This window comes from Henriciella marina DSM 19595, assembly GCF_000376805.1.
Classification (GTDB): domain Bacteria; phylum Pseudomonadota; class Alphaproteobacteria; order Caulobacterales; family Hyphomonadaceae; genus Henriciella; species Henriciella marina.
Genome location: NZ_AQXT01000002.1, coordinates 510,507 through 736,507, shown reverse-complemented (window position 1 = coordinate 736,507; position 226,001 = coordinate 510,507). Strand labels below are relative to the sequence as shown.

Annotated in this window: 228 protein-coding genes and 5 tRNA genes (2 of these 233 cut by a window edge); 87 read left to right on the top strand and 146 right to left on the bottom strand. The window is 59.6% G+C overall.

Features of this window, described 5'->3' with window-relative positions; all coding sequences use genetic code 11:
• Together gltX (F550_RS0103740) and gltA are read left to right on the top strand one after the other, a co-directional pair.
• On the top strand, positions 1–897 hold the 3' portion of the coding sequence (gene gltX / locus F550_RS0103740; RefSeq protein ID WP_026180544.1) for a glutamate--tRNA ligase. The gene continues 588 nt to the left of window position 1, outside the view; only the last 897 of its 1,485 coding nucleotides appear in the window; its start codon lies off the left edge, out of view; its stop codon occupies positions 895–897.
• Positions 898–921: 24 nt separating this feature from the next.
• Positions 922–2,229: a citrate synthase gene (gene gltA, locus F550_RS0103735; protein WP_018147188.1), complete on the top strand. Its 1,308-nt coding sequence runs from the start codon at positions 922–924 to the stop codon at positions 2,227–2,229.
• Here gltA and F550_RS0103730 read toward each other — a convergent pair.
• The 52 genes from F550_RS0103730 to F550_RS0103470 form a co-directional block, all read right to left on the bottom strand.
• Complete coding sequence (locus F550_RS0103730) at positions 2,226–3,371, bottom strand: lipid-A-disaccharide synthase (RefSeq protein WP_018147187.1); 1,146 nt, start codon at positions 3,369–3,371, stop codon at positions 2,226–2,228. The two genes, gltA and F550_RS0103730, sit on opposite strands and share 4 nt — an antisense overlap.
• 5 nt (positions 3,372–3,376) lie before the next feature.
• Positions 3,377–4,216, bottom strand: a complete 840-nt coding sequence (locus F550_RS0103725) for an LpxI family protein (protein ID WP_018147186.1) — start codon at positions 4,214–4,216, stop codon at positions 3,377–3,379.
• Between the two features lie 12 nt (positions 4,217–4,228).
• A complete protein-coding gene (lpxA, locus tag F550_RS0103720; protein WP_018147185.1) occupies positions 4,229–5,020 on the bottom strand; it encodes an acyl-ACP--UDP-N-acetylglucosamine O-acyltransferase in 792 nt (263 codons plus the stop codon).
• Positions 5,017–6,033, bottom strand: a complete 1,017-nt coding sequence (gene lpxD / locus F550_RS0103715; protein ID WP_018147184.1) for a UDP-3-O-(3-hydroxymyristoyl)glucosamine N-acyltransferase — start codon at positions 6,031–6,033, stop codon at positions 5,017–5,019. Before lpxD ends, lpxA begins: the two co-directional genes overlap by 4 nt.
• Positions 6,034–6,043: 10 nt before the next feature.
• Positions 6,044–6,673: an OmpH family outer membrane protein gene (locus F550_RS0103710; protein WP_018147183.1), complete on the bottom strand. Its 630-nt coding sequence runs from the start codon at positions 6,671–6,673 to the stop codon at positions 6,044–6,046.
• A 19-nt stretch (positions 6,674–6,692) separates the two neighbouring features.
• Positions 6,693–9,260 carry an outer membrane protein assembly factor BamA gene (gene bamA / locus F550_RS0103705; RefSeq protein WP_018147182.1) on the bottom strand — a complete coding sequence of 856 codons (2,568 nt, stop codon included), beginning with the start codon at positions 9,258–9,260 and terminating at the stop codon, positions 6,693–6,695.
• 34 nt (positions 9,261–9,294) lie between these two features.
• On the bottom strand, positions 9,295–10,470 hold the full coding sequence (locus F550_RS0103700) for a M50 family metallopeptidase (protein ID WP_026180543.1): 1,176 nt from the start codon (positions 10,468–10,470) through the stop codon (positions 9,295–9,297).
• Complete coding sequence (gene dxr / locus F550_RS0103695; protein ID WP_018147180.1) at positions 10,467–11,672, bottom strand: 1-deoxy-D-xylulose-5-phosphate reductoisomerase; 1,206 nt, start codon at positions 11,670–11,672, stop codon at positions 10,467–10,469. Before dxr ends, F550_RS0103700 begins: the two co-directional genes overlap by 4 nt.
• Positions 11,669–12,499: a phosphatidate cytidylyltransferase gene (locus F550_RS0103690; RefSeq protein WP_018147179.1), complete on the bottom strand. Its 831-nt coding sequence runs from the start codon at positions 12,497–12,499 to the stop codon at positions 11,669–11,671. The genes dxr and F550_RS0103690 overlap by 4 nt, the downstream gene beginning before the upstream one ends.
• Before the next feature lies 1 nt (position 12,500).
• Positions 12,501–13,262, bottom strand: a complete 762-nt coding sequence (gene uppS, locus F550_RS0103685; protein WP_018147178.1) for a polyprenyl diphosphate synthase — start codon at positions 13,260–13,262, stop codon at positions 12,501–12,503.
• Positions 13,259–13,813, bottom strand: coding sequence for a ribosome recycling factor (frr, locus tag F550_RS0103680; protein ID WP_018147177.1), 555 nt, complete (start codon positions 13,811–13,813; stop codon positions 13,259–13,261). Before frr ends, uppS begins: the two co-directional genes overlap by 4 nt.
• Positions 13,814–13,831: 18 nt before the next feature.
• Entirely contained in the window at positions 13,832–14,569 is a 738-nt protein-coding gene (gene pyrH, locus F550_RS0103675; protein ID WP_018147176.1) for a UMP kinase, read from the bottom strand.
• A 90-nt stretch (positions 14,570–14,659) separates the two neighbouring features.
• On the bottom strand, positions 14,660–15,574 hold the full coding sequence (tsf, locus tag F550_RS0103670) for a translation elongation factor Ts (protein ID WP_018147175.1): 915 nt from the start codon (positions 15,572–15,574) through the stop codon (positions 14,660–14,662).
• A 31-nt stretch (positions 15,575–15,605) separates the two neighbouring features.
• Positions 15,606–16,478, bottom strand: a complete 873-nt coding sequence (gene rpsB / locus F550_RS0103665) for a 30S ribosomal protein S2 (protein WP_018147174.1) — start codon at positions 16,476–16,478, stop codon at positions 15,606–15,608.
• A gap of 138 nt (positions 16,479–16,616) precedes the next feature.
• On the bottom strand, positions 16,617–20,036 hold the full coding sequence (dnaE, locus tag F550_RS0103660; RefSeq protein WP_018147173.1) for a DNA polymerase III subunit alpha: 3,420 nt from the start codon (positions 20,034–20,036) through the stop codon (positions 16,617–16,619).
• 57 nt (positions 20,037–20,093) lie between these two features.
• Positions 20,094–20,783 carry an ABC transporter ATP-binding protein gene (locus F550_RS0103655; protein ID WP_018147172.1) on the bottom strand — a complete coding sequence of 230 codons (690 nt, stop codon included), beginning with the start codon at positions 20,781–20,783 and terminating at the stop codon, positions 20,094–20,096.
• The gene (locus F550_RS0103650) at positions 20,783–22,051 is read right to left on the bottom strand and encodes a lipoprotein-releasing ABC transporter permease subunit (RefSeq protein WP_018147171.1); all 1,269 of its coding nucleotides are present in this window, start codon (positions 22,049–22,051) and stop codon (positions 20,783–20,785) included. Before F550_RS0103650 ends, F550_RS0103655 begins: the two co-directional genes overlap by 1 nt.
• Complete coding sequence (proS, locus tag F550_RS0103645) at positions 22,051–23,370, bottom strand: proline--tRNA ligase (RefSeq protein ID WP_018147170.1); 1,320 nt, start codon at positions 23,368–23,370, stop codon at positions 22,051–22,053. The genes F550_RS0103650 and proS overlap by 1 nt, the downstream gene beginning before the upstream one ends.
• A gap of 111 nt (positions 23,371–23,481) precedes the next feature.
• A complete protein-coding gene (locus F550_RS0103640) occupies positions 23,482–23,724 on the bottom strand; it encodes a DUF1467 family protein (protein WP_018147169.1) in 243 nt (80 codons plus the stop codon).
• Entirely contained in the window at positions 23,724–24,155 is a 432-nt protein-coding gene (mce, locus tag F550_RS0103635) for a methylmalonyl-CoA epimerase (RefSeq protein WP_018147168.1), read from the bottom strand. The genes F550_RS0103640 and mce overlap by 1 nt, the downstream gene beginning before the upstream one ends.
• 7 nt (positions 24,156–24,162) lie before the next feature.
• Positions 24,163–25,842 (bottom strand): ribonuclease J, encoded by a 1,680-nt coding sequence (locus F550_RS0103630; RefSeq protein ID WP_018147167.1) that lies wholly within the window; start codon positions 25,840–25,842, stop codon positions 24,163–24,165.
• Entirely contained in the window at positions 25,832–26,617 is a 786-nt protein-coding gene (locus F550_RS0103625) for a type III pantothenate kinase (RefSeq protein ID WP_018147166.1), read from the bottom strand. The genes F550_RS0103630 and F550_RS0103625 overlap by 11 nt, the downstream gene beginning before the upstream one ends.
• Positions 26,601–27,362, bottom strand: a complete 762-nt coding sequence (locus F550_RS16760; protein ID WP_018147165.1) for a biotin--[acetyl-CoA-carboxylase] ligase — start codon at positions 27,360–27,362, stop codon at positions 26,601–26,603. Before F550_RS16760 ends, F550_RS0103625 begins: the two co-directional genes overlap by 17 nt.
• Positions 27,359–28,783: an NADH-quinone oxidoreductase subunit N gene (locus F550_RS0103615; protein ID WP_018147164.1), complete on the bottom strand. Its 1,425-nt coding sequence runs from the start codon at positions 28,781–28,783 to the stop codon at positions 27,359–27,361. Before F550_RS0103615 ends, F550_RS16760 begins: the two co-directional genes overlap by 4 nt.
• A gap of 6 nt (positions 28,784–28,789) precedes the next feature.
• Positions 28,790–30,283 (bottom strand): NADH-quinone oxidoreductase subunit M, encoded by a 1,494-nt coding sequence (locus F550_RS0103610; RefSeq protein WP_018147163.1) that lies wholly within the window; start codon positions 30,281–30,283, stop codon positions 28,790–28,792.
• On the bottom strand, positions 30,283–32,442 hold the full coding sequence (nuoL, locus tag F550_RS0103605; protein ID WP_018147162.1) for an NADH-quinone oxidoreductase subunit L: 2,160 nt from the start codon (positions 32,440–32,442) through the stop codon (positions 30,283–30,285). The genes F550_RS0103610 and nuoL overlap by 1 nt, the downstream gene beginning before the upstream one ends.
• 7 nt (positions 32,443–32,449) lie before the next feature.
• Positions 32,450–32,758, bottom strand: a complete 309-nt coding sequence (gene nuoK, locus F550_RS0103600) for an NADH-quinone oxidoreductase subunit NuoK (protein ID WP_018147161.1) — start codon at positions 32,756–32,758, stop codon at positions 32,450–32,452.
• Positions 32,759–32,761: 3 nt separating this feature from the next.
• Positions 32,762–33,352 (bottom strand): NADH-quinone oxidoreductase subunit J, encoded by a 591-nt coding sequence (locus tag F550_RS0103595; protein ID WP_018147160.1) that lies wholly within the window; start codon positions 33,350–33,352, stop codon positions 32,762–32,764.
• A gap of 60 nt (positions 33,353–33,412) precedes the next feature.
• Entirely contained in the window at positions 33,413–33,898 is a 486-nt protein-coding gene (gene nuoI, locus F550_RS0103590) for an NADH-quinone oxidoreductase subunit NuoI (protein WP_018147159.1), read from the bottom strand.
• Positions 33,895–34,971 carry an NADH-quinone oxidoreductase subunit NuoH gene (nuoH, locus tag F550_RS0103585; protein WP_018147158.1) on the bottom strand — a complete coding sequence of 359 codons (1,077 nt, stop codon included), beginning with the start codon at positions 34,969–34,971 and terminating at the stop codon, positions 33,895–33,897. Before nuoH ends, nuoI begins: the two co-directional genes overlap by 4 nt.
• A gap of 9 nt (positions 34,972–34,980) precedes the next feature.
• Complete coding sequence (gene nuoG, locus F550_RS0103580) at positions 34,981–37,080, bottom strand: NADH-quinone oxidoreductase subunit NuoG (RefSeq protein WP_018147157.1); 2,100 nt, start codon at positions 37,078–37,080, stop codon at positions 34,981–34,983.
• 4 nt (positions 37,081–37,084) lie between these two features.
• Positions 37,085–37,465, bottom strand: a complete 381-nt coding sequence (locus tag F550_RS0103575) for a hypothetical protein (protein WP_018147156.1) — start codon at positions 37,463–37,465, stop codon at positions 37,085–37,087.
• A gap of 16 nt (positions 37,466–37,481) precedes the next feature.
• Positions 37,482–38,786 (bottom strand): NADH-quinone oxidoreductase subunit NuoF, encoded by a 1,305-nt coding sequence (gene nuoF / locus F550_RS0103570; RefSeq protein WP_018147155.1) that lies wholly within the window; start codon positions 38,784–38,786, stop codon positions 37,482–37,484.
• Positions 38,786–39,877: an NADH-quinone oxidoreductase subunit NuoE gene (gene nuoE, locus F550_RS0103565; protein WP_018147154.1), complete on the bottom strand. Its 1,092-nt coding sequence runs from the start codon at positions 39,875–39,877 to the stop codon at positions 38,786–38,788. Before nuoE ends, nuoF begins: the two co-directional genes overlap by 1 nt.
• Positions 39,877–41,076 carry an NADH-quinone oxidoreductase subunit D gene (locus F550_RS0103560; protein WP_018147153.1) on the bottom strand — a complete coding sequence of 400 codons (1,200 nt, stop codon included), beginning with the start codon at positions 41,074–41,076 and terminating at the stop codon, positions 39,877–39,879. The genes nuoE and F550_RS0103560 overlap by 1 nt, the downstream gene beginning before the upstream one ends.
• On the bottom strand, positions 41,069–41,686 hold the full coding sequence (locus tag F550_RS0103555) for an NADH-quinone oxidoreductase subunit C (protein ID WP_018147152.1): 618 nt from the start codon (positions 41,684–41,686) through the stop codon (positions 41,069–41,071). Before F550_RS0103555 ends, F550_RS0103560 begins: the two co-directional genes overlap by 8 nt.
• A gap of 20 nt (positions 41,687–41,706) precedes the next feature.
• Positions 41,707–42,276, bottom strand: coding sequence for a NuoB/complex I 20 kDa subunit family protein (locus F550_RS0103550; RefSeq protein WP_018147151.1), 570 nt, complete (start codon positions 42,274–42,276; stop codon positions 41,707–41,709).
• Positions 42,277–42,651 carry an NADH-quinone oxidoreductase subunit A gene (locus F550_RS0103545; RefSeq protein WP_018147150.1) on the bottom strand — a complete coding sequence of 125 codons (375 nt, stop codon included), beginning with the start codon at positions 42,649–42,651 and terminating at the stop codon, positions 42,277–42,279. It lies immediately after the preceding gene.
• A gap of 1,114 nt (positions 42,652–43,765) precedes the next feature.
• Positions 43,766–43,840, bottom strand: a tRNA-Phe gene (locus F550_RS0103535).
• An 88-nt stretch (positions 43,841–43,928) separates the two neighbouring features.
• Positions 43,929–45,170, bottom strand: coding sequence for a pyridoxal phosphate-dependent decarboxylase family protein (locus F550_RS0103530; RefSeq protein ID WP_026180541.1), 1,242 nt, complete (start codon positions 45,168–45,170; stop codon positions 43,929–43,931).
• Between the two features lie 45 nt (positions 45,171–45,215).
• Positions 45,216–45,292, bottom strand: a tRNA-Arg gene (locus F550_RS0103525).
• Positions 45,293–45,305: 13 nt separating this feature from the next.
• Positions 45,306–45,611 carry an ETC complex I subunit gene (locus F550_RS0103520; RefSeq protein WP_026180540.1) on the bottom strand — a complete coding sequence of 102 codons (306 nt, stop codon included), beginning with the start codon at positions 45,609–45,611 and terminating at the stop codon, positions 45,306–45,308.
• A gap of 20 nt (positions 45,612–45,631) precedes the next feature.
• A tRNA-Pro gene (locus tag F550_RS0103515) sits at positions 45,632–45,708 on the bottom strand.
• Between the two features lie 44 nt (positions 45,709–45,752).
• Positions 45,753–46,187: a PaaI family thioesterase gene (locus tag F550_RS0103510; RefSeq protein WP_156807810.1), complete on the bottom strand. Its 435-nt coding sequence runs from the start codon at positions 46,185–46,187 to the stop codon at positions 45,753–45,755.
• A complete protein-coding gene (locus F550_RS0103505; RefSeq protein ID WP_018147147.1) occupies positions 46,171–46,659 on the bottom strand; it encodes a DUF192 domain-containing protein in 489 nt (162 codons plus the stop codon). Before F550_RS0103505 ends, F550_RS0103510 begins: the two co-directional genes overlap by 17 nt.
• A gap of 85 nt (positions 46,660–46,744) precedes the next feature.
• Positions 46,745–47,263 (bottom strand): cold-shock protein, encoded by a 519-nt coding sequence (locus F550_RS0103500; RefSeq protein WP_026180539.1) that lies wholly within the window; start codon positions 47,261–47,263, stop codon positions 46,745–46,747.
• A 99-nt stretch (positions 47,264–47,362) separates the two neighbouring features.
• Positions 47,363–47,437 (bottom strand) — tRNA-Glu (locus tag F550_RS0103495).
• A 135-nt stretch (positions 47,438–47,572) separates the two neighbouring features.
• A complete protein-coding gene (gene recJ, locus F550_RS0103490; RefSeq protein ID WP_018147145.1) occupies positions 47,573–49,366 on the bottom strand; it encodes a single-stranded-DNA-specific exonuclease RecJ in 1,794 nt (597 codons plus the stop codon).
• A 3-nt stretch (positions 49,367–49,369) separates the two neighbouring features.
• Entirely contained in the window at positions 49,370–50,326 is a 957-nt protein-coding gene (gene glpX, locus F550_RS0103485) for a class II fructose-bisphosphatase (protein ID WP_018147144.1), read from the bottom strand.
• A gap of 31 nt (positions 50,327–50,357) precedes the next feature.
• Entirely contained in the window at positions 50,358–51,644 is a 1,287-nt protein-coding gene (locus F550_RS0103480) for a homoserine dehydrogenase (protein WP_018147143.1), read from the bottom strand.
• A complete protein-coding gene (locus tag F550_RS0103475; RefSeq protein ID WP_018147142.1) occupies positions 51,641–52,870 on the bottom strand; it encodes an LL-diaminopimelate aminotransferase in 1,230 nt (409 codons plus the stop codon). The genes F550_RS0103480 and F550_RS0103475 overlap by 4 nt, the downstream gene beginning before the upstream one ends.
• A 46-nt stretch (positions 52,871–52,916) precedes the next feature.
• Positions 52,917–53,348, bottom strand: coding sequence for a hypothetical protein (locus tag F550_RS0103470; RefSeq protein ID WP_018147141.1), 432 nt, complete (start codon positions 53,346–53,348; stop codon positions 52,917–52,919).
• A 75-nt stretch (positions 53,349–53,423) separates the two neighbouring features.
• Between F550_RS0103470 and phaC the strand changes: the two genes are divergently transcribed.
• A complete protein-coding gene (gene phaC / locus F550_RS16755; protein ID WP_018147140.1) occupies positions 53,424–55,481 on the top strand; it encodes a class I poly(R)-hydroxyalkanoic acid synthase in 2,058 nt (685 codons plus the stop codon).
• Here phaC and argC read toward each other — a convergent pair.
• From argC to rplM, 3 genes are all read right to left on the bottom strand, one after another.
• Positions 55,439–56,482, bottom strand: coding sequence for an N-acetyl-gamma-glutamyl-phosphate reductase (gene argC / locus F550_RS0103460; protein WP_018147139.1), 1,044 nt, complete (start codon positions 56,480–56,482; stop codon positions 55,439–55,441). The two genes, phaC and argC, sit on opposite strands and share 43 nt — an antisense overlap.
• 88 nt (positions 56,483–56,570) lie before the next feature.
• Positions 56,571–57,059: a 30S ribosomal protein S9 gene (rpsI, locus tag F550_RS0103455; protein WP_018147138.1), complete on the bottom strand. Its 489-nt coding sequence runs from the start codon at positions 57,057–57,059 to the stop codon at positions 56,571–56,573.
• Positions 57,060–57,063: 4 nt separating this feature from the next.
• On the bottom strand, positions 57,064–57,528 hold the full coding sequence (rplM, locus tag F550_RS0103450; RefSeq protein ID WP_018147137.1) for a 50S ribosomal protein L13: 465 nt from the start codon (positions 57,526–57,528) through the stop codon (positions 57,064–57,066).
• A 36-nt stretch (positions 57,529–57,564) separates the two neighbouring features.
• On the opposite strand from rplM, the gene F550_RS0103445 reads away from it, so the two are divergent.
• The gene (locus tag F550_RS0103445; RefSeq protein WP_018147136.1) at positions 57,565–58,584 is read left to right on the top strand and encodes a hypothetical protein; all 1,020 of its coding nucleotides are present in this window, start codon (positions 57,565–57,567) and stop codon (positions 58,582–58,584) included.
• On the opposite strand, the gene F550_RS0103440 is transcribed toward F550_RS0103445, so the two are convergent.
• Positions 58,544–59,593 (bottom strand): COX15/CtaA family protein, encoded by a 1,050-nt coding sequence (locus F550_RS0103440; RefSeq protein WP_156807809.1) that lies wholly within the window; start codon positions 59,591–59,593, stop codon positions 58,544–58,546. The two genes, F550_RS0103445 and F550_RS0103440, sit on opposite strands and share 41 nt — an antisense overlap.
• 80 nt (positions 59,594–59,673) lie before the next feature.
• Between F550_RS0103440 and F550_RS0103435 the strand changes: the two genes are divergently transcribed.
• Positions 59,674–59,862: a DUF2842 domain-containing protein gene (locus F550_RS0103435; RefSeq protein ID WP_026180538.1), complete on the top strand. Its 189-nt coding sequence runs from the start codon at positions 59,674–59,676 to the stop codon at positions 59,860–59,862.
• Positions 59,863–59,886: 24 nt separating this feature from the next.
• Here F550_RS0103435 and F550_RS0103430 read toward each other — a convergent pair whose 3' ends face one another.
• Both F550_RS0103430 and F550_RS0103425 read right to left on the bottom strand, forming a co-directional pair.
• Positions 59,887–61,119 (bottom strand): phosphatidylserine decarboxylase, encoded by a 1,233-nt coding sequence (locus F550_RS0103430; RefSeq protein ID WP_018147133.1) that lies wholly within the window; start codon positions 61,117–61,119, stop codon positions 59,887–59,889.
• Between the two features lie 14 nt (positions 61,120–61,133).
• A complete protein-coding gene (locus tag F550_RS0103425) occupies positions 61,134–62,984 on the bottom strand; it encodes an ABCB family ABC transporter ATP-binding protein/permease (protein WP_018147132.1) in 1,851 nt (616 codons plus the stop codon).
• 91 nt (positions 62,985–63,075) lie between these two features.
• Here F550_RS0103425 and F550_RS0103420 point away from each other — a divergent pair, with 91 nt between their 5' ends.
• The gene (locus F550_RS0103420; RefSeq protein ID WP_018147131.1) at positions 63,076–63,639 is read left to right on the top strand and encodes an LOG family protein; all 564 of its coding nucleotides are present in this window, start codon (positions 63,076–63,078) and stop codon (positions 63,637–63,639) included.
• 41 nt (positions 63,640–63,680) lie between these two features.
• Here F550_RS0103420 and gltX (F550_RS0103415) read toward each other — a convergent pair whose 3' ends face one another.
• The 4 genes from gltX (F550_RS0103415) to F550_RS0103400 are packed head-to-tail and all read right to left on the bottom strand — an operon-like array spanning position 63,681 to position 68,786.
• Positions 63,681–65,024 carry a glutamate--tRNA ligase gene (gene gltX, locus F550_RS0103415; protein WP_018147130.1) on the bottom strand — a complete coding sequence of 448 codons (1,344 nt, stop codon included), beginning with the start codon at positions 65,022–65,024 and terminating at the stop codon, positions 63,681–63,683.
• Positions 65,024–66,682: an NAD+ synthase gene (locus F550_RS0103410; protein ID WP_018147129.1), complete on the bottom strand. Its 1,659-nt coding sequence runs from the start codon at positions 66,680–66,682 to the stop codon at positions 65,024–65,026. Before F550_RS0103410 ends, gltX (F550_RS0103415) begins: the two co-directional genes overlap by 1 nt.
• A gap of 22 nt (positions 66,683–66,704) precedes the next feature.
• Complete coding sequence (locus F550_RS0103405; RefSeq protein WP_018147128.1) at positions 66,705–67,865, bottom strand: DegT/DnrJ/EryC1/StrS family aminotransferase; 1,161 nt, start codon at positions 67,863–67,865, stop codon at positions 66,705–66,707.
• A 3-nt stretch (positions 67,866–67,868) separates the two neighbouring features.
• Positions 67,869–68,786, bottom strand: coding sequence for a Gfo/Idh/MocA family protein (locus tag F550_RS0103400; protein WP_018147127.1), 918 nt, complete (start codon positions 68,784–68,786; stop codon positions 67,869–67,871).
• A gap of 174 nt (positions 68,787–68,960) precedes the next feature.
• On the opposite strand from F550_RS0103400, the gene F550_RS0103395 reads away from it, so the two are divergent.
• The 3 genes from F550_RS0103395 to F550_RS0103385 all read left to right on the top strand — a co-directional run bounded on the left by F550_RS0103395 (position 68,961) and on the right by F550_RS0103385 (position 71,277).
• The gene (locus F550_RS0103395) at positions 68,961–69,983 is read left to right on the top strand and encodes an NADP-dependent oxidoreductase (protein WP_026180537.1); all 1,023 of its coding nucleotides are present in this window, start codon (positions 68,961–68,963) and stop codon (positions 69,981–69,983) included.
• Between the two features lie 23 nt (positions 69,984–70,006).
• Positions 70,007–70,915, top strand: a complete 909-nt coding sequence (locus F550_RS0103390; protein WP_018147125.1) for a hypothetical protein — start codon at positions 70,007–70,009, stop codon at positions 70,913–70,915.
• 95 nt (positions 70,916–71,010) lie between these two features.
• Complete coding sequence (locus F550_RS0103385; protein WP_018147124.1) at positions 71,011–71,277, top strand: HU family DNA-binding protein; 267 nt, start codon at positions 71,011–71,013, stop codon at positions 71,275–71,277.
• A 6-nt stretch (positions 71,278–71,283) separates the two neighbouring features.
• On the opposite strand, the gene F550_RS16750 is transcribed toward F550_RS0103385, so the two are convergent.
• From F550_RS16750 to glmU, 5 genes are all read right to left on the bottom strand, one after another.
• Positions 71,284–72,621 carry an MATE family efflux transporter gene (locus F550_RS16750; protein WP_233348983.1) on the bottom strand — a complete coding sequence of 446 codons (1,338 nt, stop codon included), beginning with the start codon at positions 72,619–72,621 and terminating at the stop codon, positions 71,284–71,286.
• 75 nt (positions 72,622–72,696) lie between these two features.
• Positions 72,697–74,076: a class II 3-deoxy-7-phosphoheptulonate synthase gene (locus F550_RS0103375; protein ID WP_018147122.1), complete on the bottom strand. Its 1,380-nt coding sequence runs from the start codon at positions 74,074–74,076 to the stop codon at positions 72,697–72,699.
• Positions 74,077–74,226: 150 nt separating this feature from the next.
• Entirely contained in the window at positions 74,227–75,627 is a 1,401-nt protein-coding gene (gene gor / locus F550_RS0103365) for a glutathione-disulfide reductase (protein ID WP_018147120.1), read from the bottom strand.
• A gap of 55 nt (positions 75,628–75,682) precedes the next feature.
• Positions 75,683–76,381: a ribose-5-phosphate isomerase RpiA gene (rpiA, locus tag F550_RS0103360; RefSeq protein ID WP_018147119.1), complete on the bottom strand. Its 699-nt coding sequence runs from the start codon at positions 76,379–76,381 to the stop codon at positions 75,683–75,685.
• Positions 76,382–76,393: 12 nt separating this feature from the next.
• Complete coding sequence (glmU, locus tag F550_RS0103355; RefSeq protein WP_018147118.1) at positions 76,394–77,746, bottom strand: bifunctional UDP-N-acetylglucosamine diphosphorylase/glucosamine-1-phosphate N-acetyltransferase GlmU; 1,353 nt, start codon at positions 77,744–77,746, stop codon at positions 76,394–76,396.
• Between the two features lie 78 nt (positions 77,747–77,824).
• Here glmU and F550_RS0103350 point away from each other — a divergent pair, with 78 nt between their 5' ends.
• Positions 77,825–78,511, top strand: a complete 687-nt coding sequence (locus F550_RS0103350; protein ID WP_018147117.1) for an HAD hydrolase-like protein — start codon at positions 77,825–77,827, stop codon at positions 78,509–78,511.
• On the opposite strand, the gene F550_RS16745 is transcribed toward F550_RS0103350, so the two are convergent.
• Complete coding sequence (locus F550_RS16745; RefSeq protein ID WP_018147116.1) at positions 78,508–78,753, bottom strand: hypothetical protein; 246 nt, start codon at positions 78,751–78,753, stop codon at positions 78,508–78,510. The genes F550_RS0103350 and F550_RS16745 overlap by 4 nt on opposite strands.
• A 498-nt stretch (positions 78,754–79,251) precedes the next feature.
• Between F550_RS16745 and F550_RS0103340 the strand changes: the two genes are divergently transcribed.
• The 8 genes from F550_RS0103340 to F550_RS0103305 all read left to right on the top strand — a co-directional run bounded on the left by F550_RS0103340 (position 79,252) and on the right by F550_RS0103305 (position 86,147).
• Positions 79,252–79,326, top strand: a tRNA-Val gene (locus F550_RS0103340).
• Positions 79,327–79,424: 98 nt separating this feature from the next.
• Positions 79,425–80,129 (top strand): lysophospholipid acyltransferase family protein, encoded by a 705-nt coding sequence (locus F550_RS16740; protein WP_018147115.1) that lies wholly within the window; start codon positions 79,425–79,427, stop codon positions 80,127–80,129.
• Between the two features lie 46 nt (positions 80,130–80,175).
• A complete protein-coding gene (locus F550_RS16735) occupies positions 80,176–81,447 on the top strand; it encodes a 3-deoxy-D-manno-octulosonic acid transferase (protein WP_083910902.1) in 1,272 nt (423 codons plus the stop codon).
• On the top strand, positions 81,444–82,439 hold the full coding sequence (gene lpxK / locus F550_RS0103325; RefSeq protein WP_018147113.1) for a tetraacyldisaccharide 4'-kinase: 996 nt from the start codon (positions 81,444–81,446) through the stop codon (positions 82,437–82,439). The genes F550_RS16735 and lpxK overlap by 4 nt, the downstream gene beginning before the upstream one ends.
• Positions 82,440–82,443: 4 nt before the next feature.
• Entirely contained in the window at positions 82,444–83,403 is a 960-nt protein-coding gene (locus F550_RS0103320; protein ID WP_018147112.1) for a lysophospholipid acyltransferase family protein, read from the top strand.
• 53 nt (positions 83,404–83,456) lie between these two features.
• Positions 83,457–83,861, top strand: coding sequence for a DUF4345 family protein (locus F550_RS0103315; RefSeq protein ID WP_018147111.1), 405 nt, complete (start codon positions 83,457–83,459; stop codon positions 83,859–83,861).
• Between the two features lie 22 nt (positions 83,862–83,883).
• Positions 83,884–84,762 (top strand): pseudouridine synthase, encoded by an 879-nt coding sequence (locus F550_RS0103310; protein ID WP_018147110.1) that lies wholly within the window; start codon positions 83,884–83,886, stop codon positions 84,760–84,762.
• A 50-nt stretch (positions 84,763–84,812) separates the two neighbouring features.
• The gene (locus F550_RS0103305) at positions 84,813–86,147 is read left to right on the top strand and encodes a cytochrome P450 (RefSeq protein ID WP_018147109.1); all 1,335 of its coding nucleotides are present in this window, start codon (positions 84,813–84,815) and stop codon (positions 86,145–86,147) included.
• Here the strand turns inward: F550_RS0103305 and F550_RS0103300 are convergent.
• The 5 genes from F550_RS0103300 to purD form a co-directional block, all read right to left on the bottom strand.
• Positions 86,144–87,028 (bottom strand): OmpA family protein, encoded by an 885-nt coding sequence (locus F550_RS0103300; RefSeq protein WP_018147108.1) that lies wholly within the window; start codon positions 87,026–87,028, stop codon positions 86,144–86,146. The two genes, F550_RS0103305 and F550_RS0103300, sit on opposite strands and share 4 nt — an antisense overlap.
• Before the next feature lie 581 nt (positions 87,029–87,609).
• On the bottom strand, positions 87,610–88,512 hold the full coding sequence (locus F550_RS16730) for a hypothetical protein (protein ID WP_018147107.1): 903 nt from the start codon (positions 88,510–88,512) through the stop codon (positions 87,610–87,612).
• A 6-nt stretch (positions 88,513–88,518) separates the two neighbouring features.
• Complete coding sequence (locus F550_RS0103290) at positions 88,519–89,607, bottom strand: phosphotransferase family protein (protein WP_018147106.1); 1,089 nt, start codon at positions 89,605–89,607, stop codon at positions 88,519–88,521.
• A 161-nt stretch (positions 89,608–89,768) separates the two neighbouring features.
• Positions 89,769–90,200 carry a PA2169 family four-helix-bundle protein gene (locus F550_RS0103285; RefSeq protein ID WP_156807807.1) on the bottom strand — a complete coding sequence of 144 codons (432 nt, stop codon included), beginning with the start codon at positions 90,198–90,200 and terminating at the stop codon, positions 89,769–89,771.
• A gap of 81 nt (positions 90,201–90,281) precedes the next feature.
• Entirely contained in the window at positions 90,282–91,571 is a 1,290-nt protein-coding gene (gene purD, locus F550_RS0103280) for a phosphoribosylamine--glycine ligase (protein ID WP_026180534.1), read from the bottom strand.
• A 155-nt stretch (positions 91,572–91,726) separates the two neighbouring features.
• Here purD and F550_RS0103275 point away from each other — a divergent pair, with 155 nt between their 5' ends.
• Together F550_RS0103275 and xseA are read left to right on the top strand one after the other, a co-directional pair.
• Positions 91,727–92,179: a hypothetical protein gene (locus tag F550_RS0103275; protein ID WP_018147103.1), complete on the top strand. Its 453-nt coding sequence runs from the start codon at positions 91,727–91,729 to the stop codon at positions 92,177–92,179.
• 5 nt (positions 92,180–92,184) lie between these two features.
• A complete protein-coding gene (xseA, locus tag F550_RS0103270) occupies positions 92,185–93,618 on the top strand; it encodes an exodeoxyribonuclease VII large subunit (protein WP_018147102.1) in 1,434 nt (477 codons plus the stop codon).
• Positions 93,619–93,620: 2 nt separating this feature from the next.
• On the opposite strand, the gene F550_RS0103265 is transcribed toward xseA, so the two are convergent.
• The 3 genes from F550_RS0103265 to F550_RS0103255 form a co-directional block, all read right to left on the bottom strand.
• Positions 93,621–94,094, bottom strand: coding sequence for an NfeD family protein (locus F550_RS0103265; RefSeq protein ID WP_018147101.1), 474 nt, complete (start codon positions 94,092–94,094; stop codon positions 93,621–93,623).
• Positions 94,094–95,062 (bottom strand): SPFH domain-containing protein, encoded by a 969-nt coding sequence (locus F550_RS0103260; RefSeq protein WP_018147100.1) that lies wholly within the window; start codon positions 95,060–95,062, stop codon positions 94,094–94,096. Before F550_RS0103260 ends, F550_RS0103265 begins: the two co-directional genes overlap by 1 nt.
• Before the next feature lie 135 nt (positions 95,063–95,197).
• On the bottom strand, positions 95,198–95,680 hold the full coding sequence (locus F550_RS0103255; RefSeq protein WP_018147099.1) for a peroxiredoxin: 483 nt from the start codon (positions 95,678–95,680) through the stop codon (positions 95,198–95,200).
• 116 nt (positions 95,681–95,796) lie between these two features.
• Here F550_RS0103255 and F550_RS0103250 point away from each other — a divergent pair, with 116 nt between their 5' ends.
• The gene (locus F550_RS0103250) at positions 95,797–96,357 is read left to right on the top strand and encodes a YqgE/AlgH family protein (protein ID WP_018147098.1); all 561 of its coding nucleotides are present in this window, start codon (positions 95,797–95,799) and stop codon (positions 96,355–96,357) included.
• Between the two features lie 2 nt (positions 96,358–96,359).
• On the opposite strand, the gene F550_RS0103245 is transcribed toward F550_RS0103250, so the two are convergent.
• From F550_RS0103245 to coxB, 10 genes are all read right to left on the bottom strand, one after another.
• On the bottom strand, positions 96,360–97,385 hold the full coding sequence (locus F550_RS0103245) for an EAL domain-containing protein (protein ID WP_018147097.1): 1,026 nt from the start codon (positions 97,383–97,385) through the stop codon (positions 96,360–96,362).
• A gap of 39 nt (positions 97,386–97,424) precedes the next feature.
• Positions 97,425–98,807: a threonine synthase gene (gene thrC, locus F550_RS0103240; protein WP_018147096.1), complete on the bottom strand. Its 1,383-nt coding sequence runs from the start codon at positions 98,805–98,807 to the stop codon at positions 97,425–97,427.
• Complete coding sequence (locus tag F550_RS0103235; protein WP_018147095.1) at positions 98,804–99,499, bottom strand: SURF1 family cytochrome oxidase biogenesis protein; 696 nt, start codon at positions 99,497–99,499, stop codon at positions 98,804–98,806. The genes thrC and F550_RS0103235 overlap by 4 nt, the downstream gene beginning before the upstream one ends.
• The gene (locus F550_RS16725) at positions 99,496–99,777 is read right to left on the bottom strand and encodes a DUF983 domain-containing protein (RefSeq protein WP_018147094.1); all 282 of its coding nucleotides are present in this window, start codon (positions 99,775–99,777) and stop codon (positions 99,496–99,498) included. Before F550_RS16725 ends, F550_RS0103235 begins: the two co-directional genes overlap by 4 nt.
• Positions 99,778–99,786: 9 nt before the next feature.
• Positions 99,787–100,662 (bottom strand): cytochrome c oxidase subunit 3, encoded by an 876-nt coding sequence (locus tag F550_RS0103225; protein WP_018147093.1) that lies wholly within the window; start codon positions 100,660–100,662, stop codon positions 99,787–99,789.
• Between the two features lie 71 nt (positions 100,663–100,733).
• On the bottom strand, positions 100,734–101,282 hold the full coding sequence (locus F550_RS16720) for a cytochrome c oxidase assembly protein (RefSeq protein ID WP_018147092.1): 549 nt from the start codon (positions 101,280–101,282) through the stop codon (positions 100,734–100,736).
• On the bottom strand, positions 101,282–101,443 hold the full coding sequence (locus tag F550_RS19275) for a hypothetical protein (protein ID WP_018147091.1): 162 nt from the start codon (positions 101,441–101,443) through the stop codon (positions 101,282–101,284). The genes F550_RS16720 and F550_RS19275 overlap by 1 nt, the downstream gene beginning before the upstream one ends.
• On the bottom strand, positions 101,440–102,408 hold the full coding sequence (gene cyoE, locus F550_RS0103210) for a heme o synthase (protein WP_018147090.1): 969 nt from the start codon (positions 102,406–102,408) through the stop codon (positions 101,440–101,442). Before cyoE ends, F550_RS19275 begins: the two co-directional genes overlap by 4 nt.
• An 85-nt stretch (positions 102,409–102,493) precedes the next feature.
• Positions 102,494–104,167 (bottom strand): cytochrome c oxidase subunit I, encoded by a 1,674-nt coding sequence (gene ctaD, locus F550_RS0103205; protein ID WP_018147089.1) that lies wholly within the window; start codon positions 104,165–104,167, stop codon positions 102,494–102,496.
• 26 nt (positions 104,168–104,193) lie between these two features.
• Entirely contained in the window at positions 104,194–105,144 is a 951-nt protein-coding gene (coxB, locus tag F550_RS0103200; RefSeq protein WP_018147088.1) for a cytochrome c oxidase subunit II, read from the bottom strand.
• Between the two features lie 153 nt (positions 105,145–105,297).
• Between coxB and F550_RS0103195 the strand changes: the two genes are divergently transcribed.
• Both F550_RS0103195 and tldD read left to right on the top strand, forming a co-directional pair.
• Positions 105,298–105,849, top strand: a complete 552-nt coding sequence (locus F550_RS0103195) for a tetratricopeptide repeat protein (protein ID WP_040500722.1) — start codon at positions 105,298–105,300, stop codon at positions 105,847–105,849.
• Between the two features lie 33 nt (positions 105,850–105,882).
• The gene (gene tldD, locus F550_RS0103190; protein ID WP_018147086.1) at positions 105,883–107,304 is read left to right on the top strand and encodes a metalloprotease TldD; all 1,422 of its coding nucleotides are present in this window, start codon (positions 105,883–105,885) and stop codon (positions 107,302–107,304) included.
• On the opposite strand, the gene F550_RS16715 is transcribed toward tldD, so the two are convergent.
• The 4 genes from F550_RS16715 to F550_RS0103170 all read right to left on the bottom strand — a co-directional run bounded on the left by F550_RS16715 (position 107,301) and on the right by F550_RS0103170 (position 111,940).
• Positions 107,301–107,699 (bottom strand): TonB family protein, encoded by a 399-nt coding sequence (locus F550_RS16715; RefSeq protein ID WP_083910900.1) that lies wholly within the window; start codon positions 107,697–107,699, stop codon positions 107,301–107,303. The genes tldD and F550_RS16715 overlap by 4 nt on opposite strands.
• 138 nt (positions 107,700–107,837) lie before the next feature.
• A complete protein-coding gene (locus F550_RS16710; protein ID WP_018147084.1) occupies positions 107,838–109,664 on the bottom strand; it encodes a peptide MFS transporter in 1,827 nt (608 codons plus the stop codon).
• Positions 109,665–109,788: 124 nt separating this feature from the next.
• Complete coding sequence (locus F550_RS0103175; RefSeq protein ID WP_018147083.1) at positions 109,789–111,168, bottom strand: glutamate--cysteine ligase; 1,380 nt, start codon at positions 111,166–111,168, stop codon at positions 109,789–109,791.
• A gap of 10 nt (positions 111,169–111,178) precedes the next feature.
• Positions 111,179–111,940, bottom strand: a complete 762-nt coding sequence (locus F550_RS0103170) for a 16S rRNA (uracil(1498)-N(3))-methyltransferase (protein ID WP_051076847.1) — start codon at positions 111,938–111,940, stop codon at positions 111,179–111,181.
• 58 nt (positions 111,941–111,998) lie between these two features.
• Here F550_RS0103170 and F550_RS0103165 point away from each other — a divergent pair, with 58 nt between their 5' ends.
• From F550_RS0103165 to F550_RS0103150, 4 genes are all read left to right on the top strand, one after another.
• Entirely contained in the window at positions 111,999–113,363 is a 1,365-nt protein-coding gene (locus tag F550_RS0103165; RefSeq protein ID WP_018147081.1) for an NAD-dependent succinate-semialdehyde dehydrogenase, read from the top strand.
• 26 nt (positions 113,364–113,389) lie between these two features.
• Positions 113,390–114,376: a 4-hydroxybenzoate octaprenyltransferase gene (locus F550_RS0103160; protein ID WP_018147080.1), complete on the top strand. Its 987-nt coding sequence runs from the start codon at positions 113,390–113,392 to the stop codon at positions 114,374–114,376.
• Positions 114,377–114,462: 86 nt separating this feature from the next.
• Positions 114,463–114,834, top strand: a complete 372-nt coding sequence (locus F550_RS0103155) for a DUF2237 family protein (RefSeq protein WP_018147079.1) — start codon at positions 114,463–114,465, stop codon at positions 114,832–114,834.
• Positions 114,835–114,856: 22 nt separating this feature from the next.
• Complete coding sequence (locus tag F550_RS0103150) at positions 114,857–115,525, top strand: DsbA family oxidoreductase (RefSeq protein ID WP_018147078.1); 669 nt, start codon at positions 114,857–114,859, stop codon at positions 115,523–115,525.
• On the opposite strand, the gene F550_RS0103145 is transcribed toward F550_RS0103150, so the two are convergent.
• From F550_RS0103145 to F550_RS16690, 5 genes are all read right to left on the bottom strand, one after another.
• Positions 115,522–117,288, bottom strand: coding sequence for an ABC transporter ATP-binding protein (locus F550_RS0103145; protein WP_018147077.1), 1,767 nt, complete (start codon positions 117,286–117,288; stop codon positions 115,522–115,524). The genes F550_RS0103150 and F550_RS0103145 overlap by 4 nt on opposite strands.
• A gap of 1 nt (position 117,289) precedes the next feature.
• The gene (locus F550_RS16700) at positions 117,290–118,408 is read right to left on the bottom strand and encodes an inositol monophosphatase family protein (RefSeq protein WP_018147076.1); all 1,119 of its coding nucleotides are present in this window, start codon (positions 118,406–118,408) and stop codon (positions 117,290–117,292) included.
• The gene (locus F550_RS0103135) at positions 118,395–119,744 is read right to left on the bottom strand and encodes a TldD/PmbA family protein (protein ID WP_018147075.1); all 1,350 of its coding nucleotides are present in this window, start codon (positions 119,742–119,744) and stop codon (positions 118,395–118,397) included. Before F550_RS0103135 ends, F550_RS16700 begins: the two co-directional genes overlap by 14 nt.
• A gap of 82 nt (positions 119,745–119,826) precedes the next feature.
• Positions 119,827–121,293, bottom strand: a complete 1,467-nt coding sequence (locus F550_RS16695) for a pyridoxal phosphate-dependent decarboxylase family protein (RefSeq protein ID WP_051076813.1) — start codon at positions 121,291–121,293, stop codon at positions 119,827–119,829.
• Positions 121,294–121,342: 49 nt separating this feature from the next.
• Positions 121,343–122,710, bottom strand: a complete 1,368-nt coding sequence (locus F550_RS16690) for an MATE family efflux transporter (protein WP_051076812.1) — start codon at positions 122,708–122,710, stop codon at positions 121,343–121,345.
• Between the two features lie 139 nt (positions 122,711–122,849).
• Here F550_RS16690 and trmFO point away from each other — a divergent pair, with 139 nt between their 5' ends.
• On the top strand, positions 122,850–124,262 hold the full coding sequence (gene trmFO, locus F550_RS0103120; RefSeq protein ID WP_018147072.1) for a methylenetetrahydrofolate--tRNA-(uracil(54)-C(5))-methyltransferase (FADH(2)-oxidizing) TrmFO: 1,413 nt from the start codon (positions 122,850–122,852) through the stop codon (positions 124,260–124,262).
• A 42-nt stretch (positions 124,263–124,304) separates the two neighbouring features.
• On the opposite strand, the gene F550_RS0103115 is transcribed toward trmFO, so the two are convergent.
• Entirely contained in the window at positions 124,305–124,724 is a 420-nt protein-coding gene (locus tag F550_RS0103115; protein WP_156807805.1) for a hypothetical protein, read from the bottom strand.
• A gap of 258 nt (positions 124,725–124,982) precedes the next feature.
• Here F550_RS0103115 and F550_RS0103110 point away from each other — a divergent pair, with 258 nt between their 5' ends.
• A complete protein-coding gene (locus F550_RS0103110) occupies positions 124,983–125,825 on the top strand; it encodes a hypothetical protein (RefSeq protein ID WP_018147070.1) in 843 nt (280 codons plus the stop codon).
• Here F550_RS0103110 and F550_RS0103105 read toward each other — a convergent pair.
• The 4 genes from F550_RS0103105 to F550_RS0103090 all read right to left on the bottom strand — a co-directional run bounded on the left by F550_RS0103105 (position 125,822) and on the right by F550_RS0103090 (position 130,769).
• Positions 125,822–126,430 (bottom strand): glutathione S-transferase family protein, encoded by a 609-nt coding sequence (locus F550_RS0103105; RefSeq protein ID WP_018147069.1) that lies wholly within the window; start codon positions 126,428–126,430, stop codon positions 125,822–125,824. The genes F550_RS0103110 and F550_RS0103105 overlap by 4 nt on opposite strands.
• Before the next feature lie 66 nt (positions 126,431–126,496).
• On the bottom strand, positions 126,497–128,539 hold the full coding sequence (locus F550_RS0103100) for a TonB-dependent receptor (RefSeq protein ID WP_018147068.1): 2,043 nt from the start codon (positions 128,537–128,539) through the stop codon (positions 126,497–126,499).
• A gap of 108 nt (positions 128,540–128,647) precedes the next feature.
• Complete coding sequence (gene mddA / locus F550_RS0103095; RefSeq protein ID WP_018147067.1) at positions 128,648–129,394, bottom strand: methanethiol S-methyltransferase; 747 nt, start codon at positions 129,392–129,394, stop codon at positions 128,648–128,650.
• Positions 129,395–129,485: 91 nt separating this feature from the next.
• Positions 129,486–130,769 carry a NupC/NupG family nucleoside CNT transporter gene (locus F550_RS0103090; protein ID WP_018147066.1) on the bottom strand — a complete coding sequence of 428 codons (1,284 nt, stop codon included), beginning with the start codon at positions 130,767–130,769 and terminating at the stop codon, positions 129,486–129,488.
• A gap of 149 nt (positions 130,770–130,918) precedes the next feature.
• Here F550_RS0103090 and F550_RS0103085 point away from each other — a divergent pair, with 149 nt between their 5' ends.
• A complete protein-coding gene (locus F550_RS0103085) occupies positions 130,919–131,188 on the top strand; it encodes a hypothetical protein (RefSeq protein ID WP_018147065.1) in 270 nt (89 codons plus the stop codon).
• A 77-nt stretch (positions 131,189–131,265) separates the two neighbouring features.
• Here the strand turns inward: F550_RS0103085 and F550_RS0103080 are convergent, their stop codons facing one another.
• A complete protein-coding gene (locus tag F550_RS0103080) occupies positions 131,266–131,634 on the bottom strand; it encodes a VOC family protein (protein WP_018147064.1) in 369 nt (122 codons plus the stop codon).
• A gap of 143 nt (positions 131,635–131,777) precedes the next feature.
• Here F550_RS0103080 and F550_RS0103075 point away from each other — a divergent pair, with 143 nt between their 5' ends.
• On the top strand, positions 131,778–132,695 hold the full coding sequence (locus F550_RS0103075; protein WP_018147063.1) for an SDR family NAD(P)-dependent oxidoreductase: 918 nt from the start codon (positions 131,778–131,780) through the stop codon (positions 132,693–132,695).
• Positions 132,696–132,803: 108 nt separating this feature from the next.
• Complete coding sequence (locus F550_RS0103070; protein ID WP_018147062.1) at positions 132,804–133,157, top strand: Kazal-type serine protease inhibitor domain-containing protein; 354 nt, start codon at positions 132,804–132,806, stop codon at positions 133,155–133,157.
• Between the two features lie 11 nt (positions 133,158–133,168).
• On the opposite strand, the gene F550_RS0103065 is transcribed toward F550_RS0103070, so the two are convergent.
• From F550_RS0103065 to F550_RS0103015, 11 genes are all read right to left on the bottom strand, one after another.
• The gene (locus F550_RS0103065) at positions 133,169–133,822 is read right to left on the bottom strand and encodes a protein-L-isoaspartate(D-aspartate) O-methyltransferase (RefSeq protein WP_018147061.1); all 654 of its coding nucleotides are present in this window, start codon (positions 133,820–133,822) and stop codon (positions 133,169–133,171) included.
• Entirely contained in the window at positions 133,810–134,571 is a 762-nt protein-coding gene (gene surE / locus F550_RS0103060) for a 5'/3'-nucleotidase SurE (protein ID WP_018147060.1), read from the bottom strand. Before surE ends, F550_RS0103065 begins: the two co-directional genes overlap by 13 nt.
• 164 nt (positions 134,572–134,735) lie before the next feature.
• Positions 134,736–136,076: a serine--tRNA ligase gene (gene serS, locus F550_RS0103055; protein WP_018147059.1), complete on the bottom strand. Its 1,341-nt coding sequence runs from the start codon at positions 136,074–136,076 to the stop codon at positions 134,736–134,738.
• A gap of 95 nt (positions 136,077–136,171) precedes the next feature.
• Complete coding sequence (tatC, locus tag F550_RS0103050) at positions 136,172–137,014, bottom strand: twin-arginine translocase subunit TatC (RefSeq protein WP_018147058.1); 843 nt, start codon at positions 137,012–137,014, stop codon at positions 136,172–136,174.
• Positions 137,011–137,511, bottom strand: coding sequence for a Sec-independent protein translocase protein TatB (gene tatB / locus F550_RS16685; RefSeq protein ID WP_018147057.1), 501 nt, complete (start codon positions 137,509–137,511; stop codon positions 137,011–137,013). The genes tatC and tatB overlap by 4 nt, the downstream gene beginning before the upstream one ends.
• Positions 137,512–137,534: 23 nt before the next feature.
• Positions 137,535–137,792, bottom strand: a complete 258-nt coding sequence (gene tatA, locus F550_RS0103040; protein ID WP_026180530.1) for a twin-arginine translocase TatA/TatE family subunit — start codon at positions 137,790–137,792, stop codon at positions 137,535–137,537.
• Between the two features lie 69 nt (positions 137,793–137,861).
• Positions 137,862–138,653 (bottom strand): SMC-Scp complex subunit ScpB, encoded by a 792-nt coding sequence (gene scpB / locus F550_RS0103035; RefSeq protein WP_018147055.1) that lies wholly within the window; start codon positions 138,651–138,653, stop codon positions 137,862–137,864.
• Positions 138,650–139,468 carry a segregation and condensation protein A gene (locus tag F550_RS0103030; protein WP_018147054.1) on the bottom strand — a complete coding sequence of 273 codons (819 nt, stop codon included), beginning with the start codon at positions 139,466–139,468 and terminating at the stop codon, positions 138,650–138,652. Before F550_RS0103030 ends, scpB begins: the two co-directional genes overlap by 4 nt.
• Positions 139,465–140,508, bottom strand: coding sequence for a beta-N-acetylhexosaminidase (gene nagZ / locus F550_RS0103025; RefSeq protein ID WP_018147053.1), 1,044 nt, complete (start codon positions 140,506–140,508; stop codon positions 139,465–139,467). The genes F550_RS0103030 and nagZ overlap by 4 nt, the downstream gene beginning before the upstream one ends.
• On the bottom strand, positions 140,505–141,332 hold the full coding sequence (locus tag F550_RS0103020; protein WP_018147052.1) for an SPOR domain-containing protein: 828 nt from the start codon (positions 141,330–141,332) through the stop codon (positions 140,505–140,507). Before F550_RS0103020 ends, nagZ begins: the two co-directional genes overlap by 4 nt.
• A 110-nt stretch (positions 141,333–141,442) precedes the next feature.
• Positions 141,443–142,645 carry a deoxyguanosinetriphosphate triphosphohydrolase gene (locus F550_RS0103015; RefSeq protein WP_018147051.1) on the bottom strand — a complete coding sequence of 401 codons (1,203 nt, stop codon included), beginning with the start codon at positions 142,643–142,645 and terminating at the stop codon, positions 141,443–141,445.
• Between F550_RS0103015 and erpA the strand changes: the two genes are divergently transcribed.
• The 5 genes from erpA to F550_RS0102990 all read left to right on the top strand — a co-directional run bounded on the left by erpA (position 142,644) and on the right by F550_RS0102990 (position 146,254).
• Positions 142,644–142,970, top strand: coding sequence for an iron-sulfur cluster insertion protein ErpA (gene erpA, locus F550_RS0103010; RefSeq protein ID WP_018147050.1), 327 nt, complete (start codon positions 142,644–142,646; stop codon positions 142,968–142,970). The genes F550_RS0103015 and erpA overlap by 2 nt on opposite strands.
• Before the next feature lie 132 nt (positions 142,971–143,102).
• Positions 143,103–143,762: a lipid-binding SYLF domain-containing protein gene (locus F550_RS18355; RefSeq protein WP_018147049.1), complete on the top strand. Its 660-nt coding sequence runs from the start codon at positions 143,103–143,105 to the stop codon at positions 143,760–143,762.
• Positions 143,763–143,897: 135 nt separating this feature from the next.
• Positions 143,898–144,569: a nitroreductase gene (locus F550_RS0103000; RefSeq protein ID WP_018147048.1), complete on the top strand. Its 672-nt coding sequence runs from the start codon at positions 143,898–143,900 to the stop codon at positions 144,567–144,569.
• A gap of 228 nt (positions 144,570–144,797) precedes the next feature.
• Positions 144,798–145,841, top strand: coding sequence for a PAS domain-containing sensor histidine kinase (locus F550_RS0102995; protein ID WP_018147047.1), 1,044 nt, complete (start codon positions 144,798–144,800; stop codon positions 145,839–145,841).
• Positions 145,842–145,879: 38 nt separating this feature from the next.
• Positions 145,880–146,254, top strand: a complete 375-nt coding sequence (locus tag F550_RS0102990) for a C40 family peptidase (protein WP_156807804.1) — start codon at positions 145,880–145,882, stop codon at positions 146,252–146,254.
• Positions 146,255–146,273: 19 nt separating this feature from the next.
• On the opposite strand, the gene F550_RS0102985 is transcribed toward F550_RS0102990, so the two are convergent.
• Both F550_RS0102985 and F550_RS0102980 read right to left on the bottom strand, forming a co-directional pair.
• Positions 146,274–146,675, bottom strand: a complete 402-nt coding sequence (locus F550_RS0102985) for a DUF983 domain-containing protein (RefSeq protein ID WP_018147045.1) — start codon at positions 146,673–146,675, stop codon at positions 146,274–146,276.
• Positions 146,676–146,729: 54 nt separating this feature from the next.
• Positions 146,730–147,536: a TerC family protein gene (locus F550_RS0102980; protein ID WP_018147044.1), complete on the bottom strand. Its 807-nt coding sequence runs from the start codon at positions 147,534–147,536 to the stop codon at positions 146,730–146,732.
• A gap of 146 nt (positions 147,537–147,682) precedes the next feature.
• Here F550_RS0102980 and F550_RS0102975 point away from each other — a divergent pair, with 146 nt between their 5' ends.
• From F550_RS0102975 to F550_RS0102960, 4 genes are all read left to right on the top strand, one after another.
• Positions 147,683–148,360 carry a nitroreductase gene (locus F550_RS0102975; RefSeq protein ID WP_018147043.1) on the top strand — a complete coding sequence of 226 codons (678 nt, stop codon included), beginning with the start codon at positions 147,683–147,685 and terminating at the stop codon, positions 148,358–148,360.
• Positions 148,361–148,425: 65 nt separating this feature from the next.
• The gene (locus F550_RS0102970; protein ID WP_233348979.1) at positions 148,426–149,625 is read left to right on the top strand and encodes an HlyD family secretion protein; all 1,200 of its coding nucleotides are present in this window, start codon (positions 148,426–148,428) and stop codon (positions 149,623–149,625) included.
• Positions 149,622–151,274 (top strand): DHA2 family efflux MFS transporter permease subunit, encoded by a 1,653-nt coding sequence (locus tag F550_RS0102965; protein ID WP_018147041.1) that lies wholly within the window; start codon positions 149,622–149,624, stop codon positions 151,272–151,274. The genes F550_RS0102970 and F550_RS0102965 overlap by 4 nt, the downstream gene beginning before the upstream one ends.
• A 68-nt stretch (positions 151,275–151,342) precedes the next feature.
• On the top strand, positions 151,343–152,239 hold the full coding sequence (locus F550_RS0102960) for a CHAD domain-containing protein (protein ID WP_018147040.1): 897 nt from the start codon (positions 151,343–151,345) through the stop codon (positions 152,237–152,239).
• On the opposite strand, the gene F550_RS18350 is transcribed toward F550_RS0102960, so the two are convergent.
• A complete protein-coding gene (locus F550_RS18350; protein ID WP_169332239.1) occupies positions 152,225–152,875 on the bottom strand; it encodes a squalene/phytoene synthase family protein in 651 nt (216 codons plus the stop codon). The two genes, F550_RS0102960 and F550_RS18350, sit on opposite strands and share 15 nt — an antisense overlap.
• Positions 152,876–152,938: 63 nt before the next feature.
• Here F550_RS18350 and F550_RS0102945 point away from each other — a divergent pair, with 63 nt between their 5' ends.
• A complete protein-coding gene (locus tag F550_RS0102945; RefSeq protein ID WP_018147038.1) occupies positions 152,939–153,544 on the top strand; it encodes a superoxide dismutase in 606 nt (201 codons plus the stop codon).
• Positions 153,545–153,546: 2 nt separating this feature from the next.
• Here F550_RS0102945 and F550_RS19475 read toward each other — a convergent pair whose 3' ends face one another.
• On the bottom strand, positions 153,547–153,678 hold the full coding sequence (locus F550_RS19475; RefSeq protein WP_267878939.1) for a hypothetical protein: 132 nt from the start codon (positions 153,676–153,678) through the stop codon (positions 153,547–153,549).
• A gap of 145 nt (positions 153,679–153,823) precedes the next feature.
• Between F550_RS19475 and F550_RS0102940 the strand changes: the two genes are divergently transcribed.
• Complete coding sequence (locus F550_RS0102940) at positions 153,824–155,311, top strand: DEAD/DEAH box helicase (protein ID WP_407637655.1); 1,488 nt, start codon at positions 153,824–153,826, stop codon at positions 155,309–155,311.
• A gap of 10 nt (positions 155,312–155,321) precedes the next feature.
• On the opposite strand, the gene F550_RS0102935 is transcribed toward F550_RS0102940, so the two are convergent.
• The gene (locus tag F550_RS0102935; protein ID WP_018147036.1) at positions 155,322–156,425 is read right to left on the bottom strand and encodes a sensor histidine kinase; all 1,104 of its coding nucleotides are present in this window, start codon (positions 156,423–156,425) and stop codon (positions 155,322–155,324) included.
• A 161-nt stretch (positions 156,426–156,586) separates the two neighbouring features.
• The gene (locus F550_RS0102930) at positions 156,587–158,023 is read right to left on the bottom strand and encodes a coniferyl aldehyde dehydrogenase (RefSeq protein WP_018147035.1); all 1,437 of its coding nucleotides are present in this window, start codon (positions 158,021–158,023) and stop codon (positions 156,587–156,589) included.
• A 139-nt stretch (positions 158,024–158,162) separates the two neighbouring features.
• Here F550_RS0102930 and F550_RS0102925 point away from each other — a divergent pair, with 139 nt between their 5' ends.
• Positions 158,163–158,954 carry an enoyl-CoA hydratase/isomerase gene (locus F550_RS0102925; RefSeq protein ID WP_018147034.1) on the top strand — a complete coding sequence of 264 codons (792 nt, stop codon included), beginning with the start codon at positions 158,163–158,165 and terminating at the stop codon, positions 158,952–158,954.
• A 6-nt stretch (positions 158,955–158,960) separates the two neighbouring features.
• Here the strand turns inward: F550_RS0102925 and F550_RS0102920 are convergent, their stop codons facing one another.
• From F550_RS0102920 to F550_RS0102910, 3 genes are read right to left on the bottom strand one after another with little or no spacing between them, the layout of a single operon-like run.
• Positions 158,961–159,239 (bottom strand): DUF3253 domain-containing protein, encoded by a 279-nt coding sequence (locus tag F550_RS0102920; RefSeq protein ID WP_018147033.1) that lies wholly within the window; start codon positions 159,237–159,239, stop codon positions 158,961–158,963.
• Positions 159,233–160,471: a serine hydrolase domain-containing protein gene (locus F550_RS0102915; RefSeq protein ID WP_018147032.1), complete on the bottom strand. Its 1,239-nt coding sequence runs from the start codon at positions 160,469–160,471 to the stop codon at positions 159,233–159,235. Before F550_RS0102915 ends, F550_RS0102920 begins: the two co-directional genes overlap by 7 nt.
• A 35-nt stretch (positions 160,472–160,506) precedes the next feature.
• Positions 160,507–161,667, bottom strand: coding sequence for an acyl-CoA dehydrogenase family protein (locus F550_RS0102910; RefSeq protein WP_026180525.1), 1,161 nt, complete (start codon positions 161,665–161,667; stop codon positions 160,507–160,509).
• Between the two features lie 136 nt (positions 161,668–161,803).
• On the opposite strand from F550_RS0102910, the gene F550_RS0102905 reads away from it, so the two are divergent.
• Complete coding sequence (locus F550_RS0102905) at positions 161,804–162,238, top strand: PaaI family thioesterase (protein ID WP_026180524.1); 435 nt, start codon at positions 161,804–161,806, stop codon at positions 162,236–162,238.
• Positions 162,238–162,972 carry a class I SAM-dependent methyltransferase gene (locus tag F550_RS0102900; RefSeq protein WP_018147029.1) on the top strand — a complete coding sequence of 245 codons (735 nt, stop codon included), beginning with the start codon at positions 162,238–162,240 and terminating at the stop codon, positions 162,970–162,972. The genes F550_RS0102905 and F550_RS0102900 overlap by 1 nt, the downstream gene beginning before the upstream one ends.
• On the opposite strand, the gene F550_RS0102895 is transcribed toward F550_RS0102900, so the two are convergent.
• Complete coding sequence (locus F550_RS0102895) at positions 162,969–164,141, bottom strand: acyl-CoA dehydrogenase family protein (protein ID WP_018147028.1); 1,173 nt, start codon at positions 164,139–164,141, stop codon at positions 162,969–162,971. The two genes, F550_RS0102900 and F550_RS0102895, sit on opposite strands and share 4 nt — an antisense overlap.
• Before the next feature lie 56 nt (positions 164,142–164,197).
• Positions 164,198–165,280 (bottom strand): FAD-dependent oxidoreductase, encoded by a 1,083-nt coding sequence (locus F550_RS0102890; protein ID WP_018147027.1) that lies wholly within the window; start codon positions 165,278–165,280, stop codon positions 164,198–164,200.
• A gap of 146 nt (positions 165,281–165,426) precedes the next feature.
• Here F550_RS0102890 and F550_RS0102885 point away from each other — a divergent pair, with 146 nt between their 5' ends.
• The 5 genes from F550_RS0102885 (at position 165,427) to F550_RS0102865 (ending at position 171,477) form a co-directional block, all read left to right on the top strand.
• Complete coding sequence (locus F550_RS0102885; protein WP_018147026.1) at positions 165,427–166,530, top strand: extracellular solute-binding protein; 1,104 nt, start codon at positions 165,427–165,429, stop codon at positions 166,528–166,530.
• Positions 166,531–166,540: 10 nt separating this feature from the next.
• The gene (locus tag F550_RS0102880) at positions 166,541–168,163 is read left to right on the top strand and encodes an ABC transporter permease (RefSeq protein ID WP_018147025.1); all 1,623 of its coding nucleotides are present in this window, start codon (positions 166,541–166,543) and stop codon (positions 168,161–168,163) included.
• The gene (locus tag F550_RS0102875) at positions 168,160–169,194 is read left to right on the top strand and encodes an ABC transporter ATP-binding protein (protein ID WP_018147024.1); all 1,035 of its coding nucleotides are present in this window, start codon (positions 168,160–168,162) and stop codon (positions 169,192–169,194) included. Before F550_RS0102880 ends, F550_RS0102875 begins: the two co-directional genes overlap by 4 nt.
• A gap of 67 nt (positions 169,195–169,261) precedes the next feature.
• Positions 169,262–170,623 (top strand): M48 family metalloprotease, encoded by a 1,362-nt coding sequence (locus tag F550_RS0102870; protein WP_018147023.1) that lies wholly within the window; start codon positions 169,262–169,264, stop codon positions 170,621–170,623.
• A gap of 104 nt (positions 170,624–170,727) precedes the next feature.
• Positions 170,728–171,477 (top strand): DsbA family protein, encoded by a 750-nt coding sequence (locus F550_RS0102865; protein WP_018147022.1) that lies wholly within the window; start codon positions 170,728–170,730, stop codon positions 171,475–171,477.
• Here F550_RS0102865 and F550_RS0102860 read toward each other — a convergent pair.
• From F550_RS0102860 to thiS, 3 genes are all read right to left on the bottom strand, one after another.
• A complete protein-coding gene (locus F550_RS0102860; protein ID WP_018147021.1) occupies positions 171,474–172,247 on the bottom strand; it encodes a thiazole synthase in 774 nt (257 codons plus the stop codon). The two genes, F550_RS0102865 and F550_RS0102860, sit on opposite strands and share 4 nt — an antisense overlap.
• 67 nt (positions 172,248–172,314) lie before the next feature.
• Positions 172,315–172,812 carry an SRPBCC family protein gene (locus tag F550_RS0102855; protein WP_018147020.1) on the bottom strand — a complete coding sequence of 166 codons (498 nt, stop codon included), beginning with the start codon at positions 172,810–172,812 and terminating at the stop codon, positions 172,315–172,317.
• An 81-nt stretch (positions 172,813–172,893) separates the two neighbouring features.
• A complete protein-coding gene (thiS, locus tag F550_RS0102850; protein WP_018147019.1) occupies positions 172,894–173,094 on the bottom strand; it encodes a sulfur carrier protein ThiS in 201 nt (66 codons plus the stop codon).
• A 64-nt stretch (positions 173,095–173,158) separates the two neighbouring features.
• On the opposite strand from thiS, the gene F550_RS0102845 reads away from it, so the two are divergent.
• From F550_RS0102845 to aat, 4 genes are read left to right on the top strand one after another with little or no spacing between them, the layout of a single operon-like run.
• Positions 173,159–173,590, top strand: a complete 432-nt coding sequence (locus F550_RS0102845; protein WP_018147018.1) for a type II 3-dehydroquinate dehydratase — start codon at positions 173,159–173,161, stop codon at positions 173,588–173,590.
• Between the two features lie 14 nt (positions 173,591–173,604).
• Complete coding sequence (gene accB, locus F550_RS0102840; protein ID WP_018147017.1) at positions 173,605–174,087, top strand: acetyl-CoA carboxylase biotin carboxyl carrier protein; 483 nt, start codon at positions 173,605–173,607, stop codon at positions 174,085–174,087.
• Positions 174,088–174,097: 10 nt separating this feature from the next.
• Positions 174,098–175,438 (top strand): acetyl-CoA carboxylase biotin carboxylase subunit, encoded by a 1,341-nt coding sequence (gene accC / locus F550_RS0102835; protein ID WP_018147016.1) that lies wholly within the window; start codon positions 174,098–174,100, stop codon positions 175,436–175,438.
• Positions 175,439–175,461: 23 nt separating this feature from the next.
• Positions 175,462–176,130 carry a leucyl/phenylalanyl-tRNA--protein transferase gene (gene aat, locus F550_RS0102830; RefSeq protein WP_018147015.1) on the top strand — a complete coding sequence of 223 codons (669 nt, stop codon included), beginning with the start codon at positions 175,462–175,464 and terminating at the stop codon, positions 176,128–176,130.
• Here aat and F550_RS16670 read toward each other — a convergent pair.
• From F550_RS16670 to F550_RS0102815, 3 genes are read right to left on the bottom strand one after another with little or no spacing between them, the layout of a single operon-like run.
• Positions 176,055–176,666, bottom strand: a complete 612-nt coding sequence (locus F550_RS16670; protein ID WP_018147014.1) for a DUF2155 domain-containing protein — start codon at positions 176,664–176,666, stop codon at positions 176,055–176,057. The two genes, aat and F550_RS16670, sit on opposite strands and share 76 nt — an antisense overlap.
• A complete protein-coding gene (locus tag F550_RS16665; RefSeq protein WP_018147013.1) occupies positions 176,663–177,316 on the bottom strand; it encodes an MlaD family protein in 654 nt (217 codons plus the stop codon). Before F550_RS16665 ends, F550_RS16670 begins: the two co-directional genes overlap by 4 nt.
• Positions 177,309–177,698 (bottom strand): NADH:ubiquinone oxidoreductase subunit NDUFA12, encoded by a 390-nt coding sequence (locus tag F550_RS0102815; protein ID WP_018147012.1) that lies wholly within the window; start codon positions 177,696–177,698, stop codon positions 177,309–177,311. Before F550_RS0102815 ends, F550_RS16665 begins: the two co-directional genes overlap by 8 nt.
• 164 nt (positions 177,699–177,862) lie before the next feature.
• Between F550_RS0102815 and F550_RS18345 the strand changes: the two genes are divergently transcribed.
• The 3 genes from F550_RS18345 (at position 177,863) to F550_RS0102800 (ending at position 181,555) form a co-directional block, all read left to right on the top strand.
• Complete coding sequence (locus F550_RS18345) at positions 177,863–180,133, top strand: TSCPD domain-containing protein (RefSeq protein ID WP_018147011.1); 2,271 nt, start codon at positions 177,863–177,865, stop codon at positions 180,131–180,133.
• Between the two features lie 69 nt (positions 180,134–180,202).
• Positions 180,203–180,691, top strand: a complete 489-nt coding sequence (locus tag F550_RS0102805; RefSeq protein ID WP_018147010.1) for a pentapeptide repeat-containing protein — start codon at positions 180,203–180,205, stop codon at positions 180,689–180,691.
• Between the two features lie 81 nt (positions 180,692–180,772).
• Positions 180,773–181,555 (top strand): pentapeptide repeat-containing protein, encoded by a 783-nt coding sequence (locus F550_RS0102800; RefSeq protein ID WP_018147009.1) that lies wholly within the window; start codon positions 180,773–180,775, stop codon positions 181,553–181,555.
• A gap of 58 nt (positions 181,556–181,613) precedes the next feature.
• On the opposite strand, the gene aspS is transcribed toward F550_RS0102800, so the two are convergent.
• Positions 181,614–183,449, bottom strand: a complete 1,836-nt coding sequence (gene aspS / locus F550_RS0102795) for an aspartate--tRNA ligase (protein ID WP_018147008.1) — start codon at positions 183,447–183,449, stop codon at positions 181,614–181,616.
• A 110-nt stretch (positions 183,450–183,559) separates the two neighbouring features.
• Here aspS and rnd point away from each other — a divergent pair, with 110 nt between their 5' ends.
• The gene (rnd, locus tag F550_RS0102790) at positions 183,560–184,717 is read left to right on the top strand and encodes a ribonuclease D (RefSeq protein ID WP_026180522.1); all 1,158 of its coding nucleotides are present in this window, start codon (positions 183,560–183,562) and stop codon (positions 184,715–184,717) included.
• A gap of 16 nt (positions 184,718–184,733) precedes the next feature.
• Here rnd and F550_RS16655 read toward each other — a convergent pair whose 3' ends face one another.
• The 4 genes from F550_RS16655 to F550_RS0102770 are packed head-to-tail and all read right to left on the bottom strand — an operon-like array spanning position 184,734 to position 190,180.
• A complete protein-coding gene (locus tag F550_RS16655) occupies positions 184,734–186,233 on the bottom strand; it encodes a Ppx/GppA phosphatase family protein (RefSeq protein WP_018147006.1) in 1,500 nt (499 codons plus the stop codon).
• Positions 186,230–188,428: an RNA degradosome polyphosphate kinase gene (locus F550_RS0102780; protein WP_083910898.1), complete on the bottom strand. Its 2,199-nt coding sequence runs from the start codon at positions 188,426–188,428 to the stop codon at positions 186,230–186,232. Before F550_RS0102780 ends, F550_RS16655 begins: the two co-directional genes overlap by 4 nt.
• A gap of 22 nt (positions 188,429–188,450) precedes the next feature.
• On the bottom strand, positions 188,451–189,161 hold the full coding sequence (locus F550_RS0102775) for an HdaA/DnaA family protein (RefSeq protein WP_018147004.1): 711 nt from the start codon (positions 189,159–189,161) through the stop codon (positions 188,451–188,453).
• A 5-nt stretch (positions 189,162–189,166) separates the two neighbouring features.
• Positions 189,167–190,180, bottom strand: coding sequence for a hypothetical protein (locus tag F550_RS0102770; RefSeq protein ID WP_018147003.1), 1,014 nt, complete (start codon positions 190,178–190,180; stop codon positions 189,167–189,169).
• Positions 190,181–190,290: 110 nt separating this feature from the next.
• Between F550_RS0102770 and purM the strand changes: the two genes are divergently transcribed.
• Complete coding sequence (purM, locus tag F550_RS0102765; RefSeq protein WP_026180520.1) at positions 190,291–191,316, top strand: phosphoribosylformylglycinamidine cyclo-ligase; 1,026 nt, start codon at positions 190,291–190,293, stop codon at positions 191,314–191,316.
• A complete protein-coding gene (gene purN, locus F550_RS0102760) occupies positions 191,313–191,906 on the top strand; it encodes a phosphoribosylglycinamide formyltransferase (RefSeq protein ID WP_018147001.1) in 594 nt (197 codons plus the stop codon). The genes purM and purN overlap by 4 nt, the downstream gene beginning before the upstream one ends.
• Here purN and F550_RS18340 read toward each other — a convergent pair.
• Both F550_RS18340 and ndk read right to left on the bottom strand, forming a co-directional pair.
• A complete protein-coding gene (locus F550_RS18340; protein WP_018147000.1) occupies positions 191,884–192,324 on the bottom strand; it encodes a BLUF domain-containing protein in 441 nt (146 codons plus the stop codon). The two genes, purN and F550_RS18340, sit on opposite strands and share 23 nt — an antisense overlap.
• 125 nt (positions 192,325–192,449) lie before the next feature.
• The gene (gene ndk, locus F550_RS0102750; protein ID WP_018146999.1) at positions 192,450–192,872 is read right to left on the bottom strand and encodes a nucleoside-diphosphate kinase; all 423 of its coding nucleotides are present in this window, start codon (positions 192,870–192,872) and stop codon (positions 192,450–192,452) included.
• A 145-nt stretch (positions 192,873–193,017) separates the two neighbouring features.
• Here ndk and F550_RS0102745 point away from each other — a divergent pair, with 145 nt between their 5' ends.
• The gene (locus F550_RS0102745) at positions 193,018–193,209 is read left to right on the top strand and encodes a hypothetical protein (protein ID WP_018146998.1); all 192 of its coding nucleotides are present in this window, start codon (positions 193,018–193,020) and stop codon (positions 193,207–193,209) included.
• Here F550_RS0102745 and F550_RS0102740 read toward each other — a convergent pair.
• The 3 genes from F550_RS0102740 to F550_RS0102730 are packed head-to-tail and all read right to left on the bottom strand — an operon-like array spanning position 193,206 to position 195,432.
• Positions 193,206–193,676: a DNA polymerase III subunit chi gene (locus F550_RS0102740; RefSeq protein WP_018146997.1), complete on the bottom strand. Its 471-nt coding sequence runs from the start codon at positions 193,674–193,676 to the stop codon at positions 193,206–193,208. The genes F550_RS0102745 and F550_RS0102740 overlap by 4 nt on opposite strands.
• Positions 193,673–193,966 (bottom strand): hypothetical protein, encoded by a 294-nt coding sequence (locus tag F550_RS0102735; protein WP_018146996.1) that lies wholly within the window; start codon positions 193,964–193,966, stop codon positions 193,673–193,675. Before F550_RS0102735 ends, F550_RS0102740 begins: the two co-directional genes overlap by 4 nt.
• Complete coding sequence (locus tag F550_RS0102730) at positions 193,966–195,432, bottom strand: leucyl aminopeptidase (protein ID WP_018146995.1); 1,467 nt, start codon at positions 195,430–195,432, stop codon at positions 193,966–193,968. The genes F550_RS0102735 and F550_RS0102730 overlap by 1 nt, the downstream gene beginning before the upstream one ends.
• A 95-nt stretch (positions 195,433–195,527) precedes the next feature.
• Here F550_RS0102730 and F550_RS0102725 point away from each other — a divergent pair, with 95 nt between their 5' ends.
• The 8 genes from F550_RS0102725 to F550_RS18335 all read left to right on the top strand — a co-directional run bounded on the left by F550_RS0102725 (position 195,528) and on the right by F550_RS18335 (position 204,571).
• Positions 195,528–196,643, top strand: coding sequence for an LptF/LptG family permease (locus tag F550_RS0102725; protein ID WP_018146994.1), 1,116 nt, complete (start codon positions 195,528–195,530; stop codon positions 196,641–196,643).
• Entirely contained in the window at positions 196,643–197,761 is a 1,119-nt protein-coding gene (locus F550_RS0102720) for an LptF/LptG family permease (RefSeq protein ID WP_018146993.1), read from the top strand. The genes F550_RS0102725 and F550_RS0102720 overlap by 1 nt, the downstream gene beginning before the upstream one ends.
• Positions 197,762–197,830: 69 nt before the next feature.
• A complete protein-coding gene (gene topA, locus F550_RS0102715) occupies positions 197,831–200,401 on the top strand; it encodes a type I DNA topoisomerase (RefSeq protein WP_018146992.1) in 2,571 nt (856 codons plus the stop codon).
• A 104-nt stretch (positions 200,402–200,505) separates the two neighbouring features.
• Positions 200,506–200,637, top strand: coding sequence for a hypothetical protein (locus F550_RS19470; protein ID WP_018146991.1), 132 nt, complete (start codon positions 200,506–200,508; stop codon positions 200,635–200,637).
• Between the two features lie 60 nt (positions 200,638–200,697).
• Positions 200,698–202,965: a ribonuclease R gene (gene rnr, locus F550_RS0102705; protein WP_018146990.1), complete on the top strand. Its 2,268-nt coding sequence runs from the start codon at positions 200,698–200,700 to the stop codon at positions 202,963–202,965.
• On the top strand, positions 202,965–203,693 hold the full coding sequence (locus F550_RS0102700) for an NUDIX hydrolase (RefSeq protein ID WP_018146989.1): 729 nt from the start codon (positions 202,965–202,967) through the stop codon (positions 203,691–203,693). The genes rnr and F550_RS0102700 overlap by 1 nt, the downstream gene beginning before the upstream one ends.
• Positions 203,694–203,799: 106 nt before the next feature.
• Positions 203,800–203,967, top strand: a complete 168-nt coding sequence (rpmG, locus tag F550_RS0102695) for a 50S ribosomal protein L33 (RefSeq protein ID WP_018146988.1) — start codon at positions 203,800–203,802, stop codon at positions 203,965–203,967.
• A 133-nt stretch (positions 203,968–204,100) separates the two neighbouring features.
• Entirely contained in the window at positions 204,101–204,571 is a 471-nt protein-coding gene (locus F550_RS18335; RefSeq protein ID WP_018146987.1) for a universal stress protein, read from the top strand.
• 9 nt (positions 204,572–204,580) lie between these two features.
• On the opposite strand, the gene F550_RS0102685 is transcribed toward F550_RS18335, so the two are convergent.
• The gene (locus tag F550_RS0102685; protein WP_018146986.1) at positions 204,581–205,951 is read right to left on the bottom strand and encodes a PleD family two-component system response regulator; all 1,371 of its coding nucleotides are present in this window, start codon (positions 205,949–205,951) and stop codon (positions 204,581–204,583) included.
• Positions 205,948–206,340, bottom strand: a complete 393-nt coding sequence (locus F550_RS0102680; RefSeq protein ID WP_040500691.1) for a response regulator — start codon at positions 206,338–206,340, stop codon at positions 205,948–205,950. Before F550_RS0102680 ends, F550_RS0102685 begins: the two co-directional genes overlap by 4 nt.
• A 110-nt stretch (positions 206,341–206,450) precedes the next feature.
• Between F550_RS0102680 and F550_RS0102675 the strand changes: the two genes are divergently transcribed.
• The 7 genes from F550_RS0102675 to F550_RS0102645 all read left to right on the top strand — a co-directional run bounded on the left by F550_RS0102675 (position 206,451) and on the right by F550_RS0102645 (position 211,825).
• Positions 206,451–207,746 (top strand): DNA polymerase IV, encoded by a 1,296-nt coding sequence (locus tag F550_RS0102675; protein WP_040500434.1) that lies wholly within the window; start codon positions 206,451–206,453, stop codon positions 207,744–207,746.
• 72 nt (positions 207,747–207,818) lie between these two features.
• Positions 207,819–208,280 (top strand): RidA family protein, encoded by a 462-nt coding sequence (locus F550_RS0102670; protein ID WP_018146983.1) that lies wholly within the window; start codon positions 207,819–207,821, stop codon positions 208,278–208,280.
• Positions 208,281–208,288: 8 nt separating this feature from the next.
• Positions 208,289–209,014, top strand: coding sequence for a glycerophosphodiester phosphodiesterase family protein (locus F550_RS18330; RefSeq protein ID WP_018146982.1), 726 nt, complete (start codon positions 208,289–208,291; stop codon positions 209,012–209,014).
• Positions 209,015–209,029: 15 nt separating this feature from the next.
• Positions 209,030–210,193, top strand: a complete 1,164-nt coding sequence (locus tag F550_RS0102660) for a GNAT family N-acetyltransferase (RefSeq protein WP_018146981.1) — start codon at positions 209,030–209,032, stop codon at positions 210,191–210,193.
• Entirely contained in the window at positions 210,190–210,819 is a 630-nt protein-coding gene (locus F550_RS0102655) for a hypothetical protein (protein WP_018146980.1), read from the top strand. Before F550_RS0102660 ends, F550_RS0102655 begins: the two co-directional genes overlap by 4 nt.
• Positions 210,819–211,394, top strand: coding sequence for a hypothetical protein (locus F550_RS0102650; RefSeq protein WP_156807802.1), 576 nt, complete (start codon positions 210,819–210,821; stop codon positions 211,392–211,394). Before F550_RS0102655 ends, F550_RS0102650 begins: the two co-directional genes overlap by 1 nt.
• Positions 211,391–211,825, top strand: a complete 435-nt coding sequence (locus tag F550_RS0102645; RefSeq protein WP_018146978.1) for an HIT family protein — start codon at positions 211,391–211,393, stop codon at positions 211,823–211,825. Before F550_RS0102650 ends, F550_RS0102645 begins: the two co-directional genes overlap by 4 nt.
• 23 nt (positions 211,826–211,848) lie before the next feature.
• Here F550_RS0102645 and gatB read toward each other — a convergent pair whose 3' ends face one another.
• From gatB to gatA, 3 genes are all read right to left on the bottom strand, one after another.
• Entirely contained in the window at positions 211,849–213,360 is a 1,512-nt protein-coding gene (gene gatB / locus F550_RS0102640; protein WP_018146977.1) for an Asp-tRNA(Asn)/Glu-tRNA(Gln) amidotransferase subunit GatB, read from the bottom strand.
• A 93-nt stretch (positions 213,361–213,453) separates the two neighbouring features.
• Positions 213,454–213,780 (bottom strand): hypothetical protein, encoded by a 327-nt coding sequence (locus F550_RS0102635; protein WP_018146976.1) that lies wholly within the window; start codon positions 213,778–213,780, stop codon positions 213,454–213,456.
• Between the two features lie 329 nt (positions 213,781–214,109).
• Entirely contained in the window at positions 214,110–215,582 is a 1,473-nt protein-coding gene (gene gatA / locus F550_RS0102625; protein WP_018146974.1) for an Asp-tRNA(Asn)/Glu-tRNA(Gln) amidotransferase subunit GatA, read from the bottom strand.
• 167 nt (positions 215,583–215,749) lie between these two features.
• Here gatA and F550_RS0102620 point away from each other — a divergent pair, with 167 nt between their 5' ends.
• Together F550_RS0102620 and F550_RS0102615 are read left to right on the top strand one after the other, a co-directional pair.
• Positions 215,750–216,199, top strand: a complete 450-nt coding sequence (locus F550_RS0102620; protein WP_156807801.1) for a DUF6491 family protein — start codon at positions 215,750–215,752, stop codon at positions 216,197–216,199.
• A gap of 129 nt (positions 216,200–216,328) precedes the next feature.
• Complete coding sequence (locus tag F550_RS0102615; protein WP_018146972.1) at positions 216,329–216,769, top strand: DUF6491 family protein; 441 nt, start codon at positions 216,329–216,331, stop codon at positions 216,767–216,769.
• A 58-nt stretch (positions 216,770–216,827) separates the two neighbouring features.
• Here F550_RS0102615 and gatC read toward each other — a convergent pair whose 3' ends face one another.
• A complete protein-coding gene (gatC, locus tag F550_RS0102610) occupies positions 216,828–217,115 on the bottom strand; it encodes an Asp-tRNA(Asn)/Glu-tRNA(Gln) amidotransferase subunit GatC (protein ID WP_018146971.1) in 288 nt (95 codons plus the stop codon).
• 79 nt (positions 217,116–217,194) lie between these two features.
• Here gatC and ruvX point away from each other — a divergent pair, with 79 nt between their 5' ends.
• The 4 genes from ruvX to pyrC are packed head-to-tail and all read left to right on the top strand — an operon-like array spanning position 217,195 to position 220,846.
• Entirely contained in the window at positions 217,195–217,653 is a 459-nt protein-coding gene (gene ruvX, locus F550_RS0102605; protein ID WP_018146970.1) for a Holliday junction resolvase RuvX, read from the top strand.
• Complete coding sequence (locus tag F550_RS0102600) at positions 217,650–218,576, top strand: AEC family transporter (protein ID WP_018146969.1); 927 nt, start codon at positions 217,650–217,652, stop codon at positions 218,574–218,576. The genes ruvX and F550_RS0102600 overlap by 4 nt, the downstream gene beginning before the upstream one ends.
• Before the next feature lie 54 nt (positions 218,577–218,630).
• Positions 218,631–219,578, top strand: a complete 948-nt coding sequence (locus tag F550_RS0102595; RefSeq protein ID WP_018146968.1) for an aspartate carbamoyltransferase catalytic subunit — start codon at positions 218,631–218,633, stop codon at positions 219,576–219,578.
• Positions 219,575–220,846, top strand: a complete 1,272-nt coding sequence (gene pyrC, locus F550_RS0102590) for a dihydroorotase (RefSeq protein ID WP_018146967.1) — start codon at positions 219,575–219,577, stop codon at positions 220,844–220,846. Before F550_RS0102595 ends, pyrC begins: the two co-directional genes overlap by 4 nt.
• Here pyrC and F550_RS18325 read toward each other — a convergent pair.
• Complete coding sequence (locus tag F550_RS18325; RefSeq protein WP_018146966.1) at positions 220,843–221,418, bottom strand: TetR/AcrR family transcriptional regulator; 576 nt, start codon at positions 221,416–221,418, stop codon at positions 220,843–220,845. The genes pyrC and F550_RS18325 overlap by 4 nt on opposite strands.
• 137 nt (positions 221,419–221,555) lie before the next feature.
• Here F550_RS18325 and plsY point away from each other — a divergent pair, with 137 nt between their 5' ends.
• The 4 genes from plsY to F550_RS0102565 form a co-directional block, all read left to right on the top strand.
• On the top strand, positions 221,556–222,167 hold the full coding sequence (plsY, locus tag F550_RS0102580; protein WP_018146965.1) for a glycerol-3-phosphate 1-O-acyltransferase PlsY: 612 nt from the start codon (positions 221,556–221,558) through the stop codon (positions 222,165–222,167).
• On the top strand, positions 222,164–223,237 hold the full coding sequence (gene dprA, locus F550_RS0102575) for a DNA-processing protein DprA (protein WP_018146964.1): 1,074 nt from the start codon (positions 222,164–222,166) through the stop codon (positions 223,235–223,237). Before plsY ends, dprA begins: the two co-directional genes overlap by 4 nt.
• Positions 223,238–223,356: 119 nt before the next feature.
• Positions 223,357–225,558, top strand: coding sequence for an LPS-assembly protein LptD (locus F550_RS16630; protein WP_083910896.1), 2,202 nt, complete (start codon positions 223,357–223,359; stop codon positions 225,556–225,558).
• Positions 225,559–225,680: 122 nt separating this feature from the next.
• Positions 225,681–226,001: the 5' portion of a peptidylprolyl isomerase gene (locus F550_RS0102565; RefSeq protein ID WP_083910895.1), read on the top strand. Its footprint extends 924 nt past the window's final position; the window shows 321 of its 1,245 coding nt (coding positions 1–321); it begins with the start codon at positions 225,681–225,683; the stop codon falls past the right edge of the window.

The following is a 226,001-nucleotide window of genomic DNA, read 5'->3' as shown; positions in this document are numbered from 1 at the left end:
GCCGACGGGTCCCCGACCTATATGCTCGCCGTTGTCGTTGACGATCACGATATGGGTGTAACCCATGTCATCCGCGGCGACGATCATCTGCGCAACACGTTCCGCCAGATTCCGATCTATCAGGCGATGGACTGGGATGTGCCTGCCTTCTCGCACGTGCCAATGATCCACGGCGACGATGGCGCCAAGCTCTCCAAGCGACATGGCGCGCTCAGCACGACAGCCTATCGCGATATGGGCTACCTGCCGGAGGCACTGAACTCATATCTCTTGCGTCTCGGCTGGAGCCATGGCGACGAGGAGATGTTCACGCTGGACGATGCGGCGCGTATCTTCTCAATCGACGCGATCAACCGCTCACCGGCCCGCCTTGACCTCGCGAAGCTGAACGACGTCAACGCGCATTTCATTCGCGCCTGCGATAATGTCCGTCTCATGGCTTTGCTGGAGCCGTGGCTAGAAGAGGCCGTTGGTGGACCGCTGGATAAGGTTACGCGCACGCGGGTTGCAGCTGCGCTGCCGACGATGAAAGACCGCGGGGCGACCCTGCCAGAGCTCGCAGAAGCCTTCCGCTTTCTCTGGACGGCGAACACCGATGACCTCAACAAGAAGACCCGCAAGAACCTCACCGGCGACAAGCTAGAGCGGCTCGCAGATTTGCGCCAGGCCATTGCCAATGTTGAGGAATGGAGCGATACCGCACTGCAACAGACGTTACAGACTTATTGCGCTGAAAACGAACTGTCCTTTGGCCAGGTTGGTCCGCCAATACGCGCGGCCCTGACCGGAGGGCTTCCAGCTCCGGACCTCGCGCCGGTGATGGAATGGCTCGGCCGTGATGAGACCCTGTCACGCATTGATTTTCACCTCGCTCGCACTGACATGCAGAGTGAATAGTCCGACACGTATGAGAGAGCTGACATGATCAACAAGACCAAACCTGCCGGGACGGCCAAGATTGAAATCGATGGAACTTCGCATGAACTTCCAGTCCTGAGCGGCACGCTCGGTCCGAACGTCGTGGACGTCAAAAAGCTTTATGGCGAGGCTGGCGTTTTCACGCTCGATCCCGGCTTTACGTCGACCGCCAGCTGCGAGTCGCAGATCACATTCATTGATGGCGAGGAAGGCGTTCTTCTTCACCGCGGCTACCCGATTGACCAGCTTGCCGAACAATCGGGCTATCTGGAGGTTTGCTATCTCCTCCTCAATGGGGAACTGCCAACAGGTTCTCAGTTCAAGACATTCGCCCGCGAGATTAACCAGCACACCCTGCTTCACACGCAGATGGACCGCTTCTTCGATGGCTTCCGCCGTGACAGCCATCCTATGGCGATGCTGACCGGCACTGTCGGCGCCTTGTCGGCTTTTTATCCCAGCTCGATGGATAGCGCTGACCCTGAAGAGCGCCGCCTCGCATCCATTCGCCTCATCGCGAAAATGCCGACGCTCGCCGCCCGCGTCTATAAATACTCGATCGGCCAGCCTTTCGTGAACCCGCGCAACGATCTTTCCTATGCGGAGAATTTCCTGCGCATGTGCTTCTCGGTCCCTGCGGAAGACTACAAGATCAGCCCAACGCTCGCCAAGGCGATGGACCGCTTCTTCATCCTCCATGCTGACCATGAGCAGAACGCGTCGACTTCGACTGTCAGGCTTGCCGGCTCTTCGGGTGCGCACCCTTATGCGGCCGTCGCAGCCGGTGTTGCGTGTCTCTGGGGCCCGGCCCACGGCGGCGCCAACGAAGCCTGCCTCAACATGCTGCATGAGATCGGGACGGTTGACCGTATTCCGGAATTCATCGCGCGCGCAAAGGATCGCGACGATCCATTCCGCCTGATGGGCTTTGGCCACCGCGTCTACAAGAATTACGACCCGCGCGCGACGGTCATGCAGGAAACCGCGCACGAAGTTCTGAACGAGCTCGGCATCAAGGACACCCCTGTCCTGAAAGTCGCGATGGAGCTTGAGAAAATTGCACTGGAAGACGAGTACTTCGTCGAGAAGAAACTCTATCCAAATGTCGACTTCTATTCCGGCATCATCCTGGACGCTATGGGCTTCCCCACAGAGATGTTCACCGTCCTGTTCGCGCTGGCCCGGACTGTCGGCTGGGTGTCGCAGCTCAACGAGATGATTGAGGATCCAACCCAGCGCATCGGCCGCCCGCGCCAACTCTATACCGGCGCACCATTGCGTGACTTCAAGCCGGTCTCACAGCGCGGCTAGTCTTTTGACAAGAGTACCTGCGCAGCGATTTGCGCGGATTGAAGATCGCCCTCGCCCATTCTGGCGAGGGCTTTTTTCTGCGCCTCGACCTGGTTCAGGCGCGCGTCCTCATCACCCAGCATCCGAAGCGCCTCGGCTGCAATAGCGGCTGGCTGAAACTTCGTCTGAACGAATTCAGGAATGACTTCTGTGTCGTCCGCGGCGATGTTCAGCAGCGTAATATGTGTCGGCTTAAACAGCAAAAACCGCGCCAGAGCCCAAGTGATCCAGCCTGTATGGTAACCGGCGAGGAACGGCGTTTTCTGTACGGCAAGCTCACTCGTCACGGTTCCTGAACAGGCGAGCGCGTAAGTGGCTGCTGACATGACGTTGGATCGCTCGGCATACGCTGGCGCGAGCATTGCCCAATCGCCAACATCTCCATATTTTTCAACGAAGTATGTACGAATATTCGACGCGGGCTGAATAATAATGTTCACATCTGGACGCTCATCCTTCACCGAACGGGCCGCCTCCAATAATGTCGGAGCGACGTTGTCTATCTCGCTTTGCCGACTGCCAGGCAGCACGAGCAGGATAGGTCCGCTGTCAACACCAAGAGCCTCCCGACCCGCCAGAGCATCACCCTTCTGCCCTCGCGATAAGGCAGGATTGCCCATCACGGTGACCGGAAGGCCGAAAGGCTCATAAAACGGCACTTCCATCTCATGGATGCAGACCAGATGGTCGACCGCTTCAGCCAGCGTCTTTGCCCGTCCAGGACGGGTCGCCCAGACTTGCGGCCCGACGATCTTCACCAGCCGGATAGCCGGCGCCCGCCGACGGACCCGCTGGGCAACGCGAAGCGTGAACCCCCACGAATCGACCAATGCGACAGTATGCGGCGCGGCTTCGATGATCGCGTCTGCAGCCGCATCGGCAAGCGCAACAACTTCACGATAAATCCTGAGACCTTCAAGCAGCCCGACAACCGATAGCGGGGCCACGTCGATCGGAGATACGAGCCCCCGCGCTGCAAGGTGTTCTCCGCCGATGGCATTCAATCTCAGCCCGGGCTGTTTGCGGTGAAGCTCATCGACAATCTCTGCCGCCAATAGGTCACCAGAGGCTTCAGCTGCGACCAGGAAGATATCAGACGCCATGACCTTCAGCTCCAGTCGCTCGGAAACGCGTAGAGGAATACCCCCAATGCCTCACAACGCGCGCCAATCGTTTCGCGGTTCAAGAGAAGCGCACCGCCCGCTTCAACGCCGATGCCGACAAGTCCGGCCCGCGCCGCCCTGTCGATTGTCTCCGGCCCAATCGTTGGCAGATCGATCCGCCTTTCCTGTATCGGCTTTGGCCGTTTGACCAGCACGCCCCGTCGCGCCGCATCGGTGCCGCGAATATCTTCTTCCAGCTCGCTCACCCGGACGAGCATCCGGTCGGTGCCTTCCTGCGCCTCGACGGCCAGCACAAGTCCGTCGCAGACAACACAGCCCTGCCCAATATCGAGCCGGCCAAGCTCCCCCGCAATCCGGGCCGCTTTCATGAGATCGGCCAGCTCATTCTCATCCGGCTTACGGCCAAAGATAGCGCCCTCACCAACGGTAAGGTCACTTGCAGCCGTCTCGGCGGCAATAATCTTGAAGCCTTCGCTTTCTAGTTCGGAGATGATGACCCGCAGCAGCGCATCATCGCCTTTGCGGGCAGCCTTGATGACACGCGGCAGAAGCTTCGCGCCCCTCATATCAAGTTTCACGTCAGAGAAGTTTGGACGCTTGACGATGCCGGCTAGGACAACCTCCCGGCAGTCAAGGTTGTGGAGGCGTTTGATAAGGTGGCCGATCTGACCAAGACCTACGATCTCATGCTCAAAAGCCTCGAGCCGCCTTTCTTCAAAGCCGGCCAGACGAAACACATGAACCGCCTGCCCCCTCGACCGGGCGGCAGATGCAATGCTGACGGGCAGGTCGCCAAGACCAGCAATTATTGCAAGCTTTTCCATTGGCCAAATCCCCTATTCGGGAAGGCAGAGCGACCGGCTTTTGCTGGACTTGATGAAATCGATGATCTCCATCAGCTCCTTGCAGTCGCCATACGTCTCCTCAGCGTCCTTTACCCGTTCGCTGAATGTGCCTTCTTTCGCAAACAGCATGCGATACGCTGCCCGAAGATCATGTATCGACTGCCGGCTGAAGCCCCGGCGTTTCATCCCGATAATGTTCAGGCCCGCCAGATAGGCATGGTTGCCGATGACCGAACCATAGGGAATGACGTCCGCCACAACGATCGCGCCACCGCCAACAAAGGCGTGCGGGCCAATCCGGCAAAACTGATGGATAGCGACCAGCCCACCCATCCAGACCTGATCTGCGATCACGACATGACCGCCAATCTGAACCCCGTTTGCGAAGACGCATTTATCGCCAACTGCGCAGTCATGCGCGAGGTGGGAATTGACCATGAACAGGCAGTTCTCACCAATACTGGTGAGCCCGCCATGTGCGGGTGATCCGGCGTGAACCGTCACATTCTCCCTCAGGATCGTTCCCTTGCCGATGTTTACTCGCGATGTCCCGTCATCCTCAAAGCCAAGGATCTGCGGCGGACCGCCGATAACTGCTCCCGGAAAGACTTCAACATCGTCACCAAGGACTGTATTGCCGAGCACAACGCCGCGTTGGTGGACCACGCAGCGGTCCCCCAGCGTGACGCTGGCACCAACAAATGCAAACGGACCGACGGTGACACCGTCTCCAAGCGTCGCGCCATCTTCAACGATGGCCGTGGGATGGATGGTAGGGCTCAATCTTTGCGCCTTTTGCTGGACGTCTGCTTGTGTAGCCAGGCAATCTCGCGCATCCATTCCTTGATGGGGCGCGCTGGGACACCGCCCCATGTCTGGCCAGCTGGAATCTCGCGGAAGACGCCGGCCGACGCCGCGATCGATGCCCCATCTCCGATCGTAACATGATCAGCGATCCCGACGCGGCCGCCAAGCTGTACGCCATCCCCGATCGTCACCGAGCCGGATATGCCTGCAAACGACGCCATCAGGACATTGCGGCCCGCGACGACATTATGCGCAATCTGGCAGAGATTATCGATCTTGGTATTCTCACCAAGAATTGTATCGTCAAAAGCACCCCGATCGACGCAGGAATTCGCGCCGATGGTGACGCCGTCCTGCAGGATCACCCGGCCATACTGCGGAGCATCCTGCGCGCCGCTCGGCCCCGGCATGACGCCGAACCCGGCTTCTCCGATGCGCGCGCCCGAATAGACCTTCACGCCATTGCCGATGAGTGCGCACTGAATGCTGACATTTGCGCCGATGACGCAGTCTTTGCCGATCTGGACACCTGGCCCGATCACGGCATTTGGCGCGATGACCGTGCGCTCACCGATCGCGGCACCCTCACCGACATGCGCAGTGGCCGCGATCCTGGCGCTTGCATGGATATTTGTCGGCGTGTGCGGCCTCTCAGTATCGCCCCAGTCGCGGAACTGGACCAGCTTGCGTGCCGCCATGGCATGCGCATGACGGGGTAGCTCTGATACGAGTGCGGCGACACCTTCAGGCAGCGCATTCGCAAAAGCAGCGCTGATAAAGCACGCAATGGCCGCTTTGCTGACATCGTCTTCGGCGGGCGGTTTCTTGCCATCATAATAGCAGACTTCGCCAGCTCGCGCATTGCCCGCTGGACCCACACTGGTGGCTTCACGGGTCCCGTCCCCGCGGCACTCCGCATCGGATACGGCGGCTAGATCGCCGAGTGCCACAGGTCCGAGAAAACGGAAGAACCGCGGATCAACGGCCATGCTGGACGGCTTACCGCTGCTGCTGTTGTTGTTGCTGCTGCTGGATCAGCCGTTGGCGTTGCTCTGCAGTCAACGTCTGGCGCGTAACCTCTACGGTTGGCATGGCAGCATTCATCTTCATGATGACCGACTGGGTCACATCAACCGACTCTGACGACCATACCGCCTGAGAAGCATCAAGCATGACATTGGCGCCAGTCTCGGTAATGACCTCCTCCAGGACAGGCTGCAGGCCCTGATAAAAACGAGCCCAAGCGGCTCGTTCGGTGGCCTGAAGCTCGGCTGCGGCGATCTGGCGATTACGGCTGAATTGCTGTGCCCGCTGGGCATAAGCCTCGACCTCGGCTCTAAGCGCTTCGTCGGCCCCGATTGCCTCCATCGACATATTTGCCGTGCGGGCCTCAAGCGCCTCGCCTTGCTGTTGCAAGGCGTTGGCTTCAGGCGTCAGTTCGGACTGGATCGTTGTACCGATCTCGCCGACTTTCCGGACGATGTCCTGACCGCCAGACGTTTCGGTCATGATGCGTTGTTGGTCTATGACCACTACTTCTGAATTCTGGGCGGCCGCCACGGGGGCAGCGACAATAGCAGTAGAGAAAAGCACGGCAACGGACGCCAGTGCGGTGTTAAACAATTTCATGAGTTCCTCCTGAGAACTTCTAGAAGCGTGTTGAGGTACTGAACCTGAACGTTTCGGTCCGGTCGTACTCTTCCTTTCTGAGGATTTGCGAGAAATCGAACCTGATAGGTCCGAACGGCGAGTCCCAGCCCACCGAAAGGCCAGCGGACGCTCGCAGCGCCATGCTTGTCTTGGATTGCTCGATCGCGAACAGGTCCGCCCCGATCTGCGTCAAGGACGCTGGCTCCGTGTCGATATCGTCCAGCATGCCAACAGACCCCGCCTCAAGGAAAAGGGCTGTGTCGATTCCATACTCTTCCGGAAGGAAGTTCGGGAAAGTCATCTCAGCAGTCGCCTGATAGTAGGCCTTGCCGCCGAGCGCACGGCCCTTTCGGGTCCGGACCACATTGCCCATATCATCGACTTCGCGAACGATGCGGCGCGGCCCAAGACCCGCCACGTCAAAGCCGCGGAAGGTACTGCCACCGCGGAAGAAGCGGTTATTGATCCGGATACCGTCATCATCGCCCCAGGATCCGATGTAACCGCCGGAGACACGCACACTTGCGCGGACGCCTTTAAAGATACCGCGATAGGTTGCGGCCGACGCTTCGGTGCGAACGTACTGAACATCACCGCCGACACCGGCCAGGTCCTGGCTGAACGACATGTCGAAACCGCCCGTTGGCTGGATCGGATCATTCCGACGGTCCCAGTTGAACGTGTAGCCGACGATCGATGACAGTTCGGCGCGTTCGTTGCGGCAATCAGAAAAGCGGCGATCATTGTAGAGCGGCGAGCATGCATCAACGACGAGGGCGTTGGCTGGCAGGTTGACATCACCTGGCTGTGCTGCCCGGTCGAAAGTAATGTCGTCGCTCGGGTCGTTCGGCGTGCCGTTATCGAACGTATCGGTAATAATGAGCGTATCACCGTTCGGATCGATCACGACATTGCCAAGCTCGATATCAAGTTTGTCCTGCTGGAGACGATAGCGCAGACCAAGATTGGTATTCTCCGTCAGCGGGAAGCCAAGGTTCAGGCCGGCACCGATGGTGTCCGACGTAAAACCACCCAGGCCAATGTTCGAAAAGTCGGACCGCGACGAGAAAAGATCGATACCAGCCGCAAGGTTCCGATCAAGGAAGCGCGGCTCGCGGAAACGAAGATCGACATATTGCTGACGCTGCGAAGCCGAAATGCGCGCAATCGCGGTCTGGCCACGCCCGCGCAGGTTTCGCTCAGAGACGCTGACGTCGAACAGGAAGGCGTCGACGGACGAATAGCCGGCGGCGAAGGAAAGCTCGCCGGTTGGCTGCTCTTCCACGGTGATGTCGACAACCGTCCGGTCAGCTTCCGACCCCGGATTTTCCGTGATCTCGACTTCCTTGAAGTAGCCAAGGGCGCGAACCCGGTTACGTGACCGGTCCAGAAGGACGCGGTTAAACGCATCGCCTTCCGATACACGAAGTTCGCGGCGGATCACCTTGTCCAGCGTTCTCGTATTCCCGACGATATTGATACGCTCAATATAGACGCGCGGGCCCTCATCGATTGAAAATGTGACATCGACCGTGTTTGTCTCGGGGTCGGGCCGAAGGTCCGGCGTGATATCGACAAAGGCGTAACCGGCGATACCGGCCGCATAGGTCAGTGTATCAATGGCGCTCTCGATCCGGTTGCCGCGAAAGAGATCGCCTTCCTGGATGGACAGCGCGGTACGAAGCGCAGGACCGTTCAGCTTGTCCAGCTGTGTCTCGACAGCCACGGACCCGAAATTGTACTGGTCACCCTCATCGATCGTGTAGGTGATGTAGAAGTCTTCCTGATCTGGCGTAAGATCGGCGACCGCAGAGACAACGCGGAAATCATAATACCCGTTATTCTGGTAGAACTGGCGGAGCAGCTCGCGGTCATATTCAAGACGGCCCGGGTCGTAATTGTCGTTCGAGCTGAAGAACCGCCACCAGCGCGATTGGCGCGTAGCAATCTCGCTTCTGAGGCGCCGGTCTGCATATTCCTCATTGCCAATGAAGTTGATCGCACGAACGCCGGTCACCGGGCCTTCATTCATAACGAAAACGAGGTCGACACGGTTCTGCTCGAGCGGTTTGTATTGCGGCTCAACGGTCGCGGCGAAACGGCCGGACTGACGGTAAAGCTCGAGAATGCGCTGAACGTCTGCCTGCACGCGCGCAGCGGTAAAGATGCCCCGCGGGGCGACCTGGATCTCTTCGCGCATCTTGTCGTCATCGATGGCACTATTGCCCTCGAAGATCACGCGGTTGATGATCGGGTTCTCCACCACACGGACGATGAGGTCCTGGCCGGACTTCTCGAACGAGGCATCGGCAAACAGACCCGTGGCAAACAGCGTCTTCAAAGAGAGATCGATTCGCTCGGCATCGAACGGGTCGCCTGGCTCGACGAGCAGGTAGGACTGGATTGTCCGGTCCTCGATCCGCTCATTGCCTTCGACCTGGATCGTTCGAATCCGTTCGCTTGTGGCTGGCGCCTGCGCTTTCGCCGCGAGCAGTGATCCCGAAACCATCGACGCACTCAGCGCCGTGGCAAGACTTATAAGGGAAGCGGCGAAGACTGATCGCATGGCATTACTCTCAATTTACTTCGAAGATCGGCTATCAGCCCCGAACACTGTTGAACAGCCCTGTTTCCAGTACGTCACCCCAAGTGATGAAAACAAACATCCCGAGGAGAAGGACCATACCGGCCATCAGGGCGCCCTCTTGCACCCGGGCTGGCATCGGTTTGCCAGCAATAGCTTCATAGCAATTGAAAACGATGTGGCCACCATCAAGCACAGGAAATGGAAGTAAATTAAAGAATCCAATTCCTACAGAGACCGCCGCGCAGATCGTCATCATGCTCCAGAAAAGCGCCTGAAGCCGGTCCGAAAGCGGCACTGTGTCATTGCCCATCGTCCGGTTTACGACACGGCGGCTGATATCACCGATCGCGACCGGACCGCTAAGCGTGCTCAGCGCCTCCTTGCCGGTGATCATGCGGCCGATCATGTCCGTGGTTTTGGCCACCGTATCCCAGGTCTGATAGCTGCCCTTGGCGAGCGCCTCGACTGGATTGTACTCAATTCGGGTCGCCGTATCGCGCAATTCCTGAAGCGTGATCCCGATCGTCCCGAGCGCCTGAACCTGACCCACCGCATTCTCGCGCATCTGGCGCTGTGGTGTCATGGTCAGCTCAACCTCCTGGCCGCCGCGTTCGACAACCGTCCGAAGCGCCGAATTGCTAGACATCGAGACGATTGTCTGCAGGTCACCCGCATTCGCGATGTCAGTGCCATCGATCGAGACAAAGATATCGCCGGGCTCGATGCCGGCCTCGGCTGCGGCGCCATCGTCGAGCACGCTCGTGACACCAACGCGGGCCTGGTAGGACCCGTTGAAATAGAAGAAGAGCCCGAAGATCAGCGCCGCGAGAACAAAGTTCGCAGCAGGTCCGGCCGCAGCGACCAATGTCCGAGGCCAGACACCGATCTCATGAAACGGCTTGCCGACAGGTCCGCTCTCTACCTTCCCGACATCGCCCGGAAGCTGGCCTTCACCGACAAATTTTACAAAACCGCCAAGCGGGATCCAGTTGACACGCCAGCGCGTGCCGCGCCGGTCGGTCCGCTCCATGATCGGCTTCCCGAACCCGACCGAGAATGACTCCACCGCCGCACCAAAGGACCGGCCTGCGAAATAGTGTCCAAGCTCATGGATAACGACGACAACGCCCAGCATGAAGACGAGGCAGACGATGAAAATCGGGCCCTGGCTAATCGCTCCACCCATCATATTGCGTCCCTTGTCCTTATCATCCGGCTTCCAACCATCTCGTTCGCGGCCGAGCGCGCCCGAGCATCGATCTCGGCAATCTCTTCAAGGCCGAGATAATCTGCTCCGGCCGGAAACCGCTTGCTCATGGCTTCGACAGAACTCTCTGCGATGTTGATGATGTCGGTAAAGCGGCATTTACCGCTGAGGAACGCGTCGACTGCGATTTCATTGGCCGCATTGAGGACGATAAGGGCCGCGTTAGATTCGCGAATGGCAGCACGCGCGAGGTTGATCGCAGGGAAGCGCGCATCATCGACATTCTCAAAATCGAGACGCGCAACAGCTGCAAGGTCCAGCCGCTCTACGGCAGTGGTCACGCGGCGGTCGGGCCAGGTCAGAGCATGTGCGATCGGTGTCTGCATATCGGGTGAGCCGAGCTGTGCAAGGAACGAGCCATCGATATAGCTGACCAGCGAATGAATAACCGATTGCGGATGCACCAGAACATCGATCCGCGATTCCGGCACATCGAACAGAAATGAGGCTTCGACCAGTTCCAGCGCCTTGTTCATGAAAGTGGCGCTATCGACGGAAATCTTCCTCCCCATCGACCAGCGCGGATGGGCGCACGCCTCGTCCGGCGTGACAGCCGCAAGCTTGTGCATCGGCGTTCTCAGAAAAGGGCCGCCCGACGCTGTCAGGATCAGCCGATCGACATCTTCTGGCGCTTCGAGCACCTGAAACATCGCATTGTGTTCTGAATCCGTCGGCACGATGAACGCGCCCGACTTGGCGGCAACCTGCTTGAGCAACGGCCCCGCACAGACCATGCTTTCCTTGTTTGCCAGCGCCACAGGGTTTCCGGCCGCCAGTGCCGCATGCGTTGACCGAAGTCCCGCGATCCCGACAATTGCCGCAAGCACACGGTCCACTGGAATAGTCGAGGCCTCTTCGATAGCTTTCGCTCCCGCGGCGACTTCGATCCCCGTCCCGGCCAGATGAGACTTGAGGGTGGAATAAAGCGTCTCGTCACCGATCACCGCGCGCTTCGCCTTGAAGAGCCGCGCCTGCTTGGCCAACTCGTCGACGCTCGTCTGCGCCGTCATCGCTTCTATTTCGAAGCGTGGCTCTTTCAGCCCTTCATTTGCGTGGGCGACGACAGAGAGCGCAGACTGGCCAACCGATCCGGTCGATCCGATGATACTGACACGTTTGGTCATCCGCCGTCCGTTAGTCCAAGCGTCGAATGAACACCCGTCGCGAGCGCCATCAGCACTGCGCAGAACACAGCGGCCATGCCAAGGCCGTCGACCCGGTCCATGACCCCGCCATGTCCGGGCAGGAAACCGCTTGTATCCTTCACGCCATAGCGGCGCTTAAGGGACGATTCAAAGAGGTCACCCCACTGAGCGACGATCGAGATCGAGACCCCCGCAAGAAGCCAGGCCACGCGCGAAGCGTCCAGCAACCCAGCCGCGATCAACCCGCAAAGCCCGCTGCAGACAACCGCGCCAATCGCGCCGCTCCATGTCTTGGAGGGCGAATCGCGCGGCGAGAGCGGCGGGCCGCCAAAGCCGCGCCCAGCGAAATACGCCCCGGTATCCGACGCCCAGACAGTGCCCATCAGGATGAGCGCTGCTGCCTGTCCATACCATTCGCCTTCACGCAGAAAGAACAGTCCAAGCGGCAGGCCAGCGCTATAGAAGACGCCAAAGGCGGCAACTGCGCGCTCATTTATTCTGGCCGGATGCACCGCCGCAATAATCGCGGCCGAGATCAACAGCGTTATGGCCGCGACACTCCAATCGCCGAAGTGAGCTGCAAAGACGGCGACCGCGGCCAGTACCGCCGTTGTCGGCATGATCGGGGACGCAGTCATGCGCGCCCACTCATAGCCCATCGTGGCAGCAAAGACGGCGCAGGCGATTGCGAGGATCAATCCACCGGTGGCCACAACGAAAAGCGCAAATGGAATAAGGACTAGGGCCGAACCAAGCCGGAGTGCCAGTTCACGTGATTTGTGGCTTCCAGGTCTCGACGCAACCATGTCAGCCCGCCTCCGAGCTCAGACCACCAAACCGGCGCTCACGCGCAGCGAAGGTCTCAAGCGCCGCCCGAAGATGCACCTCGCCGAATTCTGGCCAGAGAACATCCATGAAGATGAGCTCCGAATAGGCTGCCTGCCAGACGAGAAAATTACTCAGACGATGCTCCTGCCCGGTGCGAATAATGACATCCGGGTCTGGAAAAGCGCGTGTGTCCAGATGACGGGCAATCGCGTGCTGGTCGATCTCGTCCAGCGTCATTTCACCATCTGCGACTTTGCGCGCCACGTCACGCGCCGCGCGGGCAATCTCTTCGCGGCCGCCATAGTTGAAGGCGATACCCAGATTGAACCTCGAGTTCTCCGCCGTTTCGCGCTCTGCAAGGTCCAGCAGGTCGCAGATGTCTTCCGGAAGCCCTTCACGCGTCCCGAAGACACTGATCTTGACGTTCTCTGACTTCAGACGCTTCAGATCTTTTTTGATGAAGAGGCGAAGCAGCGAAAAGAGCGCTGTCACTTCAGCCATCGGCCGTCGCCAGTTCTCCGTCGAAAAGGAGTAGACGGTCAGATAGGAAAGGCCGAGCTTCTGGGCCGCCTTGACCGTTTCACGCAACGCATCGACGCCGCGCTCATGCCCGACAGACCGGGGCAACCCGCTGCGGGTCGCCCAGCGGCCATTACCGTCCATGATGATGCCGATGTGGCCCGGCAGGTTAGAGGGCGCAGCAAATTCAGGGGTGCCGTTTGAAACTGGCTGTGCGGTCAAACCTGCATGATCTCCGCTTCTTTGGCTTTGACGATCTCTTCGATGCGGGCAATGTGTGTGTCAGTCAGCTTCTGGACATCGTCAGACAGGCTCCGCGCCTTATCCTCGCTAACCTCATTGTCCTTCTCGGCTTTCTTCAGCTGATCCATGCCATCACGGCGGACGTTGCGGACGGCGACACGCGCCTGTTCAGCATATTTGCCAGCGATCTTTGAAAGCTCAGCGCGGCGCTCTTCGTTCAGGACCGGGATCGGAATGCGAAGCGTCGTGCCATCGGTGACCGGGTTCAGGCCAAGGCCCGAATCGCGGATGGCCTTGTCGGCGGCTCCAACGAGTGACTTGTCCCAGACATTCACAGCGACCGTGCGCGCATCGAGCACCGAAACCGATCCAACCTGATTAAGCGGCATCGTCGAGCCATAAGCGGGCACATTGACCGTATCGAGCAGATTGGGAGAGGCGCGCCCGGTCCGAAGCCCCGCAAGGTCGGACTGGAGAGAAGAAATTGCGCCTTCCATGCGGCGCTCAAGGTCTTTCTTGTCAATACTCATGAGACTGGTTCTCGCACATTAAGAGATGAGCGTCGATGTTCCGACCCCACGCAGCACGTCAAGCAACGCGCCTTTCTTGTGGAGCGAAAATACGACGATAGGAATGCTTGTATCGCGCATCAGGCTGACCGCAGAGGCGTCCATGACCCGAAGGTCCTTGGCCAGTACTTCCTGATAGCCAAGCTGTTCATAGCGCTCAGCGTCTGCATTGGTCTTCGGATCTGCGGAATAGACACCATCGACCTGCGTGCCCTTGAACATGGCATCGCAGCTCATTTCAGCCGCGCGGAGCGCAGCGCCGGTGTCGGTCGTAAAATAGGGGTTACCGGTTCCTGCAGCGAAGACGACAACGCGGCCCTTTTCCATGTGCCGGATGGCGCGACGGCGAATGTACGGCTCACAGACTGTGTCCATCGGGATCGCCGACTGGACGCGTGTCGGCACGCCGATCCGCTCCAGGGCACTCTGCATGGCCAGCGCATTCATCACCGTTGCCAGCATGCCCATGGAGTCGGCCTGCGACCGGTCCATTCCGTTGGCGGCGCCAGCAAGACCGCGAAAGATATTCCCTCCGCCGATAACGAGACAAAGCTCGACTTGCGTCTGGCGGATAGCGGCGGCGATTTCTTCGGCAAATATAATGCAGGTTGGCATATCAATGCCAAATTCGGATGGCCCCATCAGGGCCTCTCCGGAAAGCTTCAGGAGAACACGTTTATAGACGAGCTCGTCGCTATGGTCTTTTTCTGCCGTCATCAACGTCTCCCGGGGCCGGTTAGCTCGTAAAGGATTCCCGGCTGCCTGTCATGGGCAGCCGGGAGACTTTTAAAAGCAGATTTTGTGGCGTTAGGAGCCGGACGTCATGGACGCAACTTCTGCAGCGAAGTCGTCCTCTTCCTTCTCGACGCCCTCGCCAAGACCAAAGCGCACAAAGCCTTTCAGCGTGGCGCCTTGCTCTTCGAGGAATTCGCCAACCGTCTGGTCCGGGTTCATCACGAAAGGCTGCTCGACAAGCACGACTTCCTTGTAGAACTTCTTCAGGCGGCCTTCGATCATCTTCTCGATGACATTGTCAGGCTTGCCGCTTTCGCGAGCCTGATCCGTCAGAACCTGACGCTCACGATCGATGAGCTCCGGGTCAAGATCTTCGGTCGTGGCGGAAGCCGGGTTGGTCGCCGCGACGTGCATCGCAACCTTGCGGCCTGCATCGGCCAGCTTGCCCTTGTCACTGCCTTCGACTGCAACCAGGACACCGATCTTGCCCATATTCTCAGCTTCTGGGCTGTGAACATAAGCGGCAACCTGGCCGCCTTCGGCCGTCACTTTTGCGACGCGGCGAAGGGTCATATTCTCACCGATCGTGGCAACGAGGCCGGTGATCATGTCGTTGACCGTACCATCGCCCTGTGGGGCCGGAGCGTTCTGGACAGCTTCCAGGGAGCCATCGGTCTCAAGCGCGGTCTTGGCAATGCCGGAAAGCGCCGACTGGAACTTCTCGTTACGGGCAACGAAGTCGGTTTCAGCGTTGAGCTCGACCAGCGTGCCAGCGGTTCCGTCCGAAGACAGAAGCGCAGCGACCAGGCCGTCAGCCGCAGCGCGGCCAGCTTTCTTGGCAGCCTTGGACAGGCCTTTTGCACGCAGCCAGTCAACGGCAGCTTCAGTATCGCCATCGTTTTCAACGAGGGCCTTTTTCGCGTCCATCATGCCTGCGCCGGTGCGGTCGCGCAGGTCCTTGACCAGAGCGGCTGTGATCTGTGCCATCTCTTAGATCCTTCCAGATTAAGTTTTCAAATCAGCTTTCGGCTTTGGCTTCTTCGTCGCCCTTGCCTTCTTCGGCGGCGGCGGGCTCAGCCTCGGCTGGTGCAGCAGTTGTTTCGGCTTCGGCGGCTGCGGCAGCATCAGCTGCTGCAACGTCGGCCTCAGCCATCGCATCAACATCTTCAGACTCGCCGATGTCGAGATCGAGACCGGCCGAAGATTCAGCCAAGCCATCGATGACCGCGTCAGCAATGAGGTTACAGTAAAGCGAGATCGAACGCGCAGCGTCGTCATTGCCCGGGAACGGGAAGTCGACATCGTCGGGGTCGCAATTGGTATCGATCACCGCGATCACTGGAATGCCAAGCTTCTTGGCTTCCTTGATGGCGATCTGTTCCTTGTTCGTGTCGATGACGAACATCAGGCTTGGCAGGCCACCCATGGTTGCAATGCCGCCCAGCGCGCGCTGAAGCTTGTCACGCTCGCGCTCGACAACCAGCAGCTCTTTCTTGGTGAGACCGGATTCGTCGCGGTCCGAAAGAACCACATCGAGTTCGCGCAGACGTTTGATCGATTTGGAAACCGTCGTCCAGTTGGTGAGCGTGCCGCCCAGCCAGCGATGGTTCATGAAATATTGGGCCGACCGTTCAGCGGCCTCGGCAACCGGCTGGGCTGCCTGGCGCTTGGTGCCGACGAAGAGGACGCGGCCACCCTTTGCAACCGTGTCGCGAACCTGCACCAGAGCCTGGTGAAGGAGCGGGACTGTCTTCGACAGGTCCATGATGTGGATACCCGAGCGATCGCCGTAGATATACGGCTTCATCTTTGGGTTCCAGCGGTGGGTTTGGTGACCGAAGTGGACGCCAGCTTCGAGCAGCTGACGCATCGTGAATTCAGGCAAAGCCATGTCAATTTTCCTTTTCCGGTTGACCGGCACGGACGTCATCGGGCTCAAACGACTGAGACCGACACCGGATAGTCCGCGCATCGGGGGTTTAGAGGGCTGGCATATACAAATTTTGGCCCTGAATGCAACCGGGCTTTGTCAGGCCGCCATCGTGTCGACACGCGAAACGCCGGACGCCATTTTAAGGGCGCGAAGGGCTTCCAGTCCCGTTGCATAGACCGCCGGCAGCTTCATCGACACGATCCGGCCGTCGGCAAGCGGCAGTTCAAGATAGATTTCGCCGCGGTCGGCGCCCGGCGCATTCACAAGGCGCGTCGCCACAGCCGCGAGCTCCCCGAAGTTGGCCCCACGCGACAGGCGCACGACCAACGCCTTCGCCTTCTTGCCGATCCGCGCCTTGTCGATCGGCTTCACATGCTTCACCGACAGACGGATTTCCTCATCCTGGCGGCGCACATTCACCATGACGCAGATGCTGTTGGCGGGCGACATCAGGTCCCTGAAATTGTCGAGCACTTCCGGCATCACCATCAGCTCGACCTCGCCGGTCGGATCAGACAGCGTGAGGAAGGCAAACTTGCCGCCATTGCGGGCCGGTTTCTCGACCCGGCGCCTGACAACACCGATCAGCTCCAGCGGACGGCCATCCATGGCCACATCTGCAATCTCGTTCGAAAGCGTGATCCGGCCGTCTTCTAGGCTGTCGAGCACATCATCGAGCGGGTGACCGCTGAGATAGAAGCCAACCGCCGCAAATTCTTCATCGAGGATCTGATGACCGTTCCAGGACGCAACTTCCTGCAGCGTGGCGCGCACCGCAGGCTCGGCATCGCCAAAAAGACCGCCCTGCCCGCCTGCCCTGTCCTCGGCCGCAGACACAGCCATCGCCGCCAGCAGATGGGAGGAGGCAAGGCATTTGGCGCGGTTTGCCTCAATCGAATCAAACCCGCCGGCGCGCGAGAGCTGCTCGAAGCACTTCTTGTTGACCGATTTCGGGTCAACGCGCTCGGCAAAATCATGAAGCGACTTGAACCGCCCGCGAACGGACCGCTCGGCCTCCAGATTGCGCATCGCCTCAAGGCCGACGCCCTTGAGCGCGCCCAGCGCATAGATCAGCGCGCCATCCTCCACATCAAAGTCGGCGGTCGACCGGTTCACATCTGGTAGGACAATCGGAATTTCCAGCCGGCGGGCCTCCTGAACAAAGGCCGCTAGCTTGTCTGTATTGTGGAGATCAAGGCTCATCGAGGCGGCCAGAAACTCAACCGGGAAATGGCGTTTCAGATAGGCCGTCTGATAGCCGATCAGGGCATAGGCCGCCGCGTGCGACTTGTTGAAGCCGTAACCTGCGAACTTCTCCATCGTATCGAAGATCTCGTTCGCGAGCGGGGCCTCGATGCCCTTCAGCTCCTTGGCGCCCTTCAGGAAGCGCTGGCGCTGCGCCACCATTTCATCGATTTTCTTCTTACCCATGGCGCGGCGCAGAAGGTCAGCCTCACCGAGCGAATAGCCGGCGATTTCCTGCGCCATCCGCATGACCTGTTCCTGATAGACCGGCACGCCATAAGTCGCCTCCAGGATCGGCTCCAGATCCGGGTGCTGATAGTGCACCTTCTTCGGATCCTCCTTGCCCGCGACATAGACGGGAATGTTGTCCATCGGCCCGGGGCGATAGAGCGAGATGATGGCGATCACATCTTCAAGATCGTTCGGGCGCACCTTGCGCAGCGTGTCGCGCATGCCCTGGCCTTCCAGCTGGAAGACACCCAGCGTCTGGCCGCTCGCCATCAGCTCATAGGTTGCCGCGTCGTCCAGCGACTCCCATTCAGGTCCGACATCGCGGCCATCACGGCGAATGAATTTCAGCGCCCGGTCGATGACCGTCAGCGTCTTCAGACCGAGGAAGTCGAATTTGACGAGTCCGCCAGCCTCGGCCCATTTCATATTAAACTGCGTCGCCGGAAGATCAGAGCGCGGATCATTATAAAGCGGGACAAGCTCTGTAAGCGGACGATCACCGATTACCACACCGGCGGCATGCGTGCCTGCGTTCCGGTAGAGGCCTTCCAGCGCCAGCGCCTTATCGAGCAGTTCGCCAACGCGCGGATCCTGCGCGACCTCATCGTCGAACTTCGGCTCATCATCGATGGCTTCCTGCAAGCTCGGCGGGTTCGCAGGATTGAACGGGATCAGCTTGGCCAGCCGGTCGACCTGGCCATACGGCATCTGCATCACGCGGCCGACATCGCGCACGACGGCCTTTGCCTGAAGCGTGCCGAAGGTGATGATGGCCGCGACGCTTTCCGCACCATACTTGTCGCGCACATAGCGGATGACCTCCCCGCGCCGCTCCTGGCAGAAGTCGACGTCGAAGTCCGGCATGGACACACGTTCGGGGTTGAGGAACCGCTCGAACAGCAGATCAAAGCGCAGCGGATCGAGGTCGGTGATCGTCAGAACCCAGGCGACCACGGAACCCGCGCCAGAGCCACGGCCCGGGCCGACGGGAATGCCCTGCTCTTTCGCCCACTTGATAAAGTCGGCCACGATCAGGAAGTAGCCGGGAAACCCCATCTTCTTGATGATACCAAGCTCGTAATTCAGACGCTCGATATACGTCTCACGCGGCGCATAGAGTTGCGGCGCTTCTTCCAGACGCTGCACAAGCCCTTCCTCGGCCTGAACCCGCAGCTCATCAAACTCGGACCGCGACCCGTCGCCAAAGTTCGGCAGGATCGGATCGTGGGTCAGCGCTCGCACCGAACACCGCCGCGCAATCTCGACCGTTGAGGCAATCGCTTCAGGCAGGTCGGCAAAAAGCTCGATCATCTGCTCTGAGGTTTTGAGATACTGCTCCGGCGCGACGCGCTTGCGATCATCCTGGCCGAGATATTCGCCGTTCGCGATACACATCATCGCATCATGGGCATCGGCGTCAGACGGCTTCAGGAAACGCGCATCATGCGTGGCGACCAGAGGCAGTCCAAGCTTGTAGGCGGCGTCCAGCAGGCCGGGTTCTGCCTCGGCCTCTTCCGGCAGGCCGTGACGGGTGATCTCGACATAGCAGCGCCCCGGATAAGCCTCGGCAAAGGCAGACAGCGTTGCTTCAGCCTCTACCTGTTTGTTCTTCAGAATATACTGGGCTGCCTCGCCCCGGGCTCCGCCCGTCAACAGAATCAGTCCGTCGGTTTTCTCGAACAGGTGCTCACGGCGAAGGCGCGGCACGCCGTCTGCCGCCTCCAGATAAGCATAGGAGGAAAGCTCCATCAGGCGTCTGTAGCCGGCCTCATTCTGCGCATAGACAGAGACCTGCGTCAGCCATTCCTGATGGCCACTATCAGTGACATCAAAGCAGCAGGCCATGATCGGCTGAACGCCAGCGCCTGCAAGGGTTTCAGAGATTTCGAGCGCGCCGAAAAGGTTGTTGCGATCGGTGACAGAGACCGCCGGGACCTTGTTGCCAATAGCCCAGGCTTTCAGCGCCTTTGGCGTGATCATGCTTTCCAGAAGCGAAAAGCTTGTGCGCACGGCAAGGTGGATGAAGAGCTGGTCTGACAAGGGGGCGTCTCCTATCGGCTGGCGAGTATGCCCGTTCAGCCGCCTGAGTCGAAGAGCCTAGCCTGCAAAGGCTGTGAGTTTTCCATTCTCGAGCGTCAGCACGCGGTCCATATGCCGGTTCAGCGACATGTTATGGGTCGCCACCAGAACGGCAGCCCCTTCCATACGCGCGATCTTGATGAGGCTCGCAAACACGCGCTCGGTCGTCGTCGGATCAAGATTGCCTGTTGGCTCATCGGCGATCACCAGCTTGGGATCATTCACCAGCGCCCGCGCAATCGCGACACGCTGCTGCTCACCGCCCGAAAGCGCGCCTGGCTGGTGCTCCACACGTTCGGCAAGCCCCATTTCGCCCAGCAGCTCTCGCGCTTTTTCGCGCGCTTCCTTGCGTTTCACGCCATTGACCATCAGCGGCATGGCAACATTGTCGAGCGCGTTGAACTCCGGCAGCAAATGGTGGAACTGATAAACAAAGCCGAGCTTCTCACGGCGCAGACGCGTGCGCGCGGCATCGGATAGCGGCAGCACGCTCTCACCGTCGAGCAGCACTTCGCCGTCCTCGGCCCGCTCAAGTAGCCCAGCCGTATGCAGCAGCGTCGATTTGCCGGACCCGGACGGCCCGACAAGCCCGACAAGCTCACCCTTGTTGAGCTTCAGGTCAGCCTTGTCGAGAACCTGTAGGAGGTTGGGCCCAGAGCGGTATTCCCGCACGATGCCGCGAAGCTCAAGAACCGGTATCTCAGCCATTACTCGAACCTCAACGCATCTACAGGATCGAGGCGCGCAGCATTCCAGGCTGGCCAGATCGTCACGATGATCGACATGCCCATCGCCCAGAGCGTCGTGAACACGGCCTCGCCCCAATCGAGCTCAGCCGGCAGGCCATCAAGGCCGTAGACCTCGGCGTCAAAGATATCGCGGCCCAGAACCGTGCTCAGGAAACCTTCGACGACGCCGATGTTCAGAACGATAAGCACGCCAAGCGTAAGACCGATCAGGGCCCCCGTCAGGCCAAGGATCGCGCCGATCATGATGAAAATCCGCATGATCGCGCCGCGCGGCGTCCCGATGGTGCGCAGAATGGCGATATCGCGCGTCTTGTTCTTCACCAGCATGACGACACCGGTGATGATATTCAGCGCAGTGATGGTGATCAGGATCAGCATGATCACGCGCATCATGCCGCGTTCGACATTCAACGCATTGAAGTATGAGGCCCGGCGCATTTTCCAGTCCTGCACATTCAGGCCGACGGTCATCGACCGGATCTGCTCCATGATCGGCTCGGTGCGCATCGGATTGTCGATGCGCACATCGATGGCCTGGTATTCACCGCGCTTGTTGAAGAAAAGCTGCGACTGTTCCATCGGCATCAGCACATAGAGCTTGTCGAGCTCGACACTGCCTGTCGTGAACGTGTCGCCCACCGTATAAGCCTTTGAGCGCGGGGTCACCCCAAACGGGCCCGCGACGCCTTCTGGCGCAATCAGCGTGATCTTGTCGCCGATCCCGATACCGAGATCCTGCGCAAGGAAAGCCCCGATCAGGACCACATCGCCGCCATTGCGACCTTCGCCAAACCCGGCCGCATCAGCGGTCGACTGGCCACCTTCTAGAAAAGGCAGCTCCCCGATGTCACTGGTCCGCACGCCGCGGACAATTGCCCCCGTCCGCGCATATTCAGACGTCGCCAGCACCTGCTGCTCGATGATCGGGAAGGCGTGCTCGACGCCCTCAATCTCCAGCACGTCGCCGGTCAGCGCATCGATATCACCCTGTGGCAGTCCCTGGACCTGCACGAAGACGTGCCCCTGTCCGCCGAGCAGCGCATTGAGCAGTGTCGACCGGAAACCGGCCATCACCGACATGATGACGATCAGCGCCATCACGGCCAGCATGATACCAAAAAAGGAAATGATCGAAATGAGCGACACACCACCATGCTGGCGACGCGCCCTCAGATAACGCCAGGCGAGCGCGCGCTCGACCTGGCCGAATGGCGCAGCTTTCGCCATCAGTCGGCCTTCACCATCTCGATGGCCTGCTCAAGCGGCATGTCAGTCTTCTCGCCGGTCTTGCGGTTCTTGACCTCGACCACGCCGGCTTCGACGCCGCGCGGACCGATCACGATCTGCCAGGGCAAACCGATCAGATCCATCCGGTTGAACTTGGAGCCCGGACGTTCATCGGTGTCATCATAGAGGACATCCAGCCCAGCGGCCGTCAGGGCGTTATAAGCGCCATCTGCGATACCTGACACGGTCTCATCCTTGGGCTTCATCGAGATAAGGCCGACATCGAACGGCGATACGGCCTTTGGCCAGACAATACCGTTCTCGTCATGACAGGCTTCGATAATGCCGCCGACCAGACGCGAGACGCCAATGCCATAGCTGCCCATCTGCACAGGCACATTCTCGCCTTCTGCGGTTTGCACGGTCGCGTTCATCGCCTTGGAATACTTGGTGCCAAAGAAGAAAATGTGACCAACTTCGATGCCGCGCGCAGAGACCTGGCGGTCTTCCGGCACTTTGGCAAACTCGGCCTCGTCATGCTTTTCCTCGGTCGCGGCATAATACTGCGTCCGGCGCTCCATTACACCGGTGAGGTCGCTCTCGAAATCGAGGTCGAGACCTGGCGCAGGCACATCAAGCAGCGCCCGGTCACAGAAGACCGCGCTCTCGCCGGTGTCCGCCAGGATGATGAATTCATGGCTGAGATCGCCGCCAATCGGTCCGGTATCGGCCTGCATTGGAATGGCGGTGAGGCCCATACGGTCGAACGCGTTGAGATAGGCGCAGAACATCTTGCGATAGCTGTCCCGTGCCGCGTCCTCTGTCAGGTCGAAGGAATAGGCATCCTTCATCAGGAATTCGCGCCCCCGCATCACGCCAAAGCGCGGGCGGATCTCGTCGCGGAATTTCCACTGCGTATGATAGAGATTGAGCGGCAGCGCCTTGTAACTCTTCACATAGGTCCGGAAGACATCCGTGATCAGCTCTTCATTGGTCGGCCCGAACAGCATTTCGCGCTCATGGCGGTCGGTGATGCGCAGCATCTCCTTGCCATAGGCTTCATAGCGTCCGCTCTCCTGCCAGAGTTCGGCCTGCTGGATTGTAGGCATGAGCATTTCGACGGCCCCTGCCCGGTCCATCTCCTCGCGGACGATCTGCTCGATCTTGTTCAGGACACGAAGGCCGAGCGGCAGCCAGGTATAAATGCCGGCGCCGTTCTGGCGGACCATCCCGGTGCGCAGCATGAGCTGGTGTGAAACGATGGCCGCATCTGCGGGCACATCCTTGGAAACGGGCAGGAAATATCTGGACAGGCGCATAGAGACTGGCTCACTCCTAACAAGCGGGTCGCGGTCCCCTCTGTTATTGCCAGTCGGCCTGATTGGCTAGACGTCGCCTGCAAGCGTGCAGCGATTTCCCAGCCGTCGAACTCAGGCGCCGTAATAGCGCAGCATCGGCACGACGATGAGCGCCGCAATAGCTGTACAGATTGCCGCTCCGATCGTCGCCCAGAGTGCCTTCTTCGCCAGCATCGGATTTGCCGGCGCGCCTTCCTCAGTGCCTTCGATGATGTCGCCATCCTCAAACTGGCCGCGCACGCCAATTGGCAGGACGACAAAGAGGCACATCCACCAGGAAATCGCAAAGATGACGAAAGCGCCTACCGGTCCCATCAGTGATCGCCCTTTGGCGTCTCCATCAGCTCGACGAGCACACCATTGGAGTTCTTGGGATGGACGAAGACGATGGGCGTGCCGTGCGCACCGATGCGCGGCTCACCCAGCACGGTTGCGCCGCGCGACTTCATCACGTCGACCGCTTCGTTGATGTCATCGACTTCAAAGCAGACATGATGCTGGCCGCCCTTGGGGTTCTTCTGGATGAAGTTCCAGATCGGGCTCTCTTCGCTGAGCGGCTCGATCAGTTCGATCTGGCTGTTTGGCAGGTTCACAAAGCAGACTTTCACGCCCTGAGCGGGCATGTCGAAAGGCTCGGTAATGTCGGTCGCGCCATAAAGTGTGCGATAGGTATCGATCGCATCAGGAAGCGACGGCACAGCAACACCGACATGGTTCAACGGGCCCAGTTTGAAATCGTCCGCCATTATTGCCTCACACTCTCATAACCATGACATCGACCAGTGGCTTCCGGCCGAACGTCTTTTCACACGCCTTGCGGATCGCCCTAACAAGGGCCGTCTCCACGGCATCATCAATTAGGCGCTTTTTGCGCGAGAGACCATCGAGCGCGTCGTCGCAGGCGCTCTCGATCGCATCGATGGACTCGTCGGCCAGCCGCCCGTCTTCTTCCGAGAGGCCCCGAACAGCAAGGTAAGGTCCGTCGGCCACGCTGCCATGCTCATCGATGGAGACGCTTGCCGAGACATAACCGAACTTGGAGATCGCAACGCGTTCGCGAAGACCCTCAGAGCCTGCCGGGACAAGCCGGTTACCATCAAGATGCAGACGGCCGTGCGGCACCGTATCAATAACTTCCGCCTTGCCCGGTGCCAGCCGGATCATGTCGCCATTTCGAGGCGTGACCGCTTCAGGCACCTGCATGCTTCGCGCAAAAGCAGCATGCTCAACGATGTGGCGGCGTTCGCCGTGCACCGGCACGGAAATACGCGGGCGCACCCACTGATACATCCGCTCCAGCTCATTGCGGGCTGGATGGCCGGACACATGGATCGGGTCCGGGGTCATCTTGTCGGTAATGATGCGCACGCCCTTTTCGGCCAGCGCATTCTGCATCTCGAAGATGCCTTTCTCATTTCCCGGAATAACCCGCGACGAGAAGATGGCCGTATCGCCCTCGCCAAGCGAGATATGGCGGTGGGACCCGTTCGATATCCGCCCAAGTGCCGCGCGCTCTTCGCCCTGGCTGCCCGTGCAGAGGATCAGGATCTTGTCGGCTGGAAAGCTACCCACATCCGCCTCATCGACGAGGTCTGGGAGGTTCTTCAGCACACCAGTCTGGACGGCGGCATCGACGATCTTGTGCATGCTGCGGCCGGCAAGGCAGACGCTCCGGCCGGCCTGACGCGCCGCTTCGATAACGGTCGACACACGCGCCACATTGGAGGCAAAGGTCGCCACGGCAATCCGGCCCTTCAGGCTGGCAATCAGCTTGATCAGATTGGTGCGGACGGTCGCTTCGGACCCGCTCTCGCCATCGACGAACACATTCGTGCTGTCGCAGATCATCGCCAGAACGCCTTCATCGCCGAGCTTTTTCAGCCCCTCGACATCAACGGCCTCACCGATCAGTGGATCGGGATCGATCTTCCAGTCGCCGGTGTGGAGAATGGTGCCGCACGGCGTTTCGATCGCCAGCGCATTCGGCTCCGGGATGGAGTGTGTCAGCGTCATGTAGCGAACCTTGAAAGGTCCGGCCTGTACCTCTCCGCCCAGCGGAACGACATTCACGTCGACATGCTTCAGCCCACGCTCGGCGAGCTTTCCAGCCACAAGGTGCGCGGTAAACGGCGTCGCATAGAGCGGCGCGCGCAGTCTTGGCCATAACAGGCCGACCGCACCGATATGGTCTTCATGCGCATGCGTCAGGAAGATCGCATCGATCTCATTGGCATGCTCGACGATGAATTCAGGGTCGGCGCTGATCAGGTCGATGCCCGGCGTCGTGTCGTCGCCAAATGTCACGCCCAGATCGACCAGTATCCAGCGCCGGTCATGCGCTGGGCCGTATCCATAGACGTTCAGGTTCATGCCGATTTCGCCGCAGCCCCCAAGCGGGAGGAAGACGAGTTCGGGCGTGTCCTTATTGGGCATCAGGTCCTTTCTGGTTCCGGCGGTATATTTCCAAGAGGCCGGACTCCATCAGGGTCTGGTCATAATGGTCAATCGTAGAACTCGCCCCTTCAAAGAGCGAGGCAACACCGCCGGTCGCGATTACAGTCATCGGCCGGGCGTATTCATCCTTCACACGTCTTACAAGGCCATCGATCAGATCGATATACCCCCAGAACACGCCCGTCTGCATCGCAGCAACGGTTGAGTCGCCAATAATCTTTTCAGGCCTCTGGATTGCGATGCGTGGCAGCTGCGCCGCCGCATCGTGAAGCGCCCGCATCGAGAGGTTAATGCCCGGGCTAATAATGCCGCCTTCAAAGCCGCCATCCGGCCCGACGATATCCAGCGTCGTCGCCGTGCCGCTATCGATCACGATCAGAGGGCCGGGATAGGCGATGTGCGCGCCGATGGCAGCGACGAGACGGTCAGCGCCGACCTGCTCGGGACGAGGAATACGGATAGGTACGCCGAGTTCCACCCCCGGCTCGCCAACGACAATCGGCTCAACGCCGAAATAGCGCCGGGACAAATTGCGGAAATTGAACATCGCCTGCGGCACAACGCAGGAGATAACGCACGCATCGATGTCATAGATCGACACCTTGCGCATATGCATGAGCGGTTCCAGCCACACGACGAAGTCGTCTGCGGTGCGCCGGGCATCGGTCGCGCTCCTCCAGAGAGCGACCCAGTCCTCGCCGTCGTGCAGGGCGAAAACCGTATTGGTATTACCGACATCAATCGCGAGCAGCATGGTCGCCGATCTCCTTCACAAGCTCTACATCCCCGGCCCTGATCGTCTGCGTCTTTCCATCAGCCAATTCAAGGATCAGCGCCCCATCAGGCCCGACAGCCTTGAATACGCCCGTCTTTGCATCAGGCCCTTTGCCAACTGTGACCAGCTCGCCCAGACCTTCCGCATGGGTCTGCCAGTCGCGCAATAATCCATCAAAGTCGGACACCGCCTGGCGGCATCGACGCGCGAAGGCAGGGCGCAGCGTGTCCAGAAACATTTCTGCGGTCAGCTGTTCCGGCGCCCCGAGACCGGTGAGGCTTGCTGCCGCCTGTCCTGCGCTCTCTGGCGCAAACCGCACATTGATCCCCATCCCACAGGCGACCCAGGCTGATTTCGACGGCAGTGTTCCAGCTTCGACCAGAATGCCGGAAATCTTCTGCCGGTCGGCCCGCACATCATTCGGCCATTTGACCTTCAGCCTGTCTGCCGCGTTGAAGACCGCGCAGGCATCAATAATGGCCAGGCCGGCGGCAAAGGGATAACGCGTCGCCTTGATCAGGCCGCCCTTTTCCTCAAACAGCGCCGTGACAAAGAGATTGCCGGTCGGTGACACCCACTGGCGCCCGAGGCGGCCGCGCCCGGCCGTCTGCTTACGTGCGGCAATCCAGACAGGGCCCGTATCATCCGCCTGCGCCCGGCGTCTGGCCTCTTCATTCGTGCTGTCGATCTCGTCGAACCAGAGAACTGGCGCGTCTGGTCTCACTGAATGAACCCGGCAGAGGCTCGCGTCGCCCAGTCGATGAAGGGCGAGATGAAGACAAACAACACCACACACCCGGCAGCCGACGCATAGACCGCCCAGGATACGGTCGCATCAACTGGCTGGAAGCGCTCTGCTGGCTCCTTCACCCACATGATCAGAATGATACGAAGGTAATAACCGAAGGCGAGGACCGAGCTCAGCACCAGAACAATCAGGAGCGGCAGCAGGCCAGCATTCCAGCCCGCCTCAAAGAGCACCAGCTTGCCAAGGAAGCCGACAGCCAGCGGGAAGCCCGCAACCGAAATAACGAGGATCGTCAGCGCAACGGCGAGGCCGGTACGGCGGCGCACAAGGCCCGCAAGCTCATCAATGCTCTCCACCATGCCGCCCTCACGGCGCATCGACAGGACACCGCCAAACAGACCGATAGACGCAAGCACATAGGTCGTCATGAAGACCAGTAGCGCTGCCGCGCCATATTCTGCACCAGAGGCAACCGCGACCAGCGCATAGCCCATATTGGCAATGGATGAATAACCCAGCAGGCGTTTGAGATTGGTCTGGATCAGCGCGCCAAACGCACCGATCAGCATCGATAGCGTCGCAATAATCGCAATGATCATCTGCCAGTCCTCGAATACGGTCGGGAACGCGGTGAAGAGCAGATTGGCAAAGACAACCATGCTGGCCATTTTCGGCGCGGTCGCAAAGAAGGCGACGACTGGGCTTGGGGCGCCTTCATAGACGTCCGGCGTCCAGACGTGCATCGGCGCAGCCGATACTTTGAACGCCATGCCGGAAATCATCAGCACCATGCCGAAGAGAAGGCCAATGCCGCTCTCGGCGCCTGCAATATCAGCGTAGGAGGTCGAACCGGTGAAGCCGTAGACCAGCGAGATACCGTAAAGCAGGATGCCCGACGCCAGCGCGCCGAGGACGAAATACTTCAGGCCCGCTTCTGACGAGCGGATCGAGTCGCGGTGGAAGGACGCCAGCACATAGGAGGAAAGGCTGAGCGTCTCGATCCCCATATAAAGCGTCATGAGGTTGGAGGCCGACAGGATGATCCCCATGCCCAGCGACGCAAAGATTACCAGCAGCGGATACTCATAGCGGATCGTACCGTGACGCTTGAAGAAGCTCTCGCCCATCAGCAGCGTCACAGCGCCCGCCAGGAAGCTCACAAACTTCGCGAAATTGACGAACGGACCCGTCGAGACGAGACCGCCAAACGCATCGCCGCCGTCCCAGTTCATGAGAACGACCAGCGCCGCCAGAACGAGCGTACCTGCGCCGAGCTTGAATGACAGGCCATTGAACTTGTCGCCCATGATCGCGCCAGCCAGCACGCCGCACAGTCCCGCCAGCGCGAGCAGAAGCTCCGGGCCAATGGCAGAGATCATCGCCTGAAAATCGAGCATGTGCCTCTACCCTCCGGTGATCATCTGAAGCGCGCGCAGGCTGCTTTCGCGCGTGATGTCGAATACGAGATTTGGTGTGATGCCGAGCAGGATGGTGCCAATGATCAGCGGCGTGATCGTGATGAGATCCTTTTTGCCGACATCGGTAATGTTCTCCAGCGCCGGGTTGGTGACCGGGCCAAACACGGTCCGCCGATAAAGCGTCAGCATATAGACAGCCGAGAAGATCACGCCAAGCGCGGCACCCGCCGCCGCCCAGGTCGAGGCCTGGAACGCGCCGGTCATGGTAAGGATTTCACCGACGAAACCGCTGGTCCCCGGCAGGCCGACATTCGCCATGGTGAACAGCATGAAGATCGCCGCATAGACCGGCATCTTGTTCACAAGGCCGCCATAGGCTGCGATCTCACGCGTATGCACCCGGTCATAGACCATGCCAACAATGAGGAAGAGCGCGCCAGAGATCAGGCCGTGCGAAATCATCTGGAAGATTGCGCCCTGAACGCCAACTTCGGTGAACGAGAAGATGCCAAGCGTCACGAAACCCATATGCGCCACCGACGAATAGGCGATCAGCTTCTTCATGTCGGTCTGGCGGAAGGCGACCAGCGACGCATAGACGATGGCGATGACCGACAGCGCAAACATCATCGGCTGGAAGAACTGGCTCGCATCCGGGAACATCGGCAGCGAGAAGCGCAGGAAGCCATAGCCGCCCATCTTCAGCAGAACACCGGCAAGGATGACAGAACCGGCCGTCGGGGCCTGAACGTGCGCATCCGGCAGCCAGGTGTGCACCGGGAACATCGGCAGCTTCACCGCGAAGGAAGCAAAGAAGGCCAGCCACAACCAGGTCTGCACTTCAGGCGCGAAGGCATAGGTCTCAAGCACCGTGATGTCGGACGTGCCTGCCTGCATGTACATGAACACGATGGCCGCCAGCATGAAGAGCGAGCCGAGAAGCGTGTAGAGGAAGAATTTGAACGACGCATAGATGCGCTCTGCCCCGCCCCAGACGCCGATGATGATGAACATCGGGATGAGGCCCGCCTCGAAGAAGACGTAGAACAACACCATGTCCAGCGCGCAGAAGACGCCGATCATGAAGGTTTCGAGCACCAGGAATGCGATCGTGTATTCGGTCAGCCGGTGCTTCACCGTGCCGAAGGACGCGATGAGGCTGATCGGCGTCAGCAGTGTCGTCAGCAGGATAAGCAGCAGCGACATGCCATCGATGCCAAGCTTGTACTGAACGCCCGCGAACCAGCTTACTTCCTCGACCAGCTGATAGCCAGGCGCATCGACCTTGAAGCTCACCAGCATGACCAGCGAGGCAGCAAACGTCGCCCCGGAGAAAATAAGACCTGCCAGCAGCGACTGGCGCCCGCGCACGGGATCGTCAGCGTCATTGCGGCCGGTCGCGGCCTGTACCAGCATGATCAGCAAAGCGCCAGCCAGCGGCAGGAAGATGACCGCGGTCAGAATCGGGAAATTGCCCATCAGCCCGCGCCTCCGACGCGCCAGAACATCACCGCGCCAAAGACAAGCGCTGCGCCGATGATCACGAATGCATAATGATAGAGATAGCCTGTGTGCATCGCAGACAGGCGGCGCGAACCCCACCGCACCAGCGACGTCACACCGTCCGGCCCGAAGCCGTCAATGATGCGCTTGTCACCTGTTTTCCAGAGGAAGCCGCCGAGCCAGTGCGTGCCCTTGATAAAGGTCGCATTGTAGATCTCGTCGAAATACCACTTGTTGGCGAACAGGCTGTGAAGCGGGCCACCTGAGGCGGCAATCCGCGCGCCAAAGCCGCGATTGAAGAAATAGGTGAATGTCGCGATCACAAAGCCAGTGATCGTCACGAAAAGCGGTGCCCAGAACACCCATTCCGGTACATTGTACTTCTCTTCGAGCACCAGATTGTCAGCCGCCGTATAAAGCGCCCCGGCCCAGAACGACGCCTGGTCGTGACCGACAAAGGAATCGTAGAATAGGAAACCGGCAAAAATCGCGCCGAGCGATAGCAGACCCAGCGGGATCAGCATTACCAGCGGCGACTCATGCGGGTCTTCATGATGGGTGTGATGCCCATGCTCGTCGACCGACAGATGCTCATCGGCATGGCTGTCGAATTCAGGCGTTTCCGGCGGGATCGAATCCTCACGCGGCCCATGGAACGTCATGTAGATGAGGCGCCAGGAATAGAAGCTCGTCAGCAGCGCGGCGATGATGCCGAGAATGAAGGCGAACATGCCGAACGACACGCCATTCTGACCTGCCGCAAAGGTCGTCTCGATAATCGCATCCTTGGAGAAGAAACCAGCAAAGCCGAGCGAGGTATGCGGTATGCCAAGGCCGATAATGGCAATCGTACCGATCATCATGGCGGCATAGGTCAGCGGCATGAACTTCGCGACACCGCCCATACGGCGCATGTCCTGCTCATGGTGCATGCCGTGGATCACAGAGCCTGCCCCGAGGAAGAGAAGCGCCTTGAAGAAAGCGTGCGTGAAGAGGTGGAACATCGCGGCCTGATAGGCGCCGATACCGGCGGCGAAGAACATGTAGCCAAGCTGCGAACAGGTCGAATAGGCGATGACACGCTTGATGTCATTCTGCGCAAGGCCAACCGTCGCCGCATAGATCGCGGTCACCGCCCCGATCAGCGTCACCATGCCGGCTGCGAACGGAGCGTACTCATAGATTGGCGATGCCAGACAGACGAGATAGACACCCGCCGTCACCATGGTCGCGGCGTGGATAAGCGCGGACACTGGCGTAGGCCCTTCCATCGCGTCCGGCAGCCAGACATGCAGGAAGAACTGCGCCGACTTGCCCATCGCGCCAATGAAAAGCAGCACGCCGATAAGCTCCAGCGCAGGCACATTCCAGGAGAGGAAAGGCACGACCAGATCCTGGATCGGCGCGGCCCCTGCAAGCGCCAGCGGCACTACGGTCGCATTCTCGCGAATGGCGGTCATGACAGGGTCAAACTCGACCGAGCCGAACACCACGAAGATCGCCATGATCCCGAGCGCCAGACCAAAGTCGCCGACCCGGTTGGTCACGAACGCCTTGCTCGCGGCGCTGTTCGGCGCAGCCTTCGTGTACCAGAACCCGATCAGCAGATAGGACGCCAGCCCCACGCCTTCCCAGCCAAAGAAGAGCTGGATGAAATTGTCCGCTGTCACCAGCATGAGCATCATGAAGGTAAAGAGCGACAGATAGGCAAAGAAGCGCGCCCGGTGCGGGTCTTCGCTCATATAGCCCCAGGAATAGACGTGAACGAGGGCCGACACGCCCGTGATCACGGCCATCATGACGATGGACATGGCATCGACGCGGATCGCCCAGTCGGCCTGGAACTGGCCAACATCCATCCAGGTCAGCATTGTGATGATGTGCTGGACCGGCGCAACCATGGCCGCGCCATGATCACCTGCGGCTGGCGCCGCGGTATGCACCGCTTCTGCGACCCCGCCGCCAAATGCGAACATGAAAAGCTGGATGACCGACAGGATGCCTGCAAGACCGACTGTGCCGGTGGTGATGACCATGGCACCGGTATCGGTCACGTATTTCTGGAACAGGCCAGCGATCAGGGCGGCAAGCCCCGGCGCCAGCACAATGAAGAGAAGTGCGATATCAGGAAGCATATCCAGCCTATCCCTTCATCAGGTCGACGCTCTCGACGGCGATGTCGCCCCGATTGCGGAAGTAAACAACAAGGATGGCGAGCCCCACGGCCGCTTCAGCGGCCGCAACGGTGAGGACAAGCATGGCGAATATCTGCCCGGCAATCGTGCCTGAGAACACCGAGAAGGCGACCAGGTTGATGTTGACCGACAGCAGGATGAGCTCGATCGCCATCAGGATGACGATGATATTCTTGCGGTTCACGAAGATGCCGACGACGCCAACGGTAAACAGCACAGCCGAAACGGCCAGGAAGTGGTTGATGGTAATATCCATGACCTAAAGTCCCTTGCCTGACTCGACATCGATGCGCCGGATCGCGTCCTTGCGGGTCCGCGCAGTCTGCTTGGCGATATTCTGGCGTTTGACGTGCGGCTTGTGGCGCAGCGTCAGCACAATGGCGCCGATCATGGCGACAAGAAGGATGATGCCGGACAGTTGAAAGAGGAGCAGATACTCGGTGTACATCACCTGCCCGATCGCTTCGGCATTGGTGTCTGCGCCCGGGCTTGGGTTAAGCGTGCCGGTGTCGCTGCCACGCGCAAAGGTCGCGAGCGCAATCTCTGCGATGAAGGCAATTCCGACCAGCGCGCCGAAAGGCAGATAGCTGAGAAAGCCCTGCTTCATCTCGACGAAATCCACGTCGAGCATCATCACCACGAAGAGGAAGAGCACAGCGACGGCACCGACATAGACCACCACCAGAAGCATCGCCAGGAACTCCGCCCCGATCAGGACGAGCAGACCAGCTGAGGTAAAGAACGCCGTGATCAGCCAGAGCACCGAATGAACCGGGTTCTTGGCCGCGATCACCGCGACCGCCGAAAAGGTCACGATCGCTGCCAGTATGTAGAAGGCGATGAGTTCCACCGGTTCAGCCCCAAGATTACCAGCGGCAAATGCCACTGCAGAAAAGTGAAGGCGCCCGCCCTAACGGTACGGCGCGTCGAGTTCAAGATTGCGGGCGATCAGGCGTTCCCAACGGTCGCCATTCGCAAGCAGTCTGTCCTTGTCATAGTAAAGTTCTTCGCGCGTTTCGGTCGCGAATTCGAAGTTTGGACCTTCGACAATGGCGTCTACCGGACAGGCTTCCTGACAGAAACCGCAATAGATGCATTTCACCATGTCGATGTCATAACGGGTCGTGCGGCGTGAACCATCTTCGCGCGGTTCGGCATCGATCGTAATGGCCTGCGCCGGGCAGATCGCTTCGCACAGTTTGCACGCGATGCAGCGCTCTTCGCCATTTGGATAACGGCGCAGCGCATGCTCCCCGCGGAAACGCGGGCTCAGCGGGTTCTTCTCGAACGGATAGTTCACGGTCGCCTTGCGCCGGAACATTTCCCGGATGCCAATTCTGAAGGCATGCAGGAAGTCGGTCATCATGGCGCCGCGGAGGGACTGAACGATGTTCATGTCTGTACTCCTGTGTAAACGACGTAGGCGGCGACGACGAAGACAGCGCCGAGCGACGTCGGAAGAAAGATTTTCCAGCCTAGGCGCATCAGCTGGTCATAACGATAGCGTGGGACGACGGCTTTCACGAGCGCGAACAGGAAGAAGCAGAAAACGACTTTTGCCATGAACCAGGCAAGGTGGCCAAGATTGACCATCCAGACCGGGAAACTCGAGACGAAATCTTCACCGAACGGGATCAGCCCATGCCAGCCGCCAAGGAAGAGCAGCACCATCATCGCGCACATCAGAACGATGTTGAGGTACTCACCGATCATGAACAGCAGGTACGGCGTGGAGGAATACTCCACCTGATACCCGGCAACGAGCTCTGATTCTGCTTCCGGCAGGTCGAAAGGCGGCCGATTCGTCTCAGCCAGCGCCGAGATAAAGAACATCACGAACACAACGACCATGACCGGGAAGAGTATGATGTTGTTGAAGCTGAACACGTGCCAGGTCCAGAAACCGCCGGACTGGTTGTCCGCGATGGCGCTCAGATTCATCGAGCCGACGAGCAGGATAACCGTGATGATGATGAAGCCGATCGAGACCTCATAAGACACCATCTGCGCAGCCGACCGCAGGGACCCGAGAAACGGGTATTTCGAGTTGGAGGCCCAGCCGCCCATGATGATGCCGTAGACACCAAGCGATGAGACGGCGAAGAGGTAAAGGATCCCGACATTTAGGTCAGCAACCACCCAGCCTGGTGCCACAGGAATCACCGCCCAGGCGGCAAAAGCCAGCGTTAGCGACATGATCGGCGCCAGCAGGAAAACCGTCTTGTTGGCCCCTGCCGGGATAATGATTTCCTTCAGCAGGAATTTGCCAAAGTCGGCAAAACTCTGAAGCAGGCCAAACGGACCAACGACGTTGGGTCCCTTGCGCATCATCACGGAGGCCCAGACCTTGCGATCCATGAGCAGGAGGAAAGCCAGACAGAGCAACAGGACGACCGTAAACAGCAGGATCTGACCGATGACGGTCAGCCAGCCAAACAGCAGTCCATGTTCCTGGATGAATGCACTCATGGCGCTCGCCTACTCCGCTGCTACCGGCGTTTCAAGGCCACGCTTCATGAGCGAGCACTCCGCCATCGTCTTTGATGCCCGAGCGATCGGGTTGGACAGATAGAAATCCTCGAAAGGCGCTTCAAAAGGACGCGCGCCTGCAAGGCTTTTTGGCTTTTCGGGAGCCTTGGACAGCGCCTCATGCGCCGCCTCGCCCGGCGCGAAGCCAAGACCTGCGAATATTGGATTATGCTCACGCAGCTGCTCGCGGAGCTGACCGGCCGAATCATATGGCAGCGCCGCGCCCAGCACTTCCGAAAGCGCCCGGAAGATCGCCCAGGCCTCACGCGCCTCACCCTTCGGTTGGACAGCCTTACGGGTCATCTGCACGCGGCCCTCAGTGTTCACATAGGTCGCTTCCATTTCGGTATAGGCTGCGCTCGGCAGGATAATGTCCGCGCGCGCTGCGCCGCGATCCCCGTGGGAGCCGACATAGATCACCGTCGTGTCGCCAAGACGGCTGAGATCAAGCTCATCTGCACCGAGCAGGACAAGTGTATCGACGCCGCCTTCGAGCATCGCCTTGGTATCAAGGCCATTCTCACCCGGCAAGAATCCCGTATCGAGCGCGCCGACACGGCCCGCGGCATTGTGAAGAACGCCGAAGCCGCTCCAGTCTTCGCTGATACCGCCAGCATCGAGCGCAATCTGATGCGCCGCCTTCAGGACATCCTCGCCATGCTCACCGACAAGCGCCTGCTCGCCGACGATAACCATTGGCCGCTTGGCGTCCTTGAAGGCCTTCACAAAGTCACTGTCACCGTCCAGCAGCCCCTCGAGGTCGCCTGGGCCAGTGCCGAGATGCTCATAGTCATAGGTCAGATCGACAGGCTCGCCGACAACGCCAACCTGGAGGTTATTCCAGAGCCAGGCCTTGCGGATGCGCGCGTTCCAGACGGCCGCTTCAACGCGCGGATTGGTCCCGATCAGAAGCAGCACGTCGGCTTCCTCGACGCCCATGAATGTCGGGTTCAGGATGTACTTTTCTCGCACGCCATCAGCGCCATAGCTTGCGCCTTCAGGGCGGCAGTCAGTTGATGAAACCTCAAGGCTACGTGCCAGATCGAGCGCGGCGCGGGCCTGTTCGACCTCAACAAGGTCACCGGCAATAAAACCTGTCTTTTCCTTGGAGGCTTTCAGCGCATCCGCTGTCTTCTGCAGCGCTTCCGGCCAGCTCGCGGGACGCAGCTTGCCGTTCTCGCGCACATAAGGCTTGTCGAGGCGCTGGCGGGCGAGCCCGTCCCAGATGAAGCGCGACTTGTCTGACAGCCACTCTTCATTCACCTCTTCATTGACCACTGGCATGATCCGCATCACGCCTGCGCCCTTCGCATCCACACGGATCGCGGCGCCCATGGCGTCCATGATGTCAATCGATTCCGATTTGCGCAGCTCCCATGGCCGCGCATTGTAGGCGTATGGCTTGGATGTCAGCGCGCCGACCGGGCAAAGATCGATGACATTGCCGGAGAGCTCCGACGAGAGCGATTCTTCGAGGTATGTCGTGATTTCAGCGTCTTCGCCGCGCGAAATCATGCCCAGCTCTTCGACACCGGCAACCTCTGCGGCGAACCGCACACAACGCGTGCACTGGATGCAGCGGGTCATGTGCGTCTTGACCAGCGGCCCCATATACTTGTCTTCGACCGCGCGCTTGTTCAGCGCATAGCGAGAGCCCGACCGGCCATAGGCCATGGCCTGGTCCTGCAGGTCGCACTCACCGCCCTGGTCGCAGATCGGGCAATCCAGCGGGTGGTTGATCAGCAGGAATTCCATGACGCCATTGCGAGCCTTCTCGACATAATCGCCAGAGGTCAGGATGGTCGGCGCCGTGCCATCCGGGTTCAACCGCATATCGCCAACGGTCTGGGCGCAGCTCGCAATAGGCTTTGGCGCGCCTTTCCACTGGACCAGGCACATACGGCAGTTACCGGCAACCGACAGGCGCTCGTGATAGCAGAAGCGCGGGATTTCAGCGCCAGCTTCCTCACACGCCTGCATCAGCGTGTAGTGCTTGGGCACCTCGATATCCTTGCCATCGATGTTCAGTTTGAAAAGGTCGTCAGCCATCGCTTTAGAACTCTTGTACGGGATTGAATTTCGGCTCGCGCGACAGCGAATTCCAGCGCGCAAGCAAATAGGTCGGGACGATCACGATCAGGCTTCCCATCATCGCAGACGGGCGCCAGACCCGCTGCACGAATATCTCGTGACCAAAGCTGATGAGGAGCGAGATGACCGCAACCGCAAGGATCGCCCACAGATACTTGGTGGAGACCAGTGAGACGACACCCAGCGCGACCATTGCGATCATCTGCGCGACCGGGAAAGTCAGCGCACCAAGCATCAGCATATCCCCGCCATAGGTCTGCGCGACCACGAGCAGGGCGAACACATTCGTCCCGATGATCACGGCGCACCAGATGGTGGTGAGGATGTTGCGGAGCATGGTCATCTGTCGGTGCTGCCCCCTACTCCGCGGCCACGGTTGCGCCCTGCACGACAGTGCGCGGCGCCCGGTACTCGGAGATACGGTCTTCGATCTCGTGGCGGAAGTGACGGATGAGACCCTGGACCGGCCACGCCGCAGCATCGCCCAGTGCGCAGATCGTATGACCTTCGACCTGACCAGCCACGTCCAGCAGCATGTCGATATCCGACACCTCCGCCTGACCCTTTGCCATCCGTTCCAGCACACGCCACATCCAGCCAGTGCCTTCGCGGCACGGCGTACACTGGCCGCAGCTCTCATGCTTGTAGAAGTATGAGATGCGCGCGATCGCCTGAATGAGGTCAGTCGACTTGTCCATCACGATGACAGCCGCCGTCCCGAGCCCTGAGCGCAGGTCCCGCAGCGTGTCGAAGTCCATATAGGCATCCATGATCTGCTCGGCCGGCACCATCGGCACCGATGAGCCACCAGGAATCACGGCCTTGAGGTTCTCCCAGCCGCCACGAATACCGCCGCAATGGGTTTCGATGAGATCACGGAAGGTGATCGACATCTCTTCCTCGACATTGCACGGCTTGTTCACATGGCCAGAGATGCAGAATAGCTTGGTACCGGTATTATTCGGGCGGCCAAAGCCTGCAAACCATTCGGCACCGCGGCGCAGAATGGTCGGCGCAACGGCAATCGATTCGACATTGTTCACGGTCGTCGGGCAGCCATAGAGACCGGCATTGGCCGGGAATGGCGGCTTCAGGCGCGGCTGGCCCTTCTTGCCCTCGAGGCTTTCGAGCAGCGCGGTTTCCTCGCCGCAGATATAGGCCCCTGCGCCATGATGGACATAGAGATCGAAATCCCAGCCATTCTTGTTGTTCTTGCCGATGAGGCCAGCCTCATAGGCTTCCTTGACGGCTTTCTCCAGCGCCTCGCGCTCGGCAATATATTCGCCGCGCAGATAGACGTAGCAGGCATGCGCGCGCATCGCATAGGAGGCGATCATGCAGCCTTCGATCAGAAGGTGCGGGTCATGCCGCATGATCTCGCGGTCCTTGCACGTGCCGGGCTCGGACTCGTCGGCGTTGACGACCAGATAATGCGGGCGCTCCCGCACTTCCTTGGGCATGAAGGTCCACTTGAGCCCCGTAGGAAAGCCAGCCCCGCCGCGCCCACGCAGGCCCGACGCCTTGATCTGGTCGCAGATCCATTCCGGTGTCTGTTGGAGCATCTCACGCGTCAGATGCCAGGCACCGCGCTTCCTGGCCTCTTCAAGACCAGGCGAGTGCGCGCCATAGAGATTGGTAAAGATGCGATCCTTGTCCTGCAGCATTAGCTTTTGTCCTCAGATGCAAGTGTCTTGGCCTGCTCGATCCAGGCTTCCCTGTCGATACGGCCACGGAACGACAGATACCCGTCGACCCATTTTACATTGTCGCGCGTCCATGCAGCGATCTGGCTGAAAGTGTGCACGCCGAGCCCATTGAGCTGTTTCTCAATTTTCGGCCCTACGCCCTTGATTTTCTTCAGATCATCGGACGCCTCGGCCTCGACATCAGCCGCTTCCGGGCGCTGGCCTTCAAGCTCCGCGCCATCATCAGCCTTCGGCGCCGCGTCGCGCTTGGGTTCCGAAGACGTCGCCCCTTCAGGCTTGATCTCATCATCAGCCGCCTCGACAGCCTTCTTGGATGGCTCTTCGCGGTCGGTATTCGTTGGCTTGTAGCGCGGAGGTTCCCCCTTGGCTTCGGCCTCAGGCTCGTCGCCATCCGTCGCCTCCGGAAGGTTCGGCAGACCGCCCGCACCATTGCGCGAGCCGTCATAAAGGTCTTTTTCCTTCAGCGTCGTCGCCCCGCCGACAGGCGCACTGTTCAGCCGGTCGACGAAATTACCAGGTGGCACCGCGACTCCGCCTGCCAGCCGCGAGAGGATCTCGTCCAGCGACTCTGGCGTCAGGTCTTCGTAATAATAGTCATTGATCTGCACCATCGGCGCATTCACGCAGGCGCCGAGACACTCGACCTCTTCCCACGACAGACGCCCATCATCGGTGACGGCCATCTTCTTGCCGATCCGCTTCTCGCAGACCTTTTTGAGATCATTCGCCCCGCGCAGCATGCACGGCGTCGTGCCGCAAAGCTGGACGTGGTTCTTGCCGACAGGCTGAAGCCGGAACATCGTATAGAAGGTCGCGACCTCATAGACGCGGATATACGGCATCTCCAGACGGTCAGCGACCGTCCGCATGGCTGGCTCGGACAGCCAGCCGCCATTGTCCTTCTGCGCCAGCCAGAGCAGCGGAATGACAGCCGAGCGCTTCTTGTCCTCTGGATACTTACCCATCCAGAACGCAATCGTCGGCTCCGTTTCGGCGTTGAAAGCGAACGTTTCGCCTCCAGCCTCAATATCAAAACGGCGTAGAGCCATTAGCGGTCGATCTCCCCAAACACGATATCGAGCGAACCCAGAATGGCAGACACGTCTGCCAGCATGTGGCCCTTGCACAGATGGTCCATGGCCGCGAGGTGCGGAAAGCCGGGCGCGCGGATCTTGGCGCGGTACGGACGGTTCGATCCGTCGGCAACCAGATAGACACCAAACTCACCCTTCGGCGCCTCGACGCAGGCATAGACTTCGCCTTCGGGCACGTGGAAACCCTCGGTGTAGAGCTTGAAGTGATGGATCAGCGCTTCCATTGAGCGCTTCATGTCGCCCCGGCGCGGCGGCGAGACTTTCGACCCGGCCAGCAGAACCTCGCCCTCGGGCATATTCTCGATGCACCATTTCATGATGTCATTTGACACCAGCATCTCTTCCATCCGGCAGACATAGCGGTCGTAATTATCACCATTATTGCCAACGACGACCTTGAAGACGTCGCCCGGAATCTCGTCATAGATCTCGTAAGGCTGCGAGCGGCGAAGATCCCAGGCGAGGCCGGAGCCGCGCACCATGACGCCGGAAAAGCCCCACTCCATGATCATCTTTTCATCGACAACGCCGATGTCGACATTGCGCTGTTTGAAGATGCGGTTCTCCGTGACGAGGTCTTCGATCTGAGCGAGCGCCGCCGGGAACTGCTCACAGAAGAACATGATGTCATCGATCAGGTCCTGAGGCAGATCCTGATGGACGCCGCCAGGCCGGAAATAGGCAGAGTGCATGCGCGAGCCCGAGGCCCGCTCATAGAACCCCATCAACTTTTCCCGCTCTTCAAAGGCCCATGTAATCGGTGTCAGCGCGCCGACATCCATGATCTGGGTGCCAATATTCAGGAGGTGGCTCAGCAGCCGGCCCATCTCTGAATAGAGAACGCGAATGAACTTCGCCCGCCGCGGCACTTCGAGACCGAGCAGACGCTCGATCGCCAGGCACCAGGCATGTTCCTGGTTCATCGGCGCGACATAGTCGAGCCGATCGAAATAAGGCAGGCCCTGAAGGTAGGTCTTGTATTCGAGCAGCTTCTCGGTGCCGCGATGCAGCAGGCCGATATGGCTGTCGATACGGTCAACGACCTCACCATCGAGATCCATGATCATGCGCAGCACGCCGTGCGCGGCCGGGTGCTGCGGCCCAAAGTTCAGCGTGAACGTGCGGTCGTCCTCAGGAGGTGTGCCATCAGCCATTGTCAGCCTCCTTTTCTGCTTTCTCGTCGCCCGGCAATTCTGTCGTCATGCCTTCCCACGGCGAGAGAAAATCAAAGTTGCGGTATTCCTGAACGAGGCTCACCGGCTCGCTGACAACGCGCTTTTCAAGGTCGTCATAACGAACTTCGGTATAGCCTGTCAGCGGGAAATCCTTGCGGAGCGGATAGCCCTCAAAGCCATAATCAGTCAGCAGGCGGCGCATGTCCGGATGGCCCGCAAAGCGGATCCCGTACATGTCGAAGGCTTCTCGCTCGAACCAGTCGGCGCTCGGGTGCAGGCCGGTAAGGCTCGGCACGACCGCGTTCTCATCGGTCGATATCTTGACGCGGATGCGCTGGTTCAGGCGCATCGACAGATAGTGATAGACCACCTCGAAGCGCTGGCTGCGCTCTGGATAGTCGACCCCGCAAATGTCGATCAGCGTCTCGAAGACACACTGATTGTCATCCTTGAGGAATTTCGACAGCCGCACGATGGAATCGCGCTCGGCAATCAGCGTCAGCTCTCCATGATGAACATGGAAGCTTTTCACCATGTCGGCGCACGAGTCGCTGACATGTTCGCCAAGCTCTTTCAGGGCTTCACTCATGACCGGTCAATCCTTCCCGCCTAGCGCTCAATCGAGCCTTCGCGGCGGATCTTCTTCTGAAGTTGCAGCATACCATAGACGAGCGCTTCGGCGGTCGGCGGGCAGCCGGGCACATAGATGTCGACAGGAACGATCCGGTCACACCCGCGCACCACGGAATATGAATAGTGATAATAGCCGCCGCCATTGGCACATGAACCCATGGACACGACGTAACGCGGCTCTGGCATCTGGTCGTAGACCTTGCGAAGGGCCGGCGCCATCTTGTTGGTCAGCGTACCGGCAACGATCATCACGTCGGACTGACGCGGCGAGCCGCGCGGTGCCATGCCGAACCGCTCAAGGTCATAGCGCGGATTGCCGGCCTGCATCATCTCGACCGCGCAGCATGCCAGACCAAAGGTCATCCACATGAGCGAGCCGGTCCGGGCCCAGGCAATCAGGTCATCGGCGCGGGCGGTAAAATAGCCTTTGTCTGCGAGGTGATCGGAGAGACCGGCAAAAAACGGATCGTCAGGACGGACATCATGCCCGCCTTCGACACCGGCGCGGCCAGCTCCGAGTGCATATGGCTTGTAATCGTCTGCCATTTATTCCCACTCCAGCGCCCCACGGCGCCATTCGTATATGAAACCTATCGTCAACACGCCGAGGAACACGACCATGGACCAGAAACCGAAGACGCCGATAGCGCCAAGGCTGACAGCCCAGGGGAAGAGGAAAGCCACTTCCAGGTCGAAGATGATAAAGAGAATGGCGACGAGATAGAAACGGACATCGAATTTCATGCGCGCATCGCCAAACGCCTTGAACCCGCTCTCATAGGCGGAGTTCTTTTCGGGGTCCGGATTGGACGGCGCCAGCACTGCGGCGCCAATGATAAAGAGCAACGACAGGATCACGCCAAGACCCAGGAACAGGATCACTGGCAGATAGTCGAGGGCAAAACTTTCAATCTCGGTCATTCAGGAGCGCTCCTCGAAGGACGGTGCGTCGAAAGCGTCGGGTTAGGACGCTTTCAGCGCGATGGCAACATGCCATCCCCATCATAACTAACGTGGCTGGCGGAAATTTCTGCCCCCTCGCATGCGGCGAGGCGACGCGCTGGCTGCAACCGGCTGCCAGCTGAAAATGCGACGGATTTGCAGGTGCCGAAATCCGTCCGTCAACGCGCCAATTCCGTCAACGCGCCAATCCTGACACCGCCCAGACACCGCCGGAACACCCTCAGTGCACGCTCACTGACCCAAAGTTTCCGCCCCCTGTTATCTCCCGTCTAGGCTCTCTGCCATGATCGCCCGTGACTGGATCTTCGAAACCCTCGGCATGCTGGACCTCAGGTACTGGCCCATCTTCCTGTGGGAGCTTTACTGGCTCGACCGCTAACTAGACGCCCGCCGCGCCGAGTACAGCTCAGGCCTCATCGGCTTTGCAGTCTGCAAGAAAGGCCGCGTCTATATCACGCTGCAGGCTTTCGGGGATGAACCAAGCCAGACCGACTGGACCCAATTCGCCCCGCGCGCACCTTGGCTAAAGCTTACTCCCGGCAATGTGGTTGGGCAGCTGCGCGCAGTGGCATCTGATAAATCCGGTCTCACCGACCTGATCCGACTTGCCATCCAATCAGCAAACTCAACGCTGCCAGGCCTCTATCAGCAAATCGCCCTACCCCAAAAACCACCCTGAAACCCACACCCACTCCTGCCGCAGATACCTGCGAAAGCAGGTATCCATGGCGCTTCAGACAAACCACAGCCGCAGCCCACCGGGCCTGAGGCCGCCCGTGCTGCTTCATCCTTCGACAAGCTCAGGATGAGGCCCGCAAAAACACCACGGTAAGAAAGACCTGAATAAGAAGCACAGAGCTACGCCTACTCCTCAAGCAACCTCACCACACCCAAAACCTCATCCTGAGCCTGTCGAAGGATGAAGCCCCGAACCGAACGCCCGAAGGAAAGACAACAGCCCTGAGCCCGATCCATCGCGAAACGAAGTGGAGCGGGGATCAAACTCAAAAGACAACAGCCCTGAGCACAGCTCATGTGAGGCGCGAAGCGACGATACGGAGCTAGGATAAAATGGTGCCCGGGGGCGGATTTGAACCACCGACACGCGGATTTTCAATCCGCTGCTCTACCCCTGAGCTACCCGGGCGGGTCATTGGGGAAACGGCGTCATAACGCCCGTTCAGACCGTTGTCCAATCCCCTGTTTCATCTTTTTGCAGCAGGCGTGGACCGACCTCAGCTATAGCGCGGCTGCACAGTCTCGGCCTGCGCGCCATTAGCGGCCCGCACGGCCTCGCAAGCCGCATCGAGATCGCGCAAATAATCGTCGATCATGTCGGCATGTTTGGGCGACAGCATGAGATGGAGGCTACGGGGCTCCTTGGTCACAGAGGTAAACCAGCCGCGCTTGTAAAGCTCGGCATAGATCGCAAACGGATGAAGGTCCGGGTGACGGAAAGCGATAAGCCCGAGGACCGGCGTCCCCAGAACTTCAAACCCACGCTCGCGCACACCTGCCTCGACCTGCTCGCGCGCCGCGCAGACTTTGCCCTGAAGCCGGCGATACCCCTCGACACCGAGATGGTTCATCACCGCCCAGGCCGCAGAGATCGCCCCGCCCGGCCGGGTGCCAGCGAGGGTCGGCGTCTTCATCGGCGCGCCGGACCATCCGGCCAGATCGAACGGCATATAGGCGTAAAGCTCTTCGGACCGGAAAAGCACCGTCGAGGCACCCTTGGCGGCATAGCCATATTTGTGAAGATCAGCGCTCATCGAGCGGACGCCCGGCAGCTCGAAATCGAAAGCCGGAACCGGCACGCCATTCATGCGCGCAAACGGCGCCAGAAAGCCGCCAACGCAGGCGTCGACATGCAGCCAGACATCTCTGGCGACCGCAACATCCGACAGAGCCTCGATCGGATCTATAATACCATGTGGAAAATTCGGAGCGGAGCCGACCATCATGATCGTATTCTCATCCAGCGTGGCCGCCATGGCAGATGGATCAGCCTCGAAGCTGCCACCGGTCTTCAGTGGTACGCGCCGGACCTCCACGTCCATGAGGTGCGCAGCCTTGTCAAAGGCAAGATGGGCAGACTGCGGCAGGACGATATTGGCCGGCCCCGCCTGCCCTTTCGAGCGCGCAAAGTCCCGCGCCGTCTTGATCGCCATCGTGATCGAATCGGTGCCGCCGGACGTCATGGCGCCGGTTGCGCCTTCCGGACCATGCAGAAGGCCGAGCGCCATGGAGACAACTTCCTTCTCCATCTGCGCCAGCGACGGAAAAGCAGCTGGGCCAAGCCCGTTTTCGGACATGAAAGCGGTATACGCTTCCTTCTGGACCTGCTCGACTTCGGGGCCCGCATTGAAGACATAGACGGCCGTCTTGCCGTCCCGCCACTTGGCATCGCCCGCTCCGCGCTCTGTCATCTCAGACTTCAGCTCAGCCCAGTTTCGTCCGGTTTTTGGTAATTGCATGTCTGCCTCCCGAAGAAAGGTCAGCATAATTGGCGCGCGCAGCAATGGCGACCCCTACAGGACTTGAACCTGTAACCGTCGGATTAGAAGTCCGGTGCTCTATCCAGTTGAGCTAAGGGGCCAGAGAGCGCGGGACTAGTGGGTCCAGGGCTGTTTGCGGTCCGGTGAGAAATTCTGCGCGTAGGATTTCACCAGACGCTTAGGCTCACGCGACTCATCAACTGTGAAGGTGAGTTTCTCGCGCTTGGCAAAATCGATCGCCTGTTCGCGCGTTTCGAAATGCATACGGACCTGACCAGTGGTGTCATTGATGCTGGTCCAGCCCATGAGAGGATCAGCAAACCTTGCATTTTCAGACCGAAACTCGAGGACCCATTCGCGCGTCTTGCCTCGTCCAGACTGCATGGCAGTCTTGCTGGGCTTATAGATCCGCGCGTCCATGGTCGCCTCCAGAAAATCGATGGTCGGAGCGAGAGGATTCGAACCTCCGACCCTCTGGTCCCAAACCAGATGCGCTACCAGGCTGCGCCACGCTCCGACATCGGAGGCCCTTTTATGCAGACAGGCCTGCGCCTGCAAGCCCTATTTCACTGTTCGACGCAGTACGCGAAAAGTCGCGTCCGCACGCGCTGCCAAACCCTGGTCTACCTTGAGGTCGGCGCTGACATGAACGACGCCAGCATCGGCCGAAATGACGCGCGGATGGGCCTCCAGCCAGTCGCCCGGCCGGATGGTGCCATAGAAGCTCGTTGTCAGTTTCAGCGTTACCGACATCTTGCGGGTCTCGTACCAGACGGCCCAGGCCAGCGCCCCGTCAGCAAAAGAGCTCACCATGCCGCCATGCATGAAGCCCATACTGTTGCAGTGGCGCTCAAGCACCCAGATCCCGCTGCGAAGGTCACCCTTCGCAGTGGCGCGGCAGACAGGCCCGTTGCGGGTCGTGAACGGACCGCGAGACGAAGAGATGTCGAACCCTTCGGGCGGGGCGCGCTGGACCTCGCTATTCTGCGGCATCATTTCCAAAGATCGGATGACGGACCGTATCGCCAGGCTGAATGCCGAGCTCTGCGGCGCGCCCTGCATTGATCTCCAGCACGCCTTTAACCGGAATACCCGGCGAGATTGTACGCAGCGACCCCGGCACGGTGTTGCGGGCGATCATGATGATGGAGCCTGCTTCGGAAATAAACAGCATATCCAGAGGGATAAGCGTGTTTCGCATATACATTGCGGGCTCACGCCGATTGCCGAAATCAAACAGCATGCCGGCATCATCGCCAAGCTGTTCGCGGTTCATCAGGCCGTAGGAAATCTCATCCGGCTCGTCTGCGATCTCTATGTCGAAACCGTGCATGCCATTCGACGATTCGATTGACAGGCTGGAGGTCTCAAGCGCGTCAGACGGCGCTTCAATCTGCGCATCGGCAGGGGGCGGGGGCAGCAGGGATGTGCTGATGCTCAGCGCCGCAATGGCAAGAAGTGTTCTCATGAGAGGGGTTTAGCGTGGCCCCCTCACGCACACAACATGTCTTGCCTGTACCGAGACCTGTTTCGGGGCCTGTATCAGGCCCGACCTAGTCGCCGATCACTGCGCTGACATATTCGCCGCGCGTGCCGTTGGAGATCGTCGCGGTGAGCATCTGGCCGGGTTCAATGACACTCACACCGCTGCGCCGCAGGACAGAAATATGAACGAATACATCTTCTTCACTGCTGAGCCGATTTACAAATCCGAAGCCGCGTTCGGCGCTGAACCATTTGACGACCACACCCTCAGGCTCAGGCGCGTCGCCCTTTTCCTTTGCGATCACTTCTCGCGGGCGATCCATCTCGATAATGTTTTCAACCTGCCAGCCGCGTTCGCACTCAACCGCATCACAGACGATGCGGGCACCCTCATCCGCATCCACTTCGCCATAAGCGCGAAGCGCCGAGATGTGGATCATGATGTCGCCGCTAAGCTCGGTGGAGGTGACGGAGTCCGGTATGATGAAACCGTAGCCCTTGGCCGGGTCGAACCACTTGATAGCCCCGATCACCCTCACAGAAGGCGACGGTTCGGCTTTATCAAGTCCAGATCTCAATGCGCTCATCTACCCACCAGTCCCTGAGGAGATAGTAGAAAAGCCGAATCACAATGTCATCCCCGTGAGGGACAAGAAATCGTGTTTTACGGGAAATTGTGAAAAAACTGGCACTCCCTAGGGGAATCGAACCCCTCTTTCCAGGTTGAAAACCTGGCGTCCTAACCGATAGACGAAGGGAGCGCTCTGTTTGGAACGCGCGATATAGCTGCCTGCCGCTTCGCATGCAAGCGCGTCTGTGATGACAAGACAGTTTTTTGCAGTTCGGTGAGCCGACACGTATTTTTTGGCCCTGAAAGCCGCAGACCCAATTTCAACTCAGGTCCGCCCGGTATCGACAGGCGCTGCGTCTATGAGCTCGAACTGGGCGCGCCGGCGCCCGTTCCAGACATCGCATTTCAGGCGCCCGACCAGATGAAAGCGGCCCCTGCCCTGCAAGGCATCGCCGAGCGGGGTGCCAACGCTACGCCAGCTAAGTGCCTCGACCCGCCCGCTTGAGCTTTCGGCCGTGAGCCGCAGATGATTGGCGCCTATGGGCCTCGTATGCGTGACGTGCATGTCGGTCAGCGCAAAATATGGCTCTGGCGCGCCCTGGCCGAAGGGGCCGAGACGCGCAATCTGATCGAAGGTCTCCGGCGTAATCGCCCCGGCATCGAGAAGCGCGTCGACGCGAAGCTCCCGCGCGGCATCGCGCTCGGTCGCGAACTCGCTGAGATGTGTATTCAGCCAGGCAGAGAAGGGCTCGATCTGTTCGGGGCGGAGGCTGAGACCGCCCGCCATCGCGTGGCCTCCGCCAGAGAGAATATGCCCGCTCTTGGCGGCATGACCGATCGCATCGCCAATATTCACCCCGCGAACCGACCGCGCCGAGCCCTTGGCCACAGGGCCAAGGTCATCGCCCCAGCCAATGACAATGGTTGGGCGGTGGAACCTGTCCTTGATCCGCCCGGCCACGATACCGATGACGCCCGGATGCCAGCCTTCGCCGGAGACAACCAGCACATGACTGTCCGGGTCCCGCTCCAGCTGGCGTTCGGCCTGGGCTGTTGCGATTTCCAGAATGTGCGCTTCGACGGCCTTGCGCTCATCATTGAGGCCATGCAGCCGTTCGGCCAGTTCGATCGCTTCCTGCCGGTCGTCGGTCGCCAGCAATTTGGCCGCAAGCCATGGGTCGCCAACGCGGCCGCCGGCATTGAGCCGCGGTCCAAGTACGAAGGTCGCGTGATAAACGCTTTCGATCTTGCCTATGCCAGCCACATCGGCGAGCGCTCTCAGCCCCGGATTGCCGTCGCGCGCCATGATCTTGAGGCCCTGATGCACGAAAGCGCGGTTGGCATCGTGCAGCGGTGACATGTCGCAAAGCGTGCCGAGCGCGCAAAGGTCCAGCCATTCAAGGATATTCGGCAAGCCAGTGGGAGGTGCGATACCGCGTTTTCTCGCTTCGGCGTTCAAGGCCGCCAGCATCACATAGACGACTCCCGCCGCTGCGAGATGCCCGTAGCCAGAGGCGTCGTCGGGCCGATTGGGATTTACGAGCGCGGCAACTTCCGGCCATTCATGGCCCATAAGGTGGTGGTCGATGACGATAACCGGCAGGCCGATTGTGCGCGATTCTTCCAGCGCTTCGGTGGCCGCTGCGCCGCAGTCCACGGTAATAACGAGATCGGCGCCCTGCTCTTTCAAATAGCGGAACGCGGCAGGTGACGGACCATAGCCTTCGGTCAGGCGATCAGGGACGTAGAGCCCCAGCTCGCGCTCCCATGCCCTGAAGTAGCGGGCAAGGAGCGCCGAAGATGTGCCCCCGTCGACGTCATAGTCAGCAAAGACCGTCACGTTCTTGCCGTCGATGATGGCATCGAGAATCAGGCCGGCGGCTTTTTCCATGTCCTTGAAAGTCGTCGGGTCTGGAAACGTCTCGCGAAGCGTTGGCGACAGGAAACCCTCAGCGGCGCCCGCGCCAATGCCGCGCAAGGACAAGAGCCGAGAGATAAAGTCCGGCGTTCCAAGGGACAGGCTGAGCTGCCTTACGGATGTGTCGTCGGCGTCGGCTAGCGACCAGTAGCGGTCGCCAAGCGATTGGCTGACATTAAAGAGGAAGCCGCTCTCCGGCATCGCTTAAGCGGTACGATAGCGCGACTGGATCTTGCGGACCATGCCGTCTGCAGAGCTCATCACCAGCGTGTCGGTCGTGGTCACGCCCGGCCTGACAATGACCCCATCGACGAGACCGCCTTTGGTGACGCCCGTTGCACAGAAAACCGTCTCTCCGCTCGCGAGCTCATCAAGATCGTATTTGCGGTCGAGCTCAGTAATGCCGACCCGTTTGGCGCGTGAACGCTCATCTTCGTTGCGGAAGAACAGCCGGCCCTGCATCTGGCCGCCAACGCATTTGAGGGCTGCAGCGGCGAGCACGCCTTCGGGCGCGCCGCCCTGGCCGATATAGAGATCGATGCCGGTATCAAGATTGGTCGTGTTGATCACACCGGCCACATCGCCGTCGGAAATAAGGCTGATCCGCGCGCCGACGCTGCGAATGCTCTCGATGATGTCGGCATGACGCGGACGATCGAGCACGCAGACCGTTATCGATTCAACGGGCCGTCCGGCAGCTTTCGCCATCGATTTGATATTGTCGGCAGGGGAGGCATCAAGATCGATCACGTCCTTCCCGTAGCCGGGGCCGATCGCGATCTTGTCCATATAGGTGTCGGGCGCATGCAGAAGCCCGCCGCGCGGCGAGATGGCGAGAACCGCCAAGGCATTGGACATGGACTTTGCCGTCAGCGTGGTGCCTTCGAGCGGATCGAGGGCGATGTCGATTTCAGGGCCGCTGCCGGTGCCGACCTCTTCGCCGACATAAAGCATGGGCGCCTCGTCGCGCTCGCCCTCACCAATGACGACCCGCCCCTTGAATTCGACTGTGTTGAATGCTTTGCGCATCGCATCAACGGCAGCCTGATCGGCGGCTTTTTCATCGCCAAAGCCAGCAAGCCTCTGCGCCGCGATTGCGGCCACTTCAGTGACCCGTACCATTGCATCAGCCAGATGCGGGACCAGAATGCTGTCAGTCATTATATTCCTCGCGGGTGCCCAGGGGCTGCCCCTACTCCGATGAAGCCTCAATTGCCATAATCTGCGGTGTTCCTACATTGGACTCAAGCGACTGCAAGCGCTCTCGCGCACGTCCGATTTCGCGGCGCGAACAGATATGTGTGACGATCGCAATCGGCGCAGCACCATCGTCACCGGCTGAATCCTGAAGCAGCTTGTCGATAGAAACATCTGCTTCAGCGAGCGCTTCGGTCAGCTCAGCCAGCGTACCAGCCTTGTCCATCAGCTTCACGCGCAGGAAGTAGGCAGATGTCTCTTCAGGCTCTGCGACAACGAATTTGCGGCGGGCATGGTGATCGGCATGGCCGAATGCGGGGCGAGCGATTGGATTGAAGAGTTTCGCAACGTCGCCCATCACGGCGCTTGCCGTCGGTCCTGGACCGGCGCCCGGGCCCGTCAGCGTAACAGCGCCGAGCGGCTCACCTTCAACGCGGACTGTGTTCAGGCTGCCATTGATACGCGCCAGAGGGTGGGCCTTTGGCAGCGCAAATGGCTCAACCCGGCAAACAACACCATCCGTCGTCGCCTTGGCTTCGGCGATGAGTTTGATGCGCAGGCCAAGACGGTCAGCCAGATCGAGGTCGAGCAGTTCTATTCCCTCGACGCCTGAAACCGCCACTTTGGAGAAATCGAGATCGGCCGAGAACGCAATCGCTGCGAGGATGGCTGCCTTGTGGGCGGCATCCATTCCCGACACATCGAGCGTCGGATCGGCTTCAGCATAACCGAGCCTCTGGGCTTCAGCCAGGACCGTCTCATACGATTTGCCCGTATCGAGCATCTCGCTCAGCAGAAAATTGCACGTCCCGTTGAGAATGCCGGTGACGCGCTTGATCTCAACGCCGGCCAGCGAATCGCGAAGAACCCGAACGATCGGAACGCCGCCAGCGACGGCGGCTTCAAAAAGAAGATCGACGCCATTGTCACGGGCAAGCTTTGCAAGCTCCTGACCGTGCATCGCGATCAGGGCCTTGTTAGCGGTGACGACCGATTTGCCAGCCTTGATCGCTGTTTCGACGGCGACCTTGGCTGGGCCGTCGGATCCGCCGATCAGCTCGACAAACACATCAACCGAATCGTCAGCGGCAAGCCGCGCGGCATCATCGAACCAGCGATAGGCATCAGTGTCGACCGGGCGGTTGCGGCCGCGATTGCGCGCGGTGACGCCGGTAATCTCTACCTTGCCAGGCAGACGAAGATTCTCCTGGCGCTGGACCAGATCTACGAGGCCGCAACCGACATGGCCGAGGCCTGCTATACCGAGTTTTACCGTGTTCAAGAGACCGCTCCTCGTTCTTCCAACGCATTGTCAGCGGCCCTGCTATCAGCTTCGCAAGATTGAAGAAACCTCTTGATATTGCGGGCGGCCTGGCGGATCCGCTGCTCGTTCTCGACAAGCGCGATACGGACATAGCCTTCGCCGCGCTCTCCGAAGCCGGAGCCGGGAGAGACGGCAACGCCGGCCTCATTGATCAGGGCGAGCGAGAATTCGAGGCTGCTCATTCCCTTGCACTGCGCAGGGATTGGTGCCCAGCAGAACATGGAAGCCGTCGGCTTCGGCACATCCCAGCCAGCGCGCCCGAAGCTTTCGACGAGGATGTCGCGGCGCGCGCGGTAGATTTCGCGGGCCTCGGCAACGCAGTCCTGCGGGCCATCAAGTGCGGCGCAAGCGGCGACCTGGATCGGCGTGTAGGCGCCGTAGTCGAGATAGGACTTTACCCGGCCGAGCGCGCCAATGAGGCGCTCATTGCCAGCGGCAAAGCCAATCCGCCATCCCGCCATGGAATAGGTTTTAGACAACGTCGTCGTCTCGACAGCCAGGTCGCGCGCGCCATCGACCTGAAGGATCGAGGGCGGCGGATCGTCGAAATAGATCTCATTGTAGGCAAGGTCCGACAGGATCCACATGTCGTGCTTGCGCGCGACTTTTACCGCTTCCTTGTAGAAATCGAGATCAGCGACCGCGGCCGTCGGGTTGGACGGATAGCAGAGCACCATCGCCGTTGGTGGCGGCACGCTGTAGCGGATCGCGTGATCGATATTGGAGAGGTACTGTTCAGGCGTGTGCGCCGGCACGCCGCGGATCGACGCACCGGCAATGATGAACCCGAACGAGTGCAGCGGATAAGATGGGTCGGGCGCGAGAATCACATCACCGGGCGCTGAGATCGCCTGCGCCAGATTGGCGAAACCTTCCTTGGAGCCGAGCGTCACGATGACCTCGCGGTCCTTGTCGAGCGTCACATCGAAACGGCGTTTGTAATAGTTGACGAGCGAGCGGCGCAGGCCCGGGATTCCGCGTGAGGCCGAATAGCCGTTTACGTCCGGTTTGCGGGCTGTCTCGCACAGCTTGTCGACAATATGCTTGGGGGTCGGCAGGTCCGGGTTGCCCATGCCGAGATCGATGATGTCTGCGCCGTTCGCGCGAAGGGCCGCCTTGCGGCGATTGACCTGCTCGAACACATAGGGCGGCAAACGCCTGATCTTGTAAAACTCTCCGGCCATGACCGACTCCACACAGGACAAATTGAGAACTTGGTATTGATTAGGCTCAACGCCGGGCGCGCGGCCTGTCAAATTTCGCGCGCAGCGAGGCGACTTCCTGATCGGACAGGAAATCGGCCGGAGCCGGCTTGCCGGAGAGCTTGGCTTTCAGCTCGTTACCCCATTCCAGGATCTCTTCCGGGGTAAGGGTCACCGGGTCGGCGCGCGGGTCCTTGAGCATGGCAAGACGCAGCGCGGTCTTGCGCCGGATCGCGACGGCCTTTGCGGTCTTTGAGTTTGCCAGATTTTCCGGTGTCTCTTCCGGTGTCGCTGCGGGAACAGTGGGAACGCGGCCAAGCTCCGGGAACCCTTCGCGCGCAAGCTCGGCCTGACGCTGCTCGAACCATTCGGGCGGCGCTTCATTACCAGCTGTGCCACTTGTTGAGGCGCAACCGGCCACGCATATGGCAATAACAGCGAACAAGCAGGCCTTGGGCATCAAAATCAGTACTCTTCATTCTTCCAGAAACATTTCTTCCCTAACGAGGTTTGTGTAGGATGGCGAGAGAGGGTGATGAAAAGCACAACCGAGATGAGCAATCCCGAACACCGCACACTGAACGCGATCCTGGCCGATCAATCTCCTGAGCAATTACAGGCGATCGGACAGGCACTTGCGGCGGCGGCGGCTGAATCGCAGGCCCTGCTCAGCGAAGTCATGGCGACCAGTCATCCGGGCGGTGAAACGGCAGGCAAAACCGATCCGTTCAACATTACAGGAGTCTACGGAAAAGTTGGCCAATCCCTGGCCAGCAACCCGCAGGCCCTGTTGAGCGCAAATCTCGATCTGTGGACCGGCTGGGTCAATCTCTGGAAGGATTTCACGCTCGGCCAGATAAGTGAGGCCAAGGACAAGCGCTTTTCCGATCCGGAATGGTCGTCGAACCCTGCGTTCGAGTTCATGCGCAAGGCCTATGAGCTCAACTCGAGCTGGATGATGTCGCTGCTGGATGCGGCGCCAGACCTCTCCCCGTCAGACAAGCGCAAGGCGCAATTCTATACCCGCCAGACCATAGACGCCCTGTCGCCGACCAATTTCTTTGCGACCAACCCGGCAGCCCTCCGTGCCATGCTCAAGACCGGCGGACAGAGCCTTGTTGATGGGCTGCGCAATGCACGCGCGGATATCGCCAAGGGCAATGGCCGACTCTCGATCAGCCAGTCTGACGAGTCGCCTTTCGAGATCGGCAAGAATATCGCGACGGCGCCCGGCAAGGTCGTCTTCCGCAACAAGCTGATCGAGCTGCTCCAGTTCGAGCCGACAACCGAGAAAGTTTATGAGCGCCCGCTGCTCATCTTTCCGCCCTGGATCAACAAATACTACATCATGGATCTGCGCGAGGAGAACTCGCTGATCAGGTGGCTGACGGACAACGGCCTCAGCGTCTTTGTGGTTTCCTGGCGGTCTGCAGACGAGGTGACCAAGGATTACACCTGGGACAATTACATCGAGGAAGGCGTCTTCGACGCGCTGAATGAAGCGCTGGCCATTACCGGCGCTGATAAAGCCAATACGATCGGCTATTGTATCGGTGGATCGCTGCTGACCGGTGCGCTCGGCCATATGGCGAAGACAGGCGACGAGCGGATCGCGTCCTCCACCTTCTTTGCGTCACAGTCTGACTTTTCAGATGCCGGCGACCTTATGGTTTTCACCGATCCTGAGTCCCTCGACAGCATTGATGAGATCATCGACGAGAATAACGGGATCATGCCCGGCGAGATGATGGGCCAGACGTTCAACTGGTTGCGCCCGGTTGATCTTGTCTGGCGGTATGTCGTCGACAATTACATGCTCGGCAAGAAGCCGCGCCCCTTCGACCTGCTCTTCTGGAACGCTGACCAGACGAATATTCCCGGAAATACGCACCGGACTTATCTGAAGAACCTCTACGGCCAGAACCAACTCGCCGAGGGCAATTTCAAGGTGCTGGGCGATACGGTTTCGATGGGGGACATCACGATCCCCGTCACCATTCAGGCCAGCCGCGAAGACCATATCTGTCCCTGGCATTCCATCTATCGCGGCGCGAAGAAATATGGCGGCGAAGTCAACTTCATCCTTGCCGGATCCGGTCATATTGCGGGCGTCATCAATCACCCGAGCGCTGAAAAGTACCAGCACTGGACCAATGAAGGGCTCGCCAAGACACCGGAAGCGTGGCTGTCAGGCTCTGAGGAAACGAAGGGCTCGTGGTGGCCAACCTGGTGGGAATGGCTCGAGCCAAAGGCTGGCGCTCTAAAACCGGCTGTCGCGCTCAAGGATAAGGGCCTCGGCGACGCGCCGGGCGCTTATGTCAAAATGCGCCTTTCGGACATCTCAGAGGGCAAAAAGCCACCTGCTGAGTATTCGACGCCATCAAAGCGCGCTGCTCCGGCTCGAAAGCCAAAACCGGCCCCCAAAAAGGCCGCACCGGCCGCCAAAGCAAAACCAGCGGCAAAACGGTCCCCGTCCACGAGCGCAAAGCCCAAAGCCAGTTCAGCGGCGGCCAAAAGCGCCCCGAAAAAACCGGCCAAGAAGCCTTCAGCTCAAGGGAAAAGCGGCAAGAGCGCGTCCAGCCCCAAGGCCTGATCCCAACCCATCATCAGGTTGAGGTTCTGGATAGCCTGTCCGCTGGAGCCCTTCACCAGATTATCGATCACGGCGATCACGATAACGCGGCCTTTGGCGCGGTCAGGGAAGACCGCTATCCGGCAATCATTCGTGCCGCGCACATGACGCGTATCAGGCGGCGGCGAGCCGAGCGGCAGCACACTGACGAAGGGCTGGCCTTCATAGGCCCTGGAGAGGGCCGCATGTATCTGATCAACGTCGCCGCGCAGGTGGCATGTGACAAGCTCGCCGCGCGTCATCGGGATGAGATGCGGGGTGAACGTCACTTCAATCGATGGGTCATCCGCAGCAAGGCGAAGCTCCTGCTCGATCTCCGGGGCGTGCCGGTGGGTGCCGACGCCATAGGCGTGTACACCTTCGCCAACCTCGCAGAAGAGATTGCCTTCCTTGAGACCCCTGCCCGCGCCTGACGCGCCGGATTTCGCATCGATGATGATGGCCCCAAGATCGATGACGTCAGAGCCGACCAGAGGCAGGAGAACCATAAGGGCCGCTGTTGGGTAGCAGCCGGGGCATGCCACCAGGTCGGCGCCCGCCATACGCTCTGCCGCATGTTCGCTGAGGCCGTAAATGGCATTCGCGGTGCGCTCTGGTGCGATATGTTCGCGGCCATAGGTCTCCGAGTAGAGCCCGGCGTCGCGGAAACGGTAATCCGACGAGAGATCGACGACCTTGATGCGCTCCGGGAGCGTTTCGATCAGATCCTGGCTGGTGCCGTGCGGCAGGCAGCCAAACGCGACATCGACCCCATCCCAGTCGACATCTTCTGCCTTGATGACATCGAGATCGTACTTGCCGCGAAGATGCGGGAAAATGTCTGAAAGTGTCTTGCCGGCCAGCGCGTTGCCGGTGGCGGCCACGGGCACGACATTCGGGTGGTTGCGCAGGAGCCGGACGGTTTCCGCGCCGGTATAACCCGACGCGCCCAGAATGGCGGCTCTTAGAGGTTGATTGGTCATGCTGGCCTCTCTGTCATGAAGACGGACAAAGAAAAAGGGCGCTCCGGTTTCGAAGCGCCCTTTTCGATCATTGATTCTAGTTGCGAACCTAGCGCTTCGAGAACTGGAAGCTACGGCGTGCTTTCGCACGGCCATACTTCTTCCGCTCAACGGTACGCGGGTCACGCGTCATGTAGCCGAACGGCTTCAGAACGGCGCGAAGGCCTGGCTCATAGTTGACCAGAGCGCGAGCAATGCCGTGGCGCACGGCGCCAGCCTGACCGGAGAGGCCAGAACCTTTGACAGTACAGATCACGTCGAACTCAGTGCGACGGTCGGTTTCGACGAGCGGCTGCTCAAGAACCATGCGAAGCACTGGGCGCGCAAAATACTGTTCCTGATCCTTGCCGTTGACAGTGATCTTGCCGGTGCCCGGCTTGATCCAGACGCGGGCCGTTGCCGACTTGCGGCGACCGGTGCCGTAGGCGCGGCCGAGTTCGTCGATCTTCGGCTGAACGGCGACCACTTCTTCAGTAGCAGCATCGCCGCCGGTGGTGACGGTCTTCAGGTCTTCAAGAGAATTGGCGGTATCGGACATATGATCAGTCGTCTCTCAGATTCTTTGTATTCATCGATGCGAAGTCGACGGTTTCAGGCTTCTGCGCTTCATGCGGATGCTCAGACCCGGCATAGACGCGAAGCTTGGAGAATTGCTGGCGGGACAGCGAGCTTTCGCCCGGCATCATCCGCTTTACAGCAAGCTCGATGGCGCGCTCAGGAAAGCGGCCACCAAGGATCTTCTCAGCGGTCGTGCTCTTGATGCCACCAGGATATCCGGTGTGGCGGTAATAGGTCTTGTCACGCAGCTTGTTGCCGGTGAATCGGGCCTTTTCCGCATTGATAACGACGATGTGATCGCCGGTATCGATGTGTGGGGTGAAATCAGCGCGGTGCTTGCCGCGCAGGCGTTTGGCGACATATGAAGCGAGGCGACCGACCACAACATCTGTTGCGTCGATAACGATCCATTTGTTCTCCACGTCAGCAGGTGCGTTATAAGTCTTCATTGCTCCTCGGGAGCCTCTCATTCGGAGTGTTGGAATATGTTCAAGCGCCCGCGTTTAAGCGCGCAGTCCTTCCCTGTCAACGCAGGGATCGCCGGTTTCCTGCTATTCTATGCGGCATCCTGCTCAGGTCCGCAAGAGCCTGCAGAGCAGGGCAGCACGGCCCCGCAAGGCCAGGAAGATGTGGTTAGCGCAGATCCGCTGCCTGCAAATATGCTTCCCGCCGTCTGGTCGACCCGCCAGCTTGATTCGCCTGTCGCCAGCATCGGTATTGCAGGCGGCGCCGGCTCGACCTTTGCAGTCGCCTATGAAGGCGGCGGTGTCCAGATATTCGACTTTGATGGTGAGCGGGTCACAACCGTTGCACCGGACGAGGCCATGGCGCTCGCCGAAGGGCGTTACGCCATGCTCTCGGGCACCCCGGTGACCCTTTTCCCCGGTCTCGATGCCAACGGCAGTCTGAAAGTGTGGATTCATGGGGGCGGTGTTGCCGAGGCAATTCAGTATGATCTTCAGGGTGAGCAGGCCGGAGCCGCAGCCGGGATCTGTGCCGGGCCGCCTGCGAATAGTGACGATGATCTCCATCGCCTTGCCTATTGGACTGAGACCGACCCAGGGACGCTCTATAGTGGGGTGATCCGTCAGAGCGGCGGCGAGCTCGTCTTCGTGACCGAGGCAGAGGAAGATATGGGCGAGCCGATTACGTCCTGCGTCATCACTGGAAATGAGGCGCTGGCGTTCAGCGGCAACGTCGACGGCGCTGCGAGCCTTAGAAGAAATGGCCGCGAGACACTTATCCTTTCAGAAGGAGATGGGCAGCTCAGCCTGCAGCTCGGCGACAATGAACCTGCCCGGTATGAGATTCGCAGAGGCATCAGCGTCGAAGTGCCGGCAATATTCTCAACGTTGGCAGCGACTGGTGACGCGCGCGGCGGCGGCTATCCAGGCGGCGTCATCATCGTTAGCGGCACGATACGCGGCGATGATCACCGCGTGGTCATGATCGACCCCAGCCGCGTTACGATGACGCCAATCGAGGTGCCGTCGGCGACCGAGTAAGCCAGACAAGCCTGATGGACGTGATGAAGACGATCACGCCGAGGGCCTGGTGGACAATCGCAAGCTCCAGCGGGGCGCCGCTGACCAGTGTGTAGATGCCCCAGGCCGCTTGCAGGGTCACAAGCGTTGCGAGCAGCGCAAAGGACTTGGCGGCTGGCTTGCCCCAACTGAGGGCAACGCCAGCCAGCGCCGCGGCCCATAGGACATAGGCGAGGACCCGGTGGTTGAACTGGGTCGCCGCCAACCCCTCAAAGAGGCTCCGCCAGCCAAGGTCCTCACGTATATAAGAAGCGGGCACAAATGCGCCGTCCATCAGAGGCCAGTCGGTATAGGTGCGCCCTGCGTCAAGGCCCGCGACCAGTGCGCCACTTGCCATCTGGACAAAGACCAACCCGGCCAGGACCAGCGCAAAACCCGCGAGAACCGGTTGGCGCTCCATCCGGGTACGACCGCCAAGGTCCATCCAGAGCCAGACCGTATATCCAATGATAATCAGCGCGAGCACGAAATGGGTCATCAGCCGGTATGGGGCCACATCCAGACGGTCTGTCTCACCGATGCCGCTGGACACCATCCACCAGCCGATCGCCCCCTGAAGACCGCCAAGCGCGATCAGGATAATGAGGCGCGTGGTGAGCCCTCGGCCGACCCATTTACGCGCGAGGAACCAGACCAGACCGCCGATGGCGACCAGCCCGATGAGACGGCCGAAAAGACGATGGCCCCATTCCCACCAGTAGATGTATTTGAACTCAGCCAGCGTCATGTTGAAGTTCTGCTGCTGGAACTCCGCCGTCTGCTGATATTTGGCAAACTCCTCGGCCCAGCCTTCCGCGCCAAGCGGCGGCACGCTGCCGCTGATGACATCCCATTCGGTGATTGAAAGCCCGGAATCGGTGAGCCGCGTCATCCCGCCAATGAGGATCATCGCGTAAACCAGCAGTGCGATCAGGATGAGCCAGCGCCTGATCCACTTTTGTCCCGCGTCTGACTTTGCCATGTGTCTCATGACGCCCTATCTGACGCTGCACGGCAGAATCGCAAGTCGCCATGCGGTCGCAGGTACAGCCAGAAAGTCAGGACACACTCATGCGCAAAGTCGTCGCATCCATCGCAATCCTTGCCTTCATCGCGATCTGGGTCGTCCTGATTGGGACGATTGGCAGCCGCATCACCGATCAACCGATCTGGGTGCAGCTGCCATTTTATATTATTGCTGGCGTCGCATGGATCCTGCCGCTCCGGCCCATCCTGCGCTGGATGAACCGGCCTGCGTAAGCAGGATTGGCTAGAGCACAGCGCTTAGCGATTATTATTGTCGTCGTCGCCGGCAAGCTTGCGGGCCTGTTGCCTGAGGCGTTCGAACATCGATGCGGGATCTGTGGCCTCAGCCGCCTGGTCAGGCCGCGAAGGATCGCTTGGGTCTGAGATGCCAGATTCTGGTTCTGCAGTCGTGCTCGACGGTTCCTGCGGGTAAGGCGTTTCCGCCTCCTCCTCGGCGATTTCCGGCGGCAGCGTTTCAGGGATGGCCTGCGCGTCAGAGGCATCTGGCGCCGGCTGAACGTCCGTTTCGACCTCTTCCTCAACGGTCGGAGGCACGACTTCGGGTGTTGGCTGCTGCTCGACCGGGGACGTGCCGATATATGCGTTATCGTCGCCCGCACCGTCGTCTTCTTCGCCAGAAATAACTTCTGGCGGCATTGGATCAGGCGTCACGGCGGCGGCTGCAGGCGCTGTCGACATGGCAGCGGCAGCCTGAGACCCAGACTCTACGGGCGGCTCTGCGATCGTGGAGGTGGTGGCAGCAGCCTGGTCTTCTGGCGCGTGCTGAACTTCGGGCGAAGACATGTGGAGATCCCAGAGGATTGTCTCGCCGCCGACAAGCGTGCGGCCTGGCTCGACGACCGGTGCGCCGGGTGAGCGGGCTGGGACATAGATATCGCACCAGCCGCCAAGACGCCGGGTCGCGACCGTCTTGCCTTTGAGCACGCGGTCCCCTGCATCGGATTTCACCTCGAGGCGCGGTCCCAGACCACCAGTCGCAACCACGAAGCCCGCGCGCATGACATCGCTGCTGAACACCATGGAGAGGCGCTCAAGACCTTCACCTTCGGCTTTCATCGCGGCGAACGCCTTTGGGTCGCCTTCGGTACGGTCGATCCGGTCGATTGCGCCTGCGATCGGTGCGTGAATATTGTTTGCCGCAAGGGGTGACGATGAAATCCGGATGCGAAGAGCCGGGCCCGCCATGCGAAGCGATGCGGGGGCATCGGTCTCGACGACGGAAACCACAACGCCATCGCACGGAGAAACCAGATGATCTTCCGACTGCGGCGTCACGCGTTCTGCTGTCCGTGTGGCAAAAAGGATGATGACGCCTGGAATGAAGGCGACCCAGAAGAGCGGCTCCCAGATCATGGCGAGCAGCACGCCCAGAAGCCAGGCCGCCAGAAACCCAACGACCCCTTCGAGGTCGAACCCGCTGCGGAACCACGGAAAAGTCTTGTGGGAAAGCGAAGTGTCCCTGTCAGCCATATTCAAAAACCTTTCTATTCAGCCGCTGCTGCGAGCCTGTCTCGCGCAACCTGACGCGCCCACATCTGTGCATACTTGCCATCAGAGCGCAAAAGCTCTGCATGCGTTCCGCGCTCGACGATCCTGCCATGCTCCAGAACGACGATCTCATCAGCGTTCTGCACCGTAGAGAGGCGGTGGGCGACCATGAGCGTCGTTCGCCCTTTCGAGGCCTCGTCCAGCGCATCCTGTACGGCGGCTTCTGTCGCACTGTCGAGGGCGGAGGTCGCTTCATCCAGCACCAGGATGGCCGGGTCGGCGAGAATTACGCGGGCGATGCCGACACGCTGTTTCTCGCCGCCAGAGAGTTTCAGGCCACGCTCACCAACTTCGGTGTCCCATCCGTCCGGCAAAGCCTGGATGAAGGGCAGAAGCTGCGCGCGCCGCGCGGCGTCTTCAAGCGCTTCGAGCGAGGCGCCTGGATTGGCATAGGCGATGTTGGCAGCAATCGTATCATTGAAGAGGACCACGTCCTGCGGAACGAGACCAAGCGCGCGTCGCAGCGAGGTCTGCGTGAGGTCCCGCACGTCGGTTCCGTCTACCAGCACAGTGCCGGCGTTCACGTCATAGAAACGAAACAGCAGCTTCAGCAGGGTGGATTTGCCCGCACCAGACGTGCCGACGAAGGCGATCTTCTTGCCGGGCTCAACAGCAAAGCTGACATCCGCCACGCCGACCGTGCGGGCATCATGGGTGAAGCTCACATTGTTGAAGGCGACCGCGCCTTTGGTGTGACCGAGTTCGATCGCACCCGGCTTGTCCTGGACTTCCGGTTTCATCGCCAGAAGGCCGTGAAGCTTTTCCAGATCGACGGCGCCCTGTTTGATCTCCCGCCAGGCCCAGCCGAGAATATTGAGCGGCGCATAAAGGCTGAGCAGGACAAGCATGACAGCCGTCAGGTCGCCGATCTGCATTGTGCCCTGGGTGTAATTCCAGGCTGAGAGGGCGAGCACGGCAAAAAGGCCGAGATTCATGATGAGCGCCTGAACACCGTTCAGCAGGTACATGCTGCGAACGGCCTCGACATAGCGCTTGTTATAGCGGTGCATGGCTGTGTCGTACCGGCTCGTTTCGCGCGCTTCGGCGGCGAAGGCTTTGACGGTTTCGAAATTCGTCAGCGTGTCGATCGAGACAGCCCGTAACTCGGTGTCTGCCTTGTTCATGCGGCGGCGCTGGCGCACCCGCCATTCTGTGATGATGACCGTCGCGATGACATAGAGGACGATGGTGGCAATCGCGATCAGGGCGAGCCTGTAGTCATAGGCCGCGCCAAGGGCGACCGACGCGAGCGCCAGGCGCACGAAGGTTGGGCCGATATTAAAGGCCAGGAAGCGGATCAGATAGTCGATCGCGCTTGCGCCGCGTTCGATGACGCGGTTCAGCGCGCCGGACCGGCGCGTCTGGTGGAAACCGAGGGAAAGCGACTGCGCGTGACCAAAAGCATCGACGCAGGCATGGCGCTGCGCGTCCTGGCTGACCGGGCTGAACAGCGCATCGCGGGCCTGCGGCAAGGCGGCCGCCAGAAACCGCAAGCCGATGGCGAAAGCGATCCAGCCCACGGCGATTATCAGCGGCTGGGCCTCAACGCCTTCCTGCCCGGCGACACGGTTGATCGCGTTGCCCAGCAGTATGGGGGAAATGACTTCAAGAACGGCCGCGCCTAGAGTCAAGATGAGCGCAACGCCCATGACGGGCCGCCATTTCTTCATCTCTGGCCGGGCCAGCAGCTTCAGGATCTTGACGATTGCGCTGGCGAGACCACCATCCGCACTCTCAATCTGGTCCCGGTCGGTATTCGAAGTCGATGCGCCTGTCATGAACGCCATATGGGGCAAAATCTGAGCGACAACAGGGTGAGGCTGGAACGAATCCGCTCACTAGACTAAACGCCGGTGCATTAGCAGGGATGAGACGTGAATGGCTGAGCTGAAATCAATCTGTGTTTATTGCGGGTCGTCGGACGATGTCCGGCCCGCTTACCTGACGCTTGCCCGCAATCTGGGCCGTACACTGGCTGCTCAGGACCTCAAGCTTGTATATGGCGGCGGCGGTGTCGGCCTGATGGGCGCGTGCGCGCGCTCTGCTCATGAGGCGGGCGGCGACGTTCTCGGCGTCATGCCGAAATTCCTGCTGCAGAAGGAGCGCATCTTCGATGAGGTGGAGCACCGCATTGTCGATGACATGCATACGCGCAAGCAGATGATGTTCGACGAGTCAGACGCTTTCATCGTCCTGCCGGGCGGGATCGGCACACTGGAAGAAGCGGTCGAAATGCTGAGCTGGGCGCGTCTTGGCCTGCACGCAAAGCCAATGGCATTTCTGGACGAGGACGGTTTCTGGGCGCCCTTCTTCGAATTGATGAACCACATCATCGACGGCAAGTTCACGCCTGAAAGCTTTCGAAGCGCACTCGTGCATGCGGGCACGCCAGAGGACGCGATTGATGCCCTTCGAGACCGGATCGTCAAACTCTCCGACTAGTTCTGGGTGTCCTAAAGGGCGAAAGCCCGCCGTCTCAAGGTTCAGTCCCTAGACAGGCGCCGTGCAGCAGCTTCGCGGCCGATGAGCGGGAACAGGACAGACATATCCGGCCCGTGCTCCTGACCGGTCAGCGCCTTACGAAGCGGCATGAAAAGCGATTTGCCTTTACGGCCGGTCGCTTGTTTCAGATCGCCGGTCCAGGCCTTCCAGCTCTCGCCGGTGAGCTCGCCGTTCGGCAAAAGCGTCTTTGCCTCGGCGATGAAGTCTGCATCTTCATCGTCAATGATAGGTTCGATCCGACCATAGGCGATGTCGGCAAAGGGCTTTACATCATGGACAGTCTCGCAGTTTTCGCGAACGGCGAGCCAGAACGGCTCGTTCGCGGCATCTGGCGAGATCTTTTCGAGGTCTTCGCGAACCGCATCGAATGGCAGGTCATGCACCAGAACCGCATTCAGGCTAAGGAGGTCTTTCTCATCGAACTTGGCAGGCGCGCGGCCGATTTTGCCGAAGTCGAACTCGCTTGCGAGCGTGGCGAGGTCCTCACGGACCTCGATATTGTCGCTGGTGCCAAGCTTGGCGAGCAGTGACAGGATTGCCATTGGCAGGATGCCGCGCTGCTCCAGCGTATCCATGCTGAGCGAGCCGAGGCGTTTGGAGAAGGCACCGCCCTCGGCATCAACCAGAAGCGGTGTGTGGGCCATGTCCGGTGCCTCGCCGCCAAGGGCCTTGAAGATTTCGATCTGCGCGCCGGAATTGGTGACGTGGTCTTCGCCGCGAACGACATGAGTGATCTTCGCGTCGATATCGTCGACGACGGATGGCAGCGTGTAGAGGTAGGAGCCGTCCTCGCGGATCAGGACCGGGTCGGAGACGCTGGACGTGTCTATGCCCTGCGGGCCGCGGACCAGATCGGTCCACTCAACCCGGTTACCTGACAGCTTGAAACGCCAGTGGGCTTTGCGGCCTTCGGCCTCCAGTTTTGCCTTGTCCTCATCAGTGAGGCTGAGCGCCGATCTGTCATAGACGGGCGGGCGGCCGCGCGAGAGGGCAATCTTGCGCTTGCGATCGAGCTCATCAGCGGTCTCATAGCAGGCATAGAGAAGGCCCATGCCGCGCAGCCTGTCTGCAGCTGCATCATACTTCTCGAACCGCGCCGACTGATTGAAGGTGTCATCAAAGACAAGGCCGAGCCAGGTCAGGTCTGCCTTGATCTGATCTTCATAGTCCTGCGTCGAGCGCTCCGTGTCTGTGTCATCGACACGCAGGATGAATTTGCCGCCCTGCCCTTTGGCAAACAGCCAGTTGATGAGAGCCGTGCGGACATTGCCGACATGGAGCTTGCCAGTAGGCGAAGGCGCGAAACGGACGACGGGTGCGGTCATCAATCATCCCTGAAACGGTTGGTAATCGGATAGCGACGGTCGCGGCCGAAATTCTTGCCGCCGACTTTGACGCCGGGCGGCGCTTGCCTACGCTTGTACTCGGCAATGTACAAGAGATGCTCGATACGTCTTACAGTCGCCTCATCGTGGCCACGCGCCAGGATATCGTCGATATCTGCTTCATCATCGACGAGCCCGCGCAGGATGTCATCGAGGTCATCATAGGATGGCAGCGAGTCCTCATCCTTCTGGTCTTCGCGCAGTTCTGCAGATGGCGGCTTGGTGATGATCCGCTCGGGGATAACCTCACCGGACGGTCCAAGCGCCCCTTCTGGCAGGTTCACATTGCGCCAGCGCGAGAGCTCAAAGACCTCGGTTTTGTAGAAATCCTTCAGCGCATTGTAGCCGCCGCACATGTCGCCATAGAGCGTCGCATACCCGACCGCCATTTCCGACTTGTTGCCCGTCGTGACGACCATGTGACCGAACTTGTTCGATAGCGCCATCAGCGTCAGGCCGCGAAGGCGCGACTGAATGTTTTCTTCGGTCGTGTCGCTTTCCTTGCCGGAGAAAAGCTCTCCCAGCATCTCATCCATGGCGCCAACGCCCGGCGCGATGTTGATGATATCGTAGCGCACGCCGAGAGCCTCGGCGCAGCGCTTGGCGTCCTCAAGGCTGTTGGATGAGGTGTATTTCGACGGCATCATGACGCACCAGACCCGGTCAGGCCCCAGGGCATCGACCGCGATCGCTGCGGTCAGTGCACTGTCGATCCCGCCAGACATGCCGAGTACGACACCTGGAAACCTGTTCTTGTTCACATAGTCGCCGAGCGCCAGCGTCGCGGCCCGGTACTCCATATGCCAGCCATCAGGGTCGAGCTCACATCCACCATCAGGCAGGCTCAGTTTTCTGGCCTTAAGGTCGAACTCGACCGTTGCTGTGCCGGTGTCGAACTGGCCGACGAGGCCGCAACGTTCAGCGTGCACCGTATTGGTCGCGTATGACGCGCCATCAAAGATAAGCTCATCCTGACCGCCGACCTGGTTCACGAAGAGATATGGAAGCCCAAGCCGGCTCCACCGGTCGAAGGCCTCGGCACGTTCCGTGTGGATGCTGCGGCGCCAGGGCGAGCCATTGGGGATGACCAGCAGTTCTGCGCCCGCTGCCTTGGCGGCATTCGGGACGCGGTCGAACCAGACATCCTCACAAATGGCGAGACCGATTTTGACGCCCTTCACCTCAACGATGCAAGCTGGCGACGCGCCGCGATCAAAGAGGCGCTGCTCATCAAAGACGCCGTAATTGGGCAGTTCCTGCTTGTCGTAGCGCGCTTCGACCTTGCCGTTCCGGCAGAACACAACCGAATTGAAAAGGTTGGACCCTTTCTGCCAGGGCGAGCCGATCACGAAGGGTGGCAACTCGCTCGATGAGCTTGCGAGCGATTGCGCGGCCTGCATGCTAAGCTCGACCGCACTTGGCTTCAGGACGAGGTCTTCCGGCGGATATCCAAGCAGGAACATCTCGCTGAAGACAACGAGGTCTGCGCCCTTCTGGCCGCCCTCTTCGAGCACTTCACGCGCAAGCTTGGCATTGCCGTTGATGTCACCAACAACGGGGTTCAGCTGGGCAACCAGTATTTTGAGCACGTCAGTCATGGCGCTCACTTAAGACGAGTTGTCAGCGCTGCAAAGTCGCAAGCAGCGCATCGCAGACGCGGTGGATCTGATCTTCCGACAGGTAGGGGTGCATTGGCAGGCTGAGGACCTCCCTTGAGGCACGCTCACATTCGGGCAGACCGCCCGGCGGGGCGAACTGTTCGAAGGCCGGCATCTGGTGAATAGGCGTGTCGTAATAGATCGCCGTCGGCACGCCTTTTTCCTGAAGCGAGGCCCGGACACCATCACGATCAGGTACGCGGACGGTGTAGAGGCCATAGGCAGACTCTTCGTTCGCGCCGACGACCTGGCCGTCCACCTTGCCGGTTAGTCGCTCATTATAGATGGACGCCGCCTGAATACGGCGCTGGCGTTCTTCTTCGAAGATGCCGAGCTTTTCGGAGACGACCGCGCACTGGATCGAATCGCAGCGGCCATTGATGCCGACTCGAATGGATTCCTTGCGATTGTCGCCCGTCCCGTGCCAGCGGATGGACCGCAGGAGGTCGCCGACCTCCTTGTCACGCACCATGATCGCGCCGCCATCGCCATACCCGCCAAGCGTCTTGGTTGGGTAGAAGCTGGTCGCGCTGATCTCTGCAAGCGTACCGATCCATTGATTGCCCTGGCGTCCGCCAAAGGCCTGCGCGGCGTCAGCGACAATCCGCAGCCCGTGTGCATCGGCGACGCTCTCAAGCGCGGCGTAGTCGGCAGGTAGGCCGTAGAGGTCGACGGGCATGATCGCCCGCGCGCGAAGATTGCGGTTGCCTTTCACCATCTGGATTTTCCGCTCAAGGTCGGCGGCGTCCATGTTGAAGGTCGCCGGGTCGATATCGACGAGGACGGGGGTCGCGCCCGCAAGGAGCACCGCATTCGCTGTCGCATTATAGGTGAAGCCGGGGATGAAGACGGCGTCGCCATGGCCATAGCCAAGTGCGATCAGCGGCATGACGAGCGCCTGCGTGCCCGAGCCAACGACAACAGCGTCTGCAGCGCCCGTGAACTCACAGAGTTTCTGCTCACACTCATCGACTTCAGGCCCGCCAATATAGCGGCCATGATCGAGGATGGTGGTCCAGCGCGTCTCAAGCGCGCCGCGGATGGAAGCCTGCTGGGCCTTCAGGTCAAAGAACTGGATCGGCGCGTCGCCCGGTAGATGTGCAAGTTTCTCAGCAGCGGCCATGTGTCAGGCTCCGGTTGTTTTCATTATTGAATTTTCAAGGGCTTCTGCCACGCGGACAGCTTCGGCTGCTTCGCGGCCGGGCACAAGCACGGGGCCTTTGCCGAGGCAGGCGGCAAAGAACGCATGGTCTGCCGCGCCGAGCGGATCGGGAAGGCTTTCTGAGACGTCGGCCTTTATCTCGAACGGTGTGGTGTTGCGCACCGCACGTGTCAGGAAATCGATTTCGATCTCACCGCTTTTGAAGGCGAGACGCATGGACCGGCGGCGCTCATCTGCGGCGCGGCTTGAGGAGACCATTGCCCGTCCGCCATCTGCGAAGACGAGATCGGCGCGTGCCTGGTCGATGCGCCCTGAATGGATGATGGCGCCCTGCCCTGCGATCGAGGACGCCGCGCCTTGCAGGCAGGCGACCATGTCGAGGTCGTGGATCATCAGGTCGAAGATCACTGAGACATCGCCTGCACGCCCCGTGGGCGCCGGCGGGCTCTCGCGATAAGCCTCAATTTCTAGAGGTGTCTCTGGAAGGTCGAACAGGCCCATCTCTTTCAGGACCAGTCTTTCCTGATGGCCAACCTGAAGCACGCGGTCTGATTTGTCAGCCAGCTCTGCAAGCGCCATCGCCTCTTCGCCGGTGAGGGCGAGCGGCTTTTCCACGAGGACATGACAGCCTGCCGAAAGCGCGGCTTTGACGGTCTCTGCATGATAGATGGCCGGACAGGCAATGATTACGGCATCGGCAGCGCTGAGCGTATCGGCCTGCGACGCGAACGCTTTCACGCCGTGCTTATCAGCGAGATCACGCGCACGCGCAGCGTCCGGGTCAAAGACACCGATAAAGATCGCAGATTGCGCCTCGGCGATCTTCCCGGCGTGGTAACCGCCAAAGACACCCGCGCCGATAAGAGCAGTTTTAAGGGACATACATTCGCTCCAACTTGGCAGCCCCTTCGCATTCGCGCGGTACCGCATGCAAGCTGGCGCCTCATATCTTGGGGTCAAAGAGTCTTGCGGATTCTTTCTGACACGCCTTCACAGCGCCCGGTGGCTGACCCATGTTGCAGGCCGATACCTATCAGAAACATGAGGAAGCGCGATATGTCAGATCTTAAAGGTACAGGCTGGGCCCTGGCGAAACGTCCTGTGGGCATGCCGAAGATGGACGACTTCAAGAAAGTCGACATCACCGCCCAGGCGCCCGGCAATGGAGAGATCCAGGTCACCAATAGCTGGATGTCGGTCGACCCTTATATGCGCGGCCGGATGTATGATCGCGAGAGCTATGTGCCGCCTTTCCAGATTGGCGAAGTGCTGACCGGCAGCGCGGTTGGCCGGGTCACGGCTTCGGCGCACCCTGACTATTCAGAAGGCGATCTGATCGTCTCCATGGGCGGCTGGCGTGATGTCTGGACCGGCAAGCCAGAAGAGATGATGGTCAACAAGGTGCCGCAGACCGGGCTGCCTGATTCGGCGCTGCTGGGTGTTGCCGGGATGCCGGGTCTCACGGCCTATGCAGGCATTCTCCGGGTCGCTGATCTGAAGGAAGGCGATACGGTGTTTGTGTCGGGTGCCGCGGGCGCTGTTGGCTCGACGGTTGTGCAGATCGCGAAGATCAAGAACTGCACGGTCATCGGTTCGGCTGGCGGCGAAGAAAAGTGTAAGCTCGTCAAGGATCTAGGCGCCGATCATGTCATTGATTACAAGGCGCACAGCGACTATGACGGCCTGCTCGGCGCGCTTCGCAAAGCGGCCCCGAAAGGCATCGATGTCTACTTCGACAATGTCGGCGGCGATCACCTTCAGGCAGCCATCGAATGCGCTCGCCCTATGGCGAGATTCGCGATCTGCGGCATGATCAGCCAGTACAATGCAACCGAGCCTCAGCCCGGCCCGGCCAACATCATTCAGGTCGTGGGCAAACAGCTTACACTCAAGGGCTTTATCGTCTCGACCTACGCAGATATGCAGCCGCAATTCCTCAAGGATATGGCCGCCTGGATCAAGAATGGCGACCTGAAGTTCGAGGAAACAGTCATGGAAGGTATCGAGACGGCGCCGGAGGCGTTTCTTGGCCTGTTCCAGGGTCGCAATACCGGTAAGATGCTCGTCAAACTCGCCTGAGCATACCCGGCTGGAGGTAAGTTATGGCGCGTCTCTTCGACGCCTACATCATCGTCGACTGGAGCGCGGCAAGCAAACCGGCCCAGGGCGCCAATTCTGTCTGGATTGGCGCCTTGGCGCGGGATGCCCGCCTGAAATTCCAGTTTCAATCGGCAAATCCGTCGACGCGGAAATCTGCGCGTGAGCTGATACAGGGCCTCGCCGAACGCTTCGTACGCCGCGGCGACAAAGTGCTGATCGGCTTTGATTTCAGCCTTGGTTATCCGGCCGGCACAGCCGCGCTCGCCGGCCTCGCGCAGGACCGTCCTGCCTGGCAGGCGATGCACGAATATCTGGCCACGAAGATCAAGGAAAAAGCCGACAATTCAAACACCCGTTTCGCTGTCGCCGCCAGCCTCAACTACGCCATGACCAAAGGACCGCTTCCTTTCTGGGGGGCACCGGCCCGCGACCGGCTGACGACCCTTACTGCAACGAAGGGCAACTTCGACGACATTCCGCTCGATGAGTATAGAACCGTCGAGCGCTTTGTACGTGCGAACTATAAGGCAAAGCCAAAATCCGGTTGGCAGCTTTATGGCGCTGGGTCTGTGGGCAGCCAGTCCCTTCTCGGGATACCAGCCGTTTACGGCCTCAGGCAGTCGCTGCCCAATAGTCGGATATGGCCTTTCGAAACCGGCTTTGCACCTATGGATGCCGAAGCGCTCGATGGCACCGATATTGTGTTTGCAGAAGTCTACCCATCTCTCATTGAGGCGAAGCCTCGTGCCGGAGAAGTTCTGGACCAGGCGCAGGTCGAGGCCCTCGCCCGTCACTATTACAGTCTCGACGAGGCGGGACGTCTTGGCAGACTGTTCGGACCGCCTGAGGGCCTCTCAGGTGAAGAAATTGCGCAAATTGCGGTGGAAGAGGGATGGATTCTGCTGAAATAGCCCGCCGTTATTGGGTTTTCAGCATATCCACCCCATTCGAATCGTGTAGAAAACTATCACGGCACAGAATCGCCGTTAACAAAGAGGAGTGCCCAATGAATAAGGGTGAACTTACAAAAGCCGTCGCAGAATCTGCTGGCATGTCACAAGCAGACGCCGGCAAAGCGGTGGACGCTGTCTTCGATACCATTTCAGGCGCAGTGAAAGACCGTAAGCAGGTCGCTATCGCTGGCTTTGGTACTTTCCACGCCAAAACCCGTGGCGCGCGCGAAGGCCGTAACCCGGCCACCGGCGAGACGATCCAGATTGCAGAAAAGACATCAGGCGCTTTCAAGCCTGCGTCGGCTCTGAAAGACATCTAGGTCTGCCTACAAAGCAGACTGCCGAGAGCGGCGCGTTGGCTTCAGCCGGCGCGCCGCTTTTCGTTCTAGCAGCAGCGTTTGCAGGATGCCGGCGAATATAGATGCGATCAGCACGCCGTACATCATGCCGATTGCCCCCTGACCCTGCACCAGCCCCAAGTACCAGGTCGCCGGGATCATGATCAGGAAGTAGGATCCGACGTGGATGAAGGTTGGCGGCCAGATCACGTTCTGGGCGCGCAACGCCATCGAAGCGACATTCTGCAATCCGTCGAAGACAATCACAAATGCGGTGAACCCGATCACCGGGATGAGTTCAGGCCGGATCGCGATGTCCGCCACTTCCGCGTCAGACCTCACCAGAAGTGAGGCCAGCGGCGACTGAAACAGCCAGACCAGAACACCCAGCACCACACCGACAATGCCACACGCGATGACGCCCAGACGTGAGGCATCCCGAACCTGGTCTGCATTCTTGCGGCCATAGGCTTCGGCCACGCGAACGCTTGTCGCGGTGCCAAGGCCGAGAAAGGCCATGAAGCAGAAGCCGATGACATGGACGGCCATACCGTAGATCGTTGTCGCTGCGGTGCTGATCCAGGTTGCCACCACAAAGGTGAAATTGAACCCGCCCCATTCCGCGACGTTCGATACGGCCATGCCGTACCCGACCGAGAACTGCCGCCTGTTCTCATCCGGGGGCCCTTCTGGCGAGGCTTTGAAGGCAGGTGTAAACCGGGCCACGGCGACCAGAAACAGGATCACTAGGAACCAGCGTGTTCCGGTGGTCGCGATGGCGACGCCATCCGCGCCCATTTTTGGCATGCCCCACCAGCCGGCAACGACCGCCAGATCGATGATGAGGTTCACTAGCACGCCAAAATACATGATGCCGGTCACAACCAGTGGCCGACGCAGCGCCTCAAGATATGAGCCTGCCACATGGGTCAGCATGTGACCGATCAGGCCGAGCGCGAGAATCCTGGAAACCGAAGCCGTGCCGGACGCAACAGCCTCCTCAAAGCCCAGCGCGCGAAACATAGGACCGACGAGCAGGATGATACAGCCGGTCAGGAGCACGCCGAACCAGAGCGAGAATTTGATGCCGCGCCTGAAGATCCGGCCGGTTTCAGCGCCCCGGCCTACGCCTGCAAGTTCAGCCGTGAGGACCGATACGCCTAACAGTAGCCCCATGGTGAGACCGAGCGAGACGCCAATCGGCAGCCACGAATTCAGGACATAAGGAAGTTCTGACGGAGCGTTCTGGCCGAGAACGATCACATCCGTCAGACCCATAAGCATCATTGCCGCGCGCGAAACCGCGATCGGACCCGATAGCCTCAACAGATCTGCAATATCAGATGGCCGCGCCCAGGCGGGCCAGACCCGCCTGCGATACACAGCGATATCCCCCTAAAGTCAGCTCGCCTGGCGAGCTTCGGCGTTGACCGCCTCTTTCATGAGCTGGAGCTTCTCTGCGATCAGGAAGGCAAGTTCAAGCGCTTGTTCGCCATTCAGACGAGGATCACAATGAGTGTGGTAACGCGATGACAGGTCGGCTTCCGAGATCGCCTGTGCCCCGCCAATACACTCCGTGACGTCCTGGCCGGTCATCTCGAAATGTACGCCGCCCGGATAGCAGCCCTCGCTAGAGACGATATCGATGAACTGGCTGACCTCTGACAGGATGCGGTCGACCGGGCGGGTCTTGAAACCGCTCTCGGTCTTGAGCGTGTTGCCGTGCATCGGGTCACACGACCAGATGACATTGCGACCGCTTTTCTTGACGGCCCGCACCAGTGGCGGCAGGCCTTCTTTCACGCCCTCCGACCCAAAGCGCGTAATCAGCGTGATCCGGCCAGGCTCATCGTTCGGGTTCAGGGTTTCAATGAGCCGCAGAAGCTCCTCGGTTTCGAGGCCCGGGCCACACTTGATGCCAAGCGGATTGTGCACGCCCTTGCAAAACTCGACATGCGCATGATCGATCTGGCGCGTGCGATGGCCGATCCAAAGCATGTGCGCCGAGGTGTCGTACCAGTCGCCCGATGTGGAATCGACGCGGGTCATCGCTTCCTCGAAGCCAAGGAGCAATGCCTCGTGCGAGGTGTAGACGTCGACCTGCGCCATCTGCGGCACTGTCTGCGAGCTGACGCCGCACGCTTCCATGAAGGAGAGCGCGTCGGTGATGCGTTCAGCCAGCGCCTTGTAGCGTTCGCCCTGAGGCGAGCGATCAACAAAACCGAGCATCCAGCGATGGACGTTGGCGAGGTCGGCATAACCACCATGCGAGAAGGCGCGAACGAGGTTCAGGGTCGACGCTGACTGGGAATAGCTCTGAATGAGGCGTTCCGGATTAGGAAGGCGCGCTTCTTCAGTGAAGTCCATACCGTTGATGTTGTCGCCGCGATAGGATGGCAGCGTCACGCCATCGATGGTCTCGAGCGGCGAGGAGCGCGGCTTGCCGAACTGGCCTGCCAGACGGCCGACCTTCACAACGGGTTTGGAGGCGGCAAAGGTCAGCACAACCGCCATCTGAAGCATGACCCGCAGCGTATCGCGGATGTTGTCGGCGCTGAATTCCTTGAAGCTCTCGGCGCAATCGCCGCCCTGAAGCAGAAAGGCTTCGCCAGCCGATACGGTCGCGAGTTGTTGCTTCAGACGGCGCACTTCGCCCGCAAACACCAGCGGCGGAAACGCCTTCAGGCGGCTCTCTACGTCTGCAAGAGCTTTTGCGTCCGGATAATCGTCCGGAATGTGGTTGGCGGGCTTTGCCCTCCAGCTGTTTGGCGTCCAGGTCATGTTCTTCTCTCCAGAGCGGGGCGTCTTACCCGCCTGCTATCGGATGGGCAAGTTTTACCACACACCAATCATCTGCATCCAGTTCGTTGCTGTCATAAGCGAAAAGCGCGCTCGCAAGGGCAAATTCTACTGTGTTTTTGCCGGCGCGTTCTAGGCAGGTTCGGTGTCCGGCACCCATTTCTGGCGAAGGGTGACAATTTCCTCCGCAATCGTCGGGTGGACGGCGCAGGTCGCGTCGAACTGTGCCTTCGTGGCGCCCATCTTCACGGCAACGCCAATCATCTGGATCATCTCACCGGCGTCAGGGCTGACGATATGCACGCCAACGACGCGATCATCGTCCGCGTTCACGACCAGCTTGATCATGACCCGCTCGGGATCATCAAGCAGCATCGTCTTCATTGGCCGGAACCGCGTCTTGTAAATATCGACGTTCTTGAAGGCCTTGCGCGCTTCTGCCTCGCTCATACCCACAGTGCCGACCTCAGGCTGTGTGAAAACGGCAGAGGCGACATTGTCGTGCTCAAAACTCCAAACCTTGTCATTGTAGATGGTGTCGGCAAAGGCGTGACCTTCGCGAATGGCAACAGGTGTGAGCTGGATCCGGTCGGTTACGTCGCCAACCGCAAAGATGTTCGGCACGCTGGTGCGGGACGCGTCGTCCACGATGATGGAGCCGTTTTCAGCAAGCTTCACACCAGCTGCATCACATCCGAGGCCATCTGTTGCCGCACGGCGGCCGACAGCCATCAGGATCTTGTCGGCGTTGAGCTCCATTCCATTGCTGAGCTTGACGCAATAGGGGCACGCTTCGCCTTCGACTTCCTGGATTTCCTCGAACACGGCCGAGGTAATGACCCGGATGCCTGCTTCCTTGAGCCCCTCGTGGACGGCAGTTCGCACGTCCCAGTCGAAGCCATTGAGGACGGTATCGCCGCGATAGACAAGACAGGTCTCAACGCCGAGACCTGCAAAGATGTGTGCGAATTCGCAGGCGATGTACCCTCCGCCCGCGATGACGATGTGCTTGGGCAGCTCATCAAGCTGGAACACTTCGTTCGACGACATGGTGTGCTCGACGCCAGGTAGCTCCTCAGGCGATGGCCGCCAGGGCGTTCCACCGGTTGCGATCAGGACCTTGTCGACGCTGAAGGTTTTTCCGCTTTCCTTGAGGACGACCGTATTGGCGTCAGAAAGCTCAGCGCGCTCCTCGAAAACATCGACGCCAGCATTGGCAAGGTTGCGAAGATAGATACCCGAGAGCCGGTCGACCTCAGCGTGCATATTCGACATGAAACGCTCGAAATCGAAACCGTCGCTCTCGATCTTCCACCCATAGTCGCGCGCTTCCTGGAGCTTGCGGCCATAATCGCTGGCGTAGACCATGAACTTCTTCGGGACGCAGCCCCGGATAACGCAAGTCCCGCCAATGCGGTATTCCTCTGCAATCGCAACGCGGGCGCCGGACTGCGCGGCAATCCTGGCCGCCCTGACACCGCCCGAACCTGCTCCGATCACGAACAGGTCATAGTCGTATCCAGCATCAGCCATAGAGTTCATCCTTCAAATATCATCGGGTCTGCGTGCCTAGGTGGCTGCGCGGCGATCAATATTCAAATATTGAAGCACCATCGTCGCTGCCGATGATGACCGTTCGGGCCAGTCCGATGAACAGACCATGCTCGACGACGCCCGGTATGGCCGACAGAAGCTGGGCCGCATAGGGCGCATCGGGAATGACCGAACAGGCGCAATCGAGAATGAAGTTGCCGCCATCGGTGACCAGCGGCTTGTTCCCGCTTCCCTTGCGAACGTCTATTCTCGGCCGCGAAACACCGGATGTGCGAAGCGCGTCAAAGACTTTTTTCGCGGTGATGGTGAACCCAAACGGCGTCACCTCGACGGGCAACGGAAAAGAGCCAAGCACATCGACCTGTTTCGATGGATCCGCGATCACGACCATGAGATCGCTTGCATTGGCGATAATTTTTTCACGCAGCAACGCCGCGCCGCCGCCTTTGATAAGCTGGGCTTGCTCATCAAGCTCATCAGCGCCATCAACCGTCAGGTGAATACGGTCAACCTGTTCGACGGGAACCAGAGAAATGCCTAGCGATTCAGCAAGACGGCGCGTTTCTTCGCTTGTCGGGACGCAGCGGACCATTAAGCCGTCCGCGACCTCATCGGCCAGCGCCTCGACGAAGAACTTCGCCGTCGATCCCGTACCAAGACCGAGCGTCATGCCGTCCTCGACAAATTCCAGCGCGGCCGTCGCAGCGTTCTCTTTTTCGCGTTCAAATGCCACTTTTATACTCCTTCAACGCTTGGACGACTTTTCGCGCTTTTTCTTTTCGCGAAAACCCTTGGCCCAGCCGGGCTTTTCAACCTGCTGGCCACGGCCAAGGGCAAGTGCGTCCGGCGACACGTCATTCGTTATAACAGATCCTGAGCCGACAATGGCGCCCTCGCCGATGGAGACCGGCGCAACCAGTGCACTATTGGAGCCGACAAAGGCGCCAGCGCCGATGCTGGTGCGGTATTTCAGGAAGCCGTCATAATTACAGAAAATCGTCCCTGCCCCGATATTCGCGCCCGGGCCAATCGCGCCATCTCCAAGATAGGCGAGATGATTTGCCTTTGCGCCCTCGCCGACGGCGGTATTCTTCACTTCGACAAAGTTTCCGATACGGGCATTCTCCCCGATATCGGCCCCGGGGCGCAGACGTGCATATGGGCCGATCTCCGCGCCCGATCGAACTTGTGCGCCTTCAAGATGAGAGAAGGCGCGAATTCGCGCTTTGGGTTGCACGTGCACACCGGTTGCGAAAACGACGTTCGGTTCGATCATGACATCAGCGCCGATCTCGGTGTCATAGGAGAAGAACACCGTTTCCGGCGCGGTCAGCGTCACGCCGGCTTTCATGAACGCGCTTCGCGTTTTTGCCTGGAAGATGGCTTCCGCCGCAGCCAGTTCGACACGGGAATTGACGCCGAGCACGTCATCCTCGTCGCAGGTCACCGCGCGGCAGACAGACCCGGCAGCGTGCGCCAGTCCGACGATGTCCGTAAGGTAGTATTCGCCCTTGGCATTATCGTTCGTGACCTTCGAGAGGAGGTCGAAGACAAGATCGCAAGCGCCAGCCATGACGCCTGAATTGCAAAGATTGATCGCCAGCTGTTCTGGCGACGCCTCTTTCGCTTCAACGATACCTTCAAGATTGCCATCAGCGTTCCTGATCAACCGTCCATAAGCGCCAGGGTCTTCAGCCTCGAAGCCGAGCACACCGAGGTCTGCCTCGCCGGATAGCTCATCAAAAAGCGCGCTTACTGCCGTCTCGGGGATAAGAGGACAGTCGCCATAAAGAACAATCAGATTGCCCGCAAAATCCTTCAGCGCGTCTTCCGCTGCGCGCACGGCATGGCCTGTCCCAAGCGGCGGATCCTGAATGACGAAGGCATCGTCACCCAGCACATTGGTGACATGCTGCTGAAGTTGCTGCGACCCGGCGCTGACGACGACAATGATGCGGCTGCAGCCTGCACGCCTTGCCAGATCGATCGACCAGTCGAGCATGGCCCTGCCGCCGACCTTGTGGAGCACTTTGGGAAGCTCCGACTTCATTCGTGTGCCCTGGCCTGCTGCCAGAATGAGCGCCGCCCGGTCCTGCATGTTCAAAAGTCTCGTTCTGCTTCGCCATGTCGCCTAAACCATCAGACGACTCGTTGCGAGAGGATAGAACAAGCCGACATGACTTCCGACACCCTTTCAGGCTGGACCGTGGTTTTTGATCTCGATGGCACGCTCGTCGACACAGCGCCCGATCTTCATCTTGCTTTGAATCACTGTCTCGAAGACGCTGGCTTCAAGCCGGTCCCATTCGATAGCATCAGGCACATGATCGGCCAGGGCGCAAAGGCCATGATCGAAAAGGGTCTGGCCTACCAAGGCGTTGGGGCTGATGAAGCTGACGGCGAAGCGCTCTGGCAGGTCTTTCTGTCCTACTATGAGGCGAATATCTGCGCCAGAAGCAAGCCTTTCGAAGGGGCTATAGCGACGCTGGATGGCCTTACAGAGCGCGGCGCCACGCTCTCAGTCTGCACGAACAAGACCCAGTACCTTGCCGAAACCCTTCTGGACGCCCTTGGGCTAACGACAAAGTTTGCAAGCATTTGCGGCGCGGACGCGGTGCCGGAGAAGAAGCCCTCTGGCGACCATATCCTTCAGTCTATCAAGAGAGCTGGCGGCGATGACCGGCGGGCGATCATGATAGGCGACAGCCAGACAGACGAAAAGGCAGCCCGGAATGCCGGACTGCCTTTTGTGTTTGTTACATTTGGATACGGCCCCTACCCTGAAAATACGGAAGAAACCGCTTTTGAGGTTTCGACCTATGACGGGGTAATGGACGCGATCCTGTCGCTGGTAGAAGCCTAGGCGGCTTCTGCGACTTCGTTCGGACGATAGGTCGTCCGAACTTCTTCCTGCGTTTTCGCAATGCGGCGGCGGGGCATGCCGTTCACCATATTGCTACGCAGGTCTGTGCGGGCACTACGCATCGCCGGAACGAAGCCTGCATCGACGAGGTCAACATCAACTTCAAAACCGCGCTCGGCCCAGTACTCACGAATTTTTTCACGAAGACGTTTTGCACCTTCGTTGTTACACCAATCTTTCATTTCAATCTCTCCAGACTATTTTTTGGCTTGGAGACTTACTCCAAGCCAGCCTGTCCTTCTTTTTGCTCATTTTATTCCAACGGAGGACATCTACGTGTCTTACCCCGTTCGTGACGCTTAAATGACAAGGTCGAAGGCGATTCACAACCCCAACAGACTATGAAATTAGGTTTAGGTTCAAACATGAACAACTGTTCAGTTTGAACATTTGTTCATCTTACTGCCCTGAGCGCTGACAAACCGAACATAAGCCGTTGCAAATGCAACTATTAGCCTCTTTTCCCGGAAATTTCTTTCTCCGAAGGGGGTATTCGGCCTCAGTCAACGCCTATCTGATACCTGTATCCAAGTGTCGCACCCCTCTTACAAGGCGGCAGCTAATTGCGTTTTAGCATAGCTGCATTGCTAAATTCGTGTGCAAAACAGGCTTTACCAGCCGTTGATGCCTTCTCGCGTTGACCCTTTCCGAGGCGCAATATATGACCGCGCTCTGGTTTCGGGCGATTAGCTCAGCGGTAGAGCACTGCCTTCACACGGCAGGGGTCACTGGTTCAATCCCAGTATCGCCCACCACAGAACCCAGAGATCGCGAGAATGCGGGACCGGTCATACAGCGAGGTATTTCTCATCCCTGCCTTGCCTCCCCCTTCAGCATCAGAGAGGACAACAAGATGAAGTCCTTTCTTCGCTCGTCAGTGGTATCCTCAATCCTTGGTTATCTCATCTGGTCCTACATGGTCCTCTGCGCGCGCACGATACGCTGGACGGTTGAAGGCGAAGAGATCTTCAAAGAGACTTGGGGCAGCGAAAAGGGGCTGATCGTGGCCGCCTGGCATTCGCGCGTTCTCCTGTTGCCGACAATCTGGAGCAAGATTGCACGCAAGCTGCCGAAAAAATCGTACCCGACTTCCATGCTGATCTCGCTCTCGCGAGATGGAGAGGCGGTGGCCAAGGCCATCGAACATCTCGGCCTCGATGCCGTGCGCGGATCCTCGTCGCATAAGCGCAAACGCAAGGATAAAGGCGGGGCGGCAGCTGTTGCCGAAACAAGCCGGCGCCTTCGCTCAGGCAGTGTTGTCTGCATCACACCGGATGGCCCGCGCGGCCCCGCTGAGATGGTACAGCCCGGAATGGCCATCATGGCGCTTCGGTCGGACGCTCTGATCATTCCCTATGCGCTCGACTGCAAACCGGTCTTCCGTCTGGACACCTGGGACAGATTCATGATCCCTCTTCCCTTTGCGAGGGGCGCGATGATCCTTGGGGCGCCCGTCGCTCTCGACCGGAGCGCTGAAAAGGAAGAGCGACTGCGCCAGATTGAAGACGCGATGAAAGCTGTTCATGAGCGGGCGGCCTCAATCGTTTCAAACCGCTAGCAGTTAGGTGTCTGGCGAAGCCATAAGAGCAGATTATCTTCTTCTAATGTCTATGGGCCGTACCCTCTACCGAACATCGACGCGCGCCGCGCAGCCCTTGCTCGGTCTCTGGCTCCGCCGGCGCGCTCGCCGCGGCAAAGAGAACCCTGATCGACTGGAAGAGCGCTTTGCCCGCACCAGGATCGACCTTACCCCTGCCCATCTCGTGTGGATGCATGGCGCAAGCATTGGCGAGACACGGTTACTCCTGGAAGTGGCTGAGCGGCTGAGCGCGGGCAATCCAGCGCTACATTTCCTGTTCACCAGCCAGACCCAGACCGCCGCCGAGCTGATCACGCGCTTCATCGAGAACTCCGGACTGCTCTCAGAGCGTAGCCGCTATCAGGTCGCGCCGGTCGATACGCCGACAATCGCCGCGCGCTTTCTCGACAACTGGCAACCCCGTCTCTGCGTCTTCGCAGAAGGCGAGATCTGGCCAAACCTTATCGCCGAAGCACACGCCCGGAAGATCCCGCTCGCCCTTGTAAATGCGCGCATGACCAAAAAGAGCTTGAGCGGTTGGACCTCTTGGAAAAGCTTCGCTCAGGAAATCTTCTCCAGCTTTGACGCTCTCATCGCTGGCGATACACAAACCGCGACCGGGCTCGGGGAACTGGTGGGCCGAGACGTGCCCTGCCCCGGTAATCTGAAGCTGTCTTTGTCTGTCCCCGAGCCTGATAATGCCGACATGCAGACGATCAGCTCGGCATTCATTGGCGGGCGCAAGTGTCTCGTGGCGGTATCCACGCATGAAGGCGAAGAAGAGTGGATTCTCGACGCTGCGGACGGCATCGAACCGAGGCCTGCACTTATCATCATCCCGAGGCATCCAGAACGCAGAGACAGCATCATCACGCTTCTGAAAGACCGCTCGCTGAGCTTTTCAGTCCGGTCAAAAGGTGAACCCCCCTCTTCCACCGATGACGTTCTGCTTTGCGATACGCTCGGCGAAGTCAGCCTTTTCGCCTCGCTTGCCAACAGCGTCTATCTCGGCGGCGGACATGCCGACGGAGTCGGGGGCCATAATCCAGTAGAGATCCTGCGGCTCGGGCGGCCCGTATTCACCGGGCCGCACATCCATAATTTCAGCGATCTCGTGAACCGGATTGGGCATCATCCGGGGCTGATGATTGTCGAGACGGCAGATGAGCTCCGCCGCGCCTTCCCGCTGCCGCCACCCTCCGTGGAGCTGATGGAAACACTGGAAGAGTCCGCGCTGGAGCCAATGCGCGTAACTCTCTCTGCGCTGGAAGGCTTGCTGGAGGTGTCGCCCTCATGATGCGCGCCCCCCGCTTCTGGGACCGCGACGTTGATCCCAGGTCGAGGGAAGGCGCGCCGGTGACCCGGTTGATCCTCACCCCACTCTCGGCAGTCTACGCTGCCGTCACCGCGCGCCGGATCGAAAAGACAGTTCCGCTGAAGCTCGATATTCCGGTGATCTGTATCGGCAATCTGACAGCTGGCGGAAGCGGAAAGAGCCCCGTTGCGGCGGCGATACGCAAGCAACTTTCTGATCAGAATGAGCAACTTCGCATTGCAACGCTGTCGCGCGGGTATGGCGGCAAACTGAGCGGTCCATTGCGCGTTGATGCTGGCTCTCACAGCGCCGCTCAGGTTGGCGACGAAGCGCTGATGCTGGCCCAAACCGGCGAGGCCTGGATTGGTGCAGACCGCGCCGCCGCGGGGCGCGCCATGCAGGAGGCAGGCGTTGACATCATCATCATGGATGATGGCTTCCAGAACCCTTCGCTTCAAAAGACGCTTTCGCTGGTCGTTGTCGATGCTCAGTCTGGCTTCGGCAATGGGCACGTCATCCCGAAAGGCCCTTTGCGCGAGCCGGTCGAAAACGGTCTCGCGCGCGCTGATGCCGTGATCCTGATGGGAGACGGCGATCCACCTCATGAACTTGCACGGTTCAAAGGACCAATCCTGAAAGCCCGCATTGCGCCGGTCGCCCCACCAGAAGTTGGCACCTATATCGCCTTTGCTGGCATTGGCCGACCGGAAAAGTTCTTCGACACTCTACGAGCCTGCGGGAGGCCGCCGGTTGATGCGGTCCCGTTTGCCGATCACCACACCTACAAGGATAGCGATTTGCGCTACCTTCGAGCGCTGGCGGCAGACTACGGCGCCACGCTCATTACAACGGAGAAGGACTTCATAAGGCTGACGCCTGCGCAGCGGAATGGAATCTCAACGCTACCCGTGACGGCTGAGTTCGAGAGCAATGAAGCTCTGGCGAAGCTTCTGCGCTCTGTTACAGAGGCTTAGTCTCATGAACGATAATAACACCACCCAGTACGTCAGACCGAAAGATATCGACAACCGGTCGACATGGCGCCAACGCCTGGTGTGGCGGCTGGAAGCAGCTGCATGGGATGTCATCTACTGGTGGCCGATGACGGCGCTAGGTCCTGATCGTGCGTCGAATTTCGGCGGGTGGCTCGTCAAATGGATCGCGCCGCTACTCAGCCAGAACAAGACGGTGAAACGCAACCTCCGAATGGCGTTTCCGGACTGGAGCGACGACAAGGTCGACCAGATTGCAGCGGCAAGCTGGGAGAGCGTTGGCCGGACCGCGGGAGAACTTCCGCACCTGCCAAAGATCAACCCGTATCAAGGCGACCGGGTGGAGGTCATCCATCCAGAGCGTCTGGACGCAATTGAACAGGCCGAGAAAGGCGCGGTTCTGATTTCTGGCCATTTTGCCAATTGGGAAGTCATGGCGGCAGTGATCTGCCGCCGGCCCGTCGACTGCCTTGTCACCTACCGGGCCCTGAACAATCCGCACATCGACCGCCGGATCAACAAGGTCCGGCATGACTATGGCATCGGTGTGCTTACCCCCAAGGGGCTTGGCACGCGCGAGCTCATGCGCGCCCTTTCAGCCGGTCGGTCTGTCGCGATCATGAATGATCAGAAGTTCAACAAGGGGCTGGCCATTCCCTTCTTCAATCATGACGCGATGACAGCCCCGGGGCCTGCGCGCCTCGCGCTGAAATATGATGTGCCGCTTGTCCCTGTTTCGACGGTCAGAACAGGACCGGCGAGGTTTCGCACGACCATCCATGAAACAATCCGACCTGAGCCCGGGCTTGAAGGCGAAGCGGCTGTGCGCGACTGCGTCGAGAAGATTACACGCTTTATTGAACACCAGGTCCGGGCGAATCCGGAGCAATGGTTCTGGCAGCATCGCCGCTGGCCGAAATCAGCCTGGAAAAAAGCTGGCGTCTAGCTAGCTACCTACAGACTGCATGCGCCCACAACGTGGCGTGCCGAGGAGACCCGATGTCCATTTACGTATTGATCTCAGCTGCCGCGCTCGTTTTCTGCGCGCTTATCGGTCTGGGCGCTCTCTTCGCGCCGAAGTGGGCGCAGGGCGTCGTCCGACTCGTTCCGGACCCCGCCCCCGGCAAGCCCGGTGGCTTTTCAGAATTCCGGGCAACTTATGGCGGTCTTCTGTTCATGCTGCACATCACGGCGCTGGTTATCCTTCTCAGGGTCAACAGCCCTGTGGCGCTCTTTGCCCTGATGCCCATTGCGGCGGGCTGGTTTGGCGCTGGGCTGGGCCGGCTGATCTCGCACCTGGCAGACTCCAAAGAGAACCGCGCGCCGGGTATGATCCCCATCTGGATTGCTGTGGAGTTCGCACTGGCTCTTGCAATTGCCTCGCCGGTTCTTCACCTAGGCTAATGCCTTCTTAGAGGAACAGCACATGACGGATCGTCGAGAGACGCCCCGGCCCGGCAGACGGACCAAACCTCAACCTTCATCAAACATCGATCCAGACTGGTCAGAAGGCGAACGTATCGCCAAATGGCTGGCGCGCTCTGGCGTGGCCTCTCGCCGCGAATGCGAGACCCTGATCGAAGAAGGCAGGGTCTCTGTAAACGGGCGCAAGCTGACGTCCCCAGCCTTCAAGGTGACCGGCACAGAAACAATCAAGGTCAACGGCAAGCCGGTGAAGGCGCCCGAAGTGACACGGCTCTGGCGCTATCATAAGCCGTCGGGTCTGATCACGACTACCCAGGACCCAGCCGGGCGCCGGACGATTTTCGATGAACTGCCCAAACACCTTCCACGTACCGTGACGGTCGGCCGTCTCGATCTGACGACCGAGGGCTTGCTCCTCCTGACCAATGACGGCGAACTGGCAAGGACGCTGGAATTGCCACGCAATGAGTTCCGCAGGCGCTACCGCGCGCGGGCACATGGCCGTGTCACGCCTGAAAAGCTCGCCGCGCTGCGGGATGGTGTAACTGTTGAAGGCGTCACCTATGCGCCAATCATCGCTGAGCTGGAGCGCGAGACAGGCGCCAATAACTGGATCAAGGTTGAATTGACCGAAGGCAAGAAGCGTGAGGTTCGCCGCGCGCTCGAATCTGTTGGCCTTGAAGTGAACCGCCTGATCAGAACCGAGTACGGCCCTTTCGAGCTATCCGACCTTGAGCCTGGCGCGGTCGAAGAAGTGCCTCATAAGAGGTTGATGGAATTGCTGGGTCCGATGCTCCCGCACCAGCCCGCAAAGACGGCGACTTCTGCTGTAAAGAAGCACAAGGCTGCCCCTAAGAAAGGCCTTAACAGGCGGCGATAGACGGCTAAAGCTGCGGCGATCAAAGAAGAACGACAAGTCGGGAGCCGTACATGTCAGATACCGCCGTAGGTCAGCCGCCCAAAACCAAAAAAGACCCGTCCCGTGAGATGAGCGATGCTGCGCGTGCGACGAGCGATATGATCGTCAATCCTGAAGTTTACGCGCATATGGACCAGCTGGACTCAGCCTTTGCGCGGCTGCGCGCTGAGGACCCGGTCGCCTGGTGTGAGCCGGAAGGTTTCCGCCCGTTCTGGGCCGTGACAAAACATGCCGACATCATGGAAATCAGCCGCCAGAACAAGCTGTTCACGAATGGCGAACGCGAAATGCTGAGCTATGAGAAGGCTGAGGAACGTGTCTACGCCCAGACCGGCGGCCCGCACCTCCTGAAGACGCTCGTCCAACTGGATGACCCGTTGCACTTCAAGCTGCGCCACCTGACGCAGGACTGGTTCATGCCGCACAAGGTGAAGACGCGCGAGGAGGCGATCCGCAAGATCGCGAAGGAATTCGTCGACCGTATGGAAGACATGGGCGGGGAATGCGACTTCCAGCAGGAAATCGCCCTTCACTATCCGCTCCGCGTGATCATGCAGATCCTCGGCGTGCCGGTCGAAGACGAGCCCATGATGCTGAAGCTCACCCAGGAAATCTTTGGCGCGCAGGACCCCGACCTCATGCGCGACAAGAGCCTTTCCGAAGGCGGTGATGCGGACAAGGGGCTTTCCTCGATCCAGGAAACCCTCGCCCAGTTCTTCATGTACTTCACGAACATCACGCAGGATCGCCGCACCAATCCCAAGGACGATGTCTCCACGGTCATCGCCAACGGCACGGTCGATGGCGAACCAATCGGCCAGCTTGAAGCAATGAGCTATTATATCATCGTCGCAGCTGCAGGCCATGACACAACCAGCGCCTCGACCGGCGGCGGCGTCCTCGGCATGCTGAACAATCCCGCGCAGCTGAAAAAGATGATGGATGATCCCAAGGGCATGTCCCGGACGGCCGTCGACGAAGCCATTCGCTGGACGACACCGGTGAAACACTTCATGCGCACCGCGCAGGACGACTACGAACTTCGTGGTCGCAAGATCCTCGAAGGGGAAAGCCTTCTTCTCTGCTACCCGTCCGGCAACCGCGACGAGGAAGTCTTCGACGACCCGTTTGAATTCCGCGTCGACCGCAGCCCGAACAAGATTATCTCATTTGGTTATGGCGGCCACATGTGCCTTGGCATGCATCTGGCCCGTCTGGAAATGCAGGCGATTTATGAAGAACTGTTCTCGCGCATCAAGTCGATCGAGCTTGCTGGCGATCCGACTTTCATTCGGGCGAATTTCGTCGGCGGACCAAAAAGCATTCCGGTCCGCTACAAATTCTAATCCCGCCAATCGGCCGTGTCGGGTTCAGGCTCCGTGAGCGTGAACTCGATCCGCCGGTTGCGGGCGTAGGCCGCGGTGGTCTGCGACGTGTCGATCGGCTGACTTTCGCCATACCCAACAGCGCTCAGCGACGCTGACCTCACATCGTGTTCAATGAAGTAGTCGCGGAGTGCATCCGCCCGCGTCTGTGACAGGCGTTCGTTGAATGACTCAGCGCCGCGTGCATCCGTATGCCCTCCGATCTCGATCTGGTAACCGTCACACAGGAGGGCAATGCCAGCCAATGCGTCAGCGACCATCAATGAGTCCTCAGAGATCGAGGAATTGTTCGCTGAAAACTCCACGGTGCGCGCCGAAAGAGTGCCGGCGAAGGCGGCTTCGCACGCCGCCAGCGAAGGTGAGGCTGGCAGGCTGACCAGAGGTGCCCCAACCGGCGCTTCGCCGCCGTCGACCTCTATATTGTCGATGACAATGCTTGTCGCATCTGCGGCGATAGGGTCTGCCCCTATGGCTGTACTCGCTGCCTCTATGGCCTCAATCTTCCGAGTTTCATCCTCGACCTGCCCTTCCAGAATGGCGAGACCGCGGCGGCTCGTGATCGATAGCCAATCAAACCCGTCCTGACGCAGATCGTCCTGAAGACGTCCAGCCCATTGAAGGGGGGCACCGGCGCTCGCCTCGCCCATCTCTCCTTCCGGTATGCCGGAGGCTGGAATGAACAGGCCATCAGAAAACTGATACGTCCCTTCGGCAAGCTCCACACAGCTGCTGATGGACCCACTTGAAGAGGTATCGCCAGCAGACACCGCGCCGTCGCAACCGGCAAGCCCGATCGCGAACACCAGTGAGGCCGTACGTATGCCGGTTATCATTTTTTCCATCCGTTCCTGGTCTCTCCGCAACAAGCCGACTGCTTATAGGAATTAGGGTCTCATGAAGGCAAATAATCAACCCAGATTTCTGGCGTTTCTAATGGCCGGCGATCTGCCAGCTTCTCCTTCGAACGCGCAGGGTGAGCGGAAAGCTCCAGCCTTAGATGAAAATGGCCTCAAACCCGACCCGCTGTTGAGGCATGCCTTAAGATGAGAGGAGTCGCCTTCATCGAGGAGAGCGATAACGTACACGGAATTACCCGGTTCAGCTTCTGTGGCTGGTCCGAGTGGCAGCGGGACGGTGCGGAACCCTGCAGCACAAATCTGGTGGCGGCGTCCATGGACTATAATTGCCCGGTTTCATCCAGACGATCAACGACCGTATGCGGAGCAATGCTGAGGAAAACACATTCCGCGTCGTTCCGGACCCGTATTAGGGATTGACCGACGCTGAACGCATCCGCGAATACCCAGGTGATCGTGTCACTCATATGGAGCGATTTGTTCAGTCCTGGGAGGGTCCGACGAACAAGATCAGACCTATATCTTCAATTCTACCTAACGCGGCCGGCTGCCACTAGGCCAAAGGCTCAAGCAAGCAGAGCCTCTGGATAGTCCGGATAGCTCGCTTTCATGATGCCGTGATTGAGCAGCATCTCGGCTTTCAGATCCGTGCCGCTTTCATTGAAAAACATTGTCAGAACCCAGTAATTCTCAACCCGGCGGCTCTGGGATAGCGCGACGACTTCGCGTTTCAGCCGGTAAGTCTCACCGACGAATAGCGGGCCATCGACCATCCTGATTTCCAGGTCCGCAAACAGACCGATAGATGGGCGCTTCACCGGCCACTTCACCATGCCGCCGGTATAGTTTCCGAGCACAGACACCATTTCGGTCGGCACGATTGCCCTGCCCCATGGCGATGCCTCGGCATCATGATACCAGTCCATAGGCTCGGTGATGTGCGCGAGTTTCTCCGTTAGCGAAAACGGATAGAGGTCGCCCATATTCTGGTCCGGTTCCATGCGGACGAGCTCGTCGTCGGGCCCGGTCATGCCCACTTCCATGTCCGCAAGTATGACAAGCTCACCTGCAGGGCGCAGCTTCGCCATGCGGGCCTCTAGCAAGGTTTCGCCGTGGTCGGGTCCGAGCGTTGCGCTGGCTTCGAGAACAGGCGTGCCATCTTCCTTCTCGGCCCGGCAATAGGCGTACGTGTCCGTCTTCGGTTCAATGAAGACGCGAACCTTTTCACCTTCCACCACCATGTTCTGGAAGTGGGTCGAGAAACAGCCGCGCTCAAACCATTCCTTCCCGAACAGCTCTACCAGATAGGGCGAGAACTGGCTGAAATGGGTCGGCCCTTCGATGGGGCCCGCCTTGATCCCCAGCCGCTCGGCTTCAGCGTCATCATGGATGGAGCTGTGACCGTCATAGGATTGCTTTGCGAGCATCTGCGCGGGCGTGCGGAGCGGGCCTTCGATTGTCTTTGCCATTGCAGACTAGCCTTCCATACCCGCCATGCGGGCGCGGTCGGCAGCAAACTGTGCAAGCGGGATGACCCGTTCTGCATTTGACGCCGCATTCGCGTTCGATGCCGTGCCATCGCGGACGCGGCCAACAATCCCCTGCAGGATGCCAGCAAGGCGGAAAGCATTGTACGAGAAGTAGTAGTTCAGATCCGGCATGCCCTGACGGCCAGTGTGCTGACAGTACATATCAACATACTCGTCCAGCGTCGGGATGCCGTGCGCCTTCAAATCCTTGATGTTGGCGATCGATCCACGGGTCTCATCATTGCTCGGCATCACCCAGTTCATGAGGTGGTACGAGAAGTCGGCGAGCGGATCACCGAGCGTCGAAAGCTCCCAGTCCAGGACAGCGATCACTTTCGGCTCTGTGGGATGCAGGACCATATTGTCGAGGCGATAATCGCCGTGAACGATGGTGGTGTCTTCATTCTTGGGCAGGTTCTTCGGAAGCCAGTCGATCAGCTTTTCCATCTCTGGAATATGCATCGTCTCGGACGCCTTGTACTGCTTGGTCCAGCGATGGATCTGGCGAGCACAATAGTCGCCTTCCTTGCCAAAGCCCTCCAGGCCGACCTTCTTGTAATCGGTGTTGTGAAGAGCGGCGAACGTCCTGACCTTGTCTTCATAGATGGCGCGGCGCTGGGCCGGCTCATATTCTGGCAGCGTCTGATCCCAGAGGATGCGGCCGTTCACGCAATCCATCACATAGAAAATCGTCCCGATTACGTCCTCGTCGAGACAAACGCCGTAAGGGCGCGCAACCGGAAAACCAGTAGGATACAGCGCGTTGATGACCCGGAACTCCCGATCAACCGCATGCGCAGACGGCAGGAGTTTGCCCGGCGGCTTGCGGCGCATGACGTAGACTTTTTTCGGCGTGAAAAGCTTGTAGGTCGGGTTCGACTGGCCACCCTTGAACTGTTTGACGGTCAACGGGCCTTCATAGCCTTCCACATTCGCTTCCATCCAGGCTGCGAGCTTTGATTCGTCGAACCTGTGAGATTCAGCCACTTCCTTCGTGCCGCTGAACATTTCTTGCGCATTGTCGGCGTCGGCCATGGCCATTCTCCCTGTCTGGTATCGTTTGGCGCACACTATCGCGAACAGAAACAGGGACAAGCGTCCCGCAAGGTCATCTACAGCCATCACTAGAGAAGGTGGCAGAAAAAAGGGGCAAGCATCTCTGCTGACCCCTTATCATCGCTTATATTTTTGAGCGTTCAGGTCCGCACGTCTGCGAACTTCTCACCGTGTTTCGCAGAGGCATGCGCCCGCTGGAGTAGCTCGACCGTTGACGTGTCGAGATCCTTCTCCTTCAGCTTGGACTCGGCGCGTTCCGCCAGATACTCCTCGCCGTCATCCACAGCTTCGAGCGCCGCCTTCTCATCACTTGAAAAAAGCGATGTGAAATCAGTCCAGGCGCGGTGGACTGAACCTGCAGCGCCACCATCGGTTACCGGTTCACCGCCATACTCACGAACACGGGTCTGAAAAGCTGTGATCAGCTCACCGCGTTCGGCCGCAAGGGTCTGAAATTTGGCGCGAAGCGCGTGGTTTTCGTCTGCCACTTCGGTCACTTTCTGATAGCCCTTCTGGCTATCGATCAGTGTCTTGGTAACGTCATTCAGGGCATCAACATTAGGGTTGGACATTCTGTCATCTCCTTTGTGAACAGGATGATGATGAAACTGACCTGCAGGCATTTTGTTGCCGCGAAGCTGCATTGATAACGCTTATTTTAGAACGCGGTGGCCGATATCCTTCCGAAAGAAGCCATTCGGCCAGGCGATTGCCGCAACGCCTTCATAGGCCTTGCTGATCGCGGTGGGCAGATCATTGCCCGTGGCAGTGATCCCAAGAACCCGGCCGCCGATAGCGGTCAGCTCATTCTTTTCGTTCACATCCGTACCTGCATGAAACACGGTAACGTCATCAAGCTCATCGGCCCTGCTGACGCCTTCGATAATCGTGCCTTTGGTGACAGGTCCCGGATAACCTTCAGACGCCATGACAACTGTGGCGCTCGGACGGAAACTGGAAAGGCCCATCATGTCACACAGCGAGGCATGGCTGCTCACGAGGCCGCCGGTCGAACAGACGAGGAGCGCTGGGACGATGTCACCGGGAAGTCCCGCCATCAGCACCTGACATTCCGGGTCGCCAAACCGGGCATTGAACTCGACAACTTTCGGGCCGTCTTTCGTCACCATGATGCCGACATAGAGAACGCCCTGATAAGGCATATCGTCCTCTGCCATACCTGACAGCATCGGCTCGACGATGAGCGCCTGGACCAGCTCCATCATCCGCGTGTCGATCACGGGCGCCGGTGCATACGCCCCCATCCCGCCAGTGTTCGGGCCGGTATCGCCGTCTCCCACCCGCTTATGGTCCTGCGCCGCTGGCAGATAGATTGCCCCTTCGCCATCGGTCATCACGAAGATAGAGGCTTCCTCGCCTGTCATGAACTCTTCGATGACGATCTCGCTGGAAGCATCGCCGAACTTGCCGGTCATAAACTCTTCGACCGTGTTCTCTGCCTCTTCCTGGCTCTCGACGATGACGACACCCTTGCCAGCGGCAAGACCGTCCGCCTTGATCACATAGGGTCCGTCTACCGTCTCGAGATAATCGAGCGCCTCGGTGAGATCGCTGAACCGTCCATAGGCGGCCGTTGGCACGCCGTACTTTGCCATCAGATCCTTTGCGAACCCTTTGGAGCTTTCAAGTTGAGCCGCCGCCTGGCTTGGTCCGAAGACATCGAAACCACGGGCGCGCAGCACGTCCGACACGCCGGCGGCCAGAGGCGCTTCCGGGCCGATAATGATGAGATCCGGCGTGATCTGAAGCGCAAGCTCCTGCACGTCTTTCAGATTGGTCGGATCGATATCAAAACACGGACCAAGCTTGTCCATACCGGGGTTGCCGGGCGCGGAGAACACCTCGTCAACGAGCGGCGACTGGGCGATTTTCCAGGCAAGTGCGTGTTCGCGCCCGCCGGAACCTAGAATGAGAACTTTCATAAGAGGCGTGATGAACGCGATTTTCGCGGCGATCAAGGCTTCTTGCCTTGTCGTGCTCAGTGCGTGGCCGCGTTCCATGTGCGCGCATTAAATTGTGGGCTGACTGGACATAAGCCCTTGATGGGGACGCGCCTCGCAAGGCAAGCTCCGCAAAGATGATAAATCCATTCGCCTCTCGTGCAGCCATAAACGATCTCAGCGGTCTCTGGACCGGCTTTTATGCCTATGACCTGACCGATGATGCGGTGCCTTTTACCGCCTGGATTTCCGAAAACGACGGCACGATTACAGGCTCCGTACTTGAGGAAGATATCACCTCGCCAGAGCCCGACGGCGAATGCACGTCTGAAATAATCGGCGAACGCCATGGCCTGGATGTGCGCTTCACAAAGATCGAAACCGCGGGCCCAGATGGCAGTCTTCGGCTTCTGCGTTATCAGGGCGATACAGATCCTGAGTGCTGCGTCGTCAGCGGCGTGTGGTTCTTCGATAACCCCGCCGACAGTTCCGGTACGTTCATGATGACCCGCATCTCGGGTGGGCTTAAAGCGACGGTGCAACCGGCTGCGGCCCGCCAGGGCTCGATTGGCCGCGATACCGAGGAGTAAGGCCGGTGAGCGAGGAATCTCCCTCCAACGTCACAGAGTTTTCTGTCTCCGAACTCGCTGGTGAGCTCAAGAAGACGATTGAAACGTCATTCGATCATGTTCGAGTGCGCGGCGAACTGGGCCGGGTCACGCTCGCCCGCTCAGGCCACATGTATGCCGACATCAAGGACGACAAGGCCGTCCTGAACACGGTGATGTGGAAGGGCTCTGTCTCCCGTCTCCCCTTCAAGCCTGAAGAAGGCCTGGAGGTCGTCGCAGAGGGCCGCCTCTCCATCTATCAGGGCCGGTCGAACTATCAGCTCATCGCAGACTTCATGCGGCCTGCCGGCGCTGGCGCCCTGATGGCGCTGCTGGAAGAGCGCAAGAAAAAACTGGCCGCCGAAGGTCTGTTCGACGAGCGGCACAAGAAGCCCCTTCCCTATCTTCCGCGTACCGTTGGCGTGGTGACCAGCCCCACAGGCGCAGTCATCCGCGATATTCTCCACCGGATCAGGGAGCGCTTCCCGGTGCGCGTCATTGTCTGGCCAGCACTCGTGCAGGGCGACCGGGCCGCCGCGCAGATCGAGGCGGGCATTCGGGGCTTCAACGCCATGCCGCCTGGAGACCGCCCGGACGTGCTGATCGTCGGGCGCGGCGGCGGCTCGATCGAAGATCTCTGGCCGTTCAACGAAGAGAGCGTGGTCCGCGCCGCCTTCGAAAGCGAGATACCGCTTATCTCCGCCGTCGGGCACGAGACCGACACGACGCTGATCGACTATGTCTCGGATGCGCGCGCACCAACGCCTACGGGCGCCGCAGAGATCGCCGTCCCAGTTCGCAATGATCTCATTATGGCGGTCGAAGAACGCGCCCAGAGTCTCACCCGCGCGCTATCGCGCCGCGTCCGCCATGACGCCGACCGGCTGAGGGCCTCACGTCTGCCGCGGCTAGAGACGCTTATTGCTCAGAAACGCCAGAGCCTGGATTACCTTGACGCAGGCCTTCGCGGTGGCCTTTCGAGCGCCATCAAGTCCAAGCACATCGATCTTGCACGCTGCGGAAGCCGCTTGCGAACCGACCCGCTCAGCAAGGATGCGCGCGAGGCGCGGCGGCGGCTTGCGGACACATCAAAACGGGCGCGCCCTGCCCTTCAGCGGCTGATCGATACGCAGAGGCAACAACTCTCCGCTAAAGGGAATTTGCTTGAAGCCCTCTCCTATCAGGCGACCCTGGCGCGCGGCTTTGCGGTCGTCCGTGATGAAGGGGGGGCGATATTGCGGTCAGCCAAGGCGGTCGCATCTGGTGAGCACCTGACGGTCACGCTGGGCGATGGGCGAATTGATGCGCGTGTTCTGGGAGAAGGAGTTGAGAAAGCTCCACCTCCGCCGACGCCTCTACCAAAAGCGAAACCCGCTCCTGCCGCGCCAAAGAAAGAACCGCCGCAGGGCGATCTTTTTTAGGTTCAGTCTGGCCTGACCTTCAAACCATTGCCTTCGGTGCCATCGACGATGACAGACGATCCGCTGGATGGATTGCTGCCGTCAGTGGTTTCGGCTGGCCATTCGGTATCGCCAAGACGCACCCGCCCGCGACCATCGGAAAAGCCCGCAATCACGGTCGCCCGCTTGCCGAGCGTTCTGTCCATCAGACGGTTAAGCGTCGGGTGATCGACGATCTTCGCGCGCATATCCGCAAAGACTGTTCGGCCAAGTACGATGAGACCAACGGCTGCCACCGCGAAGAAGAGGAATTGTCCTTGCCAGCTATGGCTGCCGATCAGCGCGAACGCCGCGAACATTGCCGTGGCTCCCGCTGCGACAGAGACCCAAAGAAAGTCGAATGTGCCGAGGATGATTTCGATGCCGAGCAGGACGAGTGCAAGCACCAGCCAGTGCCAGGCGGTGGTCGGCCAGACAAGATCGAGCAATGCATCCATCAGCTGTCTCTCCGGGAGCGCGTGGCCGGTACCGCGCCGCCTTGAGGTTCGGCGGCGGCTTTGCTCGCACTGGATGTCAGGCCGCGGATGCCCTCGATCGTTCCGAGGAGCGAGCTGAACTCTGCCGGGATGATAACCGTCTTGTTGCTCTGCGAGATCGCAAGCTTCTCGAAGGCCATGACATATTGCTGGCCGAGGAAGTAATTGACGGCGTTCACGTCGCCCTTGGCGATCGCTTCTGACACCATCGCGGTCGCCTTGGCTTCGGCCTCAGCCTCCCGCTCACGCGCCTCTGCGTCGCGGAAAGCCGCTTCACGCCGGCCTTCTGCTTCAAGGATCTGCGATTGCTTCTGGCCCTCTGCCTTCAGGATCGCCGACTGTTTGTCGCCTTCCGCCGTCAGGATTTCAGCCCGTTTCAGGCGTTCGGCCTTCATCTGGCGCGCCATGGCTTCCGTGATATCGGCGGGCGGGGTGAGGTCAGCGATCTCGATCCGCGTGACTTTCACGCCCCATGGGTTGGTCGCCGCATCGACTACAGACAGGAGCCGGGCATTGATCTCATCGCGGTTGGACAGCACCTGGTCGAGATCCATGGAGCCGACAACCGTTCGGATATTGGTCAGCGCAAGGTTCTGGATCGCGTTCTGAAGGTTGTTGACCTCATAGGCCGCCGAAACCGGATTGATGACCTGAATGAACACCACGGCGTCGCATGACACCATCGCATTGTCCTTGGTGATCACTTCCTGCGTCGGGATATCATAGACGCTTTCCATCATGTTCATCCGGCGCCCGACGCGCTGGTAGAATGGCACGATGAAGGTAAGGCCGGGGGTCAGCGTCTTGGTATAGCGACCGAAACTCTCGATCGTAAAATTGTAGCCCTGCGGCACGACTTTTACTGCCGAGACAAGCAGGATAAGCGCCACCACAGCTAAGACGATGACGACAATATATGACGGATCCATTCAGGCTCTCCTCTCTGAGCTGAGACTAATATCGGGCCTGAATCATCGTTATTCAATAAATGCAGATCGAAAAAACGGCGCACACCGGTCCGGGTATGCGCCGTTTATAGACGGAGTCAGCGTCTAAGGGAGAGGTTAAATCTGACCGAGAAGGTAGTCGGCCGATGACACTTTGAACTCGCCGCCATCTTCAACATTGAGCTGTTCGACGACGCCGTCCTTCACCAGCATGGAATAGCGTTTCGACCGCTCCCCCATACCAAAACCGCTGGCATCCATTTCAAGGCCCATGGCTTTGGCGAACGCGCCATTGCCGTCCGCCATCATGCGGACCTTGCCGCCTGTCTTGGCCTGCTCGCCCCACGCATTCATCACGAAGACATCGTTGACTGACGTACAAACGATATCATCGACGCCTTTGCCGTGCAGACTCTCGGCCTTTTCCACGAAGCCTGGCAGATGCTTTGCCGAGCAGGTCGGGGTGAAAGCACCCGGCACTGCGAAGAGGGCCACGGTCTTACCCTTGAAGATATCGTCAGTCTTGCGTGGCTCTGGGCCATTGCCCGTCATTTCCATCAGAACCGCGTCTGGCAGTTTGTCGCCCTGTTTAATTGTCATTGAGATTCTCCTGTGAAACTGCTCGCTTCTTATGCAAGTGTAACATGGGTTTCAATCGAACCTTGATAATTCCAGGGGTCTGAGTCAGCCTTTGCATGAAGAGAGGTGAAAACGTCATGATGAGCGATCTCACCGGCAAGCTTTTGATTGCCATGCCCGGGATCGGCGATTCCAGGTTTTTACGCTCTGTCGTCCTCGTCTGCGCGCATGAGCCTGAATACGCCATGGGGATTGTGCTCAACAAGCCGATGGACGACCTCACCTTGCCACAACTCCTGTCGCAGCTTGGCATCGAGCAGAATATCAAGATCCCTGAGGATGCTGTCCTTAGCGGTGGTCCGGTCGGCACCGACAGGGGGTTTGTCGTGCATACGGGTGATTTTCACTGCGAAGGCGCGACGCTCGATATCAACGAGGATTTCTGCCTGACCGCCACACGCGACGTCCTGGTTGCGCTTGCCTCAGATGACGCGCCTCGTGAATCGGTCATGGCACTTGGCTATTCAGGCTGGGGCGCCGGACAGCTAGAGACGGAAATCGCCGAAAATGCCTGGATTATCAGCGAGCCGATTCCCGACATTGTTTTCGGCGGGCGCCACGACACCAAGTGGACAAAGGCATTGAAGCTCATCGGCATCGACGCGGCCCATCTCCACTCGGCGGGGGGCAGTGCCTGATCTCAGGCTTTGAGAAGCTCTCCGGCTTCACGGGCGGGTAGCGGCTTCGAAAACGCAAAGCCCTGAACGTAATCGAACCCCAGCTCTTTCAACAGGCTGATCCTGCCGAGATCTTCCACCCCCTCCGCCGTTCTTGACATGCCAAGCTCATGGGCCAGCGTTGTCACCGCCTTCAGGATTGTCTGCATGCGTGACCGGTCCAGCTTGGCTATAAGATCGGCATCTACTTTCAGGCCATCGGCAGGCAGCGCCTCAAGCCATTCAAACGACGAATGTCCGGTCCCGAAATCATCGAGGATGATCCCTGCCCCGACATCCCTCAGCGCTTCAACTGTCTTCAGGACGGCATCCGGATCTCGCAGCGCCGCCTGCTCTGTGAGCTCAATCCTGAGCTGACCGTCCGAAAACGCATGCCCTGAGATCAAGTCTCCGACGAGCGTCACCAGCGCGTCTTCAGCCAGATCGGGCGCGGTCACGTTCACATTGACGAAGAGGTCGCGCCGGCCGCTCGCCATCATCCACGCGGCAAGGGATTCACTGGCGCGCATCAACATGGAGGTCGCTAGGCCGCGCTCTTGCCGCCCATCAGGACGGGAGGCATCAGCGGAGGGCCAGCGCGCAAGGGCTTCAAACCCATCTATGCGCCCGGACTTCAATGAAACGATTGGCTGGAAAACAGCCTCAAGCTCTGCCCCGGCTGGATCGGCGAACCATTCACCCGTTTCGATACGGCGCATGAGAACGCCCTCGGCTGAACCTGCCCCATCGAAAGCGCCAGTGAGCGAAACGACCTTACCCGTCGAAAGCTCCAACCTGCAGGAGACCCGCTCAGCATCTGGTCGATGGCCTGTAAAAAGCTTGTGAAGCCGCTGATGGCTCAGCCCGTCGAGAATCTTCGACACCGATTGGAGGGTCCATGTCCCGTCGATTTCCTGAAAATCGGTGGCAGCATCCACACGGATGCTCAGCCGCTGGGACTGTGCATTCCAGGTCCACTCGCCAAGCGTCAGGGGATCGGCCGTAATCATGCTGCCAAGCCTAGCCCCGTTCGCCCAGAGTGGCGAGATTTAGTGACGCCGATTTTCAAGGATGTAGTGGCGAACATCAGAAACCTCTGACGGCAGACGTTCAAACACCTCTGTCTTATCGGCAAGTCCCGCCACACGGTCCGGCAATGGACAGTCGCGACCAACCGCCTTTTCAACAGTTTCCGGAAACTTGGCCGCATGCGCCGTTGCGAGCACGACATCAGTAACATCACGATCACCACCCGCGCGGGCGACATGGGTGCCGACGGCCGTATGCGGACAGATCAGCCAGCCGGTTTCATCATGCACGCGGTTCATTTCAGACAAGGTGGCATCATTGGAAACCGATGCGCCCGAAAGCCCACTGCATCTGAGCGGCCCGGAAATCTGGTCCGGCAGCTCGACATCGCCGGTCTGGGCGAACCGTTCATAGAGGCCGCGCAACATTTGTGGATCACGGCCGCTCACCTCGAAGGCGAGCCGCTCGAAATTGCTCGGCACGGAAATGTCCATGGCGGGACTTGGCGTCGACAGCGCCGAGCGGCGCACCATACGGCCCTCATCGAAAAGAACCCGCAGCGTGTCGTTCTCATTCACGGCGCAAACCGCCTCGAAACCCGCCAGCAGACCGCATCGGGCCGCGACATAGCCTGCCAGCGCATCTCCCATGTTGCCGCTTGGCACAATGAAGCGGAGTGGCCGATTGGCCCCAAGGGCCGCCTGCGCGGTCGCATAATAGACCGACTGCGCTGCGATCCGCGCCCAGTTTATGGAGTTCACGCCGGACAAGTTTGTCTCAGCGACAAAATCGCGGTCGGCAAACAGTGATTTGACGATTGCCTGACAGACATCGAAATCCTCATCGATCGCGATGTTGTGGACATTGTCAGCGCCCGTCGTCGTCATGAATAGTCTCTGTACCGGCGAGACGCGCTCGAACGGGTGCAGGATGAAGAGATCCACCTGCGACGCGCCTGCAAAAGCCGCCGCTGCCGCCCCGCCCGTGTCGCCCGACGTTGCGCATGTCACGCTCATCCGGGTGCCCCGTACGGAGAGAACTTCATCGAACAGCTGCCCGATGAGCTGCATGGCCACATCCTTGAAGGCCAGTGTCGGCCCGTGATGAAGTTCCATGATGAAGCGGTTTGAACCCCACTGGACGAGCGGCGCGACACTCTTGTGCGCGAACCCGGCATAGGCCCGTTCGCAAATCGCCTCGACAGTGTCGCGCGGGAGCTCATCCCCCGCGAAGGCCGAGATGACGCGGCTGGCGACTGAAATATAGGGTTCGTCGATGCGGGCAGGCTCAATCGCGGGCCAGCTCTCTGGCACATAAAGCCCCCCATCCGGCGCAAGGCCGGAGAGACAGGCGTCAACAAAACCGACAGGTTCTGCCAGTCCGCGGGTTGAGATGAACTTCACGGCTTTCTCCCGAATTTCAGCCGGCCTTGAGACCGATGGAACGCGAGATACACGCCGATAAGACCAATGGCCATTCCCCACCATGTCAGAGCGTAACCGAAATGACGTTCTGGCGGCAGCGGATCGCGCCCGCTTAGCATCGCATAGGGGTTTTCAGTCAGCCGGGAGCGAGACATGTCTTCGCCGAGCCGAACGGTGAGTTCATCTGCCTCCACCACGCGCGGATCAGTCTCACCATAGCCAAGGTTTTCGAGCATGGCGGTGCCATTGAACCCATACCAGAGATCGCGCTGCGGCTTGCTCGACCCTGCAAGACCGCCTGTCTGCGCAGGGCGAAGGAAGACATTGGCACGGCGTTCATACGCGCCGAGGCTTTCAATCCCCACGGCGACGGGGTCGGTCCCGGATACCGCATCCCAGAGGACCAGAACCACAGGTCCCTCACCATCTATGCGGCCCGGCACATAGCGGCGCCAGACGGGCTCTCCGTCGATAATTCCATAAACCTGCTGGGAATTGCCTGAATTGGACGTGTCGATCTCAACGCTGGCGGTTTCGAACACATCATTCGCCACCACGCCCTGGGCTTTCTTCTCACTGTAGCGGGAGTACTGCCAGTTCCCCAGCATGATCAGGATGACCAGGCTGATCATGCTCAACACCGTCAGAACTGGCATCGGTCGGAATGTCATGAGGCTGCGCCACCGTTGCCTGTCCAACGGACCTCCTCAGCACTGTGTTTCCATTGCAGCGCGAACAGAACCAGCAGGACGGGCGGCATGATGGTGATCGCCAAAAGAAACATGACAAAAAAGGCCGGACCGTCACCGGCATCGGCCTTTGAGAAGTCAGCGCCGCAGGCGGAGCAATGCGGCGCAATCTCCAGGAAAGACTTGAAGACGGCCCCCTCACCGCAGGCCGGGCATCGGCAACCGAGCCCGGTCTTTATGGGTGAAACGTGACCCGCCAAAAAGGCCTCCTAGTGACCAAGCACCAGATACGGAATGACGTAGACGAAGGCGAAGAGGAACAACCAGACCACATCGACAAAGTGCCAGTACCAGGCGGCAAACTCAAAGCCGAGATGCTTCTTCGCGCTCATGCCGCCCATCATCAGCCTGATCAGGCACACAGCAAGGAAGATGGTGCCGATGACAACGTGAGCGCCATGAAAGCCGGTCGCCATGAAGAAGGCAGAGCCATACAGCGTGCCGTCATAAGAGAAGCCTGCGTGGGAATATTCCAGAATCTGAAGGCCGGTGAATGCAATACCCAACGCAACCGTTATGGCCAGCATATTGATCGCCGTCTTGCGGTTATCATGCTGAAGCGCGTGGTGGGCAGCTGTCACGGTAGTGCCGGACAGCAGCAGAACCAGCGTGTTCATGAGCGGCAGGTGGAAAGGATCGAACAGCTCAACACCGGCAGGTGGCCATTGGCCGCCGACCGCCTGAAGCGCTTCGGCATAGAGCGGGTTCGCCGCATCGAACGTTCCGCCGACGCGGGCACTTTGGAAAATGGCGAATTCGAAGAAGCTCCAGAACCAGGCAACGAAGAACATGATCTCTGAAGCAATGAAGAGGATCATGCCGTATTTCAGACCGATCTGAACCACAGGCGTGTGATCGCCCGCGCGGCCTTCCTTGATGACCTCACGCCACCAGCCGAACATGACATAGGCAACAAAGGAGAGGCCGATAAGCAGCAGCCATGGCGACCCTTCAGGAAGACCGAAAAGGCCTTTCATATAAATGACGGCGCCAATCGCCAGCACGACCATCGCCATCGACCCCAGCAACGGCCAGGGGGATGGGTTCACCAGGTGATAGTCATGTTTTACTTCATCATGTGCCATAGCCCGGAATCCCTATCGTCCATGTAATTCTTCGCGCCTTTTAGCCCGCAGGCCGCAGGAGTCGCAACCACTCAGTTAAGTGCCGCCGATTTAGCCGCACTTTCGAAATTATCAGTCTCATAGAAGGTATAGGACAACGTGATTGTCCGCACATCAGCAAGATTTGAATCGCTGTCCATGTCGGGTGAAACAAAATACACGACAGGAAGCTTTTTGGTTTCGCCCGCCTTGACGATCCGCTCCTCGAAGCAAAAGCATTCCAGCTTGTTGTAATAAATTCCGGCCTTGTGAGGCGTCACATTGTAGGAGGCCATCAGGCTCACATCGCGATCCGACGTGTTGGTCACCTCAAAGAAAGCCAGACCGTGTTCGCCAAGATGGACATCCATGTTCGTCTGCAGCGGCCGGAACAGGATTGGGGCATCCATGACGTTCGAATCGAACCGGACCGTAACAGATCGTTCGAGCACTTCCTCGGGCGCTGCTTCTGCGATCTGGGTCGTCCCACCAAAGCCGGTAACGCGGCAGAAGGTGTCGTAAAGCGGCTTCGACGCAAAGGCGAGCCCGAGCATCCCGAAGGCCACGACTGCCAATATGACGGTGATACGCAGATTGCTCATTACATCCGCTCCGGGACACCGCCGCCGAGCCGCATGATTGTGGTCAAGGCAACAAGAACGACGAAAGTGATCAGCGCCAAAGCGAGCCACAGGTTCCGGCGCTTCTGCGCCCGGCGGGCCTCATCACTGAGCTTTACAGGCTTGAAGTTTTCTTCGCTCACAGGATCCCCGCAACGTTGAAGTATAGCCCGGCCCCATGTTCGACGAGTAATGCCGCAAACAGCACGAACAAATAAAGGATCGAGAACGCAAACATGCGCTTGGCGGCTTTTGCACCCTCTGGCTGCACAGGCACGGCACCGGCGTCACTCCGCCAGACATCAACCGCAAACTTGACGAAAACGACGCCAAGAAGCGCTGCGGTAATGCCGTATATGACCCCGCCAAGGCCGGTAAAAACCGGAGCGAGCGCAAGCGGCGCCAACAGCAGCGTGTAGACCAGAATATGATTGCGCGTCGATTTCGCGCCGTGCGTGACAGGCAGCATCGGCACATTGGCTTTTTTGTATTCACCATGCGCCAGCAGGCTTAGCGCCCAGAAATGGGGCGGCGTCCAGAAGAAGATAATGGCAAACAGAAGCCAGGCATCAAGCGGCGCGCTGCCTGTGACGACGGCCCAGCCGATAACAGGGGGAAACGCGCCCGCTGCCCCGCCAATCACGATATTCTGCGGAGTCCGGCGCTTGAGCAGCATGGTGTAGAACCAGCCGTAATACGCAATCGAGAAGGCGAGCAGAAAAGCCGCGACAACGTTCGACGCCATCCACATCAGTAGAACGGAGACCCCGCTCATGACGAGGCCCATCGCCAGCGCTTCGCCGCGCGGCACGGCGCCCGACGGAATTGGCCGGGTCGAGGTACGCTTCATGACGGCGTCGATGTCGGCGTCATACCACATGTTGATTGCGCCAGCGGCACCAGAACCGAGCGCAATCGCAAGTGTCGCGATTGCGGCCATCACCGGATTGATCGCGACGCCGGTGACGCCATGTGCACTTACGAGACCAGCCAGACCTGTAAACACGACAAGCATCATGATGCGCGGCTTCATCAGCTGCACATAGTCACCGGCCGTGGCGTACCGCGGCGCTTGCGATGTCATATCTACTGTATCGACATGCGACATTTGACGTTCCTGCTCCATCAAGATGGAACGGCCCTCCGCGACACTGACGCGAAGGGCCGCTTTTGATCAGACGTTCAACGGCCCTTTAGTGGCTGCCTTGCGGCTTTACTTCTGGCAGCTCGTTGAACTGGTGGAATGGTGGCGGCGATGGAAGCGTCCATTCCAGCGTTGTTGCGCCCTCGCCCCATGGATTGGCGACACCTTTGCGGCGACGAACCGCAGCTTCGATGAGGCCGACAAAGAACAGCAGCGTAGCAACCAGAGTTACTGCATAGCCCATCGAAGACCAGAAGTGCCACGTCGAGAATGCGTCAGCATAGTCGATGTACCGGCGCGGCATGCCCTGAAGACCAAGGAAGTGCTGTGGGAAGAAAAGAAGGTTCGACCCGATGAACATGGTCCAGAAATGGGCGTACCCGATGAACTTGTTGTACTTCACACCGAACATCTTCTCGAACCAGTAGTACCAGCCGGCAAAAAGGCCGAACACGGCGCCGAGCGACAGCACATAGTGGAAGTGCGCGACGACGTAGTAGGTGTCGTGAAGGACGTGGTCGATCCCGGCATTGGCGAGCACCACACCCGTCACACCGCCAAGGGTGAACAGGAAGATGAAGCCGATCGCCCAGACCATCGGAACGGAGAAATCGATAGATCCGCCCCACATGGTCGCGATCCATGAAAAGATCTTGATGCCCGTCGGAACCGCGATCACCATGGTCGCTGCCACGAAGTAGGCCTTCATGTCAGCCGGCATGCCAACCGTATACATATGGTGCGCCCAGACGATGAAGCCGATCGCGCCAATCGCAACCATGGCATAGGCCATGCCGAGATAGCCAAAGACAGGCTTGTTGGAGAAGGTCGAAATAATGTGCGAGATGATGCCGAAGGCCGGAAGGATCATGATGTAGACTTCCGGGTGACCGAAGAACCAGAACAGGTGCTGGAACATCACAGGATCACCGCCGCCTGACGGGTCAAAGAATTGCGACCCGAAATTGCGGTCGGTCAGTAGCATAGTCAGCGCGCCAGCGAGCACTGGCAGGGCCAGCAGCAGCAGAACAGCCGTCACCAGTACGGACCAGGCAAAGAGCGGCATCTTGTGCAGGGTCATGCCAGGGGCACGCATGTTCAGGATCGTCACGATGAAGTTGATCGCGCCCAGGATGGAGGCAATACCAGCCGTGTGCAGCGACAGGATCAGAAGATCCATTGACGGGCCAGGATGGCCGGTCGTGCTGGAAAGCGGTGGATAGAGAACCCAGCCGCCACCGAAGCCGAGGAACTGGCCGGTGCCCGGAATGAGCATGGACGTACATGCCATGATGAAGGCAGCGACGGTGAGCCAGAACGAGATATTGTTCATGCGCGGGAACGCCATGTCCGGCGCACCGATCATGAGCGGCACGAACCAGTTACCGAAACCACCAATCAGCGCAGGCATAACCATGAAGAAGATCATGATCAGCCCGTGATAGGTAATCACGACATTGTAGAAATGCTTGGCGTGCTCGATCGCCTGATCGCCGGAATAGCCGAACCATTCCATCAGGGTCGTGAGCGGGCCGATACCAGGCTGCGCAAGCTCCAGACGGATAACACCCGACAGCGTATAACCGATCACACCAGCGCAGAGCGCGAAGACCAGATACAGCGTACCGATGTCTTTGTGGTTCGTTGACAGGAACCACCGCGTAAAGAAGCCCGGCTTGTGATCGTGGGCATGATCGTCATGGACGGTCGAAACTTGATCCATTGCCATGTCAGAAATCCTCTTGGTTTCTACTCGGCCTGGGCAAGACGCGTGTCCGCGCTCGTCCGGTCGGAATTGTTTGCTAGTTGAGCCTGATCGATAGAGTCGAAGGCGCCATCAAAGTCGCCAGAACGAAGCGTTTCAATCCAGGTATCGTACGTCGCCTGATCGACGACACGCACTTCGATCGGCATGAAAGCGTGATCCTTGCCGCAGAGCTCGGAGCACTGGCCGTAATAGGTGCCCTCCCGCTCGATCAGGAACCAGCCTTCATTGAGACGGCCTGGCACCGCATCGGTCTTGATGCCGAAAGCTGGCACGGTGAACGAGTGAATGACGTCCGAGGCCGCCGTCTGATAACGCACATAGCGGTTCACAGGCAGGACGAGTGGATAGTCGACAGCAAGGTTACGCGGGCCGCGCGCGGCGTCGAGATTGTCGCTCGACAGACCGCGCTGAAGCGGGTTTGAGACGAACTCGACAGGATAGCCGCCATCATCGAGCACATCCGGGAAGGAATAGGTCCAGTTCCACTGGTTGCCTTGCGCCTTGACCGTGATCCAGCCCTGTTCAGCGGCTTCCGGATAGATATTTGGATTATCCTCATCGGCAGCCGCAATGGCTTCAAGATCAGGCTGATTTTCCTGATAGAAGAGATTGGAGAAAGATGGACCGGCAATCGCCACCAGGATCAGCACAGGCACAACCGTCCAGATGATCTCGATCGGCGTGTTATGGCTAAACTTGCGGGCGACCGGATTGGCGCGCTTGTTGTACTTTATACAAACCCAGACAATCAGGGCCAAAACGAACAAGGTGATGATCGTGATGATCGCCACCAGATAGTTATGAAACCAGTGTAGACGTTCCATGATGCGGGTCGCGGCATCCTGGAGATTTATTCCACCTTGCTCAGGCACGGCCGCATGAGCGACTGCGCTAAGTGGCAAGATCGAAAGAAGAGCGACGAGAAAACGCACAGCCCGACTCCTTGGTAAAAACTTGATTGTTGGCATAGCTCCGCAGACTCTTGCAGTCCACCCAGCCCTTCAGTGAATTCAAATTTGTCGCAGCCGCTTCGCTTTGTTTCCGAGCAGAGCTATATTGGGGACCTCAAAGGGAGGTATCATACAATGTCACGCATCCTTCTAAGCAGTCTTGTTGCGCTGGCCAGTAGCGCCGCGGCCAGCGCGCAGGTTTTCGTCATCGGCGGCGGGCTTGCCCGTGAATGCTACGATGAGGCCAATAGCGGCAACTACATTTTCCGGATCGCAGAGCAGACGTGTTCGCGCGCTTTGCGAGAAGAAACCATGACAAGAGAGACCCGCGCGGCGACCTATGTAAATCGGGGTGTTCTCCGGATGCGCGATGGAAGCTACGAGCAGGCGCTGAACGACTATGCAAACGCCGTCGCCGTCATCCCGACGCTTGGTGCCGCCTATCTCAATGAAGGTGCAGCGCACATCTATCAGCGCAATTTCGCAGATGCTCTGGTCTCGCTCAATAAGGCCATAGAACTGGAAACAGACGACATCTTTGCCGCCTATTACAACCGCGCCATCGCACGGGAGAATACGGGCGACGTTCCAGGTGCCTATTTCGACTTCCAAAAAGCGCTTGAGCTTCGCCCGGGCTGGGAACTGGCGCAGCGCCAGCTCAGCCGGTTCGAAGTCCAACAGCAGTAAGCGACGGCTGCGCGGTTGCGCAGCGCCGGACGAATGTCCATTCTCTTTGGCATGCTAGAAACAGATCTTCCGTTCGACCGCGCCGAAGCAACCCGTATCCTGGCTGAAGCCTGCGACGGGGCTGATGACGGCGATATCTATGTCCAGCGCGCGCGCTCTGAGAGCTTCATGTTCGATGATGGTCGGCTGAAATCGGCCGCTTTCGACACCTCGCAGGGCTTCGGGCTCCGGGTCGTCGCTGGCGAGGCGAGCGGTAATTCCCACTCTGGCGAATTGACCCTGGACGCGATTCGCCGGGCCGCCAGTACGGCCTCAGCGGCCAAGCGCGGCTATTCCGGTACGCTCGATAGCGGTCCGACGACGACCAATCGCAAACTCTATGCACCGATCGACCCGACCGAGGCACCCGGCTTCACTATCAAGACCGGCCTGCTGGCAGAGATTGACGCCTGGGTGCGCGCGAAAGATCCGCGCGTCGTTCAGGTATCTGTCTCTCTGGCCGGCAGCCATCAGGAGATCGATATCCTGCGCCCGGCTGGTGAAGCCTTTCACGATGTTCGCCCGCTGGTACGTCTCAATATCGCCGTTACGCTCGAAAAAGACGGACGCCGCGAATCGGCTTCGTCAGGCGCGGGCGGCCGCGCCGAATATGAGGAATGGATCAAACCAGAACGCTGGCAGGCCATGGCCGAACGGGCGCTGCGCAAAGCTGAAATCAACCTTGATTCGATCCCTGCCCCGGCTGGGGAAATGGAAGTTGTGCTTGGGCCAGGCTGGCCTGCCGTGCTGCTGCACGAAGCGGTTGGCCACGGCCTGGAAGGCGACTTCAACCGCAAGCAGACCAGCGTCTATTCAGGCAAGATCCGACAGCAGGTCGCCGCAAAGGGCGTCACCATTGTTGACGATGGCACAATGGACGCGCGCCGCGGCTCCCTCTCGTTCGACGATGAAGGCACCCCTACCCAGCGCAATGTCCTGATCGAGGATGGAATCCTCAAAGGCTACATGCAGGACCGCCTGAATGCCCGCCTCATGGGTATGGCGCCGACCGGAAACGGCCGCCGGGAAAGCTATGACGCCGGCATCATGCCGCGCATGACCAACACGGTGATGATGGGCGGCAAGGACGATCCGGAAGAGATTGTGAAATCGATCAAGCGCGGCATCTGGGCGGTCGATTTCGGCGGTGGCCAGGTCGACATTACGTCCGGCAATTTCGTCTTCCAGTGTACCGAAGCCTATCTCGTCGAGAACGGCGAAGTCATCGCGCCGGTCAAGAACGCGACCCTGATCGGCCACGGCCCGACAGCTCTCAACAAGGTCTCGATGATCGGGAATGATTTTGCGATGGATGACGGTGTCGGCACGTGCGGCAAGGCGGGCCAGACCGTGCCTGTAGGTGTTGGCCAGCCCACGCTGAAGGTCGATGCGCTGACCGTTGGCGGTGCGGGCTAGGACACGGCCCTCTCATCGCAGGGCCCAAAGCTGCTCATATTGATTTCGCTGACTTCGCCTTCCAAACGGTACTCCAGCGGGTAAACCACGTTGAAGCGGGGCAAAGCGCGGCCACCGACCCGTTTGGGCTCAAACTGTGCTAGCGAAACGGCTTTTTTTGATTGATAGCAAAATATTGGCTGTGTGCAGGATGTCGTCAGGCTGAACGTGTAACCGTTTTCGTCAACGGAAAACCTGACCTCGCAATAGCCCTCAAGTCCGAGCATGGCAGCCATGGGCGGATAGGTCGGGACCGGTGGCACAATCGGCACTGCATCTTCATCAGCATCGCTTTGAGCATCCGCAGTTACACCGAAAACAACTACGCTCATTGCTAACAAAGCAACTCTGATCATTCCAACGCCCTCCAAGTAAGCTTGAAGGTTATGATCCTGGGGTTGAGCTGGCAATGTGTGGAATAGGTTCCCTTAAAATAAAAATCCCCACGAGGCAGTGCCTCGCGGGGATCTGCAAGTAGTTTGAATTGTTGCAGCCTAGCTTTGCGTCCGGTCCATCGAGACACCGGAAGGATCTACCTCAGCGCGGCGTTCCTTGTCGCCGGGCCCGTGGCTGCGTTCGGCATGCTTGGTCAGGTTGCGAAGCCATGGGCTGAGAACAATGAGCACAACTCCGAGCGCGACAGCGGCGCCGCCAAGCTGCAGGTAGACCGCATTGTATGCCGCGAGGCTTTCTTCGGCAGGAGCCCCTTCGGGCACTTGCGTCGCCTGCGCGATCCCAGCCGCGATAACGTTCGCGTAGGATGAAGCAAGGAACCAGTAGCCCATCATGAAGCCCACGATCTGTTTGGCCGAAAGCTTGGTCACGGCAGAAAGACCAACCGGCGACAGGAAGATTTCACCTGTCGTATGGAGCAGGTACATCAACATGATGAAGAGCACCGAGATCCGGAGCGCGCCGTCAGCGTCCGGCACGGCCGTCTGGATACCAAGATTGAGCACGAAGAAACCCGCGCCGATCTGGATCATGGCGAGGCCGAACTTTATAAAGCTGTTCGGCTCAATCCCGCGATTGCCAAGATAGGTCCAGAGGACCGCAATCAGCGGTGCGAAATACATAATGTAGAGCGGGTTAGCCGACTGGAGCACAGGCGCCGGGAATGGCGACCCCATGACCTGATTATCGACGTGTGCCGCCGCAAAGAGGTTGAGCGAGGTTGGCCCCTGATCAAACAGCGCCCAGAACAGGACTGAGGACACGGTCAGGATCAGGAGGCCGATCATCGCATTGCGCGTATCATCCTCGAGCTTGGTCAGCATATAGACGATGATACCGAGCGTGACGACCGCGAACACGCCGTGCATGGCAAGCGTCATGATGCTTGCGATCTGCAGAAGGAAGAAAGCCGCCAAGGCAAAGGCGAGGCCCGCGCCATAGACAAGCCACTCACGGTTCAGACCCATAAAGACCGGGGTTTTCAGATCGACGTCGGCTGGTGGATCTGCGCGGCCTTCCAGCCAGCCCTGACCCCAGACAAATACGACGAGACCGGCGAGCATGCCGAGGGCCGCAAGTCCGAAGCCCGCCCACCACCCGAGCGTTGCCGCAGCAAGCGCACAGAAAATCCCGGCAAGGAACGAGCCAAGATTGATGCCCATGTAATAGAGCGTGAAGCCAGAATCGCGCCGGCGATCGCCCTGGTCATAGAGCGCGCCGACACATGTCGAGATGTTGGGCTTCAGGAAGCCGACGCCCGCGACAATAAGGGCAAGCGCGGCAAACAGGATTGTTGCGAAGAGCGGATTGCGTTCCTGCTCCAGCGTCCCCACCAGAACTGTTTCCGCGCCGCCCTGAGTGAAGGTCACAGTACGTGTCGTGGAGCCTTCTTCGGGCTGAACGAAGCTGTCGATCGCGATCTCTTCGCCATCAATGACGATAAACCGATCGCGCGCTTCGCTGTACTCTGGACGCTCCAGCTCATAGACCGTGCCGTCAACGTTCAGCGTCTCTACGGCTGCCGGTCCGTGCAGGCCCATCAGGCCGTGCCCAGCCACCAGCAGGATCGCCCCGAACGTCACCGCCTTCCGGAAGCCGATATACTTGTCCGCCAGCCATCCACCGAGAAGAGGGCCGAGATAGACCAGCGCTACATAGGCGCCATAAAGCGTCAGGGAGAAGCTGCTCTCGAAAAGGAAGTGCCAGGTGAGATAGAAGATCAGAAGCGCGCGCATCCCGTAATAGGAAAAGCGCTCCCACATTTCTGCAAAGAACAGGACGTATAGGCCTTTGGGGTGTTTCCTGAGCTGCCACATGGTGAAACCGAGTGGCGGCACGGCCAGCAATGACAGCAACACAGAAAACATACGCTTGATCCCTCAACCTCTGAACGCGTGAAGCCACGCCTCGTCAGTCGTCACTTTGACCACGCGTTTTGGCGCGGCTCAAGCAAAGATGTGCCATTTGTAACGGGATTAGCGCAATCGCAGTCTAATAGGCCAGTGTCTCGAAGGCTGGTTCAACCCGCCTGCCCCATTCACCATGATAGAGTTCAAGCAATCTGTCAGCGGGGGTAAGGCCACTTTCTGCGATCTCGTCGAGTTCGGAGATGAAACCGGTCTCATCATCACCGGCCGACCCAAGGCGCGCACGAGATTTCAGGCCATTGCGGCTGATCATCAGAATGTCCTTGGCAAGGTCCTGCATCGTCCGGCCGCCTGGGATCGGTGTTCTGAGGCCGAGCACGCGGACCGACTGGCGAACCGATTCGCGCTCAGCCGCAGTCCAGTCCTTCACCAGCTCCCAGGCTGCATCGAGCGCTGCCTGATCATAGAGAATACCAGTCCAGAAACCGGAGAAGGCGCAGAGCCGACTCCACGGGCCAGAATCGGAGCCGCGCATCTCGAGGAACCGCTTCAGCCGAACCTCAGGGAATATGGTCGACAGGTGATCCACGAAATCATCCATGGCGGGTTTTTCGCCCGGCAAAATGTCCAGCTTGCCATTCATGAAGTCACGGAAACTCTTGCCGGAGGCATCGAGATACTTACCGCCGCGGCGCACAAAATACATAGGTACATCAAGGGCGTAGTCAACATATCTTTCAAAACCTGCGCCGTCGTCAAACATGAATGGCAGCATGCCCGAGCGATCGGGGTCGGTGTCTGTCCAGATGTGCGAACGATAGGAAAGGAACCCGTTCGTGCGGCCTTCAGTAAACGGAGAGTTCGCGAATAGAGCGGTCCCTAGTGGCTGAAGCGCCAGCGACACGCGGCACTTCTTCACCATGTCGGCCTCAGACGCGAAATCGAGATTAACCTGAACCGTACACGTGCGGAACATCATCTCACGGCCAAGACGGCCGACCTGGAGCATGTAATCCCGCATGATCGCGTAACGCCCCTTGGGCATCATCGGCGTTTCATCCATCGACCAGAGCGGCGAAGACCCCATGCCGAGGAAACCGATCCCGAGTGGATCTGCGATCTCGCGGACCTCTCTGAGATGGTCGCCGACCTCATTGCAGGTCTGGTGAATATGCTCGAGCGGCGCCCCGGAAAGTTCAAACTGGCCGCCTGGCTCAAGGCTGACGCTGGCGCCGTCCTTTTTCAGCCCAATCAGCAGGCCCGACTCGACAATCGGTTCCCAGCCAAACTTTTCGGCAAGTCCATCCAGCATGGCACGGATAGATACTTCGCCATCATAGGGAAGCGGGCGGAGCCCCTCCTTGATGAAGCCGAACTTCTCGTGCTCGGTGCCGATCTTCCAGTCTGAACGGGGCGTACAGCCCTCTTCAATCCATTCGACAAGCTCGGATTTCGACTCGATACGCGCGGCGTTCTCATCAATGTCGGACGTAGGTGTCGTCATACCGGCCTCTCTAGCCGTTTTCGGTTTCAGGCAGATAGGGGTGTTCCTGCCAGTCGCCAACACACGATTGCCAAAGAGTCAGCGCAGCGACAACAGCTGTTTCCGCTCTAAGGATACGGGGGCCAAGGGTAACCGGCTGAATATTCTGTAGTTTTCGTATCCAGTCTCTTTCTCGCGGTGAAAATCCGCCCTCCGGACCTGTCAGGATACCGGCAGGTCCTTGCGCAGCGTCTCCTAAGACGTCACGCATGGGGCGGGCATCGCCCGCCTCATCGCAATAGTACAGCGGCTGATCAGAAGGCCATGCCTCCAGAGCGGCTTGCAGCGACACGTCATCGAAGACCTCAGGCACATCCATGCGCTCGGTCTGTTCTGCCGCCTCGATAACGACCGACTGCAGCCGATCGCGGCGAACCCGGCTCGACTGCGTGCGCTCGGTCATCACGGGCTGTATTTTCCGGACCCCCAGCTCACAGGCCTTTTCGACGACAAAGTCGGTGCGCGTCTTCTTCAGCGGCGCGAAAAACAAAGTGAGATCAGGTGTCTCGACTTGTGGCCGCGTCTGCCGGTCCGGGACGATCGAAGCCCGCTTCCCACTCTCCTGAACGAGACGTGCGACCCACTCTCCGTCGCGGCCATTAAACACGCGGACAGGGTCGCCTTCAGACAGGCGCATGACCCGCAGCACATAGTTCGACTGATTGTCACTCAGCGCGGCTTTCTCACCCTCGTTCAGAGGGGAATCGACGAAAAGACGGGGAAAGGAACTCATAGCGACCATATAGGCTTCTGTTGTCAGAGAGTTAAGCCAAAACAAGTGAGGCCGCCCTATGAGTGTCAGCTCGATCAATCCCGCCACCGAAGAGACGATAGAAACCTTCGAGCCACACAGCCCGGTCGATGTCGATGCAGCCCTCTCCAGGGCAGAAGGACGATACGAAGACTGGCGCCTGACGAGCTTTGAGCACCGCGCGAGGCTGATGCAGAAAGCTGCCGACGTTCTGGAATCGCATGTCGATGACTGGGGCCCGTCGATGAGCCTTGAGATGGGCAAACCTCTTTCTCAGGCGCAGGGCGAGCTGAAGAAGTGCGCCTGGGTCTGTCGTCATTACGCTGAGAACGCGAGCAAATACCTCGAAGACCAGACGATCAAGACCGATGCCAGCAAGGCCTTCGTGCGCCACTTGCCGATCGGTCCGGTGCTGGCCGTCATGCCCTGGAATTTCCCGTACTGGCAGGTGTTCCGGTTTGCAGCCCCTGCCCTGATGGCGGGCAATGTCGGGCTATTGAAACATGCATCCAATGTCTGGCGCTGCGCCCTCAACATCGAAGACGTATTTAGGCAAGCAGGTTTTCCCGAAGGATGTTTCCAGACGCTGCTGATCGGCTCTGACCAGGTCGAAAAAGTGGTCCGCGATCGGCGCGTTCGGGCCGCGACCCTGACCGGATCCGGTCCTGCAGGCGCCTCGGTCGCGAGCATTGCGGGCGATGAGATCAAGCCAACCGTGCTGGAGCTTGGCGGCACCGACGCTTTCATTGTCATGCCATCGGCCGATATCGAGGCGGCCGTGGAAACAGCGATTGACGCACGCACCCAGAACAATGGCCAATCCTGTATCGCGGCAAAGCGCTTCTTTGTTCACGCAGACGTCTATGACGATTTCCGTGAGAAGTTTGTCGAGGGAATGAAAGCTCTCAAGGTGGGTGATCCACTCGAAGACGGCACCAATATCGGTCCGCTCGCCATGAAGGATATTCGCGATGACCTCGCCTCGCAGGTCGAAAAGTCGATCAAGGCGGGCGCGCGCCCTCTCTTTGAGCAGAAAGACCTCCCCGACACCGGTTGGTGGTACGGCCCGCAGATCCTTGAGGAGGCGCCAGACAATGCGCCCGCCGCCCATGAAGAGATGTTCGGGCCGGTTGCCTCGCTCTGGAAGGTCTCAAGCCTGACCGATGCCATTAGGCGCGCCAATGACAGCCCATTCGGACTTGGCTCGTCCATTTGCACGACGGAAAGAGCCGAAATGGACCAAGCCATCAGAGACCTCGAGGCCGGCTCAACTTTTGTGAATTCAAAAGTGGCAAGTGACCCGCGCCTTCCATTCGGCGGCGTGAAGACATCCGGTTATGGCCGGGAGCTCGCCGAGGACGGCATTCGGGCCTTTATTAATCGCAAGACGGTCTCTATCGCCTGACGTGCGATTGCGGTTATACCGGCACCATGAGTGATCCGACGACATCTAGTTCAGGACCGGTCCAGCCGGAAAATGAAGCGGTTGAGCCAGCGACCTACGAAACTGGCTCAAAGGCACCTGCAGATAGCGCGCTGCCGAACTGGCTTGTGTCGCTGCCCGAAACGCTTCGGCCCTATGCTGCCCTGGCGCGACTGGACCGCCCTATCGGGACCTGGCTGGTAATGCTCCCGGCGCTCGCCTCTCTTGCGTATACCCGCATCAACACGGGTTTCTTCTGGATCGATATCTGGTGGGACGCGCTGATCGTTATTGGCGCGGTTACCATGCGCGGTGCCGCCTGCACATGGAATGACATTCAGGATCGCGACTTCGACGCCGAAGTTGCCAGAACGGCAAACCGGCCGCTGCCCGCCGGCGACGTTACCGTCACCCAAGCCTATATCTTCCTCGGTCTGCAGGTCTTCATCGCCTTTATTGCATGGCTCTGCATTCCGTTTGACGCAAAGATCGTCGCACTGCTGGCCCTGCCGCTAATCGCTGCCTACCCGTTCATGAAGCGCGTCACTTGGTGGCCGCAGATCTGGCTTGGATTCACGATCAATTGGGGCGTGCTTGTTGCTGCGGCCATGGCGACGCACGTGTCGTTCGGCACTGTGCTGCTCTATCTCGGTTTTGCAGCGTGGACCGTCGGCTATGACACAATCTACGCCATGCAGGATCGGGAGGATGATGCTCTGATCGGGGTGAAGTCGACTGCACGGCTCCTCGGTGAGCAGACCATTCTCGGCGCTTTCTGTTTCTACCTGTCAGCAGCCGCATTCTTTGGCGGTGCGGTCGCTGCAAATGGCGCAACACGGCTTGGTGCCCTGACGGTGATCGCTTTCTTCGGGCATGCGATATGGCAGATCTATAAAATGAACCAGGACGATGATCATGCCCTCATGGTGTTCAAATCAAATGCCTGGGCAGCGCTGATCCTGGTTGCAGGCTTCACCCTAACCGCAATCATCTAGCCTCGCCTTCGCGTGCTGGCAGACTGCACGCCTCGTTCGACGACGTCGCCAAAAGCGCTAGGTCAGACCTGTCACAGGAGGCCGAAATGAAAGCGCGCAATGTATTGGGCACCGAACTGGCCGTTTGCGGACGAGACCCTGAGACAGGATTCTACCGCGATGGCTGCTGCAACACTGGGCCAGAGGACCGCGGCAATCACACCGTCTGCGCAATCGTCACCGCAGAGTTTCTGGCTTTCAGCAAGTCCAAGGGCAATGATCTAACGAGCGCGGTGCCAGCCTTCGGCTTTCCGGGTCTGAAGCCCGGCGATCGCTGGTGTCTCTGCGCAGGTCGCTGGGAAGAGGCAAGACTTGCAGACGCGGCCCCGACGGTCGATCTTGAGGCAACCCATGAAGGCGCCCTCAGTGTGACCTCCCTTGAGGCACTGAAGGATCATGGCTTACAGTCCACGCACTAGGGCGGCACCGAAAGGCAAGAACATGACCAAGCTAACAATCGAAATGGTTTCCGACCTCGTCTGCCCATGGTGCTGGCTGGGCCTTCGCCGAATTCGAAAAGCCATAGACCTCGCAGAAGACGTCGATGTCGATCTTGTCTTCCGGCCATTTGAGCTTGATCCCACAATCCCGCAGGGCGGCGTCAATTACCGCGACTACATGGCGAGCAAGTTCGGCCCCGAAACCGAAGACAATCGCTGGGCCAGCATGCGTGAGGCCCTCGTCGAATTCGGCAAGGAAGAGGACATACCGTTCAACTTCGGCGCGCTCCGCCATCGCCCCAACAGCTTCGATGCCCACCGTCTGGTGCGCTGGGCACAGGGACAGGGCAAAGGCGTTGAAGCCAAGGAAGCGCTCTTTTCGGCTTATTTCGAGCATGCGCGCGACATTGGCGATTATGAGGTTCTCGCAGATGTCGGCGAGTCTATCGGCCTGGAGCGCGCCATCGTGGAGAAGCTGTTGAACTCCGATGCCGATGCAGAGGCGACCCGCGAGGAAGAGAACCTCTTCCGTGAGATGGGGATCGGCGGGGTACCGACTTATATCGCCATGCGCAAGATCGCCGTCCAAGGCGCCGAAAGCTCTGAGAAGCTCGCTAAATTCCTGAGCGCATCAGCCAGACAGATGCCTCAACAGAGAAGCTACGGCTAGCTGAGCTGTAGCTCGACAAGCTGCTTGTAGAGGCCTCCGTGGCGAAGCAGCTCCTGGTGGGTACCTTCTTCAGCAACCTTGCCATCATCCAGCACGACGATCCGGTCTGCTGACCGGACGGTCGAAAGCCTGTGAGCAATGACCAAAGTCGTGCGGTTCTTGGCATACTCGCCCAGGGCTACCTGCACCTTCGCCTCACTCTCGGCGTCTAGCGCCGAGGTCGCCTCATCAAGGAGCAGGATAGGCGCCTGCCTGATGATGGCTCTGGCGAGGGCGATACGCTGGCGCTGCCCGCCCGACAGATTGCGGCCCATCTCACCACAAGGGGCTTCATAGCCACCCGGCAAACCGAGAATGAAGTCATGCGCACTGGCAGCCCGCGCAGCTTCCTTGATTTCTTCGCGCCGCGCCCCGATCCGGCCAAGCGCGATATTCGCAGCCACCGTATCGTCGAAAAGAAGAGCCTCTTGCGCGACGAGGGCAGTCGCCCGCCTGAGGCTTGCGCCCGTATAGTTGCGCACATCACAGCCATCGACCAGAACCGTACCGGACACAGGTTCATATAACCTCAGCAGGAGATTGAATACAGTAGACTTTCCCGCTCCCGACGGACCGACAAGCGCCACAGTTTCACCCGGATTTGCGGAGAATGAGAGACCTTTCAGCGCCTGCGAGCCGTCCGGGTAGGCAAAGTGCACATTGTCGAACTCAACGCTACCACGCGCCGCCTCAAGCGGTGTGGCATCGGACCTGTCCTTTATCTGGGGCGATGCATCGATAATCTCGAAGACACGGTCTGCTGCCGCGCCCCCCTCCTGCGCGACGGCATTAAGCGTACCGAGTGCCCGCACTTCCGGCGCTGCGACAGCGACCGCCCCGATGACGCCGACGAAATTGCCAAGCGAGGTGTCGCCATCTGCAATGCGCCAGGCGGTTAGAGCCAGAATACCGACAAGCGCGAGCCCGCCGGTAATCTCAAGAATCGGATCGACGGCCGCCCTGTCGGTTAGAACCTTCAGAAAGAGACGAGACCGCTCCGCAAAACCGCGCCGCGCACGGGCCTTCTGATAGTTCTCCAGCCCATAGGCTTTCACCACACGAGCTGACTGAAAGCTCTCGGACAGGAGCGATGCAACTTCACCGATCTGGCGCTGCGCCTGCTTCGAGCGGCGGCGCACTCGGTTGCCGAGGCCTATCACGGGGCCAAAAGCAATTGGATAGACAAGGATCAGGACCAGCGTAAGCTTCCAGTCCATGATGAACATGGTGATCAGGACGCCAGTAACGGTCAGCACGCCCTTGGTCAGATTGTTTGCCAGCCGGAGGCCGGCATCGCGCAGCGCGTTCACGTCATTGATAAAGCGGGAAACGAAACCGCCCGACCGGTCGCCAGAGAGGCGTGCGAAATCGCCGTCAGTGAGCGAATTGAACTGATCTGCCTGAACGTCGACAACCGCGCGCTGGACGCCGGTATTATTGGCCAGCGTCATGCCATAGAGCGAGAGCGACCTGACCGCAGCCGCAAACCCGATAATGCCGATGAGCCACCACAAATTCGACGGCACCACACCCGAGTCCGGCTGTGCAAGCGCTTCAAGGCCCTCAACGATCAGCTTTAGCAGATAGCCATACGAAGCGGCCGCAACGGCGGTCACTGCCGCGCAGAGCGTGCCAACAACGAACCACTTCCAGTGCGGCTTGAACCGTTCCCTGATCAACCTGAACAGGCTGTGGGTGCGCTCTGCCACTGGCCCGGTTGCCATGTCAGACGTGATGGTGCGACCCGGTCTCAGGATCGAGCAGCCTGTGCGCATGCAGGATGAAGTAGCGCATCTCGGCATTGTCTACGGTCCGCTGGGCAGCATTCTTCCAGGCGTCATAGGCCGCCTTGTAGCTTGGGAACGCGCCAACGAAGTCCAGCTTCGAAAGGTCTTCGAATTCGATGCCGCGAACGTCTTTCAGCTCACCACCAAGGACCAGGTGAAGGAGTTGCTTGGTATCCGGCGTATCGGCCATCTTTTTCTGCTCCGTATCGTTCGATCTATCGTGCGGTCTGACGGTCCAGTTCGGGTCGGGCAGGCGCACGCCTTTGACGCGCTCCACTAACAGAGGATGCAGTCGCTTTCCAGCCGCAATGAGACTGCGCTGGGCAGGTTCGCTGCGATTGAAGAGATAGGGTTCGCCGAGATGGGTAGAGGCAATCCCGCCCGCCTCCTCCACGATCACTGTCCCTGCGGCAAGGTCCCAGTCAGATTTGCGCCACAGAGCCAGCGTTGCATCCCACTGCCCCGTCGCAACCCAGCACATTCTTAGAAGCGTGGCGTTCGGCTTCGGTTTCGCCAACTCCATGTCTGGCCAGGGCACGCTCCAGGCCGGATGGGTCAGCATGGATTCCGATGCAATCAACCTGCATCCGGATTCTTCATTGCGGCTGCTTGTCAGAAGCCTCTGTCCGTTCAGCCAGGCGCCTTTGCCAAGTTCTGCGCCATAAGTCTCCCCAAGGGCCGGGGCGTGGACAACACCGCACATTGCGCGCCCGTCCTTGATCAGAGCTCCCGCAATCGCCCAGTAAGGCTCACCGGTCATGAAGGCCCGCGTTCCATCGATCGGGTCGATGCACCAGACAGTGTCCGTGAGGTGCGTGTTCCGGTCGAGCGCCGTCTCTTCCGACAGCCAGCCATAATCTGGACGGTTGCTGGTGAGGTGCTCTTTCAGGATCTGGTTCGCCTCAAGGTCAGCCGCTGTGACCGGATGACCAGGCGACTTTTCCCATGACTTGACGTCCCCGGCCTCGAACCGTGACAGCGCCATGCTTCCAGCCTTGATCACAGCTTCATGAAGAAGCTTGAAATCTTCGCTGAAGGGCGCGTCAGTTTCCTGCAATCGACATGTCCTCGACCAGAAGGCTTGGTGCATTCGTGCGACCGCGGAATTCCAGATCAGACGCAGGGATAAGACGCGCGAAGATCGCGGGTAGATCCCCCGCAATGGTCACTTCGGAGACAGGATACTGGATCTCGCCGCCCTCAAACCAGAAACCGGCCACACCAACCGAATAGTCGCCGGTATTGGGATTGATTGATGGGCCGAACATGTCGGTCACAAGCAGGCCTTTCCCGACCTGGCTCATCAACTCGTCCGGTGACATTGAGCCTGCTTCGATATGCGTATTGGATGTGCCGACGCCTGGTGGATTGCCAAACCCGCCGCTCGCAAACCCGTTGGGTTCAAGTCCGAGCTGGCGCGCTGACGACCCGTTGAGCAACCAGCGCGTCAGAACGCCGTCCTCGATCAGCGCCTTGCGCGAAACAGGCAGACCTTCGCCATCATGATTGCGACAGCCAAGGGCCCGCTCCAGGAAAGGGTCGTCTATGATGTTGATACCATCGGCAAAAACCTTCTGCGCCATGCGGTCTTTCAGAAAGCTCACGCCGCGCGCCACCGAAGGACCGGATATCGCTGACAGGAAGGCGCCGATCAGGCTGGATGCGACGCGCTTGTCATAGATTACGGCAGCCTTTTGCGTCTTCACCTTGCGGGGCCCAAGCCGCGCAACGGCGCGCTCACCTGCGACCCGGCCGATCTCCGCGGGTTTCGGACGGTGCGCCATCTTACGGACGCTCCAGCTGTCATAGTCGCGCTCCATGGCATCATCGTGCATGGCCACAGCAGCAAGTCCGAGACCTGTCGAGCCACCCGACAGATAGGAGGAGAAGCCATTGCTCGCCGCCACCCATCTCTCCATATGGCTCCATCCATTTCCGCAGCCGGCGACCGTCTTGACGCCCTCGACCGCCAGAGCGGCCGCTTCGGCCTCGATGGCATCCGCCTCAAGCCGGTCGAGCGGGATTTCACCGTCTCCTTCAAGATCGAGCTCGGGCGGGTTGTTCTCCAGAAGCTCAGGATCAGGCAGACCGGCGAACTTGTCTTCCGGCACGGCTTTGGCCATCGCAACACAGCGTTTCGCCATCGTTTTGAGCGCCTCGTCCGACATATCAGACCCCGATACATGCGCCTGCCGCTGCCCGAAGAGCGCGCGCAAGGACACGCCTTGCGACTCGCTGCGCTCGACATTTTCGAGCTTGCCATCACGCACATCTACGCTGACGCCATCAGAGACGGCGAGCGAGCAGTCTGCAGCGGTCGCACCGGCCGCGAGGCACTGGTCGATAAGCTTGGCGAGGATGTCCTGGGGCGGCGTCTTGAAACTGGATGTCATGACTGAGGAGGTAACCCTCTCTCATGCGGGCGGCAACGGGCCGTGTGAAGGCTTTTGCAGGGCTCGCCGCCAGACCTATGCTTCATGGGTGGCTCACAGCCTCGATTGCGGCGGGGGCGAGCTCACGAATGGCATCCAGCAAAATATGCAGATCTTGCTCGCGGGTGCGGTGGTTGGTCATGTTCACCCGAATGGCGAGCCTGCCTCCAATTCCCGTGGTCGACGGCGCCGCGATGCCGATTTCCTGCAGCCGGATCACGATCTCCTCATTCAACGCATCGAGCTGCGCGTTCTCAAGGCCTGCCGCAACATAGCGGAAACAACAGATCGACGTTGAAATGGGCGCAAGGCGTTCGAATTCGTCTGTATCGTCTACAAGACTAGCAAGCCTCTCGATCAGGCGGCAATTATGAGAGATCGCTTCGCCCAGCCTCTTAGTCCCAAACTCGGCGATGTGCGCCCAGATTTTCAGCGCGCGAAATCCGCGTGAGAGTTCAGGCCCATACTCCACAGGCCAGGGGTTGCCCGCCGCCAGCCCACGCTCAGCGGCCTTCAGGTAATCCGGGCGCGAGGAAAAAGCCTGTCGGTGAAGCGCCTCATCGCGCACCAGCACGAAACCGGCATCATAATTCACGTGAAGCCACTTATGAAAGTCGAACGCGATCGAGCTCGCGCGCTCAATACCTCGCAGCTTTGGCGACACATCCGGACTCATGACTCCAGAGGCCGCAAACGCGCCGTCGACATGCAGCCAGAGAGATTGGTCCTCAGCGATTTCGCCGATAGCGTCGAGGTCATCGATGGCACCGGTATTCACCGTTCCGGCAGTGCCGATAATGGCGAACGGCGTCAAACCCGCCTCTCTGTCCGCCTCGATAGCGCGCTTCAGTGCGTCAACATTCAAACGGAACGCATCGTCTACCGGTACTTTCCGAAGCGCCGCGGCCCCAAGCCCAAGCATATCGAAGGCGCGGGCGTTGCAGGCATGGGCCTCACTCGAGGTGTATCCGACCAGCCCCGCCCCATCGATACCATTCTCGCGCGACTGGAAATTCAGCGCGGCATCCCGCGCGACCTTCATGGCAATAATTGTCGCCATGGACGTCCCCGTCACGACGAGGCCGCTAGCGGTGTCTGGAAAGCCAAACAGCTCGGAAACCCAGCTAGTCAGCTCACGCTCGACCCGTAGCCCGACATGATCCCTCCCCCCGCAATTGGCGTTCATCGCCGCATCCATCATGGCCGGTAGCAGGCCAAAAGGTGTTCCGGTGCCATGCACCCATCCAAGGAAACGCGGATGCGTATTGCCGACACCATGGGGCAAAAGCGAAGCCAGCGCATCATCCACATTGGCAGAACTAAGCGGGGCCCCTGTCAGCGCCGTCTTTATTTGCGCATCTACACTTTCGGGAACAGGCGTCCAGACACGCCCCGTCCCGGCCCGCTCCAATTTTTCCAGTGCGCGATCAAGCGTCTCGTGTGCCCGCGCGCGAAAGGCGGTCCAGTCTTCAGGGTCCAACAGACCCTTTGCGTCACTCTCGTCAGTCAACTCTCAGCATCCTCCAGCCTCGGGCGCTCATTCAGAGCTCGTCTGAGGCCTATTCGCTCTCATAGCAATCGTGGGAGGTGTTGCCGCCATCATCTACCTCTTTCAGGCCGTGACGTTTAATTATGAAGACGCCGATCAATCCTGAGACAGCGTTCGCAAAGAAAACGCCGATAGCAAGCCCTAGAAACCCGCCGAGCAGAACGCCAATCCACGCGCCCGTCGCCAGGAGCCCGAGCGCGCGCCCTGCCCCGATCGCCAGACCACTGACTGACCTGCCGAGCCCATTGAGGCCAGCGGTAAGCGAAATGATCACGCCATAACCGGCATAGGACAGCGGAACGATCGCAAGGTAGAGCGCAGCCAATTCCTGCGTCGCTTTCGATGACGTGAAGAATGAGACCAGCCAGTCACCTGAAAAAAAGAAGAAGACCGCCAGCAGAACGGCCCATCCAATCGAAACCTGCGCGCTGAACCATAGACTTGCTCGCGATCTTTCTGTCTCGCCCGCGCCGCTGTTTTGACCAATGAAGGGCGCCGCCGCCGCTGAGAGGGCCAGAAGAGGCACGACCGCAAAGGACTGGATCTTCGTCACCAGACCGAAGGCGGCGACATCTGATGAGCCAAGCGTTGAAACGGCTGCCGTCGCAATTGATAGCGCAATCGGATTGACCGACGTCGACAGGGACGCCGGCAAACCAATGCGAGCCACCTGCTTCCACCGGCCCAGTCCTGCCTTGATGGAGCTGAACGAGACGACCAGTAAATCCTTGCGGGCCAGCAGATAGAACGCCCCGATGGTTGAGAAAGCGCGCGCCGTAATCGTTGCGACCGCCGCCCCCTGCATCCCGAACTCAGGCACAGGGCCTAGTCCGAAGATAAATACCGGATTGATAGCGATATTCAGGATGGCAATCGAACTCATCAGGATAGCCGGACTAACGCCGTCTCCTGTTGCTCGCAGGAGGCCATTGGTCGCCACGAGGACCACCAGAAAGACCACGCCAGCAAACCAGATGAGCATGAATGTGCGCGCGTCCTCATGGATCTGCCCCTCGGCGCCGAGCAGGCTGAGGATCGGCCCGATAAACAGAAATCCGAAGACAGAGAGCGCGACCGAGATAATCAGCGCCATGCAGATCGCGCCCGTTGTCAACTCTGCCTGTTCTTCAATCGAGGCGTCCGCACCTATCATGCGCGAGAGAACAGATGATGCGCCTGCACTCAGCCCGATAGCGAGGCTGATCAGCGTCATGACAATCGGGAACGTGTATGAAATGGCCGCCAGCTTGTCTTCGCCAAGCTGTCCGACAAAATAGGCGTCCGATACGCCAATCGCTTTCACGGCTAGGACACCCGATATCATTGGGATCCAGACCTTCGAAAAGGATGCGCGGACGGAGCCTTGGGTAAGTTGCAATGTCTGGTGTCTCTTCGCTGTGGTGCATCGTGCGCCAGCCACTGGCACCGAGGCGGAGCTATGACGTGCCAGCCCCCTGTCCAGCCACCCTGACTGCGTCAGCTTGACCTTGGCGCCTCAAACCCGCACATCCGGAGCCATGAGCATCAAACCAATTCACATCATTGGCGGCGGCATGGCAGGGTCCGAAGCCGCCTGGCAAGCTGCCAATATGGGCGTCCCCGTGATCATCCATGAGATGCGCGGCGTTCGCGACACAGAAGCCCACCAGACAGACAAGCTCGCAGAGCTTGTCTGCTCGAACTCATTCCGTTCCGATGACCACACCTCGAACGCTGTTGGTGTCCTGCATGAAGAAATGCGCCGGGCGAACGGACTGATCATCACAAAGGGGAGCGTGCATTCGGTTCCGGCAGGCAGCGCGCTTGCTGTCGACCGTGAAGGCTTTTCAGAAGATGTCACGGCGACACTGCAGGCCCACCCGAACATCACAATCGTCCGCGAAGCCATTGATGACATCCCACCTGAAGACTGGGACAGCGTCATCATCGCGACTGGGCCGCTGACGTCGATCAAGCTGGCCGAAGCCATCCGCGCGCATACAGGCGAGGAAGACCTCGCCTTCTTCGATGCCATCGCGCCGATTGTCTATTTCGACTCCATCGACATGGACAAAGCCTGGCGCCAGAGCCGGTATGACAAGCCGGGCCCGCATGGCGAGAAGGCGGCCTACATCAATTGCGGCATGAATGAAGAGCAGTACAACGCATTCATCGACGCCCTGATTGCAGGCGAGAAAACCGAGTTCAAGGACTGGGAGAAGGACACCCCATATTTCGAAGGCTGCCTGCCCATCGAAGTCATGGCAGAGCGCGGCCGCGAGACGCTGCGTTTCGGACCGATGAAACCAGTCGGCCTCACAAACCCGCATGATCCGGACGTTAAGTCATACGCTGTCGTCCAGCTTCGCCAGGACAATGCGCTCGGCACCCTCTGGAACATGGTGGGCTTTCAGACCAAGCTGAAATACGGCGCGCAGGCCGACATCTTCCGGATGATCCCGGGCCTTGAGAACGCACAGTTCGCGCGCCTCGGTGGTATTCACCGCAATACCTTCCTCAATTCACCCAAACTGCTCGACGAACAGCTGCGCATGAAATCCATGCCGCGTCTTCGCTTTGCCGGACAGGTGACAGGCGTTGAAGGCTATGTCGAAAGCGCCGCCATGGGCCTCCTCGCCGGCCGTTTCGCCGCTGCGGAGCGTCTTGGGACAGAACTTGCGCCGCCGCCACCGACAACCGCGCTCGGCGCACTGATCGGACACATCACAGGCGGGCACCTTCAGGGCAAGCAGAGCTTCCAGCCGATGAACATCAATTTCGGCCTCTTCCCCGATCCCGATCCGGAGACAATTCCGAAGAAGGATGACGAAGGAAAACGCCTCCGCGGCAAGGCCAAGGGCCGGGCGAAGAAGGGTGTGCAGGCCGTTCGAGCGCTGGAAGATATCGACGGATGGCTCGCAGCCCAACGGCAAGCGGTGGCCGCCGAGTAAGCTTAAGTTCGCACGCGCCTGACGGGACCGGCAGTCGGGCTTTCAATGATAAACACTTGGCCTGTCATGCCTGGCAAATCGTCGATGAGGGTCATCGCTCGACTTGGGGGACAGAACGTCCCGATTGTTCTTGCTCGCGATGACGAAGATCGCCTGATCCACGAGACCCGGCGCAGGATCCAGTACCTCGGCAATTCTGTACAACAATGCGCGGCTCTCTTCTGATACCTCGCCTGCGGCCAGCGCAATCTCGGTTAGATTGGCGAGCGCACAATTGCTCTGTTCCCTGTTCATGCTTCCCCTGAGCCATGGCAAGCAGTCGTCAGGTCCGGTCGCGGTTTCCCATGCCTCGGAAGCAGCCTGCCAATCGGGACAGCTGATTGCACCATGAAGAGCGCGGACAATTTGGGCGGTGTCATCGCCTTCCTCCTTATTTTCCATCATCATGATGCTGGCCAGCATGAGTGCCGCCTTTGCCGTGAGGGGCCGGCACGCGGACCTTGCCTTGATTGATGATGTCATTCTGTACTCTCCAGCGCAGTCGGTGTAAAAGTTGCGGCGAGCGGATCCGCCACGACGACAATCGATACCCAGCTGACCGCCAGTCCAAAGTATCGCGCCCGAAGACCTGCCGAAGTTTCGGCGCCTACCGCCCTGTTTGCACGTTTATTTTTTCTTGCAGGCTTTTTTCAGACGACGGACATGGTAAGTGCACTGCATATGGCGCTTTATATTTTTCATGATCCGCCGGTTGATCGCGATTTTCGCGAACTCTTCCAGTTTATCTGCGACCACGGGATCGGACAGCCAATGGACGCTGGCGGTCAGTTTCAGCCATGGTCGGACGAGTCGATGGAAGCTGCGTTCGCCGATACGGCCACGGCTGTTGACAAAAGATCCATACAGAGCTGGCGAAGCGGCGCGTCTGTACCGCGCCTCGACAAAGTCCGTTCACTCTCCGCGGTGATCACCAGATCAGCTGATCAAAGAAGGGTCTGGCTGAAGGCCCTCATCGATGCCCGCCGGAAGTCTCTTGATGCACGGAAGCAAGCCGCCTCCCCAACTGGCTCGGCGGAGGCCTCTCAGACCCCGACTGATTCTGATGACCCGCCTCGCCGAACCCGCAGATGGGTGGCCGTCACCGCGGCGACGATGCTCATAGGCCTTCTCGTCGTTGGCTCAGGCATAGTCCTTCGCAGTTACGGTGCAGAAAGCCAGGTCGCGAACATTGAATTCTGCACAGAGGAAAATTTCTCGACGCAGACCTATACCTGCCTCGAAACTTCCGAGGCGTTCGATGAGGATATCACCACGCTGATGGTGACCTTCGATCTGATCAACGTCCCTCAAGGCATGTCGTTTGAGCGTATCTGGTACCGCGAAGGACTGGAGTTCCTGCGCAAGTCCAGCTTCAATGATGATGCCTGGCCGGGATACACTTTTCTAAATTTCGACAGGTTTCCGGAGGGCAATTACACCCTCCGGATCATTGTCGACGGCAAGTCCTTCACCTCAACATTCAAGGTCGGTGATGAAACCGGTTATCTCGCCTATGAGGACTAGCCGATCTCGGCTTTGGCTCGCTCGCGCCAGGTTCCGATATTCTCGAACTCCTCATGCGGCTTCCATTTCATGACGCCGGCAAAGCCCGTGAAGCAATACAATGTGATATCGGCGATGGAGAAACGGCCAGCGGCAAGGAAGTCATTATCGGCAAGATGGGCATTGATACGCTTTGCCATAGCGCGTGCGCCTTTCTCGGCCTTTGCACCGGCTTCTGGCACTTGAGGTACTTCCAGCGGCGCCATCACCGGATGAGAGTTGCGAAACCAGGTTGCGAACTGGATAAAGAGCATCAGCTCCACGCGGCGGTCCCACATCTCGATCAGCGCTTTCTCCTTGGGATCGACGCCCATCAGGTTCGGCTCAGGGAAAATGCCTTCGAAATAAGTACAGATCGCGCGGCTTTCGGTCAGCGTCGTACCATCATCCAGAACGAGCGACGGCACCTGAGAGAAGGGAGAGACCTTCCGGTAATCGTCCGTCTTGTGCTCCTGCTTCATGATCGAGATCTCTTCGATCTCCACCTCACCAAGTTTGCCCTTGGCTTTCAGGAAGTTGGTGACCCGTTCCGGGTTCGGCGCTTGCGGGCTGTGATAAAGCTTCATCGATTCCTCCTCAGTATTTGAGAGAGGTGTAACCTACGGAGCGGGCGAACCGAAGCGCAAACTCGGTCAGTTGAAACGCTTCCTCACACCAAACGTCGCGTTCAGTGGCTCCCCCGGGAAATAGCGATTATTCCCAAAGGCGAGGTCGGCCCGGTCTGCATAGTTCACGTCAAACAGGTTCCGCACAATAACAAAGCCTTCGAGCGTCTCGGTAAACGCATAGGACGCGCGCGCATGCGCTGACGTATGCCCCGGATAGGTCTGCGTGTTGCCGGGGTCGACATAGTACTCGCCGATATACTCGGCAGAGAGGCTCGCTTCGAATGCGTCCGTCGGGTGCCACGTCAGCCGGAGGTCGGCCAGCCAGTTTGGCGCCGTGTCGACATCATTCCCGTCGAGGATAATCTCAGACCCAGCCGCCACGATACGGTCGAATGTATAGGTATGCTCGGCATAACTCGCCGTGCCAGATATGGTGAACGCATCGTTCACCAGCCAGTTTGCCCGGCCCTCAATGCCTGTATGCCGCGTTGAGCCATCGGTGACGTTGAGACCATCGGAGTCGCGGAAGAAGAAGTTATCCTTCTCCGCATGGTACGCCGCGACATCGAACAGAATGGTACCGCCGAGCGCTTCTCCGCGCGCCCCGATCTCGAAACTGTCCATCGTCTCGACGTCTGCTTCGGCGATGCCTTGCTGCGATTGAAGCCGGTAAAGATCAGACGCCTGCGGCGCACGTTCGCCGCGCGAATAATTCGCGTAATAGCTCACGGTGCCGCGGCCCGGTGTCCATATTGCGCCGAGCTTTGGGGTTAGTAGATCATAACTGTCTTCCCGGTCTGCTGGTACCAGGAACCGCCCGTTCGGTCCCGGCGGTACATCGGTTGTATAGTCATAGTCATGTGTCTCGCCGCGCAGGCCTGCAAGTATTGTGACGGTATCGGAGACTGCCCATTCGGCTTCGCCCCACAAGGCGAGCACGGTGGTGTCGACGGTGTAGTCATAGTGAACGCCGACCGGGAAGCGCGTATCGCCCGGAAAGAAGCCGAACGGCTCAAGCTGAGTTTCCTTCAGCCATCCGGATGCGATGTCGGCATCGGCCCCGACCCGCAACGTGACCGCGTCGCTCGCCGAAACCTCATACTTCGACTGAAGGCCGAACGCATCGTGCCCGTTTTCTTCCACGCCGCCATTCGGCAGGAAGTGCTGGGCGAATTCCATCTCCTGCCAACGGTAGAACGGCGTCAGCGTCAGTTCACCCGGCCCGACATCACGCGAGAGGCGCACAGCCCCCATCGCCCATTGCGCATCGCGGTAGGCTTCCGGAGCGGGATTGTTCGTCGCCGTCTCGTCGTCGCGATAGGCCTTGTAGCCTTCGAGGAAGCCAGCCGTTTCCTGGTTGAGATTGGAGGCGCTGATCCAGGCGAGGCCATCCCAGCCGGCGGCCTCGAAGGCGTAGGAGCCCGAGAGCTTCTGCTGTTCAACGCCGGTGAAATCGCGCCAGCCGGCATCGTCTTGCAGGGAGAGCGAAAGGCGGGCCGTGTCGGACAGGTTTCCGGTGAGGTCTGCGCGGTAGCGGTTGAGCGTTGAGCCTGTCAGCCGGGTGTCGAAATAGTCAGACGTCTCCGGCTCGCCGAGGATCACGTTGATCAGGCCGTGGACGGCATTCGAACCATATTTGGCAGAGCCGGGACCGCGCACGATTTCGATGGCGTCGGCAACCTCGTGGTGGATTTCGAACAGCGAGTTGACGTTGCCGAAAGCGGGTGCGCGGGTCGGCACACCATTCTCCAGAATGAGGAAACTACCCTGCCCCGCCCCGCCTGTCAGGACAGGCGAGCGCAGCGCGATCAGGTGTTCCTGCCCTGAATTCATCTGGATATTGACGCCGGGAAGCTGGTTCAGAATTTCGGCGGGGTGGTCTGCGTTGATTGTCACGATGGTTTCAGCGTTGAGTGTGGCGACGCTGCCGGGCTGGGTATCTGTGCGGTCGCCATACACGGTGACAGGAGACAGCCTCTCAACCGGCTGCGGCGCCTGGGCGATCGCGCCTCCGGCCGAAAAGACAACAAGGCTTGCAGATGTCGCGAGCAGGGGGCGGAGCGGCATGGGCGGTCACTCTGAAATCAGGAGGAAACATTTACCTCATGAGTTCTAGTGCGCACCCTGCCCCCTGACGAGGCCCATCGCTGCGTCAATCGCAGGACAGCAGGCCGGCTATTTCCGCCGGCCGACCGGGAGGATCATCGGTGTCTTCGCCATGTAGTCGATGTATTGATCACCGAATGTGGTTGTCAGATCGCGTTCCTCATAGCCGATGGCGACGAGGATGTAGGCCGTCCAGATCGACGCAAACAGCAGGTGCCCGACGCTCATATAGGGCGTCGCCCAGAAGGCGATCAGAAAGGACGTGTACAGCGGATGGCGCACCAGCTTGTAGAGGTAGGGCGTGTAGAATTTTGGATTCGCCGGCTCCCGGTTCCTGAAGGCAGCCCAACCCTGCTCGAGGCCAAAGAGTTCGAAATGATTGATCAGGAAGGTCGAGACCAGCACCATGACGAGCGCGAGGTAGAACAGTCCGGTCAGCAGACCGGCCCAGAGTGGCGAATTGACCTCCCAGACGGCACCCGGCATCGGGATCCAGCCGGCATAGAGCAGCACCAGGACAGCCACCGTCAGCAGGACGTAGGTGCTACGCTCAACGGATTTCGGAAGCACTTTCGTAATGGCGCGCTTGAAGCCCGGCCGGGCCATGATCGAATGCTGCAGGCCGAAAACGAGCAGGAGCCCGATATTGACGGCGGCAGCAGGGAGGCCGGTGATGAAGCTTCCGCCCCAGTCCAGCGTCTTCGGCGCCTGTATCAGCGGCACCATCGCGCCGCCAATAAAGGCTATCAGGTAGAGAAATGCCGCAAAAAACAGAACGTATACGAGAATGCTGTAGGCGAATGCCACGTATTTCATTGTATGCCCCCCTGCCCGATGGACTCAGGCGCAGGAATACTCTCTCACGGAACCGTGATTACCACAATTACGAGCCCGGAAGCTCGCTGTTCTAGCCGATCGACCCAGTAAACAACTGCACCGGCAGTGCGCCAACGACAGCGCCCGACAGGCAGGTCGCCAGCGTACCGGCGATCAGTGTCTTCCAGGCAAGCTCAAGGAAGGTCGATCGGCGCTCAGGGCAGATGATGTTAAGACCGCCGATCAGAATGCCGATGGACCCGAAGTTTGCAAAGCCGCAGATGGCGTGCGCCGTGATGATGCGCGTGCGCGGGTCCATGGCGTCTTCCGGGATGGCGCCAAGCTCGATGAAAGCCACAAACTCTGTCAGCACCGTCTTGATGCCCATGAGCGAACCCGACAGCGCCGCTTCGCCCCATGGCACACCAATCATGTACATCAGCGGCGAGAACACCCATCCCAGCACGCGCTGGATCGATAGCGGCGCACCGAATACGTCTGGAAATGCGCCGAGGCCGGCATTGGCGAGCCAAAGCAGGGCCAGCGCAGCGATCAGCATCGTTGCAATGTTGAGAACGATCTGAAGGCCGTCGGCTGCCCCGGTCGCAAATGCGTCCATGGTGGAATTGTACTTGAAGTCCGGCTCATGCGCGCGCTCGGACGGGTCGGTCGTCTCGGGGATCATGACAAGCGCCATGGCAACAGCGGCAGGCGCGGCAATGATCGACGCGGTCAGCAGCTGCGCCAGTGGATTTGCCATCACCCCGTTCAGGAAGGTCGTGTAGATCACCAGAACCGAGCCGGCGATTGTCGCAAAACCAGCCGTCATCAGAATGAAGATTTCAGACCGTGTCATGCCTTTGATATACGGCTTCACCAGCACGGGCGCTTCGGTCATGCCCATGAAGACGTTGGCCGACACAGCAAGCGAGGTTGCGCCACCGAGGCCCATCAGCTTGCGGAAAATGAAGGCAAAGCCCTTCGTGACCCAGCGCAGGATATGCCAGTGCCAGAGAATAGCCGAGAGCGCGGCTACGACGATAACCACGGGCAGGATCTGGAAGAAGAAGAGCGGCGGCGCGTCACCAATCATGATCTCACTGGCGGCCTGGTTGTCCCCCACATAGCCGAATACGAAACTGGTGCCGTTACGGGTGGCTTCCTGCAGCGCTTCGACAATGAAATTCGCCTTGAACAAAAGGCTGCGGACCACCGGAATGCCGAACAGGATAAGCGCGAAAGCGAACTGCATCGCCACCGCCCCGATGACCAGGCGCCAAGGAAACTTGTTACGCTGTTCAGACAGGCCCCAACCGATCGCGAAAATAAACACGATACCGATCAGCGCGCGCGCATTGTCCCAGCCCCATTCCATCCGGCCTCTCCCTGATGCCCTCATTCCATAGCTGCCTTATCGCGGGTCTCCATCATCGACCAGACCTGTAAGTCAGATTGAATGTCGGAACGGTGCGTCTGCCGGTACGTTGGTCAGGCTTAAGCAAGTGTCCGGAACAAGGAGCGACAATGAAACGCCAGACCTTCACCCCACTACGCGACCAGAAAATCAATATGGAGCCCCGTCCCGTCTCAACCGACCAGATTGACGGCGTGATGAATTCATCCGAGCCGCTCAACGAGAAAATGGCAAAGCTCAATGAGTTGCGTCAGAGCCATGACCAATGGGCAAGCCGCCAACCCGATACGGATGGCAAGCCGCTTCTGCGCTACATCGATGATGCGGTGAAACGTCTCCTCCACGACGACAAGCTGGAAAAGAAAGTCGAAACGTCCTGATCTGACCTCCAGCCAACCCGAAAAAAGCCGCGATGCCTAAGGCTCGCGGCTTTTCTTTTACCCGGAGACCAAGTCTTCTAGCCCAGTTTGCAGACACAGATCTTGTGGCCGTCAGGGTCGCGGAAATAAGCGCCGTAGAATGTAGGAATACGCCTGCCAGGCTCGCCGTCCGGCGTCGCGCCAAGTTCGATCGCCTTGGCATAGGCCTTGTCGACCATTTCGTTGTCGGCGCAGGCGAGCGCAGGCATCACACCATTGCCACAGGTCGCTTCTTTTTCGTCATAGGGGCCGCCAATCGCCAGCATGGGCTGGCCGGGGCCGGTTCCGTAAAAGTACAGACGGCCATTGTCGAAAAAGCGCTGTGCGCCGATCGTCGGCATGAAGCCGTCATAGAATTCCAGAGCTTTCTCGATATTGTTCGAGCCGAGCGTCACATATGCGAACATGTCAGTCCTCCTTGCTGATTTGACGCCACTTGCAGCATGGCAGGCCAGACGCAGCAAGCACTTCCCCAGCGCGAATGCTTGACGTTTCCGTGACCGGGTGCTGCAAGGCTGACCGTCCAGTTTACCTATTCCAGGAGATACAAATGGCAGACATCCGTTTTGACGACAAAGTCGCAATCGTCACCGGCGCAGGTGGCGGGCTTGGCCGCTGTCACGCGCTAGAGCTTGCCCGCCGCGGCGCGAAAGTCGTCGTGAACGATCTCGGCGCCTCGATGGATGGATCGGGCGGTAGCTCCGAAGCGGCGAACGACGTCGTCAAGGAAATCGAGGCGATGGGCGGCGAAGCGATCGCCAATGGCTCCTCGGTCACCGATGATGCCGGCGTGAAGAAGATGATCGACGACACCATGAACAAATGGGGCCGCATCGACATCCTGATCGCCAATGCAGGTATCCTGCGCGACAAGTCCTTCTCCAAGATGACCATGGAAGACATCCAGCTGGTCGTCGACGTCCACCTCATGGGCTCCTTCAAGCCAATCAAGGCTGCCTGGGACATCATGAAAGGCCAGGAATATGGCCGTATCGTCGTCACCACCTCCTCGACCGGCCTCTACGGTAATTTCGGTCAGGCGAACTACGGCGCCGCGAAGCTTGGCCTGGTTGGCCTCGTAAACACGCTGAAGATCGAAGGCGCGAAGAACAACATCAAGATCAATGCGGTCTGCCCGGTCGCAGCGACCCGCATGACTGAAGGCCTGATGTCGCCGGAAGTCCTCGAACAGCTGAAGCCGGAATATGTGACACCCGGCGTCATGAACCTCGTCAAGGAAGATGCCCCGACCGGCATGATCCTGTCGGCAGGTGCTGGCGTCTTCTCAATGGCGGAAATCGTTGAAACCAAAGGCGCTTTCGTTGGCCAGGGCGAGGCCCTCACAGCCGAAGCGGTCGCCGCCAAGTGGGACCAGATCACCGACAAGTCGACCCAGACCCATTTCAATATGGGCGGAGAGCACGGCCAGAACATCTTTGCGCGCGTGGCTGAGGCCGCAAAGGGCTAGGCTTCACGCCGAGAGTTAAACCTATCCGGGCCACGCCCCGCGACTTGCATTCAGGTCGCAGGCGTGGCCCACTCATGTCGGCAACCTTAAATTCCGTGGAGGATCGACATGCGCCTTGCCCTGCTCTGTTCAAGCCTTTTCCTGCTGGCAGCCTGCCAGCCACAACCCATACCGGTCGACGGCGACCCCGCCTCCACCGGTGCTGATACGCCCCGCGCCGAAGGCGAAATGTGCGGCGGCATCGCAGCCATTCCATGCGGTGAGGGGCTTTATTGCGCCGACGCGCCCGGCCAGTGCGTGAACGTCGCTGACGGGTCCGGCATCTGCGCCCCCCGCCCGGAAATGTGCACACAGCAATATGAGCCGGTCTGCGGCTGCGACGGCGAAACCTATGGAAATGCGTGCACGGCCGCCGCCGCGGGCGTCAGCGTTGCCTCAGAAGGTGAGTGCGACGCGAGCTAGATGCCTGCGCGTCAAAGCGCGGCAGAAACACCCTCAACCAGAGGCGTGACCGGCTCAGCAAGCGGCGCATCAGCGCGGTTGCCATCCTTGGTCAGACGGCGAACGACCTGCTTGCCGTCTGCTTTCATGACCGGCGCAACCAGCGTGCCGCCACGCGCGAGCTGCCCCAGAAGCACATCGGGGATTTCCTTGACCGCGCCGGTCAGCAGGATGCGGTCAAACGGTCCATGCTCGCGCCAGCCGGTCAGGCCGTCGCCATGGCGGATATCGACATTGCGAACCTTGAAGGCATCGAGCTTTTTCCGGGCCGTCTCGACCAGCGCACCGTAACGCTCGACCATCCAGACATGGCGCGCGATCTGCGCCAGCAGCGCGCCGACATAGCCGCTGCCTGCACCAATAAGAAGATGGCGTTCGCCCTGCCCTGCATGGGCCTGCAAGGCGCCGAGAAGCTGTGCAATGACAATCGGTTTCGGCAAGGTCTGGCCACAGGGCAGCGGCAGGATCGCATCTTCCTGCGCAAGCTTTCTCAGCGACCTGTCGACAAACGCGCTCCGGTCCACCGTCTCCATTGCGGACAGCACTGCGTCATCGCGAATGCCCTGCCGGCGAAGCTGCAGGATGAGGCGCGCAGCGCGAAACGGATCAGCGATCAGGTCTGCCAATTTGCTTTCAGCTTTTCGAGATAGCGATTGTGAGTAAGATCCACATGGAGCGGGGTCACCGAAATGCGGCCCTCATAGATCGCCCGAAGGTCTGTGCCTTCAGGTGGGCGCGACAGACGGCCACGAAACCCGATCCAGAAATAATCGTTTCCACGCAGATCCTCGCGCCGTTCGGTATGTATGATCTGCTCGTCGCGAAAGCCCTGACGCGTGATCTCGATACCGGCCACATCATCCGGCTCGCGGTCCGGAAAGTTGACGTTCATGACCACATCATCCGGCCAGCCCCGCTCGATCAGCGGCTTGATGACCTTTGCGCCCCAGCTCTTGGACGTTTCCCAAGGCAGAGACCCGCGCTCACGAAAGCTCTGCGCCTGGCTGAGCGCGATGGACGGCACGCCTAGATGCATGCCGAACATGGCCCCTGCGATCGTGCCTGAGAGGCTGGTATCCTCAGCGATGTTCTGCCCGCGATTGACGCCCGACAGGATCAGGTCCGGCTTTTCCGGCATGAGGTCATGCACAGCCAGCAGAACACAGTCTGTCGGCGTGCCCATCACCGCCCAGCACTTCTCGCGCACCTCACGGGTGCGGACCGGCTGGGTCAGCGTGATGGAGCGTGACTGGCCTGACTGTTCAACTTCGGGCGCCGCAATCCAGATATCGTCAGAGAGCTCGCGCGCGATGGATTCGAGCACAGAGAGCCCCGGCGCGTGGATACCGTCATCATTGGTGAGGAGAATTCTCATTCTTCTATCCTGCTCGCTTCACATCCTTCGACAAGCTCAGGATGAGGTTCATACAGCCTCTTCTCTATGCCGCCTTCCCAGCGCAAGCTGGGATCCATGGTGGTTGAGCACTCAGCTTCCAGTCGTATCTGGGCCCGACCGTTCGGTGAGGAGACGGAACCGGTTTACCCAATCACCTCAAGCCCGCCCATATAAGGCCGCAGAACTTCAGGCACCGTGATCGTACCGTCCTCGCGCTGATAGTTCTCGAGAACAGCAACAAGCGTCCGGCCAACCGCGAGGCCTGAGCCATTCAGCGTATGAACGAATTCTGGCTTCGGCTTCTGATTGTCCGCGCTTGGCGCCGCGCGCCAGCGCGCATTCATCCGGCGGCCCTGAAAGTCCCCGCAATACGAGCAGGAGCTGATCTCGCGATAGGTCTCCTGGCTCGGCAGCCAGACTTCGAGGTCATAGGTCTTGCGCGCGCCAAACCCCATATCGCCGGTACAGAGCAACATCCGCCGATAAGGCAGCTCAAGGCGCTCTAGGATGGTCTCGGCGCAGCGCGTCATCCGCTCCAGCTCTTCCAGCCCTTCGGCCTCATCCTTCACGATGGAGACAAGCTCCACCTTGTTGAACTGGTGCAGGCGGATCATGCCCTTGGTGTCACGCCCTGCACTGCCCGCTTCGGAGCGGAAGCAAGGCGTGTGGGCGGTGTACCGGCGCGGCATGTAATCGGCGTCGATAATGGTTTCTCGAACGAGGTTCGTAAGCGGAACCTCTGAGGTAGGTATCAGATAGTGAGCGGTGCCTTTACCGCCTCCATCATTTGATGGAACCTCATCCTGCTTCTGACTCTTGAAGAGGTCCTCTTCAAACTTTGGAAGCTGTCCGGTCCCGACAAGCGCCTGATCTCTCACGAGAAATGGCGGGCTTGTCTCCGTATAGCCATGCTCACCGGTCTGGACGTCCAGCATATAGCTGGCGAGCGCCCGCTCAAGCCGCGCCAATCCGCCTGACAACACCACAAAGCGTGCGCCGGACATTTTGGCCGCTGTTTCGAAGTCCATCATGCCGAGGGCTTCGCCAAGGTCTGCATGGTCCTTCGGCGCAAAGCTCAGCGCGGTTGGTGCGCCTACCTTTTTCTGCTCGGTATTGTCGTCTTCGTCGGCCCCTTCCGGTACCTCCGGCAATGGCAGGTTTGGCAGACCAAACATCAGCTCGTCGAGCTCCTTGCGGGCAGCCTCTTCCTGCTCACCGGCGGTCTCGATCGTCTTCTTGGCGTCGGCAACCTCATCCCGGAGGCGCTCAAATTCGGCCTCGTCGCCGCTGGCCTTGGCCTTGCCGATGAGTTTGGAATTGGTGTTGCGGGCGCTCTCGGCCTCCTGCTTGTCGGTGAGCGCCTGACGGAGGGCTGCGTCATGTGCGAGGATGTCATCGACCTTGTCACCTAGCCCGGACGCCCGCCGGTTCCAGGCGTCGCGGAAGTGGTCGGGGTTTTCGCGAATGGCGCGGATGTCGAACATGATGTGTCTCGTACTGGCGGTGAGTCTATTCTCTCTGGTGACCCATCTAGTCCAATTGGCGCGCCAGCGGAACCGCCTGAGATGAGAGCCGCGCTCTAGTCGCCTGCGCCGCCAATTGCGTCATCTTCAGCTGCCTTTTTCTCCATCATGGAGACACACCAGATCGAGATCTCATAGAGGCCATAGACCGGCACAGCGAGCATGACCTGCGAGATAAGGTCAGGCGGCGTGAAGAATGCAGCTGAAACGAGGATCGCGACGACTGCATATTTGCGGCCAGAGCGCAGCGTATCGGCGCCGATGATCCCGGCCCGGCCAAGCAGGCTGAGCACGACGGGCAACTGAAAGCTGAGGCCGAAAGCCAGCATCAGCGCCATGACCAGCGACAGATATTCTGACACTTTGATCTGCGGCGTGATGGCAGCGCGCCCTTCAGAGGCAAGCTGCTCGAATGAGAGCGCAAAGTTCGAAATAAGCGGCAGCATGCCGAAATAGACAAACAGCGCCCCCAGCGTGAAGAGCACCGGCGCGGCAATCAGAAAGGGCAGCACGGCCCCCTTCTCACGATTGTAGAGCCCCGGTGCCACGAAGGAATAGATCTGCCAGCCCACGACCGGAAAGGCGAGGAAGACACCCGCGAAGAGAGAGAGCTTCAACTCTACAAAGAACACTTCCAGCGGCGCGGTATAGATCAGCTCGAACCTTGTATCGCCGCGGTCGACCTCTGCTACACGTACCAGCGGCTCCAGCAGGATGTTGTAGAGCGGCCGGGCGAAGAAAAAGCAGACGATCGTCGCCGCAGCCAGCGCAGCGATAGACCAGATAAGGCGTGTGCGCAGCTCAATAAGATGGTCGAGCAAGGGCGCCCGTGTGGACTCCATCTCGCTGTCGTCATCCGTAAAGTTAGGCCGCTCATCGGCGCGCATGTCGCGGCTCATGTGGAGGTGGCCTTCTTGTCGCCGGTCTTGGCGGGGGCCTTATCGCCGGAGGCCGCGCCTTCTGCGGGCGCGGAATGCGCAGGTGGAACGGGCGCTGGAGTGACGGGAGCCCCTGATTCAGGCGCTTCCGCGGACGTATCCTCACTGGCCTCTTCCGTCGTGTCAGAAATAGCGCCCGGACCGGTCTGATTTCCAGGAAGCGGGTTTTCCATCATCACACGGCGGTTGATATCGCGCTCGGCTTTCTTGAAATCATCGACGGCCCCGGTCAGTGCATTGTCGCGGCGAAGATCCTCGATCTCCTTGCGCAATTCATCAAGCTCTCCCTGCCGGGCGATGTCGTCAAAGGCTGACTGAAATTCGCGGGCCATGGCGCGCCCCTTGGCCACGAACTGGCCGAGCTTACGCATCATCATGGGCAGGTCCTTTGGACCAACGACGATCAACGCGACGATTGCCACGAGCATAAACTCGGTGAGGCCAAATTGTGGAAGCATGCTTAGCCGGCCTCGCTTGCCTGTCAGCTGGAGGTTTTCGACTTGTCCTTCTCGGGCGTGACGTTCACCATCTTGTCGTCACTGAGATGGCGGGACTTCTTGGACGCATCCTTATCCTTGTCCGCGCCCTCCTTGTCTTCATCCTCGTCGTTCAGCCCCGACCGGAAGCTGCGAACGCCCTTGGCCATGTCTCCCATGATGGATGAAATGCGCCCGCGCCCGCCGAAAAGCAGAAGGGCGACGATCAGCACGATAAGAAGCTGCATCCAGCTAGGGGCCATGGAAGGTCTCCAAAAATCCTGTTGAATACCTAGCGCTCAATTGCAGAAGTCTCAATGGGTCACGATCACTCAGGTGTCGGTGTCGTCATCGCCATCCATGAAATCGGTCATGAATGCGGCGTCATCATCATTGGCGGCGTGCTCGCCATCTTCACCGCTGGATGGCATGCCGATCTCGCCGGGGTCGAAGTCAGGCGGCACCACATCCGACAACAGTCCGCCTGCCGCAAGCTCTGCCCGGCCCGGCAGCGTCTCGAGGCTCTCCAGACCGAAATGCTCAAGGAAGCCATCCGTCGTGCCATAGGTGACGGGCCGGCCCGGTGTCTGCCGCCTGCCCTTGATCCGCACCCAACCGGCTTCCATCAGCTGATCGACGGTGCCCTTGGAGACGGCAACGCCGCGAACGGCTTCGATCTCGGCGCGGGTCACCGGCTGGCCATAGGCGATGATTGCAAGCGTCTCCAGCGCGGCCTGGGACAGCTTCTTCTGCTCCTGGCGCTCCTCGACGAAAAGATAGGCAAGATCTTCAGCCGTCTGGAACCGCCACTTGCCAGCCACTTCGACCAGCGTGACACCGCGATTGGTGTAAGCGGCCTTCAGCGACATCAGCACCGTTGCCGCATCGATGCCCTGCGGCAGGACTTCGGCGACCTGTTCGGCGCTCAGCGGCTCACCAGCTGCAAACAGAACGGCCTCAGCCCGGCGCAATGCGTCAGAGATGACATCGGCGCCGCCATCGGCCTCACGCTTCAGAAGGTCTTCGGACCGCCTGTAGGCAAAGGAAAGCTGGCGCACGGCGTTGCGGATCGCTTCTGGTGCGTCTTCCAGCTTCTCATTCTCGAAACGGGGTATCGCTGTCATGCGCTCATCCCTTCCTTGTTATCCTGGCTGCCGCGCAGATAGAGCGGCGAGAAATGGACATCCTGGCGAAGTTCGATGTCGCCGTCGCGGGCAAGTTCGAGCGAAGCTGCAAACACGCTGGCCATTACCGAGCGCGGCGGGATATCGCCTGCAATGTCGCCCATGCGACCGCGCAGCTCATCCAGGCTCGCCCAGCTGTCGATCAGCTTGCTCAGGCTTCTCAGCGAATCGCGCGCATGTTCAAGCGGCAGCACATATTGATGCGCCACCCGGTGCGGAGCGGCCTCTTCGCGGCGCTGACGTATGCCGCCAAAGGCCTGCATCAGATGCCAGAGCGAGGTATCGTATTCGGTGTGCTTGATGACGCGTGGCTGCTCCGGCGCGCCGCGCAGAAAGACATCCTGGCCAAGCTGCGCCATGTCCAGCAACTGGTCGCCAACTTCCCGCATGGCTTCCAGACGCTTCAGCCGGAAGGCCAGCCGGGCCGCCATTTCTTCGCCGTCGATCTCGTCATTGGCCGCTTTTTCAGGTTTCGGCAGCAACAAGCGCGACTTCATGAATGCAAGCCACGCGGCCATCAGCAGATAGTCTGCCGCCAGGTCGATCCGCTTCTCGCGGGCGTCCTCGATGAAGCCGATATACTGGTTTGCCAGCTCCAGCATCGACACTTTCAGAAGGTCGACCTTCTGGCGCCGGGCAAGATCAAGCAGCAGGTGGAGCGGTCCCTCGTATCCGTCGATATCAACCGCGAAGAAATCCCCGTTTTCGAGGTCTTCACGGTCGATCAGGTCGCTGGAAACAAGTTCTCGGCTCATACGCGCATGACCCCGACATCCGGGATAAGCGACTTGAAGCGAAGCCAGCCGGCTTCAACGTCGAACGGTTTCTCGCGCTTTGAAGCCGCCTCTGCGGCCTCTGCGCGCTGCAGCGCCTTGCCCGACAGCACTGGCGCGGCTTCAGCCACTTCGCGCATTTCAGCGATGATATCGCCCGGCTCATTCAGGAAACCGGAACAGTGAAGCAGCATGTCGCATCCGGCCGCAATCGACTGATCGGCCCGCTCCGTAAGCGTTCCGCCAAGTGCCTGCATGCCAAGATCGTCTGTCATAAGAAGACCATCAAACCCGATTCGACGCCGGATGACCTCATTTATCATGATCGGCGAGACTGTTGCTGCGCGTCCTTCATCGAAATGATCGTAGGAAATATGGGCCGTCATGGCCATTGGCGCGTGGGTGACATGCCTGAAAGCGGCAAAGTCAGAGGCGAGCTCATTCTCGCCTGCGGTCACGCGCGGCAGTTCTATGTGGCTGTCGGCGGTCGAGCGTCCATGCCCTGGAATATGCTTGATGACCCCGGCGACACCGCCATCTTCGAGGCCTTTCAGCGCCGCTGTCGCCAGCGTCCCAACCGTGTCAGGATCAGTGCCGAAGGCCCTGTCTCCAATGACATCATGCGCGCCGGGTTGCGGCAGATCGCAGACAGGCGCGCAGTCAGCGTGGATGCCCATGCGCGTCAGCTCATCTGCCATCAGCCTGTGCCCAAGCCACGTGGCCTCAAGCCCAAGCTCCGGGTCGCGGGCATAGAGCGCGCCGTAAAGTTCACCGCGCGGGAAAAGTGGCCATTCCGGAGATTTGAGGCGCGCCACGCGCCCGCCCTCCTGATCGATGAAGATCAGGATCTCGCGGCCGACGGCCTTCCAGATATCATGGACACAGCGCCGGATCTGGTCGCGCGTCTGGCACGACCGCCCCATGAGGATGACGCCCCAGGGCTTCTGATCTGCGAAAAGGGCCGATTCCTCATCATGAAGAACCGGCCCCGAAATACTCAATATGCAAGCCTTGTTGGTCATGGCGTCTCGCGAATGATGATACAGTCTCCACCGGTCTGTTTATAGGATTCGCAGAATTTGCTTGCATCGGCGCGTGCATCAAATCGCCCGGCCCTGACCCGGAAGAAGATACCGCTTGCGCCAAGATCGGCGCGCTCGATCAGCTTCTGGGCGCCTGAGAAGATATCTGGATGACGGGTGGCGACGCGGCTCCAGGCTTCGTCGGCGGCCGCCTGCGTCCGCACGGCGGAGATCTGGACCAGGAAAGGCCCGCTTGCCGAAAACGCAAACCGCGTATCAGCCGGGCCGTCTAATTCTGGTCTTGGCTCGGCGACGGGCGGCGTGCGGTCGATATCGGCGTCTGAATGCCTGTCATCGTTCATCGCGGGGGCACTATCACTGACCGGCGGCAGGTCATCGGCCTGCACTTCGGCTGGTCTTGCACCCGGCGAGGAAGCAGAGCTGCCGGGGCGAAGATCCCGCGGCGGCCCGGCCAGCAGCGCCATTTCACGCTGAGCCGCAACAGGCTGCGATTCAGGCGGGCGCGTTGAGCCGTCAAGATTATCATAGAGTCGGCGGTCAAGGTCATCGATCTCGATGCCGCCGCGGTCTTCAGGAATGTGCTTATAGGGCTCGGCATCCGCCATCACCATGGGCAGCTCACCATCTTCGGTGCGCACGCCCTGACGGTACGTATTCCAGACAACGGCCGCAAAAATAATGAGCACGCCGATCGCCAGCGCCAGGATAAGCGGGCCGCGCGCGGAATCATCGTCGCGGATCTCAAATCCCCGATACTCATCCTCGTAAGGTGCGTAATCGTATCTGTCGCTGTTGTGGCTCATATCGGACGCCTGCCCCTTCTTCGCCGTCGTTATTAGTTAAGGAATTGCCATTCCTTTGTTAACGATACTTGAATCGCGGTGTTTGCAGCCCTTTTCTTTGCGCCCCACGCTCAGACCATTCCTTCAATACTGAACACCTTCTTGTGCAGGTCGATCGCATAATTGTCCGTCATTCCAGCGATGTAGTCACAGACAAGTCGCGCGCGGCGGGCTTCCGGGGCCTGCTCTGCATCCTGGCGAAGGGGTGGCGGCAGTATATCGGGCTCTGTGAGAAAGAGCTCGAACAGCTCTTTCAGCACTCTCTTGGCCTGGCTGCGCATGCGGTTCACCTTGTAATGCTTGTACATCCGCTCGAACAGGAAAGCGCGAAGTGCGCGCTGCTGCATGTCGAAATCTTCTGAAAAGGCGACCAGCGGCTCCGGCAGGGCACGAACCTCTGCGGCCGATTGCGGATTATGCCGCGCAACCCGCCGCTCGGTCTCTTCGATGAGGTCATCGATCCAGAGGCCAATTAGCCGGCGCACAGCCTCATAGACCGTGCGCTGGATATCCAGAACCGGATGCTCCAGCCGAACCGAGCGGAAGACATCACCCACCACTGGCAGGTGAAGCATGTCGTCAATGCTGAAAAGACCCGCCGCAATGCCGTCATCGATGTCGTGATTATTGTAGGCGATATCGTCGGCCAGCGCGGCGATCTGGGCTTCCGGTCCCGCAAACTGGTCCAGTTCCAGTCTGTCGAGAAAAGGAAAGTCCCGAAAGGCGGCCGGCAGCGAAGATAGCGGCGTTCCGTCTGTGATCAGCGGCCCATTATGTTTGACGAGGCCTTCAAGCATCTCCCAGGTAAGGTTGAGGCCATCAAAGTTCGGATAGCGCTGCTCGAGCCTGACCACGACGCGCAAGGTCTGCGCATTATGGTCGAAGCCTTCATAGGCCTCCATGCAGGCGTCGAGCTGGTCCTCGCCCGCATGCCCGAATGGCGGGTGGCCAAGATCGTGCGCCAGCGCCATCGCTTCGGCCAGATCCTCATCCACACCCAGCCTGCGCGCCACAGAGCGAGCAATTTGTGCAACTTCCAGAGAATGGGTGAGACGGGTGCGATAATGGTCACCCTCATGCGCCACAAAAACCTGAGTTTTTTGCTTTAAGCGCCTGAATCCAGAAGAATGTATGATGCGGTCACGGTCGCGCTGAAAAGGGGTGCGGGTGGCTGATTCAGCCTCATTGTGGAAGCGCCCGCGGGAGCTTTCCCACAGTGTTGCAAACACCGCTCTCTTTTCTGGAAGCGCAGGTTTACCTATCTTGTGAGTCATGAGCGACGTCACCCTTTCAGAGAATGCTGCCCGGCGCATTAATGCGATTCTGGCAAAACAGTCCGACAAGGACTACCTTCGCGTGTCAGTCGAAGGTGGTGGCTGTTCGGGCTTTTCCTACAAGTTTGATCTCGAAGACACGAAAAACGATGATGATGTCATCGTGGAGCGCGATGGCGCGCAGGTGCTTGTCGATGAGATGAGCATGGAGTTCATGCGCGGCTCAGAGATCGACTTCTCAAACGAACTGATCGGCGCGGCTTTCAAAATAAACAATCCGAACGCGACGGCGGCCTGTGGCTGCGGGACAAGCTTCTCTCTCTGAGGGACTACGAGCCCGGGCACGGCCAGCAACTACATTTTTTGGAACACGCCCCGCCTGTGAGGGTTTGTTCTGCCATACCAAGCTTTGGGCATTGAGGCCCGGAGCGAACGCAAGTTCAGGAGGCAGAACGCCATGACCCTATCCAAGAAACTTCTTCGAAACTCGACGCTTGCCGCAGGCGCAGCAGCGCTGCTCGCAGGTGCCCCGGCCCTCGCGGACAACCACAAGGAACACAGCGAGCAGGCCTACAAGTTCGAGAATGTCCAGGAAGCCAAGGCGACCTTGGACAATTGCCGTACCGTCGCTGAGACCTGCGGCGCAGACATCGACGCGGCTGCTGGCGTACTCGTTTTCCCGGAAGTCTGGAAAGCCGATCTCATCGTTGGCGGCGCCGGCGGTGAAGGCGTTCTCTTCATCGATGGAGAACCGACCGGCCAGTACTATATCGGCAAGGGGTCCGTTGGCCTCCAGGCTGGCGTTGACAAATCCCAGATGGTCTACGTCTTCCAGGAGCAGGACGCGCTTGATGAGCTGATGGATGGTGACGAATGGGAAGTCGGCGCAGCCGCCGGCGCAACCGTCGTTGACGCCGACGCCAATGCGATGGCCGCGACAGGCGATCCGCGTATCTACATCATCAATGCAGAAGGCCTGAATGCAGAGCTGAGCGTCAACGCGCTACGCATCTGGCATGATGATGAGCCGGAAGCCGAAGACGATGATGACATGATGGACCATGACGATATGGACCATGATGACGACGACATGATGGATATGGACGGCGACTACTAAGTCTCTGAAATCCATGACCGATTGGAAGGCGCTCTTCGGAGCGCCTTCTTTTTTGCGTCCTGTTCGCGGCCTTGCCCTTCCCTTCCCCAGCGTCGCTGTCCTAGACCGCTGTCCTCAAGCAAGGAGAGCCAACCCATGGATGTGAGCCAGGCTGTAAATCAGCGCATTTCGACGCGCGCTTTTCTCGACAAGCAGATCAGCGCCGAAGAGGTCCGCGAGTGGCTGGCAGCCGCTCAGCGCGCGCCGTCAGGTGGCAATTTGCAGCCCTGGCGTGTCATCGCGCTGACAGGTGAGGCCAAGCAGGAGGTCGTCGATCTGGCGCAGAAATCCCTCGCGGAGAGCCCCAGGGGCGAGAAGACCGACAGGCCGATCTACCCAAAGGAACTGTGGGAACCTCATGAGGCCCGCAGGCGCCGTGTCGGGGAAATGATGTATGAAAAACTGGAGATCCCGCGCGAAGACAAGGCCGCGCGCATCCAGTGGTTCTCACGCAATTTTCGCTTCTTCGACGCGCCGCTGGCGGTCTTCTTCGTGATCGATGAGCGCATGGGCCATGGCCAGTGGGCCCATACCGGCATGTTCATGCAGACACTCGCCCTGCTGGCCGAGGAGCGCGGCTGGGGTAGCTGTTTCCAGGAATGCTGGGGCATGCTTCGCTCGACGCTGAAGACCCATTTCGATCTCGGCGAAACCGAAATGGTCTATAGCGGGATGGCGGTTGGCTGCCCGGACCCTGATCACGCGGTAAACCAGCTACGTGCCGAGCGGGCAGATGTCGATGAGTTTGCGGAGCTAAAAGGCTTCTGATCGCCGCGGAATTATCCTCGGGAAACTGATGCCAGATCGCCCCAAAAAACGCGGTGTCCCCACGGTGTCGTGGCGGTGTCACGGCGGTGTTCTGAGGCCTCACTTCTGCTGTACCTGTTCGCGTCAGGTCTGATGACGACGACTGAAATCATAAATTCCTGAAAAAACTGGAATTCCACCCTCATTTCTTTAATCTTGGTGGGGTGAACGACCTATCGGAAGATTTTCATGACCAATGAACTTCAGAGGGCGAGCCTGACATGGAAGGTTTCGCCCGACATGTTCTGTATCCTGGACCGTGAAGGCCGGTTCGTTGCGGTCAACCCAGCCTGGAAAGCGACGCTCGGCTGGTCGAAAGGGGAAATTGAAGGCAAGGCGTTTGTCGACTTCCTCCATCCAGACGATGTGGAACGCTCGCTTGAAGCATTCGAGGTCGTGAAAACTGGCAAGCCGGTGCTGCGTTTTGAAAACCGTTATCGGGCGCGCAATGGTGACTATCACTGGTTTTCCTGGGTCGCGGTTCCGGATGAAGAGCGGTTCTATTGCACCGTACGGGACGTGACCGAAGACAAGGACCGCATTGAGCTTCTCAGGCAGAAGGAAGCAGATGCGGAACTGAAAGAGGTCTTTCTCGCCGTGCTGGGCCATGACCTGCGTAACCCACTCGCGGCGCTTGAATCCGGGATCCGCATTCTTTGCAGGAAACTGGAAGACGAGAAGCTCGGCGCGGTGCTGCAGCAGATGCAAGGAAGCACGACCCGCATGTCGGAGCTCATCGACAATGTCATGGACCTTGCCCGCGACCGGCTGGGCAGCGGCATGGGGGTCGAGCGTGAGCCGACGGCGGGTCTCGCTGATGATCTCAAACAGGTGATCGAGGAGATCAAGGTCAGTCACCGCGATGTTGCTATCCGCCAGAACATCAACATTCAGGGCGAGGTGACATGCGACGCGTCACGTATTGGTCAGCTCTTGTCGAACCTTCTTGCCAATGCCGTGATGCACGGCGACCCGGCACAGCCGATCGATGTCCAGGCATCAAATCAAGACGGCCGGCTGACGCTGTCTGTTGCCAATGGCGGCGACCCGATACCGGACGATGCGCTCGAGCATCTTTTCCAGCCCTTCTTTCGCGGAAAAGTTCGTGACAGCCGTCATGGTCTTGGGCTCGGACTTTATATTGCCCACCAGATCGCAATGGCGCATGGCGGCACGCTCGATGTGAAGTCGGATGCGCATGAAACGCGATTCACGCTCGACATTCCCGGTTGAGGCTTGACGGCGCGGAGAAACGAAATTATCGTTTTTCGATGAACTCAAGCTTTGATTATCGTCCCGGCGACGTCATTTCTGTGCCCTTTGGCGGCGTCTTTCGTCACTACGGGATCGTAACCTATGGCGGCCGCGTCGTGTCCAATACGCGTGTTGGCGGCGGTGTGGTCACACAGACGCTGGTTGAGTTCTCATCCGGCCGCGAAATCCGGCGCCATGGCTGGCAGGAAGGCAATGACTTCCTGGCCGTGGACCGCGCCCATCGCAAACTGGGTGGCGACTATCACCTTACCGGATCAAACTGCGTCCATTTCGCCCGCAGCGCCCGCAGCCGGAAGCCGACCGTGACTCAGGTGGCTCGCGGCACGTTCGAGGCGTTTCGCGACATGCTCGGCCCGCGAAGACGGAGCTGATCGCAGCCCAGCTGCGCGCCTAACCTTTCCAGTTTTTTGGCGGGGTACCGTGCTTGCCGGTGCTCTCCCATTGCGCTTCCTCGGCCTTGTTGGCGAGCTGCAGGTTGAACAGAACCGCCTTGAAGCGGGGCAGAAGCGCCAGGGCGACACCGATCATGCAGACCAGCAGCACGGCGAAGAGCACGACCTTCAACCAGATCGCCATCTCCAGCATGGGCAGGATGAAGTAGAAGGGCGCGAAGACGATCATGATCAGAAAGCCGACAAAGAAGGCTGGGCCATCGGCGGTATCGGCAGAGCGGAAATCCTGTCCACAGGCCGGGCATTCATCATTGAAGACAAGATAACGGCCAAAGAGGGCGCCTTCGCCGCAGGTCGGGCAGCGTAGCTTTATGCCGCGAAGAATGGGTTGATGTGTCATGCTTCAATATGTGGCGCTTTCACGGCGGCTGCGGAAGTGCGTCGCGAGCGCGCATCAGGGCGTGTCTGCGCGTCTTTCTGTGGCTGGCTCTGTGGTCTTGTTCTTCTTTCGCGCGACGAGGTTCAGGACTTCGACGAAGACCGAGAAGGCCATTGCAGCGTAGATATAGCCCTTGGGCACATGAACGCCGAAACCGTCTGCGATGAGCACCATGCCGATCATCAAGAGGAAGGCGAGCGCGAGCATTACGACGGTCGGGTTCGCGCTGATGAAGCGCGCAAGCGGTCCGGCAGACAGAAGCATGACCAGGACGGCCACAACGACCGCTACGACCATGATCGGCAGATGATCGGTCATGCCGACCGCAGTGAGGATGGAGTCGATCGAGAAGACCATGTCGAGCAGGATGATCTGGGTGATCGCGGAAGCGAAGCCGAGGCCTGCCTTTCCGCCGCCAAAGACGGTCTCGCTTGGTTCAGGATCGATGGTGTGGTGGATCTCGGTCGTTGCCTTCCAGACGAGGAACAGGCCACCGACGATCAGGATGATATCGCGCCAGGAGAAAGCGGTTTCGAAGGTCACTTCGCCATGCTCTCCGGGTGGGCCGGAAATGCCGAGGTCGATCATTGTAGAGGTAAGACCCACAATCCAGGCGATGGCCGCGAGCAGAACGAGCCGCAGGCCGAGGGCAAGGCCGATACCGATCTGCCGTGCCATCGGGCGCTGCTTTTCCGGCAGCTTGTTGGTCAGGATGGAGATGAAAACGAGATTGTCGATGCCAAGAACGATTTCGAGCACGATCAAAGTTGCCAGCGCCGCCCAGGCCTCTGGCATTGCAAATACCGCGAAAAAGTCAGCCATTATTTTCCCTGCTCCAACAGTCCTCGAGTAGAAATGTTGCGGAGCTCGGCAAGGTTCCAGTTCCAGGGCTCTTGGCTGCCGCTGGGGTAGCCGACTAGCTTGCAGCCCAAAGACAGCCGATTCCGGCGCGTGGAGGAGAAGACAGTATGGATTTCGAAACAGTCGTTCGCGAGCGCCGCAGCATTCGCGGGTATCTGGACAAGCCAGTGCCAAAAGAACTGATCGAGGAAATCCTCGAAATCGCGATGCGGGCGCCAACCTCCCTGAATACGCAGCCCTGGAATTTCTATGTCGTCGCCGGAAAAGTGCTCGACAAGATTCGAGAAGGCAATGTCGAGCGCAACCTTGCCGGCGTTCCGCATAGCCGTGAGTTCCGACTTGGCCCGGACTATGCCGGTGAACACCGTGAGCGCCAGATCGGCATCGCCAAACAGCTTTTTGCGGTCATGGGCATCGAGCGGCACGACAAGGACGCGCGGATGGACTGGGTGCTGCGCGGCTTTCGTCAGTTCGACGCGCCGGTGTCGATCGTGATCACTTATGACAAGTCGATCCAAGGCAGCGATGTCGCGCCGTTTGATTGCGGCGGTGTCGTCAATTGCCTGGTCAACACGGCCTGGTCCAAGGGCCTGGGCTGCGTCATCAATAGCCAGGGCATCATGCAGAGTCCGGTTGTCCGTGAACATGCAGGCATAGCTGACGATCAGGTCATCCAGACCTGCGTCGCAATGGGCTGGCCAGATCCCGACTTTCCGGCAAACTCCGTCATCTCGGAGCGCAAGACTGTTGCCGAAGCGGCAACCTTTCGCGGCTTTGACGACTAACGCGGTCGAGCGCGTTCGAGTTGCCTTCGCGTCATGTCTCGAACAGGCGCTCGAACTGTCGTTAGATGGCTTCAGGGACGGAAACCGGAAGGCTACACGCGACAATGGATGGCGGGGCCGCACAGACTGAATCAGGCGGTGCCACAGGCATCGCAGAACGCCGCCCGTGGCTGACGGCGCGGCGCATCCGGCTGGCGTTTATTGTCGCTGGACTTCTGATCGCCGCAGTCTTCCTGTTCCGGTTCCTGAGTGAGCGCGCGCGTTATGTGTCGACAGCCGATGCGCGGGTCGCCTCTGACATGGTGGCAGTCTCCACCGACATTTCCGGGCGGATCATGCGGGTTGCGGTGGGCGAAGGCGAGAGGGTGTTCGAAGGCGATACGCTGTTCGAGATAGACAGGCGGGAAGCCGAATTGACGCTGGCTCAATTTGAAGCCGAGGCCGACCGGCTGCGTGCCGAGATCGCGCGTGAAGAAGCGCGCGCGGGCCTGTCCACCTCCAAGGCGGGCAGCGAAGTCGCCGCGCGCCGGGCGGGCACGGCGTCCGCGGGCGCTGCTGTCGCATCTGCGCAGTCCGATTACGCAACCGCGCAGTCAGACTTTGCGCGCACGCAGGATCTATTCGAGCGCGGCCGGGTCACGCAGGCCGCCCTGGACCGGGCGCAGAATGCCCTCGATACCGCAGAACAGGGCCTGCGCCAGGCGGAGGCCGATGCGCAGCGCGCAGCCGCCGAACAGCGAACGGCCAGTATCGAAGGCGAGGAAGTCGCGCTGATCGAGCATGATCTCTCAGTGCTGCGCGCAGCGTTGCGCCAGGCAGAGGCCCGTGTCGCGGCCCAGGGAGTGGTTGTCGATCAGCACACAATCCGAAGCCCGATAGACGGCGTGGTGGACGAGATTTTCTATGATGCAGGTGAGCACTCGCTGCGCGGATTTCGTATGGCGCTTGTTCATGATCCGGATGCGGCATGGGTGTCGGCCAATATCAAGGAAACCGAAATCCGCCATGTCTCGCCCGGGGCGCCCGTCCGTGTCGAGATTGACAGCTATCCAGGCCGTGAATTCGAAGGCCGCGTGACCAGCATCAATGATGCCACACTGGCGGAAGCAGCCCTGATGCCCAATCCGAATGCCAACGGCGTCTTCACCAAGATCACGCAGCGTATCTCGGTACGGATCGACGTCGAGGCGCCTGACACGCCTCTCCGGCCCGGGACGATGGCCACGGTACAGATCGAAAAAGCCGATCCGGGAGACGGCGGGTGAGCGTTGGCGCACGGACGCCGCGGCCAAAGGCCTTCCGCGCGCCCCTGCCCCTGCCAGACGACATTCCGCCGCTTGCCAACCAGCCGATCCGCGACCGGTTCGCGCAATTTGGATCCGGCTATCGCTGGCTGCTGCTGTTCTCGATGCTGATCGGGTCGATGTCGACGCTGCTGGCCGCTACGACGATCAATGTCGCCCTGCCCGCGATTATCGGTGCATTCGGCCTTGGACAGGACCAGGCCCAATGGATGTCGACGGCCTTTCTGGCCTCATCGACAATCGCCATGCTGGCCAATGCCTGGGCCATGTCCACATTCGGACCAAGGTCCACCTATATATTCGGTATGCTGATCTTTGTCGCCGGATCGCTGCTCGGCGCAGTCAGCGATACGCTGGCTTTGCTTATCGTATCGCGGGCGATGCAGGGAATGGCGGCGGGGCTACTGCAGCCCATGTCCATGTTCCTGATCTTCCAGACTTTCCCCGACAAGCAGCGCGGTACGGCGATCGGGATTTTCTCCATCGGAGTTGTGCTGGCGCCCGCTTTCGGTCCGGCACTGGGCGGAATTGCGGTGGACCTTTCAAGCTGGCGGCTGGTGTTTGTTGCGACCGTGCCATTGGCGCTTCTGGCACTGGCGGCCGCGCCGCTCCTGATGCCGCGCGCGGACCCGGTGCAGCAGGCGGAGAAACGCCCACTCGACTGGCAGGGGCTGATCCTTCTCAGCCTGTCGGCCGTGTCTCTTCTGTCGGGGTTCGCAGGCGGCAACCGCGATGGCTGGGATTCCGATATCTCACTCATCAAGTTCACCATTGGCGTTCTTGCCGCCATCGCCTTCTACTTCTGGGAACGGCGCCACCCCTTCCCCGCGCTCAACCCGAAAATCTTCACCTATCGCCAGTTCTGGTCGGCCGGGCTCATCATCTCGGCAACCGGTGTTGCGATCTATGGCTCCACTTACATGATCCCGCTCTTTGTCCAGCTCGTGCAGAATTATTCGCCAACCGCGGCGGGCGTGATGATGATCCCGGCGGGCCTGGCCATGGTGATCGGCTTTCCTCTGGCCGGGCGGCTCACCGACCAGGTGGACACACGCTGGCTGCTCGCCTTCGGTATCATCTCCTTCGGCATGTCAGCATGGCTGTTGTCGCATGTGACGGTAATGACGCCCTACTGGGTTCTGGTCTGGTGGATCGTGCTCAGCCGCGTCGGGATCAGTTTCTGCATGCCGCCGGCGAATACGACAGCTGTGCGCGCGGTGCCGCCGCCCCTGCTGGCGTCCGCGACGGGCGGGGTGTCCTTTCTTATGCAGATTGGCGGGGCGTTTGGCGTCAATCTGCTGGCGATCCTCCTGCAGCGACGGCTCATCTTTCATGGCGAGCACCTTGCCTCTGCGGTCAACGAATCCAGTCCGCAGCTCTCCTATGCCCACGTCCAGATTGCGCGGGAGATGGAACGCAACGGCCTGCCGCAACTTCCGGCCTTTCAGTCGGCTTTTGGGGAGCTTGGGCGACAGATTTCCGTGGAGGCGAGCGTCTATGCCTTCCGGGACTGTTTCTTCGTGATTGCGGTCTGGTTTGCGATTGTCCTCTGCTTTCTGGCGTTCATGCCGAAGCCAAGGCTCGAAGCCTCACAGGCGGCGAAGACCTGACCGGGGTTTGGAACGCGGGCCCTGGCGGCGAGCTTTCCTATTGACCGAAGCACGCACGAGGACCGCACATGGCATATTCATTCAGACCGGCAGACGAGAGCGTAGAGGCCGGGCTCAAACGCGTGGCACGAAGCCAGATCGAGTCCGGGCTGGAGCATCTGCGCGACGAAGAGCTGCCGCAGGAAGAGAAAGTTCACGAGATCCGCAAACGCTGCAAGAAGATGCGCGGGCTGCTGCGGCTCGTGCGGCCCTGTTTCGACGGGTATAAGGCGGAGAATGAATGCTTCCGCGATGCGGCCCGCACACTTTCCAATGTGCGGGACGCGAGTGCCGTTCTGGAAACCGTGGATGAGATCGAGATCCGCTTCGCCGATGAGCTGAAGAAAGCCGCGCTGAAACCGCTGCGCACACAGCTATCTGCCGACAGGGACGAGCTCGACGAAACCGAGATCGAAGAGACGCTCGCCGACATGCGGCTGGTCTTTCGCGAGGCGCTGGACCGGGTGGACGGCTGGACGCTTAGCGCCGAGGGCGCCGAGGCTGTGTCGGAAGGGGCGGCGAAGACCTACAAGCGCGCTGTGAAAGCCATGGCGAAGGCAGAGTCTTCCGGCGTGGCGGAGGATTTTCATGACTGGCGCAAGCGCGCGAAATATCACTGGTTCCATCTCCGGCTTGTCAGAAAGGCGTGGCCACCCGTGCTGGAGGCGTATGCCGACGAAGCTCATCACCTCTCGAACCTGCTGGGCGACCATCATGATCTTCATGTCCTCACGAAGGCAGCCGAGCGCCAGTTTGGCAGTCGCGATGAGACCTTTGAACTTGTGGGCAGCCTGTGCGCGGCACGCCAGAAAAGCCTTGCCGATGATGCCCTGCAGCTCGGCAGGAAGCTTTTCTGGGCCGACAAGAAGGCGTTTGAAGACGAGGTTGGGACGCTGTGGCAGGCAAGCCGGTCAGAGCCAGCCTGACATCACCGCACGCAGCACGCAGAGGCGTCTGGCAAGTAAACTCGCCGGCTTTTCGCGGCGGTAGAGTTTGCGGAGCCGGAAATGGGCGATGGCGGGCCGGATGCTGGCGGGCACGCGTATTGGGCGGGGCGGGCCGGCGACGTCCTCTCCCCTGCGTCTGGCTGCAAAGAACGGCGCAAGCGTTTCGATCTCGGACCTGCAATCGACGGCGGGATCGATGATACGGGCGGCAAGCAAGGCCATCTGCGTTTCCGGCTCAAGGCTTCGATCGCGGCTTTCATAGGCGGCCTCATAGGCATCGACGATCTGCACGAGATCATCCGCCCTCAGCACGGTTTCCGCCAGCATGTGCGCGATGGCGGTGGCAACATCGTGGGCGCGCGGGGGTTTGCCTTCCTTCAGTTCCTCGAGCGCATCGCGCCACCACTGAAAGCGGATCGCGCCCATGGTCGGCTCCGTCACGATCAGGCGCACACGCGCCAGTTCCCAGCAGAAGCCGTACAGCGCCACCAGTGACCGGCGGCCGGATTCGCTTGCATATCGCGATGATAACCAGCGGTCTTCATCGCCTGTGCGAAGGCGACGATCGATATTTGCCCAGATTTCAGGCGCTGCCGGGGTGGAACTAAACGTCATGGCAACCATATCTGTCAGGAAGCGCCTGAAAAAAAGGCGGCAAATCAGCAAGGAGTTGACCCAATGGCTTTTGACCTACCCCCACTTCCCTATTCACGTGATGCGCTGTCCCCTCATGTCTCCGAGGACACACTGAACTATCACTATGGCAAGCACCACCAGGCCTATGTGAACAACCTCAACAAACTGATCGACGGCACCGCGCACGCAGATGCGCCGCTTGAGAAGATCATCAAGGATGCGTCGGGCGACAACTCCAAAGCGGGCCTGTTCAATAACGCTGCCCAGGTCTGGAACCACACTTTCTACTGGCATTCGATGAAGCCAGACGGCGGCGGCAAGCCGAATGGCGCGATCGCCAAGAAGATCGACGAGGACTTTGGCTCCTACGAAGACTTCGCCAAGGAATTCAAGGCAGCAGGCGGCAGTCAGTTTGGCTCCGGCTGGGCATGGCTGGTCCTTGCCAATGGCAAGCTGGAAGTCCGCAAGACGCCAAATGCCGAGACGCCTGTCACCGATGAGGGCGCAACGCCGCTACTGACCATGGATGTCTGGGAGCACGCCTATTACCTCGACTATCAGAATGCGCGTCCTGACTACATGCAGGCCTTCCTCGACAATCTGGTTAACTGGGACTTCGTGAACCAGAACCTGGCCGACGCCAGCTAGGTCTATTCAAGACGTTCAGTATTCGGTGGCCCGTCTTCCTTGCCGAAGACGGGCCATTTCTTTGGTGAGACAGCCAGCCCCTTTCGCACATGCGGAAATTCGGCTATGGCGGCGCCATATGTTCTTCCGGGCATGGAAAAGCGCCCGGACCATAGCTGTCATACGGACGGCTTAATTCCGAGCGTACACATCCATCCTCCGAAAGAGACACATTTGACCGACACAGAAAACGAAATTCCGAAGACCACCTTTGCCGCACTTGGCCTTGGCCCAAAAGTCATGCAGGCGATTGAAGAGTCCGGATACACAACGCCGACCCCTATACAGGCAAAAGCAATTCCGCAGATCCTGCTGGGCGGCGACGTTACAGGCATCGCGCAAACCGGTACCGGCAAGACGGCCGCTTTCGTCCTGCCCATGATCCACCGGCTGGAACGCGGCCGCGCCCGGGCCCGCATGCCCCGCACACTGATCCTTGCGCCGACGCGTGAGCTCGCCGCGCAGGTTGCCGAGAACTTCGAAAAGTATGGCAAGAATCTGAAGCTTGAAATGGCGCTGCTTATAGGCGGTGTGTCGTTCAAGGATCAGGAACAGAAGCTGATGCGCGGCGTCGACGTGCTGATCGCGACGCCAGGCCGCCTGATCGACCAGTTCGAACGCGGCAAGATCCTGCTGACCGGTGTAGAAATCCTCGTCATCGACGAAGCTGACCGCATGCTGGATATGGGCTTTATCCCTGACATCGAGAAGATCTGCGCCATGCTGCCACCGCGCCGCCAGACGCTGCTCTTTTCGGCGACCATGCCGCCAGAGATCAACAAGCTCGCCCAGCGCTTCCAGAAGGACCCGATGAAGATCGAGGTCGCGCGCCAGGCACAGACCGCTGAAACGATTACGCAATATGTCGTGAAGCTCTCGCGCGGCGACGACAAGGCGAAACGCACGGCGCTGCGCCACATCATCAATGCGCGCAATGTGAAGAACGGCATCGTCTTCTGTAACCGCAAGCGCAATGTCGACATCGTCGTCAAATCGCTGATCAAGCATGGCTTCGACGCCGCCGCCATCCATGGCGATCTGCCGCAAGCCTATCGCACGCAGACACTCGACCGTTTCCGGGATGGCACGCTCAAACTGCTGGTTGCCTCTGATGTCGCCGCCCGCGGGCTGGACGTTCCCGATGTAAGCCATGTGTTCAACTATGCCCCGCCTCCGAAGGATGAGGACTATGTCCACCGCATCGGCCGGACCGGACGCGCCGGACGCGAAGGCGAAAGTGTTACCATTGTCACGCCAGAGGATGAAAAATCCTGGGAAGGCGTCGTCAAGCTGATCGGTCAGGACGTTAAAACGCTCGACCTGCCAGGCCTTGCTGAAGAAATTGAAGCCCTGCCTGAAGATACAGGCGGACGCGGACGCGGCAGAGGACGCGGGCGTAGCAGCAGCAGCGGAAGTAGCCGCCGCGGCGAGAGCGGCGGCGGTTCAAGCGGCAACAGTTCCGGAGGCGGACGTGGACGCTCACGCGGCGGCGCAAAGACGGCGTCCAGCGACACCCCGGCCGAAAAACCGCAGGCCAAACCGCAAGAGCCTGCTGAAAAGGCCGCGCCAAAACAGGAAGACCGGCCCGCCGCGGAAAAGAAACCGCGTCAGGCAAGATCAAGCTCACGCGGAAAGTCCGGCAAATCGGATAAATCCGACAAGCTTCAGCCTGCCTCGGACGGCGTTCGCGGCTTCGGCAATGATGTCCCGGATTTCCTGAAGCGTTAGACCTGCCTCATCAGGCGAGCCTGTTGCTCTCCCAATGATCGAGCGTGCTGTATACAGATGATGTTGGAAGGCCGGTGGCAGGGCGCCGGTTATCCAGCTTTGGCGCGAAACTGATCGTGAATGTGGTGCCATCGGGGCCGGTCTTACGCTCAATGGTGGCATCGAGACTATGCGCAAGGCTCGAGACGATCATTGAGCCAATGCCAGTCTTGGCACCATCCTCCGGGTCTTTGATGCCGACACCATTGTCCGATACGCTGACGATGATCTGATCGTCGGATGCTTCAAGGACAAGCTCAATCCGCCCGCCGTCCCTGCCATCGAAGGCGTACTTGCAGGCATTGATCATCAGCTCGGTCACGGCAAGACAGAGCGAGACCGCCTGGCTGACAGCAAGGACAATGACGCCGGTTTTTTTGCATTTCAGCGTTATCGCGTTGTCACGCGAGAACGTATCGGCGACCTGCTTGCAAAGGTCTGGCAGAAGGTGGGAGCAGTCCACCCAGTCATGGGTGCCAAGTTCATAGAGGCTTCGATGCGTCGCGGTGATAACATCGATGCGGCGGCGCGCTGCCTCCAGTGCTTCGCGCGCATCGGCATCCTTCACGGTTCGCATGTGCATCGAGACGATGGACGAGACAACCTGCAGGCTGTTCCGCACGCGGTGATTGACCTCATAGAGCAGCGTCTCTTTTACTTCGAGCGCCTCCTTAAGGCTCTGCTCGGCATGATACCGCAGCGTTTCATCGCGCATTGTCAGAACCGCAGCGATCTGCTTTCCCGATGCGTCGAGAATTGGCCGGGCCGTACCAACGGCGATGACCACGCTTCCGTCCGGACGTTTGATTTTCCACGGCACATCGGTAACCGTCCTGCCGTGAACGACAGCTTGCGTCAGGGGAAGCTTTTCAGCAGGATATGGATCATCATCGAGCGTCAGCAGCTCATAACTGTCGCTATAGTCATCCGGTTCGACATCAAGCTGACTTCGGCCATGGATGACTTCCGCCGCGCGATTGACCGTGACGATCTTTCCATCGCGGTCAGCCAGGATGACCCCCTCGCCAAGCTGATCGAGAACAGCAAGCTCAATCCGCTCGCGATAGTCTGACACCACCCATGCCCCCTGCTACGACCAAGATATGGCCGTTGAGTTCGCACAGAAAATAGACAAATGAAACGACTAATTGAAAATAATTCGCGTCGCAGGCGTATTTTCCAAAATAGAGCCAGGGCAGGCAACTGGCGAGCGCCAGCGCCTGCGCCTGCCAATGCTTACTTCTTCAGGCGGCCTGAAACGAGCTTGCGGTATTTCGCGCCGTAAGGCGGGCGGGCGACCGCCATAAGATCTGCACCGACCTGCGTATAGACCGACTTGCGGTGGCTGAACTCACGGAAGCCGTCGACGCCGTGATAGCTGCCCATGCCTGATGGACCGACACCGCCGAAAGGCAGGTCTTCCTGTGCGACGTGAAAGATCACGTCATTCACAGTCACACCGCCAGAGGTCGTATTGTTGAGCACAGTTTCGCGTTCATCGGAGTCCTGGCCAAAATAATAGAGGCCAAGCGGACGCGGGTGAGCGTTGATATAGCCGATCGCTTCCTCGGTGGAGCCATAGGACTTGATGGGCAGGATGGGCCCGAAAATTTCATCCTGCATCACCTTCATGTCGTCGGTCGGATCGACAATGATGGTTGGCGCAATCTTGTGATATGGCTGCTGCGTCAGATCTTCACCTTTCGGGTTGATCTGAACGACTTCGGCGCCCTTGGCGCGCGCATCATCAATGTAACCGTTCAGCCGTTCGAAATGGCGCTGGTTGATGATGGAGGTGTAGTCGTCATTATCCTTGATACCGCTCGGGAACATGCTCTCGACCGACTTTGTCGCCGCGGCGATGAAGTCGCGCGTCTTGTCCTTGGGCACGAAGGCATAGTCGGGCGCCAGACAGATTTGCCCGGCATTCAGCGTCTTGCCAGCCATGATCCGTTTGGCAGCTTTTTCCATGTCTGCCGATTCGCCGAGAATGACGGGCGACTTGCCGCCAAGCTCCAGCGTCAGCGGGACCAGATTGTCGGCAGCCGCGCGCATGACGTGATAGGCGATTGAGGTCGCGCCCGTGAAAAGCAGATGGTCGAAAGCGAGCTTGGAGAAGGCTGCGCCGACATCCGGCCCGCCTGTCGCAACGGCGACCTCTTCTTCTGAATAGTATTCGGCAAAGAGCTTCTTCATCAGCTCCGAGGTCTGCTCGGTAAACTCCGATGGCTTGATCATCGTGCGGTTACCGGCCGCGAAGACGCCCGCCAGCGGCGTGAAGGTCAGGTTAACCGGGAAATTCCAGGGGCTGATAATGCCGATGACGCCCTTTGGCTGATACTGGATCTGCGCCTTGGCGCCAAACAGCCCGAGCGGGAAATCGGTTGAGCGCTTTTCAGGCTTCATCCAGCTCTTCACATGCTTCTTTGCATGCTTCAGCGCGCCGATGGAGCCTGCAATATCGGTGAAGTTCGACTGGTCCTTGGACCGGTGACCGAAATCCTCACGCATCGCCTCATTCAGGGCATCACCATGCGTGACGAGGAGGTCGATCGAGCGGTCGAGCCAGTCGATCCGTTTTTCCAGTGATGGCGCGCCATCGCGAAGATGGGCCGCCTTCTGTTTTGCGAGGATCGTGCCGAGCTCGCCTGCGCCGCCTTCTAATGCCATCATAACCTCCAGCAATATTTCACTTGAAGCCCAGTGTACCGGAATTGCCGGGGTTTCCAAAGATTGCCCCGGCGTCACGGTTTTTGGTGTCTTTAGAGCGCGCTACAGTCGGCTTCAAATCTTTGAAGGAGGATAAGCCGCGATGAGCTTTGAGAAGATCACTTACGAGGTCCAGGACGATATCGCGATCATCGCGTTCAACGATCCATCGACCATGAACGCTGCTGGTATCGATACGATCGACGAGATGAGCCTGGCGCTCGAAAAGGCCGGCGACGAAGCCCGCTGCACGATCATTACCGGCAATGGCCGCGGCTTCTGCTCAGGCGCAAACCTTTCGGGCAATATGGCGGGCGGCTCCAAGCCCGTGCGCAAACCGGATGCAGGCCGCGAGCTGGACCGGATGTACAATCCCTTCATCAAGGCGATCCGCACACACCCTCACCCAGTGATTACGGCGGTGAACGGGGCTGCAGCTGGCGTTGGTTGTTCAATCGCGCTCGCTGGTGACTTCATCATTGCCGCAGAGAGCGCCTATTTCCTTCAGGCATTCCGCCGCATTGGCCTGGTGCCTGATGGTGGCTCGACCTATCTCTTGACCCGCGCCATTGGCCGGGCCCGCGCTATGGAAATGACGCTGTTCGGCGAAAAGATCCCGGCGGCGCAGGCCGAAACATGGGGCCTCGTCAACCGCGTTGTCGCCGACGACAAGCTGCTGGATGAGGCCAAGGCCTATGCTCAGAAGCTCGCAAGTGGGCCGACGACGGCGCTCGCGCTGATCCGCGACCTGATCTGGCAGGCCGAAGACAATGACTTTGACAATCAGCTACAGGCCGAGCGGTTTGCACAGCGTACCGCTGGCCGGTCGCCTGATTTTGCTGAAGGCGTGAAGGCCTTCCTCGAAAAGCGTCCTGCAGACTTCAAGAAGGCCTAGGCCGACTTAAGACTTATCTGGAAGACCGAGCCGGTAGACGCCCTTGAAATCATGGGGGTCTGCCGGCTTTCCTTTGCGGTAGATGGCGATCTGGCCAGCATCGGCGAGCTTGATCGCGCGCACGCGGATTTCACCCATCAATTGCTGCCAGTTCTCATCGCGCTTGGCGCGCGCGACTTCGGACGGGCAGACGGTCTTCTCCTCGCCGCGTTCAGCGACAAGCTCCAGGATGAGCTCATCCAGCGTCGACTTGCGTCGGCGCTTGATGTCTTCAGGGCTCACCATTCGATGGCCGCATAGACGAGCTGCTGGAATTGCGGGCGAAGCGGATAGCAGCCTGACGGGATCATCTGCGTCGCCTGAATGGCAATCAGCTCTTCTTCATAGTCAATCCAGAAGAAGGTGTTGGCGAGACCGCCCCAGCTGAATGTGCCGACAGAGCCTGGCTGCATCGCGTCAGCGACATTGACGATCGTGCTGCCGCCAAGGCCGAAACCGTTGCCTTCCATGCGCGCCTCAGAGAAGGTCTTGTCGCCCATCTGCTTGATGGTGCGGTTCTCTGGCAGATGGTTGAGCCGCATGAACTCAACCGTCTTTGGACTGAGCAAGCGTGTTCCATGCAGCGCGCCACCGTGGAGCAGCATCAGGCAGAAGCGATGATAATCCCTCAGTGTAGAGACCAGTCCGCCGCCAGCGTTGAGCATTGGCGGCTGATGCCGGTAAGCCCGTGAAGCCTCGCCCTTACCATCGCTTTCGCTGATCCTGCCGGTTTCCGGGTCGCGCGAATAGCACGCCATGAGGCGGTGGAGCTTATCCTTGGGGACATGGAAATCGGTGTCGACCATTTCCAGCGGACCAAATATCCGTTCACGGAAGAACTGGTCCAGCGTCTGTCCGGAGACAACCTCCACGATGCGGCCGAGCACGTCGATCGAGTGGCTATAGTTCCAGCGCGTCCCCGGCGAGAAGAGCAGCGGCAGTCTGGCGAGACGCTTGCACATTTCTTCCAGCGACTCGTCTGGCCGGGCGATCTTCTCACGCCGATAGAGGGCATCGACCTCATGCTGCATGAGGAAGCCATAGGTCAGGCCGGACGTATGGGTGAAGAGGTCGCGCACTTCCATGGGCCGGATCGGCTTGCGGGTCTCATAGTCGTCGATCGTGCCCTTCACCCACATTTCTGTGTCGGCGAACTCCGGAAGGTAGTGATGGACCGGATGGTCGAGGCGGAGCTTTCCCTCCTCAAACAACATCATGGCGGCCACGGACGTGACCGGCTTGGTCATGGAATAGATGCGGAAGATGGTGTCCGGCCCGATCGGATCGCCCCCGCCCAGCTCATCGCGGCCGCGATAAGCTTCATGAACGATCTGGCCATTGCGGGACACCAGCGTGGCGACACAAGGCAGCTTGCCCGTGTCGAGATAGTTGTCGGCAAAATACTCCGGGATCCGGTTCAGCCGCTCTTCATTCAGGCCGACATCCGACGCCTGAATCCCATCCTCATTCGCTGTCATCTTCGCATATATCCTTTTTGCGCTCGGCGCCCTGCCTAAAGCTGATCGGCTTTTGCCGCCTTCATCAGCTCGCGCGCAATGACGATCTGCTGAATCTGGGACGTGCCCTCATAGAGACGGAACAGTCGCACATCGCGGTAGAAGCGTTCAATGCCATAATCAGTGATATAGCCTGCCCCACCGAAAACCTGCACGGCGCGGTCTGCGACACGGCCCGTTGCCTCGCACGCAAAAAGCTTGGTGGAGGAAGCCAGCATAGTGACATTCTCACCGGCATCGCGGCGGCGGGCGGCATCAAGGATCATCGAACGGGCGGCATAGGTTTCCGCCTGGCTGTCGGCCATCATGGCCTGGATCAACTGGTGCTGGGCAATCGGCTTGCCGAACTGCTCACGCTCCATCGCATAATTGACCATTTCCTTGATCAGACGCTCGGATGCGCCTGTGGCTACGGCAGAGATGTGCAGGCGGCCTTTGTCGAGGACGCTCATGGCAACCTTGAAGCCTTCGCCTTCGCTGCCGATCATGTTCTCGGCGGGCACGCGAACATCCTCGAAGATCACATCGCAGGCATGGGCGCCCTGCTGGCCCATCTTCTGTTCGGGCTTGCCGACGGTGATGCCGGGCGTGTCGCGGTCAACGATGAAGGCGGAGACACCTTTGCCGCCGGGCGTGTCCGGATCGGTGCGCGCCATCGTTGTGAAGAGCTGCGCCTTGTTTGCGTTCGTGATGTAGCGCTTGGAGCCATTGATCACATAATGGTCGCCGTCGCGGATCGCCTTTGTTCGCAGGCTGCCCGCATCCGACCCAGCTTCAGGCTCTGTCAGCGCGAAGCTCGCGATATAGTCACCGGACGCAATGCCTGGCAGCCATTTCTGCTTCTGCTCTTCGGTACCAAAGAGGACGAGCGCCTGGCTGCCAATGCCGATATTCGTACCCGCAACAGAGCGGAAGGCAGGAGACGTGCGGCCAAGCTCCAGCGCGACGAGGCATTCGGTTTCCATGTCGAGCCCGAGCCCGCCATATTCTTCCGGTACGGCGAGGCCAAAGAGGCCAAGCTGTTTCATCTCATCGACAACGTTCTGCGGGACCTCGTCGGTCTCGGCGACCTGCCCTTCGATTGGAATGCACTTCTCGTTGACGAAGCGGCGCACCTGATCGATCAGCGCCTGGCGAATTTCGGCGTCAAATGCCATGTCTTTTCTCCCATCCGGTTTCGGCTCAACATAGGCTTTGAGGGCGCTTCTGTCGAAGGGCAAGCCCCGCGTCGCTTGGCAGCAGGCGGCAAGCACGTTTAGACGGGCGCAAAGCAGAAACGCGAGGGAAGAAAAGATGGTCACAGGAGAGATGTGCGAGACGGGGGAATTCAAGGGCTGGTCGACCTGGAAGGATGAGCCGTTCGAGTATGACACCGCCGGCCCGTTCTATTTCCGTGTCGACGAGAAAGGCCCGGTCTGCGCCTTCCGCGCTGAGCGAAAGCATATGAACAAGGGCGGCGTGGTGCATGGTGGCTGCCTGATGGCCTTCGCCGACTTTTCCCTGTTCGGCATCGCGCATGACAAGCTTCACGGCCAATACGGCGTGACCGTTGCCTTCACGTCTGAGTTCCTCTCTGGGCCGCCAGAAGGTGCCTATATTGAAGCACGCGGCGAGGTGCTGCGGTCTGGCAAATCGATTATCTTCGTGCGCGGCCTCATTACGGCCGACGGCAAGCCATGCCTGAATTTCTCAGGCACGATCATGCGGCGCCCGCCGAGAAATAGCTGATGTCCAATCCTGGGAAAGGTATCTACGACCCTGCATTCGTCAAAGAGCTATTTGATCGATGCTCCAAGAAATACATTCTGTTCAGTTATGTATGCTCGATGGGTTTTACGGAGCGCTGGCGTAGACAGTGCGTCGAAGCGCTACCAAAGACGCCCGAGCCACCTCAAACCTGCTATGATCTGATGGCAGGCACGGGTGAGATCTGGCCGCATCTGATGAGGCGGTATCCGGACATCCAGAAAGTGATCGCCGTGGACATATCTAGCGGCATGCACCAACGGGCCTTGAAACGACTGCATGACATGCGTGCTGACAAGATCGGCTTTGTTGAAGACGATGTTTTGGCAAGCGATCTTCCACCTAGCAGCGCCGACCTGATTGTATCCACCTTTGGACTCAAGACCTTCAATAGCGCGCAACATCAGAAGCTTGCTGAACTTACCGCATCCACGCTGAAGCCCGGCGGAGCGTTCTGCTTCATTGAAGCCTCGGACCCCAAAGGATGGTGGCTTCGTCCACTGTATATTTTCTATCTCAAGCAGGTCTTGCCGATGGTGGAGAAAATATTCCTGAAAGGTGCGCGGGACTTTGCAATGATCGGGACGTACTCGACCAATTTTGGCGACGCATCAAATCTCGCAGACCAATTGCGTGCGGAAGGTCTTGAGGTGACCTTCCGCACGCATTTCTTCGGGTGCGCAACCAGTGTCTCAGGCCGCCAACCGGTCGCCTAGTAGCTTTTCGGCAGGCCCAGTACGCGTTCTGCGATGAAGTTGAGGATCATTTCGCGGCTGACGGGGGCGATCCGGGCAAGCATGGCTTCACGCATATAGCGCTCGACATGATATTCCTTGGCATAGCCCATACCGCCATGCGTCAGGACGGCGGTTTCGCAGGCGGTAAAGCCAGCTTCCGTGCCAAGGTATTTGGCGGCATTTGCCTCAGCACCGCAGTCCTGTCCGGCATCGTAGAGGCCAGCGGCCTTATAGGCGAGAAGCTCGGCGGCTTTCAGCTCAGCCCAGCTTCTGGCCAGCGGATGCTGGATGCCCTGGTTCTGGCCAATCGGGCGACCGAACACGACGCGGTCCTTGGCGTAATTGGTCGCACGCTCCAGAGCGGCGAAGCCGAGGCCGACCGATTCGACCGCGAAGAGAACACGTTCCGGGTTGAGGCCCTGCAGAAGGTATTTGAAACCAGCGCCCTCTTCCCCGATCAAATGCTCTTTGGGCACTTCGAGCCCATCAATGTAGAGCATGTTACATTCGACGGCCTTGCGGCCCATCTTCGGGATCGGCTTGGCGTCGATCTTGCCGCGGTCGAGATCGGTATAGAAGAGCGACAGGCCGAGATATGGCTTGGAGCATTCTTCTTTCGGCGTGGTCCGCGCGATGATCAGGATCTTGTCAGCGCGCTGCGCGCCAGTCGTCCAGATCTTGCGGCCATTGATCGTGTAGCCTGCATTCGTTCGCTCTGCCTTCGTCTCAAGGCTTGACGTGTCGAGGCCTGAATTTGGCTCTGTTACGGCGAAACACATCTTCTCCTGTCCGGAGATGATCTTGGGCAGGTTTTCCTGCTTCTGTTCGGCATTGCCGAATTTTTCGAGCGGCTTTGGTCCGAAGATGTTGAGGTGGATTGCAGAAGCGCCTGAATAGCCGGCGCCGGAGCGGGTGACGGCCTGCATGACGAGCGCCGCTTCAGTCAGCCCAAGGCCTGCGCCGCCATATTCCTCTGGAAAGGCAACACCGAGCCAGCCACCGGCCGCCATTGCGTCGCAGAACGCTTCTGGCCAGTCGCCTGTTTCATCTGTCTTGGCCCAATAGTCCTCACCGAACTGGCTGCACGTCTTCTCGACGGCGTCCTTGATAGCGAGCTGGTCGTCCGTCATCTCACCGATGGAATGCATGTCTTATCCTCCTCGAGCCGGTCTTTCTAATCACGGCCCGGCTGTTTGAACCAGTGTTACGCGGTCGCGCCAGACCCCTGCCGTGGCGCAAACCCCGAATAAGCCTGCGGGAAACTATGTCCTTCGACCTGATCGGCAATCAGGCGCGCGGTCGCAGGCGCGAGCAGCACCCCGTTCCGGTAGTGCGCGGTGGCAATGAATGCACCGCCTCCCAGCGCGCCGATCACAGGTCTCTCTCCCTGTCCAAGCGGGCGAAAACCGGCCCAGTGTTCGAGTATGGTGGCCTCCGAAAGAACAGGCAGGACTGACGCAGCCTCCGCCAGAAGCGAGCCGGCGATATCCGGATCTATGCTGTCGCTTGAAAACTCGCTCTCGCTGGTCGCGCCGACAATGGTGCGATCTGCCTTGGGCACGATATAGCGCGGCCCGAAGCGGAGGACGCTGCCGGGCTGGCCCACGACCGGGGAAAGCGAAATCGCCTGGCCTTTCACGCGCTGGCTGATGCCCGTTTCTTCGCTGCCGCGCGCCCAGATGATGGCGTCGAATGAGCGGCCCGAAGCCGCCTCGATATCGGCCCGAGACGACACAGGCACGGCAATCAGCCTCTGCTGCGTCACGAAGAAAGACCGAAGCGCCGCGATGAGGCGGCGGTTATCGACCTGATGATCATCCATCAGGCGCAGACCGCCGCGAAGGCCCGGTGCCAGGCCGTAATCCAGTTCGAGCGCCTTGGGGCTCAGGACTTGAGCGGGACGACCCAGCTGGATGAGATGCTCGCAAAGTTTAGCAAGGCGCTCTTCTTCCTTGGGCGTGCGTGCCAGCGCCGCCGTTGGTCGCGGCGAATACCCAACGCGTTGACCCGTCGCAGCTTCGACCCGCGCAGCGAAGTCCGCCCAGAGATCACTGCTTGCGAAACAGAAGGACTCAAACGCGGCGTCAGGATTGTCGGCTTGCAGCGTCCATTCATAGGCAGGCGCAATCATGCCGGCTGCGGCCCATCCAGCGGACGATTGCGCAGCCGCCGGGTCGAATAGCGTCACATCATGTCCGCGCTGAGCAAGTTCAAAGCCGCAGCTGAGGCCGATCAGGCCAGCCCCCGCGATTGCAATTGTCTGAGCGTTTGATGTCTTCGCCGTCATTCAAGCTTCTTAGGCAATGGCGGCGTCAATGCTCAACTGGGCGGCCACAGAAGGGCCGCGACAGATTGACGTAAGGTCGCAGTGCCTCAGCACGCTAGTTGCGATTGCTTCTCAATTGTGATTTAGCGAAGCCTATGAAATTGACCATGAAACACTTTGCAAGCGTGGGCCTCGCGGCCCTGCTTGTCGCGTGCTCCGGCAGTGACGATGCAGCCGGTGCGAATGATAGCAGCCCCGCCGCGAACGAAGAGATCGCCGGCGCCGATGACACGCCAGCTGTGGAGCCCGGCAGCGACGGGACGCTCAACATCTATTCGGCGCGCCACTATGATTCCGACAAGGCGATGTATGACGCCTTTTCAGATGAAACCGGCATTCGGGTGCGCTACCGCGAGGCAGGTGCCAACCAGCTTCTGGAGACCATGCGTGCCGAGGGCGAAAACAGCCCCGCTGATCTGATTATTGCGTCTGACGCTGGCGCGCTCTGGCGTTTTACGGATGCAGGCCTGACACAGGCGCTGCCGCAGGGCGAGTTCGAGACGCGGATCCCCGAACGGCTGCTGGAACCGGGCCGTCAGTGGGTGGGCCTCGCCCGCCGCGTGCGCGGCGTCGCCTATGACCCGGAGCGGATCAGCGCAGACCAGGTCGACCAGTGGCAGGACCTCGCTGACCCAGCGCTCGAGGGTGAAATCTGCGTGCGCTCTTCGACCAATATCTACAATCTGTCTCTTATGGCGGAAATGGTGGAAAAGTGGGGCGCCGAGGCGGCGCAGCACTGGGCCGACGGCGTTGTCGCCAATATGGCGCGCTCTCCGCAGGGCGGCGATACCGACCAGGTCGAAGCGGTCGCTGCAGGGCTCTGCTCGGTCGCGATCACAAATCACTATTACTGGGTCCGCATGTTGCAGAGCGGGTCGGACTCTGCCCGCGAAGCTGCTGACGCGACCGAGATTTCCTTTCCGAGCTTCGGCGACGGAGAAGGCATTCACGTCAATATTACTGGGGTTGCCCTGGCCGCGAACGCGCAAAACCGCGACGAGGCCATCCAGTTCATCGAGTTCCTCCTGTCGCCTGAAGGCCAGCAGCGCCTGGTCAGTGAGACAAAGGAAATTCCGGTGATCGAAGGCGTCAGCTGGCCAGATGGTCTGGACGCTATTCCGGACTTTGAGGACAGCGAAACGCCGCTCGACACGTTTGGTGAGCGCCAGGCAGAAGCCCAGCGCATCTATGATGAGGCCGGCTGGAACTAGCCGCTCTCCCATGCAAGCCACCAAGGCGTCCTCCATACACCTGCCGCGATTGAACCCGGTCGCGCTGATCACACTGGCAGCTGCCGTGCTGATCGGCGCGCCTGTGGCGATCGCGATCTTCACAGGCGTAATTGGCGGCGGCGGCGATGCGTGGATGCATATCGTGTCGACACAGCTGGCAGGCTATACGCTGACGACGCTGGGGGTCATCGCGCTGACGGCGACGTTCATCCTGCTCTTTGCGGTACCGACGGCGTGGTTCGTCAGCCTGAACGAGTTTCCCGGGCGCGGCATATTTGAGTGGGCTTTGATCCTGCCGCTGGCGGCGCCGGGTTATGTGCTGGCTTATGCCTGGGCGGATGTCGCAGATGTGGCCGGGCCGATCCAGTCCGCGTTCCGCGATGTCACCGGTCTCTCAGCGCGCGATTACTGGTTTCCGACCGTCTATTCGATTCCCGGGCTTTCCTTCGTGATGGCGAGCGCGCTCTTTCCTTATGCGTATCTGACAGCGCGGGCGGCGTTTTCGAACCTGTCGCTTTGCACCATGGAGGCCGCGCGCAGCCTCGGTGCCTCGCCGCGCCGTCTTTTCCTGCAGGTGGCCCTGCCTGCCGCGCGGCCTGCGATCTTTGCAGGTCTTGCGCTCGCGCTGATGGAAACGGCCGCTGATTATGGCGCCGCGAGCTATCTCGGTGTGCAGACGCTGAGCGTCGGCATCTTCCGCGCCTGGCACAGTTTCAGTGAGCCTGCGGTTGCCGCAAGGCTTGCCGTGCTACTGATCCTGATTGCATTCGGCCTTCAGTTCATTGAGCGGGTCTCACGCGGCCGCGGCGGTATTCAGCAGACGGCGACCCGTTGGCGCACGCCCCGCCGCAGGCCGCTTGGCCGTGCCGCCGGTTGGGCCGTTACGCTTGGCTGCGCGCTCGTCCTGACGCTGAGCTTTATCATTCCAGTGACACGCCTCATCTGGGTGAGCGTCGAGACAGGTATCGGCCAGGGCCAGATTGTCCGTCCGTTCTTCAATTCACTGGTACTTGCGCTCGCGGGGTCAGCTGCAGCTTTTGTCCTGGCGCTCGCCATTACTGTCGGGGCGCGCCAGAACCGCTTCAGCCAGTTCATCGGCAGGTTTGCAGCGGGTGCTGGCTATGCCGCACCCGGGATCGTGCTCGCCCTTGGCGCGCTCTTCATCCTCTCATGGACGGGCTTTTCTGTGGCCGGACCAGCCGCGCTCATCTTCCTTGTCTGGATCTATGCGAGCCGCTTTACCGCTGCCGGGGCAGAACCACTAAGCGCAGCGTTTTCACGCGCGCCAGCCAGCCTCGGCAATGCAGCACGCAGCCTTGGCGCCAGCCGTCTGCAGAGGCTGACCCGCGTCGATCTGCCTGTCGCCATGTCCGGGGCCTCAGCGGCCGCGATTATACTCTTTGTCGAAACCCTCAAAGAGCTGCCTGCGACGCTAATGCTGCGGCCTTTCAATTGGGACACGCTGGCGGTCCAAGCCTTTGCCTATGCCTCGGATGAGCGTCTTGCAGCCGCCACCCTGCCCTCGCTTCTGATCACCGCAGCGGGACTTGGCCCTGTCGTTCTCTTGTCGTTGCAGCTAACACGGGCCGGTCAATCAAGGGCGGCTGGATGAGCGATCTTCTTCCAATTCATGCACGCGGCGTCACCCGCCGCTATGACGGACGTGCCGTTGTCGATCAGGCGACGCTGACCCTGCAGCCTGGAAAGATCACCGCGCTGCTCGGCCAGTCGGGCGCGGGCAAGTCGACGCTGCTCCGTCTGTTTGCGGGCCTTGAGCCCATCGATGCAGGCGAGATCCGGCATGGCGATACGCCTGTTTCTACGATTTCGAAGCACGTGCCCGCCGAAGAACGCCATATCGGCCTGATCTTTCAGGATTTTGCACTTTTTCCGCACCTCAATGCCATAGATAATGTCGGCTTTGGCCTCTCTGACCAAAGCAAGAGCAAGAGGCGCGAGACCGCCCGTCACTGGCTGGAGAGGCTCGGGCTGTCGCACCGCGCCAAGGCCTATCCGCATGAGTTGTCTGGCGGCGAACAGCAGCGTGTTTCGATTGCGCGCGCACTGGCCGCAAAGCCTGTCGCGATCCTCATGGATGAGCCGTTCTCGGGTCTCGATGTGACGCTCAAATCAGAAGTGCGGAGCATCGCTCTTGCCGCGGTTGCAGAAGCGGGCATCCCGGCCCTTCTGGTCAGTCATGACGCATCCGAAGCGATGCGGGCCGCCGACCGGATTGCCGTAATGAAGGACGGTGTCATCCTGCAGGAAGACACGCCAGAGGCGCTTTATCTCAACCCCGTGAACATGGCCGTGGCGCGCGCGCTGGGCTCTCTTCAGTCGGTAAGGCGCGACGCCCTGCCGGAAAGCTGGCGGACGCAACTTCCAGAGGCAGACAGCTATTGCCTGCGCCCCGAAGCCGTTCGCCTCGACGGGACAGGCGATACCGCGCTTGAGGTGATCAAGGCTCAGCGCACGTCATCCCTCATCGAGATCGAGCTCAAGCTGACCGAAACTGAGTCTCTTCAGGCGCTGGCGATCGGCCCGTTCTGCCCGGCCCCGGGAGATACGGTCCGCGTATCGCTCTCGCCGGAATTCGCGTTTGCGCAGCTTCCGTCTGACCTCTCTGACATTTCAGTAAGCTAGGCTCCCCGGCCTCGCCAAAGCCGCAATGATCTCCTAGGCTCACCCCGGAGTGGAGAGGCGACCGATCATGCCAGCTAGATTTCTGAAGTCCGCAATCATCGCCGGTTTAGCCGCGGCGAGCGCAATGACAGCCTCTGCGCAGGGCCTTATTCGCGATGCGGAGATCGAAACCACGCTTCGTGAGTGGACTGATCCTATTCTGGAAGTTGCCGGACTAACGCCAGACGATGTCGGGCTTTACATCATCAACGATCCTGACCTGAACGCCTTCGTCGCCAACGGACAGAACATTCACCTTCACACCGGGCTTCTGATCGCCGCCGAGAGTGCTGCACAGATCAAGGGCGTCATTGCACACGAGACCTGCCATATTGCCTGTGGCCATTCAATTTCGCGTGCCCGCGCCGCCAATGTCGCGAGCCGCCCGGCGCTTATTTCCATTGGTCTTGGTGTGCTTGCACTTGCCGCCGGGGCGGGTGATGCCGGTGCTGCGCTCATCGCCAGTTCCCAGCAGTTTGCGGCGCTCAACTTCTTCGTCCATACACGCGCCGAGGAAGCCACAGCCGATGCCGCGGCTGTCTCCTACCTCTCAGAGCTGGGCCAGTCGCCGTCCGGCATTGTCGAGTTTTTCGACAAGTACCGCTATCAGGAAGTCCTGTCGGAAGCGCGCCGCTATCCGTATTTCCGTTCTCACCCACTCGCCTCAGACCGAATCCGCACGACACGGTCGCTGGCGCAGGAAACGGGACTGATGGATGAGCCGGAGGACCCGGAAGTCGTGCGCCAGTTCGACCTGATGCAGGCCAAGCTGATCGGCTTTCTTGAGCCTCTCCCGCGCGTCTATCAAAAATATCCACGCAGTGATGAGAGCGAGGCGGGCCGCTATGCGCGTGCCATCGCCTCCATGCAATCTTCGGACATTTCTGCCGCCCTCATAGAGATTGATTCGCTGCTCGAAGAATTTCCCGAGAACCCCTATTACTGGGAGCTGAAAGGTCAGGCGCTTTTCGAAATGGGCCGGGCCGCAGAGTCCGTCGAGCCGCATGAAACGTCGCTGGAGTACCTGCCGGGTCACCCTCTCTTGCTTATCAATTATGGCCGCTCACTCATTGCGCGCGCTGAAGAAGGCGATCTGGAAGCAGGCGAAGAGGCGCTGCGCGATGCACTCATCAAGGAGCCGGATAATTCCTTTGCGTGGAACCAGCTTGCGTCTGCGCTTGAAAAACAGGGACGGCGCGCCGAGGCAGAGCTCGCGACAGCTGAGTCTGCCTATCACATCGGCGATTACCCCAAAGCCCACATCTTTGCCCGCCGCGCGATTGAAGATCTTCCGGGCGGTACGTCAGAAGCGCGCCGCGCAAATGATATCCGCAATGTGACGGACCCTGCCCTTCCCGAGAATGAGGACTATTGGCGCCGCCGCGGCTAGGCCGATCACGCCATTGTCAGACCCTGCGGTGCAGTTGCGTTGAGACAAACGCAATATATGGGCGCTATCGAAACCGAAAAGTTCAATAGACCACAGGACGAGACATGACCCGCAAACTGGCCCCGCTCGCCGCACTTTCACTAGTCGCCTTCACACCTGCCTGCGCCCAGCAGGAAGACGCTGCCCCGCAGAACCGGGAAGAAATCGAGGAAATTGTCCGCGATTATATTCTCGAAAATCCTGAGATCATTGAACAGGCCCTCATCCGCCTGCAGCAGCGCGCCAGTGAGCAGGAGGCTGAAAGCGCGCGCGCCGCGATCAGGTCGAACTCCAGCGCGATCTTCGAGAGCGAGAGCGACTACGCCATCGGCCCGGAAGATGCGCCTGTAACCTTGGTCGAGTTCTTCGATTATCGATGTGGCTATTGCAAACGGTCCATGGACTGGACGATCGACCTTCCGTCCGCCTATGACGGCCAGGTTCGCGTTGTTTTCAAGGAGTTCCCGATCCTCTCACCAGAAAGCGAAAAAGCTGCTCTGGCTGCTCTCGCCGCTGGGGAGCAGGGTCTATACGCCGAAATGCACCGTGAGCTGATGGAGCTCGATAATTCCAGCGGCTTTACGCCGGATGAAATCGATGCCGCTGCCGAACGCGCCGGCGTCGATGTCGAGAAGATGCGTGCCGATATGGGGTCTGTTCGCCTGCAGAAGGTGATCGCTGACAACAAGACGCTCGCGCGCCGTGTCGGCATTAGTGGCACGCCAGCCTTCCTCGTTGGTGATCAACTCATCGCTGGTGCCGATCAGGCAGGCGTGACCCAGATGCTGGACACGGCGGTTGCGCAGGCAGGCTAGATAAGCCCTGCCAGCGGTGAGGATGGATCAGCATAGCGTTTGCGGCCCATCCGGCCGGCCAGGTACGCCTCTCGGCCCGCGATGACCGCATGCTTCATGGCGCGTGCCATGCGCACCGGGTCCTTGGCTTCTGCGATGGCGGTGTTCATGAGCACGCCGTCGCAGCCAAGCTCCATCGCCATGGCCGCATCAGACGCCGTTCCGACACCGGCATCAACGATGACAGGCACGCGGGCTTGTTCGACGATCAGCCGGATGTTCAGCGGGTTCTGGATGCCAAGGCCTGAGCCGATGAGTGAACCGAGCGGCATGATCGCGCAGCAGCCAGCCTCTTCGAGCTTTCTGGCATAGACCGGATCATCCGAGCAGTAGACCATGACCTGAAACCCGTCAGCGATCAGCGCCTTTGCCGCGCTCAGCGTTTCTTCCATATCCGGATAGAGCGTCTTCTGGTCTGAGAGGACTTCCAGCTTTACGAGATCCCAGCCGCCAGCCTCTCGGGCCAGGCGAAGCGTACGAACCGCATCGTCCGCGGTAAAGCAGCCGGCCGTGTTGGGCAGATAGGTGTATTTGTCCGGCGAGACGTGATCCTGAAGCCGGTCCTCATCAGTGTTGGAGAGGTTTACCCGGCGCAGCGCCACGGTGACCATTTCTGCACCGGCCGCCTCGGCAGCTTCGGCGTTCTGGGCATAGGACTTGTACTTGCCAGTCCCGATGATGAGGCGTGAGGAAAACTCCCGCCCGGCAATCTTGAGCGTATCGTCTGTCATGCGCCAGCTTGGTAAGTGACAATCGGATCAAGTTCTAGGGGCGCGACTGACAGAACAGCCATGCAGATCAGGCAAGACCAAACTTGGCCGGGTTTTCCCTGATATGTGCCTCAAGCTGCGGCAGCCCCTTCTTGAGACCGGACTTCATCTGCGAAGAGATAAGCGGCCCGAGAAAGAAGGGCGCCCTTGCGCGGAACCGCCAGTCGAGGCGGCAGCCAACCGGCGTGTTCTGAAGCTGGTAGTCTTCGATGCAGGCCTTCACCGGAAGCGTCGTGCGGTCGAAGCGGAATGCCATCCGCTTATTATCTTCCCAGGCAAAGAACACTTCTTCCACGACCTGATCGCCAATCCAGACGGTGCGGGTCGTGCCGACGCCGAAAGGTTTGGGAGAGGTCCATTCGACCTTCGTGATCGGCAGCCATTCGGTCCACGTATCGCCGTCGAGCAAGGCGTTCCAGACAACCTCTTTCGGGAACGGAAACTCATGGCGCACGAGCTTCACCTTGGATGGATCATTGAGGAATTCCTCGCCGACGTCCTGAATTTTTTTCGGTTGCTTGGCCATGCTGGCTCCCTCGCATCAACTTCTTCAGCACTAGCACCTGCACGTAGGCGCTGAAAGCCTCACCGCCGGGGAAACGCCTGCTCAGCCGCCCCCAACGAACTGCACGACTTCAAGCCGGTCGCCGGGCTCAAGCTTCGTCTCTGAATGCAGGGATTTGGGGACGATCTCGCGGTTGCGCTCAATTGCCATGCCGCGCGGGTCATCGGTCAGCTTTGCGACAAGGTCGGAGAGGCTTGCGCTGTCCGCAATCTCGAATTCATCGCCGTTCACATAGACCATCATCACTGCCGTCTCCTGTCGCGATCAATGGCTTGCCTTGCCCGGAAAACGCGCGCAAGACCGGGCCATGACCAAGCCAATTTATGTTCTTAATGGCCCAAATCTCAACCTTCTGGGCACACGTGAGCCGGAAATCTATGGCTACGACACCCTGCAGGATATCGAATCGCGTCTGAAGGCGAAGGCTGGCGAAGACCCCATCGAGTTTCGTCAGACCAATAGCGAGGGTGAACTGGTCGATTGGGTTCAGGAAGCTTCGAGAGAAGCCCATTGCCTTATCCTGAATGCAGGCGCCTATACGCATACCTCGATCGCGCTGCACGATGCCTTGCGCGCTTGCACCGCTCCTCTGATTGAGGTTCACCTGTCTAACCCGGCGGCGCGCGAAGCGTTTCGCCAAACCAATTATGTCGCACCGGCTGCGATGGCTTCGATTGCAGGGCTTGGCCCACACGGTTATGAAGTCGCACTCGAAGCTGCGATAAGAATGAAAGCTTGAGGACACGCAATCTGATGAGCACAGCAAAGACCAGCCTTGATACCGGCCTTGTCCGCGAACTCGCCGCCATCCTGCGGGATGCCGATCTGGGCGAAGTCGAAATCGAACATGATGGCCTTCGTATCCGGGTCAGCAAGGCAGCCCCAGGCCAGCTCGCCCCCATGCAATATCAATATGCACCGGCACCTGCCGCGGCGCCCGCTGCCGCTCCGGCATCGACCACGTCTGCCGACAGTTCTGCGGATGTTGCAGCACCTGTTTCCAAGAACGCGGTGACGAGCCCTATGGTTGGCACCGTCTATCTGTCGCCTGAGCCAGGCTCGAAAGCCTTCGTGAATGTCGGCGACAAGGTCAAAAAAGGCGACACGCTTATGCTTGTTGAAGCCATGAAGACCTTCAACCCGGTGGAAGCCCCGCAGGCCGGCACGGTAAAGGAAATCATCGTGCAGGACTCCCAGCCTGTGGAGTTCGGCGAACCGCTGATCGTCATTGAGTGAGGCCGATTAAATGATCGAGAAAGTCCTCATCGCAAATCGCGGCGAGATCGCGCTCCGTATTCACCGGGCCTGTAAGGAAATGGGCCTCGCCACCGTTGTCGTGCACTCTGAAGCCGATCGCGACGCGATGGCCGTACGGCTGGCGGATGAAAGCGTCTGCATCGGGCCTGCGCCTTCTTCGGAAAGCTATCTGAAGAAGTCGCGCATCCTGGCCGCGGCTGAGATTACCAATGCCGACGCCATCCACCCTGGCTATGGCTTCCTTTCAGAGAACGCCCAGTTCGCTGAGATGGTTGAGGCACATGGCCTCATTTTTATTGGTCCAAAGGCCGAACATATACGCACCATGGGCGACAAGATCGCTGCCAAACAGGCAATGATCGAAGCTGGCGTACCTTGTGTGCCAGGCTCTGATGGCGGTGTTTCCAGCATCGGCGAAGCCAAGAAGATCGCCAAGAAGATTGGATACCCGGTCCTGATCAAGGCAGCTGCCGGTGGCGGCGGGCGCGGTATGCGAGTCGCCAAGACCGAGAAAGAGCTGGAAAACGCGATCCGGTCCGCCAAGAATGAAGCGCGCTCTGCCTTTGGTGACGATGCTGTCTATCTGGAAAAATACCTCAGTACGCCACGCCACATCGAAATTCAGGTGATCGCTGATGAGCATGGCAATGTCGCTCACCTCTGGGAGCGTGACTGTTCCCTGCAGCGCCGCCATCAGAAAGTTTTCGAGGAGGCCCCGTCGCCTGCGCTCAATCAGGCCCAGCGCGAAGAGATCGGCACGATCGTCGCCAAGGCCGTCGCCAAGATTGGCTATCGCGGCGCCGGCACGATGGAATTCCTCTATGAGGATGGAAACTTCTACTTCATCGAGATGAACACGCGTCTGCAGGTCGAGCATCCGGTGACCGAAATGATCACCGGCATCGATCTGGTACGCGAACAAATCCGCATAGCCGACGGAAAGAAGCTATCTTTTGCACAGGAAGACGTGCTGCTGGTCGGGCATGCGATCGAGTGCCGAATCAATGCCGAGCATCCGGAAACCTTTGCACCGTCGCCCGGTACGATCACCGATTTCCATGCGCCGGGCGGGCCTGATGTCCGCCTCGATAGCGCCGTCTACGCCGGCTACCGGATCCCGCCCAATTATGACAGCCTGATCGGCAAGCTGATCGTGCATGGCCGCACGCGAAATGAGTGCATCATGCGCCTTCGCCGGGCCCTGAACGAGATGGTCGTCGGGGGCGTTCACACGACGCTTCCGCTTCACCAGCGCCTTGTCGACGAGAAGGACGTTGTGGACGGGAACTATGATATCCACTGGCTGGAGCGCTTCCTCGCGGCGAACTAGCCACCGCAACGAACGCTGAGCAAATGTCAGACCGATTCGACACGGAAATGCTGCTCGACTGCTATCGGCAGGGCGTCTTCCCAATGGCGGATTCGCGTGAGGACATGAACCTCTTCCTCATCTCGCCAGAGATCAGAGGCGTTCTGCCCCTCAAGGGGTTTCATATTCCGAGGCGGCTACGAAAGACTGTGCGCAAAGCGCCCTACCGGATCACCATCGACCTTGCCTTCAGCCGGGTCATGGAGGCCTGCGCCAAGGACACGGCGGACCGGCCGACAACCTGGATCAATACGCCCATCCAGAACCTCTACGCTGCCCTGCACAGGCGCGGACACGCACATTCAGTCGAGTGCTGGGACGATGAGGGCGCTCTGGTCGGCGGTCTCTATGGCGTTTCCCTGGGGGCCGCCTTTTTCGGCGAGAGCATGTTTTCGCGTCAGACGGATGCGTCAAAGATAGCGCTCGTCCATCTGGTGGCGCGGCTCATCGCAGGCGGATATGAGCTATTGGACGCGCAGTTTCACAACCCGCACCTGGACCAGTTCGGCCTCATCGAAATAAAAAAGGCAGACTTCATGCGCAAGCTGGAGGCCGCGCTTACCCGGAAAGGTGACTTCTACTCGTCAGGTGAAGCTGGCGATGACAGGCTTTCTGGCGAAGGCTGCGTACATCTGATCACCCAGACGTCATAGACCGGGTGCTCAAGCGCGCTGAGACCAGGAGACGACGCGAACATCCAGCCTGAGAAAAGCGGCTCAGCTGCCTCGGGTGTCGGCTGGTACGGCGCGGTCGATGCGTCGAGTTCACCCTGCACGTCGGAGACAAGCCGCGGCTCTGTCAGCGTGTTTGTTGCGGCATAGTCGGCCTGATGTATCTGCAGGAAAGCAGCGCTCTCAGGCGGCTCTTCTGGCGGGGTCTGGAAGCAGGCCTTGAGATCAACTTCGAGCACGCCATAGACAACCGGCTTGCCGACTTCGATCTCAAAATCGATTGAGCGGCCCGTGATCTTGTCGAGCGCGCGCAGCGTCGCCATGCGTTCCTGATTGTAAGTCGGGGCGGAGTCGCTTTCCTGCTCCTCTTCCTCAGCCATTTCGCCGTCCACCATCTCATCATCGGAGATGGACTCGTTGGTCGGCTCACTGGTTTCATCCAGCTCGCCAAGGTCTTGCGCGGCAGCGCTGAAACTCAAAGCAGCGGCCATCGCGGCCGTGCAGAAAATGCGTTTCACTGATCGTCTCCTGCAGCTTCCTCATCGGTTTCGTCGACAGAAGCGTCTGATTCAGGAGATTCTGTGTCGGTATCAGCATCTTGTTGCGGCGAAGCGCGGGAAGTGCCTGCAGTTGGCTCAGGTGCCGAGCTGCCAGCGTCAGAAGACGCTTCACTGTCGTCACCACCGCTATTGTTGGCGAATGACGCCATCAGGGTAAGAAGATCGACACTGCCCTGAGTATAGAGAATTTCGCCGCAACCGCTCTCGCCGAACAGTTCTTCGCCGTCCGAACATGCTTCAATCTGGCCGAATCCGGCCGCTGGTTCGAGGTTGATGTAGTTCCCGCCCAGGAGGCCTTCGCTCTGGATGCGGGCCGTCGTTCCATCGTCCAGCGGGACGAGCTTCTGGTCGACTGCCATCGTGACGAGCGCTTCGGCCCGTTCGACATTCAGCTCAATTCCGCGCACCGTGCCGACCTTGACGCCCGCCATGCGAACATCCGTGCCGCGCTCAACGCCGCTGACACTGTTAAAGCGCGCGCCAAGTTCGACGCTGCCTTCTGCGGCCTGGGCCTGATCGGCGCCGTTTCCGATTGCGAACCAGAGGAAAAAGCCCGCAACGCCGAGAACCATGGTGCCGATGATTGTTTCTAGAATTGATTCACGCATCTGGTGTCCATGCCTCGTAGTCGGAGTCAGCAGACTGGCGTTTGCCAGGCTCCTTGAGGGAGCCTTCAGGACGATAGGCAAACAGGGTGCCTGTCATGTTGGGCTTATGGTCTTTTTCCCAGGCGCGGCGATTAAATGGCTTTAGCGTCGGCGGCTCTTCCAGCGTGTGGTGCAGCCACCCATGCCATTCGGCAGGCACTTTCGACGGCTCAGCATAGCCGTCATAAATAACGTAGCGGCGGTTTCTGCGTTCTATGGAGACGTTGCGGTCCTCATAGTACTTGTTGCCGTAGTCGTCGGTGCCGACGAGGTTGCTACGGCGCTTGATATCAAACAGGCCGCCAAGCGTGACGCCATTCCACCAGGTAAAGAGTCTCAGCATGTCGCGTTCCCGAACTTCTGTGCGCAAACTGGAATATGGAGCAGGTCATGCCGCGAATCCAGTTATGGATCGGCTCACAATACTTATGACGGGCCGTCAAGCCTCCCGCATCATCAGTTGAGGTGAGGCAGGCGCAGCCCGCGCTGCCGTAAGAGGATGATGATATGGGCCGGAAACAGTCACCAGATGGGCTCATCAAGGCTGCAGAGGATGCGGGCAGGATCAGCCCTATCCTCCCGTTGAAAGATCTGGCGCTCGTATCGGAAAGTCCATTTGCCGCGGACGGTGAAGAAGCGATCCGGGCGGCAATCGACGCGCGCACCAATGACCAGCTGGAAAAGACGACGCGGCTTGGCCTCGCAGACCTTGTTGAACAGCTGGGAACTGCGCCGCTTAATGCAGAGCTAGCAGAGGCACTGAATGCCGGACTGCCTGCGCAGATGATCGAGGCAGGCCTGACCCATGAGGAAGGGTTTCCAGGACTGGAGCGCTGGTTGCGGTCCAGCGCGATGGCGGATGACGATCAGCCGCCACTGCCACTGACAGCCGCTCAGTACCGCTCAACGCCGCTGATGGCGGCGCATGCGCTGAAGGAGGGCGTCAGCCTTACCGTCTGGACCGGGCAACAATTGGCCGCAACATCTCCGGCCTGCGCCCTCGATGTTTCGGCCTTCGTCTCGGTTGAAGGGGTCGAACTAGCCCTGCTGCACGACACGCTCAGCGCGCTTGTGAAGGCGCAGGACGACGGCGAACTCACCCTTCTGGTTCATGGGGTGGCTGCCGCCTCCCTGGCCCTCGGCGCATCTGATGAGGCCAGCTTCGCGGCGAAGGGTCGGGCGCTTGGCGAAGCAATAAGCTGCCTTCGGACGGGTGACCCGATCTCAGATGCGGCAGCGGCCGAACTTCACACAAGCGCAATAGCGTTCGATCCGATCAAAGGTCTCACCCTTTCAGCGATGCCGTTGCGCATGACTGACGAGAGCTTCTTGCCAGCGAGCGACAGCATCTGCGGCGAGATCGCGCTGACCGCGGTCACTGACGATGGAACGCCGGCGCCTGCATCAGTTGCGGCCATCGCGCTCGCCAGAAAAGGCGACGCAGTGGCAGATGCCTTCCGCGCGGCGTTGGAAGCTGGCTGCAATCTCGATCAGCTCGACGGCATCAACAGCAAGGCACTGCGGGTGCGTGGCTTTTCAGATGAAGCGATCGTGCGGGCCCGAAACGCATTGCGGGAAGGCCTGCCGCTTGGCGCGGCCTTTTCCCGCTGGGTTCTTGGTGACGATGTGATTTCTTCCGAACTGAAGCTTCAGCCGGAAGCCTTCGACACAGATGGGCGCCCTCTGCTCCAGATGATCGGCTTCTCCGCCGACCAGATTGCAGCCGCAGAAAACGCCGTCAGCAACGCGTCAGAGGCGATCGCGCAGGCCTTCTTCAAGGACCAGGGCATCATCCTGCCCGATGCAGCAGACTTTGCGCTTGCCGTTGCAGAGACGCTTGTTTCGGACGGCACAGCGCTTTGCGTGGATGCCAGCGACTGGGGCGATGAGACGAAATACCTCGCCGCGCTCGATGCAGGCGTATCACTTTATCTGCGCGCCCTGCCCCGGCCCGAAGAGGGCCAAGCATCGGACCGGCTGAATGCCATCATGGACCTTGCTGAGGATCTCCGTGCAGAAGAGGCTCGCACGATGCCTCTGTCCGCACCTGAACGCACAATTGTTGGCGACGGTGCCCGGCGCACGCGCCTGCCCGACCGGCGTAAGGGCTATATCCAGAAGTCCACGGTCGGCGGCCACAAGGTCTACCTCCATACCGGGGAGTTCGACGATGGCGCACTCGGTGAGATCTTCATTGACATGCACAAGGAAGGTGCCGCTTTCCGTTCAATGATGAACAATTTTGCCATCGCGGTGTCTCTCGGCCTGCAATATGGCGTGCCGCTGGACGAATATGTCGATGCGTTTGTTTTCACCCGGTTTGAACCAGCCGGCGAAGTGACCGGCAATGACAGGATCACCAAGGCAACCTCGATCCTCGACTATATCTTCCGTGAGCTGGCCATCTCCTATCTTCGCCGTGACGACCTCGCTGAACTTGGCGACGATGTCAGCCATGACGGTCTGGGCCGCGGTCTCAAGGATGGCACGCGAGAGGCGCCGCAGCCGCTTCCCGATGAGGCGGTGCAGTTCATTTCTCGCGGCTTCTCCCGAGGTCAGCTGCCAGACAACATCGTCATTCTGGAGCGCAAACGCGCCGAACGTGACGAGGCCGCCTCAGCCAATGCAGGGGCTGCCGCAAAGGATGACGCTGAGGACTATTTGAGCGACCCCTGCCCGCACTGTTCGAGCTTTACCTTGATGGCCACCGGCGACGAAAGAGTGGCTCATTGCGCAACCTGTAATGAACCGACGCGGTCTGAGTCCGGATTCAACTGAGCGGGGAATCTGGCAGCGCGATTGCGTGGCACATGCTGTGATCCCACTCTCAGCCCCTACAGGTGTGCCATGCTGAAACAATTTTTCTTTGCCGCTGCCCTTGCCGTGCTTGCGCTTCCCGCTGCGGCGCAGAATGCAGGCGAGATCGCCAAGGTTCGCAACGGACAGTCTTGCCCGGGCTGCAACCTCTTTCAGGCAGATCTTGCCTATTACGACGCCTCCAATATCAACGTATCCGGCGCGCGCCTTCGCCAGAGCGATATGCAGCTTGGCACATTCGATGACTGGAATTTGAGCGGTGCCAATCTGTCGGTCGCCAACCTGTTTGGCGTGCGGTTCAACGCTTCCAATTTCTCGAACGCCAATTTCGAGAATGCAACGCTGGTCGGCGGTTATTTCGGGTCCTCGAATTTCTCGGGCGCAAACCTCTCCGGCGCCAACCTCTCCGGCGCTGATCTGCACCTCGCGCGCGGCCTGACGCAGGGTCAACTGGATCGCGCTTGCGGCGACCGGGCGACACGGCTGCCGGACGGGCTGAGGGTGCCACGGTGCGGCTAGCAGGCCACACATTGCAGGTTCATTGCAGTTATTACCGGGAATTCAGTTCAAACCGGCGCCTGCAGCCCGTAAACGTAGCGCATGCTTAACGTACGCCGCGCATCTGTTCTTCTGGCATTTACCGGTTCAGCGATCCTGATGGCCGGACAGGCCAGCGCACAATCCAAGTCTACACGTGTTGCCTGGGCGCCGTCCTATGGCGGCTCCTGCGTCAGCTGTGACCTGCGCGGCCGCAACATGTCGGGCGGCGACATCTCTGCGGCAAACTATCCAGGCGCCAATCTCTCGGGTGCATTCCTGCGCGGCACGCGGGCCCTCAACGTCAATCTGACCGGCGTGGTTGCCAGCGGCACGGATTTCCGGCGGGCCACGCTTGATGGGTCCAAGCTCATCGACGGGCAATTCGACAGCTCGCGTTTTGAGCGGGCAAGCCTGCTGAAGGTCGATCTCTCCGGGGCAAATCTTTCCAGTACCCATCTCACCGGCGCGCACTTCGGCGCGGCGACAGCAACGGGCGCTAATTTTGCGCAGGCTCATGCATCCGGGGCAGATTTTTCCGGGGCGAACCTTACGGACGCGACTTTTATCGGGGCTTCGCTTCGTGATGCCCAATTCAACAATGCGGTCCTGAACGGCACTTCTTTCGCAGGCGCGGACCTCCAGAACGCACGGCTGACCAATACGAGGCTCGTCAATGTCAGCTTCGAAGGCACAGCCGGGCTGGAGCAGACGATTTTCGATGGCAGCTGCGCAGGCGAGAATACCAACGTACCAGCAGGTATTTCGCTGATTGCCTGCCAAGCGGTCCAGCTGCCCCGCTCTGATGAACTGCGCGGCGGGCTTATACAGACAGCCAACAAATAAAAACGCCCCCGGCAAGCGGGGGCGTCTTCATTCAGAAATCAGGTAAGCCTTTGCCGCATCAGTCCTTCTTCGCCTGAGGCGCCAGACGGATGTGAAGTTCACGCAGCTGCTTGTCGTCAACGGGTGATGGCGCCTGCATCATGAGGTCGCGCGCCTGCTGGTTCATCGGGAACAGCGTCACATCGCGCAGATTGTCGACCTCTGCCAGAAGCATGACGATCCGGTCCACACCCGGCGCAATCCCGCCATGCGGCGGCGCGCCAAAGCGGAACGCGTTCAACATGCCGCCAAACTCTTCCTCGACGACATCGGCCCCGTAACCGGCGAGCGCGAACGCCGTCAGCATGATGTCCGGGCGGTGGTTCCGAATCGCGCCGGACGATAGCTCGACGCCATTGCAGACGATATCGTACTGGAATGCCTTGAGCGCCAGCTGCTTCTCGACCGTGTCGGCCTGCTCCAGCGCTTCCATTCCGCCCTGCGGCATCGAGAACGGGTTGTGAGAGAAATCGATCTTCTTGTTGTCTTCGTCCCACTCATACATCGGGAAGTCGACGATCCAGCAGAATTTGAAGATGCCGGTTTCAATCAGATCGAGATCTTCGCCGACCTTGGTGCGCGCTGCGCCGGCCAGCTTGTATGCGGCCTCATGCTTGCCCGCAGAGAAGAAGATGCCGTCGCCGGCGCCGAGCCCCAGCTTTTCGAGAAAGGCCTTCAGGTGATCGGGGTCGAAGTTCTTCAGCACAGGGTCCTGGCTGTCGACACCCCCTCCATCAGCCTCCTTAAGGCGTGCATAGCCAAGGCCAGGTGCCTGCATTTCCTTCTTCGCCCACTTGTCGAGGTCGTCGAAGAACTTGCGGGACTTCTGCTCAGCTGCCTTGGGCGCCGGAATGGCAATAACCTTGCCACCGCCGCCAATGATCTTGGCGAAGATGGAAAAGCCGGTCTTGCTGTCATCAGCAAAGAAATCGGTGACATCGGCCAGTTCGATCGGGTTGCGCAGATCCGGCTTGTCGGACCCATACTTCTCCATCGCCTCGGCATATGGAATACGCGGGAACGGCCCATCCGGCATGGTGCGGCCCTTATCCTGCCAGTCAGCGAACTCTTCGAACACGCCGCGCATGACGGGTTCGATCGCGCTAAACACGTCTTCCTGCTCGACGAAGCTCATTTCGATATCAAGCTGGTAGAATTCGCCAGGCGAGCGATCGGCGCGGGCGTCTTCATCGCGGAAACACGGCGCAATCTGGAAATAGCGGTCAAAGCCGGACACCATGAGCAGCTGTTTGAACTGCTGCGGGGCCTGCGGCAGGGCATAGAACTCACCAGGATGCAGACGCGACGGCACGAGGAAGTCGCGCGCGCCTTCGGGCGAGGAAGCCGTCAGGATCGGGGTCTGATACTCAGTAAAGCCTTGGGCCACCATACGCTGGCGAAGCGAGGTGATGACATCGCTGCGCAGCTTCATGTTCGCGTGAAGCGTTTCCCGGCGAAGGTCGAGATAGCGGTGACGCAGGCGGATATCTTCAGGATAGTCAGGCTCCCCGAAGACAGGCAGCGGCAGCTCGTCGGCACGCGAGAGAATCTCGGCCTTGTCGACGACCACTTCGATTGCGCCGGTATCGAGATTGGCGTTCACCAGCGCCTCATCGCGTGCAACGACACGGCCTTCGATGGTGAGGACGCTTTCAGCGCGCAGATACTCTACCGTTTCGAAATCAGGCGTGCCCGGATTGAAGACACACTGGGTGAGACCATAATGGTCGCGCAGGTCGATGAACATCACGCCGCCATGATCGCGGCGCCGATGTAGCCATCCAGAGAGTTTTACCGTGGCGCCCACATCAGACTTGGTGAGTTCGCCGCAGGTATGGGTGCGGTAAGCGTGCATTCTCTCGCTCCGATGGTTCAGGTCCGCGCGATGAGGAGGAATTGTGTGAACCTTCCTCTCGCCAATGTTGTGCGGATGCGATACGCGTGCGCGCCATGACTGACAAGACGCTGACGCCGATTACACAGCAGGAAGAGCTGCAAAAGTTCTGCGATTCGCTTTCGGTGAGCGATTTCATCTGTGTTGATACCGAATTCCATCGCGAAACGACCTTCTGGCCGGAGCTTTGCCTGATACAGGCATCGGCACCCGGCATTGAAGGCGTGGTTGACCCGAAGGCCGACGGCATCGACCTTCAACCGTTTCTCGATCTCCTGGCTGATACCTCGCGCGTGAAGGTTTTTCATGCCGCGCGTCAGGACATGGAAATATTCAACAAGCTTATCGGCACCCCGCCTGCGCCTGTCTTTGACACGCAGATTGCGGCGATGGCGCTCGGGCTTGGCGACTCAATTTCCTATGACAATCTCATCCAGCGTGTCCTCAACCAGCATATCGACAAGTCGAGCCAGTTCACGGACTGGAAGCGCCGCCCATTGTCAGACAAGCAGCTGGACTATGCACTTGGCGACGTGACCCATCTTCGTGACGCCTATCTCTGGATGCGTGATGAGCTGGAAAAGCGCGGGCGTTTCGCCTGGGTTTCCGAAGAGATGGAGGCCCTGTCTGATCCTGCACTGTACGACACCGATCCAAAAAATGCCTGGCAACGCCTGAAGATACGCAAGACCCACAAGGACTATCTGGCTGTCTTTGCGTCGGTTGCCGAATGGCGCGAGAGACAGGCGCAGGCGCTTGATCGCCCACGGCGCCGAATCCTCAAGGATGACGCCATCCAGGAAATCGCCGACCAGAAGCCCCGCAACGAAGACCATTTCGACAGGCTGCGCGCGGTGCCAAAAGGCTTCATCCGGTCACGCAATGCGAATGGCTTGATGCAAACGGTGGAGACGGCGCTGGCCGATCCGGACAAGTACGCGCCGCCGCCTCCCAAGCGTAAGCAGAACGCGCAGACACCAGCTGGTGCGCCAGAGATGCTGAAGGTGCTGCTGAAATATGTCAGCGAAGATGTCGATGTGGTCCCGCGCCTGATCGCTAACGCGGCGGATATCGAGCGCATTGCGCGCGGCGAGACCGATGATGACATCCCAGCGCTGAATGGCTGGCGATATGAGGTCTTCGGTCAGAAGGCGCGCGCGCTCCTGACAGGCAAGCTCGCCCTGTCGTTCGAGAACAGTCAGGTTCGCCTGTTCGAACCAAAAGTCTGATTTCGGCCGAGCAAAGCTAGTCGGCGGTCGAGATCTGCGAATCCATGTCGAGAAAGGTGGCGAGTTGCTCGAACCGCTTCTTCACCGTGGCCGACACCATATCCTCGCAGCCAGGCTGCACATCCAGGATCAGTTTCGACTTCGACATCCGTAGCCGGACCTGTTTAAGAAGCGGCGCCGAGCGCCCCGAATAGACCGCGCCGAGCCGCATCGCCGCGCCCATGACGCGCGCAAGCTGATCGTCAGAATCCAGACCAAGACGCGTGAAAGGCTTGGGCCGCTGGAATTTGTGTGTGTACCGGGCCCCGGTCGCATGGGCGAGCAGGACACGCTCATCATGTGTGATGCCACGAATCGGTGACCGGAGGATGAGGTAGTAGGCCATGTCGGCGCGGTGATCGGGATGGAAGCGCCCGCCGCAATCGGCCATCAGGCACGCCGCCTTGAACAGGCGCTGGCGAGAATGCGTGCGCGGCAGGACAGGCCGTATAAACTGATAGAGCGCCTCACCAAACGCCATCTGCGAGGCTTCAAGCCGAAGGAATGCGATCGTGCCATCGATGAGCGAATCGCCAAAAGGCCGCCGCATGGTTTCGAAAAGCAGCTTTTCACCGTGATCGAAAAGCACCCCTTCGCGCAGGCCATTGGCGGAGATCAAAACCTCCTTGAAGCCGCCAGCGTCGAACACTTCATCGAGAACCAGCGCCGCATGCAGGATCGTATCGAACCTCCGCCCGACAATGCCCGAAACATGCGAGGCAAGTTCCTTGTCCCGCTGCGTCGCGAGGATTGTGCGGACCACAGAGCGGACGGCCTGACCATTCATGCGGTATCCGTGCAGAATGGCGAGCGGATAGGCTTTCATATCCATATGAACGGTCGCAAGCGCGCGCCACGATCCGCCGACCGCATAGAGCCGGCGCGTTTCACCCGACAGCAGCTCGGACGATTTCAGTACCTTACGAATTGCCTTGCGCCGGTCGGCGGGCTTTGCGCTATCGAGCGGGGCCAACGCAAACGGGCCAAGCTTGTGAGTTTCGCCCTGACCGCTTTGGCCTGCTGGCGTGATCCGCTGGAACTCAAGACTTGAGCCGCCAAGGTCGCCGACGATGCCGTCTGGCTGATCGAAGCCGACACGCACGCCAAGCGAGGACAGACGTCCCTCCTCCGCACCAGAAAGGATACGCAGGCGCGCGCCAAGCTCTGTCGCGGCCATGCGTGCAAAGTCCGGCCCATCCTCTGCATCACGCACGGCAGCTGTCGCAACCGCTGTCACCTGCGTCACACCCAGCCCGGTGAGAATTGCACGATAGCGCCGAATGGCAGCCATTGCTTCGGTCACGCCTTCTGGCGACAGACGTCCCGTCTCGGGCAGTCCCCGACCAAGCCCGGCAAGAACCTTCTCATTGAAATATGGAAGCGCGGCCGCCCCGGTGACCTCATAAATGACCAGCCGGACGGAATTGGATCCGATATCGACGACGGCTGATTTTTCAGGCTGGAGGGCGAGCCTCATTTAGAGCCCCGCTTTTTCGGCGCGAGCCGGGGCGGGATGGAAACCACCAGCGCGTTGCCGCGGCCCGAAAGGGATGGGTTTTCCATGAAATAGCGGTGGGCACTGAATCCCTTGCCACGTTCTGGCGGACGCAGGCGATGGAAGTTGCCATCCCCATCCATCTCCCAGCTCTGCTCATCATCGTTGAGGTTGGCTGTCATGATCTGGTTGAGGACCTGGCGGTGCACGGTCGGGTTCTCAATTGGCACCAGTGCCTCAACCCGGCGCTTCAGATTGCGCTGCATCCAGTCAGCCGAAGATATCCAGACCTTCGCTCGCGCCGAGGGAAGATGCTCACCGTTCGCAAAACAGACGATACGTGAATGCTCAAGAAAGCGTCCGATCAGGCTTTTGACCTGAATGTTTTCGGAGAGGCCTGCCACGCCGGGCCTGAGGCAGCAGATCCCGCGCACGATGAGAATGATTGGTACGCCTGCCTGGCTCGCCCGGTAGAGCGCATCGATAACGTCGCCATCGACCAGCGAATTCATCTTCGCCCATACGCCGCTCGGCTTTCCGGCTTTCGCATTCTCCGCCTCCTCATCAATCATCTCAATGAGGTGCGACTCCAGCGTGCGCGGCGACATTGCGATCTTCTCGAAGTCCGGCGCCTTCTCCGGCGGCTCGCGGTAGGCGGTGATGTAATTGAACAGCTTGTTCGCATCGCGCCCGAGAGCCGGGTCAGACGTGAAGAGTGAGAGGTCTGTATAAATCCGGGCGGTGACGGGGTGATAATTGCCCGTTCCGTAATGGGTGTAGGTGGCCAGCTTACCGCCCTCACGGCGCACCACGAGCGAGACCTTTGCGTGCGTCTTGTAGTCAAGGAAGCCATAGACGACCTGAACGCCTGCGCGCTCAAGATCACGGGCCAGACGCAAGTTTGTTTCCTCGTCAAAGCGCGCCTTGATCTCAACAAGCGCGGTCACGTTCTTGCCCATCTCGGCGGCTTCCTGAAGCGCCGATACGATGGGGGAGTTGAGCGTGGTTCGGTAAAGCGTCTGCTTGATTGCCACAACGTCCGGATCAATCGCTGCCTGACGAATGAACTGGATCACCACATCAAAGGACTCGTAAGGGTGATGGACGACGAAGTCCTTCGCCTTGATCGCGGCGAAGCAGTCCCCGCCCATCTCCCGGATGCGTTCAGGGTAGCGCGGCTCATAGGGCTTGAACTGAAGATCCATCCTGTCTTCGATGATCAGCTCGGACAGGTTCTTCATCCCTAGCAGGCCGTGCAGGATCATGACGTCGCGCGGCTCCGACCCGATCTCGCGCGTGATGAAGCGTTCAAGCTCTTCGGGGGCATCGCCATCGATGTGGATGCGGACAATCCGGCCGCGGCGGCGCTGTTTCAGAAGGATCTCAAATTCATGGATGAGGTCTTCAGCCTCTTCCTCGATCTCGATATCGCTGTCGCGAACAATGCGGAAGACACAATGGCCGAGCGACCGATAGCCCGGGAACAGCATGTCCATGAAGGTCGCAATGACGCTCTCAAGGCGGACAAAACGGATGGATTGGCGGTTGCGATCAGGCAGCCGGATAAAGCGGGGTGAAAAGGCCGGCATGGGGACCAGGCCGACCATCGGTTCGCCCGTACTTTCCGGGACAAGCTGGAAGGCGACCGCGAAGCCTAGATTGGGAATGAAGGGAAATGGATGCGCTGGATCGACCGCTTGTGGCGTCAGGATCGGAAAGACATGACTTTCGAAGTGATCGCGAAGCCAGTTCATGTCGGTCTTGGTCAGATCCGCCATCTTCTTGACTTCGATCTTTTCCTCATCCAACAGCCCGCGCAGTTCACGCCAGCAGGCCTGCTGGTCCTCCATCAGGCTGGCTGACTGTTTCTCAATGGCCTCTACCTGCTGGCTTGGGGTCCCGCCTTCCTGACTGATGCGCATGATGCCGGCGCGCAGCTGCTCACGGAGGCCCGCATAACGAACCATGAAAAACTCATCGAGATTATTGGCGGAGATCGAGAGGAAGCGCAGCCGCTCCAGCAATGGATGAGAGGTATTATGCGCCTCTTCCAGCACGCGCTCATTGAACTTGAGCCACGAAAGCTCGCGATTGAGATAGCGCCCCGGCCTGTCCATCAGGGATTTTGTCGGGCGGATTCCCCCCTTCGCAGCTGGTGATGTATCAGTTGTGCTCATCGCCTGTCCTGCTTTCCGGATTTCAGTCTTCGAACAGCGGGCGTGTGCCGTCCATCTCGTCGAGTATCTCTCGCGCCAGAGGCACCGTCACTTCCCGCCCGTCGCTGAGTTCGTGCAGGTTCTCCACAAACTTTTCAATGGCTGCATAGCTCCGCTCCAGCCTGATAATCAGAAAAGCCTCAACTTCTTCGGGCAGTTTCAGGTAACGGCGTTTCATTGCAGCTCTGAGACGGATGCCCATCATTTCATCGTCAGGCGGATGGAGTTCGATCAGCGTCATTGCGCTGAGCCGGGATTGCAGATCAGGCAGACGGGTGCGCCAGCGGACCGGTGGCTTGCGTCCCGTCAGGAGCAATGATCCACCATTGCTGGCCGATAGATTGATCAGCGACAGGAGATTGTCGTCATTCGCAACCTTGTCGGCACGATCGATGGCCACCGGCGCTTTGGCCAGCGCGTCGATCTTCTTGTGGGAAAGTTTGGACAGTGCCTTGGCACCCAGCAACACGCCGCCGGAGAGGTCGCACCATCCCTGCGCAGCCGTGGTGAGCCCGGACCGCTTGTCACCCACCAGACAGAAAGCAGCCGTCCGCCAGTCGGGCCAGCGCTGCAGCAAGGCAATCGCCGTCCTGTTGGCGTCGGTGATCGCTAGCGTGTCCAGCGTGTGTCCCGTCTCAGGGAATTCAAACTTGAGCTGCCGGCTTTTCCTTGAGGGATGGTCCGTGCGGGTCACCTTGCTTAGCTCGGCGCTCGTGTGACAGCCGATGTCATGACCCAGCCCATATCATCCGTTTCGACCATGATCCCGCGCTCTCGGAGGCTGGAGACAAGACGGTCCCGGTCCCCGGCATAGGCGAATTTCACGACCGCGCCCTGGCGCGAAAGCCCTGCAATCTCGAAGTCGAAGACGAGCGGTGACCTGGCGAGGGCGCCGCGAAGGGAGTTCCATTCGGGCAGTGAGGTAAAGAGGATGGTCGACTTGACCGGCGTGCGCTCACCGGACCGTACGATCGCCGAACGTTTCCAGACATCGTCGAGCAGTGTCGCGGCGCGCTCGGCGGCGCCTTCCATAGTTGCAGCGCTATCGGTTGTGCCAAGGTCGGTCTCACCCGCAGCGGTCACGCTGACCAACCTCACGCGGTAGCTACCCGGGCTGCCGGTAAGTTCGGCCTTGATGGCGCGCCGCGCACCAGCGGACATGACGTCCCCCTGCAATTCCTGCCAGCCGGATGAGGAGGTCATGCTTGTGCCACGAGAGGTTTCAAACGGCGCGAGTCGTCCGCGCGAGCTATCAGGCCATTCTGAATTCCACGCGACAGCGTTTGCAGTCCCGCGGACAGGGAAGACGACCGATTTTGGCGCTGTCTGGTCGGTATATGGAATATTTCTCTGACTGAGAAATTCACGCACCATGTTGGGGTTATAGACCACGGCGAGCTTGCCGACATATTTGCCGCCGCCGCGCTCTTCTTCTTCCACGTCAACAGCTGCGGCGAGCCGGTTCGCGACCGAAGAACTGAGCCCGGAAGAAAGCCGACCGGCGCGGTCTTCAGGAAGGGTCAGACGTTCGAAAAGCCGGTAAGCCCCTTTGACCCTTGCAGAGGCGAACGCTTCCTGCTGGGCCTGAATGACACTTCCCGCCGACTCCTCGACCTCTATGTCGCGGATCGTATAGATTTCACGCAGCTGGGCGGCGGCGGTGCCAGCCGCAAGAAATACCACAGCTATCATCAGCAGGATTCGTCTGGTCATTTGGTCGCCTCTCCGACTCCGGTTGGAAATGTCCTTAGCAAGGCCGCTGGCGCGATGGAACCGCCATGTCGGCTGGCCGAACATTCATCCACATGGTAACGCGCTTGCCCATGACTTCAAAAGATAAACCCTCACTTTCCTACAAGGACGCTGGTGTCGATATTGAGGCAGGCGAACGCCTTGTCGATGCCATCGCACCAATGGCCAAGGCGACCCGCCGTGCGGGCGTCATGGGCGGACTAGGCGGCTTCGGCGCCCTCTTCGATCTGAAGAAGGAAAACTGGAAGGATCCGATCCTCGTTTCGGGGACGGACGGCGTCGGCACCAAACTGATGCTGGCCTTCGATACAGGCATCCACAATACGGTGGGCATCGACCTTGTCGCGATGTGCGCCAATGACGTTCTCGCCCAAGGCGCCGAGCCGCTTTTCTTCCTCGACTATTTCGCCTGCGGCAAGCTTGAAGCAGGCATCGCCGAGGCGGTCGTCTCGGGTATTGCAGAAGGCTGCAAGCAGGCTGGCTGCGCCCTTGTCGGCGGAGAGACCGCCGAAATGCCGGGTATGTACCCGGCTGGACACTATGACCTCGCCGGCTTTGTGGTGGGCGCTGTTGAGCGCGAAAAAGTCCTCCCGCGGTTTGCTGAAATGAAAGCAGGCGATCTGCTCATCGGCATTGCCTCTTCAGGGCCGCATTCAAACGGCTACTCTCTGATCCGGCGCGTTGTAGAGCGCACCGGTCTTGGCTGGGACGCCCCCGCGCCATTTGCGGACATGCCGCTTGGCGAGGCCCTGCTGACCCCGACCCGGCTCTATTCGAAGGCCGCCCTCCCCCTGATTCGCAATGAGCGCATCAAGGGGCTCGCCCACATCACGGGCGGCGGCCTCACCGAAAATGTCCCGCGCATGCTGCCAGACGATCTCACGGCTCGTTTTGACCGGGCCGCCTGGCCGCTCCCGGATGTGTTCCGCTGGCTGCAGACAGAAGGAAATGTTGCCGAGGACGAAATGCACAAGACCTTCAACATGGGCATTGGCCTGGTCTTTGCCGTCGCGCGTGATCAGGCCGACCGCGCCATTGCTGAACTTGAAGCACTGGGCGAAAGCCCGGTCGTGATTGGCGACCTCGTTCCGGCATGAGCCGCCTCAACCTTGCCATTCTGATCTCGGGCCGCGGCTCGAACATGGACAGCCTTCTGCGCGCAACAACCGAAGACGCTTACCCGGCAAAGCCGGTCCTTGTGCTGTCCAACAAGGCGGATGCGCCCGGTCTGGACGCCGCCAGGGCTTTCGGCATTGAGGCCCTAGCGGTCTCTCATAAACAGTATGAAAGCCGAGAGAGCTTTGAGCGGGCGATGCACGAAGCGCTTGAAGCACACAAGATCGACGTCATCGCGCTGGCAGGTTTCATGCGGGTCCTAACGCCGTGGTTCGTGAAGCGTTGGTCTGGCCGAATGATCAACATCCACCCGTCGCTGCTGCCGGCCTATCCCGGGCTGAACACACATGCCCGCGCACTAGAGGCAGGCGACAGCGAAGCCGGGTGCACCGTGCACTGGGTCAGCGAAGGCGTTGATGAGGGCGATATCATCGGTCAGGCGCGCGTGCCCGTGAAAGCAGGCGATACGCCGGACACGCTCGCGGCGCGGGTTCTGAAAGCCGAGCACAGACTTTACCCGGAAGCGCTGGCTGATGCCTGCCGCCTGATTATTGCACGGCAAGCGAGCTGAAACTGTCGAGCAGCGCGCGAAGGTAGACGTCCATCGCCCAGCGATCCGCATCTCGCGATTTGCCCGTTAGCCGACCGGCACATTCCACGATATCTGCAAGCTGGCGCACCTGTCCGCGCTCAAGGTCGCGCCCGGCACGAAAAGCCATCGGCCATCCCGGAAATAGTCGGCCGACTGCATCTTCGTGGCAAATGACCTGGCAATCCTCATGGCGCCAGTCGCGGCGGATGCGGATGAAACAGTCGCGAACGGCATTCTCGTCGCCCTCGATTAACTGAAGACAAAGAGTGTCCTGCTGAATCAGAAGCCCGGTGATATCGTGTTGGCGGTTGCTTTCCCGCGCCGTCGCCAGAAGGTCGTAGAGCGCATCATCGCGCAGTGACGGCCGCGATTTCGAGAGATAGATCAGACGCTTCATAGCCAAAGCCCTTTGCCAGCAACGAATCAAGACTGGCGCCGAAATGGTTAATCGTCGTTTACTAAATGGAAAAAGCCCTCCCGCCACCGGCGAAAGGGCTTTCAAATCTTCGCGCGTGGCGCGACCTAGCCGACGATGTCAGCCTCAGAGAAGAACTGGCGGATTTCCAGTTGAGCATTCTCATCGCTATCGGAGCCGTGAACCGAGTTCTCGCCGATGGACTTTGCGTAGAGCTTGCGGATCGTTCCGTCTTCAGCGTCTGCCGGATTGGTCGCGCCCATCACATCGCGGTAAGCTTTGACGGCGTTCTCACCCTGCAGGACCTGAACGACCACAGGGCCAGAGGTCATGAAGTCGACGAGCTCACCAAAGAATGGACGCTCTTTGTGGACATCATAGAAGCGCTGGGCCTGTTCCTGGGTCATCTGGATACGGCGCTGGGCGATGATGCGCAGGCCTGCCTTCTCGATGACAGCGTTTACGGCGCCGGTCAGGTTACGCTCGGTCGCGTCAGGCTTGATGATCGAAAAAGTGCGTTGGACAGCCATGAATGGCTCCTTTGAATAGACTTGCTTGTTGTGAAACTCTCGCGCGGCCTATAGCGAGCGGGCCTCGGTCGGGCAACTCCTGCTGACAGGGCAGCATCGAGCCGCTAGGCTGGAATTGTTATAAGGCGACGGAGGCAAAACTATCATGATCGGCATTCTGAGACTTATGATCGTCCTCGCCGTACTGGTTTCCGCCATCTATGCGGTGATCTGGCTCTGGACCGGCACGCTACCTGCTTATGGCGCTGAGATCATGGGAACGCTGGGGATTATTACGATCGTCTCCCTGATCATCATGTTGGTGTCTCGTCCCTCCGGCATACCGCCGAAGGCCTAGCCAGCCTCTTTCCAACCGCCCTGTTCTGTCTGCTGAAAATAGCGCGTGGTAAGGCCTGCATCTGACGCCGCCTTGTAAAGCTGGCGCGCTTTCGTGCGCACCGGCGCATCGCCATCATCGAACATGACCATACAGCGCTCATAGGCGGCATCGACCGGCACATCCGCGCCGTCCATCAGCAAAGCCACAGCGGCCTGGTTCAGATTTTCGGTGCCTTCACTGATAAGGACAGGCTGGCGCGCCGCATCTAGGCCCGCTGCCTCCGCCTGCCCATGCGGCAGGAAGCTCTGATCGTCATAGGTCCAGAGCGCTGCATCGAGCGCGCCGCGGCGGCGGATGTCGGGGCTGACGGCCAGGACACGCCAGCCCCGCTCCAGGCATTTCTCAAGCAAAGGCCCAGCCGCCTGTTCAAGCGTCGTCCGCTTGAGGTGATAGAACCACCACTCAGGCTTGCTAGGTTCGCTCATTCTTTCTCCTTGAACTGACTGAGGGCATGAAGCTCACGAATTGTGATATCCACATACATTCGTCCGAACGGCCAAGCTCCGTATCCTTGAAGATACTTGTAAGGGTCGATGTCAAAGTCACACGGGACAATATGGCCGGCAGCATCCATCTCCAGAAAGACCCAACCAAGCTCATCGTCGTCTAGCAGAAGGTCACGATGCAACCATGTGTCTTCCGAGCATTCGTGACCCAACACCTCGGCGAAGGCCGCAACAAACTCATTGAGTGTTACGGCCTTTCGCAACATCATCACCCTTCGTAATTGTCGGCGATCCACCGATCCAGCAGTCGCGGGCCGAAGCCAGACGCCCAGCTTGGATCGATTGGCGACTTCTCGCCTTCAACCCAGGCCACACCGGCAATATCCAGGTGCGTCCAGGCCTGACCCTCATTCACGAAGCGCTGCAGGAACTGCGCGGCCGTGATGGAGCCTGCAGATTTGCCGCCGATATTCTTCATGTCGGCAAACTGCGACTTGAGCTGGCGATCATATTCAGGGCCGATCGGCATGCGCCAGACACGCTCACCCTCGGCCAGACCAGCCTTGGTTAGCTGCTCGGCCATGTCATCATTATTGGTGAACAGTCCTGCATGGTGGTGACCAAGCGAGACGACGATCGCACCGGTCAGCGTTGCCAGATCAACAATGGATTTCGGCTTGAACTCTTTCTGCGCATACCAGAGCACATCGGCCAGAACGAGGCGGCCTTCTGCGTCGGTGTTCAGAACCTCGATCGTCTGACCGGAGGCAGATGTCAGGATATCGCCTGGACGGATCGCATTGCCATCGGGCATGTTTTCAACGAGGCCCACAAGACCAACCACATTGGCATTTGCCTTGCGCTTGGCGAGCGCGAGCATTGCGCCGGTCACGGCGGCTGCCCCGCCCATGTCGCCGCGCATATTTTCCATGCCCGGCCCCGGCTTCAGCGAAATACCGCCCGTATCAAAGCAGACGCCTTTGCCGCAGAGCGCAACGGGCGCATCACCCTTCTTGCCGCCCATCCACTTCATGATGCCAAGCTTGGATTCCTTGACCGAGCCCTGCCCGACACCGAGCAATGAGCCCATGCCGAGCTTTTCCATTTCTTTCTCGCCGAGAATTTCAACCTCGATGCCGTGCTTCTCAAGCTCCTTGATCTTCTCAGCAAAGGTCGCTGGATAGAGCAGATTTGGCGGCATGTTCATGAGATCGCGGGCCAGCGCTGTTCCGTCGGCAGCCGCATCCATGGGCTTCCACGCAGCTTTGGCAGCGCCCTCATCCGGCACGACCAGCGAGAAGGTTTTCAAGCTCGGTTTGTCATCATCCTTCTGCTTCGTGAAATAATTATCGAAGCGATAGGAAGCGAGCTTGGCACCAATTGCGGCGCGCGCCGCAAATTCTGCATCATCGGCATAGAGGCCGAGCGATTTGAAACCGCTCCCCGCTTGCGATTTGACCAGAAGGCCGCCGATCTTTTCCTGGGCGCGCGCATCACGGTCTGCAGGTTTGCCGCCGCCGATGAGCACAGCGCGGCGCGCCGTGCACGCCTTGGGAAGCACGACGACAGCAATCTGGCCACTTTTACCAGAGAAGCGTTTCTGACCGAGTGCTTCGGTCAGAAGACCGCCGCTTGATTCGTCCAGTGAGGACGCGGTGTCAGGCAATCTGCCGTCCTGATCGATAACAAATGCGACAATATCTGTGGCTGCTTGTTCAGCGAATGTGATTTTCATGAATAAACTCCGTTTGAGCCGGAAACTAAGCATCGACGCGCGCCAATCAACTCGCTAGGCAGAGGCCCGCACATAAAAACTGCACCCAAGGCGCAATGAAACTCATTCAGAGCTATCTTTTCAGACAGGTCTTTCGCTCTGTAATCATCATTGTGGGCGGCCTGACCTTGCTCGCTATTCTGGCGCAAGGTCTGTCGCAGACGGACATTATTGTTGAAAACCGCCAGTCGGCTTTCACCTATTTCAATATTGTCGCCCTTGGCGCGCCGCAGGTCATTGCGCTGCTCACCCCGCTAGCCGTCTTCGTCGCGACCATCTGGTCGCTTAACAAGCTGCACCGGGACAATGAGATCGTGGTCGCCGGCGCTGCAGGCATGACGCGGTGGGACATTGCGTCGCCGATCCTGCGCCTCGCCGTACTGGCCGCCATCGTCCACCTTGGTGTCAATCTATGGGTCCAGCCAACCGCCCAGCGGATGCTGCGCGAGACGGTCCAGGACGCCCGCACTGATCTTGCAACCTCACTCGTACGCCCCGGCCAGTTCACCACAGCTGGCGACGGCCTCACCGTCTTTGCCCGCGAATCGCGCGGCGGCGATCTTGTCGGCGTACTTATTTCCGATAACCGCGCCACCGAAACTGATTCGCGGGATTATCTCGCTCAGCGCGGCCGCTTCGTTGAAGTCGACGGCGTCCCAAGCATTATCATGTGGGAAGGGCAGATTCACCAGATCGACGCAAATGGTGCACTATCGATCCTGAATTTTGATCAGTCGACCTTCGACCTCACCCCCTTTGTGGAGGATAATGCTGCCGTCGTACTTAAAGCGACAGACAGATACCTGCACGAGCTGCTCTACATCGATACGATGAGCTATCAGGAGCTGCAGGATCAGGAAGCCTTCCTGTCGGAAGCAAATGCCCGCCTGACAACGCCGCTTGTCTCGATTGCCATGGCGCTCATCGCGGTGATGGCGGTGCTCGGCGGCGACTTTAACAGACGCGGCTATTCGCGCCGCATTGGTATAGCGACGGCCGGCGCTCTCCTGCTCGTTATCGTCCAGCTTGCGGTACAGTCAGCCAGCCGCAACAGCATCGCTGCGAATTACGCCCAGTGGCTGGTGCCGCTTGGAACGATTGCCGTCCTGTCGCTCATCTTTTTCAAGTGGCGGCTGCGTCTGGAAGCAAGGGCTGCCGGGGTGACACGATAATGTTTCTCACCCGGATCCAGCGTTACATCATACTCCAGCTCCTTTCGGGGCTCGCTCTGGTGCTCGCCGTCTTCACCGCAACCATTCTTCTGGTTGATGTGGTCGAGCAGCTTCGGACCGTGGGCGGTGATGTCGACCTCTCTCCCATCAATGCGGTCGGGCTCTCATTCATGAAACTGCCCGGCCTCATCGAGCAGACCCTGCCCTTCGCGATCCTGATCGCGGCGATGATTGCCTATAGCCGCCTCAATGCGCGCTCAGAGCTCTCTGTTATCCGCGCCAGCGGGTTGTCGGCCTGGCAGTTCTTGACCCCTGTCATCGTGCTGTCGGTCGTCCTGGGTCTCTTTTCGATGATGGTTCTCAATCCTCTGGGGGCGCGGCTCTCGAACCAGTTTGAGCAATCGCGAAACTCTATCCTCATCACGGGTGGCATGCGGGTCGATTCCAGCCGCGAAGATGTCTGGCTGCGCCAGGGCGATGGCAATACGCAAATCGTGATCAGCGCGCAGTCTGTCGACGAAACGGGGCAGATCTTCCGGGACGTGAAAATGCTGGAAGAAGGCCGCGTCTATCAGGATGGCCGCCCGACCGACCGCTATGAGTTCGTCCGGCGAATCGATGCAGAGCGCGCCCGCATCATTGATGGCTTCTGGCAGATCGAAAACCTCACCGAAAACCTGCCCGGCCGCCCGCCTGAGCAGATGGACACGCTTGCCATCCCGACCGACCTCGACCCGGACCGCCTGCTCGACCGGTTCACCTCTCCAAACACGATCGGGTTCTGGAAGCTGCCAGGCTTCATCCGTCAGACGAGTCAGGCTGGTCTTGATTCTTCACGCTTCATGGTGCGGCTCCATGGGCTGACCGCCATGCCGGTTTTCTTCACCGCCATGGGGCTCATCGGGGCCATTGTCTGTCTGCGCCTTTCGCGTCTCGGGGGCACGAGCCGGCTGGTCGCCGCAGGGGCGCTGGCTGCAGCTGCGGTCTTTTTCATTATGCAGTTCTCCTCCAGTCTTGGCGCATCGGGCGCTCTGCCTCCGCTTGTTGCGGCGTGGGCCCCGGCCGTGTTCGCGTTGTTTGCCAGTCTTGCGGTACTGGCCTATCGCGAAGATGGATAGCTTGCGCTGTCGGGTTGACACGCAACAGCCACACACCCAAGTTCCGCCGCGCTCTGGAGGTCACCCTGTATGAAAGTTGTTGTTGTCGAGTCGCCGGCAAAAGCGAAAACGATCAACAAGTATCTTGGAAAGGACTATAAGGTCTTCGCCTCCTACGGGCATGTGCGAGACCTTCCTTCCAAAGACGGCTCGGTCGACCCCGACAATGATTTCGAGATGATCTGGCAAGCCGATTCCAAGTCGGCGAGCCGCATCAAGGAAATCGCCGAGGCGACCAAGACCGCCGACAAACTCATTCTTGCAACTGACCCTGATCGCGAAGGCGAGGCCATTAGCTGGCATCTTCTCGAAGCGCTGGAGAAACGCAAAGCGCTGAAAGGCATCGCAGTTGAACGCGTGGTTTTCAATGCCATCACAAAGAGCGCGGTCACCACGGCGATGGAGCAGCCACGGGAAATCGACCAGGAACTGGTGGATGCCTATCTCGCCCGGCGCGCGCTTGATTATCTGGTCGGGTTCAACCTGTCGCCTGTGCTTTGGCGCAAACTGCCAGGGTCGAGATCAGCTGGCCGTGTGCAATCGGTGGCCTTGCGCATCATCTGCCAGCGCGAGCTTGAGATAGAGACGTTCCAGCCGCAGGAATACTGGTCAGTTGAGGCCGATCTGCGCGCCAAGGATGGCACCAGCTTCAAAGCGCGCCTTCATGCGCTCGACGGCGAGAATTTGAAGAAGTTCTCCCTGCCGAACGAAGAGACAGCGACCAAGGCGCTCGAGGCGGTCAAGATTGGCGGCTATTCGGTCAGCTCCGTTGAGTCCAAGCCGGTCAAACGCAACCCGCCGCCGCCTTTCATTACCTCGACGCTGCAACAGGAAGCCTCCCGTAAGCTCGGCTTCACAGCCAAGCGGACCATGGGCGCAGCCCAGAAGCTCTACGAAGAAGGCCGCATCACCTATATGCGGACCGACGGCGTGAACATGGCTGAAGAGGCCTATCAGGCCTCTCGCAAGCAGATCGAAAGCGACTATGGCGCGCGCTACCTGCCTGAAAAGCCGCGCCGCTATTCGTCGAAAGCGAAGAACGCCCAGGAAGCGCACGAAGCCATCCGGCCAACAGAGTTCAGCGTCCGCCCCGAAGCCTATCGCGGCGATGGCGACCTGAAGAAGCTCTACACCCTGATCTGGCGCCGCGCCGTTGCCTCGCAGATGGAAGCGGCCGTTTTCGAGCGCACCACGCTGGACTTCATGTCGAAGGACAAACGCGCGCAACTGCGGGCGACAGGCCAGGTCGTTGTGTTCGACGGCTTCATCAAGCTCTATACCGAAGGCCGCGATGACGGCGACGAAGATGAGGATGCCGAAGGCCGCCTGCCGAAGATGAAGGAAAGCGATCACGCCGACCTCATCGAAGCAAAATCGGACCAGCACTTCACGCAGCCGCCGCCGCGCTTCACCGAAGCCTCGCTCGTCAAGCGGCTCGAGGAGCTCGGCATCGGCCGGCCTTCCACCTACGCCTCAACCCTGTCGACGCTGGAAGACCGCGAATATGTGCGGCTTGAGAAGAAGCAGTTGATCCCGGAAGACAAGGGCCGTCTGGTCACCGCCTTTCTGGAAAACTTCTTCGCCCGCTATGTCGAATATGACTTTACCGCCGAGCTTGAAGAGCAGCTCGACGTCATCTCCGACGGCAAGCTCGACTGGAAGGCATTCCTCCGCGAATTCTGGACTCAGTTCGAGGCGGCGGTTGCCGACACCAAAGAGCTCAGGGTCTCGAATGTGCTCGATGCGCTGAACGAAGCGCTGGGTCCTTATGTCTTCCCAAGGACAGATGAGAACGGTAATCCGAAAGCCAATCCACGCGAATGTCCGCTCTGCGGCGAGGGTGAGCTTTCATTGAAGCTTGGCCGGCACGGCGCTTTTGTTGGCTGCTCGCGCTATCCAGATTGCAAGTTCACCCGCCCCTTCTCTGCCGACAGTGAGAAGGACGGCGCAATCAACCCTGAGGGCGAGGAACTCGGGCTTCATCCAGATACCGGAGAAGCTGTCTTCCTCAAGACGGGACGTTTCGGCCCCTACGTTGAAATGTCCGCTGGAGAGGATGAAAAGCCCAAACGCACCAGCGTTCCCAAAGGCTGGGAGCCGCAGTCGATCGATCTTGCCCGCGGCGTGCAGCTCTTGTCACTGCCACGCGACGTCGGTGAACACCCAGACGATGGCGAGATGATCCGCGCCAATCTCGGTCGCTATGGCCCCTACGTTCAGCACCATCGCACCTTTGCCAATGTACAGACGGTCGAAGAGCTGTTCGATATCGGCCTTAACCGCGCCGTGACGCTGATCGAGGACAAAAAGGCAAAACGCGGCGGCGGACGCGGCGCAGAGCCCCTCAAGGAGCTGGGAAAACACCCGGCCGATGATGAGCCGATCCACGTCTATGAAGGTCGATATGGGCCCTATGTGAAGCACAAGAAGACCAATGCGACGCTACCCAAAGAGACAACGCCGGACACGGTGACGCTCGAGCAGGCCATCGAACTGATTGACGCGAAGGCGAAAAAGCCTGCCAAAAAGAAGAAGGCACCCGCGAAGAAAAAGAAGCCCGCGGCGAAGAAGCCGGTAAAATCAAAAGCGGAAGAGTCTTAAAGCTTTGAATCGCTTTACAATCTGGAACGTCGCACCAATTTTGAAGACGACAGAGAAATTTTCGCCCGGGCAGATGTCAGGGCGCGCATGATAGGACGAAAACCATGACCGATCCAAAGCTACAGGAAGAAGAAGCACGCCAGGGCGAGACGGGAAAAGGCGTGCGGTATGTGCTCGTGATCTCCACGGTCGCTGCCGTCATTGCGATGGGACTGATCCTGGCCTTCGTTATCTGATTTCGCCACCCAGGCTGAATGGATGCAGGAAAATCGCGAAGAATCCACTATATAGGGTTCATGAATTTTCCCGACCGAGAAACAGTTCTCGAATTTATCGCCAAGAATCCAACTGCCACTACGAAGCAGGACATCGCCCGTGGGCTGAATGTAAAGGGACGTGAGCGCCAGACATTGCGCCAGGTCCTGAAGGATCTTGAAAACGACGGCACTCTGGAACGCACGGGCAAACGCGCCTGGGCCAAGGCAGATACACCGCCCCCCACAGGCGTCATCGTCTTCGAAAAGATCGACGACGACGGCGAATTGATGGCTCGCAGCGTTGGCCGCGACGGCGCTTTTGGTCCCCCAATCAGGTTGGCCGGCTTCAGCGGAAAGTCGAAGGGCCCCGCGCCCGGTATCGGCGACAAAGGTCTTGCTCGCATCAATGAAGCCAATGGCGAATATCACGCGAAGCTACTGAAACTCTTTGAAAAACGCGATGAGCAGTCGCAGCTCACCGGCCGGTTCGAAAAGACGCCGCGCGGTGGACGTATCGTTCCTGCAAGCCGCAAAGACAAACGTTCGCTTCTGATCGACGCTAGCGACGCGAAAGGCGCCGAAGATGGCGACCTCGTGACCGCCATGCCCAAGCCCGGCAAACCGAACGGCCCCGCCTTTGGTATCGTAACCGAGGTTCTAGGCCGGATGGACGATCCGCGTGCCGCCTCGCTTCTCGCCATTCATGGCCATGACATTCCTGTCGAATTTCCAAAGGATGTCCTGAACGAAGCCGAGACGATCAAGCCGCTCGCCAGCCCGCGCGAAGATCTCACTAAAATCCCGCTGATTACGATCGATCCGCATGATGCCCGCGATCATGATGACGCCGTCTATGCCGAAAAGCTGGACGATGGCTGGAAAGTCATTGTCGCGATTGCGGACGTTGCCGCTTATGTCCGGCCAGGTACAGCACTCGACCGCGAAGCTCAGAAGCGTGGCAACTCCACCTACTTCCCTGACCGCGTTGTGCCGATGCTCCCGTTCGAGCTTTCTGCTGATGCCTGCTCACTGGTCGATGAACAGGACCGGCCCTGCATGGCCGTCGAAATGAAGTTCGACGGCTCGGGCTCCAAACGCTCTCACCGGTTCATCCGCGGCACGATGCGCTCACACGCCAAGCTTTCCTATGAAGAAGCTCAGGCCGCGATTGACGGCAAGACCGGCGGTGCGGGTGAGCCATGGCTGGAGACCGTTCTGAAGCCGCTCTGGGGCGCCTATGAGGCGCTTGGCACGGCTCGCGACATCCGCGCCCCGCTTGCGCTTGACTTGCCAGAGAAGCGCGTGGAGATCGGCGAGGATGGCACCGTGACCGGTATAATCGAGAAAGAACGCTTCGACGCACATCGCCTCATCGAAGAATTCATGATCCAGGCAAATGTTGCGGCCGCTGAAACACTGGAGAAAGAGGGCTCGCCCCTGCTCTACCGGGTCCATGATCAGCCCTCAGAAGCCAAGCTGGCGGCGCTCGCAGATTTTCTTCAGACGCTAGATATCAAATGGCCGTTGGGCGAACGCCCGCAGACCCATCGTTTCAACCGGCTGTTGGGTGACCACAAAGAGACAGAGAATGCCGGCACGATTTCAGAGATCGTGCTGCGGTCTCAGTCCCAGGCCATTTACGCCCCTGAGAATGCAGGACATTTTGGTCTGAACCTCTCAAAGTACGCCCACTTCACCTCGCCCATCCGCCGCTATAGCGACCTTATCGTGCACCGCGCACTGATCTCGTCGCTCGGGCTTGGCGAAGATGGCCTCACCAAGGAAATGGCGGCATCCCTCGAAGACATTGCAAGCCATCTCGTTGATACCGAACGCCGGTCCATGGCCGCAGAGCGCGAGGCGACCGACCGGTATCTGGCGTTGTACCTCTCCGACAAGGTCGGGGCAGAGTTCGAAGGCCGCATCACAGGTGTGACACCCGCAGGCCTGTTTATCCGCCTTGGGGGCACAGGCGCCGATGGCTTTTCGCCAATCTCCAAGCTCTCCAATGATTACTGGGTCCACAGCGAAGGCGCGATGGCGCTGATCGCCCGCGGCTCTGGCAAGCGCTTTGAGATGGGACAGGTCGTCAGGGTTGAGCTTGCCGAGGTCACACCGCTCCAGGGCGGCCTGTTGCTGAAAGTGCTCTCAGACCCATTGCCCCCGCGCCCCGGCGAGAAACCGCCTGCCTCGCGCGGCGGCAGGTCTGGTCCGCCAGGACGCTCGCGTGGCAAGATGTCGAAAGCGCGCAAGAAGACGCGTCCGAAAACCTCCCGCAGCAAGGGAGCCAAGGGAGGAAAGAGCTGATGGCCCGCAAACTCGGTACGGCCTTTGACAAGGAAGGCGACGGCGATGTCATCATCACTGATCGTCCCACGCCGCGACCGAAAGATGCCTCGACGCTCATCCTGATTCGCCGCGACCAGGCACAGCCGCGCGTTCTGATGGGCAAGCGCTCTGGTGGTCACACCTTCATGCCGGATAAGTACGTTTTTCCGGGCGGACGCGTCGACACCGCCGATGGGCGCGTGCCGTCCTTGAGTGAGCTTCGCGACACCGAGCATCAGAAAGTTGCGCACAAGACCCGCCGCAAGCCCCGCGCCTTCGGTCTCACGGCTATCAGGGAAACGTTCGAGGAAACCGGCCTGATCGTCGGACGCGCCAATGCCTTTCCTGGCAAGCCCGCCACCGACTGGCAGAAATACGCCGACCAAGGCGCAGCCCCCTGCCTTGCAGGGTTCACCATGATCGGCAGGGCCGTCACCCCGCCCTATCGGCCAAAGCGCTTCGATGCCCGTTTCTTCATGGCCGAGGCGGAAGATGTACTCATCGATGAACGCCCGCCCGTTGACGGCGCGGAGCTGCATGACTTGCAATGGGTCACGCTCAAAGACGCCTTGGCACTCGATCTTCCCAACGTCACACGCTTTATGCTGGGCGAGATCGGCGAGCGGCTGAAACAGTCCGATGTCGGTGCGCTGCGCCCGCCATTTCTGCGCTGGACGGCCGGCGGCCATTCTCAGGACCGCATTTGATAGAGCCTGCGCTCCGCCGGTGCGGACAGGCGCTTGACTTTAATCGGGTAGCCCTCCAATAAGCGCCCTTCGAATTTCTTAGAACACGCGAGTAAGAGCAACCGTCATGGCCAAGCCGACAACCATCAAGATTCGCCTGAACTCGACTGCCGGGACGGGCTTTTTCTACGTCACGAAAAAGAACCCCCGCAACATCACCGAAAAGCTGGTGATGCGGAAGTACGACCCCGTCGCGAAGAAGCACGTCGAATTCAAGGAGGGCAAGATCAAGTAGATCTGCCCCTAATATCGTTTTTCAGGACAAGCCGGGCCAGACGCCCGGCTTTTTCTTTGCCCGATTGCGGAATTTACGTATGGAGCCAGATCAGGTTTAAGCTGTTATACTGGCTGACAACAGGAGGTGACATATGGCTCTCGACTTCAACAAGGTCATCGCCGTCATCGATATCGATGACAAACTGGCCAGCGTGATAATGGAGACGGCGGCGAAGCTGACATCCACATCTGGCGAGCTTCATGCGATCGACTCAAACCCCTTCATCACAACATTTGAGTCTCCGTACGCCGCTGGGGCGCTGGAAGCCGACACCAAGGCTCATCGTGCCGACGCGCAGCGCCGCCGGAGTGACTTGGAGACGCTGAAGGCCAAGTACGCGCCGAACGCCACTGTAGCTGTCCTGGACGGGGACCCATCACGCGATGCGGCAAGCTATGCAAAGAAGATCGGCGCTGACCTGATTGTCATCGGGTCCCATCAGAAAGCCTGGTGGAAACGCCTGCTGCTTGGGTCTGAGAGCACTGATATGTTGCGCGAGGCGCCATGCGCCGTCTTTGTTGTGACGGAGGCATATACCAAACGGCTGAAGTCCACGGGCTGATTTACCAGCTCACGCAGCGATGCTTTTGACCTGATTGCGCCCTGCCGTCTTGGCGCGATAGAGCGCGTCATCGGCCCGGCGCAGAAGGTCGGCAACCGTATCCTCGTCGCCCTGGAACGTCGCGACGCCGGCACTGACCGTGACATCAAGCTCTCCAGAGCGGCGCGTCCCCGCGTCGAATGGCGCGGCAGCTATGGCGCGCCTGATCCGTTCGGCGGCTGAGCAGGCCAGATCACCATTCGTCTCAGGCATGATGACGAGAAACTCTTCCCCGCCTGGACGACAGACGATGTCTTTGGGCCGAACATTTGCCATCAGACGTTCGGCAAACTCCTGCAGCACCGTATCGCCCGCTTCGTGCCCGTGGACATCGTTCACCTTCTTGAAATGGTCGATATCGACAGACACTACCGACAGCGGCGTTCCGCCCATCGCGGCCCGCTTCATCCAGAGCGTAAGCTGGTTATTCATGTAACGGCGATTGTAGAGCCCTGTGAGCTGGTCGATCACCGAAAGCTCCAGCCCCTTGTCGACGCGTGCGCGCAGGATTTCAACATAACGTGAGCGCCGCGTTTGTGTGCGAATGCGCGCCAGCAGCTCTTCGGGCGCAAGCGGTTGCTGGATGATGTCGCTCGCGCCAAGCTCAAGCGCGCGGCCAGCCAGGGCCTGATCGCGTTCTTCAACAGTCACGATGATGGATAGCGCGCGCGTCGTATCATTTGTGCGCAGATGCGCGCAAAGCCGCAATGGATCATAACCCTGATTGCTGAGCCCAAGCAGGACGATATCGAGCCGCTCATTGCCGGTCTTGTTCAGACCTTCTGCTTCCTCAAGCGTGAAGACGCGGTGCCCGGCCTCCTCGATCGGCTGGCGCAGGCGCTTTACGTTATAGGGGTTCGTGTCGACGACGAGGACATTGACGTCACGGTTCAGCGTATCGTTCTCTTCTTCACTGAAGGCACCAAATTTGACCCCGCTCGCCTCACGCTGGCGAAGCTCTGTCGTCACCGCATTGTACCGCAGAAGCGCATTCAGCCTCGACATGAGCGCGAAATCATCGATCGGCTTGGTGAGAAAGTCGTCGGCGCCAGCATCAAGCCCGCGCACGCGATCGGATGTCTCGCTGAGCGCTGTTAGCATGACCACGGGGATGTGAGCGGTCTCTGCAGACCCTTTTAGCTGGCGACAAACTTCATACCCATCCATGCCGGGCATCATGACATCCAGCAGGATGACCTCAGGGGCAGACGCACGCGCGATCTCCAGTGCCTGCGGGCCGTTTTCCGCCAGGAGGACAGAAAAATACTTCGCCTCAAGCTTGGCCTGCATCAGCCGTCGGTTGGCTAGGATGTCGTCAACAACAAGGATACGCGCGCTCATGCGGCCTGCCTGTCGGCAATAAGCCCCTCAACCGTCGATCGGAAGGACCTCATCTGGATCGGCTTGGAGAGATAGGCCTCACAGCCTGCCTCGCGCACAAGCTTTTCGTCTGCGCGCATCGCAAATGCCGTGACAGCAAGAACCGGAATGTCGCGGATTGATTCGTCGTCCTTGATCCATCGCGTGATATCGAGGCCGGAGACGTCCGGCAGCTGGATATCCATCACGATGAGTGCGGGCTGATGCTCACGGGCTAGCTCGACCGCACGGGCGCCATCGCGGCACTGCAGCGTGTCGAAGCCGAACGCATCCAGCAGGTCGCAGAACAAGCGCATGTTCAGTTCGTTGTCCTCGACAACGAGAACTTTTTTGCGAGCGCCTGACGTCATATCGCCTGCTTCACCCTTCAAAGGTTATACTTCATCAGCCGATACCCTACTCATAAGAGTCTTAATCTATGTTTTAATTCACGTGCCGAACTTGTCGGCGCTGACGGAACATGAGAAGAACATATATGGCGTCGCTCTGCCGTGACTGTTCATCGGTCCAGCCCGAAAAAGTCGAGATTTGCCCGGTCTGCAATAGCGGCCGGACGATCTGGCACGACCAGCTGAAAGACTTGAGCGTTGCCCACATCGACTGCGATGCTTTCTACGCTGCAATAGAGAAACGTGACAATCCCGAACTTCGAGACCGCCCGGTCATTGTCGGCGGCGGACAGCGCGGCGTGGTTGCGACATGCTGCTATATCGCACGGCTCGACGGCGTGCGCTCTGCCATGCCGATGTTCAAGGCGTTGAAGGCCTGTCCTAAAGCCGTCGTCGTCAAGCCCGATTTCAGAAAATACTCGGCGGCCTCCCGCGAGATCAGAGCAAAGATGGAGGCGCTCAGTCCGCTGGTCCAGATGGTGAGCATCGATGAGGGCTATATCGACCTTTCCGGCACCGGACGCCTGCACGCCCATTCCCCTGCCTCGCTGCTGGCGACGCTGGCGCGCGACATCGAACGGGATCTCAAAATCACGATTTCGATCGGACTTTCAGAAAACCGCTTCCTCGCCAAGATGGCAAGCGAGATGGACAAGCCGCGCGGCTTTGCCGTTGTCGCAAAAACTGATGTCGCTGCGATATTGGGCCCGCTTCCGGTCAGCGCCGTTCACGGGGTTGGGCCAGCCTTCGCCAGACGCCTTGCGCAGGATGGCTATAACCTGATCGGTGATATTCAGGCCATCGGCCGCATCGACATGATGCGCAGATATGGCGAAAGCGGCCAGCACCTCTGGGACCGTGCCCACGGCATCGATCATCGCCGTGTCTCGCCAGACAGGGACCGTAAATCGGTCTCCTCCGAACGCACGTTCAACACGGACATCTCAGACCCGATGACGCTGGAAGACAGGCTGTGGACGGTCTGCGAAGAGACCGCGACCCGCGCGAAGGCGCATGGGGTCGCCGGCTATGTCGTCACACTGAAGCTCAAGACCAAGACATTCCGCAGCCTGACCCGCAGCGTCACGCTGTCCGAACCAACCCAGCTTGCGCAGACCCTGTTCAGGACGACGAAGCCGCTACTTCGCCGGGAAACTGCCGGGGCAACATCCTTCCGTCTCATCGGCATTGGCATTTCCGACCTTCATCCCGCCGGCATCGACCATGTCGACCTGATTGATCCATCAATCGCCAAGCGGGCGGCGGCTGAGCGTGCCGTCGACCGCGCCCGCGGCAAATTCGGTGAACAGGCCGTCCAGACCGGCCGGGCCATGCGCTCCGAGCATCGAAAGCGCACCTCTGACTGAAGCGCGCCTTGCCGGGGGCGCGGGCATATGTCTAAGAGGGGGCGTACAGATAACCATCGGAGCCTCCCCGCAATGAGCACCCCCGAAGCCCGCCTGGTCAGTCTTGGCATTACCCTTCCAGAGCCGATGAAGGCAGTGGCGAATTATGTGCCCTTCGTGATCTCCGGCCAGCACCTATACGTGTCTGGCCAGGTCAGCTCCACGCCAGATGGTCTGGTGACCGGGCGCCTCGGCGAGACGATGGACCTGCCAGCTGGCCAACAGGCTGCGAAACGCTGCGGTATCAATCTGATCGCCCAGTGCAAGGCCGCAGTCGGTGATCTTTCCCGCATCAGCCACGTGGTCAAACTCGGCGGCTTTGTAAACGCCCATCCGCTCTTCATCGACATCCCGCAGGTCATCAATGGATGCTCTGACCTGATGGTCGAGGTCTTTGGTGAGGCAGGCCGCCATGCGCGCTCTGCCGTGGCTTGTCCGACGCTGCCACTTGGCGTTGCTGTCGAAGTAGATGGCATCTTCGAAATCGCGAACTGAGGACTGTTTTGGCCGAACGTTTCAATCTGCTCGATTTTAATTATGCACACCGCGGGCTCTGGTCCGCCGAAACCTTTCCCGAAAACAGCCTGGAGGCTATCCTGGCGGCGAGCGGCGACGGCTTGGGCGCTGAGATCGATGTTCGCCCTGCCGCATGTGGGACCCCTATTGTCTTTCATGATTCCATCCTCGACCGGATGACGGAGATTGACGGTTTCGTATCGAGACATTCGGCAGAAGAGCTGACCAAGCTGCCGCTCAAGGGCAATGGCACACTGGTCACGCTCGCCCAGCTCCTTGAAGCGTGGACATCGGACAGCCCCCTTCTGATCGAGCTGAAGATCGATGGCGAGACCGATGCCGAGGGTTTCACCAAACTCGTCTCCGAACAGGTCGATGCCTTTGACGGCCGCGCTGCCCTGATGAGCTTCAGCCGCCGCGCGGTCTCGGCCATGCCGTCCAGCTTGATGAAAGGTGCCCTTATCCTGCCAAGCCGCATGTCGCAGGACATCACACTTCAGGCTCTTGTGAGTACATCTGCCGCCCTGATGCCCGACTTCATTGCCGCCCACTGGTCCGATGCCCAAGAGGCGCAGATCACATCGACAGACTATGGTCTTCCCGTTGCCGTCTGGACGGTCGACAGTGCTGACCGTGCGCAGGAACTCAACCAGCTTCCAATCGCGCAGATCTTCGAAGGGTTTGATCCGGCCTTTGTCAGACCGAAGGCATGACTTAGCTTCCCTCGCATGGATGATGCGCGCCTTGAGGTCAGACTGGTCAAAAGCCTCGATGAGATCGATGCCAGCGACTGGAATGCGGTCGCAAACCCGGGCAGCGAGAGCTACGACCCCTTCCTGAGCTGGCAATTCCTTCAGGCCATGGAAGAAAGCGGCGTGGCCTCTCCCGAGACCGGCTGGGCCCCGCATCACATCATCGTGGAAAAGGCCGGGCAGGGCCTTTGCGGCGCGATGCCACTTTATCTCAAATCCCATTCCCAGGGTGAGTTTGTCTTCGACCATAGCTGGGCAGACGCTTATGAGCGCGCTGGCGGCCACTATTATCCAAAACTTCTCTCTGCCGTTCCCTTCACGCCCGTCACGGGACGCCGCCGCCTTGTGCGCCCTGGGCCGGATGCGACGCAGATCTCAGATGCGCTTCTCGGCGCGGCGGTAAAGATCGCCGCCGATAACGACATCTCTTCGCTCCACATCAATTTCCTCACCGGCGAAGACGCGCTGAGGCTGGAAGCCGCCGGTCTGCTGGTGCGGACCGACCAGCAGTTCCACTGGCACAATGATGGCTATGAGAGCTTCGATGACTTTCTGGCGGTGCTCTCCTCCGCAAAACGCAAGAACCTCCGCAAGGAACGGCATAAGGCACAGGAAGGCCTGACATTCAGTCATATTACCGGGAATGAGATCACCGAGGATCACTGGGATGTCTTCTACGAATTCTACATGGACACGGGCGCGCGCAAATGGGGCACGCCCTATCTCAACCGTGCGAGCTTTTCCCTGCTGGGCGAGCGGCTGGCAGACGACATTCTGCTTATCTTTGCCGAAGAAGACGGTCACCCGATTGCCGGCGCCCTCAACATGATTGGCGGCGACAGACTGCTCGGTCGTTACTGGGGCACGGTCTCTCCCCGGCCAATGCTCCACTTCGAGACCTGCTATTATCAGGCGATCGATTTTGCCATCTCGCGCGGCCTAAAGACGGTCGAGGCAGGCGCGCAAGGCGGACATAAGCTCGCGCGCGGCTACGTGCCCGAAACCACCTACTCCGCCCACTGGATCGCCCATGAGGGCCTCGCAGGTGCGGTAGAAGAATATCTCGACCGCGAGAGACAGATGGTTGAACGAGAATCCAACTTTCTACGTGAGCGAACCCCCTTTAAGAAAGACGGATGAGTTCGCTTGTCACGATACGGCGCTGTGCCACTTTGCCCGAAGCGCTGATCGACGTCTCATTCCTTCAATCTCGAGGAATTGAAGCTAGTCTCGACAATTATCACCACGCTGCCGTGAACTGGCTGATCGTGCCTGCGCTGAACGGCATCGGCGTTTCGGTGCCGGCGAGCGATGTCGAGGCCGCAAAGCAGGCAATGGTTGATGCGGTGTCCACAGACACGCAAGAATTTGAAACGCTCTATGGCGCCTACGAATCGCCAGCGCCTGTAAGCAAAGGGCCAGTCTGGCTCTTCTGGGCGTCAATTCTCGGAATACCGTGGCTTCTATACAGTCTGCTGGTGGCGATTTTGGAGCTGCTCATACCGGCCCGACTTGTACCTGAAACTCCCAGACTGTCCGATATTACGAATGCGTGCCCGTATGGCTATTCCTGCTTTTCGTACGACAATCTTTCCTACAGCATGACCAGCGTAGAGTTTTCAGTTTTCCGCCAGGAGCCTCACGCTTGGTGGCTAGTTTTTGTATTGATCGGCATCCAGCTCTCTTATTTCGGTCTGCTCTATCTCTTCGGATTGGTTTTCGCACGAAGCTCCCGGCGTCTGTCAGAGCGACGGCGGTCTCGCTGATGACTTCCCTCGTCACCATTCGACGCTGCGCAACACTCCAGGAGGCCCTTGTCTGTAAGGGTTTGCTGGAAGCCAACGGCATCCACGCCATTGTCGAAAACTACCACCACGCATCGAATGACTGGTTGCTCATTCCCGGTCTTGGAGGTGCCCGCGTCGCCGTCCCATCCACCGAGGTCGAGACCGCGCATGATGTGATCAGGAGGAGCGCCCAGGATGGCGCTGACCTGCTCGAAGAGAAATTCGGCGCTTATGAAACACCGCAGCGCTATGGCGTGATAGCTCTCTGGTACATGATCCTGCACCAGTTTCAGGTCGCGCTCTTCCTGTGGGTGTGTTTCTTCTACGTGCTCCTGAAGTTTCTGGATGCTGTCCTGCCAAGCCACTGGTTCATATCGAAGGCCCCGGCTATCGAGCGAGACTGGACACCCGAAGTATCTGCCGGAAGCTGGAACCCGATTTCAATGAGCGGCTGGAACATTGAAGGCTTCCTGTTTGTTATTGTGATCATCCTTGTCTTCGTGGCCGACCGGCTGATAAAGCCAAGGACAGACACCAGAGATGAGGCCCCATGACCCTCCACGGCACCTACGATAAAGACAATATTTTCGCGAAGATGCTACGGGGCGAGATGCCCTGCGTGAAGGTCTTCGAGGATGATGTCGCCCTCGCCTTCATGGACATCTTCCCGCAAGCCGAGGGTCATACGCTCGTCATCCCGAAAGACGTGAAGGCACGCAACTTTCTTGAGCTGAAGCCAAAGAAGATCGGCCCTTATATGGAGCGCGTCCAGACCGTCGCCCAGGCTGTCGAGAAAGCGCTGAAGCCAGAAGGACTACGGATCATCCAGTTCAACGGCGCGCCAGCCGGACAGACGGTCTACCACCTGCACTTCCACATTTTACCCGTACGAGAAGGTGACACAGGCCGCGCGCATGCCAGCGGGACGCCCACCGATACTGAAGAGCTTCAGGCGCTCGCCGACAAGATTGCTGCTTATCTCTAGGCTTTGAAGGTCGCGACCGAGGCTTAAAGCCCGAGCTTCTGCTTGAGGATCTGGTTCACAGCGCCCGGATTGGCCTTGCCGCCCGACGCTTTCATGACCTGCCCGACAAACCAGCCCATGGCTTTCGGCTTTTCCTTCACCGAGGCCGCCTGCTCTGGATTGTCGGCGATGATCTGATCCACGATGGCTTCGATCGCGCCGGTATCGGTGACCTGCTTCAGGCCATGCTTCTCGACGATATCACCCGGATCGCCCTCACCATCAATCATGCGTGCGAAGACGTCCTTGGCAATCTTGCCGGAAATCGTGTCATCCGAAATGAGGTCCACAAGGGCGCCAAGCTGAGCCGCCGATACAGGACTGTCAGCCAGCTCGAGATCCTCACGGTTGAGGTAACCGAACAGCTCCTGGCTGACCCAGTTCGCCGCAAGCTTGGCATCACGCCCCTTCGCGACCGCCTCGAAGAATTCGGCGCGCTCGCTGTCAGCCGTCAGGACGCCAGCATCATAACGCGACAGGCCATACTCACTCTCGAACCGTGCGCGTTTTTCGTCCGGCAGCTCAGGCAGGCTCTCGCTGATATTCTGTATAAAGAGATCATCGATCTCCAATGGCAACAAGTCAGGATCAGGGAAATAGCGATAATCGTGCGCATCTTCCTTTGAGCGCATCGACCGGGTTTCCCCCTTGTCCGGATCGTAAAGCCGCGTCTCCTGATCAACCTTGGCGCCGCCCTCGATCCGCTCAATCTGGCGGCGGGCCTCATACTCGATCGCCGCCTGGATAAAACGGAACGAGTTCATGTTCTTGATCTCGCAACGTGTGCCGAGATGGCTGAAGTCGCCGGTCTCGCGAAACTTCTCATAGCCGCCAGGCTTGCACACGGAAACATTAACGTCCGCACGCAGATTGCCCTTCTCCATGTCGCCGTCGCACGTCCCCAGCGCGACAACGATGGACTTGAGTTTCTTGACGTAAGCCGCTGCTTCCAATGGGGTTCTTATGTCCGGCTTTGACACGATTTCCATCAGCGCGACGCCGGACCGGTTAAGGTCGACATAGGTCGCCGTCGGGTCCATATCGTGGATCGACTTGCCGGCATCCTGCTCCAGGTGAAGCCGCTCTATCCGTACAGGGAAGGAATAGGCTGGGTCGCCATGCGCCGGCTCGACATCAACCTCAATTTCGCCCTCGCCCACGATCGGAAATTCGAACTGGCTGATCTGATAGCCCTGCGGCAGGTCGGGATAGAAATAATTCTTGCGATCAAAGCGCGACCATTTGTTGATCTGCGCCTTGAGGCCGAGCCCTGTGCGCACTGCCTGCTCGACGCATTTCCGGTTGATGACAGGCAGCATGCCCGGCATTGCCGCATCGACCAGCGACACATTGCAATTGGGGTCAGCGCCGAATTCAGTAGACGCACCAGAAAACAGCTTCGCCTCGGACGCGACCTGCGCATGGACCTCAAGGCCCATCACAATTTCCCAGTCTCCGGTGTCGCCTTTCAGCGTATAGGTCGGCCGCTCGGACATGTTGTCATTCCCGATTCAAGATAAGTGTCAGGGGCGCGTTTAAGCATAGCTCGCAGGGCCTTGCCATAGCGGCGGCTCTCTGCCCTGCAGCGCTTAAGCGTTTTTGTCCTGCTCGGTTTTTTTCTGAGCGGCCGCCACGCGCGCCTTGCGGGCCGCCATCCGGTCTTTGACATTCGCGCTGAGACGGCTCGGGACCTCGGCATCGTCGGCCTTCTGCGCGCGGCGAAACTGGATCCGCTCGACAAAAATCGCGCCGCGAAGAGAGATGTAGAGCGCGGCCACAATCGCAGCGAGCCAGTACGTCCGCGTGCGCGGATGCAACGGGTTCACACCATTATACCAGGCCATGGAGAGGATCAGCAGCACCATCAGGATGAAGGCGCAGCCTGCATAAAGCGCGGTTCTTGTTTTTCTCGACATGGGCAACTCCATAACATTCTGGGCGCGTGTGCGTCACGATCACAGATGCGTTACGCGCTCAGCGCTGCTCATCCCATTTGTCCGCGAGAGGCAAAAGCGGCATTAGCACGAGGAATAGCCCCAAGAGGAACAGGACCGCCGGGACGGCAAAGCCCCTGTCCGCCCCCTCCTGCGCAGGGGCGCCCGTCGCCGCGTGCACAGCCAGCCCTGCGAACAGCGCAGCTAGAGGCCATCTGACCGCCCGCGACCGTAAGATGCGCAGGCCTAACGCGCCAAGCGTCAGCTTTTCCAGGAAATTGCGGTGGCCGCCGGTCGACATGACCTCGAGCCTACCACCACTTCTCCGGCTTCGCCACAAAGCCAGCGGCCTCTTCAAGTGCACCAGCCACGCGGAAACAGGTCGCTTCGTCCAGAGCCTTGCCGATGACCTGCAGACCAAGCGGCAGGCCCTGACTGTCCAGCGCGGCTGGCACCGAAATGCCCGGCAGACCCGCAAGGTTCGCCGTCACCGTGAAGATGTCATTGAGGTACATCTGCACCGGGTCGGCCTTCTCGCCATAGGCAAAGGCCGCCGATGGGCAGGTCGGCGTCAGAAGGGCATCACATTGCTCATACGCATCCATGAAATCATTGAGGATTTTCTTGCGGACTTTCTGGGCGCGCAGATAGTAGGCGTCGTAATAGCCAGATGAGAGCACATAGGTGCCGATCATCAGGCGGCGCTGAACCTCATTGCCAAAGCCCGCAGAGCGCGAGCCCTCATACGTATCGACCAGATTACCGCCCTGAACGCGCGTGCCGTAACGCATGCCATCATAGCGCGCGAGGTTGGACGAGGCTTCAGCTGGCGCGACGATATAGTAGGCCGGCAGCGCATATTTAGTGTGTGGCAGGGAGACATCGACGATCTCGGCGCCTTGCTGCTTCAGCCACTCAACGCCCTGGCTCCACAGCGCTTCAATCTCTTCTGGCATGTTGTCGACACGGTACTCTTTCGGAATACCGATCTTCATGCCTTTGACGCCCTGTTTCACACTCTCGCGCCAAGCCGGGACGGGCTCCGGCAGAGAGGTCGAATCGCGCGCATCATGCCCGCACATCGCTTCCAGCAGGATGGCGCTATCCTCGACCGTCTTGGCGATCGGCCCGGCCTGATCCAGCGAAGAGGCAAAGGCGACCATGCCATAGCGGCTGGCGCGCCCATAGGTCGGCTTGATGCCCACCATGCCGGTAAAGCTCGCAGGTTGGCGGATCGAACCGCCTGTGTCGGACGCTGTGGCCCCAAGACAGAGGTCCGCAGCCACAGCCGTTGCCGACCCGCCAGAAGACCCGCCCGGCGTCAGTGTCTGGTTAGAGCCATTGCGGCGCCACGGATTGGCCGGCGGGCCGAAACGGGATGTCTCATTGGAGGAGCCCATGGCGAACTCATCCATGTTGAGCTTCCCCAGCATGACCGCGCCGCGATCCCAGAGCTGCTGGGTCACGGTCGACTCGTAGGTCGGCGTGAACTCGCCAAGGATGTTGGAGCACGCGGTCGTGCGCACACCCTTGGTGCAGTAGAGATCCTTCACACCCAGCGGCGCGCCTTCGAGCGCCCTCGCCTCACCCGATGCGATCCTGGCATCGGCGGCATCTGCCATCTCAAGCGCCTTCTCAGGCGTCTTCACGACATAGGCGTTCAGCGTGTCGTTGGACGCCTCTATCTCCTTGATGAAAGCCTCGGTCAATTCGCGCGACGAGAAAGCCTTGCTGGAGAGACCATCCAGGGCGGCAGCGAGTGTGAGTTTCGGCAGGTCAGTCATCTGGCAATGATCCACATACAGAGGTTTGCGCCTTCGTAGGCTGGCCCGGCTGGAGAGTTCAAGCCCCGGCAACCGAAACGCGTCATTTGAAACATTTCAGGCGCACATCCATTTTAGTGTATGAAACCGGGCGCACTCAAGCACCGGTTGTGATTTCGGAGGTTTGATTGAAACAGAACATTTTGAAAGCAGCGCTACCGGCAAGCGCCCTGTTCGCGATTGTCGGTTGCTCGACCGCAACGGATAAGGCGTCCAATGACGCACAGGCCTGGCGCGAAGATGCCCGTCTGGGCGAGCAGGTCGACAGGGTCTGTTTCGCCTCGAACATCGACAGCTTCCGTATGGCGACGCGCAACAGTGTTATTGTCGAGGAAGGCGTGAATGACGAATACCTGATTGAGACGGCTGGCAACTGTTATGATCTGGATCGCGCAAACTCGCTCAGCTTCGACACGTTTCCCGGCGCCAGCTGCGTGACAAAGGGCGATTCGATCTACGCCTATGACAGCGTATTCGGACCCGACCGGACAGATATTCCACCGGCACGCTGCCCAATCCGAGCCATTTATGAGTGGAATGAGGACGCCGCTGAAGACGTTGCCGACGATCAGGACTAGCCATTTGTACGCCAGTTCGATCCAGGCCCTGGCTTGGAGCCAGAACGAAATCTTTGTGCATCCGCTTTGATACTTGCCAACTCTAGGCTATACTAGCGGTTGAACTCGCAAGCGATGAGGAGTTATCCCATGAAGATCTTCGCAATGATCGGCGCAGCAACTGCTGCAGCTACGATGTTTGGTGCCGCGGCATTCGCTGAACCGCCAAATGCGGGACCGGATGACTATCTCAGCGATGTGCGGCTTGGTGAACAAGTCGACCGCATCTGCTTCCGTGACCAGATCGATGACTTTCGGGAGGGCACGTCGATGACGGTCATCGCGGAGCGCGGTGCAAAAGACTATCTGATCGAAACAACCCAAGAATGTGATGAGCTTGATGGCGCGCATACGGTTGTTCTGGACGGCACATTTGCCGGCGGGCGGTGCGTCACAACTCGTGATCGCATATCGGCACCCCAAAGCTATTTCGGAAGCGATGCGGGCAGCGCATCCCGTCGGTGCCGGATCAATGCGATCTATGAATGGAATGAAGACGCGCTGAGCACAGAGGTCGCGTCAGTCGACTGACGCTTGCGCGACATCTACCAGAGAAGCCCGCAGCCTGGACCGGCCCTGCGGGCTTTTTCTATTCGACTGACTTCGGAACGACGAAGAAGCCGTCTTCGCTCTTCGGCGCATTGGCCAGGACCTGGTCCTGGATGTTGCCATCGGTCACGACATCGTCGCGCATCGGCAGGGTTGCGTCGACAACAGAGGTCATCGGCTCGACGCCCTCGACATCGACCTCGTTCAGCTGCTCGATCCAGCCCATAATGGCGGAGAGTTCGTTTGCCAGCGGCTCCAGGCGATCCTCGCTCACGGCAATGCGTGACAAGCGGGCAACCTTGCGGACATCTTCCTTCGTGACACTCATGCGCTCGTCTCCAATCGACAGATGCAGGCGATACGCGCTAGACAGGGCAAATTCAAGAGATGGGGGCACCCTGCGTCACATGGCAATCATCGATCTTTTCGATCTGCCGGCCTCGGGCCCGCTCGTAGGCATTGATCCCGGCTCCAAGACACTTGGCATTGCCGCCTGCGATGCTGGCCGGCTGATAGCCTCCCCTGTCGAAACCATTCGCAAAGGCCGCAAGCTCGGCCCGTCGCTGGATCGGCTCTTCGAGATTATTGACCAGCGGCGCACAGTCGGTCTCGTTCTCGGCCTTCCGCTCAACATGGATGGCACAGAGGGCCCCCGCGTCCAGTCCGCCCGCGCGCTCGCCAGAAACATCGTCGCTCGCCGCGATATTCCCATCGCCTTCCAGGATGAGCGCCTGACCAGCTCAGAAGCCGAACGCGCCATGATTGCAGGTGACCTGTCGCGCGCTCGCCGGGCCGAGCTGATCGACGCGTCAGCCGCCGCCATCATCCTGCAGACCGCCATCGACCGTCTGGCCAACGCTTCATGAGCGCCTTTCTTGCCGCGCTGGTCCCGGTTATCCTGATCACGGCGTTGGGACGCTTCCTTGGCTGGCGCAAGGTCATCGCAGATGATGGCTGGCGCGCGATCGAGCGTCTCGCTTATGTGCTGCTCCTTCCAGCTCTCATTATCCGAGCGCTCGCCAAGGCCCCCTTTGAGGAAGCGCCGTGGAAGCTGATGGTGGTGCTGATCCTTGCCCAGTGCCTGCTCGGCGCGTTCGCCCTGCTTGCGCGTCGCTGGCCAGGCATACGCCGGCCTGAAATCGGGTCGATCATTCAATCCAATGTGCGCTGGAACACGTTTGTCGCCCTCTCCATCGCCAGCGCGCTATTTGGCGATGAAGGGCTCGCGCTTGTCTCCATCGCGGCAGCGGCCATGATCCCGGTAGCAAACATATTGAGCGTCACGGCCCTCACCAGTCATGCAGAACGCGGTGACCTGCCAAAGCGCAACCCGGTTACAGAACTTGCCCGAAACCCTCTTATCATTGCCTGCATCATCGGCGGCGCCCTCGCCGCATTCAATATCGAGATTCCCGAGCTTCTCGACCTCACAATCGATCTGCTTGGACAAGGCACCATAGCGCTCGGTCTTCTTGCTGCAGGCGCCGGTATGGATGTCGCTGCGCTTGGGCGCTCAGGCGTGAAGACAGTGACATGGTCGCTTGTCCGCCTTATTGGCCTGCCGCTGCTGGCCATCTCTGGCGCGATCGCGCTCGGCGTCTCAGGCACATCGCTCGCCATCATCATGATCAGCGCAGCGGTTCCAACCGCGACCAGCTCCTATATTCTGGCGCGCCAGCTTGGCGGAGACGCACCGCTCGCGGCCAATCTGATCGCGATGCAAACGGTGCTTTCGGTCGCCACCATGCCGCTCATCTGGTTCACGTGTCTCAGCCTTGGGCTGTTCTAGCCCTTGCCCGCCGTCGGAATCGTGCCTAAACCGCCGAAAATCGAGAGGCAGCGCATGTCCATTCCGGGCTACAGCTACGAGTTCAAACACGACCATCTGTTGAGCATTGAGGATTTGTCCCGGCTCGACATCGAACACATTCTCGATCTTGCCGAAGCGTTCGCAGAAGAAACCCGCGCGGGCCGGCGGCCTGAGCCGCACCTGAAGAACATGACGGTGATCAATCTCTTCTTCGAAAACTCGACCCGGACCATGTCCAGCTTCGAGATTGCCGCAAAGCGCCTTGGCGCCGATGTCGTCGCCATGCCCGTTGCCGCATCCAGCGTCAAAAAGGGCGAGACGCTGATCGACACGGCGATGACCCTCAACGCCATGGCACCCGACGCGATCGTGATCCGTCATTCTGCCTCTGGCGGGGTGAAGCTACTCTCCCGCAAGGTTGATTGCGCCGTCATCAACGCAGGCGACGGCACACATCAGCACCCAACCCAGGGCCTGCTGGATACGCTGACCATCCGCCGCGCCAAGGGCCGGATCGAAGGACTAAAAGTCACAATCTGCGGCGACATTCTGCATTCGCGCGTCGCACGCTCTACCACGCTGGCGCTGCATCTTCTGGGGGCCGAAGTGACCCTCTGCGGACCGGCCACGCTTCTTCCCTCCGGGACCGAGCAGTGGGGCGCGGCCCATACGACCTCGCGCTTCGATGAGGCGATCGAGGGAGCTGACGTCGTCATGATGCTGCGCCTGCAGATGGAGCGCATGAATGGCGGCTACCTGCCGAGCCAGCGCGAATATTTCCGCAATTTCGGCCTCACAATGGAGCGCCTGCGCAAGGCGGCCGAGGACGTCACCGTCATGCATCCCGGCCCGATGAACCGCGGGATAGAGATTGAGAGCATCATTGCAGACAGCAAACACTCTGTGATCACAGAGCAGGTCGAGATGGGCGTGGCCGTCCGCGAGGCGGTGCTGAAACTGCTGGCGGGGAGACGCGTATGAGCCGGACCCTCATCACAAATGCCCGCCTGCTCTGCCCGGCGTCAGGGCTAGATGAGCCGGGAAGCCTGCTGATCGAGAACGGCGAGATCGCAGAAATTGGCAAGGTAGACGGCGACGCAGACGTCACAATCGATGCGTCGGGGCTTTGCCTCTCGCCCGGGCTCGTTGACCTTCGCGTCAAGACCGGTGAGCCCGGCGCCGAGCAGCGCGAAACGCTTGAAACCGCCTCCCGTGCAGCCGTCTCCGGCGGCGTAACGAGCATGGTCGTCATGCCGGACACCTCGCCCGTCATCGATGATGTCGCTCTCGTCCAGTTCATCGCAAACCGGGGCCGTGAAACCGCAAAGGCCCGCATCTATGCTGCCGCTGCCCTGACAAAGGGCCTTAAAGGCGAGGCCATGTCCGAGATCAGCCTGATGCAGGGCTCCGGCGCGGTCTACTTTACAAATGGCGACTGGCCGGTCGCCGATACGTCGGTCCTGCGCCGCACCATGGCCTATGCGGCAAGCTGCGATGTCATGGTCGCAAGCCGCGCGGACAGCTATTCCCTCTCTGCGCGCGGCGTCATGAATTCTGGCGCGAGAGCTGCCCGGATGGGCCTTGCAGGCCTGCCCCGGGAAGCTGAGTGGATCGGGCTATCCCGGGATCTCCTGCTCGCCGAGACGACCGGCTGCCGCCTCCTCGTCGATCAGGTGTCCACCGCGCGCAGCCTTGAGATGATCAGGGACGCGCGTGACCGCGGCGTTGACATCTTTGTCAGCGTTGCCGCGCACCATCTTTTCTTCAACGAGACCGATGTCGGCGACTATCTCACCTACTGTAAGGTCAATCCACCCTTCCGCGGCGAGGATGACAGACAGGCCCTGATCGATGCGCTGGCTGCTGGAGAGATTGACGCTGTCGTTTCCGCGCATGATCCACAACCGCCCGAAGAAAAGCGCCTACCCTTCGGGGAAGCCGCTTTCGGCGCGGCTGGTCTGGAAACGGTGCTATCGGCTCTCCTGGTACTGGTTCAGGATGAGAGGCTGAGCCTGCTCGACGCGCTCCGTCCTGTCACATCTTCGCCGGCAAGTCTTATCGGTGTGCCTCAGGGCCGGCTCGCGGCCGGTCTGCCAGCTGACCTGATCCTGTTCGACCCGGACAAGCCCTGGCACTGCGAACGTGAAGATCTGCTGTCGCGCTCGCTGAACTCGCCATTTGATGGCCGCCGCATGGTTGGCCGGGTCATGCACACGATTATTGGCGGAGAAACCGTCTTCCAGCGTTAGGCAGGCACGATTGAGAGCAACTCGCTTTCGAGCTCGCTGAGATCGATTGTGAGGCCGCGCGAGAGGACATCAAATTCAATCCCCCGGCAGTACCGCACGAGCCGTTCAGACATAGCCTCACCATCTGAAACGCCGAGACGGACAAGCGCAGCCGCAAGATGCGCTGGCAGCAAGACGGCCCAGTCGGCCACTTCCTGCTGAAGCATCTCGTCGCGCTGCGCATAAGCCACCATGGCGTATTCGATACGGGCAAGATCTGACCGCTCAGGCGAGGTGGCAATCAGCATGATCAGGAACTGGGCGACATCACGCACGGATCGAAGCGGCCGGGCCTCCAGCGCGCCTTCGAGCCCCGTCCGATAGTCGTGCATATACAGCCTGAAAGCATCAGACAGCAGCGCATCGATCGTGTCGAAGTGATAGGTGATCGTCCCAGGTGAGACACCTGCCTCGCTGGAAACCAGCCTGTGGGTAATCCGGTCGGCGCCCCAGTCAGGAATGAGATCGAGCGTCGCCTGCAGGATCTTGTCCCGGGCTGGCGTGTCTTGAACGGCGTCGATTTGTCTGGTCATCACAGCGCCATCCTATAGCACCCACAGGAAAAGCGATGGTTAAGGGCCTCTACGCGTTTTGCGCTGTGCCTTGACCTCCCCGCAAGAGACGCACAAAAGACCCGTCCGCCGATGGCTTTCAACCGGGACGATACGACATGGATGGATTTCCTTTCCTTATCGCAGCGCTGGGCGGCTATCTGCTTGGCTCCATCCCCTTTGGCCTGTTCCTGACGCGCGCCGCAGGGCTGGGCGACATCCGGGAAATCGGTTCAGGCAATATCGGCGCGACGAATGTCCTTCGTACAGGCCGCAAGGACCTGGCGCTCGCCACCCTACTCCTCGACAGCTTCAAGGCAGGCCTCGCCATTGTCGGCTTTGCCGTGCTTTTCGGAGAACGCAATGTCGGCCTGATCGCTGGCGTGTTCGCCTTTCTGGGACATTGCTATCCGGTCTGGCTTCGCTTCAAGGGCGGCAAGGGCGTCGCCACTTATGCTGGCCTCCTTCTTTTCGCGTCGCCGCTCGGGTTTCTGGTCGCTGCGCCCGTCTGGTTTGCCGTCTTTTTTCTGTCGCGTATCTCGTCGCTCGCTGCGCTGACGGCAGCTTCGCTCGTTCCGCCCGGCGCTTTCCTGCTTGGTGAAACACGCTTTGCAGTCGGTGTGCTGGTCGCGCTCAGCTTGCTCGTCTTCTTCACGCACCGGGCGAACCTTTCCCGACTTATCAAGGGGACGGAGCCAAAGTTCGGCCAGAAGAAAAAGGAAGCCGAGTGAGCCTCGGTCTGGACGACGAGGCCCGCATCGCGTGGCTTGCGCTCGCAAGGGCACCGCAGGTCGGCCCGGTCACATTCTTCCAGCTACTCGCCAGATATGGCACGCCGCTGGAAGCTCTGTCACGCGCAGGAAATCTCCGCGCGGACAAGGATGCCGCCCGCCATGAGATCGAGGAGACCCACCGGCTTGGCGGCGCCATTCTGTGCACAGAAGACAAAGCCTATCCGGCGGCCCTCGGAGAGCTCTCGCCGCCCCCACCCGTCCTGACAGTCTTTGGCGACCAGACGCTTCTAACGCGCCCAGCCATCGCCATCGTCGGGGCTCGCGACGCGTCAGCCGCCGGTCGCAAGATCGCCCGCGAAATGGCAGCAGCCCTCGGCGAGGCTGGACTTGTCGTGGTCTCAGGTCTTGCGCGTGGCATCGACGGCGAGGCGCATGCCGCAACGCTCCGCACCGGGACAATCGCCGTTCTTGCGGGCGGCGCTGACCAGATCTACCCACCGCAGCACGAAGCACTCTACAGGGAAATCTGTGAGACCGGCCTCGTTGTTTCGGAGCGCGCAATTGGCCGACGCGCCACTGCTCAGGATTTTCCAAGACGCAACAGGATCATCACCGGCCTTGCTGTTGGCACCGTGATCATCGAGGCAGCCGAGCGCTCAGGCTCGCTCATCTCTGCGCGTATGGCAGGTGAACAGGGCCGAGAGGTCATGGCAGTGCCCGGTTCGCCCCTGGACCGGCGATCGGCTGGCAATAACCGCCTCCTGAGAAACGGCGCCACGCTGGTCCGACATGCCGAAGACGTTATCGAAGCCATCTCCGGTCAGATCGATGGGCTAGATGTGCGGTATCATCCGACACTGCCACTGGACCCGCCAGACACCGCCGAGACACCCGATGACAGCCTCGCAGAGCGTATCTTTGAAGCGCTCTCCCCAACCCCAATTCCGATCGCCGAAATCGCGCGCGCCAGCGGCTGTACCGCCCGCCAGTGCGCCGCTCGTCTGATGGAACTGGAGCTTGAGGGCCGCGCCATCACGCATGCGGGTGGACTGGCGTCCCGAGTATAGTTAACAGCTTCAACTTGCGCTGGTTGTGCAATTCATGAAAAGTCCCGAATGCTGACGTGAAATGATGGACGCGCCACGGGACTGCGCTTATGCGAACTGGGTGAACTGAGGGAGGCGGAATGGCCTGGAGATTGATACTTGCGACGCTGCTAATGGCGGCTCCTGCAGCTCCAGCAATTGCTCAGGACGCGACCGAGACCAAGGATGTCGAGCGTCAGGCGGTCGAAGTTGAAGATCGCGTCGTCCTCGATGCCGACAATGCCTACGTTCTCGAGAATGAGAATCTGGTTGTCGCCGAAGGTAATGTCCGCGCCGAGTATGAAGGCCGCGTCCTCACCGCTGACAGGCTGACCTACAACCGCGAAACCGGCCGCGTCAGGGCGTCGGGCAATATCGTTATAACCGAGCCGGACGGCACCGAGCGTTTCGCCGAAGAGATCGAGACAGATGCCCGTCTCGCCAACGGCTATGCTGCCGGCTTTTCGCTTCGCTCGATCGCGGGCGAAACTGCTGCGGCCAATACCGCCGAGCGCCGCAACGAAACCATCACTGAGCTAGACCGCGCAATCTTCACCGCCTGTGAGCTTTGTGAAGGCCAATCGACACCGACATGGGCCATTCGCGCCCGCAAAGCCGTCCTCAACGAAGAGACGGGTATGTATACCTATCGCGACGCCGTCTTCGAGATTGCCGGCGTACCCGTGGTCTATTTTCCGTACTTTTCGCACCCCGATCCGAACGCTGAGCGACGGTCCGGCTTCCTTGTGCCCCGGTTTGGTGCCTCCACGAAATACGGCGCCTTCCTCCAGCCCCGCTATTACTGGAACATATCCCCCTATCAGGATCTTGTCGTTGCGCCGGCCTTCTACACCAAGATTGATCCACTCCTAGAGTTTGACTATCGCAAACGGTTCTATTCAGGCGACGTCAACGTCAACTTCAGTTTCACCAATGAAGCGCGTTTCGATGACGATGGTGAGCGCCTGAACAACAAGGCGTTCCGCGGGCATTTGTTTGCTGACGGCCGCTTCAGAATTTCTGATGAATGGGACTGGGGCTTCGCGGTCGAAGAAGTCACCGACGACCTTTACACGGATCGTTATGATATCAGCGGCGAAAATGACCGGCGCGGCATCTATTACAGCCAGCCCAAAACGCTCCTGTCGCAGCTCTACACGCAGGGCCAGTCACACAACTGGTACGTCGATGCGTCTCTGCAGACCTTTGACAACCTTCAGGCGCAAGGCCTGCGAGAAGACGCGATCGCCGACGTCCTGCCGCTTATCAACTCGCAGTATGATCTCGATCTTGGGAAGTATGGCTTTGTCAGTCTAACAGGCTCGGCCGCCTTCCTCGAACGCGTGGCAGGCGCTGATAGTCGCCGGGTATCGACGGGGGTCGACTGGTCGACACAACGGATCATCCCTGGCGGTCTCATTGTTGAGCCATTCGCAGAAGGCCGGTTCGACTATTACGACCTGAATGACTTCCCGACGGTCGATGAAACGTCGACGATCACCCGCGGCCTTGGCGCTGCGGGCGTCAAACTTTCCATGCCGTTCTATCGGCCAGGCAAATGGATCGACCTCCTTGTTGAGCCGATCGTCATGGGTGCCGTCGCGTCTGGCTCTCCCAACGACGATCCGATCCCGATCGAAGACGGCGCTTATTATGAACTCGACACCGCATCCCTCTTTGATGCGAACGCGCAGGCGGGATACGACCTCTATGAAGGTGACCAAAAGATCGGCGCCGGTATTTCCGCCGTCGCGCGCTGGAAAAACGGATTTGAAGTATCCGGGCTTGTCGGCAGACGCTGGCGCAGCGAGGACGACAACGCTTTTGATGTACCCAGCAACCTCGACGGCACGGTCAGTGACTGGCTCGCCAGCTTCTCGGTCGATGTCACAGAGAATTTCAGCTTTGACGCAAAGCTTCGTCTCGATGATGACAGCCTGGCGCTGAACCGTCTGGACACCGCGCTTGATTTTAACCTTGAGCGGGCACGCGCCAAAGCGGTCTATTACCGAATAGACGAAAGCATCACTCGGTCAGGCATCCGTCAGGAAGGCGTTTTCCTGCTTGGCGAAGTGAATGTCACGAACAATTTCCTCGTCCTCTTCGAGCTGCAGCGCGAGTTTGAGCAGAACCTGAATATCCGGCAGGCGCTTGGCATCGCGTATGAAGATGACTGCTCGCGTTTCGAACTCGTCTATGAGCGACAAGGCACGCAAAACCGTGAACTTGGCCCATCGGAATCAATCGTTTTCCGCTTTGGCTTCAAGACGATCGGCGAGCTTGGTTCACGTAATTTCGACTAGGGCACGGTGGACAGGAAACCAGCTTCACTGAACCCGGCCCGTTGCGTGAGACCCGTCGAACGGTATGCTCCGCACCGAACCGGGAAATTGGATTGTCTCCTGCGTCACCTTGGAGGTTTGCGATGATGAAAACTCTTTTGGCATCCGCAATGGTCGCCGTTACAGCTGGCTCATTTTCCGCGCCTGCTGTGGCTCAATCAGAACCACAGACGATCGAAGGCATTGTCGCCATCGTCAATGACCAGCCGCTATCCTATAGCGATGTCCGGGAGCGCGCGAGCCTTTTGCTTCTGACGCTTGGCGCTCAACAGCCGACACAGGAACAGATCCAGCAGGTTACCTCGCAAGCGCTCGATGAGCTTATCGACGAAAAGCTCCAGCTTCAGGAGGCGTCCGAATACGAAGTCGAAGTTTCTGATGAGGACATCAATCGATCCATTTCG

Excerpts from the sequence above, each read along its gene's own strand:
- F550_RS0102615 (WP_018146972.1), top strand. The coding sequence starts at position 216,329 with ATGAAGATCTTCGCAATGATCGGCGCAGCAACTGCTGCAGCTACGATG.
- F550_RS0103350 (WP_018147117.1), top strand. The coding sequence starts at position 77,825 with ATGACTTCCGACACCCTTTCAGGCTGGACCGTGGTTTTTGATCTCGAT.
- F550_RS0103390 (WP_018147125.1), top strand. The coding sequence starts at position 70,007 with ATGGCGCGTCTCTTCGACGCCTACATCATCGTCGACTGGAGCGCGGCA.
- F550_RS0103110 (WP_018147070.1), top strand. The coding sequence starts at position 124,983 with ATGGCGCTTTATATTTTTCATGATCCGCCGGTTGATCGCGATTTTCGC.
- F550_RS19475 (WP_267878939.1), bottom strand. The coding sequence starts at position 153,678 with ATGCCCGGAAGAACATATGGCGCCGCCATAGCCGAATTTCCGCATGTG.
- nuoI (WP_018147159.1), bottom strand. The coding sequence starts at position 33,898 with ATGAACATCGTTCAGTCCCTCCGCGGCGCCATGATGACCGACTTCCTG.
- F550_RS0102870 (WP_018147023.1), top strand. The coding sequence starts at position 169,262 with ATGCCAGCTAGATTTCTGAAGTCCGCAATCATCGCCGGTTTAGCCGCG.
- F550_RS0103545 (WP_018147150.1), bottom strand. The coding sequence starts at position 42,651 with ATGACCGAGATTGAAAGTTTTGCCCTCGACTATCTGCCAGTGATCCTG.
- F550_RS0102970 (WP_233348979.1), top strand. The coding sequence starts at position 148,426 with ATGGCTTCAGGGACGGAAACCGGAAGGCTACACGCGACAATGGATGGC.
- F550_RS0102925 (WP_018147034.1), top strand. The coding sequence starts at position 158,163 with ATGAGCTTTGAGAAGATCACTTACGAGGTCCAGGACGATATCGCGATC.
- F550_RS0103150 (WP_018147078.1), top strand. The coding sequence starts at position 114,857 with ATGACCAAGCTAACAATCGAAATGGTTTCCGACCTCGTCTGCCCATGG.
- purM (WP_026180520.1), top strand. The coding sequence starts at position 190,291 with ATGACTTCAAAAGATAAACCCTCACTTTCCTACAAGGACGCTGGTGTC.
- F550_RS0102940 (WP_407637655.1), top strand. The coding sequence starts at position 153,824 with ATGCAGGCGATTGAAGAGTCCGGATACACAACGCCGACCCCTATACAG.
- F550_RS0103610 (WP_018147163.1), bottom strand. The coding sequence starts at position 30,283 with ATGGGCAATTTCCCGATTCTGACCGCGGTCATCTTCCTGCCGCTGGCT.
- F550_RS0103710 (WP_018147183.1), bottom strand. The coding sequence starts at position 6,673 with ATGAAATTGTTTAACACCGCACTGGCGTCCGTTGCCGTGCTTTTCTCT.
- argC (WP_018147139.1), bottom strand. The coding sequence starts at position 56,482 with ATGACCAATCAACCTCTAAGAGCCGCCATTCTGGGCGCGTCGGGTTAT.
- F550_RS0102805 (WP_018147010.1), top strand. The coding sequence starts at position 180,203 with ATGCTGAAACAATTTTTCTTTGCCGCTGCCCTTGCCGTGCTTGCGCTT.
- gor (WP_018147120.1), bottom strand. The coding sequence starts at position 75,627 with ATGGCTGATGCTGGATACGACTATGACCTGTTCGTGATCGGAGCAGGT.
- F550_RS0103615 (WP_018147164.1), bottom strand. The coding sequence starts at position 28,783 with ATGCTCGATTTTCAGGCGATGATCTCTGCCATTGGCCCGGAGCTTCTG.
- thiS (WP_018147019.1), bottom strand. The coding sequence starts at position 173,094 with ATGATGGTCTATGTGAACGGCGATGAATTCGAGATTGCGGACAGCGCA.
- F550_RS0103000 (WP_018147048.1), top strand. The coding sequence starts at position 143,898 with ATGGATGTGAGCCAGGCTGTAAATCAGCGCATTTCGACGCGCGCTTTT.
- F550_RS0103520 (WP_026180540.1), bottom strand. The coding sequence starts at position 45,611 with ATGGACGCGCGGATCTATAAGCCCAGCAAGACTGCCATGCAGTCTGGA.
- F550_RS19470 (WP_018146991.1), top strand. The coding sequence starts at position 200,506 with ATGACCGATCCAAAGCTACAGGAAGAAGAAGCACGCCAGGGCGAGACG.
- F550_RS0102930 (WP_018147035.1), bottom strand. The coding sequence starts at position 158,023 with ATGATGGCATTAGAAGGCGGCGCAGGCGAGCTCGGCACGATCCTCGCA.
- F550_RS0103630 (WP_018147167.1), bottom strand. The coding sequence starts at position 25,842 with ATGCCCAATAAGGACACGCCCGAACTCGTCTTCCTCCCGCTTGGGGGC.
- F550_RS0102770 (WP_018147003.1), bottom strand. The coding sequence starts at position 190,180 with ATGACCAGACGAATCCTGCTGATGATAGCTGTGGTATTTCTTGCGGCT.
- F550_RS0102985 (WP_018147045.1), bottom strand. The coding sequence starts at position 146,675 with ATGACACATCAACCCATTCTTCGCGGCATAAAGCTACGCTGCCCGACC.
- gatA (WP_018146974.1), bottom strand. The coding sequence starts at position 215,582 with ATGACTGACCTGCCGAAACTCACACTCGCTGCCGCCCTGGATGGTCTC.
- nagZ (WP_018147053.1), bottom strand. The coding sequence starts at position 140,508 with ATGACCAACAAGGCTTGCATATTGAGTATTTCGGGGCCGGTTCTTCAT.
- F550_RS0103235 (WP_018147095.1), bottom strand. The coding sequence starts at position 99,499 with ATGACATTCCGACCGATGCCAGTTCTGACGGTGTTGAGCATGATCAGC.
- surE (WP_018147060.1), bottom strand. The coding sequence starts at position 134,571 with ATGAGAATTCTCCTCACCAATGATGACGGTATCCACGCGCCGGGGCTC.
- erpA (WP_018147050.1), top strand. The coding sequence starts at position 142,644 with ATGAGCGACGTCACCCTTTCAGAGAATGCTGCCCGGCGCATTAATGCG.
- scpB (WP_018147055.1), bottom strand. The coding sequence starts at position 138,653 with ATGACAGCGATACCCCGTTTCGAGAATGAGAAGCTGGAAGACGCACCA.
- F550_RS0103410 (WP_018147129.1), bottom strand. The coding sequence starts at position 66,682 with ATGACTGACGTGCTCAAAATACTGGTTGCCCAGCTGAACCCCGTTGTT.
- F550_RS0103655 (WP_018147172.1), bottom strand. The coding sequence starts at position 20,783 with ATGGCTGAGATACCGGTTCTTGAGCTTCGCGGCATCGTGCGGGAATAC.
- serS (WP_018147059.1), bottom strand. The coding sequence starts at position 136,076 with ATGTTCGACATCCGCGCCATTCGCGAAAACCCCGACCACTTCCGCGAC.
- trmFO (WP_018147072.1), top strand. The coding sequence starts at position 122,850 with ATGAGCATCAAACCAATTCACATCATTGGCGGCGGCATGGCAGGGTCC.
- F550_RS0103425 (WP_018147132.1), bottom strand. The coding sequence starts at position 62,984 with ATGGCGTTCATGACAGGCGCATCGACTTCGAATACCGACCGGGACCAG.
- plsY (WP_018146965.1), top strand. The coding sequence starts at position 221,556 with ATGGATGGATTTCCTTTCCTTATCGCAGCGCTGGGCGGCTATCTGCTT.
- F550_RS0103550 (WP_018147151.1), bottom strand. The coding sequence starts at position 42,276 with ATGGCAGACGATTACAAGCCATATGCACTCGGAGCTGGCCGCGCCGGT.
- F550_RS16655 (WP_018147006.1), bottom strand. The coding sequence starts at position 186,233 with ATGAGGCTCGCCCTCCAGCCTGAAAAATCAGCCGTCGTCGATATCGGA.
- cyoE (WP_018147090.1), bottom strand. The coding sequence starts at position 102,408 with ATGTCGCATGTCGATACAGTAGATATGACATCGCAAGCGCCGCGGTAC.
- F550_RS16730 (WP_018147107.1), bottom strand. The coding sequence starts at position 88,512 with ATGGCAAAGACAATCGAAGGCCCGCTCCGCACGCCCGCGCAGATGCTC.
- glpX (WP_018147144.1), bottom strand. The coding sequence starts at position 50,326 with ATGACTGACAGCATTCTGGTCCCGCATCTGGCTGATGCAATGGTACGG.
- F550_RS16715 (WP_083910900.1), bottom strand. The coding sequence starts at position 107,699 with ATGATCAGAGTTGCTTTGTTAGCAATGAGCGTAGTTGTTTTCGGTGTA.
- tatA (WP_026180530.1), bottom strand. The coding sequence starts at position 137,792 with ATGGCCCCTAGCTGGATGCAGCTTCTTATCGTGCTGATCGTCGCCCTT.
- F550_RS0102700 (WP_018146989.1), top strand. The coding sequence starts at position 202,965 with ATGGCCCGCAAACTCGGTACGGCCTTTGACAAGGAAGGCGACGGCGAT.
- nuoF (WP_018147155.1), bottom strand. The coding sequence starts at position 38,786 with ATGCTGCAGGACAAGGATCGCATCTTTACCAATCTCTATGGCGCGCAC.
- F550_RS0103555 (WP_018147152.1), bottom strand. The coding sequence starts at position 41,686 with ATGAGTGAAGCCCTGAAAGAGCTTGGCGAACATGTCAGCGACTCGTGC.
- F550_RS0102880 (WP_018147025.1), top strand. The coding sequence starts at position 166,541 with ATGCAAGCCACCAAGGCGTCCTCCATACACCTGCCGCGATTGAACCCG.
- F550_RS0103170 (WP_051076847.1), bottom strand. The coding sequence starts at position 111,940 with ATGAGTTCCTTTCCCCGTCTTTTCGTCGATTCCCCTCTGAACGAGGGT.
- F550_RS16710 (WP_018147084.1), bottom strand. The coding sequence starts at position 109,664 with ATGTTTTCTGTGTTGCTGTCATTGCTGGCCGTGCCGCCACTCGGTTTC.
- ndk (WP_018146999.1), bottom strand. The coding sequence starts at position 192,872 with ATGGCTGTCCAACGCACTTTTTCGATCATCAAGCCTGACGCGACCGAG.
- pyrH (WP_018147176.1), bottom strand. The coding sequence starts at position 14,569 with ATGACGGCAGAAAAAGACCATAGCGACGAGCTCGTCTATAAACGTGTT.
- ctaD (WP_018147089.1), bottom strand. The coding sequence starts at position 104,167 with ATGGATCAAGTTTCGACCGTCCATGACGATCATGCCCACGATCACAAG.
- F550_RS0103160 (WP_018147080.1), top strand. The coding sequence starts at position 113,390 with ATGAGTGATCCGACGACATCTAGTTCAGGACCGGTCCAGCCGGAAAAT.
- F550_RS0102720 (WP_018146993.1), top strand. The coding sequence starts at position 196,643 with ATGTTTCTCACCCGGATCCAGCGTTACATCATACTCCAGCTCCTTTCG.
- ruvX (WP_018146970.1), top strand. The coding sequence starts at position 217,195 with ATGGCAATCATCGATCTTTTCGATCTGCCGGCCTCGGGCCCGCTCGTA.
- purD (WP_026180534.1), bottom strand. The coding sequence starts at position 91,571 with ATGAAAGTTCTCATTCTAGGTTCCGGCGGGCGCGAACACGCACTTGCC.
- F550_RS18325 (WP_018146966.1), bottom strand. The coding sequence starts at position 221,418 with ATGACCAGACAAATCGACGCCGTTCAAGACACGCCAGCCCGGGACAAG.
- mce (WP_018147168.1), bottom strand. The coding sequence starts at position 24,155 with ATGGCGGACGATTTCAAACTGGGCCCGTTGAACCATGTCGGTGTTGCT.
- rnr (WP_018146990.1), top strand. The coding sequence starts at position 200,698 with ATGAATTTTCCCGACCGAGAAACAGTTCTCGAATTTATCGCCAAGAAT.
- F550_RS0103395 (WP_026180537.1), top strand. The coding sequence starts at position 68,961 with ATGTCAGATCTTAAAGGTACAGGCTGGGCCCTGGCGAAACGTCCTGTG.
- F550_RS0102680 (WP_040500691.1), bottom strand. The coding sequence starts at position 206,340 with ATGACGTCAGGCGCTCGCAAAAAAGTTCTCGTTGTCGAGGACAACGAA.
- F550_RS18345 (WP_018147011.1), top strand. The coding sequence starts at position 177,863 with ATGGGCCGGAAACAGTCACCAGATGGGCTCATCAAGGCTGCAGAGGAT.
- F550_RS0103575 (WP_018147156.1), bottom strand. The coding sequence starts at position 37,465 with ATGACCATGCTCCGCAACATCCTCACCACCATCTGGTGCGCCGTGATC.
- F550_RS0103505 (WP_018147147.1), bottom strand. The coding sequence starts at position 46,659 with ATGAGAACACTTCTTGCCATTGCGGCGCTGAGCATCAGCACATCCCTG.
- F550_RS16735 (WP_083910902.1), top strand. The coding sequence starts at position 80,176 with ATGTCTATGGGCCGTACCCTCTACCGAACATCGACGCGCGCCGCGCAG.
- F550_RS0103445 (WP_018147136.1), top strand. The coding sequence starts at position 57,565 with ATGTTCAAGCGCCCGCGTTTAAGCGCGCAGTCCTTCCCTGTCAACGCA.
- F550_RS0102780 (WP_083910898.1), bottom strand. The coding sequence starts at position 188,428 with ATGAGCACAACTGATACATCACCAGCTGCGAAGGGGGGAATCCGCCCG.
- F550_RS0103245 (WP_018147097.1), bottom strand. The coding sequence starts at position 97,385 with ATGATTACGGCCGATCCCCTGACGCTTGGCGAGTGGACCTGGAATGCA.
- F550_RS0102725 (WP_018146994.1), top strand. The coding sequence starts at position 195,528 with ATGAAACTCATTCAGAGCTATCTTTTCAGACAGGTCTTTCGCTCTGTA.
- proS (WP_018147170.1), bottom strand. The coding sequence starts at position 23,370 with ATGCGCCTGTCCAGATATTTCCTGCCCGTTTCCAAGGATGTGCCCGCA.
- F550_RS0103030 (WP_018147054.1), bottom strand. The coding sequence starts at position 139,468 with ATGAGCCGAGAACTTGTTTCCAGCGACCTGATCGACCGTGAAGACCTC.
- aspS (WP_018147008.1), bottom strand. The coding sequence starts at position 183,449 with ATGCACGCTTACCGCACCCATACCTGCGGCGAACTCACCAAGTCTGAT.
- F550_RS0102990 (WP_156807804.1), top strand. The coding sequence starts at position 145,880 with ATGAACTCAAGCTTTGATTATCGTCCCGGCGACGTCATTTCTGTGCCC.
- F550_RS0103315 (WP_018147111.1), top strand. The coding sequence starts at position 83,457 with ATGTCCATTTACGTATTGATCTCAGCTGCCGCGCTCGTTTTCTGCGCG.
- F550_RS0103115 (WP_156807805.1), bottom strand. The coding sequence starts at position 124,724 with ATGCTGGCCAGCATCATGATGATGGAAAATAAGGAGGAAGGCGATGAC.
- F550_RS0103285 (WP_156807807.1), bottom strand. The coding sequence starts at position 90,200 with ATGTCCAACCCTAATGTTGATGCCCTGAATGACGTTACCAAGACACTG.
- F550_RS0103300 (WP_018147108.1), bottom strand. The coding sequence starts at position 87,028 with ATGGAAAAAATGATAACCGGCATACGTACGGCCTCACTGGTGTTCGCG.
- F550_RS0103470 (WP_018147141.1), bottom strand. The coding sequence starts at position 53,348 with ATGCCCAAGGCCTGCTTGTTCGCTGTTATTGCCATATGCGTGGCCGGT.
- F550_RS0103145 (WP_018147077.1), bottom strand. The coding sequence starts at position 117,288 with ATGGCAACCGGGCCAGTGGCAGAGCGCACCCACAGCCTGTTCAGGTTG.
- rplM (WP_018147137.1), bottom strand. The coding sequence starts at position 57,528 with ATGAAGACTTATAACGCACCTGCTGACGTGGAGAACAAATGGATCGTT.
- F550_RS0103255 (WP_018147099.1), bottom strand. The coding sequence starts at position 95,680 with ATGACAATTAAACAGGGCGACAAACTGCCAGACGCGGTTCTGATGGAA.
- F550_RS0102645 (WP_018146978.1), top strand. The coding sequence starts at position 211,391 with ATGACCCTCCACGGCACCTACGATAAAGACAATATTTTCGCGAAGATG.
- mddA (WP_018147067.1), bottom strand. The coding sequence starts at position 129,394 with ATGAAATACGTGGCATTCGCCTACAGCATTCTCGTATACGTTCTGTTT.
- F550_RS0103430 (WP_018147133.1), bottom strand. The coding sequence starts at position 61,119 with ATGGCTGACAGGGACACTTCGCTTTCCCACAAGACTTTTCCGTGGTTC.
- F550_RS0103640 (WP_018147169.1), bottom strand. The coding sequence starts at position 23,724 with ATGGGACCGGTAGGCGCTTTCGTCATCTTTGCGATTTCCTGGTGGATG.
- F550_RS0103135 (WP_018147075.1), bottom strand. The coding sequence starts at position 119,744 with ATGACATCCAGTTTCAAGACGCCGCCCCAGGACATCCTCGCCAAGCTT.
- F550_RS0103015 (WP_018147051.1), bottom strand. The coding sequence starts at position 142,645 with ATGACTCACAAGATAGGTAAACCTGCGCTTCCAGAAAAGAGAGCGGTG.
- accB (WP_018147017.1), top strand. The coding sequence starts at position 173,605 with ATGAGCACAGCAAAGACCAGCCTTGATACCGGCCTTGTCCGCGAACTC.
- F550_RS0102735 (WP_018146996.1), bottom strand. The coding sequence starts at position 193,966 with ATGATGTTGCGAAAGGCCGTAACACTCAATGAGTTTGTTGCGGCCTTC.
- tatC (WP_018147058.1), bottom strand. The coding sequence starts at position 137,014 with ATGAGCCGCGACATGCGCGCCGATGAGCGGCCTAACTTTACGGATGAC.
- rpsI (WP_018147138.1), bottom strand. The coding sequence starts at position 57,059 with ATGTCCGATACCGCCAATTCTCTTGAAGACCTGAAGACCGTCACCACC.
- dxr (WP_018147180.1), bottom strand. The coding sequence starts at position 11,672 with ATGACCAAACGTGTCAGTATCATCGGATCGACCGGATCGGTTGGCCAG.
- F550_RS0103175 (WP_018147083.1), bottom strand. The coding sequence starts at position 111,168 with ATGACGACACCTACGTCCGACATTGATGAGAACGCCGCGCGTATCGAG.
- gltA (WP_018147188.1), top strand. The coding sequence starts at position 922 with ATGATCAACAAGACCAAACCTGCCGGGACGGCCAAGATTGAAATCGAT.
- nuoK (WP_018147161.1), bottom strand. The coding sequence starts at position 32,758 with ATGGATATTACCATCAACCACTTCCTGGCCGTTTCGGCTGTGCTGTTT.
- F550_RS0102960 (WP_018147040.1), top strand. The coding sequence starts at position 151,343 with ATGGCATATTCATTCAGACCGGCAGACGAGAGCGTAGAGGCCGGGCTC.
- F550_RS0103375 (WP_018147122.1), bottom strand. The coding sequence starts at position 74,076 with ATGACCTGGACGCCAAACAGCTGGAGGGCAAAGCCCGCCAACCACATT.
- F550_RS0102685 (WP_018146986.1), bottom strand. The coding sequence starts at position 205,951 with ATGAGCGCGCGTATCCTTGTTGTTGACGACATCCTAGCCAACCGACGG.
- nuoG (WP_018147157.1), bottom strand. The coding sequence starts at position 37,080 with ATGGCTGACGACCTTTTCAAACTGAACATCGATGGCAAGGATATCGAG.
- aat (WP_018147015.1), top strand. The coding sequence starts at position 175,462 with ATGTCAGACCGATTCGACACGGAAATGCTGCTCGACTGCTATCGGCAG.
- pyrC (WP_018146967.1), top strand. The coding sequence starts at position 219,575 with ATGAGCCGGACCCTCATCACAAATGCCCGCCTGCTCTGCCCGGCGTCA.
- recJ (WP_018147145.1), bottom strand. The coding sequence starts at position 49,366 with ATGCCGGAGAGCGGCTTCCTCTTTAATGTCAGCCAATCGCTTGGCGAC.
- F550_RS0103080 (WP_018147064.1), bottom strand. The coding sequence starts at position 131,634 with ATGTTCGCATATGTGACGCTCGGCTCGAACAATATCGAGAAAGCTCTG.
- frr (WP_018147177.1), bottom strand. The coding sequence starts at position 13,813 with ATGAGTATTGACAAGAAAGACCTTGAGCGCCGCATGGAAGGCGCAATT.
- F550_RS0102655 (WP_018146980.1), top strand. The coding sequence starts at position 210,190 with ATGAGTTCGCTTGTCACGATACGGCGCTGTGCCACTTTGCCCGAAGCG.
- F550_RS0102675 (WP_040500434.1), top strand. The coding sequence starts at position 206,451 with ATGAGAAGAACATATATGGCGTCGCTCTGCCGTGACTGTTCATCGGTC.
- F550_RS0103105 (WP_018147069.1), bottom strand. The coding sequence starts at position 126,430 with ATGAAGCTTTATCACAGCCCGCAAGCGCCGAACCCGGAACGGGTCACC.
- F550_RS0103400 (WP_018147127.1), bottom strand. The coding sequence starts at position 68,786 with ATGTCCCTTAAAACTGCTCTTATCGGCGCGGGTGTCTTTGGCGGTTAC.
- F550_RS0103195 (WP_040500722.1), top strand. The coding sequence starts at position 105,298 with ATGTCACGCATCCTTCTAAGCAGTCTTGTTGCGCTGGCCAGTAGCGCC.
- tldD (WP_018147086.1), top strand. The coding sequence starts at position 105,883 with ATGTCCATTCTCTTTGGCATGCTAGAAACAGATCTTCCGTTCGACCGC.
- F550_RS0102600 (WP_018146969.1), top strand. The coding sequence starts at position 217,650 with ATGAGCGCCTTTCTTGCCGCGCTGGTCCCGGTTATCCTGATCACGGCG.
- F550_RS0103225 (WP_018147093.1), bottom strand. The coding sequence starts at position 100,662 with ATGGCACATGATGAAGTAAAACATGACTATCACCTGGTGAACCCATCC.
- F550_RS0103250 (WP_018147098.1), top strand. The coding sequence starts at position 95,797 with ATGATGAGCGATCTCACCGGCAAGCTTTTGATTGCCATGCCCGGGATC.
- accC (WP_018147016.1), top strand. The coding sequence starts at position 174,098 with ATGATCGAGAAAGTCCTCATCGCAAATCGCGGCGAGATCGCGCTCCGT.
- F550_RS0103290 (WP_018147106.1), bottom strand. The coding sequence starts at position 89,607 with ATGGCCGACGCCGACAATGCGCAAGAAATGTTCAGCGGCACGAAGGAA.
- F550_RS0103420 (WP_018147131.1), top strand. The coding sequence starts at position 63,076 with ATGGCTGAGCTGAAATCAATCTGTGTTTATTGCGGGTCGTCGGACGAT.
- lpxK (WP_018147113.1), top strand. The coding sequence starts at position 81,444 with ATGATGCGCGCCCCCCGCTTCTGGGACCGCGACGTTGATCCCAGGTCG.
- F550_RS0103155 (WP_018147079.1), top strand. The coding sequence starts at position 114,463 with ATGAAAGCGCGCAATGTATTGGGCACCGAACTGGCCGTTTGCGGACGA.
- tatB (WP_018147057.1), bottom strand. The coding sequence starts at position 137,511 with ATGCTTCCACAATTTGGCCTCACCGAGTTTATGCTCGTGGCAATCGTC.
- topA (WP_018146992.1), top strand. The coding sequence starts at position 197,831 with ATGAAAGTTGTTGTTGTCGAGTCGCCGGCAAAAGCGAAAACGATCAAC.
- F550_RS0103725 (WP_018147186.1), bottom strand. The coding sequence starts at position 4,216 with ATGGAAAAGCTTGCAATAATTGCTGGTCTTGGCGACCTGCCCGTCAGC.
- F550_RS0103075 (WP_018147063.1), top strand. The coding sequence starts at position 131,778 with ATGGCAGACATCCGTTTTGACGACAAAGTCGCAATCGTCACCGGCGCA.
- F550_RS0103100 (WP_018147068.1), bottom strand. The coding sequence starts at position 128,539 with ATGCCGCTCCGCCCCCTGCTCGCGACATCTGCAAGCCTTGTTGTCTTT.
- nuoH (WP_018147158.1), bottom strand. The coding sequence starts at position 34,971 with ATGAGTGCATTCATCCAGGAACATGGACTGCTGTTTGGCTGGCTGACC.
- F550_RS18355 (WP_018147049.1), top strand. The coding sequence starts at position 143,103 with ATGACCCTATCCAAGAAACTTCTTCGAAACTCGACGCTTGCCGCAGGC.
- F550_RS0103405 (WP_018147128.1), bottom strand. The coding sequence starts at position 67,865 with ATGGCCGCTGCTGAGAAACTTGCACATCTACCGGGCGACGCGCCGATC.
- tsf (WP_018147175.1), bottom strand. The coding sequence starts at position 15,574 with ATGGCACAGATCACAGCCGCTCTGGTCAAGGACCTGCGCGACCGCACC.
- F550_RS0103275 (WP_018147103.1), top strand. The coding sequence starts at position 91,727 with ATGATAAATCCATTCGCCTCTCGTGCAGCCATAAACGATCTCAGCGGT.
- F550_RS0103090 (WP_018147066.1), bottom strand. The coding sequence starts at position 130,769 with ATGGAATGGGGCTGGGACAATGCGCGCGCGCTGATCGGTATCGTGTTT.
- F550_RS0102650 (WP_156807802.1), top strand. The coding sequence starts at position 210,819 with ATGACTTCCCTCGTCACCATTCGACGCTGCGCAACACTCCAGGAGGCC.
- F550_RS0102730 (WP_018146995.1), bottom strand. The coding sequence starts at position 195,432 with ATGAAAATCACATTCGCTGAACAAGCAGCCACAGATATTGTCGCATTT.
- F550_RS16745 (WP_018147116.1), bottom strand. The coding sequence starts at position 78,753 with ATGAAAGATTGGTGTAACAACGAAGGTGCAAAACGTCTTCGTGAAAAA.
- F550_RS0103510 (WP_156807810.1), bottom strand. The coding sequence starts at position 46,187 with ATGATGCCGCAGAATAGCGAGGTCCAGCGCGCCCCGCCCGAAGGGTTC.
- F550_RS0102635 (WP_018146976.1), bottom strand. The coding sequence starts at position 213,780 with ATGTCGAGAAAAACAAGAACCGCGCTTTATGCAGGCTGCGCCTTCATC.
- nuoL (WP_018147162.1), bottom strand. The coding sequence starts at position 32,442 with ATGCTTCCTGATATCGCACTTCTCTTCATTGTGCTGGCGCCGGGGCTT.
- F550_RS0103385 (WP_018147124.1), top strand. The coding sequence starts at position 71,011 with ATGAATAAGGGTGAACTTACAAAAGCCGTCGCAGAATCTGCTGGCATG.
- F550_RS0103305 (WP_018147109.1), top strand. The coding sequence starts at position 84,813 with ATGTCAGATACCGCCGTAGGTCAGCCGCCCAAAACCAAAAAAGACCCG.
- F550_RS0102900 (WP_018147029.1), top strand. The coding sequence starts at position 162,238 with ATGTCCAATCCTGGGAAAGGTATCTACGACCCTGCATTCGTCAAAGAG.
- F550_RS16720 (WP_018147092.1), bottom strand. The coding sequence starts at position 101,282 with ATGAGCAATCTGCGTATCACCGTCATATTGGCAGTCGTGGCCTTCGGG.
- F550_RS16740 (WP_018147115.1), top strand. The coding sequence starts at position 79,425 with ATGAAGTCCTTTCTTCGCTCGTCAGTGGTATCCTCAATCCTTGGTTAT.
- gatB (WP_018146977.1), bottom strand. The coding sequence starts at position 213,360 with ATGTCCGAGCGGCCGACCTATACGCTGAAAGGCGACACCGGAGACTGG.
- F550_RS0102740 (WP_018146997.1), bottom strand. The coding sequence starts at position 193,676 with ATGAGCGAACCTAGCAAGCCTGAGTGGTGGTTCTATCACCTCAAGCGG.
- F550_RS0103530 (WP_026180541.1), bottom strand. The coding sequence starts at position 45,170 with ATGCAATTACCAAAAACCGGACGAAACTGGGCTGAGCTGAAGTCTGAG.
- F550_RS0103475 (WP_018147142.1), bottom strand. The coding sequence starts at position 52,870 with ATGGCCGGAGAGTTTTACAAGATCAGGCGTTTGCCGCCCTATGTGTTC.
- F550_RS18335 (WP_018146987.1), top strand. The coding sequence starts at position 204,101 with ATGGCTCTCGACTTCAACAAGGTCATCGCCGTCATCGATATCGATGAC.
- gatC (WP_018146971.1), bottom strand. The coding sequence starts at position 217,115 with ATGAGTGTCACGAAGGAAGATGTCCGCAAGGTTGCCCGCTTGTCACGC.
- F550_RS0102745 (WP_018146998.1), top strand. The coding sequence starts at position 193,018 with ATGATCGGCATTCTGAGACTTATGATCGTCCTCGCCGTACTGGTTTCC.
- F550_RS0102905 (WP_026180524.1), top strand. The coding sequence starts at position 161,804 with ATGGTCACAGGAGAGATGTGCGAGACGGGGGAATTCAAGGGCTGGTCG.
- F550_RS0102660 (WP_018146981.1), top strand. The coding sequence starts at position 209,030 with ATGGATGATGCGCGCCTTGAGGTCAGACTGGTCAAAAGCCTCGATGAG.
- F550_RS0102670 (WP_018146983.1), top strand. The coding sequence starts at position 207,819 with ATGAGCACCCCCGAAGCCCGCCTGGTCAGTCTTGGCATTACCCTTCCA.
- F550_RS0102855 (WP_018147020.1), bottom strand. The coding sequence starts at position 172,812 with ATGGCCAAGCAACCGAAAAAAATTCAGGACGTCGGCGAGGAATTCCTC.
- F550_RS18340 (WP_018147000.1), bottom strand. The coding sequence starts at position 192,324 with ATGAAGCGTCTGATCTATCTCTCGAAATCGCGGCCGTCACTGCGCGAT.
- F550_RS0103320 (WP_018147112.1), top strand. The coding sequence starts at position 82,444 with ATGAACGATAATAACACCACCCAGTACGTCAGACCGAAAGATATCGAC.
- F550_RS0102800 (WP_018147009.1), top strand. The coding sequence starts at position 180,773 with ATGCTTAACGTACGCCGCGCATCTGTTCTTCTGGCATTTACCGGTTCA.
- F550_RS0102875 (WP_018147024.1), top strand. The coding sequence starts at position 168,160 with ATGAGCGATCTTCTTCCAATTCATGCACGCGGCGTCACCCGCCGCTAT.
- F550_RS0103440 (WP_156807809.1), bottom strand. The coding sequence starts at position 59,593 with ATGAGACACATGGCAAAGTCAGACGCGGGACAAAAGTGGATCAGGCGC.
- F550_RS0102910 (WP_026180525.1), bottom strand. The coding sequence starts at position 161,667 with ATGGCATTTGACGCCGAAATTCGCCAGGCGCTGATCGATCAGGTGCGC.
- F550_RS0103085 (WP_018147065.1), top strand. The coding sequence starts at position 130,919 with ATGAAACGCCAGACCTTCACCCCACTACGCGACCAGAAAATCAATATG.
- F550_RS0102890 (WP_018147027.1), bottom strand. The coding sequence starts at position 165,280 with ATGACGGCGAAGACATCAAACGCTCAGACAATTGCAATCGCGGGGGCT.
- F550_RS0102860 (WP_018147021.1), bottom strand. The coding sequence starts at position 172,247 with ATGACAGACGATACGCTCAAGATTGCCGGGCGGGAGTTTTCCTCACGC.
- F550_RS0103690 (WP_018147179.1), bottom strand. The coding sequence starts at position 12,499 with ATGGTTGCGTCGAGACCTGGAAGCCACAAATCACGTGAACTGGCACTC.
- F550_RS0103500 (WP_026180539.1), bottom strand. The coding sequence starts at position 47,263 with ATGAGCGCATTGAGATCTGGACTTGATAAAGCCGAACCGTCGCCTTCT.
- F550_RS0103730 (WP_018147187.1), bottom strand. The coding sequence starts at position 3,371 with ATGGCGTCTGATATCTTCCTGGTCGCAGCTGAAGCCTCTGGTGACCTA.
- F550_RS0102975 (WP_018147043.1), top strand. The coding sequence starts at position 147,683 with ATGGATTTCGAAACAGTCGTTCGCGAGCGCCGCAGCATTCGCGGGTAT.
- F550_RS0102595 (WP_018146968.1), top strand. The coding sequence starts at position 218,631 with ATGTCCATTCCGGGCTACAGCTACGAGTTCAAACACGACCATCTGTTG.
- F550_RS0102920 (WP_018147033.1), bottom strand. The coding sequence starts at position 159,239 with ATGGTGAGCCCTGAAGACATCAAGCGCCGACGCAAGTCGACGCTGGAT.
- F550_RS0103070 (WP_018147062.1), top strand. The coding sequence starts at position 132,804 with ATGCGCCTTGCCCTGCTCTGTTCAAGCCTTTTCCTGCTGGCAGCCTGC.
- F550_RS16665 (WP_018147013.1), bottom strand. The coding sequence starts at position 177,316 with ATGCGTGAATCAATTCTAGAAACAATCATCGGCACCATGGTTCTCGGC.
- rpsB (WP_018147174.1), bottom strand. The coding sequence starts at position 16,478 with ATGGCTTTGCCTGAATTCACGATGCGTCAGCTGCTCGAAGCTGGCGTC.
- F550_RS0103310 (WP_018147110.1), top strand. The coding sequence starts at position 83,884 with ATGACGGATCGTCGAGAGACGCCCCGGCCCGGCAGACGGACCAAACCT.
- F550_RS0103435 (WP_026180538.1), top strand. The coding sequence starts at position 59,674 with ATGCGCAAAGTCGTCGCATCCATCGCAATCCTTGCCTTCATCGCGATC.
- lpxD (WP_018147184.1), bottom strand. The coding sequence starts at position 6,033 with ATGGCCGTTGATCCGCGGTTCTTCCGTTTTCTCGGACCTGTGGCACTC.
- F550_RS16630 (WP_083910896.1), top strand. The coding sequence starts at position 223,357 with ATGGCCTGGAGATTGATACTTGCGACGCTGCTAATGGCGGCTCCTGCA.
- phaC (WP_018147140.1), top strand. The coding sequence starts at position 53,424 with ATGAAAAGCACAACCGAGATGAGCAATCCCGAACACCGCACACTGAAC.
- F550_RS0102845 (WP_018147018.1), top strand. The coding sequence starts at position 173,159 with ATGACCAAGCCAATTTATGTTCTTAATGGCCCAAATCTCAACCTTCTG.
- F550_RS0103700 (WP_026180543.1), bottom strand. The coding sequence starts at position 10,470 with ATGATGGGTGGAGCGATTAGCCAGGGCCCGATTTTCATCGTCTGCCTC.
- F550_RS0102895 (WP_018147028.1), bottom strand. The coding sequence starts at position 164,141 with ATGCATTCCATCGGTGAGATGACGGACGACCAGCTCGCTATCAAGGAC.
- nuoE (WP_018147154.1), bottom strand. The coding sequence starts at position 39,877 with ATGGCTCTACGCCGTTTTGATATTGAGGCTGGAGGCGAAACGTTCGCT.
- F550_RS0102945 (WP_018147038.1), top strand. The coding sequence starts at position 152,939 with ATGGCTTTTGACCTACCCCCACTTCCCTATTCACGTGATGCGCTGTCC.
- glmU (WP_018147118.1), bottom strand. The coding sequence starts at position 77,746 with ATGCAGGACCGGGCGGCGCTCATTCTGGCAGCAGGCCAGGGCACACGA.
- F550_RS0103165 (WP_018147081.1), top strand. The coding sequence starts at position 111,999 with ATGAGTGTCAGCTCGATCAATCCCGCCACCGAAGAGACGATAGAAACC.
- F550_RS0102995 (WP_018147047.1), top strand. The coding sequence starts at position 144,798 with ATGACCAATGAACTTCAGAGGGCGAGCCTGACATGGAAGGTTTCGCCC.
- F550_RS0102885 (WP_018147026.1), top strand. The coding sequence starts at position 165,427 with ATGAAACACTTTGCAAGCGTGGGCCTCGCGGCCCTGCTTGTCGCGTGC.
- bamA (WP_018147182.1), bottom strand. The coding sequence starts at position 9,260 with ATGCGATCAGTCTTCGCCGCTTCCCTTATAAGTCTTGCCACGGCGCTG.
- F550_RS0102915 (WP_018147032.1), bottom strand. The coding sequence starts at position 160,471 with ATGACAGCGAATGAGGATGGGATTCAGGCGTCGGATGTCGGCCTGAAT.
- F550_RS0103650 (WP_018147171.1), bottom strand. The coding sequence starts at position 22,051 with ATGGCGAAAGCTGCGCCATTCGGCCAGGTCGAGCGCGCGCTCGCCTGG.
- F550_RS0103260 (WP_018147100.1), bottom strand. The coding sequence starts at position 95,062 with ATGGATCCGTCATATATTGTCGTCATCGTCTTAGCTGTGGTGGCGCTT.
- F550_RS0103265 (WP_018147101.1), bottom strand. The coding sequence starts at position 94,094 with ATGGATGCATTGCTCGATCTTGTCTGGCCGACCACCGCCTGGCACTGG.
- gltX (WP_018147130.1), bottom strand. The coding sequence starts at position 65,024 with ATGACCGCACCCGTCGTCCGTTTCGCGCCTTCGCCTACTGGCAAGCTC.
- F550_RS18350 (WP_169332239.1), bottom strand. The coding sequence starts at position 152,875 with ATGACGTTTAGTTCCACCCCGGCAGCGCCTGAAATCTGGGCAAATATC.
- F550_RS0102980 (WP_018147044.1), bottom strand. The coding sequence starts at position 147,536 with ATGGCTGACTTTTTCGCGGTATTTGCAATGCCAGAGGCCTGGGCGGCG.
- purN (WP_018147001.1), top strand. The coding sequence starts at position 191,313 with ATGAGCCGCCTCAACCTTGCCATTCTGATCTCGGGCCGCGGCTCGAAC.
- rpmG (WP_018146988.1), top strand. The coding sequence starts at position 203,800 with ATGGCCAAGCCGACAACCATCAAGATTCGCCTGAACTCGACTGCCGGG.
- F550_RS0102865 (WP_018147022.1), top strand. The coding sequence starts at position 170,728 with ATGACCCGCAAACTGGCCCCGCTCGCCGCACTTTCACTAGTCGCCTTC.
- F550_RS0103560 (WP_018147153.1), bottom strand. The coding sequence starts at position 41,076 with ATGGCTGATGGCACACCTCCTGAGGACGACCGCACGTTCACGCTGAAC.
- F550_RS0102815 (WP_018147012.1), bottom strand. The coding sequence starts at position 177,698 with ATGCTGAGACTCTTTACCTGGTGGAATGGCGTCACGCTTGGCGGCCTG.
- F550_RS0103625 (WP_018147166.1), bottom strand. The coding sequence starts at position 26,617 with ATGCTGCTCGCGATTGATGTCGGTAATACCAATACGGTTTTCGCCCTG.
- F550_RS0103020 (WP_018147052.1), bottom strand. The coding sequence starts at position 141,332 with ATGAGCCACAACAGCGACAGATACGATTACGCACCTTACGAGGATGAG.